We start from the raw sequence: 224,411 nt of genomic DNA, 5'->3' as shown, positions 1-224,411 counted from the left end.
TCCATGATCAGCCGCTCATAGGCCTCTGGCGTGCGCACTTCGAAGGCCTTGGCGAAGCTCATGTCGAGCGGCACGTGCTGCAGGCGCATGCCGCCCGGGCCGGGCTCCTTGATCATCAGCCACAATTTGATGCCTTCGTCCGGCTGCAAGCGGATCACCAGGCGATTTTCCGCGACATCGTCCGGATTGGCGCCGAAGATCGAATGCGGCACGTGACGGAAGGTCACGACGATTTCCGAAACGCGCTGCGGCAGGCGTTTGCCGGTGCGCAAATAAAACGGCACGCCGGCCCAGCGCCAGTTCTGCACCGACGCCTTGATCGCAACGAAGGTCTCGGTCGTGCTGTCCGGCTTGCCGACCTCCTCGAGGTAACCGGGCACGGCCGCGCCGCTCGAGGCGCCGGGGCGATATTGGCCACGCACGGTGAGCGTGCTGGCGTTGCTCTCGTCGATCGGCGCGAGGGTCTTCAGCACTTTGAGCTTTTCGTCGCGCACCGCGTCCGCATCGAGCGACGCGGGCGGCTCCATCGCGACGAGACAGAGCAATTGCAGCAGGTGATTCTGCACCATGTCGCGGATCGCGCCGGAATTATCGTAATAGGCGCCGCGCCCTTCGACACCGATGGATTCGGCCGCGGTGATCTGCACGTGATCGATATGCGCGGCATCCCAGATCGGTTCGAACAGGATATTGGCGAAGCGCAGCGCCATCAGGTTCTGCACCGTCTCCTTGCCGAGATAATGGTCGATGCGGAAGATCTGGTTTTCCTGGAACACCGCGCCGATCTGATCGTTGATCGCATTGGCAGAGGCGCCGTCCTTGCCGATCGGCTTCTCGACGATGATGCGCGAGGCCGGCGTGACGAGGCCGTTATGCGCCAGGCCTTCGGCAATGGCACCGAACAGGTCGGGACTGGTGGCAAGATAATAGGCGCGGATGCGATCCGGCGCGCCGCTCAGCCAATGCTGCAAATCGCTCCAGCCGGAGGCGCCCGTCGCGTCCACGGCGACATAGGCCAGCGTGGTGAGAAACGTCTCGACGGTTTCGGCCGGCACCTTGCCGGAATCACCGAATTTTTTCAGGGCATCGCGCACGGTGTCGCGAAATTCCTCGTCCGTATTGGCGCGGCGCGAGATGCCGACGATTCGGAAGGGCTCTGTGAACTGGCCGTCGACATAACGATGGAACATCGCCGGATAGATCTTGCGATAGGCAAGATCGCCCGTGCCGCCGAAGACGATGAGGTCGAACGGATCAACTTTGATGATGCGGGCAACCATGGAACCTCAGATTTTTGAGTTGGACGCGCGAGATTAGCGCGCCGCGATTAAGCAAATGCGACAGAGCCGGATTGGGTGTCAACCGGCATGCGCCGGTCAACCTGTATCAGAACGTATCCGGCAATTCGCGGCGGAACGGCAGGTCGGCGCCGCGGCGCGAGCAGGTGATTGCCGCCGCGCGGCTGGCGAAGCTCAAATAATGTTCGAGCGCAGTCTTTTCCAGCGTTTCGATGCCGTTCGGCGAAAGCTTGCCGGCCTCCGACAAAGCGGTGAAGATCGCCGCCTGGAAGGTATCGCCCGCGCCGACCGTATCGACCAGCTTGATCTTTTCTGCCGGCACATCGGCGCGGTGCGCCTTCGTCCAGGCCGTGACACCGTCGCTGCCGCGCGTCAGAATGACGAGGCGGACGCCTTGTGCGAGCCAGGTTTTCGCACGGGCTTCGGGATCCTCCTTGCCGTAGATCAATTCGAAATCCTCCGAACTGATCTTGAGCAGATGCGTGAAGGGCACGAGCTCTTCGATCTTGCGGTGCCAGACCTTCAGGTCGGGCTCGACATTGAGGCGGATGTTCGGATCGAACGAAATCACCTTCGCGCCCGAGTGGCGCTTGACCAGCGCGGCGAGCGCCGAGCCGATCGGCTCGACGACGGTCGAGAACGAGCTCAAATGGATCGCGCTGACCTCCGGTCCAAGGTCCGGCAGATCCGCCTCTTGCACCGCGCGGTCGGCCGCGCTGTCGCCGTAGAAGGCATAGGCTGGCAGGCCTTGCGCGTCGACGCCGACCACGCTCAGGGTCGAGCGGTTGTCGAAGCGCTTGATGAAGCCGGTGTGCACGTTCTCGCGCTTCAGCACCTGCATCAGCAATTCGCCGAGAAAGTCGGTGGAGAGGCCGGTGAAGAAGCTCGAAGCCTGGCCGAGCCGCGAAAGGCCGAAGGCCACGTTGTACGGCGAGCCGCCGGGGCGGCCGTCGAATTTCAACTGCGCATTCGTTTCGGAATCGAGGAAGAGATCGTAAAGCGCTTCGCCGCAAACAAGGATCATGGATCTGGCCCCCCTAAACGCGTTCTCGTGGTCGTGGTTCTGGTCGATCGTCGTTTCGTCACGCCGCGCCGAGCTGCTTTTTCTGCCTGCGGCGCTTGTGCAAAATGAATTCGGTGTAGCCGTTCGGCTGCGTGCGGCCCTCGAAGATGAGATCGCAGGCCGCCTGGAACGCGGGGCTGTCGAAATTGCCGGCGAGCGGCTCGTAGACCGGATCGCCTGCGTTCTGCTTGTCGACGACACCCGCCATGCGATGCAGCGTCTCGAGCACCTGGTCCTTGGTGACGATGCCGTGATGCAGCCAATTGGCGATGTGCTGGCTCGAAATGCGTAAAGTGGCGCGGTCTTCCATCAGGCCGACATCGTGAATGTCCGGCACTTTCGAGCAGCCGACGCCCTGGTCGATCCAGCGCACCACATAGCCCAGAATGCCCTGCACATTGTTGTCGAGTTCTTCCTGCACCGCTTGCGGCGCGAAATTCGATTGCGCCAGTGGCAGGGTGAGAATGTCGCTGACCTTCGCCTTCGGCCGCGTGCTCAGTTCGTGCTGCCGCTCAGCCACATTCACGCGGTGATAGTGTAGCGCGTGCAAGGTGGCAGCGGTCGGCGAGGGCACCCAGGCGGTATTGGCGCCCGCCTGCGGATGGGCGATCTTCTGTTCCAGCATGGCTGCCATCTGGTCGGGTGCGGCCCACATGCCCTTGCCGATCTGCGCGTGGCCGGGAAGGCCGCAGGCGAGGCCGGTATCGACATTCGAATCTTCATACGCCTTGATCCAGGCGCAGGATTTCATGTCGTTCTTGCGCACGACGGGGCCCGCTTCCATCGACGTATGAATCTCGTCGCCGGTGCGGTCGAGGAAGCCGGTGTTGATGAACACCACGCGATGCTTCGCCGCTGCGATACAGGCGGCGAGATTGATCGTGGTGCGGCGCTCCTCGTCCATGATGCCGATCTTGACCGTATGCGGTGCGAGGCCGAGGAAGTCTTCGACGCGCGTGAACAATTCGTTCGTGAGCGCGACTTCCTCCGGCCCATGCATCTTCGGCTTCACGACATAGATCGAGCCGCAGCGGCTGTTGCACTGGCCGGTGAGATCGCGCGCCGCGATCAGCACGCTGATGAGTGCATCGAGCATGCCTTCGGGCACCTCGTGTCCGTCTTCGTCCAGCACCGCGTCCGTATACATGTGATGACCGACATTGCGGATCAGCATCAGGCTGCGGCCGTGCAGCACCAGTTCCTCGCCATTCGGCTTCGTGTAGATGCGGTCGCGGTTGAGCTTGCGCTCGATCGTGCTGTTGCCTTTGGCAATCGTCGCGGTGAGCGAGCCTTCGGTGAGGCCGAGCCAATTGTTGTAGATGAGCACCTTGTCCTCGGCGTCCACCGCCGCGACCGAATCTTCCATATCCATGATGGTGGTGATCGCGGATTCGAGCACCAGGTCGGCGACGCCCGCTGCGTCGGTGCGGCCGACCGGCGTGGCGCGGTCGATGCGGATGTCGATATGCAGGCCATTGTTGACGAGCAGGATGCTGTGCGGCGCGCTCGCCTCACCTTGATAGCCGGCGAATTGCGCCGGCTTTGCGAGCGGGCTCGCGCCGTTCGGCAGCCGCGCGATCAGCGCGCCGTTCTCGATTGCATAGGCGGTGACGTCGGCGTGGTGGCCATGGGCGAGCGGCGCCGCATGGTCGAGGAAATCCTTGGCGAAAGCCACGACCTTCGCGCCGCGCACCGGATTGTAGCCCTTGCCCCGCGCCGCGCCATCGGCGTCGGAAATCGCATCCGTGCCGTAGAGCGCGTCATAGAGCGAGCCCCAGCGGGCATTGGCGGCGTTCAGCGCATAGCGGGCGTTGGACACCGGCACCACGAGCTGCGGCCCGGCGATCCGGGCGATTTCGCCATCGACCCGCGCGGTCGCGATCTTCGCGTCGGCGGGCGGCGGCAGCAGATAGCCGATCTCGCGCAAAAAGGCCTCGTAGGCGGCCTGGTCGAAGGGCTCGGCCTTGTGCTTCCGGTGCCAGGCGTCGATCTGCGCCTGCAATTCGTCGCGCTTTTGCAGCAGCCTCCGGTTCTTCGGCGCCAGGTCCTTGAGGATCGCGGCAAACCCGGCCCAGATCTCCGCCGACGAAAGGGTCGTCCCGGCCAGGGCCTGGGTCTCGACGAAATCGGCGAGCACCTGCGCGACCTGCAAACCGGCCACCGCGACCCGGGGCTCCTCCTGAGATGGTTGCGGCGGGGAAAGGCTATTCATACGTGGGCTCCGGAAGCACGCGCGGACGGCGGTGTGAAGGGCGTCTATCCCTGTTTCATACAGATGTCGCGAAAAATTCGCTAGGGCTTCCGCCGCCTTAAAATTCATCAATCATACCAAGGCATTGTTTATATTCTTCCAGCGTTGGCGGCGATGCGCGTGGCAGGGTGCGGCGCTTTGTCCGGGGCTGCGCCCACGGATCGCGCGCCCGTCCGACCGGCGCGACGACGAGTCCTGTGCGAATCCGCACAGAGTCAATAGGACTTTATGTTTAACATCGTTTTGCTGTTGATTGTGGTGCGGCGGTGGAGGTTTGCGCTATTGGTTTGGCTCCAGCCGGGGCGATTGCACCAATTTCGGCGCCATGACCGATGCGCTTGCCGCGGCGAACGAAGGATGTGGGGGCCTATAAACATGTCCGTTACGCTTGCCCAGGATTTTGTGGGCGCCACGATTCGATCCTCCGTCGCGCCGACGCTGGACCGGGACGGCTATGCCGTGCTGCGCGGCGTCGCCAAGCGCAGCGAGATTGCTGAGATGCGCGAGGCCATCGCCCCGCTCCTGGAGCGCGCCGACGTGCGCAAGCGCGAGCTTGGCGAGCGCGGCGGCGCGCCGCAGATCGTCGAGGTGCAGCGCATCATCGAACTCGCCCCCCGCCTCGCGACGAACGGTTTTGTCCAGCGCGCCCAGGCGATTTCGGCCGAGCTTCTCGGCGCGCCGGTGGAGCGCAATTTCGACCACATCATCTTCAAGCCCGCGCGCAACATGAAGGAAACCGCCTGGCACCAGGACGCGGCCTATAGCAAGCGCCTCACCTTCACCGCCAAGCGCCTGCATTGGTGGCTGCCGCTGCACGATGTGAGCGAGGACCAGAGCTGCATGCGCTACGTGCCGGGCACCCACCGTGCCCAAGTCGCGCGGCACGTGCCGGTCGCCGCGACCTCGGACGCTCTGCGCACCGACCTGCCGGAGGGCGCGAAAGTCGTGTCCTGCCCGCTGAATGAGGGCGATGCCACGATCCACCTGCCCAACACGTTGCACGCGACCGGCCCGAACCTCACAGACCGCTCCCGCACCGCCTTCATCGTGCAATTCAGCGCCCGCACGTTCTTCCCACGCTTCGCGCGGTGAGGCGGGCGTGGACGCCGCCCTGCAGGTTTTGCTTGGTGCCGCGTTGGTCATCGTCATCGTCGGCATCTGTTTCGTGGTGCCTATCGTACTGCGGGGGCGCGAAGAGCGGCTGCACGCCGTTCGGGCCTATGCCTTTCCCGCCAGCGTCCAGCAGGCGCTCGCCAAGGAGCGGCCAGACCTGACCGGCCCGGAGCGCGAGCTCGCGTGGCAGGCCCTGCGCGAATATTTCCTGCTGCATGCGCTGTGGCGCCGCAATCTCGCGATGCCGAGCGTCACGGCGGACGCGGCCTGGCATTGCTTCATCCTCTCGACTCAAGACTATGCGCAGTTTTGCCGGAAGGCGTTCGGCCGCTACCTGCATCACGTACCCAACGCCGAGGCGAAGCCTGCGATGCTCGACGGGGCGACCGAGTTTTCCCAGAGCGTGGTGGACACGTGGCATGCGCTGAAAGATTTGCGCAAGCGCCATCCCGATCTTCATGTGAGCGATCCGCCGCTGCTCTTCGACCTCGATCGACTGGTCGGCAGCGGCTGGATCTATACGGGCGCCGCGCTGGAAAAGCTGGAGAGCGCCGCGCCCTCGGCGCGCGCAGACGGCGGCGGCTCCTGCGTCAACGCCGGCATATCGGACTCTGGCACGGGGCATCACGGCGCCGGCCATGCGTGCAGCAGCGGCGGCGGCCATGGCTGCAGCGGCCATTCCTGCGGCTCGAGCTGCAGCGGCAGCAGTTGCAGCGGCGGCGGGCATTAAGGTCGCGACCCGATTAGGACCGCCATTCGCGGACTTAATGCGCCACGGTGTAATAATTGTAAGCGGCGCCATAGCCCGTGTAGCCACCGGTCCCATAGGCAGCTGCATAGCCGCTGTAGGCGCCCGAGGCAGGGGTGTAGCCGGCATAGCTCGGGTAAGCGGCGGAGGTCGAGGTATATCCGGCATAGGTCGCGTAACCGCCGGACGTCGAGGAATATCCGGTATAGCTCGAATAGAAGCTGACTGAGTAAGTGTTTCCGCCATAGTTGGCGTAAGCGCCGTTGCCGCCGACGCCGTAGGTTGCCACATATGTTCCGCTATCTGTCGTGAGGCTCACGGATCCCCCGCCGATCGAGGCGGAATATGCGCCAATTTTCACCGAATATGTGCCGGAAAAAATCGAACTGTAATGCGAAGCCATGATTATCTCCTCGAACCCAAGTCGATATCTTGGCTCATATAGGGCGACATTGATGGCTAGGGTAAGGCAGACCGGTATGCCGTCGGCATTCGCGCAAATCGGCGGAAGCGTTTTCGCATTTATTTTATGCGGTTAAGCGATGAGCGCGGGGGGCTGTCGCAAGCGTGCGGCCGGCTCTACTGCGCGATCTCCAATTCGCCATAGCCCCGCGCCATCGCCGCCGCCAGCAGCGGCAGCAGCGCGAAGAGCGCCAGCTCGGCCCACACCAGCCGGCGCACGGCGGCGACCTCGCCGGCACTGGGCAGCGCCGCCCCGCCGCGCTGCCAGGCGATGAAACGCAAGGTCGGCCGGATCGAGAGGAGGCCGATGACGAGAAACACCGCGAGCTTCGCCCAGAACGCCAGATTGTGCGAATAATAGAGCCAGCCCTTCTCGGCAAACACAGCCCGCGAAAACCCGACCACCAGGATCAAGCCGGCGGCGATGCCGAACGCCATGTCGATGCGGCCGAGCAGCGCCAGTTTCGCGGCATCGAGCGCTGCGCTCAGCAACATGAGTTCGGCGACGAGGAGGGCGAGGAGGCCGAAGGCGAGGAGGTGGTGCGCGAAGGCGAGGGTGAGGTCGAGCATGGGTGGGTGCCTCCTTTGGTTTGCCGGCGGTCATGGCGAGGAGCGTCAGCTACGAAGCAATCCACCTGCATGAGGGCTATCTTCGGACCGACGGCAATGTGATTACGACTACGAACATCGTCATTTTCGTGGTCGCCGCGATCTATCGTGTTTGACTCCAGGATGCAGCCGCTTTTTTCATCCGCGACCAAGATCTGATGTGCGACGTTCTTAGGAGTCGACGCTCAGGCGACAAAACGATACTTAAGTCTGTCGTTCCATATGTAGGTCGGTTAATATCGCAAAATAAATGCGAATCGCTGACGGGGCAGCAGCGTCAATGCAATTAGAGTTTCAACGCGCTCACCTTTCGATAACCAGCTTTCCCACCTGCATCATTCCCGATTTCACTATAATAACAGGCCTAAACGGGGCGGGGAAATCTCATTTACTGCAGGCGCTGGCGCGAGGGGACATTGCGACCGACGTAGCTCCAGGGGGTGTCGCAGGACAGGAGATCCGGCTTTATGATTGGTCGACATTGGTTCCTAACGACAGCGGGCCGTTCTCAAGCGACACGCTCGCCCAGGAGAAGCGGAACATCCTAAACCAGTTTAATACTTTGCTCCTAGATTCCATGTTACTTCGGACTCTAGGCAACGTGGCCAGGGTGCTTGGTTTGCCAACCGAATATGCGCAAAATGTCCGTCGTCTTATCGAATTGGATCAATCGGGACTGATTGAAATCGTCGGTGCTGACCGCGCGAGAGAAAGCCGCGACCTCATAGAGAAGGCTGTTGAAGAGGCGAGCAGCACAGCAATTTCAAGAGTAGATCAAAATGCGAAGCAAGTTATTTTGGCTCTTAGCCGAATTAAGAAGTGCCCGGCATTGAGACTGTCGCTGAGTGATTTTGAGTCAACTGACATAATCAACTGGGGTCATGTTGATTTGTTTCAGCAATCGTTGGGTCGACTATTTATTGGTTACAGAGACGCGCGACTAAAGAATGAACTAGCTGAATTCCGAAGCTTCAAGGGGAGAGCTCACGACCAATTTATCTTCCCGGACGATTTTGTTGAAAAATTCGGACCTCAGCCTTGGGATTTGGTCAACGAAATAATGAAACAGTCAGGACTGGATTTCGCTGTAAATGGTCCGGCGCTTGACTGCTATGACTCATACACGCCTCAACTGACAAAAATCAGTTCCGGGCTCACTGTGCCTTTTTCAAGTCTGTCTTCGGGCGAAAAAATTTTGATATCATTTGCTTTCTGTGTCTACCATGCCGACGATAGGTACTCTCTTTCGGGTTACCCCAAACTTTTGTTGTTCGATGAAATTGATGCTCTATTGCATCCGTCTATGACGAAAAGTCTGCTTCGGACGATTACCGATACGTTGGTCAAGAAATTGGGGATAAAGGTGATTGCTGTGACGCATTCTCCTTCGACTGTGGCACTGGCTCCCGACGATTCCATTTACGTAATGACACCGTATCAGCCTGGCCTTCGGAGTGTTTCAAAGTCAGAAGCTTTGAATCTTTTGACTGCGGGAGTGCCGACGGTTGCCATTTCATATGATGGTAGGCGTCAGGTGTTTGTCGAAAGCCCGACCGATGCGAAGGTGCTATACGGCTTGTATGGATTGTTGAAATCCCAAATTCTCTCAGAGAGATCGCTTGAGTTCATTTCAACGGGTATGCGGTCCAAAGAGGGGGATGTCAATACTGGGTGTGAGGTGGTGAAACGCTTTGTTCACAGTATGGCCGAAGCAGGAAACCAATCGATTTTTGGATTAATTGACTCGGATGGGAAACATACCTCCTCTGAGCGTATTATGGTGCTTGGACAGGGCGCTCGAGATGGGGTCGAGAATTTTGTTTTGGATCCCCTAATACTGGTGGCAGTCGTTTGTCGGGATTGCCCTCATGATAAAGAAACTATCGGAATTGAAGCGAAGTTACCTTGGCCCGAATTTATGAAAATGGGCCCGGAAACACTGCAGGGCTATGTCGACAAATTGACCGCAAAAATATTTGATTCAACAGCGTCTAACGTCCAGAAAGTTTCTTACTGTGGCGGATTCGATTTAAATCTAGATGAGCGTTGGCTTAAGACGGACGATCATCGGTTGGAGGATAAGGTCATTTCGAAGCTACCATTCTTGGGATCAATTTCGAAGGGGCGACCAGACCAGCTAAAGCTGCACATTATCGATACTGTTTTAAATGATCAGCCTGGATTCATTCCAACCGAAATTAAGGACACTTTCGTCAAATTGCTCGAACAACCGTCTCACTAGGATCTCGTTGAGCATTCCCAACTGCTCGTCCAAATTCGGCGGAGTGAATTTCATGATGGCGTGAATGGACTGGGGTAATATTGCTTAGATCATCAACTGACGTTTCGGTTTAATTAAGGTGAGTCGCTTCGCGCCGTAAGCCTCCCCCAAAACAAAAGGCGGCCTCTCGGCCGCCTCTCCCATCACGGATGTCTCCGCGCTCACTCCTTCTCCTTGATCCCCTTCAACCCACCGAACACCGAATCGACGTCGATGTCGTCCTCTTCCTCCACGCGCTTCGGCGCGCTGGTGCCGAACACGTCTTCGTGGCTCATCGGCTCGGCCTTGGGGGCGGTCGTCACTTCGGCCGGCATCAGGGTTTGGGTGTGTTCGGCCAGCGCGGCGGGGCGGTCCTTGGAGGCGCGGTTCACTTCGAAGTCGAGGTCGATCTGCGAGCAGATGCCGAGCGTCACCGGGTCCATCGGCTGCAGGTTGGCCGAGTTCCAATGGGTGCGCTCGCGCACCGCCTGCAGCGTCGTCTTGGTGGTGCCAACGAGGCGCATGATCTGCGCGTCCTTGAGCTCGGGGTGGTTGCGCAGCAGCCACAGCACCGCGTTCGGCCGGTCCTGGCGGCGCGACAGCGGCGTGTAGCGCGGGCCGCGGTGGCGCTTCATCTCGGGCAGCACGACCTTGGATTTGGCGAGGTGGAGCTGGTAGGACGAATTGCCTTCCGCCTTGGCGATCTCTTCGCGGGTGAGCTGGCCCGAGGTGATCGGGTCGTGGCCCTTGATGCCGCTCGCCACTTCGCCGTCGGCGATGCCTTTGACCTCGAGCGGGTGCAGTTTGCAGAATTCGGCGATCTGGTCGAAGGTCAGCGAGGTGTTTTCCACGAGCCAGACAGCGGTCGCCTTGGGCATCAGGGGCGCGTTGCTCATTGCTTTACTCCTTCACGCGCTCAGGCTGGCCGGCGCGACAAAACGGTTGCGTCGTGGACGTGTTTCATCGGGCTCCGGCCCGGCCGAGGCGAACCTCAAACAAATCCATTTTATGACGGGAATGGGGGGCTTTATAGGGGGATTGGTGCAGGAAGGCAAATGTTGATTGCGGGGGAGGGGCGGGGAGCGGCTACGATTTTGGCGGGTGCGCCGCCTCAGCGGCATCTGGACAACTTGCTCGGGATTTGATAAGAACATATAGGGAACATTGTGGCGCGCCTGTGCACCGGCATGTTCCCGGAGTGAACAGGGCCGTGCGGGGAAGTTGAGGTAGGACGGTGCCGCGCGGCCCTTCTCCCAGAGGGAGAAGGTGGCGCGAAGCGACGGATGAGGGGACACGGAATCGTCATTGGCTGGAGTCTTGCGGTGGCCAATCTCGCGAGGTTGTCCCCTCATCCGACCGACTTCGTCGGCCACCTTCTCCCGATGGGAGAAGGGGTGCGCGTCATCGTTCTATAAAATTTCCCCGGACACCCATGCCGAGCCAGGGAGGGCGTCTCAAATTTTTTTGAAAACAAACTAATAGGGCGAATACGATATATAAATCAATATGTTGTACGCCCATCTCCGTCACTCCTGCCTAAACTTTAAGCACAATCTTGCCGATATGCGCCCCCGATTCCATCCGTTCATGCGCCTTGGCAGCCTCATGCAGCGGGAAGGTCGAGTCGATCGGCGGGCGGCAGCGGCCGGTGGCCAGCAGCGGCCAGACATGCGCCTGCAACTGGCTGGCGATTTCGGCCTTTTCGGCAATGGTGCGCGGGCGCAGGGTCGAGCCGGTGTGGGTGAGGCGCTTCTGCATCATCGGGCGCAGGTCGATCGTGACCTTGTGGCCGTTGAGATGGGCGATTTGCGCGATGCGGCCAAGCTCGGCGGCGATCGTGTAATTCTTGGCGACATAATCGCCGCCGACCATGTCGAGGATGACGTTGATGCCCAAAGGGGCCTCGGCCTTCACGGCGGCGACCCAATCCTCGCGGTAGTTCAGCGCCACGTCGGCGCCGAACCGCCGGCAGGCGGCGCATTTCTCGTCCGTGCCTGCGGTCGCGAAGACGCGTGCGCCGAAGGCCTTGGCGAGCTGGATGGCGGTGACGCCGATGCCGGACGTGCCGCCATGCACCAGAAAGCTCTCGCCGGGCCTGAGCCCCGCACGCATGAAGACATTGACCCAGACGGTGAAGAACGTCTCGGGCGTCGCGCCCGCCTGCTCAAGGTCGAGACCGGCGGGCACGGGCAGCGCGTGGCTTTCGTGCACCAGGCAATATTCGGCATAGCCGCCGCCGGCGACCAGCGCACAGACCGTATCGCCGACGCTCCAGCGCGTGACGCCTTCGCCCAGCGCCGCGACCGTGCCGGAGATCTCGAGCCCCGGCAGGTCCGAGGCGCCGGGCGGCGGGGCATAGACGCCCAGGCGCTGCAGCACGTCCGGCCGGTTGACGCCGGCATAGGCCACCTTGACCAGGATCTCGCCCGGCCCCGGCGCCGGCACGGGGCGCGTCTCGGGCTTGAGCACGTCCGGCGCGCCGGGCTGGCTGATGGCAATGGCGGTCATGGTCGGGGGCAAGGTCATGGGCTCGGTTCCGGCGGGTTGCTTTGGCCCGCCATCATATAGGACAATGCGCGCGATCCGCCTATCCGTGGGGAGAGGTTCATGTCCCGCTTCGATGACGACAATCCGTTCGATCCCGCGCCGCGCAAGAAACCGGCGAGCCACGAGATCGGCCAGCCGCTGGACACGCTTTCGGTCGACGAATTGGAAGAACGCATCGCGCTGTTGCGCGAAGAGATCGCCCGCCTCGAGGCGGCGAAAACCGCCAAGGAGGCCTCGAAGCACGCGGCGGCGTCGTTCTTCAAGAGCTAGGCGCGCCGCTGCGCCTCAATGCTTGACGATGAATTCCATGCGCATGCGGCCATGGGGCTCGCGGCGGCTTACGATCTGGCTGTGCACGCGCATGGCATGGGCGCCGCCGGGATGGTTGTCCTCATACTCATAGGCCTGCGGCATCGCGCTATAGCGCTGCTGATGCGGCTTCGGCCCGAAGCTGGCGAGGCAGCGATTATAGGCATCCGACCCTTGGATCTGCTCGCAATCGGAGATCGAACGCGGCGACGCGACAGCCGCCGCCGACAGGGCGATCAGGGACAAAGCAATGAGAATTCGCAAGGACCGTACGCTCCGAACACACTTCGAATCCGCAACATCATGCAACGCGCGCGCGGCAAGACAAGGGCGAAACCGTTCTTCTGGCTAAAGATTTGTTCATTTTCGCACATACGAAAAATCAAAGCGCTTCGGACCGCCGCATTGTTGCAGTGCGGGGATCCGTTCAGCACTGTTATCGCAGCACCGCGCCGGTCTTTTTCGCCACATCGGCGACGATCTTGGCGCTCACCGCTTCGATTTCCGTGTCGGTCAGCGTCTTGTCGCGCGGCTGCAGCGTGACGGAGACGGCGACGGACTTCTTGCCCTCCGGCACGCCAGCGCCTTCATAAATGTCGAACACCGAGGCGTCGACGATCAGATTGCGCTCGGCCGCTTGCACTGCGCGCAAAATGTCGGCGGCTTTGACGGCGCGATCAACCACGAAAGCGAAATCGCGCTCGAGCGGCATCAGGTCCGGCAGATCCAATTTGCTCTTGGCCTTGGTCGGCTTGGCCTTGGGCGCGGGAATGGCGTCGAGGGTCAGTTCGAAGCCGCACAAAGGTCCTTCTGCCCCAAGCAGTTCCAGCACTTTGGGGTGGAACTCGCCGAACGTGCCGATCACGTTCTGCGGGCCGAATTGCAACGTGCCGGAGCGGCCGGGATGGAACCAGCTTGGACCACCGGGCACGACCTGCAAGCCGCCGAGCGGCACGCCGAGCGAAGCGAGCATCGCCAGCGCATCGGCCTTCGCATCGAACGTATCGACGTTGGCCGTTGCGCCGGACCAATGTTTGCCCGCGCCGGCGGGCTTCGCCGTGCCGCGGCGGATCGCGGCGGCGTTCATGCGTTGATCGTTCTCGCCGTCGCCCTTGAACACCTGGCCGACTTCGAACAGTGCGACATCGCCATAGCCGCGGTCGGCGTTGCGTTGCGCCGTGGCGATCAGGCCCGGCAGCAGCGAGGGGCGCATGTCGGACAGGTCGGACGCAATCGGATTGGCCAATGCCAAGGCCGGCTGGCCGCCGCCGAAGGCGATGGCGCGATCCTTGGCGATGAAGGACCAGGTCACGGCCTCCACGAGCCCGCGCGCGGCCAACGCGCGTTTCGCGCCGCGCGTGCGCTTTTGCAGCAAGGTCAGGACAGGCTTCGGCACGCTCGCTTCGACACGCGGCAAGGGCGTCGCGGCGACGCGGTCGAGACCGGCGATGCGCACGATCTCCTCGACAAGATCGGCCTTGCCTTCCACATCCGGCCGCCAGGTCGGCGCCGTGACCGTCACGCGTTCCGCGTTTGCCTGTTCCGCCACGGCGAAGCCGAGATGTTGCAGGATAGCAAGCATTTCCGTGCGTTCGAGCTTCAGGCCGGTGAGGCGCTCGACCTCGCTCAACGGGAAGTCGATGATCGTTTTGGGCGCCGGCACCGTGCCGCGGACGATGAGCTCAGACGGCTCGCCGCCGCACAGTTCCATGACGAGATGGGTCGCGAGTTCTGCGCCCGGCACGCAGAAGGCGGGATCGACGCCGCGCTCGAAGCGGTAGCGTGCATCGGTGTTGATGCCAAGCTTGCGGCCGGTCGCGGCGATGTTGGCCGCATCCCACAACGCGCTTTCGATCAGCACGTCGGTGGTTGAATCATCGCAGCCCGAATGCTCGCCGCCCATGATGCCACCGATCGACTCGATGCCGTTGGCGTCGGCGATGACGACATTGCTCTCGTCGAACGCGTAGGTCTTGCCGTCGAGCGCCAGCACCTCTTCGCCTTGTTTGGCTCGGCGCACGGTGAGATTGCCGGCGACCTTGCCGGCATCGAACACGTGCAAGGGGCGGCCATGATCAAAGGTGACGTAATTGGTGATATCGACCAGCGCGCTGATCGGGCGCAAGCCGATGGCGCGCAGGCGCTTCTGCATCCATTGCGGCGAGGGGCCGTTTTTCACGCCGCGCACGAAACGCAGCGCGAAGGCGGGCGCGAGATGCGCGTCTGCGGCGGCAAAGTCCAGTGTCACGTCAACGGGGCAGGGGAACGTGCCGTTTGTCGGTGTGATCGCATGGCTTTTCAGCGTGCCGAGGCCGGCGGCGGCGAGATCGCGCGCGATGCCGAAAACGCCTGTGGCATCGGGCCGGTTGGGCGTGAGGTTGATTTCGATGACGGGATCGCTCAGGTCCGCCCAATCGACATAGCGCACGCCGACCGGCGCGTCGGCGGGCAGGTCGATGATGCCGTCATGATCGTCCGACAATTCGAGCTCGGCCTCCGAACACAGCATGCCGTTCGACTCGACGCCGCGAATGACCCCCTTGCCGAGTGTGATGCCCTTGCCGGGGATGTAAGTGCCGGCCGGCGAGAATACGCCTTTCATGCCGGTGCGTGCATTCGGCGCACCGCACACGACCTGCACCGGTGTGCCCGCGCCGATATCGACCATGCACACGCGCAGGCGATCGGCATTCGGATGCTGCTTCGCCTCGGTGACGTAGCCGATGATGAAATCTTTCAGCTTCGCCGCCGGATCATCGACATGTTCGACCTCGAGGCCGATGCGCGTCAGGGTTTCGACGATCTCGTCGAGTGAGGCTTTGGTCTCAAGGTGATCTTTGAGCCAGGAGAGGGTGAGTTTCATAATGTAACAGTCCAGCGGCCTGCCGGAAGACAGGCGGAATTGAAATGGTTTAAGACGACAAGCCGCCCGCCAGCGTCGGCACGTCGAGCGGCTTGAAGCCGTAGTGCGACAGCCAGCGCACGTCGCCTTCGAACATCGCGCGCAAATCCGAGATGCCGTATTTCAGCATGGCGATGCGATCGATGCCCATGCCCCAGGCAAAGCCCTGGTACTCGTCCGGGTCGAAGCCGCAGTTGCGCAGCACATTGGGATGCACCATGCCGCAGCCGAGGATTTCGAGCCAATCGGTGCCTTCGCCGAAGCGGATTTCCCCGCCCTTGCGCGAGCACTGAATGTCGACTTCCATCGACGGTTCGGTGAAGGGGAAGAAGCTCGGGCGGAAGCGCATCTTCACATTGTCGATCTCGAAGAAGGCTTTGCAGAATTCCTCGAGAATCCATTTCAGATGGCCAAGATGGGCCGAGCGGTCGACGATCAGCCCTTCGACCTGATGGAACATCGGCGTGTGGGTCTGGTCGGAATCGCAGCGATAGGTGCGGCCCGGGCAGATCACGCGGATCGGGCCTTCCTCCTTGTTGCGCTGATGCGCCAGCATGGTGCGCACCTGCACGGGGCTCGTATGGGTGCGCAAGAGCTTGCGCTCGCCCGCCGCATCGGGGGCGAAGAAGAACGTGTCGTGCATCTCCCGCGCCGGGTGGCCGGGCGGGAAGTTCAGCTTGGTGAAATTGTAATCGTCGGATTCGATATCCGGCCCTTCGGCGATCGAAAAGCCCATGTCGGCGAAAATGGCGGTGAGCTCATCTACGACCTGGCTGATCGGGTGCAGGCGGCCGGTCTCGGTGCCGTTTTCGCGCACGGGCAGGGTGACGTCGAGCGTCTCGGAAGCGAGGCGGGCGTTGAGCGCCGCTTCCTTCAGCACTGCCTTGCGGGCGCTCAGCGCCTCGCCCACCTTGTCCTTCAGGACATTGATGGCCGCGCCCTGGGTGCGCCGCTCGTCGGGCGACATTTTGCCGAGCGTTGCCAGCAGCGCGGAAATCGTGCCCTTTTTGCCCAAGGCGGCCACGCGCACCGCCTCCAGCGCCGCCTCGTCGCCGGCACGAGCGATGGCGTCCAGGGTTTCAGTTTCGAGTTTCAACAGGTCCGACATTTAGAAATCTCACCAATTCGCGGCGGTTATTGCCACGGGCGCGGGGGAATGTCGAGGATTTGGGTGATGAATGGAGCGCGGGCTTCCAGCCCGCTCCGTTCATACGGCTTCGTCGCGGGCCGGTTTTTCCCACAGATTGACGCCGCCTTCGACCGCAAATGTGTCGATTTCGGCCAGTTCTTCTTTGCTGAAGCTCAGATTGTCGAGCGCTTTCACGTTCTCGACCACCTGCTCGGGCGAGCTGGCGCCGATCAGGGTCGAGGAGACGCGCGGGTCGCGCAGCACCCAGGCGAGGGCCATCTGCGCCAGGCTCTGCCCGCGTCTTTGCGCGATTTTGTTGAGGCCGCGCACCCGGGCAAGGTTCTCCTCGGCCAGGAATTCGGGCTTGAATGAGCCGCCGCCCGGCTGGTTGATCCGCGCGCCGGCCGGCACGCCGTTGAGATATTTGTCGCTCAACAGCCCTTGCGCCAGGGCGGTGAAGGCAATGACGCCGGCCCCGACCTCGTCCGTCGCCGGAAGCAGATCGGCCTCGATCCAGCGGTTGAACAGGTTGTAGCTGGGCTGATGGATCAGCAGCGGCACGCCCTGGGCCTCCAGCAATTTCGCGATTTCCCGCGTCTTTTTGCCGGAATAGGAGGAGATGCCGACATAGAGCGCCTTGCCCTGTTTCACCGCGCTCGCCAGGGCGCCCGCCGTCTCTTCCAGCGGCGTCGCCGCGTCGAAGCGGTGCGAATAGAAAATATCGACATAATCGAGCCCCATACGGGCGAGGCTCTGATCGAGGCTGGCAAGCAGCGCCTTGCGCGAGCCGCCGCCATGGCCGTAGGGCCCCGGCCACATTTCCCAGCCGGCCTTGGTGGAAATGATCAATTCGTCGCGGTGGGATTGCAGATCCTCGCGCAGGATGCGGCCGAAATTGCTTTCGGCGCTGCCGGGCGGCGGGCCGTAATTGTTGGCGAGATCGAAATGGGTGATGCCGAGATCGAAGGCCTTGAACAGGATGCCGCGCTGCTTGTCGAGCATGACGCTGTCGCCAAAATTGTGCCACAGGCCCAAGGACAGGGCGGGCAGCACCAGCCCCGACCGGCCGACGCGGCGGAAATGGGCATTGTCATAGCGTTGGGGCGCGGCTTGATAGGCCATGGTTGGTCCTTATGGGTGCGATCGGGATTTCAGGATGTACTGAAATGCTAGTTGCCGGAGCCGGCGCCGACAAGGGTGGGGCGGGCAGAAAAGGGGCGGCCGCGACGCAGCTATGAGGGTGGCGAATGGCTAAAGCTTACCGCCGCTTCAGCGCAATCCCGCGCCCGGCCTCCTCGGGATGGGCCAGACCGCCTTGCGCCTTGGCCAGAGCATCGAGCGCCGCGGCCGTTTCGGGCAGCCAGGGTGCGACGCGCACGCCGTCCGACTGATCGACTGAAAGCAGCAATTGCTCGGACATGGCGAGTTTGGCGCCACCCAGGCCTTCGGTCATTTCGAGCCAGATGCGGATGCGTTTGGCGTCATGTTCCAAGAGATGCGCGCGGACGGTGAGCGGCGCATCGTGCTTCGCTTCCTTCACGTAATGGAGCATCGCCTGCATCGTATAGATCGTGTAGCCCGTCGCCTTGCGCGCCGCGGCGTCGAGGTGAATGCGGTCCATCAGCGTATCGATGCTGCGGCTGAAGACGATCGCATAAGCTGCGTCGTTCATATGGCCATTGTAGTCGAGCCATTCGGCGGCGACTTTGGTGTCGAGAAGGTGCAGCAATTGTCCGTGGTGCATGGCTGCCTCAATATTGTCGTTTCGGGTCGACCACATTCTGCAAGGGCTCGCCATCCTCGAACGCTTCGATCTGGTTGGCGATATAGGTCGCGACGGCCTCAGGATCGGAGATAGCCGCATTGTGCGGCGTGATCGTGACGCGCGCATGGTGCCAGAGCGGCGAGTCCTGCGGCAGCGGTTCGGTTTCGAACACGTCGAGCGTCACGGCAAGCAATGTGGCGTCGTCGAGGCAGGCGACGATGTCGGCCTCGTTCTGCAATCCGCCCCGTCCAGCATTCAGCAGGATCGGCGCGCCGAAATAGCCGTCGTGGCTGAGCTTGGTGAAGAGATCGCGGTTGAGAATGCCTTTTGTCTCGGGCGTCAGCGGCATCAGCGCCACGAGAATGTCGGTGCGGGCGAGAAAGGCGTCGAATTCCTCGTTGCCGGCAAAGCTCTGGATTCCATCGAGGTGCTTGCGCGTGCGGCTCCATCCCGCGACATCGTAACCGATCACTTTGAGCTTCTTGGCCGCATCCTCGCCGAGCACGCCAAGCCCCATCACGCCGACGCGAATGTCGCGTGCCGCCGGCTGGAACCGGTCCTCGTCCCACAGTCTTTCGTGCTGCTGCCAATCATACATGCGCTGTTGGCGGTGATGCATCAGCACGTGCAGCACCACCCATTCGCTCATGCGGGTGGTGAGGTCGTTGTCGACGACGCGCACCACCGGCACGGGCGGCAGATCCTTGTCGAGGAACACATGATCGACGCCCGCGCCGAGCGAGAAGATCACTTTCAGATTGGGATAGGCTTTGAGACTGCCGGGCGCATGTTTCCACGTCGCGGCATAATGCACCTGTGCCGGATCGATTTTGTCCTGCGTCGTGACGATCCGGTGATCGGGCAAAAGTTCGGCAAAGCTTTCCGCCCAGGGCGTTTCGTCCCAGCCGGCCATGGTCACGAGCAGGGCGGGTTTCGTTGTCATGCGATGCGCTCCAGGACAGGCGATTGCGGGCGATCGGCGTGATCGCCAATCCGATAGGCGGCACGCAAGGCGCCTGCCGCGGCTTCGGCCTCTTCAGCGGTGCGTGCGTGTACCGTCGCCAAGGGCGTCTTGGCATCGACTGCCGTGCCGAGGCCGGCGAGATCCGTGAAGCCGACCGAATGATCGATTGCTTGATCCGCCCGCGTGCGGCCGCCGCCGAGCGCCACGACTGCGAGGCCGACGCCGCGCGTGTCGATCGCCGTCACCTGGCCCGCGGCCTCGGAGAGAATGGGTTTGACCACGGCGGCTTTGGGCAGATAGGCGTCCATGCGCGTCATGAAATCTGCCGGCCCGCCGAGCGCTGCGACCATGCGGCCGAAAACCTCTGCGGCGCGGCCGCTTTCGATCGCATCGGCGATCTTCGCGCGGCCCTCTTCGGGAGTGGCCGCGAGGCGGCCGAGGAATAGCATTTCTCCGCCCAGCGCGACCGTCACCTCGTGCAGACGCGCGTCGCGATGTTTGCCGGTGAGATAATCGACCGCATTGACGACTTCCACCGCATTGCCGGCGGCGGTCGCGAGCGGTTCGTTCATGTCGGTGATCAGGGCGGTCGTCGGCAGTCCCGCGGCATTGGCGACATGGGCGATGCTGGACGCGAGGTCGCGTGAGCCTTCATGGGTCGGCATGAAGGCGCCGGTGCCGGTCTTGACGTCCATCACGAGGCCTTGCAGGCCGGCCGCGAGTTTCTTCGACAGGATCGAGGCGGTGATCAGCGGAATCGATTCCACCGTCGCCGTCACGTCGCGGATCGCATAGAGGCGCTTGTCGGCAGGGGCGAGATCGGCGGTCTGGCCGATGATCGCACAGCCGACTCGGCCCACCACGTCGCGAAAGCGCGCATTGTCCGGCACCGTCACATAGCCCGGAATGGAGTCGAGTTTGTCCAGGGTGCCGCCAGTATGGCCGAGCCCGCGCCCCGAAATCATCGGCACGAAACCGCCGCAGGCGGCGACGGCGGGCGCGAGCATTAGGCTGACATTGTCGCCGACGCCGCCGGTCGAATGTTTGTCGAGCAGCGGGCCCGGCATGTCCTGCCAATCGAGCACCGTGCCCGAGCGCATCATCGCCTGGGTGAGGGCGACGCGCTCATTGAGCGTCATGCCTTGAAAGAAGATGGCCATGGCAAGCGCGGCCGCCTGGCCCTCGCTCACGCGATTGTGCGTCAGGCCTTCGATGAAGAAGGCGATCTCGTCCTTGCTCAGGACTTTGCCGTCGCGCTTCGCGCGGATGATCTCTTGCGGCAGCATCAATAGGTACTCGTGTTGTTATGATCGCGGCCATCGAGGGTCGCGAGGAGAGAGGCGAGCAATCCGCTCGCCCCGAACCGGAAGGTTTCGGGCGTCGTCCAGCCTGCTCCCATGATGTCGTCGGCGAGTTCAAGATATTTGCGCGCATCATGCACCGACCGCACGCCGCCCGATGGCTTGAGGCCGACGGGTTTGCCGCTTGCCTTGATCGCCTGCAGCATGATGCGCGCGGCCTCCGGCGTTGCGGAGACGGGGATCTTGCCGGTCGAGGTCTTGATGAAGTCGGCGCCCGCGGCGATCGCGAGATCGCTCGCCTGCGCGATCAGCTGGGGCGTCTGCAAGGCGCCGGTTTCCAGGATGACCTTCAGCCGCGCATTGCCTCTGGTGACGTCGGCGACGGCACCGATCATGTCGGTGACAGGCGCGATGCGGTCCTCGATCAAGGCGCGATAGGGCATGACGAGATCGATTTCGTCGGCGCCGTCCCGCAACGTACCGCGCGCGTCGCCGATCGCCCGTTCGATATCCTCGCTGCCGTGGGGAAAGTTGATGACGGTCGCGATGCGCACGCCGGATTGCGCGACGAGCGGTTTTGCCTGCGCCACGAAGCGCGGCCAGATGCAGATCGCCGCGACAGAACCGTGCGGCGTCACCGCACGGGCGCAAAGGTCGTCGATCACACTCTCCTTGCAATCGTCATCGAGATTGGTGAGATCGAGAAGGCGAAGCGCGCGGCGTGCGATATCGTGGTCAGAGGTCATGTCTCATCCAACTTTGCAATGGCGCGCCTGCGGCCGCCCTTCACGAGAGAGCGGCCTGCGCCTCGTGCCTCTCTCTAGCGTCATTGCCGCAAAAATGCGCGCACCAATTTTTGCAGGGCGGCCGCGCCTTGCAGCGCGACGTCTTTCGTTTCGTGATGGGAAGGATTGCCGCCGGCAAAACCTGCCGCGAAGTTCGTGACCATCGAAACGGCCGCAACCCTCAGCCCCAGAAAGCGCGCCAGGATCGTCTCCGGCACGGTCGACATGCCGACGAGATCGGCGCCAAGCAATTTCGCCATGCGCACTTCAGCGGGCGTCTCGAAGCTCGGCCCGGCGAACCACATATAGACGCCCTCGGGTAGCGCGATGTGCTCCCGGAGCGCTGCGCTGCGCAGCTTGTCCCGCAAGTCGGGCGCATAGGCGTCGTTCATCGGCACGAAGCGCTTGTCGGAGGCGACGCCGATCAGCGGATTGAGGCCGGAATAATTGATGTGGTCGGCGATCAGCGCCAGGGACCCGGGCGGCCAATCGGGTTGCAGCGAACCCGCCGAATTGGTGAGCAGCAATGTTTCGACACCAAGCAATTGCAAGGTTTCGAGCGCGGTCGCCATGACGCGCGGGTCGCCATGCTCGTAATAATGCGCACGGCCCTGCAGCAGCGCGACATCGGCCCCTTCGAGCTTGCCGATGACCAGACGCCCCGCATGGCCCGACACGTTGCCGTGCGGAAAGCCGGGCAGGTCGGCGAAAGGGATGACGAGCGCGTTTTCCACCGCGTCGGCCAGCGCGCCGAGGCCGGTGCCGAGCACGATTGCCGTGCCGATCTTGGTGTGCAGGCCGCGCTCGACGATGATGCGCGCGGCGGTGGGGGCCTGGCTGGTCGTCATTCGCGCGGCTCCTGGGCGAGATGGTCGGGGCCGAAGGAGAACGGCAGCAATTCTTCGAGGGTGAAGCTGCGGCGCATGCCCGCGGGGCCAGCGATATGGATCGGCAGGTCGGGCGCGGCGAATTCGCGGATGCGCTGGCGGCAACCGCCACAGGGCGTCACCAAAGCGTCGCCGTCGCCGATCACCACGATTTCGGCAATGCGTGTGCCGCCCGCCAGCACCATGGCCGCGATGGCGGCGGTCTCGGCGCAAATGCCGTTGGGATAGGCGGCGTTCTCGACATTGCAGCCGGCGTGGAGCGTGCCGTCCGCGCTGCGCAGCGCCGCACCCACCTTGAAGCGCGAATAGGGCGCATGCGCGCGGGCTTGCGCCTCTCGCGCCGCGTTGAAAAGCTCGTCGAGCGCGGCCATTACCGCTCCTTCACATAGGGAACGCCGGAGGCTTTCGGCGGGATCGCGCGGCCGATGAAGCCGGCGAGCAGGATGACGGTCAGCACATAGGGCATCGCCTGCGTCATCGCCTGCACCTGGTCCTGCGTGAGGCCGGGCACTTGCGCGTTCTGCAAGGGGATCGAGGCGGCTTCCAGGAGGCCGAACAGCATGCAGGTTGCCAGTGCCGGATAGGGCCGCCATTTGGCGAAGACCAGCGCCGCCAGCGCCATATAGCCGCGATTGGCCGACATCATCGGTTCGAAGCTCGACGACAGGGCCATGGCGAGATTGGTGCCGCCGATGCCGCAGAGCAGGCCGCAAATCAGCGTCGCGCCGTAGCGCAGGCGCGTCACCGAAATGCCGGCGGTGTCGACCGCGGCGGGGTTCTCGCCGACCGCGCGCAGGCGCAGGCCGAACCGGCTGTGGTAGAGCACGAAGGCGGTGACCGGCACGGCCAGCAAAGCGATATAGGTCGTGGGATCGTGGCCGGAAATCACGTTCTTATAGAGATCGCCGAGCACCGGCACGTTCTGCAGCGCATCGGCGCCCGGCCAGGTCAGCGGCACGAAGCGCGCGGCCGCGTCGAGTTCGGGCGTGCGTCCGCCTTGCGAAAATTCGGCATTGCCGACGAGCGCGGTGAGGCCGGCGGCGACGAAATTGATCGCGACACCGGCGATGATCTGATTGCCGCGCTGGCTGATCGTGGCAAAGCCATGCACCAGTGAGAAGAACATCGCGACGAAAATGCCAGAGAAGAGCCCGACCCAGGCGTTGCCGCTCATGTAGGCGCCGAGCACGGAGGCGAAGGCGGCGGCCAGGAGCTTGCCTTCGAGCCCGATGTCGACGACGCCGGCCCGTTCCGACCACAGGCCGCCGAGACAGGCGCACAGAAGCGGAATGCTGAAGGTGACCGCGTTGCCGAGAATGAAGGCTAAAAAGTGGAAGGACATTAGGCCCTCCGCAACTTGAAGGCGCGCGACGCGAACATGCGCGCCAGCGGCCAGCGGAACAGGCCTTCGAGCGCCGCGAACAACACGATTAGGCCCTGGATGACCGTCACCATGTCGCTGCTGATGTTGGGCATCTCGAAGCGCAAAGCCTCGCCGCCCTGATAGAGCATGCCGAACAGGATCGAGGCGAGGACGATGCCGACCGGATGGGCGCGGCCCATCAGCGCCACTGCAATGCCGACGAAGCCGGCGCCGGCCGGAAATTCCAGAAACAGGAAGTTGCTGCGGCCCAGGATCTCGTTGATCGCGACACCGCCGCACAGGGCCCCGGAGAGGAGCATGACGATCAAAATGATGCGCGGCGGCGAAATGCCGGCATAAACCGCAGCGGTCGGATTGGCGCCAATCGTGCGGATGGCATAGCCGAGCCGGGTGCGCCAGATCAAAACCCACATGCCGAAGGCCGCCAGCAGCGCAATGGGAAAGGCGAGATTGAGCTTGTCGGTCGTAACGCCAAACAAATCGCTGATGAAGGGCAATTGCGCATTCGGCCCGAACGGTGCCGTCGCCGATTGCTGCGAAGTCGGATCGCGCAGCGTATGCGACAGGAGATAGGTCATCAGCACGGCCGAGATCTGATTGAACATGATCGTGGTGATGACGATATGGCTGTCGCGCTTGGCTTGCAGATAGGCGGGGATGAAGGCCCAGAGCGCGCCGAACGCGGCCGCGCCGATCATCGCCAGCGGCAGGAGCAGGTAGGGCGGCAAATTGCCAAAATGCATGCAGACCAGCGCGACGCCGAGCCCGGCGAGATAGGCCTGACCCTCGCCGCCGATGTTGAACAGGCCGGCGCGGAAGGCGAGCGCGACGCCAAGGCCGGTGAAGATGAAATTCGTCGCGAAATAGAGCGTCATGCCGAGGCCCTCGGCATCGCCGAGACTGCCGGTGATCAGAATCTTGGTGGCCTCCAGCGGATTCTCGCCGATCGCCAGAACGACGAGGCCGGAAATGACGAAAGCGGCCGTGACATTGAGCACCGGCACGAGCACCAGATCGGCCCATTTGGGAAGGACGATGGGAGCGCTCATGCCGCATGCTCCGTCACGCCGGCCATCAGCAGGCCGAGGTCGTCGGCATTGGTCGCATTCGCGTCGCGCTCGCCGGTGATGCGGCCGCCGCACATCACCAATACTCGATCGGCCAGCGACATGATTTCATCGAGCTCGACCGAGACGACGAGAATGGCCTTGCCTTCGTCGCGCAGGGCGATGAGCCTTTTGTGGATGAATTCGATGGCGCCGATATCGACGCCGCGCGTCGGCTGGCCAACGATCAGAACCGTCGGATCGCGCTCGATTTCGCGTGCCAGCACGATCTTCTGCTGATTGCCGCCGGAGAAATTGGCCGTCTTCAGGCGATGATTGGGCGGCTGGATATTGTAGTGCTCGATTTTCTCTTTGGCGTCCTGGCGGATGCGGGCAAGGTCGAGGAACGGCCCGCGCGCATATTCCGGCGCATCGTGATAGCCGAGAATGGAATTTTCATATTCCTCGAAGGCGAGCACCAAGCCCATGGCGTGCCGGTCCTCGGGCACATGCATCAGCCCGAGGCGCCGCATGTCGTCCGGTTTGAAGCCGGTGACTTCGTGCATGCCGACGACGCGGGTCGGGTCGTTTTTCTTCGAGCGGGCCGAGGTGAGGAAAATCGCGCCCGAACTCAGCGGCGCGATGCCGGCCAGCGCCTGCAGCAATTCGCTTTGGCCGTTGCCGGAGACGCCGGCAACTCCGACAATCTCACCAGCGCGCAGCGTGAAGGACACGTCGTCGAGCCGCGGCACGCCGAGCGCGTCGCGCACCACCAAATTTTTGGCTTCCAGCAGGACGACGCCGGGTTCGGCGGGCCGCTTTTCGACCTTGAGCAGCACCGGCCGGCCAACCATGGCGCTCGCGAGTTCCGCCTTGTTCGTCTGCGCCGTCTCAAAATGCGCGATCATCTCGCCGCGCCGCATCACCGAGACGCGGTCGGTGATCGCCATGATCTCGCGCAACTTGTGGGTGATGAGAATGACCGTCTTGCCCTCCTTGCGCAGCACCGCGAGCATGGCAAAGAGCTGGTCGGCCTCGGCGGGGGTCAGCACCGCCGTCGGCTCGTCGAGAATGAGGATTTGCGCACCGCGCACCAGGGCCTTGATGATCTCGACCCGCTGGCGCAGGCCGACCGACAGGTCGGCGATCTTCGCGTCGGGATCGACCGCGAGGCCGTAGACTTTGGCAAGTTCCGCGAGTTTCTTGCGCAGGGCCGTTTTGCCGCCGGCAAGGAACGCGCCGCCCTCGGCGCCGAGCATCACGTTTTCCAAGACGGTCATCGGTTCGACCAGCATGAAATGCTGATGCACCATGCCGATGCCGAGCGCGATCGCCTCGCGCGAGGAGCGGATGCGCACGCTCTTGTCGCTCACCAGAATGTCGCCGGCGTCGGCCTCGTAAAACCCGTAGATGATCGACATGAGCGTCGATTTGCCCGCGCCGTTTTCGCCGATGATGCCGTGAATGGATCCGGCCGACACCTTCAGGTTCACCTGCTTGTTGGCGTGAACCGGGCCGAAGGATTTGTCGATATTGACGAGTTCGAGAGCTGTGGACATCGGGGAAAAGCGCGGCAAAGGGCGGCAGGAACTAGCTTGGACGGTGGATGGTGGGCGGCGGATTTAAAGGCCGTCCACCATCTTAGATCGCCTACCGTCAGTTCGGGCAGGCGGAATCCGTCGTGTAATCGTGCACCTGGATCTTGCCCGAGATAATATCGGCCTCAGCCTTGTCGGCTGCCGCCTTCATCTCTGGCGTGATCAGCGCCTTGTTGTTGTCGTCCTGCGCCCAATCGACGCCATGCTCCTTCAGGCCGAGAACCTTCACGCCCGGTTTCCAGCTGCCGTCCTTGGCCTCCTGGAACGTGGTGTAGGTCGCGACATCGACGCGCTTGAGCATGGAGGTCAGGACATGGCCGGGATGCAGGCCATTCTGGTTGGAATCGACGCCGATGCCGAGCTTACCGGCATCCGCCGCAGCGCGCAGCACGCCGACGCCGGTGCCGCCCGCCGCATGATAGATCACGTCCGCGCCCTGTTCGATCTGCGCGTTGGCCAATTGGCCGCCCTTGACGGGATCGGCGAAGGCGGCGCCGGTGGTGCCGGTCATGTTCTGTAGCACTTCATCCTTGGGCGCCGCATATTTCACGCCCTGGACGTAGCCGCAGGCGAATTTGCGGATGAGCGGAATGTCCATGCCGCCGACGAAGCCGACCTTGCCGCTCTTCGAGGCCATGGCGGCAAGAACGCCAACCACGAAGGAGCCTTCCTGCTCCTTGAACACGATCGATTCCACATTCGGCTTGTCGACCACGCTGTCGATGATGGCGAATTGCGTCTTGGGAAATTCGTCGGCGACTTTCGCCACCGCCGCGGCCTGGCTGAAGCCCACGGCGATGATCGGGCTGTAGCCGCCCTTGGCGAACTGGCGCAGCGCGGTTTCGCGGTCGGCGTCGTTCTTGATTTCGAAGTCGCGGAAGTCGGTCTTGGTCTCGGTCTTGAACTTGGTCGCGCCGTTGAACACACCTTCGTTGAAGGATTTGTCGAACTTACCGCCGACGTCGTAAACAACGGCGGGCTTGATATCCGCCGCATAGAGGCTGCTGGCACCGAGCAACGACGTGGCCAAAGCGGCCGCAACGGCCGGCATTTTGAACCCAGAACGCACAGACATGACTTTCTCCCGAGAAAACTAACCGGCGCCCCCATTTCGAGCCTCAACGCCGGTTCCAACCTCGAACATGGCACAGCCTGACCAAGTGGCCAAGTCCGATATGGCCCTATAAACAGCTATCAGGCGTGGTTTCTTGACAGGCTTGAGCGGGCAGGTTCATCTCACGCGGATTCTCACAAACATTAGATGCTCGATGACTCGTCCCAGCCTCGCCTTGATCGCCCACGATGAAAAGAAAGCGGTGATGACCGCCTGGGCCACCCGGTACCGCGACCGGCTTGCCCAATACAATCTCTATGCGACCGGCACGACCGGCGGCCGCATTCGCGAGGCCTGCCCCGAATTGCAAGTGACTTTGCTGAAGAGCGGTCCGCTCGGGGGCGACCAGCAGGTCGGCGCGCTGATCTGCGAGAGCAAAATCGACTGCCTCATCTTCTTCGTCGATCCGCTCTCGCCGCATCCGCACGACGTGGACGTGAAGGCGCTGACCCGCCTCGCGCTCGTGTACGATATTCCGATGGCGCTCAATCCGACGACTGCTGATTACATCATGCGGGGGCTTGCCACGGCCTAGCGGCTCGTCTTCATCCGCCGTAGCGGTGCAGGCTGGCGCCATGCGCCTTGAGCCACGCTTCCGCCCGCTCCGTTTGCGGCGCCAGCTTATGGGTCAGCGCCCAGAAGCGCTTGCCGTGATTCATATGGATCAGATGCGCCACCTCGTGCGCGGCGAGGTAATCGAGCACGTAGGCCGGCGCGAGAATGATCCGCCAGGAGAAGTTGAGCGCGCCGGCCGCGGTGCACGAGCCCCAACGGCTGGTGGTGTCGCGCAAGGTGATGCTGCGCGCCGGCCTGCCAATCGTCTTGGTGTGTTGCGTGACGGCGGCCTCGATATCGAGCTTCGCCTGTTTCTTCAAATAATCGCTCACTCGGCGCGCCACATGCGGCGCTTCGCCTGCAACGCAGAGCGCAAGCATCGCGCAAGCGTCGCGGCCCATATAGGGTTCGACCCAAACCGTGCCGCGCATGTCGGGGCGATGGACGATCACATGATTGATGCCGCGCAAGGGGATGATGCTGCCGGGTGCGAAGGGCACTGGTTGCGGCAGGCGTTTCAGCCGCGCCCCGATCCAGGCAGCGTGTCGTTCGGCAAAATCGCGCGCGGTGTGCACCGAGCCGCGCGCGGGCATGGTGAGCACGACGTCACGCGTCGCGTTGCGCACGCGCAATGTGAAGCGCTGCGCACTCGCGACGCGTTTCAACTCGACCTTGAACGTCTCACCCGCATGCGACAGCATGAGGTGTTCCGGATCGATCGAAGCGTTTGGAGTCTGGCGGAAAAGGCGCAGCATACGAGGCTGCATTATAAGGCGCGGCGCGATTCGCCGCCAGTGCCCCGTGGGCGCGCCTTATGCCAATGGTCGCGGACGCGACCTTTGGACCGCTCTTCATTTTTCGCAATCGCCTTGAAAAGGCGAAAAATGAAGAAAGGAACCAACGGTCACTCTTTGTAACCGTTGGTATTATGCCTGAAGTGTCGAATGAGTCTCGAGCGCCGCACTCCGCGAACGCTCGCATAAAATCAGCTCTTGCTCGCGACCACTTTCAAATTGGTTCTTTTCCCCGCGCTCTGTTTTTTCGCGGCCTGTTCGATATTCGCGATGAAATCGCAAATGCGCGGCGCAATTTCCGCGCGAAAGCGCGAGCCGTTGAACACGCCGTAATGGCCGACATTCTTCTGCAGGTAATGGACCTTCATATGGTCCGGAATATTCACACAGAGTTTCTGCGCGGCATAGGTCTGGCCGACACCGGAAATGTCGTCCTTCTCACCCTCGACCGTCATCAGGGCGGTCTTGCGGATCGCGGTGAGATCGACGGGCTTATCCCGATGCATCATCTCACCCTTCGGCAAGGAATGGTGCACGAAAACCGTATCGACCGTCTGCAGGTAGAACTCTGCAGTCAAATCCATTACCGCCATATATTCGTCGTAGAACTCGCGGTGCTTTTCCGCCGAATCGCCGTCACCCTGGACGAGGTGATTGAACATGTCGCGATGGGCATTGACGTGGCGGTCGAGATTCATCGCCATGAAGCCGGCGAGCTGCAAAAAGCCCGGATAGACGAAACGGCCGACCCCTGGATAGGGGAAAGGCACCATATGAATGCAATTGTCGCGGAACCAGCGCGGACCGCGCTGCTGCGCGAGCTGGTTGACGCCGGTGGGGCTTTCGCGCGTGTCGATCGGTCCGCCCATCAAGGTCATGGAGGCGGGCACGAACGGATCGTCTTCCGCCGACATCCGCGCCACGGCGGCGAGCAGCGGCACCGAGGGCTGACAGACGCCGAGTGTATGCACGCCGCGGCCAAGCGAATGCACCATGTTGATGATGTAATCGATATACGAATCGAGGGTGAATTCGCCGGATGCGAGCGGCACCATGCGCGCGTCCGACCAATCGGTGATATAGACTTCGTGGGTTGGCAGGAAGGCTTCGACCGTGCCGCGCAGCAATGTGGCGTAGTGGCCCGACATCGGCGCGACGATCAGCAATTTCGGCTGCGGATAATGCCGATGATGGGCTTGGCGCTCAAAATGAATCAAGCGGCAGAAGGGCTGCTCCCATACAACCTGTTCGACGACCTCGGTGCGCTCGCCGTCGAAAAGGGTGGAGCCGAGGCCGAAGCTCGGCTTGCCATAGCGGCGGGTGATCCGCTCGAACAATTCGGCCGACGCCGCAACATTGCGGCCGAACGGCGTGTGCGCCAACGGATTCATCGGGTTTTTGAAGAACAATCGCGTAAAGTCCGACAATGCGCGGGACGGGGCCAGCGCCGCGTGGGACATTTCATAGATTTGATACGACAATCGGTTCATAGCTCTGACAACCCACTTAGAAATCTAGCATGCCAACGATAACGTCACATGTTCACCCGCATGCCGTTTAAAAGGCGCCCGGGGTCCCGCATCGCAGCAGATTGGTGCAGTGCAAAGCGTACTCGCAATTTTGCCTCAAGCAATGTCACAATAAGTGTAAGTTGTGCATATAGACTTGAGTTTGATCTCAAGTTCTGCGTATGTTCGCGTTTTTCGCTTATTTGCAAGCAACGCTTGCGTGAGCGCCTTCTTCGAAACCGGTCCCATCCGGCGATTTCGGCCTAGTCCGTACCAAGTCTGGCCGCATGCAGCACGATTTGTGTGCGATTCCGGGCACTGAGCTTGCGCATCAGATTCTGCAGGTGAACTTTGACGGTGCTTTGCGAAATCTGCAGATCATAGGCGATCACCTTGTTCGGCTTGCCTTGCTGCAACAGTTTCAGTACGTCGCGCTCGCGTTCGGTCAGAACCGGTTGAATCTGGGGCGCCAGCACGCGCCGCGATACGTGGGCGGGCGCTGACGGATCGAGGGGCAGGAACCGCGCGCCCATCAGAATCATGTGCAGCGCCGCCGCCACGACCTGAAAGCCGAGCGAGGCGTCGATCCAGCCCTGTAAGGCGTAACGCTTCAGAATATCCGCGATCTCGGGGTCGCTGCTGTCCGTGAGAATGGCAAGAGGCCGGGAGCGGGTGCGCCGGCGGATGTCGCGCACGGTCGCTTCGAACTCGGCCAGCGAAAGATCGCGTTCGACAAAATTATAGACGACGAGGTGGTTCGTTCCGGGGGCAGGCTGTTCGATGTCGCGCGCGGCCCGGACCGGAAAGGGCGCCAGGATTCTTTGGAGAGCGAGTGCCAGCGCATCGCCGATCAGCGGACGCTCCTCGACGAGCAGCAGGGCGTCGGCGCGGGAGAATGCGGGAGCAATTTCATGAGTTTCCTCATGGGCCGGGGCTTGGGCGTTGTATCCCGTCGAATAGTTCATCGCGGGCTCCTAGTCGTGGTCCGATACGGCACCGTCGATTTCGCCGACGCGCCTATGGCCGCCCAATCGAAGGGCACCGGCTGCTGGTGAAGCGCGTTGCATGGTGTGATAGCGCCAAACGCGCGTTGCGCATGTGCGAAATGTTACAGATCGGAAGATTGGACAGATTTAGAAAATAAACCGACTGTCCCTAGACTTTGCGCATGTTCGAATGCGTGAAGTGCGTCACGCTTGCGCTGCTTGTCATCCGCCCGCTCACGCAAAAGGGCCCCGGCCATAGACAGACCCGGTGCGGAATGCTCGTGGCTGCCAATGTCTCGCCGCTGTGGGGTTCAGCGGTTCTTAGCCTTCGCTTTTGGCGCGCCACGCGCGCTCGAAGGGCAGGCGCCAAGCATTGGGCGCGATGAGCTGATGGATCGATTTCGGCCCCCAGGAGCCCGGTTCGTAGAGGCGTACGGGCGGCGGCGTTTCCAGCAGCGGAATCGAGATTTCCCACAGCCGTTCGATGCCTTCCGCCGTGGTGAAGAGAGTGTGATCGCCGCGCATCGCATCGAGAATCAGCCGCTCATAGGCTTCGAGCACGTCGCCGATCAGCCCTGTGTCGTTCATCGCGAATTGCAGGCTGAGCTTGTCGAGCCGCATGCCGGGGCCGGGGCGCTTGCCATAGAAGGACAGCGACATTTTCGACGCGTCGGCAAGGTCGAAGGTCAGATGATCGGGGCCTTGCGCGCCGACGCCCGATCCGGCCGGAAACATGCTTTTCGGCGGTTCGCGGAAGGCAATCGAAATGATGCGCTGCCCCTCGGCCAGTTTCTTGCCGGTGCGCAGGTAGAACGGCACGCCGGCCCAGCGCCAATTGTCGATCTGGCATTTAAGGGCGATGAAGGTTTCAGTATCGGATTCCGGGTTCACGCCCTCTTCGCTGCGATAGCCAGTATATTGGCCGCGCACCACATTATGCGAATCGAGCGGCACCATGGAGCGGAAGACTTTGTTCTTCTCCTCGCTGATCGGCTGCGGTTCGAGGGCGGTCGGCGGCTCCATCGCCATGAAGGCGAGGATCTGGAAGAGGTGGGTCACCACCATGTCACGGTAGGCGCCGGTCTGCTCGTAAAAGCCCGAGCGTTTGCCAAGGCCCAAGGTCTCGGGCACGTCGATCTGCACGTGATCGATGAAATTGCGGTTCCAGATGGGCTCCATGAACCCGTTGGCGAAGCGGAACGCCAGGATGTTCTGCGCCGGTTCCTTGCCGAGGAAATGATCGATGCGGAAGATCTGATCTTCCGAGAACACGTCGTGCAATTTGGCGTTCAGCGAGCGGGCGGTCGTCAGATCGGTGCCGAACGGCTTTTCCATGATGATGCGCGAGCGTTCGACGAGATCGGCTTCGCGCAGGAGGCGGACCGCCGACAGCGCGGCATTGGGCGGCACGCTGAGATAGTGGATGCGGCGGCTTTCGCCACCGAGCGCCTGTTCGGCATTTTTCACCGCCGCCTTGAGCACGGACGCGCCGGCCGACAACGAGACATAATCGAGGATCTCCGAAAATGCCGACCAATCCTTTTCCGACACTTTGCGGGTGGAAAATTCCTCGAGCGCACCGCGGGCGATCTTGCGGAATTCATCGACGCTGATGTCATCCAGGGAAACGCCGATGATTCGGCAGGCCGGAATGAAGCCGGCGCTGGTGAGGCGAAACAGTCCGGGCAGCAATTTGCGCCGTGACAGATCGCCCGTCGCGCCGACCAGCACCAGAACCTGCGGACTTTTCGGCCCAACGCTTTGGTTATATTTCGACCCTGTCGCCACTATCGCCACCCCAGCAAAACGCGCAGCACAATGTGCCGCAAGCTTAACCCATAATTTCCCGCAGGCTACCGGGCATGGCGAAAATAGTGAATGCGGCAAGATCGTCCGCAGGGACCGGTTGCGCCGCGGCGACCGCGTTGCACATATTCTAAACCGATTGCGGCCCGTTGATTAGCGGTTCCCAAACCGTTGGAAATCATGTATGCAGCGCAGCAAATCGGGCCCAACTGCCCCGAATTCCTAACGTTTGCGCCTGTCATGCCGCCTTCATGAATGCAAGGCATGACGGCGTATTGCCATTTGCGGCCAGTAAAGATCGAGCCTATGAAACTCCGTAACATCGCCATCATCGCCCACGTCGACCACGGCAAGACCACCCTGGTCGACAAGCTCCTGCAGCAATCCGGCGCCTTCCGAGAAAATCAGCGCGTCGCCGAGCGGGTGATGGATTCGAACGATCTCGAAAAGGAGCGCGGCATCACGATCCTGGCCAAGGCGACGTCAATCGTTTGGAAAGACACGCGAATCAACATCGTCGACACGCCTGGCCACGCCGATTTCGGCGGCGAGGTGGAGCGCATCCTCTCCATGGTGGACGGCGCCATCGTGTTGGTGGACGCGGCCGAAGGCCCGATGCCGCAGACCAAATTCGTGGTCGGCAAGGCACTGAAGATCGGCCTGAAGCCGATCGTCGCGATCAATAAGGTCGACCGTCCCGACGCCCGCATCAACGAGGTGGTGAACGAAGTGTTCGACCTGTTCGCGGCGCTCGACGCGACCGACGAACAGCTTGATTTTCCGATCCTTTACGGCTCCTCCAAGCAGGGCTGGATGGCCGATAGCCCCGACGGGCCGCAGGACGGGATGGCGCCGCTGTTCGATCTCGTGATGAAACACGTGCCCGAGCCCAAGATCGAAGAGGGCGGGTTCCGCATGCTCGGAACCTTGCTCGAGGCCAATCCCTATCTCGGCCGCATCATCACGGGCCGGGTCTTCTCCGGCAGCGTCAAGCCGAACCAGGCCGTCAAGGTGCTGGATGCCAAGGGCAATGTGGTCGAGCAGGGCCGCGTTTCGAAGATCCTGGCGTTCCGCGGCATTGAGCGCGCCCCGATCGACGAGGCGGAGGCGGGCGATATCGTCGCCATCGCCGGCCTGACCAAATTCAACGTCGCCGACACGCTGGCAGCGCCGGAGGTGAACGAGCCTCTGCAGGCGCAACCGATTGATCCGCCGACCCTTTCCATGACGTTCCTCGTCAACGATTCGCCGCTCGCCGGCACCGAGGGCGACAAGGTCACGAGCCGCGTCATCCGCGACCGCCTGTTCAAGGAGGCCGAGGGCAATGTCGCGCTCCGGATCGAGGATTCGCCGGGCGCAGACAGCTTCATCGTCTCGGGCCGCGGCGAGTTGCAGCTCGCGATCCTGATCGAGACGATGCGTCGCGAGGGCTTCGAACTCGGCGTGTCGCGTCCGAAAGTCGTCTACCAGAAGGGCGAGAACGGCGAACTGCTCGAGCCGATCGAAGAGGTCGTCGTCGACGTGGACGAGGAGCATTCCGGCGTCGTGGTGCAGAAAATGTCGGAGCGCAAGGCCGAGATGATCGAGATGCGCCCCTCCGGCGGCAATCGCCTGCGCCTCGTGTTCCATGCCCCGACCCGCGGCCTCATCGGCTATCAAAGCGAATTGATGACCGATACGCGCGGCACCGCGATCATGAACCGGCTGTTCCACGCCTATGCTGAATTCAAGGGGGAGATCCCCGGCCGCCGCAATGGTGTGCTGATTTCGAACGACAACGGCGAATCGGTCGCCTATGCGATGTGGAAGCTGGAAGACCGCGGGCCGATGATGATCGAGCCGGGCTGGAAGGTCTATCGCGGCATGATCGTCGGCGAACATACCCGCGACAACGACCTTGAAATCAATGTGTTGAAGGGCAAGCAGCTCACCAATATCCGCGCTGCCGGCAAGGACGAGGCCGTCCGGCTGACCCCACCGATCCGCATGACTCTGGAAAAGGCGCTCTCCTACATCCAGGACGACGAATTGGTGGAAGTTACCCCGAAATCCATCCGTTTGCGCAAAGTTTGGCTCGATCCGAACGACCGCAAGCGCATGACGCGTTCGAAGGAAAGCGCGGCCTGATGTCCCTGCGCGCCCTTTCGGCGGCGTGGACAGGGGGGTATGATGGGCATTCATCGCGATTGACAAATTTTTTCGCGGTGGAAAAATAAGGTATGTCCCATCACGAGTCCTTCATGGCTACACGGCCGCGGCGCGATATCCAAGATGTTGGAACCCTGCGCGCCCAAAGCCGGCTGCGGGTGATGGAAGTGTTTTTGCGCCATGGCGAAATGGCGCGGACCGATATCTGCACCCTGGCCGAACTAAGCCAGGCCACCGTTTCCGAAGTGACCGGCGAGCTCCTGAACGAAGGCCTGCTCGTCGAAAAGCCGACGGTGCCGCCGCCGGGCCGGCTCGCGAGCCGTGGCCGGCCGCGGCTGCTGCTCGATATCAACGGCGCCGCCGGCCTGGTGGTCGGCGTGAAGATGGCGACCCACCAGGCAACGATTTCGGTCACCGATTTCAAAGGCGGCCCGATCAGCTCCTGCAACGTGCCGCTCGTCGCGGAAAGCGAGACGCTGGAGGGCGCGGCGGATATGGTCGCCAACGGCATTACCCGGCTGTTGACCGATGCGGGCCGTGGCATGGACGAGGTCATCGGTGTCGGCGTCGGAATGCCGGGCTTCGTGCAGAGCCTGACCGGCCGCACGACCTGGAGCCCGATTTTCGGCGAACGCGGTTCCGCCTTTCCTGCAACCTTGGCGCGGCGGTTGAACAAGCCGGTGGCGGCCGAAAACGACGTCAATCTCGTGGCTTTGGCCGAGCGCTGGTTCGGCCATGGCGGCGATGTGGAGAATTTCATGCTGGTGACCGTCGAGCACGGTATCGGCATGGGGCTTTACATCAACGGCGCGCTGTATCGCGGCCAGCAGGGGATCGCGACCGAGTTCGGCCACATGATTCACGAGCAGAACGGTCGGACCTGTCGCTGCGGCCGGCACGGTTGCGTCGAAGCCTATTCTGCCGACTATGCCATCGTGGCGCTCGCCGCCGAGGCCGATCATCGTGCGCCGCCGCATGGCAGCGTGGCCGTGCATGAGGCCATTCTCGACATCACCAAACAAGCCCATAGCGGCAATCTCGCCTACGCCCGGATCTTCGCCAATGCTGGTGATATTCTTGGCCGCGCGGCGGCCAATGTCGCCTGCGTGCTGACGCCGGAGCGCATCATTGTCACCGGCGAGGGCATGCGTGCCGGCGAGTTGATGATGGGTCCTTTCGTCAAAGCCTTCCGCGAGAATGCACTGAACTTCTTCCGCGATACGACGTCGATCGTATGGCACGAATGGGGTGATGAAGTGTGGGCGCGCGGCGCCGCGGTTTTGATCCTGCTGGAGCGCTTTGCCGGCCACCGGCTGGCAGCCGCCGAAGAACTCTCCGCCTCAATATAAAATTCCATATGGTTTTCTGGAGGAAACATGACGAATAGCCCGCGCGCGATTGCGACCTATCCCGACTTGAAAGATAAATGCGTCGTGATCACCGGCGGCGGTACCGGCATCGGAGCGGCGATCACGACGCGCTTCGCCGAGCAGGGTGCGAAAGTCGGTTTCATCGATATCAAGCAAGATGAGTCGAAGGAGCTTGAAAGCTCGCTCGCTGCTTCCGGCCATCAGGTGCATTTCGAACATGCGGATTTGACCAGTATCGATGCGCTGCGCAAGGCGATCGCCAATGTTCGCGCGGCATTCGGTCCGGTCGCGGTGCTCATCAACAATGCGGCGCATGATCAGCGGCACAAGACCGAGGACGTGACGCCGGAATATTGGGACGAGCGTTTCGCGGTCAATCTGCGGCACCAGTTCTTTGCGGCGCAGGCAGTGCTGCCGGACATGGTCGCGGCCAATAGCGGCTCGATCATCAATTTTGGCTCGACCTCGTGGATGGTCGGCCAAGGCGGCATGGCCGCCTATACCGCGGCGAAATCCGGTGTGCTCGGCCTCACCCGGTCGCTTGCCCGCGACTATGGCCAGTACAATATCCGCGTGAATGCGATCGCGCCCGGCTGGATCATGACCGAGCGGCAGAAGACCCTGTGGTTGACGCCGGAAGGCGACAAGGAACTGATGTCGCGCCAATGCTTGAAGCGCCATCTCCTGCCGGACGAAATCGCGCGGGCCACGCTGTTCTTCGCCTCCGACGAGGCGAGCGCCTGCACCAATCAGCAATATGTGGTCGACGGGGGATGGATCTGATGTCTTCCGCCGCCGGCGATCTTGAGGCGCGCTATCGCGCCTCTTTCGCGCAACTGCCGATCGTCGCGATCCTGCGCGGCCTGCGGCCGGAGGAATCCGTCGCGATCGGCGAGGCGTTGGTCGAGGCCGGCATCAATCTTTTGGAAGTGCCGCTCAACTCGCCCGATCCCTTCACCTCCATCGGTCTCCTGGCCAAAGCCCTGGACGGCCGCGCGCTCGTCGGTGCGGGCACAGTCTATACGATGGACGAAGTGGAAAAAGTCGCGGCGAGCGGCGGCAAGCTCATTGTGTCGCCCAATACCAATCCCGACGTGATCAAATGTTCGCGCGAACAGGGGCTGATCTCTCTGCCGGGATTCTTCACGCCGACCGAGGCCGCCGCAGCGCTGGCGGCCGGCGCGCACGCCTTGAAGCTGTTCCCCGGCGAAGGCGCGAGCAAAGCCTATGTGAAGGCGCTGCAGGCCATTTTGCCCAAAGGCACGCAGATGCTGCTTGTTGGCGGCGTGTCGGTCGATAATATTGCCGACTGGCGCGACCATGTGGACGGTTTCGGCATCGGCTCGGCCATTTACAAGCCAGGCATCACGCCGGCTGAAATTGGGGGGAAGGCGCGCGCGTTGATCGCCGCCTATCGCGGAACGAGGTGAGCCGATGATCGTTGTCTTTGGTTCGATCAATATCGACCTCGTCACGCGCGCCACAAAGATTCCGGGGCCCGGCGAAACCGTGGCCGGCCCGATTTACGAAAAAATCCCCGGTGGCAAGGGCGCCAACCAGGCACTCGCCGCGCGGCGGGCGGGGGCCGACGTTGTGCTGGTCGGCGCGGTCGGCGCGGACGATTTTGCGACACATGCGTTGTCGTTGTTGAAAGCCGACGGCGTCGATTTGCACCATGTCGCGACGGTGGATCAAGCGACCGGTGCGGCCTTCATCACGGTCGATCCGCAGGGCGAAAATGCGATCGTCGTGGCTGCAGGGGCGAATGATTACGCGCAAGCCCGGCAACTCGCCGATGTGGCGATCGACGACAAGACGGTTTTGCTCCTGCAGCGCGAAGTGCCCGACGCCGAAGGCGAAGCCGCGGCACGTCTCGCCAAGAGTAAGGGCGCGCGCGTCATCCTCAATCTCGCGCCGGCCGGCGCGATTTCGGAAAGCTATTTGCGCCTGCTCGACGTATTGATCATGAACGAGCATGAAGCCGTATCGCTTGCGGCAGCACTCGGCTTGCCGGCGGATGTGCGCAGCGATCCCGAAAGCGTCGCGCGGACGATCGATCAGACCTATGGCGTTCCGTGCGTGGTGACGCTGGGCGCGAATGGTGCCGTCGGCTGGACCGGCGGCGTGTGCCGGGCCGCCGATGCGATCAAGGTGAAGGTGGTCGACACCACCGCGGCGGGCGATACGTTCGCCGGCGCCTTCGCCGCAGCGCTGGAGCGCGGCGCGCATTTCAGCCTCGCCCTGCAATACGGGATCGTCGCGGGCGGGCTCGCGTGCACCAAGCAGGGCGCGCAGACGAGCGTGCCTTACGCGCGCGACATCGAAAGCGTCGTGCAGGAGAGGCTGAAAGAGGATTTCATCCCGGGCACCGCGACCCCTTCTCCCTGAGGGAGAAGGTGGCTTGCGAAGCAAGCCGGATGAGGGGACAGGCGTCGTGATCGCGGACAACCGCTGACGTCACATGAGGTGGCAATCCTTGTAAGGATCGGCTAAGCAAACCTCACCCATTTCTCTTCGCGGACTTCTCATGCGCCTCTCCCCCGGAACCTTCGCCATGACGGCGACGCTGGCGATGATGACGGCGCTCGGTCCGCTTTCGACCGATATGTATCTGCCCTCGCTGCCCGAGATTTCGGAGAGGCTGCACGCGTCGCCCGCGCATGTGCAATTGACGCTGTCGGCTTTCCTGGGCGGGTTTGCGGTCGGCCAGATCGTGTACGGGCCCTTGTCCGACAAATTCGGGCGCAAGCCCATCGTGCTGACGGGCTTCGTCCTCTATGTCGTGGCCAGTGCCATCTGCTCGCTCGCGCCCTCCGTCGATTGGCTGATTGCCGCGCGCATCCTGCAGGCGATGGGCGCGGCTGGTCCGATCATTCTGGCCCGTGCCATCGTGCGCGATCTATATGCCGGTCCCGATGCCGCGCGCGAATTGTCACGCATGGGCGCGATCATGGGGATTGCACCGGCGATCGCGCCGGCTTTCGGCGGAATCATGCAGGACGCCTTCGGCTGGCGTTCCACTTTCGTCGTCTCCGCCGTCTGTATCGCCGCCTTCACGATCTATATCCGCGCCGCCCTGCCGGAGACGATCAAGGTGAAACAGACGGGACCGATCTCGCTCGACAATGTGTTTCGCAATTTTGCATTTCTGCTGCGGCACATTCCGTTTCGCGCCTATATCGCCATCAATGCCTGCACCTATTCCGGCCTCTTCGCGTTCATCTCCGGTTCGTCACATATTCTGCAGGTGAACTACGGATTGGGGCCAGTCACTTACGGTCTGACATTCGGCATTTGCGCGATTTCTTTTGCCGGCGGCGCAACGCTCGCGTCGCGATTGGTGAAGAGGCTCGGCATCGATCGTGTCCTGCAGCTTGGAGTCATGTGCCTCGCGGCGGGCGGCGTCGCGCAATTGCTCGGTGTGTGGTCCTTGCCCCATGTCACCCCCGCGCTCGTCATGCCGATGATGGTTTACATGATCGGTGTCGGCCTCACCATGCCGCAGAGCATGGCGGCGGCGCTTACGCCGTTTCCGCATCATGCCGGTGCGGCGTCGTCCTTGGTCGGCTTCGTCCAGATGACATCGGCGGCGCTGGTCGGTGCCGTGGTCGGGTCTATGCTCGGCACCAGTCCGATGCCGTTGCCGATTGCTGTTGCGACCATGGGTCTCTTGGCTCTCGCCATCTTCACAGCTCTGCGCCTCACGACAAAATAGTCACGCGATCCCGTCGATCGCGCTCAGCAACGCGCGGATGTCTTCATCGCGCGACAGGCGGTGGTCGCCGTCCTTGACCATCGTGATCGTCACCGGATCGCTCGGCATGTGCTCGATGAGCAGCATCGCATGCCGCCACGGGACGTCGGGGTCCTGCATGCCTTGCAGAATATGCACCGGACAATGGGAGCGGATGAGCGATCCCAGCAATTGCTGCTTGCGGCCGTCCTCGATCAGCGCGCGCGTGATCGGGTAGGGATCGGGCGCATATTCGGTCGGGCGCAGCCACTGCCCTGTTTGCGTGATTTCGTCGCGTACGTCCTGCGGAAATTGTGCCCACATCAGCGCTTCCGTGAAATCGACAGCCGGCGCGATGAGCACGAGGCCGGCGAGCCGTTCCGCCTCGTTCGCTTCCGCGAGGGCACGCGCGACCAAAAGCGCGATCCAGCCGCCCATCGACGAGCCGACGAGAACTTGTGGCCCTTGCGTTTCTTCGCGGATCATCGCGAGCGCTTCCGCCGCCCAGCCGCCGATAGTGCCGTCCTCGAACTTGCCGCCGGATTCGCCGTGGCCGGAATAGTCGAACCGCAGATAGGCGCGCTTGGTGTCGTGCGCATAGGCATCGATGGCCGAGGCTTTGGTCGCGAGCATGTCGGACTTGAATCCGCCGAGCCACACCAGCCCCGGACGCTCCGACGTGCCGGCGCGTTTGCGGAACGCGATGCGATTGGTACCGAAGGGCGTGGCGATCTCGCGAAAATTGGGAGCCGGGGGAGAGGTCATAGGCTGCTCAAGCTTTCGTCACGCGGCGAAGGGTCAAATTGATTCTGCCGCCATTGGGGAGAAGCGTGGAAGTCCCGCCCATGATGCGGTCTACGCCGTGAAAAGCAAGACGCGCGTCGCCGGATAGGATCATGCCGTCGCCGGATTTCAGCCGGAACGATTTCGTCGGATCGTTGCGCGCCGTGCCGCCGACGCGGAACAGACACGTATCGCCGAGCGAGAGGGAGACGACCGGCGCGTCGAAATCTGCTTCGTCACGGTCCTGGTGCAGCCCCATGCGCGCCTCCGCCCTGTAAAAATTGATGAGACAGGCCTGCGGCGGATGCGGATATGTGCCAAGCGCGTTCCACGCTTGCAGCAGGACGGCAGGAATCGCCGGCCACGGCTTGCCGGTTTCCGGATGCAGCGGCTGATAGCGGTAGCCCGTGACGTCGGAGACCCAGCCGAGATCGCCGCAATTGGTCATGCGCACCGAGAAGGGCTTGTTGGTTTTCGGCATGCGCGGCGTGTAGAGCGGCGCGGTCGCAACGATCTCGCGTAACTCCATGACCAGCGCCTCCTGCGCGGCGCGGTCGAGATAATCCGGCGTATGGATGAGTCCGGGAACGACGACCGGCATGGCGTTTCACATGCTCCTCATGAAGATCGCGTCAAATCCATCCCATCAGCTCGCGGCGCACGATGTCTTGAATGACACTCATGCCGTCATCACCGTCGTTCAAGCACGGCAGAAGCGCGAATTTCTCGCCGCCGCCGGACATGAAGATGTGGCGATTTTCGACGCCCAGTTCCTCGACCGTCTCCAGGCAATCTGCCGAAAAGCCGGGCGCGACGATGGCGAGGCGCTTCACGCCCCGTGCGGCGAGGGCTTTCACGGTTGCATCGGTGTAGGGTTGCAGCCATTCGGCCGGTCCGAAGCGCGACTGAAAGGTGACGCGGAAAGTCTCCTCCGTCAGGCCGAGCGTATCGCGCAGGAGCCGCGCGGTTTTCATGCAATGGCAATAATACGGGTCGCCCTTGTCGAAATATTCGCGCGGAATGCCGTGGAAGGAGCACAAGATCACTTCGGGCTGGAAATCGAGCTGCGCGAGCGATGCGCGCATCGATGCGGCAAGTGCATCGATATAGGCGGGTTGATCGTGATAGGGCGGTGAGAAGCGCGCTGTCGGCTGCCAGCGCATTTTGGCGAGCGCTTCGAACACTTTGTCGCAGGCGGTCGCGCTGGTTGCGGCCGCATATTGCGGATAGAGCGGGACGAACAGAATGCGCTCGCACCCCTGCTGCTGCAGCGCGTCGACGCGGCTCGCGACATCGGGCAGGCCGTAGCGCATGGCCCAGTCGACGACGACCGTGCCGCCGGGCACTGCTAGGCCGCCGGCGTCGATCCAGCTTTGCAATTTAGTTGCCTGGTTGCGCGTGATCGTTTTCAGCGGCCCTTCGTTGAGCTCGTTGTTCCAGATGCTTGCGTAATCCTTGCCCTTCTTTTGCGGCCGGCGCTGCAGAATGATGAGATTGAGCAAAGGCCACCATTGCAGACGCGGCGTTTCGATCACGCGGCGGTCGGAGAGGAACTCCTTCAAATACCGCCGCATCGACCAATAATCGGTCCCTTCCGGCGTGCCCAAATTCATCAGAAGCACGCCGATCTTGGCCGCGGCAAGGGGAGGATGACCGGCCGGCCGCCGGCTTTGCGCGGGCGTTCCTGAAGCCGGCATTGTTTGTGAAGAGTTCATCAAAAGTTCCGCTTATCGATGGCGCAGAAATAAGGCTTTCGTGGCGGACTGTCGATGGGGCGGGCCACATGTGGCACAAATAACCGCTGGTGCGATGCGAAGGCGATTTGCTAGACTGCAACAAAGCGCACATCCTTGGAGATTGTCATGACCGACCTTTCCCGTCGTGGCCTGTTGGGCGGCGCGTTAGCCGCCGGCGCCACCGTGATCATGTCGCGGTCCGCTGCTTTGGCCGCCGATTCCGTCAAGATTTCGTTCGTTCTGACCAACGATGTCTACAATATGGACGGGGTGAAGGGCCGCGGCGGCCTGCCGCGCTTGGCGGCGGCGATCAAGGCCGAGCGCGACAAGGGTGGCAACGTGTTGTTCTCCCATGCGGGCGACACGTTCAGCCCCAGCGTCATGTCGTCCTTCGACATGGGCGCGCATATGGTGGCGTTGTTCAACGCGTTGCAATTGGATTTGTTCGTGCCAGGCAATCACGAATTCGATTTCGGCAAGGACGTGTATTTCAAGCGGATCGGCGAGGCGAAATTCCCGATCCTTGCGGCCAATCTGCGGGCGGCGGACGGTTCCATGTTGCCGCAGCATCAGGATTCGATGCTGATCGAGAAGGGCGGCATCAAGCTCGGGCTCGTCGGCACCGCCCTCGAGCAGACGCCCGATCACTCTTCGCCCGGCGATCTCGTGTTCTCGCCGACGGTCGACGCCATTCGCCGCGAGGCCCAGACCCTGCGCGCGCAAGGCGCCGACCTCATCGTTGCGATCTGCCATTGCGAACGCGATCTGCGCGAGCGGCTGATGGATCTGCGCGTCGCGGATCTCATCATCACCGGGCACACGCATGATGTGCATATCGATTACAATGGCCGCGCCTTGACGGCCGAGTCAGGCGAAGATGCAATCTATGTCGTCATTCTCGACCTGTCGGTCGACGTGAAGGACGAGGGCGGCAAACGGACGATTGCCTGGTGGCCGAATTATCGCATCATCGACAGTACGACCTTGACGCCGGATGCCGATGTCCAGGTGCTGGTGAAACATCTCGAGGCCGATCTGTCCAAGGAACTCGACGTGGTGATCGGCGCGTTGGGCGCGCCGCTCGACAGCCGCTCGGCGACGGTGCGCGGCGGCGAAGCCGCGATCGGCAATCTCGTCGCCGACGCCTTGCGCACCAAGACGAATGCCGATTGCGCCATCACCAACGGCGGCGGCATTCGCGCCAACAAGCAATATCCAGCCGGCACGCAACTGACGCGGCGCGACATTCTCGCCGAATTACCCTTCGGCAACAAAACCACGGTGACGAGAATTTCCGGCAAGGCGATCCGGGCCGCGCTCGAAAACGGTCTGTCGCAATTCGAAAATCGCGCCGGCCGCTTCCCGCAAGTCTCCGGTCTCAAGATTATTGCCAGCGCGGCGGCGCCGGCGGGCGCGCGAGTGCAATCGGTCGAGATCGATGGCCAGATGCTGGACGACGCGAAAACCTATACGGTCGCCACCAACGATTTCATGTTGCGCGGCGGCGATGGTTACACGGCCTTGCAGGATAAGAACGCGACGGCTGATACGGGCGACAGCCTGATGGCGAACGATGTAATGGATTACATCAAGAAGCTCGGCACGGTGAACGAGACGGTCGAGGGGCGGGTGGTGGTGCAGTAATACCAATGGTCATAAGCTTGGACCTATAAGAAGGCCACAATGCTATCCCGGCCCGACCCACGGTTGTCGGGAAAAATGTCCGCTATGATTGCGAGACAAGCTCGGGATGACAGTCGCGGATATCGCATGCGTTCGCGGCAGCTCGGCATCAAACCGAATAGGCGGAGTCCAGCGTCGCATCGCCCTCCGTCTTGGCCAATCCGCGTGCGACGAGATCTTCCAAATGCGCGAAGACCGAAAGCGCAGCCGCGCCGCGCAACGCCGGATCGAGGCCGATGTAAAGTTGCAAAACGATCTCCGGGATCAAACGGTCGCCGGCTTTGAGCCGCGCCAGGATCGCGGCTTCGCGCTGGCGGCGATGGCCGAGCAGCATGGGCACGAAGGATTTTGGCTCGCGCACCGGCCCGCCGTGGCCTGGCCAATAGAGGCGTTCCTCGCGCTGCCGCAGTTTTTCGAGCGAGGCCATATAAGGGCCCATCGCGCCGTCCGGCGGCGCGACAATGCTGGTCGACCAGGCCATGACATGATCGCCGGAAAACAGAGCGTTCTCGGCTGCAAAGGCGAAGGTCAAATGGTTCATCGTGTGGCCGGGTGTTGCGATCGCTTCGAGCGTCAACCCGCCCCAGTCGAAGTGCTCGCCGTCCGCCAAAATCCGATCGGGACGATAGGCGAGATCGTTGGCCGCATCGAGGAGATTGGGCTCGCCCTGCGCCAGGGCGCGGGCCGCATGGTGGGGGGCGCAGCCCACGATTGGCGCGCCCGTGGCGTCGTGCAAGGCGCGCGCGGCCGGCGAATGATCGCGATGGGTGTGGGTGCAGAGAATGGCATGCAGCCGTTCGCCCGCGATCGCACTTTGCAAGCGCCCGATATGTGCCGGATCGTCCGGGCCCGGATCGATGATCACGACATCGCGCTGCCCCACGATATAGCTGCAAGTGCCGGTAAAGGTGAACGGTCCAGCATTGCCCGCAACCACACGGCGCACGAGCGGTGAGATTTGCGCGACCTCGCCGGGCGATTGCGGGATCGAGCGGTCGAAGGGAATATCGGTCATGGAGCATGCGCCGTCAGGTCAAGGAAGTGTCCGACCAAGGTTTTAAAGCCCCAGGCCCGGGTTGCAAGCGCCGGGCGCCCGTCCTATAGGGCTCTCAAGGGCGCGGTTTAACGATTTGGAACCGACATGGCGTCGCAGAACAATCGACATGATGATGATGACAACCGGCCGAGTTCGCGGGCCAATCTGGCCGGCATAGCCGTTGCCATCGTGGTGGCGCTCGTCGCCGTCTGGCTCGTGTTTTATTTGCAAAAGCAGCGCGCAATCGAAGATTGCATCAATTCCGGCCGGCGCGATTGCGTGCCGCTCGACACGTCGAACTAGAAGGGTCACGCGCGATGGAAAATCCGGTTCTGGTGGAAGTCACGCGTGGCGATCGGGTCGAGAGCCGGCATCGCGGGGCCATCGCGGTGAGCGATGCGTCGGGGCGTCTGCTGCTGGCGCTCGGCGATGTCGAAGCCGCGATTTTTCCGCGCTCGGCGGTCAAAGCCCTTCAGGCCTTGCCGCTGCTCGAGAGCGGCGCCGCTGATCAATACGGCCTCAGCGCAGCGGAAATTGCGCTTGCGGTCGCCTCGCATTCCGGCGAGCCGGTCCATGCGGAGACGTCCGCGGCGATGTTGGCAAAAGCCGGCCGTGATCCCGCCTGTCTCGAATGCGGCGTACAATGGCCGATGAACGAGGCGGTGGCGCGCGCGATGGCGGCGCGCGGCGAAAAGCCGACCGCGCTCAACAACAATTGCTCGGGCAAACACGCAGGCTTCGTCTGCCTGTCCTGTTATATGCAGGAAGATCCGGAAGGCTATGTGAGCCCCAATCACAAGGTGATGCGCGAAGTCAAAGGCGCATTGGAATCGGTCACCGGCATCGTGCTTGACGATGCGCAAGCCGGCACCGACGGGTGCTCCATCCCAACCTATGCTTTTCCGCTTAAAGTGCTGGCGCAGAGTTTTGCAAAATTCGGGACGGGCACGGGGTTCGCGCCCGAGCGCGCGCAAGCGGCGGCACGGATTCGCGCGGCTGTCGCCGAGCATCCTTACATGGTGGCCGGCCGCAATCGGTTCGATACCGACGTGATGAGCGTCCTGCGGGCGAAAGCGTTCACCAAGACCGGTGCCGAAGGCGTGTTCTGTGCGGCCTTGCCCAGCCAGGGGCTCGGCATTGCGATCAAGTGCGATGACGGTACGACGCGCGCGGCGGAAATGATGATGGCGGCTGCGTTGCAGCGGTTTTTGCCGCTCTCCGACGAGGAGCGCTTGCTGCTTGCACCGCGTCTCGCGCCGCGTCTCGTCAATTGGAACGGCATCGAGGTCGGGGCGATCCGCGCGACCGAACCGCTCACCGGCGGCTCGTGATCATCGCGCCGAAGATGATGAGCGCCGCGCCGGCCACGGTCATGAGCGACGGCACTTCGTGGAACACCAGGAAGCCGAGTGTCGAGGCCCAGAGCAACGATGTATATTCGAGCGAGGCAAGCCGCGCGGCTTCGGCGCGCGCATAGGCCAGGCCGAGCATGGTGTTGCCGGACAAGCCGAGGACGCCAAGGATCAGGAACAAGCCGAAGGCTGGCCAGGTGATCGGCGTCCACGTGTAAAGCGCCGGTATGGCCAACATAATTGCCGGCCCGGTGTTCTGAAAAAAAAGGATGGTTTCGATGGCGTCCTTCGTCGCCCGGTCGCGCAAAGCCACCATGCTGGCGGCATAGGAGAAGGCCGAGACCAGCGCCGCAAGCGCGCCGAACAGCGCGGGACCTTCGTAGCTTTTGCCGCCGAGACTGCCGCCGACGATCACCAGCATGCCCAAAAAGCCAATGACGAGGGCGATGAGAATCCGGTGGTCGAGCCGCTCGCCGAGAAAGAAATTGCTCAGCAGCGCGATGAACAGCGGCGCGAGGAAGGAGAGCGTCACGGTCTCGGCCAGCGGCAGCGCGCTCAAGGCGTAGAAGAATGTCGTCGCCGTGACCACCACGATGATCGAGCGCAGCGCGTTCGAGCGCATGGCCTGGCGCGAGGGCCAGGGCGGGCGGCGCCAGGCCAAGAGACCAACCGTGCCGATCGACCCGAAGACATAGCGCATGAACGCGATTTGCATCGTGCCATATTGCGCCGACATCAGCTTGATCAGCATGTCCATGATGCACAGGCACCCGATTCCGAGCACGGCAAGAAGGAAAGGGCGTTGGCTGGCGAGCTTCATGGAAGGTTAATTTTCGGTTGCTTAGAGCATTTTCCGTTCTTTCAGAATCGGAAAATGCTCTAATTTTTTGTCTAGTCGCATTTTCTTAATCGAAAAGTCGAACAACTTTTCTGGAAAATGCTCTGGAGACTCTGCCCCTTGAATTACCCGACACCATGGCGGCAGACGACGGAATTTGTGGTTTTTCGCCAAGTTCTCGACAATTTTGTCCGGCATGAAGCGCGACCCTTCGGGGCGTAATCCGTAGGGTTTTGAGATGGTGGCGACGATGGTGGCGGTGGGGGTGCGCGGCAGAGCGCTTGGTGTGATGTTGGCCGTGGCAGGCACGGCGCTTGGTTTGAGCGGCTGCGATTCATCGCAGCTTGGCAGCTTCACCGGGTCCACGGCGCTGTTTGCGTCCGGGCCGCGCGCGCAATCCGACGAGGTGCCATTGTTCGTCGCCTCGACCCGCAAGGGCGAGAAGGGCGCTGCCGCCAATCAAAATCTCGCCGAAGGCGACATGAATTTTTCGCTGGCGATGATCTCTGTGCCGCCCAACCACCATGCCGGCGTGATCGAGCGCGCGACGTTTGGCGCCGACAATCCGGCGTCGGATTTCGCGATGGTCCGGCGCCATACGTTGGACACTGAGGAATTCCAGAACGAATTGGCCACCAACATCTCGGGCCGCGTCGGCACGAACCGCGACGTGCTGGTGTTCGTCCATGGCTTCAACACCGGGCTCGACGAAGCGCGCTATCGCGCGGTGCAGCTTGTGACCGATGGCCGCTTCGGCGGCGTGCCCGTGCTGTTCACGTGGCCGTCTGGCTCGGGGCTGCTCGCTTATGGATCGGACAAGGAGCGGGCGACCGCCTCGCGCGATGCGCTGGAAAAACTGCTCTGGACGATCGCGCAGACCCCTGGTGTTGGCCGCGTGCATGTGTTGGCCCATTCGATGGGAACCTGGCTCGCGATGGAAGCGCTGCGCCAGAATGCCATTGCTGGGCATGGCGATCTGGGCGGCCATTTGGGCGAGGTGATGCTGGCAGCGCCCGATATCGACCTCGAAGTGTTCAAGGGACAAATGGTGCGGATTGGGCAGAATGCGCATGTCTCGGTGTTCACGGCTAGCAACGACCGCGCACTCTCGCTGTCTTCGGCCCTGGCCGGCTCGCGTGCGCGGGTCGGCGCGCTCGACCTTAACAATCCGGGTGTGCGCGACGAAATGTCCAAGATGGGCGTGCGCGTCTACGACCTCACCGACGCGGCGGATGGGTTTATCCATCACGGCGCTTACGCCGATACGCCCGCCGTGCTGAGGCAGATCGGCGCGCAGCTCGCCACACCGGGCGCGCAGAGCCAACAATCCATGGCGGTGCTCGACGGCGACGGCAAGGAGTCGGGACCGATCGACCAACAACCGGTGCCCGCCGCGCAACCGGCCGCCGCGCAACCGGCGCAGACGCCTGCCGCGCAGCCGACCGCCGCACAACCGGCGCAGCAGCAATCGGATGTGCCGACGTTGTGAGGGCGGCATGATTTATTCGCGCAACTGAATCGTCTACTACGCCGTCATTGCGAGCGAAGCGAAGCAATCCATCCCCCAATCTGAATTGTTTTGCCCTCGCCGGAACGGCCTGGCGGCGGAAACACCTGCATCGTAGGGGGATGGATTGCTTCGTCGCTACGCTCCTCGCAATGACGGGGAGGTGCGCGTGCAGCAACCGACTTCGCTGCGAGAGAAGGGATCGCCTCCTACCGTGCCGCCTTCTGCTGATAACCCAGGCGCTCGTTCAAATCTTCCAGCAGCCGCGTCGCTGCGTCAGCGACCACCGTGCCGGGTGGGAAAATCTCGGCAGCGCCTGCGGCATAAAGGGAATCGAAATCCTGCGGCGGGATGACGCCGCCGACCACGATCATGATATCGGACCGCCCGCCCGCTTCGAGCGCCTTTTTCAACTCCGGCACCAGGGTCAAATGGCCCGCCGCAAGGGAGGAGACGCCGACGACATGGACGTCGCGTTCGATGGCTTGCTGCGCGGCCTCCTGGGGCGTTGCGAACAACGGTCCGATATCGACATCGAAACCGAAATCGGCGAAGGCGGAGGCGATCACCTTCTGGCCGCGATCGTGCCCGTCCTGGCCGACCTTCGCCACCAGGATATGCGGGCGGCGGCCCTCGTTTTCGCGGAACGCGGCGGTCATCTGCATCACACGTGCGACATCGTCCGCCTCGCCACCGGCCTCTGCCTTGTACACGCCGGAAATGGCGCGAATATCGGCGCGATGGCGGCCGAAAACCTTCTCCAGCGCGGCCGAAATCTCGCCGACCGTCGCCTTGGCGCGCGCCGCTTGAATGGACAGATCGAGCAGGTTGCCGCCGGATGTCGCGCCGGTCGTCAGCGCATCGAGCGCCTGTTGCGTCGCGTTTTCATCGCGCTCTTGGCGCAGGCGCTGCAGCTTCTCGATTTGCCGCGCCCGCACGGCGGAATTGTCGACGGTGCGCACCTCGATCGGCGTTTCCGCTTGCGGCTTGAACATATTGACGCCGACCACGACCTGCCGGCCGGAATCGATACGCGCCTGGGTCTTGGCCGCCGCTTCTTCGATCCGCAATTTCGGAATGCCTGCGTCGATCGCTTTGGCCATGCCGTCGAGCGCCTCGATCTCGTCCATATGCGCGCGCGCCTTGGCCGCAAGCTCCGCCGTCAGCCGCTCGACATAATAGGACCCGCCCCATGGATCGATGATCTGGCACGTGCCGCTCTCCTGCTGCAGGAAGAGCTGGGTGTTGCGCGCGATACGGGCAGAAAAATCGGTCGGCAGCGCCAGCGCCTCGTCGAGCGCGTTGGTGTGCAGGCTTTGCGTATGTCCCTGTGTCGCAGCCATGGCCTCGATTTGCGTGCGCATGACATTGTTGAAGACGTCCTGGGCCGTGAGCGACCAGCCTGAGGTCTGCGAATGGGTGCGCAGCGGCAGGCTCTTTTCCGATTTCGGCAGGAAGGCGCTGACGATATCGGTCCACAGCAGCCGCGCTGCACGCAACTTGGCGACCTCCATGAAGAAATTCATGCCGATCGCCCAGAAGAACGACAGGCGCGGCGCGAATTGATCGATGCTGAGGCCGGCGGCAAGGCCGGCGCGGATATATTCCTTGCCGTCCGCCAAAGTATAGGCGAGTTCCAGATCCTGTGTCGCGCCGGCCTCCTGCATGTGATAGCCAGAGATGGAAATGGAATTGAATTTCGGCATATGCGCCGACGTATAGGCGAAAATATCGCCGATGATGCGCATCGAATCCTGCGGCGGATAGATATAGGTGTTGCGCACCATGAATTCTTTGAGAATGTCGTTCTGGATCGTGCCCGACAATTGCGCCTGTTGGACGCCTTGCTCCTCGGCCGCAACGATATAGAGCGCGAGCACGGGCAGGACCGCGCCGTTCATGGTCATCGACACGCTCATCTGATCGAGCGGAATGCCGGAGAACAGCGTGCGCATATCGAGGATGGAATCGATCGCGACGCCCGCCATGCCGACATCGCCGGCGACGCGCGGATGATCGGAATCATAGCCGCGGTGGGTCGCCAGATCGAAGGCGATGGAGAGACCCTTCTGGCCGGCGGCGAGATTGCGGCGATAGAAGGCGTTGGAATCTTCCGCCGTCGAGAAGCCGGCATATTGCCGGATCGTCCAAGGCTGGTTGACATACATCGTCGGATAGGGGCCGCGCACATAAGGCGCGACGCCCGGATAGCCGTCGACGAAGCTCAAATTCGCAAGATCCGCTTCTGTGTAGATCGGTTTGACCGCAATGCCCTCGGGCGTCATCCATGGCGCTGTCGCGGCGGTCGCATCGCCGGCTGCTGCGGGGCGGAAGTCAATCTCGGAGAAGTTGGGAATACGGCTCACAGTCGCTCCACCGTCAACACGATATTCCGCACTATAAACGGAAGTGCAGGGCCGCGCATCCTGGATTTTTGCCGCGTTTTTGCACATGCGCGCAACATTCATGCCACGCCGCGCGCCTTTTCGCTCGACACTCTGCTGCCGCAAGCGGAAAGGGCGCGTGATGACGAATGTGGCACTGGGGCAATTGCGCGAGCCGGCGGCAGATGGACGGAGAGTTCAGTCTGCCGGTTTTATCGCGGCGCTTGAGGCGCGGGCCGAACGTAGTGCGGCGGCTTCGGCGTTTTACGAATTTATGCGCTTCAGCATTTTGCAGGCTTGGGCGTGCCTGTTCGGCGGCGCCATGGTTGCGCTTCTGATTGCAACAGCCTGGTTCTATCCGAAAGGCGCATGTCTGGCGCGGTATGATTTTCTCACCCTTGCGGCCATTGCGCTTCAGGTAGCCATGCTGCGCTGGAAGCTGGAAACATGGGACGAAGCGAAGGTGATTGCTTTGTTCCATATCGTCGGCACGGCGATGGAAATCTACAAAACCGCGGTCGGTTCATGGATCTATCCCGAACCGAGTCTCTTGCATATCGGCGGCGTGCCGCTGTTCAGCGGTTTCATGTATGCGTCGGTGGGCAGTTATATTACGCGGGTCTGGCGCGTCTGCGACTTTCGCTTCACAGGGCACCCGCCGCTCTGGCAAGTCTACCTTCTTGCCGCGGGCATTTATCTGAATTTCTTCACGCTTCGTTCCATTGGCGACATGCGTGTCGTCCTCTTCATCGCCGCCGCGCTGATTTTCCGCCGCTCGTGGATTCATTTCCGGGTCTGGCGCGCGCATCGCAAAATGCCGCTTGTGACAGCGTGTTTTTGCAATGCGTTCTTTCTTTGGCTGGCCGAGAACATCGGCACATTGACCAGGACTTGGACTTATCCGAGCCAATCTGTGGCGTGGTCAATGGTCGGCTTCGGCAAGCTCGGATCGTGGTATCTGTTGCTCATCATCAGCTATGCGATGGTGACGCTGGTGAACAGGCCGATACCCTATGCGCCGGCGAGCAGGCGTTGCAAAACCTCGATGGCATTGCAGCCCGCAAAAATATAGTCGGTCACACCGGCTTGTGCCAAGCCGTCGGCGAGAGCACCGGGCTTGCCGGCGAGATAAAGCGACTCGGCTCCGGCCGCGATGAGTGCCTTGGCGGCCGCGAGCGCCTGCTCGGCATAGACAGAATCGGAAGAGCACAAGCAGGCGATTGTGCAGCCGGACTCGCGAAATGCCTGGGCCAGAGCCTCCTGCGTCGTAAAGCCATCATTGCCGAAAGCCTCGATTCCGCCAGCCGCAAAGAAGTTTTTGGCGAAGGTGGCGCGAGCGGTGAAAGCCGCAAGCGGGCCGAGATTGGCGAGAAACACGCGCGGCCGTTGACCGCTCTGAGCGAGGATCGCGTCGGCGCGCGCGCGCACCTGTTCGAACGCTTCCGCATCGCGATGCGGTGCGAGGCCGGGCAAGCCTTCGCGCACCGCTTCGCCCGGTTGCAGCACGGTCACAGGCGTTTCCTCGAGATCGGCGAATTCGCTCGAACCGGTGATCGGAATGAGCCGTCTGGCGATGCGCTTGTCGCGTTCGGCCGCAACGGTGCGGATGGCCTTTTGCGGGCCTTGGGCGGCCAGCGCCGCGAAAAGCCCGCCTTGCTGTTCGGTCGCCTGAAAGATCGCCCACGCTTTTTCGGTCAGGTTCGCCGTCAGGGATTCAAACCCGCCGGCGCCAGCGGCCGGATCGTTTACCCATCCGAGGTTGGATTCGCAGAGCAGGATTGTCTGCGTGTTCCGCGCGATCCGGCGGGCGAAGGGATCGGCAAGACCCAGCGCCGTGGTGAAGGGCAGGACGGTCATCGTATCGGCGCCTCCGAGCCCGGCGGAGAAGGACGCGATCGTGCCGCGCAGGATATTCACCCAAGGATCGCGTTTGGTGAGCATGCGCCAGGCGGTCTCCGCATGCAGCCGGAGCGGCGCCGGCGTCAGTCCGCAGGCCTCTTCGACTCGCGCCCACAGGTGGCGCAGCGCCCGGCATTTCGCCAGGGTGAGGAATTCGCTGGCGTCGGCCGCGAGCACGAAAGAAATCTGCGCCGCAGCCGCTTCGAGCGGCCAGCCGGCCTTCTCAAGCTGACGCAGCGTCGCGAGGGCGGCGCTCAAGGTCAGTGCGAGCTCCTGCGCTTCGCTCGCGCCGGCTTCATGCCAATGGCGGCCGTCGGCGATGAAAAAGGGTCCGCCGAAGCCTTGTGCCTGCAATTTGGTGGCGGCTGCGATCAGCGCATCGGCATCGCCGAGCAGCGGATCCAGCGCAAAATCGATCGACAGGCGCGAGGCATCGAGTTCGTGCGTCTTGGCGTATTCGGCGAAGAGGCGGGCGAGGGATGCGGCGTTCTTGCCGGCATCGAAACGGACCGCGATGAGATCGAGGAGGACGTTGCGCAAAAGGGTGGCAAAGTCGGCGGCGCTGGCGACATCCAACCCGAAGGCGCCGGCGGCCGGCGCGCCGCGAAAGGCCAGGACCAGCCCGTTGGCGCCGTTTTCCAGATCTTCCAGAATTTGCGTGTTGGCCTGCGCGAGATCGGGATGGTCGATCTTTTGCGCGACCACCCACGCCCCCGCCTTGGCCTTGAGCGCGCGTGGGCCGGCGGCCTGATGCGGATAAAGCGGCGCGATCTTCAGCCCGTCCAGCGTCACGGATGTCAGCCGCTCCAGCCCAGCGCCTTTCAGGGCGGCTTCGGCGCGTTTCATCCATTCTGCGTGGGCGGCGGTGGGAAAAGTCTCGGTCATCGAACGGTTTTGGCACGGCCTGCGCCAGGTGAAAAGAGGTCCGCAGCCCCGACATGCATCGCCTCGACGATCAGCCCCATGTCATGCGCCGAAACCTGCAGCAGGCCGAAGCGGAAGGCATATCCCCAGGATTTTTGTCCACGCGTGAACTCAAGCCGGTCGAGCAGGGGGCGGATGGCCGCCGGCTGGCTCGCCAGCCACATCACGCCGCGCCGCCAGGGCAGGAAGCCGCCGCCCATGTCGGTCTGGTAAACGAGATCATCGGCGGCATTACCAATGGCGACAAAGGATTGGCCGCAATCGTGGCCACCGAAGCGCTGCACCGGCGCATAATAAACGATGCCGTCACCCGCTCGGATGCGCCGCAAGGGCGCGGCCTTGCCGTGACAGACCTGCATGAAGCCTTGCTCCCGGCCGCGCGCGACGTGGTCGGCGCTGGCCACCGCGATCCAATGCTGTTGCGGAGTGGGGCAGGAGCCAAAAAGATCGCGGGTCATGGATCAATCCTTTCGACCGCGATCTTAAGCGCCCCAATTGTCAGGAGTTGTCAGGATCAGACGAATTGGCTCAGACCGGGAATCGCCCCGACGATAGCGCCGACTTCGTCTTCGCCCACCTTCTCGCGCACGAAGGCAAAAATCTCCTTGCCGACCGTGGTCATGTCGCCCATGCCGATTCCGGCTTCGGTGAGCTGGCCGGCCAGGCCCATCAGGCCCATGCCGCCGTCGTCGCCGCCGCCCGCCTTGGCGATCAGGTCCTGGGCGCCCGGCAGCTTGCCGAAGACCGCATTGACCTCGTCGGCGGGGCCTTCCTTCTGCAGGAAACCGAATACCAGGCCTGCGGCTTTTGCAGCCGTTTCCTGGTCGATCCCGGCCGCTGCGCTCAGGCGCTGAACGAGTTCCTCCATCATGCACTCCCAATAGTTTACAAATAAACTAATAGCCAATCTGACCCGACGGTCGCATAAATGCAAGACAGTTCCAGCAGAATTTTGTACCCAGGACCGAACCTCAGAACCTGAATCGCCGGGCAGCAGAAGGAAGACCGATGACCACGCTCAACGAAGTTCTTGCAAAAGTCGACACCAATCTGGATTCCGCCCTCGACCGCCTTTTTGATCTGATCCGCATTCCCTCCATTTCCACTGATCCAGCTTACAAGGATGACTGCCAAAAGGCCGCGGACTGGCTGGTGCGAGAGCTCACCGGGCTCGGTTTTGAGGCATCCGTCCGTCCGACCCCGGGGCATCCCATGGTTGTCGCCCATGCCAAGTCCAAGCGCCGCGACGTGCCGCATGTGCTGTTTTACGGCCATTACGACGTGCAGCCGGTCGATCCGTTGAACCTGTGGCAAACCCCGCCGTTCGAGCCGCAACTCGTCGATGCGCCAACCGGCAAGCAAATCACCGCGCGCGGCGCCTCGGACGACAAGGGCCAGCTCATGACCTTCGTCGAAGCATGCCGCGCGTATGCCGAGACGAAAGGCTCGCTTCCGTGCGACGTCTCCATTCTGTTCGAGGGGGAAGAGGAATCCGGTTCGCCCTCGCTGGAGGCGTTTCTGGAGGAGAATAAGGCCGAGCTCAAAGCCGACCTGATGATGGTGTGCGACACCGGCATGCCAGGGCCCGACAATCCGGCGATCACCACCATGCTGCGCGGTCTCGTCGGGCAGGAAGTGATCATTCGCGGCGCCGATCGCGATTTGCACTCGGGCATGTTCGGCGGCGCCGCCATCAATCCCGCACGCGTGCTGGCGAAAATCATCGCCGCGCTGCATGACGAGAACGGCCGCATCACGCTGCCCGGCTTCTACGACGGCGTCGAGGACTTGCCGGACGAGATGAAGTCGCAATGGGCGAGCCTGCCGTTCAGCGAGCAGGAGTTCCTCGGCAAGGTCGGCCTGTCGGTCCCGGCCGGCGAGAAGGACCGCTCCGTGCTCGAGCAGATCTGGGCCCGCCCGACCTGCGAGGTCAACGGCATTACGGGCGGCTATACGGGTGAGGGGTTCAAGACCGTGCTGCCGGCGGAGGCCAGCGCCAAGATCTCCTTCCGTTTGGTCGGCCGGCAGAATCCGGACAAGATCGTTGCGGCATTTCAAAACTTCGTTCGCGCGCAGCTGCCCGCCGATTGCAAGGTCGAATTCATACCGCATGGCGCAAGCCCCGCGCTGCAATTGCCCTTCAACTCCGAGCCCATCCGCATCGCGCGCGTCGCACTGAATGCCGAATGGGGCAAGGAACCGATCCTGATGGCGATGGGCGGTTCGATCCCGATCGTCGGCAGCTTCAAGCGCGAGTTGAACATGGATGCGCTGATGGTCGGTTTCGGCCTGGCGGACGACCGCATTCATTCGCCGAACGAGAAATACGAGCTGAAGTCGTTCCACAAAGGCACGCGGAGCTGGGTACGGATTTTGGATGGCATTGCCGGCTAGTTGAAAACGAAACGGGCGGTCGCCGATCCGTTCGGCGATCGCTTTGCTAAAAAGACTTCATCTTGAAGGATCACACCATGAAAACGCCGGGCGTCGGCTGCGGCGCGTTCATCGAACGCGACGGGCATGTCCTGTTGATCAAGCGCGTCAAGGCGCCGGAGGCGGGGACGTGGAACCTGATCGGCGGCAAGGTGGATTTCGGCGAACGCGCCGAGGATGCGGTGGTGCGCGAGACCGCAGAGGAAATCGGTGTTTCGATTTTGCTGCAGGGCTTTTTGTGCCTCGTGCAGATGATCGGCATCGACGGCCAACATTGGGTCTCGCCTGTCTATCGCGCGCGGATCGTCGCCGGCGAACCGAGCATCTGCGAACCGGATAAGATCGCTGACCTCGGCTGGTATCCGTTCGATGATCTGCCGCAGCCGCTGGGATTGCCCGTCCGCGAGGCAATTGCTGCGCTGCGGCGCTAGCTTCGGCACCTCGCATTCATCACAGAATTTGTCATTGCTGATCAGCTCTTTTGATGGAGCTGCGTGTTGACGCGGCGGATGCGGAAGCGTTCCATATGCCTATACTTCTTAGGAGAGAATAATGGCAAATTGGTCGCAGACTTGGACCTGGTATCGTGGCGCATGGTCCGAGGGAAATACGCCCATTCTTGGTCCGCGCTCGCATTCGTTCTGGCTCGGCTCGTCGGTGTTCGACGGCGCGCGTGCCTTCGAGGGCGTCGCGCCCGATCTCGATTTGCATTGCGCGCGCGTGAATCAATCAGCGAAAGCTCTCGGCCTCAAGCCGACCATGCCGGCGAGCGAGATCGTGCAACTCGCCAAAGAAGGAATTGCGAAATTTCCGGACAAGGCGGAACTCTATATTCGGCCGATGTACTGGGCGGAGGAGGGCGGTCCGACGGCCGTCGCGGTCGATCCCGATTCGACTGAATTTCTCCTGACACTCTACGAAGTGCCGATGCCGAAGCCGACGGGCTTTTCCATCACGAAATCGCCCTTCCGCCGGCCGACCATCGAATGCATGCCGGTCAATGCCAAGGCGGGCTGCCTTTATCCGAACAACGGCCGCGCGCTGGTCGAGGCGCGGGCGCGCGGGTTCGACAATTGTCTGCTGCTCGATTTTCTCGGCAATGTGGCGGAGCTGGCGACGGCGAACATCTTTCTTGCCAAGAACGGCGTCGTGAAGACGCCAATCGCCAACGGCACGTTCTTAAGCGGCATCACCCGCCAGCGGGTGATCAAGCTCTTGCGCGATGCCGGCGTCGAGGTGCAAGAGACCGTTCTCGATTACGCCGCGTTCGAGGATGCGGACGAGATCTTCTCGACCGGCAATGCCTCGAAAGTGATCCCGGCCACGCGGATCGACGCGCGCGAATTGCAGCCCGGCCCCTTCTTCCGCCGTGCACGCGAACTCTATTGGCAGTTCGCCCATGCCGCGTGAGAGTTCATCGTGACCGTCGCGCGCTTCTCGCGTCATGACCTGATGATCGCCATTGCCGGCGGCGCGGCGTTTTTCGTCGGCAATGGTTTGGGCCGGTTCGGCTATCCGCCGCTCATTCCGATCATCGTCGCGGAGGGGCAGGTGTCGAGCGAGAGCGCGCATCTCGCCGGCGCCGCGAATTTCTTCGGCTATCTGCTGGGCGCGATCATTGCGGTCTGGCTCGCGCAGAGGCTGAGTGTGTGGCGCGTCATGATGGCCGCGCTCGCAATCGCGACGGTGAGCTTTTTTGCCTGCGCCGTTCCTGGTGCCGGCGCCTGGACGCTGGAATTCTGGCGCTTCGTTTCGGGTGTCACCGGCGCTCTTCTGATGATCGTCGCGCCCGGCGTCATCATGACGGATATGGCTCCGGGTTTGCGCGGCCGCGCGGTCGGTATTCTCTTTGCTGGCATCGGCCTCGCCATGGCCCTGACGGGGATCGCGCTGCCCTGGGTCGGCAAAAGCGGGTCGGCGGTCGCATGGATCGTGCTCGGGCTCCTCTCGGCCCTCGCGAGCCTCGTCGCCTGGCGGTACATGCCGCCTGCCGGGCCGCTGCCGTCGCGCCAGGTGCAGGGCGAGGGGTCGCAATGGCGCGGCGCTTTGCTGGGCTTGGCGATCGCCTATGCCGGTTTTGGCTTTGCCCTTGCCGTGCCGACGATTTTTCTGGTCGATTACGTGGTGCGCGGCCTGAACATGAGCATTGCGTTCGGCAGCGGCATGTGGATTGCGTTCGGGTGCAGCGCTGCGATCGGCCCTCTGATTTGGGGACAGATCGCCGACCGCGTCGGCTTCGGCCTTGCAAATCGGTTGTGTCAGGGTGTCATGGCGATGGGGCTGGCGCTCACGGCGGCGACCAATATGCCGACGCTACTCCTCGGCGCCGCGATCCTGATCGGCGCCACGGCGTTGCCGCTTGGTGCGCTCGCGTCCGGCCGGGCAGGGGAACTTGTCGGGTTAACGCTCCATGCGCGGGCTTGGAGCGTCTTGACGGTGCTCTTTTCGCTCTTCCAAGCGGCGGCCGGATATGTCTGCGCGCTGCTGTTCAGCCATTTCGCATCCTATCCGCTGATTTTCGCACTTGCCGCGGCCGTGCTGGCGGGCACGATTTTGATCGAAATCGGGCTCAGCGGCGGGCGAGCCGCACCCCGCCGAGCTTGAGCGCCAGGAGCAGTGCGACCGCATAGACGACCGCGCCGGCGCCGCCGAGCAGGACCAGATGGGCGAGCGGGCCGAAATGGCCGAAATGCCGTGCGATCCCCGCGGCGATCGGGCTCCCGAAAGTCGCGACCAAGGTGAGCGGCAGGCAGGCGATGCAGACGGCCGCGAAGGTGCGGGCCAGGGTCTCGTCCGGCTGCATGAAGCCGCGCCGCATCGCCAGGATGACCAACAGCAGGAAATTGACCCAGGCGCCGACCGCTGTGGCACTGGCAAGGCCCGGCGCGCCAAGATCGCGGCCGAGGATCAGTTTCAAGACGATGTTGATGCCGAGCCCAATCAACGCGATCACCATGGGCGTGACCGTATCTCGCCGCGACTGGAAGCTCGCACGGGCCGAATTGATCAGCACGATGGCCAAGAGGCCAAGGCCATAGGCCGAAAGCACAGCGGCCGAGGCCAAGGCTGCCTGTTCGTCGAATTTGCCGCGCATGAAGGCGCCGCGCATGATCACGTCCGGGATGAACATGAAGGCGATGAGGAACGGCGCAGAGAGCGCGAGGGTCAGCGCCATGGTGCGGTTCTGGGCGTGGTGCGCCGCGCCCGGATCGCCGGCGGCGAGGCGCCGGCTCATCTCGGGCAGCAGCACCGTGCCGGCCGCCATGCTGATCACGCCGATCGGCAATTGGTAGAGCCGCTCGGCATAGGAGAGGGAAGCAAGCGTGCCGGGGCCGATGTAGGAGGCGATTTGCGAATCGACCAGGACCGCGATCTGCACGCCGGCCGAGCCGATCGTCGCGGGGCCGAGCGTCTTGAAGAACTGCTTCACATCCGCCGTGAAGCGCGGCCGGGTGAGGCTGACGAGCAGCCCGCTGCGCCGGGCATCCCACAAGACGATTCCGAGCTGCAACAGGCCGGAAATGGTGATGCCCCAACTCGCAGCATCGAGCGCGCTCGGAAACAGGAAGGCGCAGAGCAGGCAGCCGACGATCGCGACATTCAACATCACCGGCGCGAAGGAGGCGGATGCGAAGCGCTTATGAGCGTTCAACGTTGCGGAGAAGAACACCGTCAGCGTGATCAGCAGCAAATAGGGAAAGGTAACACGCGACAGGCTGACGGCTTTGTCGAACTTTTCGGGATCGCTCGAATAGCCGCTTGCGAGCAGATCAACGAATTGCGGCGTGAAGAGAAGCGCAAGCGCGAGCAGCACGAGCTGCGAGATGAGGAGGAACATGAAGATTTGGTTGGCGAACGCGCGCGCCGCCGGCCGGCCGTCATGCTCCAAAGCATGAGAATAGGCTGGGATATAAGCGGCATTGAACGCGCCTTCGCCGAAAATCGCGCGAAAGGAATTTGGTAGCCGCAGCACCACGTTGAAAATATCGCCGGCATTCGTCGCGCCGAAATAGCTTGCCAGCATCATGTCGCGGAAAAAGCCGGTGATGCGAGAGAGCAGGGTGAAGGCGGCGATCGAGAAGAGGCTTTTATACATGACTATTCATGACGGGCACTTGATGCGGCACTTCCGGCGCCGGATTGGGTGCGCCGATGCGGTCGGCCACGATATAGAGCGGGCGACGCTTCACCTCGGCGAAGATGCGGCCGACATATTCGCCGATGATTCCGAGCGACAGGAGCTGAATGCCCGCGAAGAACAGGATGGAGACGATCAGCGACGCGTAACCAGGGACGTCGACGCCATAGAGCACGGTGCGCGACAGGAAGTAGACTGCCGTCACCAGGGCGAGGACCGACACGAAGGTGCCGATGAAGGTCCAAACCATCAGCGGCAAGGTCGAAAAGGACGTGAGCCCGTCGAAGGCGAAGCGGGTGAGCTTGCCGTAGCTGAATTTCGATTGGCCGGCGGCGCGGGCGGCGACTTCGAACGGCACGCCGATCGACTTGAATCCGACCCAGGCATAGAGACCCTTGGAAAAGCGTGCCCGCTCGCCCATGTGCCGCAGCGCGTCGATCGCCTGGCGGTCGAGCAGGCGAAAATCGCCGGCGCCGGGCGGCAGCCGCGTCTCGCCGAAGGAATCGAAAATCAGATAGAATTGCTGGGTCAGCCACCGCCGCAGCGGCGTGTCGGCGGCACGGTCGACCCGCTGGCCGTAGACGTTCTTGTAGCCTTGCCGCCAGAGCGCGACGAAAGACGGAATCATCTCCGGCGGGTGCTGCAAGTCGGCGTCCATGATGATCGCCGCGGCGCCGCGCGCTTCGTCGAGACCGGCGGCGATGGCGATTTCCTTGCCGAAATTGCGGCTGAACGAAATGGCGCGGATCGTCGCATCGGTCTCAGCGAGGCGGCGAATGGTCGCGAATGTCGCGTCGCTTGACCCGTCGTCGACAAAGACGATCTCGTAAGAAGCGACGCAGCCGCGCAAAACCGGGTGAAGCCGCTCCAGCAACAAGTGTAGATTTTCCGCCTCGTTGTGGACGGGAACAATCATCGAGAGTTCCGGATTCGGGTTCATGTCTTGCGGGGCACCTGCGGGACCAATATTGGCGGAATGGCCGCTATCCTCTAAGGGAATGGCAGCATTGATGCAAATCTATGGCACGTTTTGGGTTAAATGGGGTTAAACGCCGCTATGCCGCAGTCAGAATTTGATTTTGCGCTCTGCGCCGACGATTTCGCGCTGTCGCCGGCGGTCTCTCGCGGCATTCTGGAGGCGCTGGCGGCGGGCCGGGTAACCGCGACCAGCGTCATGACCACGCGGCCCTCCTGGCCGCACGTGGCTGCCGACGTGAAGGCCTATGCGGACAGGGTCGATATCGGCCTGCATCTCAACCTGACCATGGGGCGGCCTTGCGAAGCGATGCCGACTTTCGCCCCCAATGGCAACTTGCCGTTGATGAGCGCTTTGTTGCCGCGCGCCAGGCGGGGCGAACTTCCCGAGGCCGAGATTCGCGCCGAGATCGCCCGGCAGTGCGATGCCTTCGAGGCGGCGATGGGCTGCGCGCCCGATTTCGTCGACGGGCACCAGCATGTGCAGATCCTGCCCGGCATTCGCGATTGGCTGCTCGAGGACATGGCGCGCCGCGGCTGGCAGGGGCGCGCGTGGATCCGTGACAGTTCGGATGCGCTCGCACGCATTCTGCTGCGGCGGAACTCCTATAAAAAAGCGCTGATGCTGAAATTTCTCGCGCGCGGATTTGCCGACCTCGCACGCGGGCGCGGCTTCGCGGTGAACGACGGCTTTGCCGGCTTCTCGCATTTCGATGCGGCGCGCGATTATAGCGCCGATTTCAAGCATTATCTGCAGTACCCCGGACGCACGCATCTGGTGATGTGCCATCCCGGCTATGTCGACGACGAACTCGCGTCGCTCGACCAGGTGACGGCGACGCGCGAGCATGAGCTGCGGTTCTTGCTCTCGGAGAGGTTTGTCGAGGCGCTGAAGCAAAACGGCGCGAGATTGCGACGCATGTCGGAGATGGTATAAAGCGCGGCAAGCAGCGGCTTATAATACTTTTGGTCGTACGCACTAACCTATGTGACGTCATTGCGAGTGTGAGCAAAGCGATCCATCTCTCAACCGATGGGTTGGACAAGTTTTCCAGGACGCCTCATTCTCGCAGCTCTTCACTCTTAGCTGCAACGGAACCAGTTGGTGTTAAGTTTCGATGTGCGTGGATGGATCGCTTCGTCGCTTACGCTCCTCGCAATGACGGCACACAGGTTAACGCTCACAGCCACTGGTGCAACACCCGCCGCTATGCGTCCCCTTCCGCCAGTAGCTTCGCCTGATGCTCGGTGATCAGCGGATCGATGATCTCGTCGAGCGCTTCGCCGGTGATCACCTTGTCGAGCTTGTACAGCGTCAGATTGATCCGGTGGTCGGTCACGCGGCCTTGCGGGAAATTGTAGGTGCGGATGCGTTCCGAGCGATCGCCCGAGCCGACTTGCGCCTTGCGGTCGGCAGCGCGCTCGCTGTCGAGCTTGCTGCGTTCCATATCGTAGATGCGCGCGCGCAGCAGCGCCATGGCGCGGGCGCGGTTCTTGTGTTGCGAGCGCTCTTCCTGCACGAAGATGACGATGCCGGTCGGAATATGCGTGATGCGGATGGCGGATTCGGTCTTGTTCACGTGCTGGCCGCCGGCGCCTTGGGCGCGCATCGTGTCGATCTTCAAATCGCTTTCGTTGATCTCGACATCGACGTCTTTCGCCTCGGGCAGAACGGCAACGGTCGCCGCGGACGTGTGAATACGCCCTTGTGTCTCCGTGTCCGGCACGCGTTGCACCCGGTGCGCGCCGCTCTCGAATTTAAGGCGCGCGAACACGCCGCGGCCGGAGACGCCGGCAAAAATTTCCTTATAGCCGCCCATCGTCCCTTCGGATTCGGAGAGCACTTCCACTTTCCAGCCTTTGTCCTCGGCATAGCGCTGGTACATGCGGAACAGGTCGCCGGCAAAGAGGGCGGCCTCGTCGCCGCCGGTCCCGGCGCGGATTTCCAGAATCGCGCTCTTTTCGTCGGCCGCATCCTTGGGCAGGAGGGCGATGCGCAGGCGATGTTCCAGCGCCGCCACATGCTCTTCGGCCTCGCGCTTCTCCTCTTCCGCCAGTTCGCGCATTTCAGCATCGCTCGCCGGATCGTCGATGAGTTCGCTCGCGCCTTGCAAAGCGGCTAGGGCCTTGCGCCAATCCCTGATCGCCGCGACGACGTCGTCGAGTTCGGCCAATTCACGCGACAAAGCGACAAATTCCGCACCGGGAATATCTTGCGACAGGCGTGCCGAAATTTCTTGATGACGGCGTTCGATGAGATCGAGTTTGGCTTCAGGTAACATGATGATTTCGTCGAGAGAAAGAAGAGCGCGCGGAAGCGCTTTTTGAGCGAGCGTTTAAAGAAGCGTCGCTACAACGGAATGCCGCGCTCTTCGGCAAAGCAGCGCAATTCGGTGCGCAGGCTCTCGGTGCCGTTGTGGCGCGCCAGCAGGTCATCGAGGAAGTTTTGTGCACGGCCCGTATCCATGCCGAGCACCATCGCCTTCACCGGCCCCAGCGCTGACGGCGTCATCGACAGCGAGCGGAACCCAAGGCCGATCAACGCCAGAGCTTCGAGCGGCTTGCCGCCCATTTCGCCGCACAAAGTCACGGTCTTCTGATATTTGTGTCCGGCATCCGCGATGGTCTTGAGCGCGCGCAGCATCGGCGGCGAAAGCGAATCGAACCGCCCCGAAACGCGCTTGTTGTCGCGATCGACAGCGAAGAGATATTGCATCAAATCGTTCGAGCCGACTGAGACGAAATCGACATGCGGCATGATGTCGTCGAGTTGCCACAGGAGCGAGGGCACTTCCAGCATCACGCCAAGCTTCAGGTCGCGCGGGCGCGGGTAGCCGAGCCGGTCGAGATAGGCGAGTTCGCGCTCCACGATCGCCTTGGCCGCCGCGAATTCATGGGTGACCGCGATCATCGGGAACATGATGCGCAAGTCGCGCTCCGCGCCGGCCCGCAGCATGGCGCGGATCTGCGAGCGCAAGAGGCCCGGGCGGTCGAGGCCGATGCGGATGGCGCGCCAGCCCAGCGCCGGATTGTCCTCTTCGAGCTTGGCCATATAAGGCAGCACTTTGTCGCCGCCGATGTCGAGCGTGCGGAAGGTGACGGGCCGGTTCTGCACCGCATCCATCGCAGATTTGTAGAACGCATATTGCTGGCTGGTCTTGGGGAATTTTGCCGCCACCATGAATTGCAATTCGGTGCGGAACAGGCCGACCGAATCGGCGTTCATTTCGACCACATGCGGCAGATCGACGATGAGGCCGGCATTCATATGCAGGCCGATCCGCACCCCGTCCTTGGTCACGGGCTCGACATCGCGCAAGGCGCGGTATTGTTCGAGGCGGCGCGCCCTGAGGCGTGCCTTCTCGCCATAGGCCGCCTGCACGTCCGCGGTCGGCCGCACATGCACTTCGCCGGTCGTGCCGTCGACGATCACCGCATCGCCGGTCTCGACGAGATTGGTGATGTTCGGCACGTCACTGGAGGCCGGAATGCCAAGCGCCCGTGCGACGATCGCGACATGGCTCGTGCCGCCGCCTTCTTCGAGGACGAGGCCGCGCAGGCGCGAACGGTCGTAATCGAGCAACGCCGCGGGACCCATGGTGCGGGCGACCAGAATGGCATTGTCGGGTAATTCGTCCTTGTCCAGAACCAGCGATTTGCCGGTGAGCTGATGCAGCAGGCGATTGGCGAGATCGTCGAGATCGTGCAGCCGCTCGCGCAGATACGGATCGGTCTGGCGCTGCAATTTGGCGCGCGCATCGTTCTGGACGCGCTCGACCGCCGCCTCCGCCGTCAGGCCGGTCATCACCGCCTCCTGCAGGCGGCGGATCCAGCCGCGGTCATGGGCAAACATCCGGAAGGTTTCCAGGATTTCGGTATGTTCGCCGGGGCCGGCCTTGTCGCCGCGGGCAATGAGTTCGTCGAGCGAATCGCGCAAGGCGCGTACCGCTTCGTCGAGGCGCCTTGCCTCGGCCTGCGTATCCTCGGCGACGAGCTTGGTCACGGTGACGCGCGGCTGGTGCAAGACCACATGGCCGAGCCCGACGCCTTCGGAAATCGCGGTGCCGGTCATGTGCACCGTATGTTTGACGGCAATGCTGATGCCTGGCCGGGCGATGGCTTGCAACTGGCCCGAGGCGACCATCTCCGCGAGCAGCATCGCCGTGGTCTGGAGGACCTCGATTTCCTCCTCGAGGTAATTGCGCCGCACCTTGTTCTGCACGACCAGGACGCCAAGCGTCGCGCCGCCGCGTAAGATCGGCACGCCAAGGAAGCTTTGATAGATTTCTTCGCCCGTCTCCGGCTTGTAGGAGAAGGAAGGGTGATGCGGCGCGTCGGCGACCGCGAGCGCTTCGGCGCTCTCCGCGATCAAGCCGACCAGGCCTTCGCCGGAGCGCATGGTGGTCAAGTGCACGGCTTCGCGGTTCAAGCCCTCGGTGGCGAAGAGTTCGAGCACGCCGTCAGCCCGCAACACGTAGACCGAGCAGACTTCGGCGACCATGTTGGCGGCGATCTGCACCACGATGCGGTCGAGGCGCGTCTGCGCGCTGACCGGCTCCGCCATGATCTCGCGAAGCCGGCGCAGAAGCATACGGGGCCCGCCAGGTGCGCCGCGCATCATCGCCGTTGATCCCTCCACTCATTCCACCGGACCAGCCGCCCAGTGCTCCCTACCACCAAAGTAGCATCTTTCAGCGTATACGGATGCGCGACCTTAGCCGCAAGGCCGGGACGCTTTTGTGCAAATGTAAATTTGTCCGTCTGACGGCCGATCGGGCGAATTGCCTTGCATAGGGCGATATTTGCCCACCCGATAGGCCGCAAAAGGCCGATTCTGATCCCTATATCTAGGGCGCGCGTATCGAGGCCCTACGTGCAGGCATTCACACGTCCTATGATACCAAAGGTCGCGGAGGCGACCTTTGGACCGCTCTTCATTTTTCGCTCCCGCCTTGAAAAGGCGAAAAATGAAGAAAGGAACCAACGGTCACTCTTCGCGACCGTTGGTATGACAAGGATTCGATGAACTTGAGGCAGGCGGTGATCTGATTCGGCGCGCCGGGGTCGTAATTGTACAGCAGTTCCATATGGCCCTGGCGGCTGATCGTGATGCGGCCGAAGCCGAGGGCCTTCATCTGCCGGTTCCGCAGCGCTTCGACCGATTCGTCGCCAGAGAAGGTCGTGGCGCCGCTCACGATGAAATTATAGGTGCCCTCGTGGGGAAAATTCATCGCCCGCACCACCGTCGGCTGGTCCTTCGAGATGGTGAAGCTGACCTCCGGGCCGCCGGAAAAGCTCAGTTTGAGCTCTTCGTGCACCTGGCCGGCCGAGAGGTTGTCGGTCACTGAAACCGGCACCGAGCCGCTCGCTCCCGACAGCGGCTGGGCCGGCAAATCGGGGCAATGGGCCGTCCAGGTCTGCGTTCCGCCGGAGTCCTGCGCCCGGACCACCGTGCCGGTCAGGGCAAGAAAGCAGGCAAATAGGCATCGCAACATTGCATGGCTCCTTGGCGGGGAGGGCACGCGCTTAAGCTTTGTCCAACCCGTAGAGCGCGTGCAAGGTGCGGACCGCCAGTTCGGTGTATTCGGCGTCGATCAGCACCGAGAACTTGATTTCCGACGTGGTGATGGCGCGGATGTTGATACCCTTTTCCGCCAAGGCCTTGAAGGCTTTGGCGGCCACGCCGGCGTGGCTGCGCATGCCGATACCGATGGCCGAGACCTTCACGACGTCGGTCGCGCCTTGTAGCGATTGGTAGTGAATCTTGTCGCGGGCGCTCTCGATCAGCGTCTTCGCCCGATTGTAGTCGGCTTCCGGCACGGTGAAGGTGATATCGGTCGTTTTCGCGTCGTCCGAGATGACCTGAATGATCATGTCGACATTGATATTCGCATCCGCGAGGGGCACGAAAATGGCCGCGGCGACGCCGGGCTTGTCGGCCACACCCCGCAAGGTGAGCTGCGCTTCGTCGCGCGCGAAGGCGATGCCGGTGACAACTTGCTGTTCCACAATATCCTCCTCATCGCAGATGAGCGTGCCTTCGTTGGGGTGGGCGGGGTCGTCGAAGGACGAGCGCACATACGTCTTGACTTTGTGCACCATGGCCATTTCGACCGAGCGGACCTGCAGGACCTTGGCGCCGAGCGAGGCCATTTCGAGCATTTCCTCGAAGGCGACGCGGTCAAGGCGCCGGGCCTTGGGCACGACGCGCGGATCGGTGGTGTAGACGCCGTCCACATCCGTATAGATGTCGCAGCGGTCGGCATGGATCGCGGCCGCAATGGCAACCGCCGACGTATCGGACCCGCCGCGCCCCAATGTGCTGATGCGGCCGGTTTCCTTGTGCATGCCCTGGAAGCCGGCGATGACAGCGACTTCCTGGCGCTCCTTGAACCGCCGGACGATCTCACTTCCGTCGATGCCCTCGATCCGGGCCGAGCCATGGGCGTCGGAGGTCAGGATGGGGATCTGCCAGCCCTGCCAGGAACGTGCCTGGATGCCCATGTCCTGGAGGGCGATCGCCAGAAGGCCGGACGTCACCTGCTCGCCCGAGGCGACCACGGCGTCATATTCGCGCGCGTCGTGCAGGGCGGAGGCGTCGCGGCACCAGGCGACGAGTTCGTTGGTTTTGCCGGACATGGCCGAAACCACGACGGCGACTTCATTGCCGGCATCCACTTCGCGCTTCACATGGCGCGCCACGTTGCGGATGCGCTCGATATTGGCGACGGACGTGCCGCCGAATTTCATGACCAGACGGGCCATTTTGGGGTCCGTATTATAGAATGGGTGCGAAAAATCGCAGGAAACGCCCCAACCATGCGGCGGGCCGCGCGGCGTTTAGGGTCAGACCTAAAAGGGCGCACATACATGACGGCGCCTCGCCGGTCTGTCAATCTTGTCGAGGGGAGTTTCGGATTGTCGGGGGCGAACGGCGGAGTTATGCGTTTTTCGCATATATCTTCCGGCGGCCGGACCACCCCGGGGCGCGGCTCTGATGGCCCAGCAATTGCGGGCGAGTCGAGGTGGTCGTTTCTTCGTCCCCGCGCCCTCCCGCTTTTGCGGCCGGCCTGGTCATTGCGGCGAGAGCAGCGCGACCTGGGTTCGGTTGTGCACGTGGAGTTTTCGCATCATGTTGCGCAAATGGACCTTGGCGGTACTTTGTGAAATGTGCAGCTCTTCCGCGATTACTTTGTTCGGCTTGCCTTCGCGCAGCAAGCTCAGGATGTCGCGTTCGCGTTCGGTAAACGTTTGGCACGCGGGCTCGGTCGGTTCCGCACCGTGTGCGTCCGCTGCGGGCGTCGTCAGATGTTTATGGGGCGCGCGGCGCAGGAGGAATGTTTCGCCCAGCAATAGCATATGGACGGCAGCGATCAGGACCTGGAAGCCGAGCGATACATCGATCCAACCGCGCAAATGGTGGCGTTCGATGATCTCGAGAAAGTCGTCATTCGCCTCGTCGGCAAGCACGACGAGTGGCATCCTTCCGACGCAGCGGCGTATTTTACGAAGGGTATAATCGACATATGCGGGCGATTTTTCTCGCAGCATGAAATTGAACAGAATGAGCTGCGAGTCGTCCGCGTAGACTTTGCCGAGATCATAGGCCACGTGAACGGTGATGTCGTGAAGAGAGTCGTGCAGCGCATGTTTCAGCAGATCGCCGAGCAGCGGTCGTTCGTCGATGATCACGATCTTTCTTTCATAGGCCGTCGCCATAGCGCCCGACGACGCGAGCGGCGGATGATTGCCATTCGTTGCTTGTTTCGTTGCAGGATTCATGAGAGCCCCCGCCCCATGCCGCACAGGTCACTGCGGCGAACAGTCTCTTTCGCAAACGAGTCCTTTGTTCCGCCTCTTTGAGGATCACGTCCTCAAAGTGGAGGAACGCGCTGTCATTGCGCATGGACTCGGCCGGAGCTCGATCCTCGCGCAGAAACATCAGTGCAATTTTCGGAGATGATCGTGACAGTATGTCGGCAGATGATCCTTTCTGGATCCGTTCGATCCCGAGCCTATTTCCTGTCCGCGTGCGAAGGCGTTGCAGTCGCAAGCCTCCGTGCGCGGCATATCGATATGTGGCCGCGACACGACACGAAGTGTCTAACAAATGGGATGGAATGAATGTTGCGCCGGACTTTCGCCGAATGGCGTATTCTGTTTAGCCAAAAATACTCTTGGATCTATTTAATACACAAATATGACACAGCCTTTTGGTGAAAGCATCTCGGCTTAAAGGATGAGGCTGGTATCCCATCGCGTAGTTGCGACGATCTCCGGCACGCGGCGGTCTTTCGAAGTGGCTCGACACGCAGGCGCGAGGTGTGAGGGCAAGGATTGACTTCTGATAAATTAGAAATATTTTCCAGTATTATGGAAGATTCGATTTCCGACATGGAACAAAGGCTGGCGCATCGCCTCAAGGCGCTGCGTCTCGAGCGTGGCCTGACACTGGAGGCCCTGGCGCAGCGCTCCGGCGTCAGCCGGTCGATGATTTCCTTGATCGAACGCGGCGAGAGCAGCCCCACTGCCCAGGTGTTGGACCGGCTCGCCACCAGCTTCGGCATCGCGCTTGCCACGCTTTTCATCGAGGAGCCGCGGGCCGGCGCGTCGCCGTTGGCGCGGCGCGCGGACCAGCCCGAATGGCGCGACCCGGCAACGGGTTATGTCCGCCGCGTTCTCTCGCCGCCGGACGTTGCCGTGCCCTTCACGCTGGTCGAGATCACGTTGCCGGCCGGCGCCCGCGTCACTTACGACAATGATCCGGGCAACGTCATCGCCGAGGAGCAGATCTGGCTTCTGGACGGCCAGCTTGAACTCACGGCAGGCACCAAGACGCATCGCTTGCAGAGCGGCGATTGCCTGGTGCTGCGAGTCGATGGGCCCAATGCCTTTCACAATCCGGGCCGCGAGGCGGCCCGTTATCTACTGGCCGTGACCGCGCGCGGCCGCAATGCGAATGGGAGAGACATGGCATGAAGGACGACGATATCGTCATCGCGCGGCTGTCCGCCGATGAGGCGCGGGCCCATTGCGCGGCGCTCGCGGACATTCTGGTCGATTGCGTCGAGGGCGGTGCGTCGGTCAGTTTCATGCAGCCCTTGTCGCGCGAGAAGGCCGAAGCCTTTTGGCGTTCCGTCGCGGAAGGTGTCGCCACCGGGGGGCGCATTCTACTCGTGGCAGCCGACGGGCAGGGGCGGCCGGTGGGCACGGTTCAGGTGATCCTCGACCTGCCGGAAAACCAGCCGCACCGCGCCGAGATCGCCAAGATGCTGGTGCATCGCAGCGCCCGCAAACGGGGTGCCGGCCGCCTGCTGATGCAAGCGGCGGAAGAGGCGGCGCGCGCGGCCGGCCGGACGCTGCTCGTGCTCGACACCGGCAGCAAGGACGCGGCCCGGCTCTATGAGCGGCAGAATTGGATCAAGGCCGGGACGATCCCCGGTTATGCGCTGCACCCGGAGGGCGGCGAGTGCGATACCCACTATTATTACAAGCACCTGCCGTGACGCTGTCGCGCGGCAGTATTCAGCGCCGCAGGAGCCTGCTAAGAGGGAGGTAAGACAAACCAGGAGCAGGCAATGACGGCGCGCGCAACCCATTCGCGGCATAATGTCGATGAAGCGGATGTGGCCCGTTTCGACCGGCTCGGCGAGGAATGGTGGGACACGTCGGGCCCGATGAAGGCCTTGCATCGGTTCAATCCGGTGCGCATCGGCTATGCGCGCGACAGGCTCGTTGAGCACTTTCACCCCGAGGCCGCGCCGGGCCAGCCGCTCAAAGGCCTCAAGGTGCTTGATATCGGCTGCGGCGGCGGCATCCTGTCCGAACCGCTGGCGCGGCTCGGGGCTGCGATGACCGGCATCGATCCCGCCCCCGGCAATATCGAAATCGCCTCGCGCCACGCCGCTATGCAAGGGCTTGTTATCGATTATCGCGCTGTGACCGCCGAAGAGCTGAGCGCCGCGAACATGTCCTTCGATGCGGTGCTCGCGATGGAAGTGGTGGAACACGTCCCCGATATGGCGGCGTTCATCCGCACCGCCGCGTCGCTGGTGCGGCCGGGCGGTCTGCTCTTTGCCGCGACGCTTAATCGCACGCTCAAGAGCTTCGCGCTAGCGATTCTCGGCGCCGAATATGTGTTGAACTGGGTGCCGCGCGGCACGCACCAATGGGAAAAATTCGTCACGCCGCAGGAACTCGGTGAGGCGATCGAGGACTGTGGCCTCACGGTCGAAGATCAGACGGGGGTGACATACAATCCCTTGTCACAACAATGGCGTTTATCAAGCGATATGGATGTGAATTACATGATGTGGGCGGAGCGCTCTGTATGAGTCATTTAATCAAGGTTGCGACGCCGGAAGAAGCCGTCGAACAGCTCATCGTTTTGCACAAGGAGGCCGTCGGCGCATTGCGCATTGCGCTCGACCGGTATTTCGATTTCGGCGAGCCGCCGACCCGCGAAACCCGCGCCAAATTCTGCTATCCGGAATTGCGCGTCACCTATCACCCGAACGGCGTGTTGCCGTCGAGCCGGCGCGCCTTCGCGAAATTTGCCTATCCAGGCGTTTATGCGACAACGATCACTCATCCCGCTTCGTTCCGGCATTACCTGCTCGAGCAATTGCGCCCGCTCACCGCCGAATATGGCGCGACGCTGGAAGTCGGCGTCTCGCACCAGGAAATTCCCTATCCCTACTCCTTCGAGCGCGGCGACGAGTTGGGCCGCGGCGCGGTGACGGCGGCGGAACTCGCGCGCTTCTTCCCCGTGCCGCTGCTCTCGGCCGTCGGGGATGAAATTGCCGACGGCACCTGGGAGCGCAAGACGCCGGAAACGCCGTGGCCGCTTGCGCTTTTCGACGCGGTGCGGATGGATTATTCCTTGCGCCGGCTCGTCCATTACACCGGCAGCGATTGGCGGCATTGCCAACCCTGGATCATGCTGACGAACTATCACCGCTATGTCGATCAGTTCATCCGCTGGGGATTGGACGAGGTGCGCAACGGCACGCGTTACGACAAGCTGGTGTTGCCGGGCAACGTGATCATCACCGCCGAGACGAGCGAAGCGGAGGCGGAACAGCTCATCACCAACAATACATGGCACCGCTTTCAGATGCCGGGCTATCACGTCACGACCAGGGACGGGCAGGGGGCGACCTTGGTGAATATCGGCGTCGGCCCCTCGAACGCCAAGACGATTACCGATCACCTCGCCGTGCTGCGTCCGCATTGCTGGCTGATGATCGGGCATTGCGGCGGTTTGCGGCAGAGCCAGCAGATCGGCGATTACGTGCTCGCCCACGCCTATCTGCGGCAGGATCACATTCTCGATGCGCATGTACCGGTCGACATGCCGATTCCCGCACTGGCGGAGGTACAAGTCGCATTGCAGGAAGCGGCGCAGCAGGTCACCGGCGATTCGTGGGAGGAGTTGAAGCAGCGGCTGCGCACCGGCACGGTCGTGACCAATGACGACCGCAATTGGGAATTGCGCTGGACCATGGAGCGGCGACAGATCAACCTGTCGCGTGCAGTGGCAGTGGATATGGAATCGGCGACGATCGCGACGCAAGGGTTCCGCCTGCGCGTGCCCTATGGCACGCTGCTCTGCATTTCCGACAAGCCGCTGCACGGCGAAATCAAATTGCCTGGCGCCGCCAACGCCTTCTACGACCGCGCGGTGGGCGAACATCTGAAAATCGGCATCGCCGCGCTCGACATTCTGCGCAAGCAGCGCGTGGCGCTGCATTCGCGAAAGCTCCGCAGCTTCGACGAGCCGCCGTTTAGGTGATGTGACCGATACTTACTCCCTTCTCCCACAGCTTCGCTGCGGGAGAAGGGAAGATCCGGTCACATCGGCGGGTTGACGCCATCCTTGCCCACCGTTATGCGCTTGGCGTGATAGCTGCCATCTGCCTGCTTTTCCGCCATCGCCACGATGATGCCGACGCCCGGCTTCGCATCGCTCAGCGCACCCGGCGCCAATGTCACGATCGGCGCGTCCGGCGGGATGACGAGCGTCTTTTCGCCGCCCTTATAGGTCAGCGACACGGCATCGCCCGTTGTGCTGTTCACTTGGCCCGCAACGGTCGCATTGGTCATCGTGCTGCCCGGTGTTAGGTCCCACGGACGGAAGCCTTCGCCGGTGCCGCGCAGGTTCTCGGGAAAGATCACCACTTCCTGAGCATGCAGCACGCCGTCCTTGTCGGGCATGGCCGCGGTGCCGATGAAGCTGTCGGGCTTTATATCCGCGCGCGATGCGGCGCGGACGATCATCGTCGTCGCGCCATCGTCCAATGTGAGCGTTGCGGTGGCGCCTTGGCGCGTCTGGATGGTGAGCGTCGAACCGTCGACTTTTTCGATCGTGCCGCGTAGGCGATCAGGCGGCGGCGATTGCGCGAGCGCGGGAAGCGTCAAAGCGCTCAGTGCGAAGGCAAGGGAGAAACGAGACATAGACCACATAACATTCCTCGACTGGAGTTGCGTCATGGTCTTAATTTCGTTCGTCCGCGAGCCCCGGCAAGGGCAGAACGTCGATTCCGTCCTCGATCAGGGCGCGCGCCTCATCGAATGTCGTCTCGCCCCGAATTGAGCGCTGCGGCAATTCGCCTTCATGCATCTTGCGCGCTTCGTCGGCGAAGCTTTTGCCGACGTCATCCGTATTCTCGATGATCTTTTGCCGCAATTCTCGCATCGCGGCGCGCATCGCCACGGATTTTTCGTCGAGCAGCGCGACGGGCTTGGCGCCTTCCTGCGGCGCCTCCGGCGTGGCTTGGCGCGTTACATTGTCGGTGCGCGCGATGCGCGGCGCCATGATCGCCTTGGCGACTTTGGCCGAATTGCACTGCGGACAGGTGACGAGGCCACGCTTCACCTGTTTGTCGAACGCCTCGCTCGAGGCAAACCAGCTCTCGAACTCATGCGCCTTATCGCAGATCAGCGAATATTTGATCATCCCAACACTACACCTTACGCCGCCAGCAAGGCGTCCAGCTTGCCGGCATTCTCCAGCGCATAAAGATCGTCGCATCCGCCGACATGGAGGTCGCCGATGAAGACCTGCGGCACCGTCGAGCGGCCATTGGCGCGGGCCGCCATCTGGCGCTGGCTGTCCGGATCGCCATCGACGCTGATTTCGTCGAATGTTGCCTGTTTGGCGCGCAGCAAGTCCTTGGCGCGATGGCAGAACGGGCAAAAGCTCTTCGTATAGATGGTGACGGCTTTCATCAGGTCCTCATAAACTGTCGGCCCCTATATAGGGCCGTCACGAAGGCGTCACAACCCTGGCAAAAATGAGCACATCGACCCGTGCGGCGCCATGGCGCAGCAGGACGCGGGCGGCAGCATTCGCTGTGGCGCCGGAGGTCAGGACATCGTCGACGAGCACGATCTTGCGCTTTTCGAGCCGCAACTTGGCCTCGGGCGGCACGACGAAGCTGCCCTGGACGTTTTCGGCCCGCTGCGCCTTGGTCAGCCCGACTTGCGGCGGGCTCGATTTGGCCCTTTGGAGCACGTCAGCGGCGAGCGGCACGTTGGCAGCCTTGGCGACGACGGCGGCAAGGGCCGCCGCCTGATTGAACTGGCGGGCGAACAGCCGGCGCCAGTGCATCGGCACCGGCACAAGCAAATCGGCATCATCCAGGATATCGCGACCGGCGCGGGCCATCCACAGGCCCATGGGCCGGGCAAGATCGGTGCGGTCGCCGTATTTGAGCCGGTGCACGAGTTGCCGTGCCGGCCCGTCCTGGAACAGGGCGACCATGCGGGCGCGCGCATACATCGGCGGATCGGCGATGGCCTCAGGCGAGATGATGCCCGGCCCGAGGTCGCGCTGAAACGGCGTACCGAGCTGCTCGCAATAGGGCCGCTCGACGAACCGTATGCGCCCCCAGCATGCAGGGCACAACGTGCCGTGGGTTTGCGTCGCGGCCCGGCAGGCGATGCAGGTCGGCGGATAAATGATGTCGAGGCCGCGGTGCAGGGCTGCGGCAAAGGCCTTAGCCGCGCGGCGAGGCAGGGCCGCCGAGGCCGATAAAGGCGCGGAAATGTCGCGATTTGTCATGGCAGCCCATCCCGCCGCGCATATTGCCGCGAAATCGCGCGGTTGCAAAGCGGCGCGAAAGGACCGCGGGCGTCCCGCCCGCATAGGCCAGACCGGCACACCAGTGTTGCGCAAGAAGAATGCGCGCGGGACGCTCGCGGTCCTTTCAGGCCTTGCACAGCACAGTACCTTCGCGGCATAGGAGGGCATGTCCAGTGCCGCTCCCCAGGTTTTCGATCGCGCTTTGACGCGCCGGCATCTCGCCCGCGCGGCCGGCCTCGCGAAACCAGGCGCCGATTTTCTCCTGGCGCGGGCGGCCGAGGATTTGGCCGATCGGCTGCTGCCGGTGATGCGGGATTTTCCGCTTGCTTACGATCTTGCCACCCCCGGCGACCACGCGGCGCGGGTGCTAGCCGCGCAAGGCCGGATCGGCCAAGTCATCCGTATGGCGCCGGTTGCCGGCCTTACCGGCGATCTCGTGGGCGACCTCGAAGCCCTGCCCATAGCCGAGGGCCGCGCGTCGCTCATCGTGTCGCTCCTGGCGCTGCAGAGCGTCAACGACCTGCCGGGCGCCTTCATCCAGATCCGCCGGGCGCTCAAGCCCGACGGGCTGTTTCTGGGCTGCCTTTTGGCCGGCCAAAGCCTCAACGAGCTGCGCACGGCGCTTGCCGCCGCCGAAGAGGAGATTTTGGGCGGCGCCAGCCCTCGGGTCGCACCTTTCGCCGATTTGCGTGACCTCGGCGGCCTGTTACAGCGCGCCGGTTTCGCCCTACCGGTCACCGACATCGATCCCTTGACGGTCCGGTACAGCCACATGTTCGCGCTGCTGCAGGATTTGCGGGCGATGGGCGCCGCCAACGCGCTCGCCCATCGGCTGCGCAAGCCGACCCCGCGCGCGGTCTTCCTGCGCGCCGCCGAAATCTATGCCGAGCGGTTTGCCGATCCGGACGGGCGGATCCGCGCCACATTCGAGCTCGTCTGGCTCTCCGGCTGGGCGCCGCACGAAAGCCAGCAGCAGCCGCTCCGGCCGGGTTCCGCCAAGGCGCGCTTGGCGGATGCGCTGCGCCCGCCTGAACGACAATAGCGGCTGGCGCCGGACCGCGCAGCGAACGCGTTAAGACATAATTGGCCCGGCGGCGTTTTTCTGCTATGACCCCCGCCATGTCCACAATTGCACAACCTATCCCGGCGGCGGCGCAAGCGTCCCGCCCTTCGCTCGCTGGCCTCACCCGCGCCGGTCTGGCTGACGCCCTGCGCGGCGTCGGCGTGCCGGAGCGCGAGATCAAGATGCGCACCGGCCAGCTTTGGCATTGGATCTATTTCCACGGCGTCACCTCCTTCGACACCATGCTGAATGTCTCCAAGGTCCTGCGCGCCACGCTCGCCGACCATTTCACTTTGGCGCGCCCCGAAGTCACCTCGGCGCAGGTCTCGAAAGACGGCACCCGCAAGTGGCTGATCCGCATGCCTTCGACCGGCCCGTTCGACAAGGGCGCAGAGATCGAATGCGTCTATATCCCCGAGACCGACCGGGGCACACTCTGCGTCTCCAGCCAGGTCGGCTGCACTCTCAATTGCAGCTTCTGCCACACCGGCACCCAGCGCCTGGTGCGCAATCTGACGGCGCAGGAGATCGTGCAGCAATTGCTGGTCGCGCGCGACCAGCTCGGCGATTTTCCGGGCCTGACCCCGCCGACCGACGGGCTCATTCCCTCGGGCGAAGGCGTGCGCGCCGTGTCCAACATCGTGTTCATGGGCATGGGCGAGCCCCTGTACAATTTCGATCAGGTGCGCGACGCGATCGCGGTGCTGTCGGACGGCGAGGGCTTGTCGCTGTCGAAACGACGGATCACCGTCTCGACTTCCGGCGTGGTCCCGGAAATCGCGAACTTAGGCGATCAGGCCGGCACGATGCTGGCGATTTCACTGCACGCGGTGCGTGACGACCTGCGCGACGAATTGGTGCCGCTGAACAAGAAATATCCGATCAAGGAATTGCTCGACGCCTGCCGCAATTATCCCGGCGTGTCGAACGCCCGCCGCATCACCTTCGAATATGTGATGCTGAAGGGCGTGAACGATTCCCCGCGCGAGGCCAAGGAATTGGTCCGGCTGCTGAAGGGCATTCCGGCGAAGATCAACCTCATCCCGTTCAATCCCTGGCCGGGCACGAAATACGAATGTTCGGATTGGGAAACGATCGAAACCTTTTCCGACATCGTCTTCAATGCCGGCTACGCCTCGCCGGTGCGCACGCCGCGCGGCCGCGACATTCTGGCGGCCTGCGGCCAGTTGAAGAGCGAGACAGAGAAGATGCGCGCCCGCGCCCGGCTGATGCTGGAAGAGCAACTGGCGCTGAGTTCGGACTAACACTGGGACCGCGGGCGTCCCGCCCGCAGGTGCCAATTTTTCGTATCGTTTCAAATGCGGGCGAGACGCCCGCGGTCCTGCTCATGTCCGCGCTTCCTTCCGATCTCTCCGCCGCACTCGCGACGCTTCTGCATGGCGTGTCGCGCAACGACCTCGCGGCGCGCGCCGCGACGATGTCGCAGCATTACCGCGGGGCGGGGGGCTCGGCCTCGGTGGTGCGCGACCGCCAGGATGCACTCGCCTACGCTTTGACCCGCATGCCCGCGACCTATGCCGCGGTGCTGAGCGCGATGCGCGAGGCCGCGCTGCGATGCGAGGCCGCGCCGCAAAGCCTCCTCGACATTGGCTGCGGCCCCGGCTCGGCGAGTTTCGCGGCGGCCCAGGCGTGGCCGTCATTACAGAGCGCGACATTGCTCGACGCCAATGACGCCTTTCTCGATCTCGCCAGGGATCTGACGGCGCACAGCGGGTCGTCCGCATTGCAAGGCGCGACATTCGTGCGCGGGGCGATGGAGCGCGTGTTGGGCGAACTCGCGCCGGCCGATGGCGTCGTCGCCTCCTATGCTTTGGTCGAATTGCCGTTGCCGGGCGCGGTCGAGGTGGCGACGCGTCTGTGGGCGCTCACGCGGCAGGTTCTCGTTCTCGTCGAGCCCGGCTCGCGCCAGGGCTTTGCACGACTGAAAGAGGTGCGCAGCGCGTTGATCGCGCACGGCGCGCGGGTAGCGGCGCCGTGTCCGCATGATGGCGTCTGCCTGATGCAGGAGCCGGATTGGTGCCATTTCTCGGTCCGCCTGCCGCGGTCCAAGGATCATCGTTTCGTGAAAGATGCTGACGTGCCGTATGAGGACGAGAAGTTCGCCTATGCGGTGTTCTCGCGCGGCCCGGTTACCCGCGCCGCGGCGCGGTTGCTCAAGCCTGCGCTGGACACCAAAGCGGCGCGGCACGTGGAAGTGTGCGCAGCGGCCGGCATCGAGCAGAAGATTTACCCCAGGCGCGACAAGCTCGCGTTCAAAGCGGCGCGGCGGTTGGATTGGGGCGATGCGCTGGAAGGCGTTGTACCGCAGCGATAGGCGTAAACGTCGTAGCGTAGCGATCTATCGCGACAGCCGATGTTCGTCGTCGATCAGAATGAGACGGGCGGGAGGATTGTCCGCCCATTTCCACAGTACGAGGTTCTTATCCGCATGGGTCGCGCCCGCCGCGAAGCTTCGGACGAGGAGGCCGTTATAGCCGATGCTGATCAGGTGCCGGGCGAAACCCTGCGTTTTTGCTTCTCCGGTTGCTTTCATTTCGTCCCGCCATGTCGCACCCGCGAGGAGCGAAACGTCCATGCCTTTTGCTGCGAGCGCCGTCTCGTCGCTGCAGTCGAAAATGTTTTCGATTTCAGCCTCATAGGCGACCAGCGTCGTTGGCTGGAGGTTGCCGACTTGGTTGGCCTCCCGCAGGGCCGTCATGACCGACAGAGACGTGTAGAGCGCTGGCACACCCTTTGGATTGAAGCGGCCGCCATAGATTTCCGCGCCGAGACCGGAGAGCGGCTCGCGCGCGTGGATCGGGTTCAGTGCGCGGTAGAGCTTGCCGTCGTAGCGGAGCGGCACGGTCAGGCGTGCACGCCGGCGTCGACCGCGTCGATATAGTCGAGCACGTCGTCCGCGCGCCCGCTGCGCACGAGCTGCATCGCCGTCTGGCCGGAGAATCCTGGCAGTGGCTCGGAACGATACCAGGCATAAGCCATGAGCGCGGAGCCGAAGCGCGGCTCGACCTTGTTGATGACTTCGACCATCTCACGCAAGCGCCGCTGGGTCCTGTCCGACCGCACGCGATCCTTGCGCTGGATCGAGTCCTTGCCGAGGCCGGCCGTGCGAGCGACCTCCTCGCTGGTTGTCCGAAGGGCGTGGGCGATCTTGCGCGGCGCGAAAATCCCGTCATCTGCGTATTGGGCGAGGCCCATGGCTCAGACCTCCATGTCCGAATGCCAATCATTCTGACGCAATATAGCGTCAGAATTTGCGGATTTCAAGGAGGGGAGAAGCGAGGGGCGCGCTCCAGACTACGAGCATTTCAGGAGCGCGGGCGTCCCGCTCGCTTCACCACACCGGCTTTTGCATTTAGACCCGTCTTTGCAGCAATCTCTCGGCCACGATGCCGAACACGATGCCGTAAGTGGTCCACAGCACGACGTGAATGCCGAGCGAGGCCACACGGAAGCGCCAGAGCACGTCAGCCGAAAAATCGCTCGGCACTTCGTTGACGGCGGGCAGCACCAGCATCGCGACGAAGGCGATGGCGAGGTAGATCGCCGCCGCGATCAGCGTGCCGTTCCAGCGGCCGAAGCGCTGCGCCAGCCCTTGTGCGGTCATGAAGGCGACGATCATCGAGAGGACGGAGATCGCCAGCATGCCGAAATAGAGCGCCGTGCGCGGGCCGATCGTCTCCGGATTGCCGATCGCCGGCGGATTGGCCGGATATTTCAGTTGCGGAATGATCACCACCGCCGCAAAGCCGGCCATCGCGATCAGTGCCGCCGTGCCGCGCGGGGTCAACCGGCCCAAGCGGCCTTGGGCGAAGGCGAAGACCAGCGCGAACATGCCGCCCATGGCTATGCCGTAAGTGAGGACACCGGTGAGCAGGCCGAAGCTCGCCTGCATCGGGCGGCTGACCAGCTCGACATCACCCTGGTCCTGATCGGATTGTCCCATTTGCATGCCCGGCATGGCATTCGCCGGTGCCGCGTCCGAGGCTTTCTGCTCCGGCTGGTTCGGCATCGCCATACCGGGCATGGCCGCGGGCTTGTCGGCCTCGCGCGAATGCGCTTCCTCGAAGGCAATTGCTTTATCGACCTGCGGCTCGCCGAAGACTTTCGCGAAGCCAAACGCCAACAGTCCGGCGAGGATGCCAACCAGCATCCCCCGGATCAACAGAGATCCCATCATGATTTAAATCCGATCTTATCTCAGTGGCAGGGGAAGCCGAGCAGGTGGCGGCCGTCGTGCACCCATTCGTGGATGTACATGCCCTGGATGATCGAGGTTGCGCCCTCTTCAGCGCCAACGAAGTAAATGGCGAAGAGCGCGAGAACGGCAGTGAAGATCGCCCAGGGCAGAATTTCCTTGAGCGGTATGGCGATGGGTTGTTGCGCGGCGGGGGAAAGAACGGCGGTTGCCATCAAAAACTCCTTGGGATTTTCGCGTCCCGATTGAGAAAGGTGCGTTTCGACTGGGGTCTGACTTTCGAGGCTTCAAGCCTCGATCACAGTGGCGCGACCGTGCCGGATTTCCATCGGCTTCCCAGTGTCGACGACGAGAGTCATTAAGCGGCCTGTTGTCATAAAAGTCAAATGGCCCGGTGCGGGCTTGCCAAGGCGGCGGGGATCGGCGACATCAGCCCCCATGACGCCGCGCCTCACCTTGCTCTGCCATTCCGCCACCCCGCTGCTGCGGCAGGCCGGATTTCCACTGGATGAGGCGCTGGATGCGCGCGGCCTTGCCGCGGCGCAAAAGCTTGCCGGGCGGTTCGGAATGGAGCGGGTTTTGACCAGTCCGCTGCTCCGGGCGCTGCAGACGGCCGAGGCGCTTGGCCTCAGGGCTCAGCCGGACGAGGCGCTGCGCGAATGCGATTACGGCCGCTGGGGCGGGCAGACGTTGCAAGCCATCGCCACCGCCGAGCCCGAGGCCGTGGCCGCGTGGATGCGGGACATCGACGCCGCGCCCCATGGCGGCGAATCGCTCGGTCATCTGATCGCGCGGGTCGGTGCCTGGCTCGACGGGGCTTCGTTTGTCGGGCACACACTGGCGATCACCCATTCATCGGTGGTGCGGGCGGCGCTCATTCATGCCCTGCAGGCGCCGGCGGCCTGTTTCTGGCGGATCGACGCGGCGCCGCTGTCCGTCGCGGACCTAAGCCGCCGCGGCAACGGCTGGGCGCTGCGTCTGTCAGACGCCGAGTAGGTCGATCAGCGGCGGAATCAGCGGCTCGTCGGCGGGCGGCATGGGATAGTCGCGCAGCTTGCCTGCACGCACCCATTTCAGCGCCTGGCCTTCACGCGATTGCGCGAGCCCTTCCCAGCGGCGGCAGATGTACAGCGGCATCAACAGGTGAAACGTCTCATAGGCATGGCTCGCGAAGGTGAGCGGCGCGAGGCACTCGTGTTTGACGATGATGCCGAGTTCTTCATGCAATTCGCGGATGAGCGCCTGCTCCGGGCGCTCGCCCGCATCCAATTTTCCGCCGGGAAATTCCCAGAGGCCGGCAAGCTGCTTGCCTTCGGGGCGCTGCGCGATCAACACGCGATTGTCCGTATCGACGAGCGCAACGGCCACCACCAGCAAGAGCTTCATAATGTCGTTCAATCGCCGATGAGATTGAGCTGCACCGTGCCGCCGGGGCCGGCGGGAACGTTGACGACGTTATAGACCGAGCCGCCGGCACATTCTTTCGCGGCAGCGGGGCAGGAGACCTGCGCCGAGACGTAATATCTGCCGGGGCCGACATGATCGAACTTATAATTGCCCTGGAAGTCCGACTTCACCGTGCGGCTATATTGTGCATAGGCCGGATCGGCCGGCGGGACGCGCGATCCGGCGCTGAGCGGTGCGAAGCTCCGGCCGGCGTAAAGTGTGTTGAAACGGTCGCGCGCGTAGGCCGTGACCGGAATGAGGCGAACGACCGCATTGGCGCCCGACACTTCGACGCCGTTTTCCGCGGCCGCCGAGATATTACCAGCAATCGTCACATTGCCGGGCGCACGCACGAAGGCCGCTTCCTGTGGATCGAAATCGGCGCTGGCTCTCGTGCCGATGCCGCTGTTGCAGCCCGCCAAAAGAACAGAAACAGCCGTGGCAAAAAGGATCTTACGCATCAATGCCTCCATCATCTCAGATTATGAGCCATGCAATAGGTTGGAATTCACGATGTATGATTTGACAATTTCTACGACTTTATGACGCGCCCCGCCGCTATGACCGATAATCACCGTTAATTTCGACATAAGCCTTGGTGAGATCGCAGGTCCACACCGTCGCCGACGCCGCGCCGACGCCGACATGGACGCGGATGTCGATCTTCTCGCCTTTCATATACGCAGAGGTTTTGTCTTCGCTATAAGCCGGGTCGCGCAGGCCCTTGTGCGCGACGCGGATGTCGCCGAACCAGATCGCGAGCTTGTCGCGCTCCGCGCGCTCGCCCGCTTTGCCGACAGCCGCGACGATGCGGCCCCAATTCGCGTCCTCGCCCGCAACGGCGGTCTTCACCAACGGCGAATTGGCGATCGACAGCGCGATGCGTTTGGCCGCGCCGGCGCTCGCTGCACCGTCGACCGTGATCTCCACGAATTTGCGCGCGCCTTCGCCATCGCGCACCACTTGATGCGCCAGATTCATCACGACCTCTTCGAGCGCGGCGCGGAAGCCCGCGAGCCTGCGGTCATTGGCGGCGGCCACATGTGGCGCACCGCGCTTTGCGGCTGCGCCCGTTGCAAACAGCATCAACGTGTCGGAGGTCGACGTGTCGCTGTCGACGGTGATGCAATTGAACGATCCTTTCACCGCTTTCGACAGCATGGCCTGCAGCGCGGGCGCTGCGATCGGCGCATCGGTGAAGATGAAGGAGAGCATCGTTGCCATATCGGGCGCGATCATTCCGGCGCCTTTGGCGATGCCGCTAATCTTCACATCGACGCCGCCGAGCTTCGCGGTCGCGGTTGCAACTTTGGGATAGGTGTCGGTGGTCATGATCGCCTTGGCGGCAGCGAGAATTCCGTCACCGCTCGCGTCCTTCGCGAGTTTGTTCAAGACGCCTTCGAATTTGCTGGCGTCGAGCGGTTCGCCGATCACGCCCGTCGATGCCAGGAAGATCTCGCCCGCTTTGGCGCCGGTGGCTTTCGCGGCGATGTCGGCGGTCAGCTTGACGCTGGCGACGCCGGTCTTGCCGGTAAACGCATTGGCATTGCCCGAATTCACCACGAGCGCGCGGGCCTTGCCGTTCTTCAATTTGCTACGGCACCAGTCGACCGGCGCGGAAGGGCATTTCGACGTGGTGAACACCCCCGCAACCTCGGTGCCCTTGTCCATCAAGGCCAGCATGACATCGGTGCGGTCCTTGTAGCGGATGCCCGCCGCGGCGCTGGCAAAGCGCACGCCCTCGATCTCGGGCATGTCGGGATAGGTTTTGGGGGCGAGAGGCGAAAGCGGTGCGTCGTGGGCCATCAGAGACATCCTAGAGAGGGTGGCGAGTCGTAACCGGGCCAAGCGTTGCGCGCAAGGGCGAAGGCTGGTGTCACCGCGACCTAGGCCGACTCCTTGGGTTTGATCGCGTCCTGGACGCCCTGTCCGAGCGCCCGGCCGAATTGTTCGAGCCCGCGCACCGTGACATCGTTATACGGCATCGCAATGTCGGCGTCCTTCAGGCGCTTGAAGATGGCGAAGGACAAGTCGCTGCGAGTGCGGGCGCCTTTCTCGACGTCCTCGCAAAAGCAGATCAATTCGAACCGCAAGACCGTATCGGTGATGGCGGTGAAGAGGACGATGGGCGCCGGAATCGACAGGACGAGATCGTGCGCCTTGGCGCATTCGATGAGGATTTCCCGCACTTTGTCCGGATCGGCGCGATGGCTCACGCCGATCGGCAAGACGACGCGGCCGACACGATCCGAACGCAACAGATTTTTGACAACACCCGTCACAAGGCTCGAATTCGGTACGACGACGGTGGCGCGGTCGAAAGTCTCGATTTCGGTGGAGCGCACATTGATGCGGCGCACATAGCCTTGCTCGTCGCCAACGACGATCCAGTCGCCGACGCGGATGGCACGCTCCCACAATAGGATCAACCCGGAGACGAAATTGTTGACGACGGATTGCAGACCGAAACCGATACCGACCGACAGCGCGCTGAGCACGTAGGTCAGCTTCTCGAAGCTCAGGCCCATGTAGGACAGCCCGAGCGACAGCGCCATCATATAGCCGACATAGCCAATGCTGGTCTTGATGGAGTTGCGCAGGCCGAGATCGAGCTGCGTATGTGGCAGGAACCTGACTTCGAACCAGTTCTGGAAGCCGCGCGTCGCCACGGCGCCGACGGCAAAGAGCAGCACGCCGATGACGATCGCCGACAGCGAGATGGTGACGTCGCCGACCTTGAAACCGAAGAAGGCGTTGCGCATGTAGCCGAACATGTCGTCCGATTGAATCCCCCACGGCAGCAGCAGCAGCATGACCGCCATCACGATGAGAGCGAGGCGCAAGGCGCCGCTGGTCAGGGCGCTGATCTGCTCGAGGGTTTCGTGCTTGAGGCCGATGCTGGACAGAATGGCGCGGCCCATCATCCCGTGTGGCTTGAACGTCTGCGTGATGCCTTCTTCGGCCAGCACGGTGAACATATAGAGAAGACAGCCGATCAGCGTGATCCAGGCGACCTGGTCGGCGATGAACGAGGCAAAGGCGACATAGCCCGAGACGTCCGCCAGAATGACGATGGCGATGGCCGACCATGCGGCGAGGCGGATCGGCGCGAAGATATTGCGCTGCGATTCCGTGCGCGGATCGTAATTCGGATCGTCATGCGGGTCGGTGCCGAGAATGCCCTTCAGCGTGCCGGCCATGATCAGCGCAACGGCGAGCGCACCGATGCCGCGAATGGCAACCGGCACCGGCAGGCTGGCAAAGATGATGTCGGTGAACTTGTCGAGGATCTTGGTAATCGAAATCACGACGGCCAAGGTCAGCGCCAGGTGCCGCAATTTCTTGATCACCGGATCGGTCAGGTCGAGCAGGCGCCACGTCGGCAGTTTCGGCGACAACAGACCGCGGGCGATGCCGATCGCCAGGCTGACGCGCACCACCGCAATCGACATTTCACGTCCCAACGGCTCGAAGCGCGAGTTGAGCAGATGGAACGTGTCGAAAGTATAGCTGACGGCGATATACATCGAGATTGGAATGCTCGCGCTGACCGCTGCAACCCAGATCGCCGCCAAAACCTTTTGCAATTTGGTCGGCGCGGAGATTTTCGGATCCCGACGCATGACTCGGCGCGAAATCGTAATCACCGGCCAATAAAGCAACCCGATGAACAGCAGAGTTGTGACGAAGCGCAGCAGCCGCAACCCGCCCAATTTGCTGCGCGCGCCCGATAGCCAATCGCCAAGGACGACTTGGGAAGCCATGAGGTCGTTCGGCAATTCTCGTGCGACGGAGCGCCAGAGCGAGGGGCTGAAAATGCCGTCGCCCTGTTCGAAATGGGCGCGCGCGAAGAGGTCGTGCCGCCGAGTGCTGATTGCCTCGGCGAGTTGCTGAATTTGCGTCTGCATCGCCTGAGCCTGATTGGCCTGGGCGCTAAGGTCATCGAACAGCTTTTGCTGATCGTTCCGTTGCGCCACTTGGTCGGGCGTGTCGTCGGGCTTGGCGGGCGGGCTCAGCCGCACCTTCACGGTCGCGATCTGCTGATTCAATTCATCGAGAATCTTCTGAATCTTCGGGGCGAGCGGTTCGAGATCGGTGCGCAACCCGGTCAGGGTCGGGTCATCGAGATTCTGGCGCAGCAGAGTGCTCTGCACGGCGTCGAGCGCGATCTTCGGCCCGTCGAGCCGCTGCTTGAAGGCGTCCACCGGTGAGGGCGTCTGGGCCAGCGCGACCGATGCGCTGAGCAGCAGGAGCGCGGCGAGGAAGCGGGCGAGAAGCGTTCGGAACACAGGCGACCTCTGCGATTCGGGATGACGAGGGGCAATCATATGGTAGCGGTTTCTCGGCAGGGAGCGGAGAGCCTCCCTCGCCGCCAATTCCGGTTTTCTTGCGGCAGGGACTGGCCCGCCGTCCTTTGGCGCCCCAGATTAGCGCTATGCCACGCAATTAAGAGGACCGCATGATCGAATTGCATTATTGGCCCACCCCGAACGGTCACAAGATCACGATGTTTCTGGAGGAGACAGGGCTCGATTACGACATTCATCCGGTCAACATCGGTAAGGGCGACCAGTTCCGCCCCGAATTTCTCAGCTTTTCACCGAACAACCGCATGCCGGCGATCATCGACCGGGCGCCCAAGGATGGCGGCGCGCCGATCAGCGTCTTCGAATCCGGGGCGATTCTCGTCTATCTCGCTGAAAAGACCGGAAAATTCATGCCCGCCGACGTGCGCGGCAAGACCAATGTGCTGCAATGGCTGTTCTGGCAGATGGGGGGGCTCGGGCCGATGGCCGGGCAGAATCATCATTTCAGTGCCTATGCGCCGGAAAAACTCCCTTACGCGATCGACCGCTATGTGAATGAGACCAATCGGCTCTACGGCGTGCTCGACCGGCAGCTTGCAAAGTACGAATTCGTTGCCGGCGATTATTCGATTGCCGATATGGCGGCCTATCCCTGGATCGTGCCGTACGAGCGGCAAGGCCAGAAGCTTGAGGATTTTCCGCATCTCAAGCGTTGGTTCGAGGCGATTCGCGCGCGGCCTGCGACGGTGCGTGCCTATGAAAAGGGCGCCGCCATCAGCGCGCCCGCGCCGATGACCGAGGAAGCGAAGAAGATCCTCTTCGGCCAGACTGCGGCGAGCGTAGGTGCTGTTTAATGCCAAAGGTCGCGGACGCGACCTTTGGACCACTCTTCATTTTTCGCTATCGCCTTGAAAAGGCGAAAAATGAAGAAAAGAACCAACGGTCACTCTTCGTGACCGTTGCTATAAACTGGAGCGTGGTAGCGGAAGGTGACCGCGTGCCGCGCCACGTCCCCCGGCGCAAGAAGGCGCATTGACGGCTTCTCGCGAATGTCGCCGGTAAAGCCGACCGGATCGCCGTGACCCGTCCAGGCCTCCAGGCACAGATAGGGCGCGCCGGGCTTGGTCCAGAAGGCGAAATGCGGAAAATCCTCGCAAATCAACTCGATGGCTGCGCCATCCTTGTGTGCGAAGCTTAAGGACGGGCTGGCCGCGTGCAGCAGGCAAAGGGCCTCGCGGGCAAAAAGCTCCGGGCTGAGCGGCAATGTCCGATCTTTGAGCGGAATGGGCCGGGCTTCGCGTGAGAACAGTCCGTCGGGCGCGATGATCGGCACTTCGGCGCGTTCGTCGCGCGGGAAATGCAGGCTGTACTCGCTCTGCGCGCCGCCGGCGAAGGGCCAGCAAAAGCCGGGATGGACGCCGAGCGCGTAGGGCAGGGGCTCGGTTCCCGGGTTGCTGATGTCGAACATGCTGATGAGCGCGTCTTGGTCGAGCCGGTAGGTCACGTCGAGCATGAAGTGAAAGGGGAAGCCGGCGTGGGTCGCTGGGTCGTTGCGCAGGCGGAGGGTTGCCGCATTCGCCGAGCGCGCCACGACGTCGAAGGTCTTCGACGCGGCAAAGCCGTGCACGCCCATCGGGTAGGTGCGGCCATCGACCCGGATTTCCCCGTTCCGCGCCCAGCCGACGAGCGGGAAGAGGATCGGGCTGGTCGCCGACCAATAGGCGGGATCGGGCGTCCAGAGCAAATCGCGTTCCGCAACGCGCCAGACCAAGGGCTCCGCGCCGGTGAGAGCGATTCGCGCGAGGGAATCGCCGGATTGGAGCGTGAGGAACGTCGAAGCGACAGGAATCGGAGCTTGGTCGGCAGGCATTGAGTCGGGTTCCAGGGCGTGAGAGATGACCTCTGCACGAGGCGATTTCGAGGTGTTATGCGTAATTCTCGCGTCTCCAATGCTATTTGTGCATACAAAAGGTTGATGCCGGGCGCTCGAATGTCGCGCCGATTCCAGTGAACGTAACAATTTTTTGACGAAAATTTCGGGTTTTCGCCCCGAAAACGAATAAAAGCCCACGAAAATCGGGGCCGGATGCGCAAATTTGATTGCCGCTGATTGATTTCGAAAAACTTTGCGCAGCCTCTTGCTTTTTGTGCGCCGCACATGCATATTATTGCGGTGCGGCAACGATGTTGTCGCCAATGCCCTCCTTGGGCGTTTCCTCCCTAGACTTGGGCCGCCTGTTTCAGGCGGCTCTTTTTTTCGCGCCGCGTTTAATTTCCAGGCCGTCTCTATTCCGCGGCGAGGCGTTTCGGCGCGATCATGCCCGCGGCCGTGTCGGCGATCGCGGCGATGGTTCGGCGCAGGTCGGCGGCAAGCGTCGCGAACCGCTCGGACGGCTGCAGCAGCCGCTCGTCCATATAAAGATCGCGGCGGATCTCGATTTGCAGGGCATGGCTGTGGGCGGCCGGATTGCCGTAGCTCTCGGTGATGAACCCGCCGGCATAGGGCCGGTTGCGCTGGACCTGATAGCCGCATTGCCGCAGGGTCTCTTCGGCGGCGTCGACGAGCTGCGGTGCGGCGCTGGCGCCGTAGCGGTCGCCGAGCACGAAATCGGATTTGAACTTGTCGCCCTGCCGACCGGCAAAGGCCGAGGAGGGCATGGAATGGCAATCGATCAGGACGCTCATGCCGAAGGTTTTGAAGGCTTGGCTCGTGAGGCCGCGCAAGGTCCGGTGATAAGGCTTGTAGACCTCGTCGATGCGCTGGCTCGCCTCTTCAACCGGCAAGCGCCGGGCATAGATTTCCTGCGCCTCGCCGACGATGCGCGGAATCGTGCCGAGCCCGCCCGCCACCCGCAACGAGCGGGTATTGGCAAAGGCCGGCAGGCGCCCGTCGAACATGCGCGGATCGAGTTCGAACGGCTCGCGGTTCACGTCGAGCCAGGCGCGCGGGAAATGGGCGCGCATCAAGGGAACGCCGAGCGTGACGCAATCCTGGAACAGATTGTCGACAAAGGCATCTTCCGAGCGCCGCAAGGTCATCGGATCGAGTTTGGATTGGGCCAAAAATGCCTCCGGATAGACCCGGCCCGAATGCGGCGAGTTCAGAACAAGGGGGCTTGTCACCGCGTCCGGCAAGGCAATGTCAAAGGCCGGATTGAAAATTGTCGTCTGCAAGAGCTCGCTTCCAGCTGGGTCCTAACCGTAAATGAGCCACAATAGTTACCGCGCCTGGCGCGAATTTTCACTCGTTATTTACCAGCATGGCGCTTTATGGAAACACTTCCGACGCACGAGGACTGGCTAGGGCCTGTCGTCAATGATGGATAGGGTCTGGATGAGGTCAAAAATGGTCATATGCAAGGAGCATTGCGTAGCCGGTACGTCCGTACCGGCAAGCATTGCGACGTGGCAGATGACCATTTTTCACCTCACCCCGAAGGGGCGTGGCGAATTTGACCGAGTGGTGCGTCGCCAATCGTCGCAAGGCCGACGCATCTGGACTTGGGCTTGCCCAAGTCCAGCATCAAGGATGCGCAAATCGGGAACACCCGATTTGCGTTCTTCCTCATGGCTCCTGCCACTCGGCCAAATTCGCTCACGTCCAGACCCTATCCATCATTGACGACAGGCCCCAAATGCCGCACGACACCATGCTCAACACAAAAATCCTGCTCGCCGAAGACGACAATGACATGCGCCGCTTTCTGGTGAAGGCTTTGCAGAACGCGGGATACGACGTTGCGTCTTTCGACAATGGCCTTTCCGCTTACAACCGGCTGCGCGAAGAGCCATTCGAATTGCTGCTCACCGATATCGTCATGCCGGAAATGGACGGAATCGAACTGGCGCGCCGCGCCACCGATCTCGACCCCGATATCAAGGTGATGTTCATCACCGGCTTTGCCGCCGTCGCGCTCAATCCCGACAATAATGCGCCGCGCGAGGCCAAAATCCTGTCCAAGCCCTTCCATTTGAAGGATTTGGTCGGCGAAGTGAACCGGCTGCTCGCCGCCTGACGAGATCGAAAAATAACCGCTTGCATCCCGGAGGTGAGTTCGTTATATCCGCCCAACCTTGCAGCGGTGACGCTGACGGGCGCGTAGCTCAGCGGGAGAGCACTTCCTTGACATGGAAGGGGTCACAGGTTCGATCCCTGTCGCGCCCACCATCTAAAATTTCTTGATTATCAAGCACTTTGCACTTGATTGGCCGCGCGCCGATCCGGTGCGAATCTTGGCGATTCGGCAGCAATTCAGCAAGGATTCGGAGCTGTCGCCGACGGATCGGTGCGCCATCCTCTGCGTATGCGGATGGCGCGGTCCGGCATGGATTCAGCTTCACCCTGCAAGCTCAAGGCAGCTTGTCGAAGAACAGGTAGACGGCGGCAATCCGGCCGTCGTGGGCGACGATGAAATCGGTGCCGGCATATTCTGGCGCCTTGCCGGGGGTGCCCGATACCCAGCTGACGCGCCCGCCATCACCAGTCTCTTCCGGCGGGGCGATCGGCTGATAGCGGTAATCGGGATGGGTGGCCTTGATCACGCCCGCGATATGGTCGATCGCATCACGGCCGCGATGCGCGCCGTTGTTGGGGTCGTAGAACACCGCGTCTTCATGGAAGATCTCGTCGACGGTGGCACGGCGGCGCACAGGGTCGTTTTCGCCGAACACGTCGTGCAGATTGCGCAGCAACAGGGTCGATATGCTCTGGGACATTGGATGTCTCCGTTTGGCATAGAGGGGAAGGGGAGCACGCCGGCGGCGTTTCGCACGAGGCCCCCCTGCAGAGACGGGTCTGCAGGCTTTCAGGGGCGAGGAGCGAAGATGTCGCGGCGATGTTTTAGGCGGTCAAGACGGAGGGCGAACCCTGCTTGCCGCGATTGTCGAGGCTGAGCGAACCGGCGCCGTAGGCGGCGATTTGCAGAAGGCCACCGGCCATCATCACGTTCTTGAGGAAGTGGATCATCTGGTTCTGGTCGGCGAAATTGTTATGGAAGGCTGCGGCCGTCGCGAGCGAGAACAGGGCAAGGGCCACGGCGACATAGCGCGCCTGGTAGCCGGCAATGAGCAGCAGACCGCCGCCCAATTCGACCGCCACGGCCACGGCGTAGGCCAGCGGCGGGAAGGGCAAGCCAACCGCGCCGATAAAGCCGGTCGTGGCAGCATAGGCGCCGAGCTTGCTCAGGCCGCTCATGGCGAAGGGAACGCCAATCATCAACCGGCCGACAAGGGGAAGGTAACGGGTATCGAACATCGAAAGTCTCCTAGAAACGGTTCGCCGCATCTCGTTGCGGGATGAGGAAATGATGTTGCGAAAAGCGGATTTTCGAAATAGAAATGATTGAAAATCATCGTTGCAGGTTTGTCGATGTCGAAAATCCCGGACTTCGAGGGGCTGGCCATGTTCGCCAAAGTGGCCGAAGAGCGCTCCTTCGCCGCGGCGGCCCGCGCTATGGGCGTCTCGGTGGCCACCGTCTCGCGTGCCGTCACCCGCCTGGAAGAGCGCCTGGGCGGGCGTCTTTTCAATCGGACCTCGCGGCAACTCGCCTTGACGGACTACGGCCACACGCTCGCCGAGCGGGCCTCGAAAATCTACGCCGAAGCCGAGGAGGCCGAGAACGTCGCCCGCGAGGCCTCCAGCCGCCCGCGCGGCCTCGTGAAGCTGGCCGCCCCGCTTTCCTTCGGGACGCGTTGGGTCGCGCCGCTGCTGCCGGAATTCTTTCGCCGCTATCCCGACATTGCGGTCGATCTGCATCTTACCGATGCGCGAACCGACCTGATCGGCGACGGCTTCGATGCCGCCTTGCGCATTGCAGCGCTTGAGGATTCGTCGCTCGTCGCCCGCCTGATCGTGCCTGTACGCCGGTTCGTTGTCGCGTCGCCTTCCTATCTTGCGCGCTATGGCCGGCCGCAGCACCCGCACGATCTCGTCGCCCATCATTGCCTGAGCTACGCCAATCGCGCGAAGCGCGACGTCTGGCGCTTCACCCACCGGAAAACGGGCGAGGAATCCGCGGTGACGCCAACGGGGCCGCTTCGGGGGACGAGTGCCGAAGCCCTGTTGCCGACGGTGCTCGAGGGCCTGGCGATCACCGAATTTCCCGAGTTTCTCGCCACGCAATATTTTCCCGACAAGCAGCTTGAGCCGCTTCTCGCCGACTGGCGCATGCCGGAAGGCGGCCTGTACTTCGTTACTCCCACGGCCCGCGCGCGTCCCGCCAAGATCTCCGCTCTGGCCGATTTCCTGATCGCCGGGCTGAGCGACGCGCCGTGGCGCGCCGAAGCGGTAATGGGCTGGAAACCTCCGGAGCAACGGGGAAAGCAGCCATAGGTTTGACGATTTGATGTCATCATTTCTGCAACGATAGCTTTCAATCATTTCCGTTTCGAAAGGCGATCTTCCGCCGCAAATTGTCTCCTCAACCAGGAGACAGATCATGGCACGCAAACTCGAAGGAAAAATCGCCGTCGTGACCGGCGGCACCACCGGCATCGGCCTCGCCACCGCCAAGCGCTTCGCAACGGAGGGCGCAAAGGTCTTCGTGACCGGCCGCCGTCGGGCGGAACTCGACGCCGCGGTCGCGGCGATCGGGCCGAAGGCGACGGGCATCCAGGCGGATTCCGGCAATCTGAGCGATCTCAACTGCCTCTATGAAAGGGTCAAAGCGGACGCCGGCCGCATTGACGTGCTCGTCGTCAATGCCGGCGGCGGCTCCATGCTGCCGCTCGGCTCGATCACGGAAGAGCAATATGACGACACGTTCGGCCGGAATGTGAAGGGTGTGCTCTTCACGGTGCAGAAGGCGCTGCCGCTCCTGGTGGACGGCGCCTCGGTGATCCTCACGGCGTCCAATGTCAGCGTCAAGGGCACGCCGGCGTTCAGCGTCTACAGCGCCTCCAAGGCCGCGGTGCGCAATTTCGCGCGGAGTTGGACGCTCGATCTTAAGGCGCGCGGCATCCGCGTGAATGTCATCAGCCCCGGCCCGATCAAGACGCCCGGCCTCGTCGATCTTGCCGGCCCCGATGCGGCGCAGCAGCAGGGGCTGCTCGATTATATGGCCTCCACCATTCCGCTCGGGCGCGTCGGCGATCCCGATGAGGTTGCCGGCGTCGCCGCTTTCCTCGCATCCAATGATGCCAGTTTCATTGCCGGCGCTGAGCTTTTCGTCGACGGCGGACAGGCCCAGATCTGACCGGTGCCAGGTCGCCCGTTCTAGCGGTGGATTGTCAGTCGAACTGGCCGTAATCGGCGAAACGGCGATTGACGATGTCGAAATCGACCGGGTGGCCCGCGCAGACGCCTTCGCGCGTCTGCAGCATGTGCCATTGCTGGCTGCGGTAATAATCCGCATAGCCCGGCCAGGATTTGGCGTTCGACAGCCAGCATTTCTGCGCGAGATTCTTGCCCCGGATCGTGTCGCAGACGAGACCGCTGCCGTAGACGCCGACATGGTAGCCGCCGGCCGTCACCACGCGTTTCGCCACTTTGAAATAGCGGGTGACGGCATTCAGCGCATGGTCGCTGTCCCAATTATTGTCGACGCCGAAATAGATGGTGCTGCCGCGTGGCTGGCGCATGGCATGGGCCATGACGACCGCGCGCTTGGCGTCACGCAGGCCGGATCGGGGCGTGAAGCTGGCGATACGATTGCTGTGGTGCTGGAACACGACGCCGAGCTTGAAGCCGTGTTTCTTTATTAGCACCCGTTCGCGCGGGGTGATCGACTTGCCGTCGAAGGTCTCGTCTTCGAGGTCGTAATAGCGGATTACGGTCTTGATGCCGATGCGCTTCATATGTTTGAGGAAGCCATCGTCGACCTGGGACGAAAGATCGACCGCCGTCGCTTTCAGCCGGGCGCGGCAGAAATCGGCCGCCTGCTGCGCATAGGCCGCAGTGCCGATGAGAAGAGACGCGAGCACGAGAAAAAGCGGCAATCTGCGCAGGTTGAACACACTCGCCTCCGGAAACGCAACACAGGCAACGACAAAGCAGCAATGTGGAGACGATTCCGCGCGACGAACCTCCGCTCACAAACGGGGCGAACCCGGTCTGTGATGCGAAGGACGGCGGCACCGTTCCAGCGCCGCATCATCCAGCAAGATTTTTAATAATTTCTTCACGCGCCCCCGCGGCATAGCGGTTCTCTGAAGGCCGCTGCGACTCATTTATCCTCAGAACAAAAGCTTCCGCCTCTGTACCTTGTCATCGTCGAAGTTCGATGGATCGAGCCAAGCTTCGTAACCGGCTCTCAGGCGTGGCCAGTCGGGGTCGATCATCGCATACCAGGCCGTGTCGCGGTTGCGGCCTTTGGCGACCATATGCTGACGGAAAATGCCTTCGAAGGTAAAACCGAACCGTAAGGCGGCGCGCTTGGATGGCTCATTCAGGTTGTGACATTTCCACTCGAAGCGGCGATAGCCCAGCGTATCGAATAGATAATGGGCGAACAGGTAGAGGGCTTCGGTGGCCACCCGAGTCCGCGCGATCGACGGTCCCCACAATATGTTGCCGATTTCGGCGGCGCCGTGCGATGGGTCAATGCGCATCAGGGCCTGACGGCCTTCGGCTCGCCCAGTCGCCTTGTCAATCACGGCGAAGAAAAGCGGATCCGAGGAGGCCGCCTTTGCTTCAAGCCAGTCGGTCATTTCCTCCAAGGCCGCCGGGGGTTCGTCGAATAAATACCGGAACCGATCGTCGCCGCCGGGTTCGCGCGCCGAGGCGAACAAATCCTTGCTATGACGACGGGCATCGAGAGGCTCAAGCCTCGCGTAGCGGCCCTCGAGGGTGACGCGGTGCGGGGGCGGCACGCCCTTCCAACTGGACAAATCCATATTTTGGCCTTTCTTCAATCTACTGCGCCGGCGGGGGCGCTGGCGCGCGCAGCCTCGGATCTTTCGGATCAGGCAGACATTTTTGCCGGCTCCGCCGGTGCAAAAGGTCCGGGGCCATCGACGTTCACCACGGTCTCACCCTTACCTAGCCTGACGAAGACGTAGCGGACGTCATTGCCGCCCTCGATGATCTGGCAGCGGTGAATGGCCCGGCGCGGAAAATAGGCGTAATCGCCCTTGCCGATCTCGAAGGATTGCTCGCCATTCTCACCGAAATCGACTCGAATGCGACCCGACAGCATGTACATGACACTGTCGAACTCGGCGTGGTGATGCCATTGGCTGGGAGCCTCCAGCGCCGTGACATGGCACTCACCGACCCACAGGTCGCCGGCGGCGATGGCCTTGCGACGGTTCTGCCCTGGCGTGATCGGACCCTGAACCGTCTGATCGGACTTCACATAACCAATCTTCTCGAACAAGCCGTCGCTCATTGTTGCCTCCGTTGTCTATCTTTCGGGGATTTTTTCTTGTAGCAGTGATCAATGAAGACATCCGGCCAATTTTTGTCGCTATTCAGACAAAAACTCGTTGAGCCCTACGAGACAGCCCTGCGCCCTCTGGTCGGTTATGCCGAGGATTACACGTCTGGCTTGCGTACAGGTTTTCACAGCCACCCGCGCGCGCAACTCCTCTTTGCCATATCCGGCGTCATGCGGATCGAGACGTCATCGATGTCCTTTACGGTTCCTCCGACGGCGGCGTTGTTTCTGCGCGCGAACGAATCCCACTCGGTGACGATGGACGGCCCCGTCGCGCTCCGCGAACTTTTCCTGCGGGAAGACGCAGTCGCCCGGGCCGCACTCAAGAGCGCGGTTATCGCGGTGTCGCCCTTATTGCGGGAGCTGATCTTGGCCGCATGCGCCGAACCGGTGAACTGGGAGCTCGGCGGCCGCGGCCATCACCTGACCGAACTTGTGCTCGACGAAATCTCACGTGCCACGCCACTTCCCCTGAGTTTGCCGCTGCCCCGCGATCCTCGGTTGATGCGCGTTGTCGCTGCGCTGCGTCTGCACCCGAGCGATGGGCGCGGGCTCGATGAATTGGCGCACATGGCGGGTGCGTCGACGCGCACATTGGCGCGACTTTTCCGCTCGGAAACCGGCCTTGGCTTTCGACAATGGCGTCAGCAGATGCGGATGACCGAGGCCCTCAACGCCTTGATCAATGGCGCGCCGCCGACACGCGCTGCTGCATTGGCGGGTTTTGTCGGCCAGCCAGCCTTTGGTGCCGCCTTTCGCAAGATCTTTGGACTCACGCCCGGCCAAGCGCGCACGCTGGGAAAATCCCTTGCTAAGTCGATAAGCGCAGAAGAAACACTTCAGTTTGATAGCAAGGGGTGAGTGCGCGCACGCAAGCCGGATAGCTCACGCGCCGGGCGGTTCCGGCCACGGTCTTTGCTTGGGCCGCAATTGCTCGAATTGGTAGGCGAGGCGCAAGACGCCGAGATCGTCGAAACGCTGCCCGACGATCTGCAGGCCGATCGGCAGGCCGTCGGCGGTATAGCCGCAATTGATCGAGGCGGCGGGCTGTTCCGACATGTTGAAGGCGACCGTGAAGCCGATATGTTCGAAGGGCCGCGCCGGATCGTCGGTCGGGCAGGGCAGTTCGGCGGCAAAGGCGGGTAGCGGCGCCGTGGGCGACAGGACGAAGTCAAACGGCGCGCAGGCGTTGGTCGCGGCAATGCGCATCGCGGTGATCTGGCTGAAGCCCTTGAACACGCGCTGGCCGTCGTAAAGTGCGGCGGCGCAGGCCCAATCGACGATGAAGGGCAGCGCTTTCCTGCGCCGCTCTTCGGGGAGGGCGGCCAGATCGGCCCAGGCGCGGGCGCGCCAGAAATCGTCGAGGCCGTTCAGCATGACGGGGGTCAGGAACGGCGGCATCAGTTCGACATGGGCGCCGGCGTCGCTCAAGATTTTCGCTGCCTGTTCGACTGCCCGCAGCACTTCGGGCTCAGGCATCATGCCGCAACCGGCGTCGAGCAGGAGCCCGATGCGCAGGCCCTTGACCTCGCTGTCGAGCGCGAGCCAATCGATCGCTTGATGCGGCAGGCTCATATAATCGCGCGCGTCGGGCTGGCTCAGCACGGCCATGCTGAGCGCCGCGTCGCGCACGTTGCGGGTCATCGGTCCGGCAACGCGGCCGATATAGGGCGGGTCGATCGGGATGCGCCCGTTCGAGGGTTTCAGGCCGAAGATGCCGCACCAGCCGGCGGGCAGGCGCACCGAGCCGCCGATATCGGTGCCCAGATGCAGGGGGCCGTAGCCGGCGGCAACGCCCGCGCCCGCGCCCGCCGAGGAGCCGCCGGGATTGGTCGCCAGATTCCACGGATTGCGCGCGAGTTCGTGAAAGCTTGAGAGCCCCGAGGACAGCATACCGTAATCGGGCATGGTGGTCTTGCCGAGAAGGACCGCGCCGGATTCGCGCAGGCGCTGCGCTGGCGGCGCATCGACGGCGCTCGGAACCAAATCCGTCGCCGCCGTGCCGAGTGGGGTCGCGACGCCGCGGGTCGCGATATTCTCCTTGATCATCACTGGCACGCCGTCGAGGGGCCCAAGCGTCGCGCCTGCGCGCCAGCGCGCTTCCGACGCGTGCGCTTGCCTCAGCGCCTGCTCGCCGTTCAGCGCATAGGTGGCGTGAATATGCGGTTCCCATTGCGCGATGCGGCCCAGAATCGCCTGCGTCACGTCGACCGGCGACAGCGTGCGGCTTTTGAAGCCGGCGAGCATCTCCGCCGCAGAAAGATCGTAAAGGGCCATCTTTGCTCCTACTCCCAGGACACGGCGCTCATATCGTTGACGAAGATCGGCGAGTTCTTCCACAGGCCGTGCAAATTCTTGTTGGCGATGGTGACTTGCGGCAATTGGAACAGGAACGCGTTGACACAATCCGTGACAAGCATCCGCTGGGCGTCGCCGAGCAATTTCAAATGCTCTTGTGGGTCGGCGGTGGTGCTGATTTTGGCGTAGAGATCCTGGAAGGCCTTGCTGTCGTAATTGAAATAATAATTCGGATTGGCGTAGATGCCGATGTCCAACGGCTCGACATGGCTGATGACCGTCAGATCGTAGTTCTTGTTGGTATAGACGCCTGAGAGCCATTGCGCCCATTCGATATTCTCGATCTTCGTTTCGATGCCGACCTGAGCCAATTCGGCCGCGATGATTTCGCCGCCCTGCCGCGCATAAGGCGGCGGCGGCAATTGCAGCGTGAGCTGCAGCGGCAGTGCCACGCCCGTCGCCTTGAGCAGCGATTTCGATTTTTCCGGATCGTAAGGGTAGGCCGCGGTCAGATCGACATAGCCGGGATCGCCCGGCACCATGTGACTGCCGATCGGCGTGCCATAGCCGCTCTGCGCGCCGTCGATGACGGCCTTGCGGTCGATCGCATAGGCGATGGCCTGGCGCACGCGCACATCATCGAGCGGCTTCTTCTTGTTGTTCATCGCCAGGATGGTTTTGCCCTCGGTGCCGCCGACCGTCACGGTGAAGCGCGGATCGCTTTGGAACTGCGCCACACTTTCGAACGAGCCGAAGCGCGGAAAGGCATCGACATCGCCGGCGAGCAGCGCCGCGACCTGCGCTGCGGGATCGTTGATGATACGGAACGTGACCTTGTTGAGCGCAATGGTCTTCGCCGCGCGATAGCCGTCCCATTTCGTCAGCGTGACCGAAGAGCCTTTCACCCAGGAATCGAATTTGAACGGGCCGGTGCCGACGGGCTTGGTCGCGTTCGTGCCGGCGCTTTTCGGCTCGACAATGACCGACGGGCTCATGCCGAGGTCGAACAGCACGTCCGGATTGGGTTGTTTCAACGTGATCGCGATGCTTGAAGGATCGGGCGTCTCGATTTTGTCGATGGTTTGAAAGAAGGCCTTGATCTTGTTGGTGCTGTCTGCCGCTGCTGCGCGCTCGAAGGAGAATTTCACATCCGCCGCGGTGAAGGGCTCGCCGTTCTGGAACGTGATGCCGCTTTTCAGCTTGAACGTGTAGGTTTTCAGGTCGTCCGAGACGGTCCAGGAGTCAGCGAGTTGCGGCGTCACCGAATTGTCGGCGTTGATCTTGGTGAGGCATTCGAAAATATTATCATGGGCGATCTCGCCGATCGCCGCCGCGGCGCCCGCGGTCGGATCGAGGCCCGGCGGCTCCAGGATCATGCCGATCGTCACCGTGTCCTTGGGCGCTGCCTGGGCTTGCGCCGTCAACACGAGGAATGCAGCGGCCAAACCTGCACAAATGCGTCTCATTGCGGTCTCCCGATAGGATAAGCCCTATAGCAGACGGGCAGCGCGCGTTCGTCAAGTGGCCTTCGGCTCCAAGTTAGGAAGCTGAATCATTCCTGTTGACCAGCCAACGTCAATCAATTCGAAGATAAAGATTTCCGACCAAACCCGTCCATCTTCGGCACCGAATTCACCAGCTCGCGCGTGTAGGCATGGTGCGGGTTGGCGAAGAGATCCTGCGGGTTGCCGCGCTCGACGATTGTGCCGTGCTGAATCACCGCGACCTCGTCGCACAGATGCTCGACCACGGCGAGATCGTGGCTGATGAAGAGATAGGTGATGCCGAAATTCTGCTGCAAATCGCGCATCAAGTTGAGCACCTGCGCCTGCACCGAGACGTCGAGCGCGCTTAAAGGTTCGTCCGCGACGATCAGTTTCGGCTTTGTGACGAGCGCCCGCGCGATGGCGATGCGCTGGCGTTGGCCGCCGGAAAATTCATGCGGATATTTGACGAGGTCGCTGTCGCGTAAGCCGACCGAATTCAGCGCCGCGATCACCGCATCGCGCGGCGCAACTCCGTTTTTGTCCTTTCCCAGTGCAGCCAGCGGCTCGGCGACGATGCGCTCTACCGTCTGGCGGGGATCGAGCGAGCCGTAGGGGTCTTGGAACACCATCTGCATGTCGCGCCGCAACTTGCGCATCACCGCTTTTTCAGCTTTGTGGATATCGACGCCCTGGAAATGGACCGAACCGGAATCGGGGGCTTCCAAGCCTAGAATGAGCCGCGCGAGGGTCGACTTGCCCGAACCCGATTCCCCCACGAGGCCAAGACTCTTGCCCGGTGCGATGGCAAGATCGAGATCAGTGACCGCCTTGATGACCGCGCCGGCCTGCCACAGGCCCGCGCGCGGCAGACGGTAATGTTTGGTGAGATGTCTGGTCTCGAGCAGAAACGTCACGAGTCACGTCCTTGTCCGTCGGGGTGTGACGATGTGAAGAGCAAACAGCGCGCCACATGATCCTGTCCGACCTCAACGGGCGGCGGGGTAACGAAATAACAGCGATCGAAGGTTTGCGGGCAGCGGCCGGCGAACGGACAGCCGGCGCTAAAATCGGCAAAGTCGGGTACATTCCCCTTGATGACGGGCAGCGGATCGGCGCTGCGCCGGCCGAGCTTGGGGCGGGCATTGAACAGCCCTTGCGTGTAGGGATGCGCGCGCCGCGTGAAAAGCGCCTCTGTCGCAGAGCGTTCCACGATCGTGCCGCCATACATGACAGCGATGCGCGTCGCGTTTTCGGCGATCAGCGCAAGGTCGTGCGAGACGATGATGAGCCCCATGTTTTCCGATTCCACCAGCTCGGCGATGAGATTAAGCACCTGTTTCTGGATCGTCACGTCGAGCGCCGTCGTCGGCTCGTCGGCAATCAGCAGTTTCGGCTTGCAGGCGAGCGCCATGGCGATGGCGACGCGCTGGCGCTGGCCGCCGGACAATTGATGCGGATAGGCATCGAGCCGCTGCCGCGCATTCGGAATTCCAACGCGGTCGAGCAAGCGCAGCGCTTCATCGCGGGCATCGACGCGCGACAGGCTCTTGTGCAACAGCAAAGGTTCGGCGATCTGCGCGCCGATGCGGTGCAGCGGGTTGAGCGCCGTCATCGGCTCTTGAAAAATCATGGCGATGCGATTGCCGCGCAAAGCGCACATCGCCTTTTCATCTTGCACCGGCAATGGCCGGCCTTCGAAGCGGATGTTGCCGGACACTTCCGCGCCTTCCGGCAGCAGGCCCATGATCGCGAGCGCGGTCATCGATTTGCCGGATCCGGATTCGCCGACGATACCGAGCCGGTCGCCTTGCCGCAAAGTAAGATCGAGCCCGCGCAAAATCTCGGTCCTGCCGCGCGGTCCGGGCACGCGTACGCGTAAGTTCTCGATATCAAGCAGCACCGTCATGCGCGCGTCCGTGCGAGGCGCGGGTCGAGATAATCGCGCAAGCCGTCGCCCATCAGATTGAGGCCGAGCACCGCAAGCGCGATGGCCGCGCCGGGATAGATCGCCAGCATCGGCGCTTGCGCCGCGGTGCCAAAGAGCTGCGTCTGCGCATCGTTCAGCATGCGCCCCCACGAGGCCTGCGGCGGTTGCGTGCCGAGGCCAAGATAGGACAGCGCCGCTTCGGCCAGGATCGCATTGGCGAATTGCAATGTCGCCTGCACGATCAGCGGCGCCGAGATATTGGGCAGGACGTGATCGCGCAGGATGCCAATCTGCGTTCGGCCCGCGATGCGCGCGGCGCGCACATAATCCTTCGGCAGAACGCCGTTCGCGGCGGCGCGTGCGACCCGAGCGAATACGGGGATGTTGAAAATGCCGATGGCGATGATCGCGGTGATCGTGCTCGCGCCATAGGTCACCTGCAGCATGATTGCGCTGAGCAAAGCCGGAAAGGCAAAGGTGATGTCAGCGCAGCGCATCACCACATCGTCGATCCAGCCGCCGCGCGAGGCAGAGAGAAGGCCAAGGAGCGTGCCCAGGATCAATCCGATGCCGACCGCGACCACGCCGACAAGAATGGACGTGCGCGCACCGGCGAGAATGAGCGAAAGAATATCGCGGCCGAGTTGATCGGTGCCGAACCAATGGTGCCAGGACGGCGTTTGCAATTTGTGCGGAATGTTGAGAGCGTCAAAGCCGGTGGGCCAGGGCGTCCAGATCAGCGATAGAACGGCCATGCCGAACAGCAGCGCGACGAGCACGCTGCCGATCAGGAAATTGCCGCGCAGGTGCATGCGGCGCGAGGGAAAGGAAGCGGCGCTCATCGGGCTTGCGCTTTCAGGCGCGGATCGATCAGCGCGCTCGCGATATCGACGAGAAAATTGATCGCGACAACGCTTCCCACCAGCAGCATGACGCAATCCTGCACGACGACGAGATCGCGGTTGGCGATCGATTGAAACAGCAGCCGCCCCAGGCCTGGCAGTTGAAACACGTTTTCAGTCACGATCGCGCTCGCCAGCAGATTGGCAAATTGCAGCCCCATGACGGTGATGATCGGCACGAGCGCGTTGCGCAGGCCGTGCCGCCACAAAGCTGCATTGCGTGTGAGGCCTTTTGCCCGCGCGGTGCGGATGAAGTCCTCGCGCAACACGTCCAGCAAAGCCGAGCGGGTCACGCGCGTCAAAATTGCCGCCTGCGCGAGGCTGAGCGAAACGACCGGCAGGGCCAGCGCCTTCGCAGCTTGCCAGAGCCCGCCGTCCCAGCCGGGAAAGCCGCCGGCGGCAAGCCAGTGCAGATGCACGGCAAAGAGAAGAATGAGCAGGATCGCGGCCCAGAAGCTTGGCACCGACAGGCCGATCTGGCTGAGCGCGATCACACCGGCGTCAATGAGCGTGTTGTGCTTGGTGGCGGCGAACATGCCGAAGGCGAGCGCGAGCCCTGTCGCCAGCGTCATAGCGGCCAGCGCCAGCGGCAGGCTGACCCCGAGGCGCTGCGCGATGAGATCGAACGCCGGCGTGCCATAGGCGCTGCTCTCGCCAAAATCGCCGCGCAGCAGACCTGAGATCCAGGCGGCGTAACGAGTCGGTAGGGGCTCGTCGAGGTGCAGCTTATGGGCGAGCGCCGCGACCGCATCGGGGCTCGCATCCGGCCCCATGATCACCTGCGCGGCATTGCCGGGCAGCACCTGCAGCGCCAGGAAGACGAGAACCGACGCGATGAGAAGCGTCACGGCAAAGCTGATGAGCCGTCGCGCCAAAAAGCTGCTCATGCGGGTGGTCTCAGCGATGTGCCGATCATGGGGCCGCTGGAATGATGCACCTGTGACCGCAATAACGAGTCCAATGGTTGTCCCTAAACAGAAGCGCCGTTTGAATCAGATTTTGGTCACGCTTGCGCATCGTCAAGGCGATGTCCAGTGGTTCAGATCAGACGCTTGATACCCAGTCGAACGCCCGCTCCTGACCGATAGCCGACCTTCGCGGCATCAGGTCATCCGCTCAGGAAAATGGCGATCTCTTCGAAAAAGCGGCCGGAAGCGGGTTCGTTCTCCAGGAACAGATGGTTTTGGCCTGGGAGCCCGACGAACCGCGCCCCCGGAATGCCAGCTGCCATTTGGCGACCGGCCTCGATCGGGCATAAAGCATCCTCTCTGACGTGCATCACGAGTGTAGGTGCGGCGACCCGAGCGAGAAGATCTGTGACGTCAATATCGCCGGCTGCGTCAAAGAATCGGGCGGCGCATTCAGGGGATGTGGTCCTGCGCTGGAGTTCGTTGAAATAATCCGCCTGCTCCGGCGTCCCCCGAGGGATGAACAGTCCCGTGAACATTTGCCGAAACGCGGCATTGTCCGCACCCCAACCCAGTCGTATCAGGGTCATCATCGCATTGCGCTTGTCCCTCTCGGCTGTTGAACGCTTCTTGCCGCCTAGTGCAAAGCCTCCGTAAAGGATTAGGTGAGACACTTTCTGGGGGTGCCGCACGGCATATGCGATCGAAACGGCACAACCCTGCGAGATTCCGAGGAGTGGGAAACGCTCAAGTCCGGCCGCATCGACGACCGTCTCAAGATCGGTGACCCAGGCGTCCAGGGAAATCTTGTCCACGTCCCAGTCGGACAATCCGTTGCCGCGAGCGTCATAACGGATGAGGGTGTGATTGTTCGCAAGACCGCGGAAGACATGCCGCCAGACCGGGCTCTCCCAATCGTATTCGAGGTGGTTCATCCAGTTTGCAGCCTTGACGAGTGGCTGCCCGCTGCCGGCTATCGCATAGGCGAGACGCACCCCGTCGGGCGCCCGGCAATACCTAATTTCCTGAGGAATCCGTAGCGGGCCAACGCTTGGCGTTGTGTCGGATGCTCTGTCGGCCGCGAAGACATCGACTGGCTTTGAGATGTTCTTGAGATTTTTCAGGCCCAATTTTCGGAAGCCGAAAGCTACCTTTCCATCCACTTGATCGAAGGCCTGGCGGGAAATGAAGATGCCGCCGGGATCGGCGATGCTTTCCAACCTGGCCGCAATATTGATGCCGTCACCATAAATGCGTGATTCGTCGTAGATGACGTCGCCGACGTTGATGCCGATGCGAAACAGCATGCGTCGTTCAGGCTCTATTGTTGCGTTGCGCTCGAGCATCTTTTCTTGGATCGCAATCGCGCATTCTACGGCTGCCACGGCGCTGGCGAACTCGGCGAGTATGCCATCGCCGGCAGTGTCAATAATATGACCGCCATATTCACCAATCAAAGGCAGCAATACGGCCTGATGTCCCTTGAGATCACGCACCGTGCGCACCTCGTCTGAACCCATCAGGATGCTGTAACCCGCAATGTCTGCCGCCAGGACAGCCACAAGCTTACGTAACTGACCCTCCTTCATGAGAGTTCTCCAGAAGACTTCTCATGCGCTTCCTGCTGGTTCAGCCCGCTTGACTAACCTCGCACGCCCGGACGGCCTCAATCAATCGAAATCGCTGTCCAAATGCGCCCGGTGTTGAGCGACCGCTTTCCACCCTTCGCGGGCCTATGCTGTGGATCCCAAGCGACGGCCGACATTCTCGAAATCGCGCCGGGCCGCGTCGATGAGCGGCTCGCCCTTCTGCAAGCGTGAGAGATGAGCACGAGGAGCCCCGGTTCGACCCTAGAGGAACGACACGCGGGTCGCTTCCTGCTTGCCTTGGGCGAAACCGGCGCGGGCGGCGGGGATGCGGGTCGCCAGGTCCATCTGGTTCGTGCCCATGGCGGCGCGAGAATCGGCATCCGGTGTGATCACCTCGACGCGGCTGCCCTGCTTGCGCAGGGCCTCGACCTGGCCCTCCAGATCCATGCCCCATTCCTTTGGTCTGCGCAGCCCCTCGAACTGGCCTTCCGGGAGCGGCCCGCTCCGTCCGCTCAAGGGCGAGAGCACCAAGATATTCGCATAGCCCGAGGCAAGGTCGGCGTTGTCGGGGGAGCGTACGCCGCCGTTGATGTAGCGGGCGCCGTTGATGCTGTGGGTGGGGACCAAGCCGGGCAGGGCGGTCGCCGCAGTGACCGCGTCCACCAGATCGACACCGGAATCACGGTCGAACTTGGCCACTTCGCCGGTATGCGCGTCGACGGCCACCACGATCATCGGCCTGTCCGACCATTCACGGCGAGGCAGCCTGGCGGCGACCGTGGCCCGCCACCGTTCGCCCGCGGCGGGCCCAAGCATTGCGTCGCACTCCAACCCGAACGCACCCATCGCGCGTTGCAGATCGGCCGACGAGGTTGCGGCAGCGGAGACGGCCCGCATCCGCTCGAAGACCGTGGCCATCGGCAGGGACGGCGGAGGTTGACGGTTTTGTCCGACCGGTTGAACCGGCGGGGACAGCACCGAGGCCAACAGTTCTACCGGCGGTATGCCGCTGCGGACCTGCGCCGCCGCGGTGGCGCCGGCCGAGGTGCCGATCACCAGATCGGCGGCCTGCGTCATGTCGAGACCAGCCTCGGCTAGGCCTGCGATGATACCGATCAGCCACGCATTTCCGGCAGCCCCGCCGGCACCGAGAACCAGAGCAAGGTTTTTTCGAACCATCTGGCCACTATTTCAGCCCGTGGACACTCCTGTCCATCGAAATATCAAGACCATGCCTTGCGGCCGGGTTCGTGGCCGGGCCTTATCAACGACCATCATCACGAATGCGCCGTGCGTGTGCAGGTCGCCCGCGCTCCTGAAATGCCCACACTTTGAATCGCATCCGCGCAAGTGCCTCGGATTGACAATGTTCATGTTATGTTCTAAGCTTCGTAGTAGTTAAAGACTGCAATCCGCCGACTCGGACTTGATCGAAGCCCGAGGAGGTGGCGTGTTGCCTTGTGCGTTGCGGTCGGGATCGTGGGAGCGTCAAAATAAAAAAAATTGGGATCAAACTAATAGAGCGAATATGAAAATGATATCAATGGATTAGTGTGTATATCGCGGGATACATCAGAAATTGCCCGCGACCTATCGGAAGAAGGAGGGCCTTGGAGGGGAAGCCGAGGCTCGTCAAAGAACGGTCATTTCCGATAAAAACCGCAGCGATAATGGTTGATCTTACGGGCAAAATCGGGCATAGGACCGCCCACAAATGCTGCGGCTCGGCTCTCTGAGTCTCGGCATATCGTCATTTTCAGTTCAATTGGTGCGTGGCGGGTCATGTCTCCGCTCAACCTAAAGAGAAGGCCGGGGACATCCCATGAAAGTCCGTAACTCGTTGAAATCTTTGCGTACCCGTCATCGCGACAATCAGCTCGTGCGTCGCAAGGGCCGCGTTTACATCATCAACAAGACCCAGAAGCGCTACAAGGCTCGCCAGGGCTAAGCTTAAGCGTCGACAGGTCGCGTCACATTGACGAGCCCGGTATCCAGCCCTAATCTTTGGGGCATGCGTTCCGGGCTTTTTGCATTGCCAGTTCTTCTCGCGCTCGCGGCGATGCCGTCCGCGCAGGCCGACGATGGCGCCGTGAAGCCGCCGGCCGCCGTCTCCGATCAGGTGCAAAGTCCCGGCAAGGCGATGATGGACGAATTGTTCCAGCGGCTCGCCAGCACCAAGGATCCGGAAGAGGCGCAGGGCATCGCCACGGTCATTCAGCGGATGTGGCTGAAATCGGGCTCCGACACCGCCGATCTTCTGATGCAGCGCGCGGTTGCGGCCGGTAATGCCGGCGCCGACGATCTGGCGCTGACCCTGATGACCCGGGTCACCGATCTGCAGCCCGATTGGGCGGAAGCCTGGAATCAGCTCGCCAATCTGCAGTTCAAGATGGGCAACGAGGACGACGCGGTGCGCGACCTCGCCCACGTTCTGGCGCTCGAGCCGCGCCATTTCGAGGCGCTAGTCAGCCTCGGCGGGATTCTGCAGTCGGAGGGCGACGACAAGGGCGCGCTCGAGGCCTACCGCGCCGTGCTGAAGCTCTATCCGTCCGAACCGCAGGTCAAGAAATTGGTCGACAAGTTGGCGGTCGAGATCGACGGACGCTCGCTTTAAGTAGTAGCGCCACATTTTAGCCTTTTATTACAGTTTTATGTTAGAACTTCGTCCCGAGCGCTGCATTTTTGGGCGGGCTTTTTATGTCCGCAAGGGCGGCGTGTACGGTTTTCACGGATTCGGTTGGGTTGCAGGGCTAAATTGACCATTCTCCTCGTCGCGCTCGCGCTTCTGTCGCTTCTCGTTCTTTTCAACCTCTGGCAGACCCGCCGCATCGAGCGCCGGTTTCCGCCGACTGGGGCGTTTATCGACCTGCCCGGCGGCCGTCTGCACTATACGAAATTGAGCCCCGTGCAGGAGCCGCGCGCCAATGTGCTGCTGCTGCATGGCGCGAGCGGCAATCAGGCCGATATGATCGCCGCGCTTGGCCCGCAACTGGTTGCGGCCGGCTACCAGGTGATCGCGATCGACCGCCCCGGCCACGGCTGGAGCGACCGCTTTTCCGCCCTCGTCGCCGCTTCGCCGAGCGGACAGGCGGCGCTGATTCACGCGGCTTTGGCCAAGATCGGCATCACCCGCTCCATTGTCGCCGGCTTTTCCTGGTCCGGCGCGCTCGCCAATACGTTTGCCCTGCAGCACCGCGATTTCACGCAAGGCCTGGTGCTGCTCGCGCCCGCGACCCACCCGTGGCCGGGCGGCAAGGTCAATTGGTATTATGCGCCGGCGGCCAAACGCATTTTGGGCGAGATCTTTTGCCGCCTGCTGGTCATGCCGGTCGGCCTCATGACTTTCGCGCGCAATGTCGCGCATGTCTTCCTGCCGAACGAGATCCCGCAGGACTATATCGCGCGCGCCAATGCGTCGCTGATCTTGCGCACGCGCGAGTTCAAGGCGAATGCGCAGGATATGGTCGGTCTTTACGATTATGTCTGCGAGCAATCGCAGAAATTGCACGAAATCGCGGTGCCGACGGCCATTTTGACCGGCGACCGCGACCAGATCGTCTATGCCGACATTCATTCCTACAATTGCGCGCGCGCCATTCCGGGCGCGACGCTGAAGGTTCTGCCCGGCGTCGGCCATTCGGTGCACTACGCGGCGCCCGATGCGGTGCTCGAAGCGATCGCCGACGTGTTCGCGAAATCGCGCGGGGCGGGCGAGCTCGCGCTCGCCCTTTAATCATTCGCTACTTCTTCGCCCAATCGCGCGAGTCGATGAAGGCGATGCGCACCATATTGGTGGCGCCGGGGGTGCCGAACGGCACGCCGGCGACGACGATCACGCGCTCGCCGTCCTTGGCGAAATCCTCGCGATGCGCGAATTTGCAGGCGCGCAGGGCCATGTCGTCGATGTCATGCGCGTCTTTCGTCGTGATCGAATGCACACCCCATACGAGACAGAGCCGGCGTGCGGCATCGCGATTTGGGGTCAGTGCCAGAATGGGCGATTCCGGCCGCTCGCGCGCAATGCGGAATGCGGTCGAGCCCGACGACGTCCAAGCGACGATCGCTTTCAGGTCGAGGGTTTCCGCGACGTCGCGGGTGGCAACCGCAATCGCGTCCGCGCCCGTCTGCTCCGGCGTTGTGCGCTGTGTGGTGATGATCGAGCGGTAGATATCGTCGCATTCCACCTCTTCGGCGATGCGGTTCATCGTGCGCACGGCCTCGATCGGATATTGGCCCGAGGCGCTTTCGGCCGACAGCATGACCGCATCGGCGCCTTCGAACACCGCGGTCGCGACGTCGGACACTTCGGCGCGGGTCGGCACCGGCGAGGTGATCATCGATTCCAGCATCTGCGTCGCCACCACCACCGGCTTGCCGAGGCGGCGGGCGTTGCGGCAGATGCGCTTCTGCAGGCCCGGCACTTTTTCGAGCGGCATTTCGACGCCCAGATCGCCGCGCGCCACCATCAGCGCGTCGGAGATTTCGATGATCTCGTTGAGGCGGGCGATGGCCTGCGGCTTTTCGATCTTGGCCAGCACCAGCGCGCGGCCACGCGCGATCTTCTTCACTTCCGCCACGTCCTCGGGGCGCTGCACGAAGGAGACGGCGATCCAATCGACGCCCTCGTTCAGCGCCGCTTCGAGGTCGGAGCGGTCCTTTTCGGTCATGGCGGAGACGGGGATTTCGGTGTCGGGCAGGCTGACACCCTTCTTGTTCGAAATCTTGCCGGCGACGTCGACGACGGCAACGGCCTTTTTGCCGTCGGCTTCGACGATGTGCAGGCTCACCTTGCCGTCGTCGATCAGCACCGTGTGGCCGGGCCGCAGCGCCTCGAGAATCTCCGGATGGGGCAGGTGCACGCGGGTGGCGTCGCCCGGCGTCGGATCGGAATCGAGGACGAATTGTGCCCCCTTGGCCACCATTGCACTATCGTCCTTGAAGATGCCGACCCGTAATTTCGGCCCCTGCAGGTCGCACAGGATGCCGACCGGACGGCCGGTCTTTTCCTCGATCGAGCGGATCATGCGGATGCGCTCGCGCATGGCGTCATGGCTCGCATGGCTCATGTTGATGCGGAAAACGTCGGCTCCTGCCTCGAACAAGGCCATCAACGTTTCGGGGTCCTGCGAAGCCGGACCTAGCGTGGCAAGGATCTTTACTCGGCGGAGGCGTCTCATTGGGGTCGTTTTCCTTCGTTTTATGTTTATGGCTTAGCTGGGTCGGTGAGCTGAACGGTCCAGGTTTTCGCATCCTTGCCGGTATCGACTTCAAAGAAGCCGGTGCGGTCGAAACCGCGCGCGTAGCAATTCTCGATGCCCTCGATTTTGAATTCATGGTCGCGGGTGCACATGAAGGTCTTGCCCTTCCACTCGCCGCCGCGCTCGTCCATGCCGTAGACGTAATAATATTGGGCTGTCAGCGCGCCACGGACCAGCGTGTCGCAATTGTTGGCCTTGATGTTCCACCAGCCTTCGGTGGTCCACGTTTCGCCGCTCGTATAGGCCAGCGCGATGCTGATGCGATTGGCCGTATTGTTGCAGATGCGAAAGTCTGCCCGCGCCGCACCTGCGGTCAAACCGAGCGCGCAGACAATTGTTCCGATATAAACCTTTAAACTTGTTCCCAAATGCATCATTTGATCCTGTGCGCCCAGGCCCGAATGCACTCATGTCAATTTTCGTTTTTCTAGGCAATCCATTTGTTCATCTTTCATGGCGATCCGATGACAATCCGAGGCGGATCTTTTGCTTTCGCCGGCGGAATCGGCACGCGGCGAAGCGCAAAAATCCTTGCTGGGGCGAAAAGGACGCGCTTTTGGCATGAAACCCGCCGGGCTCGCCCAAGGATGGCGCGGGCGCTGAGGCGAAAGCGCGCACCCGCAGGCTTGCCGGTCAGATATTCGCCTCGATCTGCCCGTCCCCTTCGCGCGGCCGCGCGACCCAGATGCCGATCAGGATCAGGAGGCCGCCGCCAATCTGGATCCATGTGACCGGCTCATGCAGGAACAGCCAGCCGAAGAAGGCCGCGGCGAGGGCTTCGAGGAAGATTACCAGCGAGGAGAAGACAACCGGAAGGCGACCGAGGGCAATCGACAGCAGGCCTTGGCCGCCGGCATGGCTGAGCCAAGCTAGGGCGAGGAGGGCCAGGGCGCCCGAGAGCGTATCGGGCAGGAATTTGCGCTCCGTGATGAGGGCGATCACGAACAGCAGCGCAGCAGTGACCAGAGAGAGCTCGAATGTCACCCTGGCCGCCCCGGCGCGGCCACGCGCCGATTGCACGCACAGGAAATAGAGGCCGAAGAAAATCGCCGTCGCGACGCCGAACAGGTCGCCCATTACCCGGTCGGGGCGGACCGCCATGCTTTGCCACATCAGGGATGCGCCGCCGGCGAGACAAAGGACGAGGCCCGCAAGCACGCTCGGCGCAACCTTGTGCCGAAAGATCAGGAAGCCGGCGATCACCACCCAAACCGGCGCGGTTGTGGCAAAGAATGTGGCATTGGCGACCGTGGTGTGGACGATCGAGAGGTGCCAGAAGAACAAATCGCCGGTAAAAGCCGCGCCCGCAAGAATTGTGCCGAGCGGGAAGGATTGGCGCCGCACATGCGGGTCGCATTCTTCGACCTGCATCCACAGCCACAGGAGCGGCAAGGCGAGAAGCACGCGCCAAAAGGCGCTGGTATAGGGGCCGACGCCACCGGCGACCGCGAAGCGCACGAAAATCGGCGAAAGGCCCATGGCGAAAGCGCCGGCGATAAGGGCCAGCATCGCGTTGGCCTGCGTACCGGACGTGGGTTGAGGGCTGGCTTTCAGCATGGGGAGGGGCCTAAATACTCATTGTATCTTAAGAGCGACGAAATGGACCGAATCCGACGCCAGCGTTGTTCTGCACGAAAAGCATACGCTCATCGACGGTAAAAGGCGCTTCGTGCAAAGCATTATGGCAGACAATTTTTTCATATTAGCGATAAAGCAACATATTTTCGCTGATCATGGGAACGATTGTCGCACTGTGCGGAATCGCAGGTGCGTCGAGAGCTGTTTCGAGGTAGGCGATTCTTGAGTGAAATGTTTGCTCCTTCGTCGTTGGTCATGCTGCAATCGTGTTCGCCCTTCCAACCCGTTTTGAACATCGCCGGCAATCTGGACTGCGGCGTGTTGTTCCTGTGCGATCACGCCCGCAACGTCCTGCCGCCCGAATACGAGGATTTGGGCCTGCCGCCCGAACAATTTCAGCGGCACATCGCCTATGACATCGGCGCCGAGACGATGACGCGCGCGCTCGCCGCGCATTTTCATGCGCCGGCCGTGCTCACCACCTATTCGCGATTGCTGATCGACCCGAACCGCGGCGGGGATGATCCGACGCTCGTCATGCGCCTGTCCGATGGGGCGATCATTCCCGGCAACGGCTATGCGGATGCCGACGAGGTCGCCTATCGCCGGGCGCGGTTCTGGCAACCCTACCGTGACGAGGTGTGCGCGGTTTTGGACGCGATGCTGGCGACCGGGGTCGTCCCAGCCATCGTGTCGGTCCATTCTTTCACCAATGCCTGGAAGGGCGTACCCCGGCCCTGGCACATTACCGTTCTGTGGGATCGCGATTACCGCATGCCGAAACCGTTCCTGCAGGAAGTCGGTCGCGAGCAGGACATCATCGGCGGAGACAACGAGCCCTATGACGGCGCGCTTGTGGGCGACACGCTGCACGAACATTCGACCCGGCGCGGTCTCGCCAGCCTCTTGCTGGAGGTGCGGCAGGATCTGATCGGGACCGAGCAGGGGGCACTCACATGGGCGGCGCATATCGCCCGCTGGCTCACGCCGGTGTTGGCGCGCGAGGAAGTGCATCAAATCCGCTTCTTCGGCAGCCGCGGCGACGGCCTGCGCTATCAGCCGCCGATTCCCGTGCATGAGATCTGAACGCGGCGCTCCTAATCTTCGCTTCCCATCTGGATGACCGCCGCCTCAAGCGCTGAGGTCATTCGCTTTTTCAATTCCAGGTCATTGACGGAACGGGCCAGGGTCACGCCGCCGGCCAGCATGGCCAGCACGATCCAGGCTTTGTCCTCGCTCGCCTTGGCATCGCCGGGCAGGCCGGCGGCGACTGCTTCGGCAACCGTGCGCAATTGCGCCTCGAAGGCCGCGCGGGTTTCCTCGGGCGCGCGCGCTACCTCGGGCGCGAAACTTGGCAGCCCGCAGATGTCTTCCGGGCAATCCAGTTTCGGCGCGCTGTAATAAAAGTGCACGAAGTCGGCGAGCCAGCTTTCGCCCCGTTCCGCCCGGTAATGCTCGATTCCTTGGCGCAGTTCGGCGAGGCCTTGCGCCGCAACTTCCCGGAAGGCATCGGCCTTTGAGGCGAAATGGCCGTAGAAAGCGCCGTTGGTGACCCCGGCCGCCTTGGCAAGCCCATCGATGCCGAGGCCGTCATAGCCTTCGGCGCGGAAACGGCGTGCCGCGGCGTCCAGAATCTTCGTGCGCGTCTGTTCCTTATGTTCCGTCGAATAGCGCATGCACTGGCCTTTCTTACTCGTTCACACCGATCGCTCTCTTTTGTCTTGCATAAAGAGCATCCACTCTATATAGATAGAGAGCAAGCGTTATTTAAGCGCCTACGACGAGCCGAATGGCCGTATCATCGATCGGATTTGAAAGGAAACCTCATGCCTCTCACGCTTACCCTGACCGAAGGCGTCGTGCCCGCGGGCCAAGAAAAAATCGCCTTTGCCCGCCTGTCCGAAGCCATGCTCAAGTGGCATGGCCTCACCGGCAATGCCGTTATGACCCCGAATGTCGTCGGCTCGTTGCACGTCCTGTCGAAAAACGCGACCTTCACCGGCATGGAGGAGACGCCGGTGGCCTTCATCGAGTGGAAAGTGCCGTCCTTCGCCTTCACCGACCGCAAGGTGCAGGAGGGCTATTTCGCCGAAGCCACGGACATCATTTACGAAATGTCCGGCGGCAAGCAGCCGCGGGACAAGATCTTCATCAATGTGGTCCACGCGGTGGATGGCGCGTGGAACTTCAACGGCCGCGCCATGACGAACCAAGAAATCGGGGCCGCCGTCGCGGCGGCCTGACGCTGCACGCAGGACAGGTCGTTGCCGCCGCCCTGGCCACCGCACTGCCGGGGCGGCGGCATCCTTGCAAAATCTTATGACGCCCGATGATCGAAATGACGCGCCATATCAGTCTGATCGTGGTTTCCTTCTTCTCCCACTTGCGGTATCGCCCAGGCCGTGGCTTGGTGGAACGAGCATTTTCGGAGCCATGCCGCATGATCGATCCCCACACGCTGCTCACCTATATGGCGGTGGTCTTGGGCCTCTTTCTCATCCCGGGCCCGGCCGTTCTCCTGGTTATTGCACAGGCGACGACCGGCGGCCATCGTGTCGGCATGGCCTGCGGGTTGGGAATCGCGTGCGGCGATCTTCTCCATACCGTTCTCGCCACGATCGGCCTCTCGGCCGTTCTGATGACCTCGGCCCTGGCCTTCAGCATCGTGAAATATGCCGGGGTTCTCTATCTGCTGTATCTCGGGATCCGGGCGTTGAAAGAAGGCGGTGCCGATCTGCAATTTGCCGCTGCGCGGCGCGTCACGCCTTCGCTCGCCTTCCGGCAGGCGATTCTCGCCGAACTGCTCAATCCCAAGACAGCCCTTTTCTTCCTGGCGTTTCTGCCGCAATTCGTGCGGCCCGACCATGGCGCCGTCGCCGGCCAACTCGCGATGCTCGGCCTGGTCTTTGCCGGCATGAGCGTGGTCTATTCGGTGCTCTTGGCGTTGGCGGCGAGCCGCGTCGGGAGCTGGCTCAAGAGCCATCGCCGCATCGGCCGCTGGCAGGGCCGCGTGGTGGGCGCGATCTATCTTGCCCTGGGCGCGCGGTTGGCGCTGCAGCAGCAATAGGCGGCACGGTGCCGCGTTGGCTTATTCCGCGGCGTTTTTTGCGCCGAACCGCCGCTGGATGTAATCGTCGACGATGCCCTTGAATTCGGCTGCAATGCCGGCGCCGCGCAAGGTCATGGCCTTTTGCCCGTCGATGAACACCGGCGCGGCCGGGGTTTCGCCGGTGCCGGGTAGGGAGATGCCGATGTCGGCATGTTTCGACTCTCCTGGTCCGTTGACGATGCAGCCCATCACTGCGACGTTGAGATTTTCGACACCGGCATATTTCGTCTTCCACTCGGGCATGGAGGCGGAAATCCAGGTCTGAATGTCGCGCGCGAGTTCCTGGAATACGGTCGAGGTGGTGCGCCCGCACCCGGGGCAGGCGGCGACCAGCGGCACGAAGGTGCGGAACCCCATAGTCTGCAGCAGTTCTTGCGCGACTTTCACCTCAAGCGTGCGGTCGCCGTTGGGCTCGGGGGTGAGCGAGACGCGGATCGTGTCGCCGATGCCGTCCTGCAGCAGAATGCCCATGGCGGCGGAGGAGGCGACGATGCCTTTCGAACCCATGCCCGCCTCGGTCAGGCCGAGGTGGATCGCATAATCGGCGCGCTCGGCGAGCATGCGGTAGACGGCAATGAGATCCTGCACTGCCGAGACCTTGGCCGACAGAATGATCTTATTGCGGGCTAAGCCGATTTCCTCGGCGCGCTGGGCCGAGAACAGGGCCGAGCGCACCATGGCCTCGCGGGTTACGGCGCGTGCCTCGGCCGGTTGCGCGAGCTTGGCGTTCTGATCCATCAAGGCGGTGAGCAATTCCTGGTCGAGCGAGCCCCAATTGGCGCCGATGCGCACGGGCTTGTCGTGCTTGATCGCCATTTCGACGATGGCGGAGAATTGCCGGTCCTTCTTGTCCTTGAAGCCGACATTGCCGGGATTGATGCGGTACTTGTCCAAAGCTTCGGCGCAGGCGGGGTGATCGGCCAGCAATTTGTGGCCGATATAATGAAAGTCCCCGACGAGCGGGACATCGATGCGCATCTGGGCGAGCCGGTCCTTGATCTTCGGCACAGCAGCGGCGGCTTCGTCCCGGTCAACCGTGATGCGCACCAGTTCCGATCCGGCGCGGGCGAGCGCGGCGACCTGGCGCGCCGTCGATTCCACATCGGCCGTATCAGTATTGGTCATGCTTTGCACGACAATCGGCGCATCGCCGCCAACTTGCACGGCACCCTTGCCGTGGCCGACGAGGACGCCGACTGTTTTCTTGCGCGGGCGGGGAGCAGCGTCGGGAAGGCAGGACAAATCAGCTTCGATCATGGCGCAGTGTCATAAGTTTGAGTTGAGACGAAAATGTGAAGTCAAGTGCATTTGGCGCAACGCCCGCCGAGTTCGATGACTTCCGAGCGCAGGGTGAACCCTGCCTCGGCGGCGATCTTGCTCAAATCCTGCTTGACCGCATCGGAGGTCGCTTCGCGGACCGACCCGCACATGTCGCAGATGAGGAAGACCACCGGATCGTGCCGCCGGTGGTGGTGGTTGCAGGCCAGAAACGTGTTGCGTGACGCGAGACGGTGGACGAGCCCGTTTTCGGTCAGATAGTCGAGTGCCCGGTATATGGTCACGGGCGCGACGCGTTTGCCGGTTAGCGCGGACATCCGATCGATGAGTTCGTAGGCGCCGAGCGGGCCGTCGGCGGCTTCCAGGATGTCGAGCACCTGTTTGCGCCCCGGCGTGAGCTGCAAATCGCGCCCCGCGCACGAGCAATCCGCGCGGTCGTGATGTGTATGATCGTGGTCGTGAGGGGCGGCCATGGCACTAATATAAGGGAGCGCGGGACCTAAATCGAGCCTGAATTGCCGCCCTGGGACCGCTACTTCGTCCCGAACATCCTATCCCCGGCGTCGCCAAGGCCCGGCACGATATAGCCATGATCGTTGAGCTTTTCGTCGATGGCCGCCGTCCAGATGTGCACATCCGGATGCTCGGCGCGCATCTTGGCGATGCCCTCGGGCGCCGCGAGCAGGCAGACGAAGCGGATGTCCTTGGCGCCACGCTCTTTCAGGCGCTCCAAAGCCGCCGTGGCGGAATTGGCCGTCGCCAGCATCGGGTCCATGACGATGATCAGCCGGTCTTCGACGTCCTGCGGCGCCTTGAAATAATATTCCACCGCTTGCAGGGTCTGCGGGTCGCGGTAGAGGCCGATATGGGCGACGCGGGCAGAGGGGACGAGCGAGAGCATGCCGTCGAGAAAGCCGACGCCGGCGCGCAGGATCGGTGCGAACACCAGCTTTTTGCCGGAAATGGTCGGGGCCATCATCTTGGTGAGCGGCGTTTCGATCTCGATCATTTCGATCGGCAGGTCGCGGGTCACCTCGTAACAGAGCAACATGCCGATTTCGTTCAGCAATTGCCGGAAACCCTTGGTCGAGCGTTTCACATCGCGCATCAAGGTCAGCTTGTGCTGAACGAGCGGATGATCAACGAGTGTCACGCCTTCCATCATATTCCCCCAAATGGACATCATAAGAATCAGAATACTGTGCCGTCGCTCACGATGGAAAGGGGCGGGCCGCCGCCTTCGCGCTTTTCCCCGGCTATTCTGCGCCCCGCCGCCCAGGTGCCGCCCTCCAGCACCTTGGCGAGCGGCAGGCTTTGCGCATCTTGCCCGAGCTTGGCGCGGATCAGGATGGCGACTTCGTCCAGCAGCGCGACGGTGAGCGCCCGCCATTCGACGATGAGCGGTGAGGATGGCTCGTGTGCGCGTGTTGCCTCGGACGGGTCTTTCAGGGAAATGGCGCCAAGATCCATGAACAGGCCGCCGTTCCGGTATTCGGGTAGGCCCGTGAGGCCGTCGATTTCGGTCACCGCGATGCCGGCGCGCTGCAATGGCTCGATCAGCGAATAGGACAGCCATTGCGACAATTTGTGGAAGGGGATGAGGCCGTGGGTGGCATCGTTCCGCTTGATGAGCGGATGGTGCCAGGTATCGCCGAGCGGAACGTCGTCGAGGCTGAGCCGCGACGGCCAGATCGGCCCCAAATAGTCGAGCACGACGGCAAGGATTTCCGGCGCAGGAAGTGGCTGACCCTGGGCGCGGGCGTCGAGATGATCGTAAAGCCCGCCGGGCCGCGGGCCATCGTGCCGGCCAAAAAACTCCGGCTGCGCTGCGACGGCGCGGCCGAGCGCGCGCAGGAGATCGACGCGGCCCTCAAGGCCGGCGAGCGGGTTCGCGGCACTCGCCTGAAAGCCCTTTTGCAAATCCTCCACTCGAAGCGCGCGCAATTTCGATGCATCGGCGCGCAGCGGGTCCGCCGAGCACATGGAAAAACAGCCAACCTCAAACATGTCGAGGCTGGCGATGGCGAGACCTTCGGAGCGCGCATAGGAAGCGCCGTGAGAATCGCGATATGTCCAATCCGGTCCCGCGCCCGCATCGAGTAGAACGGAGACGATGGCGAGGTCGAATTCGGCCCGCGCGCGCGCCGCGCGGTCGCCGCCGAAACGCGCCAGGTCCGTGTCCCAAAGGTTTTTACCAGCGCGATCATGAAAGTGCCGCCAACGGGCGTGGAACGGAATATCGAGATCAGGATATTTCAGCTGGATCGTATCGAGCACGTAATCGGCGATGTACGCCAGATGTTCGCGATGCACACGCCAATGCTGCAGCGACCCACGCCCCGCATGGGCCAGCAATTCGTGCGCACGCTCGCGCACCGCGCGCGCCGACAAAAGCGAGCGCACAGCAGAAGAAGAGATCGCCATACTCAATATTTCTCCAACCCACGCCCCGCGGTGTTCTTCAAATCCTCCGCGGACGGCGCGCCTTGCGGCGCGAAATAGCCGGCCGCTTTCTTGGCTTCCATTTCGACCGACGCATCCGGCGGAATGAGTTCGTCGGGGATTGGCACACGCTCTGCGACGACGATGCCGGCGTCGATCAGCGCGTCGTATTTCATATTGCTCATCGACACGAAGCGATGGATCTTGCTGATTCCGAGCCAGTGCAGCGGGTCGGGCATCAATTGCTGGAAGCGGGCATCCTGCACACCGGCGACGCATTCCGTGCGTTCGAAATAGGTTGCTGCGGTGTCGCCGCCTTCCTGGCGCTTGCGCGCGTTGTAGACGAGGAATTTCGTGACTTCGCCGAGCGCGCGGCCTTCCTTGCGGTTGTACACGATAAGGCCGACACCGCCGCTTTGCGCCTCACGCACGCATTCCTCGATTCCGTGCGTGAGATAGGGACGGCAGGTGCAAATGTCCGAGCCGAACACGTCCGAGCCGTTGCATTCGTCATGGACGCGGCAGGTGATGCGCGAGCGCCCGTCGGCGAGCTTGGCGACATCGCCGAACACGTATGCGGTTGCTCCGCCGATCGGTGGCAGAAAGACTTCCAGGTCCGGCCGTGTGACGAGTTCCGGATACATGCCGCCCGTCTGCTCGAATAAGGTCCGGCGCAGCTCGTTTTCCGTCACTTTGAACCGCGCGGCGATACCGGGCAGATACCAGACCGGATCGATCGCGATTTTGGTCACGGCAATGTCGCCGTTGCTCTTCAAAATCTGCTCGTCGGCCGCGAGGCGTTTGTCACGCATGGCCGTCAGAATCTCCGGCATGTTGAGCCGCGCCCGCGTCACCGCGATCGTCGGACGGATGTCGAGGCCTTCGGCGATCCTGCGCGCGAAAATATCCTGCGGGATATGACCCCAAGGATCGATCGAGACAATTTTGGCCGGATCGAACCATTGCTCATAGGGGCCGATCTGCACCGCCGGACTCGTGTTGGTGAGATCCGGCCGCGCGAGCGGGTTGAGCGCACCGGAGGAGACCGCCAGCGCCCGGTAGAGGCCATAGGCGCCGCCATGGGCACCGATCACATTGCGCTCGCCCGCACGCGTCACCGTCCCGATGATCGGCCCGCGCTCCTGCGGTGTCGACGCGCCCCAGCGGATCGGGTGGCGCAAGACGGCCTGGCCAGGTTCGGGATGCGAGGTGAGGCGGATGTGAGAGGTGCGGTTCGGGGTGGTCATATCGATCTCTAACTGCCTGCCCCGCCTAATGAAATAGGGCCGGAGCAGGGAAATTCACAGGCCCCACTGTAGAGCGAGGGCACCCCACCGCGTCAAGAGCATTTTCCGTTCTTTCAGAATCGGAAAATCACTCTAACTCTTTGTTTTGTCGCATTTTCTTAATCGAAAAGTCGAACAGCTTTTCTGGAAAATGCTCTGGCGAGCTTTCATGCTACTTTGCCGCATGATTCGCTCCTCCCAGCGCGCTCGCGAGCTCCTCAAATCCGTCTTCGGCTATGACGATTTCCGTCCCGGTCAGGAAGAGGTGATCGCGGCCGTCTTGGCCGGCGAGCCGGTGCTGGCGATCATGCCGACAGGCAGCGGTAAATCCATGTGCTATCAGCTTCCGGCGCTGGTCGAGGAGAGCCTTACGCTGGTCGTCTCGCCGCTGATCGCGCTGATGCGCGACCAGGTGCAGCAGATGCGCACGCTCGGCATTGCGGCGGCGACGCTCAATTCGATGAACAGCGACGACGAGACGCGCGAGACCTGGAGCCTTTTGCGCAACGGCCTCTTGCGCATCCTCTTCGTCTCGCCCGAGCGGCTGATGGTCGACGGCCTCATCCCGCATTTGCAGCGTGCCGGCGTCACCCGCGTCGCCATCGACGAAGCCCATTGCATCAGCGAATGGGGTCATGATTTCAGGCCAGAATATCGGCAATTGCGCGCGGCTGTCGAAGCGCTCGGGGGCGTGCAGGTCGTCGCGCTCACCGCCACCGCCGACCGGGCGACGCAAGGCGATATCGTTGAGCGCCTGTTCAAGACGTTGCCGAAAGTTTTCGTCCATTCCTTCGACCGGCCGAATTTGCATTTGCGCTTCATGCCGAAGGAAAAGCCGCGCGTGCAGCTCGGAGATTTTCTTGATCGGCATCGTGGCCAGAGCGGCATTGTCTACTGCGCTTCGCGTAAGCGCACCGAGGACCTGGCGCTGTATTTTCAGGGCAAGGGATTTGAAGCCATTCCCTATCATGCCGGGCTCGATCAAGCCGTGCGCCACCGGCACCAGGATCGCTTTCTGCAGGAGGACGGCGTCGTCGCGGTGGCGACGGTGGCGTTCGGCATGGGCATCAACAAGCCCGACGTGCGCTTCGTCGCCCATGCCGATATGCCCGCAAGCGTCGAAGCCTATTATCAGGAAATCGGCCGCGCCGGTCGCGACGGCTTGCCCGCCGATACGCTGACGCTTTACGGCCTCGACGATATGGCGCTGCGGCGCAGGCAGATCGACGAAAAGCAGCTCGACGATGGGCGGCGACGAATCGAGCATCGCCGCCTCTCGAGCATGACCATGCTATGCGAGGCGACCGCCTGCCGGCGCCAGATGCTGCTGTCCCATTTCGGCGAAAATTCCGGACCCTGCGGCACCTGCGACATGTGCCAGGGCAAGGTGATGACCTACGACGGCACGCTCGACGCGCAAAAGGTGCTCTCCGCCATCTGGCGGACGGGGCAGCGGTTCGGCAGCGATTATCTCGTGCATCTCTTGATCGGTGCGCCAACCGAGCAGATGCAGCGCAACGGCCACGACCAATTGAAGACTTTCGGCGTTGGCCGCGACAAGACCAAGGCGCAATGGACGTCCATCATCCGCCAGCTTTTTGCGAACGGCGCGTTGGAAACGGCGAGCGAGGAATTCGGCGGCTTCCGCATCGGGCCGAAGGGCGACGCGATCCTGCGCGGCGGCGAGACGGTCGCGCTGCGCGACGTCAAGGAGACAGTGCGGCAAAAAGCCAAGGAAGCGGCAAAGCGCGCTGCGCCGGCCGCCGAGATCGACGCGGCGACGGCGGAGGTGCTGGCGGGGCTGAAAAAGCTGCGCCGCGAAATCGCACGGGAGGAGGGCGTCGCCGCTTTCATGATCTTCGCCGACCGCACGCTCATCGATATGGCGGAAAAGCGTCCGGCGACGCTGGACGACATGCGCCAGGTCTATGGGGTCGGCGAGCGCAAGCTGACCCAATATGGCGAGGCGTTTCTGCACGCCTTGGCGGAATTGTAGTGGGGCGATAAAGGACCGCGACCGTCCCGGTCGCGGTCCTTTATCGCCCTGGTCCTTTGTGGCTTGGTCACGGGCTCGTTGAGTTCGCGCGTCATTCGCCCTATATCTGGGGCTTCCACTACAGTCGCAGATCGCCATGTCGCTCCCCTCGCTCCTCCTTTTTGCCTCGATCTATTGCGCCGCCGTCGCCACGCCAGGGCCGGGAATTGCGGCGATTTTGGCGCGGGTGCTGGGGCACGGTCTGCGCAGCATCGCGCCGTTCATCGCCGGCATCGTCCTCGGCGACCTCATCTGGTTCACCATCGCCTCGCTCGGGCTTGCGGTGATCGCCCATACGTTTGCGATCCTGTTCACCGCCATCAAATTCGCCGGCGTCGCGTATCTTCTGTTCTTGGCCTGGAAAATGTGGCGCGCCCCCGCCGCATCCGCCGACGCGGCCGAGGCCCCGCGCTCCGAGCGGGGCTGGCGCCTGTTTTTGGGCAGTCTGTCGCTCACCCTCGGCAATCCCAAGGTGATCGTGTTTTTCCTCTCGATCATGCCGCTCGTGGTCGATCTCGACCATATGAGCCCGGCTGTTTTTGCCCAGATGGCGGGCGTGATGGTCTGCATCATCACCCCGGTTCTCGTCGGTTACGCCCTCGCCGCCGAGCGGGCCCGGCGCCTGTTCCGCTCGGCCAGAGCGATGAAAATGATCAATCGCGGCGCGGCCGGCGTCATGGCCGGCGTGGCTGTCGCCATCGCGACCCGTGGCTGAGTTTTTAAATTACTGATATATAACAGAAAAATGACACGTCGCGCGGTGCTCCGCGAGGTCGAAAATCCGTGCATTTCCGGGCCATTCGGGTTAAAAGGAACGAACTCGAATCAAACCTCTCGCGGGCGTCCGATTTCCCCGCCAAGCCCGGATCGATATGACTGACAATTACACCAACGACGACAACGGTTCCCCCGCTGCCTATGGCGCCGATTCCATCAAGGTGCTGAAAGGCCTCGACGCGGTGCGCAAGCGCCCCGGCATGTATATCGGCGACACCGATGACGGCTCCGGCCTGCACCACATGATCTACGAAGTCGTCGACAATGCCATCGATGAATCTTTGGCTGGCCATGCCACTCTGGTGACGGTGACGCTCAATCCCGACGGCTCGGTCTCCGTGACCGACAACGGCCGAGGCATTCCGACCGACATCCACAAGGAAGAGGGCGTGTCGGCCGCCGAAGTCATCATGACGCAGCTCCATGCGGGCGGTAAGTTCGACCAGAATTCCTACAAAGTGTCGGGCGGTCTGCATGGTGTCGGCGTGTCGGTGGTCAATGCGCTCTCCACCTGGCTGCGTCTGCGGATCTGGCGCGATGGGCAGGAGCATTTCGTCGAATTCGCCCATGGCGATGCGACCGCGCCACTGAAAACAGTGGGGCCGGCGCCGGAGGTCGATGGCAAGCCGAAACGGGGTACGGAAGTCACGTTCCTCGCCTCGCCCGAAACGTTCACGATGGTGGAGTATGATTACGCCACCATCGAACATCGCCTGCGCGAACTCGCCTTCCTCAATTCCGGCGTGCACATCGTTCTGACCGATGCACGCCACGCCGAAGTGAAGGTGGAGGACCTCTATTACGAGGGCGGCCTGGAAGCGTTCGTACGCTATCTCGACCGCGCCAAGGCGCCGCTGATCTCGAATCCCATCATGGTTTCGGGCGAGAAGGACAACATCTCGGTCGAGGTCGCCTTGTGGTGGAATGATTCCTACCACGAGAACGTGCTCGTCTTCACCAACAACATTCCGCAGCGCGACGGCGGCACCCATTTGGCCGGCTTCCGCGGCGCGCTGACGCGCCAGGTCACGGCTTACGCGGAATCGTCCGGCCTCGCCAAGAAGGAGAAGGTCGACCTAACGGGCGATGATTGCCGCGAGGGCCTCACCTGCGTCGTGTCGGTGAAAGTGCCGGATCCGAAATTCTCGTCGCAGACGAAAGACAAGCTCGTATCGTCCGAAGTGCGGCCCGTCGTCGAGAACATCGTCAATGAGACGTTGAACCAATGGTTCGAGGAGCACCCCAGCGACGCCAAGACCGTTGTCGGCAAGGTGGTGGAAGCCGCCGCGGCGCGCGAAGCGGCGCGCAAGGCGCGCGAACTGACGCGCCGCAAGGGCGCGCTCGACGTCGCCAATCTGCCCGGGAAACTCGCCGATTGTGAAGAGCGCGATCCGGCCAAATCCGAACTTTTCCTCGTCGAGGGTGACTCGGCAGGCGGTTCGGCGAAACAGGGGCGCGACCGCAAGTACCAAGCGATCCTGCCGCTGCGCGGCAAGATTCTGAATGTTGAGCGCGCGCGCTTCGACAAGATGCTGTCGAGCCAGGAAATCGGCACGCTGATCACGGCGCTTGGCGCCGGCATCGGCCGCGATGATTTCAATCTCGCCAAGTTGCGCTATCACAAGATCATCATCATGACGGACGCCGACGTCGACGGCTCGCATATCCGCACCTTGCTGCTCACCTTCTTCTTCCGCCAGATGCCGGAGCTGATCGAGAACGGCCACATTTTCATCGCCCAGCCGCCGCTCTACAAGGTGACGCGCGGCAAGTCCGAGCAATATCTGAAGGACGAGCGCGCGCTCGAGGATTTCCTGCTCACCGATGGCATCGAAGGCGCGGTTCTGAAGCTCCCGTCGGGCGAGGAACGCGCCGGCGCCGATCTGCGCGGCGTGGTCGAAGAGGCGCGCTTCATCCGGCAATTGCTGTCGTCGCTGCATCAGCGCTACGACCGCACGGTGGTGGAGCAGGCGGCGATTGCCGGCGCGCTGAAGCCCATCGCGCAGCGTGGCGAAGACGAGGCGGCGCGCCTTGCGAATGACCTTGCCGTGCGGCTCAACCGTTTGTCGGACGAGACCGAGCAGAATGGCGAATGCCGTGTCGAAAACGGCGGCTATATCTTCACGCGCGAAGTGCGCGGCGTGCGTCACGCCGCCGTTCTCGATGCGGGGCTGCTGGCCTCGGCGGAAGCGCGCAAGCTCGATGAGCACGCACGCTCGCTCGGCGACATTTACGCCCGTCCCGCAACGCTCCATCGCAAGAGTGTTGTCCATGCGGTCGCAGGGCCGAGCGCGCTTGTCGATGCCGTCATGGCGGCGGGACGTGAGGGCATCAAGACCCAGCGCTACAAAGGCCTTGGCGAAATGAATCCCGACCAGCTCTGGGAAACCACCCTCGACCGCAATGCCCGCTCGCTGCTGCAGGTTCGCGTGAAGGAAATGGACGAAGCCGATGATATTTTCGTCAAGCTGATGGGCGATGTGGTCGAGCCGCGTCGCGAATTCATCCAGACGAATGCGAGCGTCGCGAATTTGGACGTGTAGCTCCGCAAGGTGATGTCACCTAAAACTGACGGAGGGTTTGCGCGAAGCAAACCATCTCGTCGGTCGGGCCACGCAGGCCTGTAGGTATCGAGGTTCGCGCGACGCCGCCGGGCGCCTTTAATGCGCGCCCGGCCATAGCCTTGTCGATCGAGATCCAGAACGCCTCGAATGGTCAGGTGACCCGACCGAGGCGGTGATACAGATTCGAATATTTGACTGATTGCGGAGTGTCTTTCACTTCCTTCATGTAGTGCGTGATCGCCATTCTGATGAGTTCGAAATCCTCTTGCGAAAAGACTGCACGTGCCCGTTGGGGCTCCTGGGGTTTCGGTGCTTCAAGGGTCTTGGACATAATGCCTCCGCTGGTGCTGTGTCGTTAGTCGAATTGCTGTTGGCATTGGGCGGTGGTGGTCCACCGCGCATTTTTTCAATCACGCGGCGAACTGATTCATCGTGTTGTGTTCGCCGGCCGCCTTCAGCGCTGCCTCGCCGGAGAAATACTCCTTGTGGTCGTCGCCCAAGTCCGAACCCGACATGTTCTGATGCTTGACGCAGGCAATGCCTTGGCGGATTTCCTTGCGTTGGACATTAGCGACATAGCCGAGCATGGCTTGATCGCCGAAATATTCCTTGGCGAGGTTGTCGGTCGAGAGCGCCGCCGTGTGGTAGGTCGGCAACGTGATGAGGTGGTGGAAAATCCCGGCGCGTTGTGACGCATCGCGCTGAAACGTCCGGATCTTCTCATCCGCCTCGGCCGCTAGCGGCGTGCTGTCATAGTCTTCCGCCATGAGTTTCGCGCGGTCGTAGCCAGAGACGTCCACGCCCAGCTCCTTCCAAGCATCGAACACTTGCTGACGGAAATTGAGCGTCCAATTGAACGACGGCGAGTTGTTATAGACAAGTTTCGCATTCGGAATGACATCGCGAATCCTGTCAACCATGCCCGCGATCTGTTCGATATGCGGCTTCTCTGTTTCGATCCAGAGAAGATCAGCACCGTTCTGGAGCGCGTTGATGCAGTCCAAGACGCATCGATCGGCGCCCGTGCCTTCACGGAATCGGAACAGGTTCGAGCGTAGCCGCTTCGGGCGCAACACTTTCGCGCCGCGGGTGATGAGGACCTCGCCGTTCGTGTGCTCGCCTTGTGCAACTTCATCGCAATCAAGGAATGAGTTGTACTGATCGCCGATGTCGCCTTCGCTCGCACTGAATGCGATCTGCTTTGTCAGCCCCGCGCCAAGCGAGTCCGTGCGCGCGACAATGATACCGTCGTCGATGCCAAGTTCGAGAAAAGCATAGCGGCAGGCGCGGATCTTGGCGACGAAATCCTCGTGCGGCACCGTCACCTTGCCATCCTGGTGGCCGCACTGCTTCTCGTCGGAGACCTGGTTTTCGATCTGCAGCGCGCAAGCGCCGGCCTCGATCATTTTTTTGGCCAGCAAATACGTCGCTTCCGCGTTGCCGAAACCGGCGTCGATATCGGCAATGATCGGAACGACATGGGTTTGATGATTGTCGACCTGACGCTGCAATTGCGCTTCGCGCGCCCTGTCGCCAGCCGCGCGCGCCTTGTCGATGTCACGAAAGAGCATGGCGAGTTCGCGCGAGTCCGCTTGGCGCAGGAACGTATACAGCTCCTCAACCAGAGCGGGGACGCTCGTCTTTTCATGCATCGACTGGTCCGGCAGCGGTCCGAATTCCGAGCGCAGAGCCGCGACCATCCAGCCCGACAGGTAAAGGTACCGGCGCTCCGTCGAACCGAAATGTTTTTTAAGCGAAATGACTTTCTGCTGTCCGATAAATCCGTGCCAGCAGCCGAGCGACTGCGTGTACTTGCCCGGGTCTTGGTCATACGCCGCCATGTCCTTGCGCATGATTTTCGCCGTGTAGCGCGCGATGTCTAGGCCAGTCCGGAAGCGATTTTGCAGCCGCATTCTGGCAACGGCCTCGGGGGTGATTCCGGTCCAATTCTGGTTTTCCTCGATGAGCTTATCGGCCTCACCGACAAGGGTCTGATACGACATTGTTCCTCCAAACGTCTCATGTTGCGGTTGCGAGGGACTAAACGCCTGTTTGGTGCGATGCGGGAGGTCCTCTGATGTCACTCTGTCAAACTTTACAAATATTGGATGTAATGTTGTAATGATGTCATGGACAAGCACGGCGTCTATCTCGGACCCCGACTGCGGCGTCTTCGCCGCGATCTTGGGCTGACTCAGGCAAATATGGCGGCGGATCTTGACGTCTCGCCCTCCTACATCGCGCTCATGGAGCGGAACCAGCGGCCCGTGACGGCGGAGATCCTGCTGAGGCTTGCCAGGGCCTATAAGGCTGATTTCTCTGACTTTGCCGACGAAACAGGGCCCGATTTGATCGTTCGGCTCGAAGAGGTGATGCGCGACCCGATTTTCTCGGACATCGATGTCATGCCTTTGGAGATTGCCGACGCTGTGCACAGCTTCCCCGGCCTGGCGGAGGCCATGCTCCGGCTGCACACGGCTTACAAGGAAAATCAATTTGCCCTCGCGGATCGGCGACAGGAGACGCTCGCGGATGGTGTCGCTGTCCCAGGCGACCCAGTCGCCGCCGTGCGCGGCTTTCTTGCCGCGCGCCGCAATTGTTTTCCCATTCTCGATGCCGAAGCTGAGCGATTGGCCGCGAAAGTGGCGGATGCCGGGGGGCTGGTCAGCTATTTTAAACAACGGCATCAGTTGCGTGTGCGGCGGCTGCCCGTCGATGTTATGACCGGCTCGCTGCGGCGCTTGGACTGGCACCGAAAGGAGCTTTTGCTGGACGAGGCGCTCGATCCGGAAAGCCAACAATTTCAGCTTGCCCAGCAGCTCGCCTACCTTGAATTCGCGGAAAACATGCGGAGCGTCGCGCAGGAAGGTAATCTGGAGGGCGAAAGCGCCCGCCGCCTCGCCAATCGGGCGTTGGCCGCCTATTGCGCGGCGGCCATCATCATGCCCTATGCGGCATTCGCCAAAGCTGTCGAGGCGCGCCGCTACGATATCGAGGCTCTCTCCCGGCAGTTCGGAACGAGCTTCGAACAGACGGCCCATCGGTTGACCACACTCCAAAAACCGGGCCACGAACGCGTTCCATTCTTCTTCATCCGCGTGGACGGCGCTGGAAACGTTTCCAAGAGGCTCAACAGCGGCACCTTTCCCTTCGCGCGACACGGCGGCGGATGTCCACTTTGGACAGTCCATCAAGCCTTCAAGACGCCGGGCAAGATTCTGACGCAGTGGCTCGAATTGCCGGATGGCCAGCGCTTCTTTTCCGTTGCGCGGACCGTTGGTGCGGGAGGCGGCGCTTTTGAAGCGGTGCGCATGGAACGTGCCGTCGCGCTCGTGTGCGAAGCGAAGCATGCGGAACGCTTGATCTATAGCCGCGAGCATCCAGACCCGATAACTGCAACGCCGATCGGCATCACGTGCCGCCTGTGCCACCGCATCACGTGCATTGCGCGTTCCGAACCGCCGATCGGTCGCCAGATTCTCCCGGACGATTACCGTCGTACAGTCGCGCCCTTCGGGTTCTCCGATATGTGATACCAACGGTCACTCTTCGCGACCATTGTTATGAAATGAAATCTCGCGAAATTTTCTCTCGCGTAATCCGCGACTTCTGCCATTTTGTCATAAATCGCTGGTACGGCGAACGCGAATGATTTGCGAACAGCGTGGCAGGCACATGTCTTACGCGGGTTTAGGCCGCCTCGTTGCGGTTGTCGGCCCCTCCGGCACCGGCAAGGATTCCTTGATTTCCGCTGCGCGGGTGCGCTTGGCGGATGACCCGCGGTTTTGCTTTCCGCGCCGAGTCGTGACGCGCTCGATGCATGACGCGAGCGAGGACCATGACAGCTTGAGCGAAGCGGAATTCGCGCAAGCCGCGCGCGGCGGGCAGTTCGCGCTCGCCTGGCAGGCGCATGGCTATCACTATGGCATTCCCGTGCGGGTCTTGGACGAGGTGGCGGCGGGCCGCATTGTCACCGTGAATGTGTCACGCACGATGATTCCACAAATCGAAGATTTGTTCGCGCGCGTTCTCGTCGTGCATGTATCGTGTGATCCGGACATTCTGGCGCGCCGAATCGCCGCGCGGGGACGGGAGGATGCCGCCGAAATCAAGCGCCGTCTTGCGCGCGAGGCGCCGCTCAGCGTAACGAATGCCACGCTCGTCCCGTTGACCAACAATGGCACATTGGAGGAGGCTGCAGCCCGTTTCACCGCAATTTTGAGCAGCGCCTGATATCGAGTCGGAGCGGTTAGACAAGCGCCTCGACCGTTCCGATCTTAAGCGGCGCGCGGGCGATGATGCGAAACCGCTCCGTCGGCGAAGGCTGCTTGAAAAGCGCAAGGTCACGAAGCGTCACATAGGGGACGGAGACTTGCTCCGCATAGGCTTGCGTGAGCAGTTGCAAGGCTTCCGCGCGCTCTTCCGGATGCATCGGTCCGGTCAAGGTCATATGAAAGCGAAATTCCTCGAAGACGTAAGGATAGCCGTAGAGGTCGAGATATTTGATCTGCGTGGCAGTCAGCGGCGATTGCAATCGGCGATTTCGATCCGCAGCGGTAAGCGGTGCGCGGTAGGGTTCGAAATATCGGGTCACCGATGCGGCCAGATCCTGTACCGCTTGACTTGGCGCCGCGAAGGCAAGCGCGATGAATGGCCCCAGCGTCTTCACGCACAAGTCGGGCGTCTTCACGGCGATGGTTTGGGCGGCAAAGTCGCCGACAGCGGCCATCAGCTCCCTCTCGGATCTTCCCTCCCGCAAATGGAACGGCGCCTTCAGCGTGGCGTGAAAGCCATATTTGCGTGGGTCGGACGTCACCTCATGCCAAGGCTTGCCGCTAAGCTCCGGCAGGCGCCGCGGCAGGTCCGTACCGCTTTGCGCATCGTAGCCCAGCACGCCGGAGCCAAAATGCCAGAGTGGGTCGGTCGTTGCGGGCGCGTAATAGATGGCGTATCGCGGCTGGGTCATGTTCAGAACGCCAAAGTGCCATTGGACCAGACATTCGCGACGACGGGCGTGCTGCCGAGCGCGCGGAAGCGCAGGATATCGGCGCGCAGGCCCGGCTTGAGATGGCCGCGGTCGCGCAAGCCGACCATGTCGGCGACGTTCCGAGTGACCATGCCCATCGCCTTGGTGAACGGAAGGCCATAGGCATTGTGCAAGGTGAGTACGGCTTGCAGCAGGCTTGCGGGCACATAGTCGGACGAAAGGCCGTCGAGAACGCCGAGCGTCGCGAGCTCCGCGGCGGAGACGCCGCCGGAATGCGAGCCGCCGCGCACGACATTGGGCGCGCCTGCGATCGTGGCAAGGCCCGCCGCTTTCGCGGCTGTTGCTGCTTCCACGGTTGTCGGAAACTCCGAAATCACGGCGCCGCACGCGACGCCTTCCGCAACATCCTCTTCGGTCGTGTCGTCATGGGTGGCGATAGCAAGATCGCGTCCCTCGAACAAGGCCAGCAGAAGCGGCAGATTCTTGCGATGGTTTTCGGCGCCGACCGCCGTATGCAGTGCGACATTCTCCTCATATTCGGCAACGGTCTTTTCGCCGCCGCCGACATAGAAGCGCTTGAGATCATCGAGGTTGCGCCATTGCCTTTGCCCCGGCGTATGATCCATGAGCGACAGCAGCCGCACGAGGTCGTTGTTGACATAGGGTTCGACATCGCTGAGCAATTCGTCGCCGCTCAATTCGCAGCGCAGGTGAATTTTGTGATCGATGCGAAACGCCTGGACCGCAACGCCTTTTTCAACAGCATCGATCACATGCCGGAAAATGTCGCGCCGGTAATCCTTTTGACCGAAGACAGAGCCGATACAGATCGAGTCGTAGACGGTGGTCACGCCGGCCGCCGCCATTTGTGCATCATGGGCGAGCGCTGCCGCGAGGCCATCGGGCCAGAAGACGCCGGGGCGGGGCACGAAATGCTTCTCCATATTGTCGGTATGCATTTCGACGATGCCCGGCGTGACATAGTCTCCGCCGACATCCTGCGCCTGCGGCAGGGAACTCAGGCCCGTATCGACGGCCTGGATGCCGGCCTTGTCGAAGACGATGGTGCCGGTGCGGACTTCGTCTTCCAAAACGAGTTGGGCGTTGGTCAGAATCGTGGTCATGCGGCGGCCTTGTAATGGGTGAGATTGAGATAGCGCGTGGCGATACGTTCGCGCACCGCTTCGTCATGAAAGATGCCGACGATTGCCGCGCCCTGTCGCCGCGCGTCGCGAATGAGATCGACGACGACATCGCGGTTGGCGGCATCGAGCGACGCGGTCGGCTCGTCGAGCAGCATGATCGGCGCCGGGTCGGCGAAGCTGCGGGCAATGTTGACGCGCTGTTGTTCGCCGCCCGAGAAGGTCGCAGGCGCGAGCGGCCACAGACGTTCCGGCAGATTGAGACGGGTGAGCATGCCTTGCGCGCGTGCCGTCGCCGTTGCGTCGTCCCAGCCGCGGGCGAGCATCGGATCCTTGACGATGTCGAGCGTCGACACGCGCGGAATGACGCGCAGGAACTGACTGACGAAACTCATGGACGTGCGGCGGATGTCAAGCACACGCCGCGGCGTCGCCGTGACGATATCGATCATCTCATCGCCGTGTCGCACGAATACATGTCCTTGGCTCGGGCGATAATTGCCATAGAGAATGCGCAACAGGCTTGATTTGCCGACGCCGGACGGACCGCTCAGAATCACCGCTTCGCCGCGTTCGACAGTGAGATCAACCTCGGCAAAGACGGGCAATTGCACGTGATTCTGATGGTGCATCACAAAGCGTTTCGACAGGCCTGTGGCCTGCAGCATGATCGTCATGGCAATCTTCTCGCTCTTCTTCGTGACAGGCTGATTACGCCGCCAGAACGGCGGAGGTCAGCAATTGTGTGTAAGCGTGATGCGGATCGTCGAGCACTTGATCGGTGAGGCCTTCCTCGACGGCAATGCCATCCTTCATCACCATCAGCCGGTCGGTCAGCAGGCGTGCGACGGCAAGATCGTGGGTGACGATCACGGCCGCAATGCCGAGATCGCGCACCAGCACGCGCAGCAGATCGAGGAGCCGCGCTTGGACCGAGACATCGAGCCCGCCCGTCGGCTCGTCCATGAACACCAGGCGCGGCTGCGAGACGAGCACGCGGGCGATCTGCAATCGTTGCTGCATGCCGCCGGAGAATTGGCTCGGATGATCGTCGATGCGGCCCGCGCTGATTTCGACCCGTTGCAGCCAGTCGAGGGCCGCCGTGCGGATGGCACCGTAATGGCGTACGCCTTGGTCCATCAGGCGTTCGCCGATATTGCCGCCGGCACTGACATCCATGCGCAAGCCATCGCGCGGGTTTTGATGCACGATGCCCCATTGCGTGCGCATCATGTGCCGCCGCGCCGGTTCGGACAAAGCGAAAATATCGGTCAGCGTGTCATTCGCGCGGAAGCGAACGGCACCGGCACTCGGCATGTCGAGACCGGCGAGGCAGCGCAGCAAAGTCGATTTGCCGGACCCGGATTCGCCGACGATTCCGAGCACTTCGCCGGGCCAGAGCGTGAAGGAAATATTGTGGCAGCCGACGCGTGCACCGTAAAATTTGCTCAAGTGCTCGACCTGCAGCAAAGGCTCAGCGTCGGAGCCGATCCATGGCCGTCCGGTCATCGCTCGGTCTCCTCTTTGGCGAGATAGTGCAAGTCTTCGGCGTCGGCAAGTTGCGCACCTTTATGGCCCGCGGCGCGGCGGCCGGTGCAATAGTCGGTGTCTGAGCACACGAACATCCGCTTGCCGCGATCGTCGACGATGACTTCATCGAGATAGCTGTCGGCAGCATTGCACAAAGCGCAAGGTTCGTTCCATGTCTGCACCGTGAACGGATGATCCTCGAAATCGAGACTGCGCACCTCGGTGTGAGGCGGAATGGCATAGATGCGCTTTTCGCGGCCCGCCCCGTATAGTTGCAGTGCCGGCATGCGATGCAATTTCGGATTGTCGAATTTCGGAATCGGCGACGGTGACATGACGTAGCGGCCGTTCACGAGCACCGGATACGAATAGGTCGTCGCCACATGGCCGAAGCGGGCGATGTCCTCATAAAGCCGCACATGCATCGAGCCATATTCGCTCCAGGCGTGCATCTTGCGTGTTTCGGCTTCGGACGGTTCGAGCTTGCGCAAAGGTTCTGGCTGCGGCACTTGAAAGACGAGAATCTGCTGCTCGGTGAGCGGCTGTTCCGGCACGCGGTGGCGTGTCTGAATGATGGTCGCCTCGCCCGTTGCCTCCGTGGTCGCAACGCCGGTGACGCGCGCGAAGAAACGGCGGATCGAGACCGCATTGGTCGTGTCGTCGGCACCCTGATCGATGACTTTCAAATGATCGTTGGGGCCGATCAACGCCGCAGTGATCTGAATGCCACCGGTGCCCCAGCCGCGCGCCAGCGGCATTTCGCGGCTGCTGAACGGCACCTGATAGCCGGGAATGGCCACCGCTTTCAGCAAAGCGCGGCGGATCATGCGCTTGGTCTGCTCGTCGAGATAGCCGTAATTATAATCCGGATCATGTTTCTGCGCGGCTTGCGCGGCGGGCACGCTCGTGTTCATGCATCTGCCTCCAGCTTGGCCCCGACGCCGCGTTCCTGCTGCTCACGGCGGATCTTGCGCAGCAACTCGAGCTCGCCTTGGAAATCGACGTAGTGCGGCATCTTGAGATGTTCGACGAAACCGGCGGCTTCGACATTGTCGCAATGGTAGAGGACGAATTCCTCCTGCTGCGCAGGATACTCCGCGCTTTCGCCATAGGAGCCCGCTTTGAGCGCGCGGTCCATGATCGCCATCGACATGGCCTTGCGCTCGGCATGCCCAAACGCCAGCCCGTAGCCGCGCGTGAATTGCGGCGGCACGTCCTTGCCGCCTTGAAACTGATTGACCATCTGGCATTCGGTGATGGTGATGTCGCCGAGGTCGACGGCAAAGCCGAGTTCCTCGGGCACGAATTCGACCGCTACGTCGCCGAGACGAATTTCGCCGGCGAAAGGATGGTTGCCGCCAAAGCCGCGCTGGACCGAATAGGCGAGGCCGAGCAGGAATCCCTCGTCGCCGCGCGCCAGAGTCTGCAGGCGCACGTCGCGTTCGGCGGGAAATTCGACCGGATCGCGGGTCAGATCAAAGGGGCGCGGGTCGCCGTCCGGAGGGGTCTCGGGTTCCATCAGGCCCTCTTCGCCCAGAATGTCGGGCACGCGCGGCATTGCCTCTTTGATTGTGGCATCCGCGTCCACGCCTGCCGTGCCGAGCGATTGAACCGGCCATGCCGGTTGCTCCGCCAGAAGCGTAAAATCGAAGAGGCGGTGGGTGTAATCGTAGGTCGGGCCGAGCATCTGGCCGCCCGGGAGATCCTTGTAGATCGCCGAGATGCGGCGGTGAATGGTCATCTGCGCCGTGTCGAGCGGCGCGGACGAGCCGACGCGCGGCAACGTCGTGCGATAGGCGCGCAGCAGAAAGGCCGCCTCGATCGCATCGCCCTGCGCCTGCTTCAGCGCGAGCGCGCCGAGGTCCTGATCGTATAGCGAGCCTTCGTTCATGACGCGCGCAACCGCAAGGCTCATCTGCTCGCGGATTTGCGCGACGCCGAGCTCCGGTACGTCCGGATCGCCGCGCCGTTTCGTGGCGATCAAATCATGGGTCGCACGGATGGCGGCCTCGCCGCCTTTGACCGCAACATACATTATGCGGCTCCTTTCGGCATGGAGATCTGGGTCGAACGCGGCAGGCCGAAAAGCCCGTCGCCCGACGCGAAGAGAAAATCGACGCCCAGGGGAAAGCGCGCTTGATTGGCGGCCGTTTGTGCCCAGAAATCGGCAGGCAGGCCTTGCGGCGCGGCAATCGCGGACCCGTCAATGCCAGGCCCGCGCAGCACGACCGGTTCGCCGCCGTCGAGCGAAGAGCACAGAAGGATCAGCGTTGCCGCCCGGTCGGGATAGCGGTCCTCGCCGGAATCGAAAGCGCTGAGTGGCGGGTTGTCTGCCGCCCCGTCGAGAAGGGCGAAACGCGCCTCGGCGACGTTGCGCGCCACGCGTGCGCCGGTATGGAAGGTGAGCCAGCGCGGCGCGGCGCCGGCGCTGAGCGCGGCCGGCCACCAGACCGGTGTCTCGTGGTCGGCAAGGGTCAGCAGCATTGCCGCCGCCGCGAGGGGAAGCTCGTCCGGCGGCTGGAGCCGCAGGTCGTTGAGCGCGAAAATCCGGCCGGGCGTGGAGAGGGCGCCGAGAACCGCGCGGAAGACTTTCTGCGCGTCGAAGACGGGCGCGGCAAAGCCTTGCGTCAAATCCTTCTGCGTCTCCATCAGCCGTCGCCTCGTACCAGGGTGAAGAAATCGACTTTCGTCGCAGCGGCTTGACGCCGGTCCTCGGCGCGCGCCGCCTCCTGTCGCGCGGCCAAGGGGGCGACGGTCTCGTTGAGCAAAACCTCTTGCCGCTCCGGCGCCTGCAGCAGGGCATCGAGCAAGGCGGCGAGGCGCGCTTTGCGCTTGTCGCGGCCAAGCGCGTAGGAAAAGCCGACCTGACCCTCGTCGAGTCGGACCACACAGCGCGTCAATGTGGCCTCGCCGAGATTGAAGCGCTGGCCGCTCCCGCCGGTCCGCCCCTCGACCATCAGCGTGGCGCATTCTGGCGCCTTCAACATCTGATGGGGCGGCTCGCCGCCGAGCCGATGGAAAATGGCCTCCAGTTCCGCCTGGGTGGCGCGCGCCAACACCGCCATCCAGCGCTGGCGCGGGGTCCTGTCGGGTGGGGACACAGCGGTCATTGACAGCTCCAAGTCCGGATCTTAAAACGCCAAAAGGTCTAGACCTTTCGAGTAACGTCTTTATGACACAGGACGCCCCGGCAGAAAAGCCCGTTCCGAATGGAGGCGGCATTCCCCCATCCGGCGCAGGGCCGGCTTGGAAGACGATCGCCGATACGCTGCTCGCACGGATTCGCAGCGGCGAACTCGCTGAGGGCGATGCGCTGCCGACCGTGCTCGATCTTGCCGAGGCCCATGGCGTCAACCGCCATACGGTGCGCCGCGCCTTTCATCATTTGCAGGAGCAGGGCTTCATTTCGGTGGAGCAGGGGCGCGGCAGCTTCGTGCGCCAGCGCCCGCTCCTCTATCGGCTGGGGCGGCGCGTGTCGTTCAGCGCCAACTTGCGCGGCGCCGGCATTGCCGCATCAAACCGTCTCTTACTGAACGCGCGTTCGATCAGCGCGCAGGCCGATGTGGCGGCCGCGCTCAAGCTGCCGTCCGGTACATCCGTCTGGCGGTTTCAAACCCTGAGCGCTGCCGATGCAAAGCCCGTTTCCTTTTCAATCCACCACGTGTCGGCCGCGCGCTTTGCGGGCTTGCCGGAAGCCATCGTGCGCGCTGGCGCGTCGATCACCGCCATGCTGAAATCCTACGGCATCGAGGATTATGAGCGCCTGTCGACGCGCATTCTCGCGCGCGGCGCCGGCAAGTCCGAGGCGGCGCGGCTGGACATCGCCGTCGGTGCGCCGATTCTTGTGTCGATCAGTATCGACGGGCTCGGCGATGGCACGCCGCTGCATCTGGTGGAAAGCGCGTTCAATCCGGAGCGCATCGAGTTCTTGCTGGCGCGCGAGGGGTTTTGAGCACGGTCGTTCAGACGACCGGCTTGTCGCCGATGATGGCGAAGCGCAGCCGCGTGGAAATCACATCGACCATTGCGACGATCACGAGCAGCATCAGGATGAGAAACGCCACTTGCTGCCATTCGTCGGTCTTGATCAGTTCCGACATATAGGAGCCGATGCCGCCAGCACCGACGATGCCGATCACGGTCGCCGAGCGGATATTGGACTCGAAGAAATACAGCATCTGGCTCGCAATGACCGGCAGAACCTGCGGGATGAGGCCGAGCCGCACCGCCTGCAGATGCGAGCCGCCGGTCGACATCACGCCTTCGCTCGCCTTCCTGTCCGTCGCTTCCATCGCCTCGGAAAACAATTTGCCGAAGCCGCCGAGATCGGAGCACATGATCGCGAGAACACCGGCGAAGGGGCCAAGGCCGACGACTTTGATCCAGATCAGCGCCCAAACGAGCGTATCGATGCCGCGCAATGTATCGAGGCTGCGGCGCGTCAGAAAGCGTAAAATCCCGCTGGCCATGACGTTGCGCGCCGCCGCCAGGCTCAAGGGAAAAGCAAGCACCGCCGCAAGCAGCGTGCCGAGCAGCGAAATCGCCAGCGTTTCGCCGAGCGCGTAAGCGAAGAGGCCGAAGCGCTCCCACGTTCCGGGGTTCGGCGGCAGCATCAGGCGCGGGATCATGCCGAGACGACCGAGGCCCGAGACGATCCGCTCCGGCGAAAAATCGAGATGCGCCAGGCTGAACAGCAGAAGGGCGGCAAGACCGGCGGGAACGAGGACCGCACCGGCGCGGCGCCGCCAATTCGGCGCGAGCAGCGCGGCGTGCCGGGCGCGGACGGCGGCAAGATCGGGGAAGCGGTTTACGTTGGGCGCCATCATTTCACCCCAGCAGCCGATGCCGCAAAATCTCGGTCGCATAATCGATCACCATCACCGTCACGATGATGAGGATCAGGATTGCGCTGATGTCCGAGTAGTAGGATTTTTCGATCGCTTCGTAGAGCGTCATGCCGATGCCGCCGGCGCCGACGAAGCCCAAGACCGTCGCGCCGCGCACGTTCACCTCGAAGCGCAATAGCGCATAGCTCACGAAATTAGAAAGCACCTGCGGCAGAACGCCGAAGCGAATTTGGTGAAACCACGAGCCGCCGCTGGCGGCAATGCCATGCAGCGGTTTCATGTCGATGTTCTCGACCACTTCGGAAAACAGTTTGCCCAAGGCGCCGGTGGTGTGCACCATGATCGCGAGGACGCCGGGCAGGGGGCCAAGCTGAAAGGCCCAGACGAAAATCAGCGCGAAGACGATGTCGGGCACCGTGCGGAGAAATTCGAGCAGGCGCCGAATGCAGAAGCGCAAGGGCGCCGAGCGCACGAGATTTTTCGTCGCGAGGAAACACAGGCAAAACGCGCCGATCGCGCCGACGAGCGTGCCGGCATAGGCCATCAGCAATGTGTCTCCGAGCAGCAGCAGCCATTTTTTCAGGCCCCAAAACCATTCGCCCGGATCGCTGAACACCCATGGCCCGTCCTGCAGATGGGCCATCTGGTTGAAATAGTCGGTGAAATAGCCGATCCGCCGCACGAGCTTAAACGGATTGAGTTCCGCCATCCAGCCGGCTGCGGCCATGAGGCAGATGAGGACGAGGCCGCCGAGCAATGTCACGCGGCGCTTGGCGGCGACGGCCTGTTGATAGGCTTGCATGAGCGCCCGCGCTTGCGGCTCGGGCAGCGTGGCGATGGTCTGCGGCAATCTGTGCTGTCCTTTTAAAGCCCGCTGCCACCGGGCAGCGGGGCTTCTGGAGCATCGGAACGGACGTGCTTTAGCCGTTCTTCTTGCGCAGGCCGTCGATGAACTTCACCAGGTTCACGACGGGTTCATAGGCGCTGTGATCGACCGGCTGGAACGGGTCGTCCTTGCCGTCGGACAATTTGGCGTAGGCGTCTTTGTCCTTGGTGGCCGCTTCGAGGAAGGCTTGTTTGATTTTGGCCTTCAGATCTTCGGGGAGGCTGTCGAGATAGGCGATGGGCGAATTCACGATGATGTCCGACTTATAGATGATGCGGAAATCGTCCTTGTTCACCATGCCCTTCTTGGCCATGCGGGTCAGGTTGGAATCATCGTCGCTGTTCCACCAATTGGCGGCGACATCGACAGTGCCTTGCTGGACGGCCAGAACGGCATTTTCATGGCTGCCGGTGTAGACGACCTTGTTGAAATACTTGTCCGGATCGATGCCCATTTTATCGAGGACGAAGCGCGGCACGTTATTGCCCGAGGTCGAGTTCGGATCGACGAGGCCGAGGTTCTTGCCCTTGAGATCGGCGACGGATTGATAGGGCGAATCCTTCTTCACGTAGAAGACCGAATAATAGCCCTTGATGCCGCCGCTGGAGACTTCGATCACGAAGGGCGTGATCTTCGCGCCGGTGAGATAGGCGCGGGCGTAGGATGCGGGGCCATACCAGCCGACATGGATCTGTTCCGATTTCTGGCCTTCGATGAGGGCTGCATAATCCTGCACCACGCGCAAGGTGACCTTGGTGCCGATCTCGCGGCTGAGATAGGCGCAGAAGGGCGTGTAGCGCTCCACGGTTCCCGAGGCGTTTTCCTCCGGAATGATCGCGAAGATGAGCTCCGGATATTTCGCTTTCCACTCCTGCGCGAAAGCGGAACGGAAGGCCGGCGCGATGAGGCCCGCGGCCAAGCTTGTCATCATGATACGACGATTGATCATAACATCCTCTTTGATGTTCAGCCGAGTAAAGAACGTGCGGACCGCGCTCAGGCGACGGCCGGAATCGCTGCCCCGTCGGTTGCGGGTGCAGGAACGGGAGAGTCGAGGACTTCGTTTGCCTCAAGGCCGTAGAGGTCGCGCGCGATATCGGTGGTCAAGGCCGAGGGTGCACCGTCAAAGACCACGCGGCCGGCGGCCATGCCGATCAGGCGATCGCAATAGGCGCGCGCCAGATCGAGCGAATGCAGGTTGCATAGAACCGTGATGCCGAAATGCTTGTTGATACGCAACAGCGCATCCATCACGATCTTCGTGTTGCGCGGGTCGAGCGAGGCGATCGGCTCGTCGGCTAGAATGATGTCCGGCTCTTGCACGAGGGCGCGGCAAATGGCGACCCGTTGCTGCTGGCCGCCAGAGAGTTGGTCGGCGCGCCGCGCCGCCAAATTGGCGATGTCGAATTGTTCGAGCGCCGCAAGCGCGATGGCGCGGTCATCATCGCCCCACATGCGCAGCATCGAGCGCCAGGCCGGCGCGCTGGCGAGGCGGCCCATCAACACATTGGTGAGCACGTCCAGACGGCCGGTCAGGTTGAACTGCTGAAAGATCATGGCGCAGCGGCGGCGCCAATCCCGTAAGGCCGCGCCGCGCAGAGCGGTGACGTCGAGATCGCCGAAGAGGATCGTGCCGCTGGTTGGCTCGTCGAGCCGGTTGATCATGCGCAGCAGGGTCGACTTGCCAGCACCCGAACGGCCGATCACGCCAACGAAACTTCCCGGTGCAATCTCCACGGAAAGCTCGCTGACCGCCTTGTGGCCGCTGTAGCTTTTGCTGACACCCTTGATGGCAAGCATAATGACCTCGTTCGCTCAAAACGTAACGAGGAGGGGTGACGCGCATGTGACAGCATAAACGGCCTGCAGACCGCTGTTTTACCGCGCTGTGTGTTTGTGTGAACCGTCGCTTTGTGTGTCGAGACGGCGAGCGCGGTGGCGCTATCGCGCAAGCCTATCGCGCGCGATCACGGCAGGCGCGATAAGACTCTCTGTTCGTTACACGGCGCGGCATTGTCTGTAGGCCGCCTGCAAATCCTGAAAGGCGGCATAGCGCTGGGCGTGAACGGCAAGATATCGCGGATCGGGCTCCAGCAATTCGTGCGCCGAGGACATGGTCATCATCGCGTCGCTGATCTCGCGCACGTGACCCGCTGCAACCGCCGCCAGCATCGCCGACCCGAGTAGCACCGGCTCGTCGGTATCGACGCTTGCGATGGTGATATTCGCGGCATCGGCAAGGATGCGCCGGACCAGCGCGCTGCGCGCCGCACCGCCGCTGACCACCACGGTGGAAATTGTCGTTCCCTTCCCGGCCAAGGCGTCGAGAATCTGGCGCAGGCCATAACCGATCGATGCGGTCCCGGCGAGATAGAGCCGGACGAGACTGGTTTCGTCGTCGTCGAGACCGAGCCCGGCGATCACCGCCCGCGCGTCCGGATCGGCAAACGGCGCGCGATTGCCGATGAATTCCGGCACGATATGCAGCCCCTTCACGATGTCGGGGAACGCGCGCGCCTCCAGAAGCTCGCGGGCCTGCTGTTCCAGATATTGGATCGGACTTATGCCTGCGGCCCTGGCCTTTTCTTCGATTCGACCAGCATTGGGATGCAACCGAATGAGGTAATCCATCGCCGCGCCGGCGGCGGATTGCCCGCCCTCGTTCAGCCACAGGCCGGGAATAAGCGCCGAATAATAGGGACCCCATACGCCCGGTACGAAAACGGGATCTTTCGTGACATTCAGCGTGCAGGCCGATGTGCCGAAGACATAGGCGAGCCGGTCTTCGAGCGCGCCGGGAAGATTCTTTGCACCCAGCGTTCCGACCGCGCCTGCATGCGCGTCAATGATGCCGGTTGCGACCGGAGTTCCAACGCGCAGGCCGAGTTCGGCCGCCGCCTGTTCGGTCAATCCGGCGCCGAGCCTCGTGCTAGGATCGGCAATGTGGGCGCCGATGCGGGCAAAGTCCGCTGCGCTCAAAGAGCCAAGACCGATGCGATCGAAATAGGCACTGTCCCAGCGCTTTTCGTGCGCCAGATAGGTCCATTTGCAGGTGACCGTGCAGGTCGAACGGATCAGGCTGCCGCTCGATCGCCAGGTCAGGAAATCCGCAAGGTCGAGAAAGTGCCCTGCTTTCGCAAATGTGTCGGGCAGGTTTTCGGCAAGCCACAGCAGCTTCGGCGTTTCCATCTCGGGCGAGATGCGGCCGCCGACATAGTCGAGCACATGCGCGCCGGCTGTGTTAATCCGCTCGGCCTGTCCGCGCGCGCGGTGATCCATCCACAAGATGATGTCGCGCTCCGCCTCGCCCTCGGCATTCACCGCAAGGGAATTTCCGCTCCCATCGAGCACGACGAGCGAGCATGTCGCATCGAACCCGATGCCCGCGACGCTTCCGGGCTCAATCGCGGCGTCAGCGATCGCCTTGCGAACGGAGGCGCACACCGCCTGCCAGATGTCGGCGCTCGATTGTTCCGCATGCAGCGGATGCGGGCGCCAGATGCGGATCGGATGGCTCGCGGCGGCGAGCGATTTTCCCGCGCCGTCGAAAACGCCCGCGCGGGCGGAACCGGTGCCGACATCTACGCCGATAAAATGCGCGCCCATAAGACTCTCCCCCCAGATCGCGACCGAACGTTCTTTAGCTACTGTCTGGCACCAAAATGTTTTTTCACCTGGAGCGCGCGACGCAGATCTCGGTCATGTCGTTGTCCGTTCGCGTGAGAACTGCGCGCGCGAAATCCAGGATTTCGATTCCGTCGTTCCTGACTAAAGACGGCGAACTGCGCGCACGTCAATCGAGCCGGCGTTGGCGCTTTGTCACAGGTCCCAGGGAAGCGAGATAGGAGCGATCGAATTTCAATCCGGGTAAGACACTTCGAATTCGATCTGCTTATAGTCCTGGAAGGTCCAGCGCCGCTCCGGTTGGCCGGGCCACAGCAGGGTCATCGCGCCTTCTGCCGGGCGGTAGGCGGCGGTGTAGACGGTGCCGAAACCTTCCGCATAGCTGGTCGCCAGCAAGGGGGGCTGCAGAAAGGCTGCGGTCAGGCTGTCGCCATCGAGTTTCCGGTTGGCCAGGATCTTTTCCAGCGCATCCGCCCGCTCCACCGTGCGCGACAGGCGGCCGTGCCGCGGCCATTCCACGCCGACCTGATGGTTGGTGGTGAACGGCTTGCCGGTCACGATCGCCGGCCGGTCGGGCGAGAGGAACACTGTTTCGCCGCGGCCGTGCCGATCCATCACCGTCACATTGTAGGCCATGTGGCAGGGAATCGCGCGCAGCGCTTCCACTGCCTGCTGCGCATCGGAGCACACTTCGAGCAGGTAGCGCACGATCATCGGCGCGCCGAAGCCTTTGCCGACGACCGTGCGCCCGCCGAAGGTGAGCGATACGGCGAGGCCGGCGTCGTTCATCCCGTCGGCGAGGCCGGACAATGCATCCACCATGCCCATGACGTCGCGGCTGCGCCAGCGGGTGCGCAGCACCGTGCCTTCGTTGAGTTCCGGCGCGAGATCGTAATTGCGCACCAGGATCGGGCCGTCATCGTCGACTAGGACCGCCTGGCTGCATTGGATCAGATAGCGCGGCGGCGTCCAGAAGCTCAGGAAGCGAGCGGCGTCCTCGTCGGACGCCACCGCCTCGACCAGCCCGGACCACAAGCGTTCCATTTCCGGCATGAAGCGCCGCAGCGCCCGCGTCGCATCGTCGAGGCTCGGTGCCTGCGCGCCGCCGCGTTCCAGAAACCACCGGCGCCAGCCCGGCCAGCCCGCCTGGAACACGGCGCTCCAAGCCGGCCCCGGTCGCTGCTCCAATAGACTACGAAACCCTACTTTCATTCCATCCATTCGTGCCGGTCCAGCACGTTCCGTCAGATCCATTTCGATGAGGGCATGTCCGCGGGCGGCACCACGCCGGCCATGGGCGGCAGCGGAACCGACTCGAATTGCGCCTTGATGCCGGCATTCCACTTCTTGGCGCGCATAAGGAGTTCGCGGGCGTCCGACTGCATGCGGCCGCGCGCCAGCAGACAACCCATATCGGCCCCATGGTAGCAATATTCGCCGACGCCGTATACGCGCATGTAGAAAGCCTCGTTCTCGTCGCCGACGCTGGTCAGATCGAGGGCGGGCCGCTGGTAGGCGATCTCGCCGCGGTCGTTCATGCGCCAGATGCCGGATTGCGGCACCCGGGTCAGCAGTTCCACCTTGTCCTCGGTCTGCTTCAGAATGAGCTGGCTCCAATGGTCGTATTCCCGCCAGCGGCTCTGCACCGCCTCGATGTCGAGATCGTAATCGACGTCGAGGAACTCCAGCAGATGGAACAGGAAGAGCGGACAGCCGCCATAGGTTGTGGTGATCAGATTGGTCGGCGGCGAGGCGCCCGACACGCGCGGGTTGAGTTCGCCCAAATAGACGTCGTGCGTGTCGGTATCGAGCAGGAAGTCGGTGCAGAAGACGCCGCGATAGCCTTCCGCATAGAGCCGGTCGCCGAGCTTGCGGGCCATGTCGCGCACACGCTCGGGCGCGTCGCCGGGCAGGATGGTCGGCGAGACGTCATTGCCGCACCAGCCGCCTTTATAGGGCGTGATCTCGGCAAAGCCGGTGATGTCGGTCATCACCGGTCCGACGAGCGTACCGTGGCGTGTGCAGCAGCCTTCGATGGTGCCGGGCAGATGGTTGATCCGCCGCATCACCTTCAATTCCTGGCCGATGATCTTGGCGGCATATTTGTCCCAGTCGACCGCGCTCTTGATGAAGAAGGTTGTGCGGCCGCTGTCGCCATACGGGGTCTGCACGACGAGATCGGAGCCAAGTTGCGCCTGAGCGGCAAGCGCTTCGAGCTCCTGATAGGTCGCGGCAAAGCCCATCGTGTTGGGCGCGCTCGCCACGCCCGCCTCGTTGCCAAGGCGCGTCGTTTCGATCTTTGAATCGAGCCGCGTGCGCAGCGCCGCTTTCGGAAGCGCAACATCGACGCCGGCTGCCTCGCAAAGCTTTTCCGTTTCCTCGTCGAACATCACGAAGATCGCCTTGCCGCGCGGGCGTTTGCGGATACGCGCCTTGAACGCCGGATGCGCGACGAGACAATTGGCGACATCCTCCATTGACTTGAAGTCGACCGGGCCGATGCGCGGCGGCACGAATACGCGCGGATGCCTTCCGTCGAAAATGTCGAAATAATTCACGAATTCCAAACCGCCGACCCATTGGTCGAGGCCGAGCAAATTGAACGGCGTCGGCGTGACGATGTAGATCGGCGTCTCGTTCTTGCGCAGGAAACGGTAGATGTCGCTCAAGTTGCGCAGCTTCTCGTGTTGGCTCATGGCGCTGGTTCCATCCTCTGCAAGCGTTGATCTTGATCTGTTTTCTTAATTCTTGCATCTGCGGCAAAACGCGCCGGTACGAGGCTCGCGCGTCCTTGTTACTCGGGCAAAGCCAAGGGTTTGAGATCATCGAACCGGTCGCCCGGGCCCGGATTGTCCGTGGCAGTGACACCGCCCAGGTGATGCACGATGCCCCACACCGCATTGAGCGCAGTCGTGACCGCGCCTTCCACCCAGCCCGGCGTCCAGCCCACATCGTCGCCGGCGAGGAAAATGCCGCGCTCGGAGGGCGGGAGATCGTCTTGCATGAAATGGCAATACATGCGGTGGTTGTAACGGTAATGGCCGGGCAGGGCGCCCTTGAAGGCGCCGAGGAAATTGGGATCGGTCTCCCAGGACACGGTGATCGGGTCGCCGATAATGTGCTTCTCGATATCGAGATCGGGATAGATTTTGCGCAACGCGCCGAGGATGAGCTTGACGCGCTTGTCGACCGGCAGCGGCAACATTTTCAAAGCATCGCTCATCCACGAATAGCTCAGGCAAATCGTCGCCGGCTTGTCCGGGCCATTGTCGAAGAGATAGGTCCCGCGGCTCAAGCGGTCCGTTAGCGTCATGCTGAACGGATAGCGGCCGGTCTTGGGATCGCGCTCCTTCCAGAAGGGGCGGTCGACCATGACGAAAGTCTTGGAACTCTGCATGTAGCGGGTGCGGTCGAGCGCCATCCAGAGCTTGTGCGAGAACAGGCTTTCGTCGGTCTCCATATGGGTGGTGAGCAACCAGGATTGCCCGGTCACGAGCACGGCGGAATAATCGCGCACGTGACCCCAGCGGTCGGTGATGCTGAAGCGATCCGCGCCGAGACGCTTTAGGCGCGTAACGCCGGGCCGTGTTGCGCCCGAATGCAATTTCGCGAGCGATGTTCCCGCCGGCCAATGCACGAGCTTCTCCGGTTCATCGCGCCAGAGCCGGCGCGGCACCTGCTCGACGCCGCCCACCACATAGCGCTGATGTTCATCGCAATTGGTGATGACGACGCGCAGGATTTCGAGCATGGAATTGGGAAAGTCGGTATCCCAACCGCCGGTGCCGAATCCGACTTGCCCGAAAGCCTCCAGATGCCGGAACGATTTGTTGGCAAAGGAGGGCGCGGTCGCGAGAAAATCGTAGAATGTCCGATCATCCCACAGCGGCACGAGGCGGTTCCAGATCTCCTTGACCGCTTTCACGTCCCGGTTGCGGATGGCCTCCTGAATGGCGCCGAACTGGGCGTAATCTTCGAGCGCCTCCGACCAGGCCGCCGCCACTTCCTTGAAGAAGGGCGGCAGGTCGGCAGCCTTCTCGACATAGGTGGAGACGCCTTCAAGATCGATCACCGTGGAGGGCGTTGCCTCGTCGAGCGGGTTGGGGAAGGGGTTCGTGCTCAGCCCCATGCCGTTCACATAGTGATAGAAGGCTGTTGAGGAGACCGGAAAGCGCATGCCGCCGAGTTCGGCGATGACACCTTCGGCGCCTTCGAATGGCTGCGACCGCAGGCGGCCGCCGAAACGCCCGGATTCATAGACCACCGGCTTCAGTCCGAGCTTCATCAATTCATGGGCAGCGGTAATGCCGGCCATGCCGGCGCCGACAATCGCCACTTCCGTGCCGTGCCGCTCGGCCGGCACGTGGCCGAGCCCTGCCGGATGCTTCAGCCAATCGTCATAGGCGAACGGAAAATCCGGGCCGAAATAGGTGACGGGTTTGACGTTGCTGCCGGTGCCGGTGACGGATTCGTGCGGAGCGCTCATGCAGTGTTGCTTCCTTGAGGAAAAATTGACTCAGTGCGGGTGGGTCAGAGGCCGGTAGACCTCGGGGCGGCGGTCGTGCAGGTAGGTGTTGAGCGCGCGCGAACCGGCCATGCCGGCAAAATCGAGATTAGCCGCAATCACATCTTCGTTCGTCGTGGCCCGGGCGAGGTCGGAGCCGTCGGGGGCGACGATGCAGCTTTGACCAAGATAGGTCAGATCGCCTTCTGCCCCGCAGCGATTGGCGTAGGCGAGAAAGACCTGGTTCTCGTAGGCGCGGGTGCGCACCATTTCGCGTGCGATAAATGTGTAGGGTTGCATCAGTGCGGTCGGCACGGCGACGAATTCCGCGCCCGCGAGGGCAAGCAGCCGGACGTTCTCCGGAAACTCGACCTCATAACAGATCAGGAGACCGATTTTCACGCCGTCGAGTTCGGTCACGACCGCTTCACCGTCGCCCTCGGCGAAGGCGGAGCGATCGATCTCGCCGAACAGATGCGCCTTGCGATGGTTGGCAAGCCGGCGTCCGTCCCGGTCGATGAGCTGGGCGGAGTTGTAAACTTTGCCGTCGATGCCGCGCTCGGGATAGCCGTAGAGGATCGCGCTGCCGCTCTGCCGCGCGAGGGCCGCGATCGCAGCCGACCATTCACCATCCGCGGCTTGCGCCGCCGCAGCCGTTGCCGCAGGGCCGATATTGTAGCCCGTCATGAACATTTCGGGCGTGATCATGAGGCGCGGCTGCCCGGCGGTACTGATCGCCCGGCCAAGCCGTTCGAGATTGGCGGAAGGGCTGTCCGCCACCTCCGGCCCCTGCAAAATGCCGATCCGCATGACCCCCCTCTCACTCCCCAGCGGCCGTTCCGCTGCCGCCCCTTTCCGTCCCACGCGCCGAACCGGCCTAGCCGATTGCCATGAGGCTCGCATTGCCTCCGGCTGCGGCGGTGTTGATCGAGGTCGACACTTCTTCCAGCAGCCAGTTCAGGCAATAGGCGTCGGGATCGTGAGTCAACTCCCCTGTTGTCGCAGCTTGGACCAGGACCAGCGGTCCGGGCAGATTAGCGATTTTCTGGTTGAGCGCTTTGATCCGATCCGCATCGCCTTCGAGCAAGGCGCCGGCGAAGGGGCCGTCGGCCTCCCAGTTCGAGGTCCAGGACACGCGGGCCGCGACCTCCGCCGGCAGGCCGGCAAATGCTCCGTGCAGGTTGGAGCCCGCATCGATGACGGCATGGTTGCCGGTCGCGAGGGTGGCGGCAAGCTGACGATACAGCCCGGCCTCGGTCAGAGGCGCAAGCAGGATCCGGCCGCGCGGGTGCAGGGTATAGAGATTGCGCTCGCCGACCGGGCCTGCAAGCTCTTGATGCAGGCTGAGCGCCGAATGTCCGCCCAGCTCGCGCGCCTCCTCCGACTCGGTCCGCAGGCCCTTTTGATACAGCCATGCCGCATAGGCGAGCAGGGCAGGATCGGTATGGATCGAACTGTGCTGCGGCGGCACCGGCGCGCGCTGGACGAGGCGGCCGATGTAGAGCGGCCCGCCAGCCTTCGGGCCGGTGCCCGACAGTCCGCGGCCGCCGAACGGCTGCACGCCGACCACGGCGCCGATGATGTTGCGGTTGACGTAGAGATTGCCGGCTTTGACGCGGCTGGTCACATGGGCAATCGTCTCGTCGAGGCGCGTGTGCAGGCCGAAGGTGAGGCCATAGCCGGTGCCGTTGATCTCGTCGATCAGGCGGTCCGTATCCTCGCGCCGGTAGCGCATCACGTGCAGGACCGGCCCGAAGACTTCGCGCTTGAGATCCGAGAGCTTTTTGATCTCGATGATCGTCGGCGGCACGAAGGTCCCCTTGGCCGTGTCTGCCGGCAACTCCTGTTGCTCGACCTTGTAGCCGAGCGCGCGCATGCGCTCGATATGCTGCTCGATGCCGACCTTGGCTTCGTCGGTGATGACCGGACCGACATCGACATTGAGGCGGTCGGTGCGGCCGATGTCGAGTTCGGCCAAGGCGCCTTTCAGCATCTGCAATGTGCGGTCAGCGACATCCTCCTGCAGGCACAGGACGCGCAGCGCCGAGCAGCGCTGGCCGGCGCTGTCGAAGGCCGACGCGATCACATCGCCGACGACCTGCTCGGCGAGCGCGGAAGAATCCACGATCATGCCGTTCTGCCCGCCGGTCTCGGCGATCAGCGGAATGGGCTTGCCCGCCGCCGAGAGGCGTCCGGCCAGCTGCGCCTGGATGAGCCGCGCGACTTCGGTCGAGCCGGTGAACATGACGCCCGCCACTTCCGGCGCCGCGACGAGCGCCGCGCCTACGGCCCCGCCGCCGGGCGCGAATTGCAGCGCGTCGGCCGGAATGCCAGCTTCGTGCAGGATCTTCACGCTTTCGAAGGCGATGATCGGCGTCTCGTCCGCCGGCTTGGCGATGACCGTGTTGCCGGCGACGAGCGCCGCTGCGATCTGGCCGGTGAAGATAGCCAGTGGGAAGTTCCACGGGCTGATGCAGACGATGGGCCCCAGCGCCGCATGCGCCGGCCCGAGCGTGCGGCGTGCCTGGTTCGCGTAATAGCGCAGGAAATCTATGGCTTCGCGCACTTCGCCGACGGCGTTGGCGGCGGATTTGCCGGCCTCGCGCATGATGATGCCCATCAGATTTTCCATGCGCGCCTGCATCAGCTCGGCGGCCTTGTCGAGACAGGCTGCGCGATTGTTCGGCGGCACGGCCGACCAGGACGCAAAACGTTCCGCCGCGAGCCGCACGACTTTTGCGGCATCCGCGACATTCAACTCGGTGACCCGGCCGACGACATCATCGTGATCGGCCGGATTCAGGACCGGATGGGCGACGCCGTCCGTGGCGCCATCGGCGAGAAGCGGCGTTGCATGCCACGCTTCCGTCACTGTTGCGCGCAAGTTTTGCGACAGTTCTGCCAGTGCGGCCTCGTTCGACAGATCGATACCGGCGGAATTGCGCCGGCTCGCGCCGTAAATCGCGTGCGGCAGAGCGATCTGATCATGTGTCGCGCCGATCGCGGGCATGGCCGTGACGACATCGACCGGATCGGCGATCAGGTCGGCGATCGACACGTTCGGATCGGAAATGCGGTTGACGAAGGACGAGTTGGCGCCGTTCTCGAGCAGCCGCCGGACGAGATAGGCGAGCAATGTCTCATGGGTGCCGACCGGCGCATAGATGCGGCAGGGCCGGTCGAGTTTGTCCTTGCCGACGACCTCGTCGTAAAGCGGTTCGCCCATGCCGTGCAGGCATTGGAACTCGTATTTGCCGACCTGAAAATCGGGGCCGGCGAGATGATAGATCGTGGCGAGCGATTGCGCGTTATGGGTTGCGAATTGCGGAAAGACCGCGTCCGGCGCGCCAAGAAGTTTGCGGGCGCAGGCAATATAGGCGACGTCCGTATAGACCTTGCGCGTGTAGACGGGAAAATCCGCCAGCCCGTCGAGCTGGGCGCGCTTGATTTCGGCATCCCAATAGGCGCCCTTGACCAGGCGAACCATGATGCGGCGGTGCGAGCGCCGCGCGAGGTCGATGACGTAATCGAGCACGAAGGGGCAGCGCTTGCCATAGGCCTGCACGACGAAGCCGAGCCCGTTCCAGCCGCCAAGATCCTTGTCGAGGCTCAGCTCTTCCAAGAGGTCGAGCGACAGTTCCAGCCGGTCCGCCTCCTCGGCATCGATGTTGAGGCCGATGTCGTATTGTTTTGCCAGCAGCGCCAGCTCCTTGACGCGCGGCAGCAGTTCCTTCATCACCCGCTCGGATTGCGCGCGGCTGTAGCGCGGATGCAGGGCCGAGAGTTTGATCGAAATGCCTGGGCCCGCATAGACGCCGCGGCCCGCCGAAGCCTTGCCGATGGCGCGGATCGCGCTTTCGTAATCCCGATAATAACGTTTCGCATCGGCCGCTGTCGTCGCCGCTTCGCCGAGCATGTCGTAGGAATAACGGAACCCGCGCGCTTCCAGAGGTTGCGCCCGTTTCAACGCTTCCTCGATCGTCTCGCCGGTGACGAATTGCTCGCCCATCATGCGCATCGCCATGTCGACGCCGCGGCGGATGACAGGTTCGCCGCAGCGGGCGATCAGGCGTGTGAGCGCGGCCGAAAGATTGCGGTCGTTGACCGTCGATGTCAGCTTGCCAGTGATGACGAGCCCCCACGTCGCGGCATTCACGAACAGCGAGCGGCCGCCGCCGAGATGCGCCTTCCAGTCGCCGGATGAAATCTTGTCGCGGATGAGTGCATCGCGTGTCGCCATGTCGGGAATACGCAGCAGCGCTTCGGCGAGACACATCAGGGCGACGCCTTCCTGGCTCGACAGCGAATATTCGTGCACGAGGCCCTCGACGCCGCTGCCCTTATGCTTGGCCCGCAGCGCTTCGATCAATTTGCGCGCAGTCCGGGCCACCGTGTCCTTCTCCGCCGAGGTGAGCCTGGCGGCGACGACGAGGGGCGGCAGGCATTCCGGCTCTGGCCGCCGATAGGCGGCGGTAATGGCCCGCCGCAATTCGCTCTGCGGTCGGATCGGGGCCGCGAAATGCGAAAAGGGAAGCGGGGCCTTGGGCGCAGTATCGATTGCGATCTCGGTGACATGCTCTGACATTTGGCTATCTCTCGAATTGAACACATCTGATGCGGTGACCGTTCCGCATTTCCGCCGCCATAGCGGCGCCTTGGCCGTTCGGCAGTCTTGGCCTGTTTCTTCGGGCAATCAAGCGGGCGGAGCGATCGAGCGGAAATTCTGTGGGCATTGCCCGTCGTTCGCGGATCTCGGTCACCGCGCGTGCGCGGTTGCCGCGATCCCGGCGCGGTTGCGGAGCATCAAGCTCTGCCGTCGTTGGCCCCAATTCCGATACATGATATCCCCCTCTATTTGATCTATTCTTCACGTCTTGCAGCGTTTGCCGTCAATCGCGCGAATAATACTCGATTATGCTTGTTCGTCTGGTTGAGGACGAGCGTCGCGCGTGCTCCCTCGCGGTTTGTTCCACATTGCTTCAACCCCAGCCGAGAAGACCTGCTCTTTGGCCCGTAATATAGGAATTATCTCTAGGAATTGGCTCCAAACTTGTTCTTTTTTTAGGAAAAAATTTCATGAAATACATATTTTATAGGCATATATATCTGTGAAGCTTGCGCTGGATGGAACCGAGCGAGGTATCCTGGCTGGATGGCCTTGGTCCGGCCTCACGCGATGTCGAAAGCCAGGACGACAAACTCCCAGTCGTTATGGCGAAACGTGCCGATCGGGATCATGCCGAGCTGATGGACATGGGCGGCCAGCGATCGTTCGTTGGATTTGGCGATGAACGACGTGCCGATGTCGAACCGATTCCGCACCGCGGGAAGCATCGTTGCGAACAACCGCCGTAAAAGGCCTTGGCCGCGCGCGGCCGCCTCAATGCACACCGGTCCGTAGGCGAACGCGCGCCACTGCGACAAGGGTTTGCCGTGAAAGGACCAACGGTCGAAATTTTCGCGCATCGTATGAAAGGGTGTCGGTGTCAGCGAATGCGATCCGACGTCGGAGCAACAGAGGCAGCCGAGCATATTCGTCTCCGCAACGGCGACGAACATGCCGATGTCCTTGGTGAGCTCGCGCAATTCGTCCGGCGTGAAGCGCACGGAAATGAATCCGTCCCGCCGCTCCTCGGGACTGAGCCGGCTGAAATGATAGCGGTTCAGGAGATTGGCAGCGGGGGCGAAATCGGCATCGAGCGCCCTGCGGCAGATGATTTCCGATTGAGGCTTGTTCGCCATGCTCGCTCCACGCGATTGGTGCGGTGCTGATCCCGGCAACGGTATCGGGCATTTGCGCCGCCGTCACGCGTCGGCGCCGTATTTGAGACCTTGGTGAGGCCAATCGCACTTTGCCCGCTTGATCCTCCTTCACATTATTCAACCAATTGGTTGACTATTCTGCGCTTCATGACTATATTCAACCACATGGTTGAATTACTTGCGCCCGAACTCGACACCGTCTTTCATGCCCTTGGCGACGCCACCCGCCGGCACATGCTGCGCGAACTCGCGCGCGGTGAGCGCACGGTCGGCGAGCTTGCCAAGCCCTTCGCCATCTCGCTCGCGGCGACCTCCAAGCACATCAAGGTGCTGGAAGGGGCAGGGCTGATCCGCCGGGAGGTGCGCGGCCGCACCCATTTGTGCCGCCTCGAGCCCAAACCTCTCGCCAGCGCGCACGACTGGCTCAAATTTTACGAGCAATTCTGGACCACACGTTTCGACCGCCTCGATCAATTGTTGCGCGAAGAGGCGGCGCGCCGATCCACGTCACCTGACCAAGGAGAGGACCGATGAACGAACATGTAAGTGGCGACGGTTACGGCGTGCTGAGCGAGCCCGCGACCTTGACGATTCAGCGCCGGTTGCACGGCCCGATCGAGCGGGTCTGGGCCTATCTCACCGACAGCGATCTACGCCGTCAGTGGCTCGCGGCAGGGGATATGGAACTCGCTGCTGGCACCGCCTTCGAATTCGTCTGGCGCAATGACGAATTGACCCAACCGCCGGGTCAGCGGCCGGAAGGCTTTGAAGCAGAGCATCGGATGCAGGGCCGCATCGTCGAGGTCGATCCGCCGCATAAGCTGGTCATTGCCTGGCGCGACAGCGGCGATGTATCGTTCGAATTGCAGCCGCGCGGCGACCTTGTGCTGCTGACGCTGACTCATCGCCGTTTGCCGAACCGCGACACGATGCTGAGGGTCGGCCCAGGCTGGCACATCCATCTCGACATTCTGGTCGCCCGCATTGCCGGCACGACGCCGGAGCCGTTCTGGGACGGCTGGAGCCGCCTGAAGCGAGAGTATGAGCGCCGGTTGCCGGCCTGACGACAGACTGTTGAAAGGACATCTGCCATGACCAGTCCGCACTATCGCTGGGTGATCGTTCTTGCCGGAGGCCTCTTGGGCTGCATCGCCATCGGCGCGATGTTCGCGCTGCCGGTCTTCCTGGTGCCGATGACTGCGGCGACCGGCTGGTCGCGCGCCGGCATATCGAGCGCCATGACCATCGGCTTTCTGGCGATGGCGGTGGGCAGCCTGTTTTGGGGCGCGGTCACGGACCGGTTCGGGCCGCGCATGGTCGTGCTGACCGGCTCCTGCCTCATGGTGGTGAGCCTCGTGCTGGCGAGCTACAGCCAGTCGCTGCTGGAATTTCAATTGGTCTTCGGGCTGCTCGTCGGTCTAGCGGCTTCGGCGATCTTCGCCCCCATGATGGCGGCGGTAACGGGCTGGTTCGAGACGCAGCGCAGCCTGGCCGTCTCGCTGGTCTCGGCCGGCATGGGCATGGCGCCGATGACCATGTCGCCCATCGCGAGCTGGCTCGTGCAGCGCCACGATTGGCGCACGTCATATCTGATCATCGCCGCCATCGTCGCGACGATCATGATTCCGGTCTCGCTCCTCGTCCGCCGTGCACCAGCTTTGGAGCAAGCCGTTGGCGCGAGCGCTGCACAAGCGCAAGGCGAGCCCGATATGCCGCTGAGCGAAGCGCTCAGGTCGCCGCCCTTCCTCATCCTGCTGCTGACGAATTTCAGTTGCTGCGCCACCCATTCGGGTCCGATCTTCCACACCGTCAGCTATGCGATGGCGTGCGGCATCCCGGCCATGACGGCGGTTTCGATCTACAGTGTCGAGGGGCTCGCCGGGCTTGGCGGCAGGATCGGCTTCGGATTGGTGGGGGATAGATTCGGCGCGAAAAGGACGCTGGTCATCGGGCTGCTGATCCAGGCCATCGGGGCGTTGGGCTATTATTTCGCTCATAATATCGCGGCGTTTTATTCTGCCGCGACCCTGTTCGGATTCACCTATGCCGGGGTGATGCCGCTGTACGCGGTGCTCGCGCGCGAGAATTTCCCGTTGCGCATGATGGGGACGATCATTGGCGGATCGGCGATGGCCGGCAGCCTCGGCATGTCGACCGGCCCGCTGCTTGGCGGCTGGATCTTCGACGCGACGGGCAATTACGGCTGGCTCTATATCGCGAGTTTCGGCGTGGGCGTGGGTGCCTTCCTGATTGCGATGACCTTCAAGCCGTTCCCCAAGGACCAGATGGGCGCGCTGTCGCCCGCCGCCCGGCTGCCGAGCTGATCGACGAGCGCGCCTTCTTGCCGGCCATGGGCGCGGTCAAGCGCCCGCGTCGCGCCTGAATTGCATCGCCGCCGCGACGAGCGCTGCGCCGCCGAGCAGGAAATCAATGCCGACGATCGTGCCGACCACCCATTCCGCCGAGCCCGGAAAGCCCGAAATGATCAGCGCGGCGAGAATGATGTCCACGAGCGCGCTCAGCAATAGCCAGGCCCAGGCGCCGGACTGAACGCGGCGGTGATCGAACGCCATCATGGCCGACGCGGCGCCGTCCATCACGAGGAAGGCGGCGATGATGAGGGTGAGCGACAAGATGCCGTTGATCGGGAAGGCCAGCAGGATGACGCCCGCGAGCAAAGTCAGGATAGCCGAGGCGATCGCCCAGTTAAAGCCCGGCGTGTGCCGTCCGGCCCAGCTTGCCGCCAGTCCGACCGCGCCGCCGATCAGGAACAGCCAGCCAAGAACGATCGTCGCGGTCAGTCCCGCGATCGCGGGCATGGCGATTGCCGCCGCGCCGAGCAGCAGCAGCACGATGCCTTCGAACAGAAACAATTTCCAATGTGCGTGAATGGCGGCGCCAAAATCGGGCATGCCGTTTTGCGGCATATTGCTGCCGAATTGTGGATTCGTCATTTCCGTCTCCATGAGTGGGATCCTTGTTCCCATGATGCCGTACTTTTGCGCTTTATGTCCATCGCGTGCAGAATAAAGCATTTCCCAGAAAAATTTTTCGACTTTTCGATTAAGGAAATGCGACAGAACAAAGATTTAGAGCCATTTTCCGATTCTGAGAGAACGGAAAATGCTCTAGTGTCATAGTGGGCTGAGGTGCGGTCCGATTTGATCTGCCGCAAACCAGGGCGAGGAGGATGGACAAGCACGCGTCTTTTGAAGTTGTACCGAGCGCGAAGGACCCTCGATCCGCGCCGCTGCTCACGCGGCATATGGAGCCTTGCGAGGCGTTTCGTGCGCTCGTTCACGAATGCGTCAATCAATTGCTCGCCAACGGCAAATCGCTGCGAACCTCTGCCGAGGCGGAGCCGTTGCATAAGATGCGTGTCGCGATCCGCAAGATTCTGTCGTTGTTCTTCTGCTTCAGAGCCATCCTCCCCCAACCCGAAGCGGCTGAAGTTCGTGAGCGGCTGAAGTACATTTTCAAGACGCTGGGTGCGGTCAGGAGCTTGGATGTCCTTCTGGTTATGCTGCAGAACGTCGGTGCGTCCGTCGCCTTTCAAGACGAGATCGGCGCACTCGAGCGCGCGCAGCGGATGGCGCTGCGCAAAGCGCTCCGCATGTTGCAGTCGCAGCGTTTCGAAACAGATATCGCGCGTCTTCTCGCCTTCGTCGACGCCGAAGATTGGACGCCGCGAGAAGAAGCGCTTGATGCGTTCGTAACGCATATGTTCGAACGGCAATGGCGGCGCTTCCGCAAATGCGGTGGGCTTCTCGATCTCGATATGTACGAGCGGCATCAAGTGCGGCTGCGCGTGAAAAAGCTGCGCTATACCTGCGAATTCTTCGGCGATCTCATCTGCCGCAAGAATGGCCGGCGGCGCCTGGCGCAATTCCGCAAATGTCTCAACCGCCTGCAAGTCCTGCTGGGCGATCTCAACGATCGCGCGGCCGCGCAGGACCACGTCAGCATCGGCCTTTGGCACGAGGTCGCGGCGCGGCAAAAGCGCTCGGATGCAAAGCTTCTCAAGATGGCTGATGCCGCGCAGGCGAAGCTGGTGGCGCAGAAAAAATTCTGGTGAGGCGGCGTCACATCGACTCAGTGTCGGCCATTTCCCGGCGCAGCCAGTCGAGCATTTTGCTGAACAATTTTGCGGCCGTGTTGCCATCGCTCATCAGCACATAATCGGTGCCGTCAGCGACGAGGCCGCGCGGCGCGGCCAATGTACCGGTGCGCAAATCGTCCTGCACCAGCGCGACCGGGCCGATGGCAAACCCAAGACCAGCAACAGCGGCCTGCAGGCTGAGATAGAAATGTTCGAAGGTGAGTTCGCGCGCCGGCCGGACCGCTGTGCCGCTTTGGCGTGACCAAGTGTTCCAGGCATCGGCGCGAGTGCGCGTGTGCAGCGTCACGATCTCGTCCATCGCTCCGCGCGGCACGGTTTGGGCAGCAATATCCGGGCGGCACACTGGGCCGATCCGCTCGGTGAGGAACGGCTCGGCGATGATCGTTTTGGGCATGGCGAAGTCGCGCCGGCGCAGGGCGAGATCGATGCCGTCGCGGGCGAAGGGCACCGGGCCACCGGCCGACACGAAGCGGATGTCGTGCCGTCCGAGCCAATCCTGAAGCGACGGCAGGCGGGGGATCAGCCAGCGGATCAGCAGCGAAGGCTCGCACGAGATCACCACCGGCAGCTGATGCGCGGCGCTGCGGGCGCGCGCCAAGGCGCCCTCCATCCGCGTGAACAGGATCCGCACGTCCTCGGCCAGACGCTCGGCCGCCGCGGTCGGCTGCAAGGCCCGGGGCTGCCGCTCGAACAGGGTGACGCCCGCCGCTGCCTCGAAGTCCTGCAGGGCGCGGCTGATCGCGCCCGGCGTCAGGCGCAATTCCTGAGCGGCGCCCGAGACGCTGCGCAGCCGCACCGCGGCTTCGAAGGCCCGCAGCGCGCTCATGCTCGGCAGATGGGAGGTCATTGAGAAATACTCAATTGAAGCTTGAGGATATATTCATTTTCTTGCGGCTTCAGCAGGATAAGGTTGATTATATCTCAAATCAATGGTGCCCATGAGCCAAATCCTTCCCCACGCCATCTCTTCCGGCGATCCGACCGGGATCGGTCCGGAGATCGTCGCCAAATGTTTCGCTGAAGCGGAGCCGCCGCAGGCCTTCGTCATCGGCGATCCGGCCCGTCTGCAGCGGGCGGCCGCGCTGACCGGCGCCGATGTACGCATCGTGCCGCTCGCACAGCCGCAGGATTTCCGTTACGTGCCAGGAACCATGCCGGTGCTGGCGTGCGGCGCGCCGGTCGACGGCCTGCCATTCGGCATCCTCGATGCCCGCGCCGGTCGGGCCGCCTATGATTACGTGCAAAAAGGCATCGATTTCACGCTGGCGGGCGCAGTCCGGGGGCTCGTCACGGCGCCGATCAACAAGGAAGCCATGTCGCTCGCCGGGCTGAAATATCCCGGACACACCGAAATTCTCGCCGAGCGCAGCGGGGTCGAGCATTTCGCCATGATGCTGGCGAATGAAGAGATTCGCGTCGTCCTCGCCACCATCCATGTTTCCGTGCGCCAGGCTTGCGATCTCATCACCTACGCGCGCGAACTCGATACGATCCGCCTGGCCCATCGCGCCGCGCGCGATCTTGGCTTGCCGGCCGCGCGGGTCGCTGTCGCCGGGCTCAATCCGCATGCGGGTGAGGGCGGTTTGTTCGGGCGCGAGGATGTCGATATCATTGCCCCGGCGATTGCGGCGGCGCGGGCGGAAGGGATCGACGCGTCCGGCCCCTGGCCGGGCGACACCGTGTTCTTCCGCGCGCGGCGCGGCGAATTCGATGTGGTGGTGGCGCAATATCACGACCAGGGCCTGATCCCAGTGAAATATATGGGCATTGCCGATGGTGTGAATGTCACGATCGGGTTGCCTTTCGTGCGGACGAGTCCGGATCACGGCACCGCGTTCGACATTGCCGGCAAGGGCGTTGCCGACCATCGCTCGATGCTGGTGGCGCTCCGCTATGCAGACCAATTAAGCGCCGCGCGCGCTGAAAGGGAGGCGCGATGACCCAATCGATCGGCTTCATCTTCATGGCGACGCGGCACGATCGCACCGTGCCGGACGCCCGCGCGCGGATCGAGGACGCGCTTGCCGCGGGCGTGCGCAACATCGGCTTCAAGGACATTGGTCTGCCAGCAGCCGATCTGAAAGAATTGACCCGCGCCATTCAGGCGGGCGGGGCGGAAGCGTTCCTCGAAGTCGTGTCGCTGCAGGCCGAGGACGAATTGGGGTCGGCGCGGGCGGCGGTGGATTTGGGTGTCGATTGGCTGCTTGGCGGGGTGAGGGCCGACGATGTCGCACCGATCATCGCGGGAAGCGGCATCCGCTATGCGCCGTTCCCAGGGCGGATCGTGGGCCATCCGAGCGTGCTCGAAGGCTCGATCGCGGAGATCGCGGAGAGCGCGCGGCGGCTCACCGATCTTGAAGCCGTCGCGGGGCTCGACCTTCTGGCCTACCGGCACGCGGGCGATGTGCCGGCCCTGATGCGCGCGGTGATTGCCGCCGCGCCCAAGCCGGTGATCGTCGCCGGCTCGATCGACAGCCCGGAGCGCATCCACACGGTTTTCGATTGCGGCGCAGCGGGATTCACCATCGGCACTTGCGCGCTCGACGAAGCTTTTCCCGCGCCAAGCCCCGGCTTTCCGGCGCAGCTCAAGGCCATTCAGGAGGCCGTGCTGGCGGCGTGACGGATGGCGAACCCTTCTCCCCGCGTGCGGGGAGAAGGGATTGCATTGCCTCCCATCACTCGGGCCTTGACATTTGTTCCATTTCATCTGATATTTCTGTCATGACAGAAATTTCGGAACATGCCGACAAATTGTCGCCCATTCTGGAGCGCTTCGTGCTGCAATGGGGCGATATGGGCGGGCAGTGGGGCGTCAACCGCTCGGTCAGCCAGATTCATGCGCTTCTCTACCTGGCCGAGCGGCCGCTCACCGCCGAGGATATTGCCGAGCAGCTCGGCATGGCGCGCTCGAACGTGTCCAATTCGCTGAAAGAACTGCTCGCCTGGAATTTGATCCGCCGGATGCCGGTGCGCGGCGACCGGCGCGACCATTACGAGGCGGAAACCGATGTGTGGGAGATCGTCGCGCGCATCGCACACGGGCGCAAGGAGCGCGAAATCGACCCCGCTCTTGCGGCGCTGCGCGCTTGCGTCAGCGCGGCGGAAGACGATGAAACGATTCATCCCGTCGCCAAGCAGCGGTTGAAGAAAATGCTCGAATTCACTGTGGCGGTGGATCGCTGGTACGGCCAGATGATCCATGTGCCGCGCACCAAATTGAATCTCCTGCTGCGGGCGGGCGCGAAGATCGCGGCACTGCTGCCGGGAGGCAAGGGCTGACGGAGGGCGAAATGCTGTCGCTCGAAAACAGGACTGAAAAACTGCATGTGTCGCCGGAGCTCGGTGATCTCCGCTTTCGCAAATTGCTGCGCGCGGAGGATTGGGCGAGCTTGCCGCTCAGTGTGCGCCGGCGCTTTTCCAAGCGTTTGGCGGGCGGCATGACGAATGTCTATGCCGGCGAAATCACGCAGGTACGTTTCAGCTCTCTCGGCTGGTGTCTGGCGCAGGCGTTGCGCCTGATCGGTGCGCCGCTGCCGCTCTCGCGCGATACGGGTGTTGCGAGCGTCGTCTCGGTGACCGAAGACACGCGCACGGGCGGGCAGAATTGGACGCGGCTTTACGCGCGCCGCAACGGCTTTCCGCAGATCATCCACTCGGCCAAGCGCTTTGCCGGCAAGACGGGGCTCGAAGAATATATCGGCTATGGCATCGGCATGAATCTCACCGTGCATGTCGAGGCGCAATCGCTTGTCTTTCGCAGCGCCGGTTATTTTCTGCAACTCGGCGGCCGCTGCTTGCCGTGGCCGCGCTGGTTGGCGCCCGGCAACGTGACCATCGTGCACCAGCCGCTCGATGATTGCAGATTCGTGTTTTCGCTTGTGCTGCAGCACCCCAAATTCGGCGAGCTGATCCGGCAGAGCGGCGTTTTCCGGGATGAACGGCAATGACCGGCGTGCCGCTTTTCATTTTCGACGACACATGCGTTTTGTGCTCCGCCGTCACGCGTTTCGTCTTGCGGCATGAGCGCGACCACGTCATCCGCTTCATCGGGTTGCGGTCGCATGAAGGGCGGGTGCTTGCGGCGCGCTATCATATCGATGTGGATGATCCCACAACATTCTTGTTCGTCGAAGGGAACATGGCCTTCTCGAGGTCTGATGGCGTGCTCGCGCTGGCGCTTCACTTGCGCTGGCCGGCGCGTGCCGTCGGCTTGGTCCGCTTCGTGCCGCGCGTCGCGCGCGATTGGCTTTATGATTGGGTGGCGCGGCATCGCTATCGTCTCTTCGGTCAAGTCGCGCAATGCGTTGCGCCGGATGCGGCATCGCGCCACCGTTTTTCCTTGCCGGACATGCCATGACCGCAAGACGCATTCTGCTTGTCGGCGCGACCGGCGTCTTCGGCGCACGGCTTGCCGCGAAGCTGGCCCGACTGCCCGACATCGTTCTGATCGTGACATCGCGCTCGCGCGCCAAGGCGGAGGCTTTGGCCGGCCGCTTGCGGCGTGTACAACCGGGTGCACGCATCGAATCCGAGGCTTTCGATCGCACCGGCGACGTGGGGCGGGCGCTGGCGCACTGCAGGCCGTGGCTGGTGATCGACGCCTCGGGGCCGTTCCAGACTGCGGATTACGCGTTCGCGAGAGCGGCCGTTGAAGCCGGCGCCCATTGGCTCGATCTGGCCGATGCGCGCTCCTACATCTTGCGCTTTGCGGCGGCGCTTGCGCCTCTGGCCCAGGCGAAAGATGTCGTCGCGCTGACCGGCGCGAGTTCGACGCCGGCGCTGTCCGGCGCGGTCGTGGCGGCGCTGACGAAAGGCTGGGCGCGGGTCGATACGATCGATCTCGCGATCGTCCCCGGTGGCAAGAGCCCCGTGGGAGAGGCGGTTGTCGCGGCCGTTCTCAGCTACGCGGGCAAGGCTGTGCCGCAATGGCGCGACGGTAGGCTGCAATCGGCGACCGGGTGGGCGCAGCAAGTGCGCATGCACTTTCCGCAGCTCGGCGCGCGAAGCGTGGCCCCTGTCGAGACGGCGGATGCCGAGCTCTTGTCGGCGCGATTTCCGGGCGTTCGGCGCATCGCGTTTTTTGCCGGGCTGGAATCGCCGATCGAGCATTACAGTCTCGCCGTTCTGGCATTCTTGCGCAAGGCGGGCCTCGCGCGCGACTGGGCGTTTCTCGCACCCTGGCTGCAAAAGGCACGGCGCTTCACCCGCCTTGGGATGTCGGATCGCGGCGGGATGGTGGTTCGCGTCAGCGGGTTGAACGCAGAAAGCGTGCCGGTCGAAGCGTCCTGGTCCTTGCTGGCCGAGCAGGGCGACGGGCCGCATGTGCCGACTTTGGCCTGTGTCGCGGCGGTCCGGCAGCTTCTCGCCGGCCGCCTCGCTCCAGGCGCGCGGGTGTGTGCCGGCGAGGTCGATCTTACGGCGATCGAGGCCGAGATGGCGCCGCTCGCGATCCGCACGCAGGTGGGCTTGGAACCCGGCGCCCATTGCCTCTTTGCCGACATGCTGGGCCGCGAGCGCTATAGGCAGTTGCCTGACGCGGTCCAGCGCTTTCACGGTGCCGACACGCCGCCGCACTGGCGTGGCCGGGCGGATGTCGAGGTCGGCGCTTCCTGGATACAGCGCGTGTGCCATCGGCTGCTCGGCTTTGCCGGGCCGGGGCGAGACGTCGACATTCGCGTGCACGTGCGGCGCGGCCCGGACGGGGAAGTGTGGACGCGGTCTTTTGCCGGCCAGATGGTCCGCTCGAGCCTTGCGCGGGGAGCCGCCAATGCGCTCGTCGAGCGGTTCGGCATCGCCGCCTGCACGATCGCGACCGATGTGTCGCCGGATGCGCTGACCTTCTCGGCCCTGGACGCGCGCCTCGGACCACTGCCCTTGCCGCGGTGGCTTGCGCCGCGCGCCATCGCGCGCGAATACGAGGATGCGGCCGGCCTGTTTCGTTTCGATGTCCGCATCGAGCTCCCCGGCGTCGGGTTGCTTGTTCATTATCGCGGCTGGCTTGCGCCCGAGGAGCCGGATGGGACATAAGGCGGCCTATGTCCGATTTTTCCGAATCCCTGTCGCGCGGTGAGGCACTGCGCCGCTTGCGGCTCACGCTCCGCGCGGCAGACTTCGCCATGCCGGATCTCGAGGCGCGGCTGCTGCTGGCACACGCGCTCGGCGTCGATCGGCACGCGATCCAGCGTGACTCGCATCTGACGCTTGGCGCGGCCGCAAGCCGGTTGCAGGCTTTGGTGGAGCGGCGGCTGAGGCAGGAGCCCCTGGCCCGCATTCTGGGCGAGGCGGAATTTTGGGGCCTACCCTTCCGCCTCAATGCGGCGACGCTCGACCCGCGCGCCGATACGGAGACTTTGGTGGAGGTCGTGCTGCAGGATGTGCGGCAAAGTGCCGCTCGAAGTCCAGGAGGTGGGCCGTTGCGGATCCTGGACTTGGGCACCGGCTCCGGTGCGATCCTGATCGCCTTGCTGCATGAGTTGCGGCACGCCTTCGGCGTCGGCGTCGACCGCGATCCGGCGGCCGCCCGCATGGCCCGGGCGAATGCCGAGCGCAATGGGGTCGGCGCACGCGCCGCCTTCCTGTGCGGGTCGTGGGCGCAGGCGCTGCACGGGCGCTTCGATATCATCGTCTCGAACCCGCCCTATATTGAGACGCCTGAAATCCTTCATCTTTCTCGGGAGGTACGGGACTTCGACCCGGCCCTCGCGCTCGACGGCGGCGGGGATGGCCTCGACGCCTACCGGGCCATTGCCGCCGATCTGCCGCGCCTGCTCGCGCCCGGCGGGCTCGTGGCGCTCGAAATTGGCTATCTGCAGGCGCCGGCGGTCAAGACATTGCTGGAGGCTGCCGGGTTTCGCGCGCCGGCGGTGCACCAGGATCTTGGCGGCCATAATCGGGTGATTTGGGCCAAGGGTTGAAAATGGCTTGGCGAATGCCCATAAAGCGGTTATGGTCCCTGTATGAATCGTCGCTTAGGAAGCTGACGCTTACGGGGAAGGGGCTCCGTTGTAGCCGTTTCGACGGCCGTTGACCGGCTTGTCGCGATGCTCCGGAAACCTCGCCTCAATCTTGAGCCTTGGTGGATCTGCAGACGTTAAATCTCGGAATTCGTTGATATGAGCTGGCGAGCTGGTATCGCGATGCCGTGGGTTAAGCCACGGGTAATGTTGGACATTGGGCCGGAGAGCCGATCATCCATTCGTAATCATTAAGTCACTCGAAACGACCGGGACGGTACGGGGCCCGGCATGGGCTGATACGCCCGTTAGTTACTAGGGAAAGTCGATGAGACCAGGACAAAATAACAAGCGTATGCGCGGACGTAACAATAACAATCGCAAGGGCCCGAATCCGCTGACGCGCAGCTATGAGTCCAACGGGCCTGACGTGAAGATTCGTGGTACCGCTCAACATATTGCCGAGAAATATTTGCAATTGGCGCGTGACGCGCAATCGTCCGGCGATACCGTGGCGGCGGAAAGCTATCTGCAACACGCCGAGCATTATTTCCGCCTGATCGCCGCGGCCCAGCAGGCGCAGGCCCAGGCGCAATTCGGCTATCAGCGGCAGCCCGGCGAGCCGGAGGCGGATGACGCCGAGGACGACGACGATTTTGCCGCCATTCCGGACCGTTTTGCCTCGCCTTTGGAGCGGAGCCCGCCGCAGGCGGCCACCGCGCCGATGCCGCAGCCGCCGATGCCGCAGAATTTCGGCGGCGATGCGCAACCCTATGGCAATGGCCAGCCGGGCGAGCGGCCACAGCATCAGGAGCGCCAGCCGCACCAGAATCGCCAGCCCTACGGCGAGCGCCAGCCCTATCAGGATCGCGCGCCACGTCAGGACCGGCCCTATCAGGAGCGTCAACCGTTCCAGGAGCGGCAGCAGGATCGCCCCTATCAGGATCGGCAAGGCCGCAACAACTTCCGTGACGGACGTCCCCAGCGCGAGCCGCGTCCGTTCCGCGAGCGGAACGATCAGAGCCAGCCGCGCTTTGCCGCGCAGCAGCCGGAGCTCGAAGAAAGCCCGGGCGGCTTACCCGCGTTCATCACCGCGCCGACCCGCGTCAATCTGACGCCCGAGCCGGAAGTCCACGAAGCCGAGCCGCCGGTGCGCGAAGAAATCGCTGAGGCGAGCCCGCCGCCTCCGGCTGAGACGCCCGCCGCCGAGCCGCCGCAGGCGAGCGAGGAGTCGGTCGAATTTCCGGTCAAAGTGCGCCGCCGTCGCGGCCGTCCGCCGCGTGGCGGCTGGCCGGAAGAGCAGACGAACGAGCCGGCCAATGCCGGCGACGTGCCGGTCGAGTAATCGAGGGGGCCTTTCAGGCCCCCTTTTTTGCGCCGTGCGGCGCGATGCGCAGGATCAGCAAGCCGGCCAAGGCGGCGAGGCACGAACCCGCCAGCACGCCGATTTTCACCTCGTCCTGCAAGGCAATGGAAGTCGGAAAGGCGAGGTCGCCGATGAACAGGCTCATAGTGAAGCCGATGCCGCAGAGGACGGCAATGCCATAGATCTGCAGCCAGGAGGCATTTTCCGGCTTTCTGGCGAGGCCGGTCCGGACCGCCGCCAAGGTGCTCAGAAACACGCCGATCTGCTTGCCGGTAAACAGGCCGAGAATGACGCCGAAGGTGAGGGGCGCCGTCAGCATGCGCGGACTCACCGCCGCGAGCGAAACACCGGCATTGGCGAAGCCGAACAGCGGCACGATCAGGAAGCCGACCCGGGGCGAGAGCCAATGTTCCAGCCGCAGCAGCGGCGCGTGCTCGTCTTCGAGTCCGTTCGATCCGAGGGGAATCGTGAAAGCGAGCACGACGCCCGCCAGAGTCGCGTGGATTCCGGAGGCGCGGAAGGCGACCCAGAGGCCGAGCCCCAGCAGCAGATAGGGCCAGAGTTGCCGTACGCCGCGCAGGTTGAGCGCGACGAGGCCAAGCCCGATGAGCAGCGCGACGAGCAGCATCGGCAGCGACAAATCGTGCGTGTAGAACAGGGCGATGATCAGCACCGCGCCGAGGTCGTCGAGAATGGCCAGCGCCGCCAGGAAGATCTTCAGTGACACCGGCACCCGCGATCCAAGCAGCGTCATCACGCCGAGGGCGAAGGCAATGTCGGTCGCGGCCGGAATCGCCCAGCCGCGCAATGTGTGCGGCTGATCCAGATTGACAAGGCTGAAGATCAGCGCCGGTACGCCCATGCCGCCCAAGGCGGCGATGCCCGGCAGCAGGCGGGCCGGCCAATCCGCCAACGCGCCGACGCGCAATTCGCGCTTCATTTCCAACCCGACCAGCAGGAAGAACACGGCCATCAGGCCGTCGTTGATCCAATGCAGCACGCTGAGCGGGCCGAGCGGCCATTCGAGCACATGAAAATAGGTGTCGGCGAGCGGCGAATTGGCGACGATCAGTGCCAGCGCCGCGGCCGACATCAGGACGATACCGCCGGCCGCTTCCGAGCGCAGAAATTCGCGCAAGACAGAGCGATGAAGGCGCGACTGCGGGTGGTGCTGCATCGGGGTCGAGGATCGGCAGGATCAGAGGGATCAAGCGGCGATCTTAATCGTATCCCCCGGCCGAATGCATCCGCCATTCAGCACGCGTGCGTAGATTCCGCAGTCGGTGTGGTCGAACCCGCGCATCAAGGCGTTCGGAATATTGAGATCGCGCTCGGCCGTGACCGGATTGACGTTGGTGGCGGCGCAACGGCTGATGCGCTTCAGCACTTCGAGACGCGCGTCGCCGATCGCGAGTTTCTTGCCGATGAGATCGAATTCGTGCCACGGCTTGAGCCCGTCGAAATAGACATTGCCGCGAAAGCGCAACGGCTCGACCGCGCGGCCGACGACGCGGGTGAGATCGCTGACGCTGGCGAGATTGATCAGCGAGACGAAGCCCTTCGCCGAGTCGGTGAAGCGAAAACCATCCGGCGCCTCCAGGAGCTTCGGCGCGCCGCGCAGATGGTGCTGCATGAACGCGGCGAAGAATTGCTCGACCAAGGTGCGGCCGATCGGCTGCGACAGATCGGCCCGACACACCTGCTTGCCGTCCCGCGCGATCGTCAGAACGCCTGTCGCATCGTCATAGCGGGTGGACAATTTGGCGAGTTGCTCGTCGCGCATCAGCATCAGGAATTTGATTTTCGGCTGATGTTCGGGATCGTCCGGATCGAACCCCGACGGGCCATTCTCGATCGCAAAAATCCGGTCGCCCGGAAAGTAGCCGCCGGCGGTCAGTTCAGCCTCGTCGAGTGCTTCGGCGGAGAGGCCTTTGACGGGGTAGCGATAGAGCGCAGAAATCTTCATGAACGACCCATTTCACTCGCATGCGGTGTGAATATTCGCTTAATATATTGATATAATTTGGTTAAATCGTCTATTAGTTTGTTCTCAAAAATTTTTTATTCCGCTCGGCCCATCGTTCCCGCCGAGTTCGGTACCTCTTTTCGAACTGTCAAACGCCGCACAGGCGCGAGCCTGCTCATCCGCTGCTGGAAACTAGAACAAATAAGGAACGATGTCAATGCGGGCAGGGGCGAAATGCAAGTCGTTTATCGCTTTTGCCATGCCTGCGCCTATAATCCGGGACGTTCACGAGCGAGAGTTTTGCCATGTCTGCGATCCGTACCGAAACCGATTCCTTTGGCCCGATCGAAGTTCCCGCCGATCATTATTGGGGCGCGCAATCGCAGCGCTCGCTCGGCAATTTCAAGATCGGCTGGGAGAAGCAGCCGCAGCCGATCGTCCGGGCGCTCGGCATCGTCAAGCGCGGGGCGGCCGAGGCGAATATGGCGCTCGGCAAGCTGGACCCCACCATCGGCGACACGATCGTGCGCGCGGCGCAAGAGGTCATCGACGGCAAGCTCGACGCGCATTTTCCGTTGAGCGTCTGGCAGACGGGTTCGGGCACCCAATCCAACATGAACGCCAACGAGGTGATTTCCAACCGCGCGATCGAAATGCTCGGTGGCACGATGGGATCGAAGACGCCGGTGCATCCCAACGATCACGTCAATATGTCGCAATCCTCGAACGACACCTATCCGACCGCGATGCATATTGCCGCGGCGGAAGAAATCGTGCGGCATCTGCTGCCTGCGCTCAAGCATCTCGCCGCTGCGCTCGACGCGAAGGTGCTGAGCTGGTCGCATATCATCAAGATCGGCCGCACCCATACGCAGGACGCGACGCCGCTCACGCTGGGTCAGGAATTTTCCGGCTATGCGCAGCAGGTGCACAATGGCATCGCGCGCATCGAGATGACGCTGCCGATGCTGATGCAGCTCGCGCAAGGCGGCACGGCGGTCGGCACCGGACTCAATGCGCCGAAAGGCTTTGCGACAAAGGTCGCAGCGCAGATCGCCGAAATCACCGGCCTGCCGTTCACCTCGGCGCCGAACAAATTCGAGGCGCTCGCGGCGCATGATGCGATGGTGTTTTCGCATGGCGCGCTCAACACGCTCGCGGCATCCTTGTTCAAAATCGCCAACGACATCCGCTTCCTCGGTTCCGGCCCGCGCTCTGGCCTTGGCGAACTGGCGCTGCCGGAAAACGAGCCGGGCTCGTCGATCATGCCGGGCAAGGTCAATCCGACGCAATGCGAAGCGCTCACCATGGTCTGCGCGCAAGTGTTCGGCAATCATGCGACGTTGACCTTCGCCGATGCCCAAGGCCATTTCGAGCTCAACGTGTTCAATCCGGTGATGGCCTATAATTTCCTGCAGTCGGTGCGCCTGCTGGGCGATGCGGCGCGCTCCTTCACCGATCATTGCATCGTCGGCATCGAGCCGCGCGAGGACAATATCAAGGCGGGACTGGAGCGCTCGCTCATGCTCGTCACCGCGCTCGCGCCGAAGATCGGCTACGACGCGGCGGCGAAGATCGCCAAGACCGCCCATCACAACGGCACGACCTTGCGCGAAGAGGCGCTGAAATCGGGGCTGGTCACGGCGGAGGAATATGATGTGCTGGTCGATCCGACGAAGATGATCGGGTGAATGTGAATGGCCCTTGCCTCAATTTGGTGAGACACCAGATATTGTCATCCCGGGCTTGACCCGGGATCCAGAGTCGCACGTGCGCGTTTAGCCTGCGGCACAGCGCTAATGATGATTCAACCGTTGTGTGGCCCTGGATCCCGGGTCAAGCCCGGGATGACATTGTGGCTTTCCTATAGCCCGCGGCCTGCGACCTTACCTTCGCAAATCCTCCGCCAGAAACTTCGCCAGTTCCCGCGCCGGGACGTGCGGCTCTGCGGCGGCGAAGAGGCCGAATTCGGCGGCTTTGAGCGGCGGGAGTTCGTCGCGTTCGAGAATCCGCATCGTCTCCAGGCGAATCGTGTTGCCAAGCAGCACCGCGACGCCAAGGCCCGCTTCGACCGCCGAGAGAACGGCGAGCAGGCTGGAACTCGTGCAGACGTCGTGCCAGGGCATGCCGGCGCGATCCAGCGCCGCGCGGGCGGAGCGCTCCCAGGAGCAGGGCCCGTTGAACGCGACGAGCGGCACCGGGGGCGCGGCAAGCGAAAAATCCTTGGCGCCGACCCAGTAGAGCGGCTGCGACCAGGTCATCAAAGGCGTGAGGTCGAACGGGTCGCGGTTCGAGATGACGAGATCGAATTCCGCGCCGTCGAAGCGGTGCGACAGCGCCTCGCTGGTATCGACATGAATATCCAGATCGATCCCCGGATAGGCGAGGGAAAAGCGGCGCAGAACGCGCGGCAAATGACCCACCGCGACATCCTCGATCAGCCCGAGTCGTACCCGGCCGCGCACCGCCCGTCCGGCCAGCTCGCGCCGCGCCTCGTCGGCGGCGCCGAGGATTTTGCGGGCATGCGGCAACAGCACGTTGCCCGCCGGCGTGAGGCTGACCCCGCGCGGCGAGCGCTCCAGCACAGCTTGTGCCACATCCTCTTCGAGGCGGCGCAGCGCCAGGCTGACGGCCGCTTGCGTGCGGCCGAGCCGCTGCGCCGCTTGCGAGAAACTACCCGCTTCGACGATGGTGACGAAGGTGCGCAGGAGGTCGGTGTTGAGGTCTCGCATCATAAGAAACGCTTATTCAAACATAAACACTATTAGCATATCTTATGATTGCGCTTCGCGCTAGAACGATTGCCGATCTTTTCGCGCCGTGGGCAGGCGATAAGCCGCTTTTCCATCCGGCGCATCGGTATTTCAGGACGCGCGCCATGCAAAACAGCACGATTTCGGGAACCCTCAGCCGCAGCCAGATGCTTGGCGAGCGAACCCTCTCCGGCGTCGGCCTGGCGGTGGCCTCCATCTGCACGATTCAGGTTGGCGCGGCGCTTTCGGCGCCCTTGATCCGCGAACTCGGGGCGGCGCAGGTCACCTGGTTCCGCATGGGCTTTTCGGCCTTGATCCTGCTCGTCTGGATCCGCCCGCGCATCTTCGCCTATTCGGCTGCGCAATGGCGGGCGGTGGTTCTGCTCGGCCTCGCCAATGCAGCCATGACCTTTCTGTTTGCCATGGCGCTGCAGCGGATCCCGCTTGCCCTGACCGTGGCCACCGAATTTCTCGGGCCGTTGTTCATCGCCGCCGTCGGCCTGCGCGGCTGGCGCGCGGTGCTGCTGCCGTTGCTGGCGCTGGCCGGCGTCGTGCTTCTGGTCGGATTTGGCGACATGTCGGCCACCGATGTCGCCGGCATTCTGTGCGCGCTGGGCGCCGGTGTCGGCTGGGGCAGCTACATCATTCTCACCAAGCGCATCGGTACGGCTTTTGCCGGCTTGGAAGGCCTCGTGATGCCGTTCACCATTGCCGCGCTGGTCCTGACGCCCTTCGGCGTGGCGACGCTCGGCACGCCTGTCTCGCTGGGGACTCTGGCGATGTGCTTCGGCCTTGCAGTGCTCTCGCCGCTGATCCCCTATGCGTTCGAACTCAACGCGTTGCGCCGCCTATCCCAGGGGACCTTCGGCATTCTGATGAGTCTTGAACCAGCGGTCGGCGCGATCGCGGGCTATTTCATTCTCGCGCAGGCCATGGGCGCCGCACAGATGGCCGGCATCGGAATGGTGGTTATCGCCAGCGTCGCGGCCGCGCTCGGCGAGGCGAAGGGCAGGGCCTGACGCCCATTCACCGAGGACGGGACACGAGGGCGGCGCGTAACGTCGAACATTGCGCCTTACAGAACCTTACGGTCGACGGGCGATCCGTCGCCCTTGAACTCAAGCTGGATATCCTCGGCGCCACCCTTGGCCGAACATGAGAGTGTGTAAAAATATTCGCCATCGGCCGAGAGGCTTGCCGTGCAAGTGCCTTCTACGCGATAGTTTTGGCCAGAGCCGTCGCCTCGACCGAAACGGAGCATGTCGATCTGCAAGATATATTTGGTGGGATCGGGCTGGCTATCGCGTCCACCGGAGAGCATCAGGGCACCATTTGGAATTGGGATCTGCCAGCCGGTGCGGCCGTTCCTGAAATGCGAATAAATGATCGCACTGCAGGAATAGCTCTGACCCGACACGGTGAAGCGCGTACAGCTCCCCTTGGCGATGACGATGACCGCGCCGCTCAAGCTGTCCTGCGCTTCGGCAAGGCCGCCGGTCAGCATGACCAAGCCGGCGACCGCTAGTGCGACGATCTTTGCGCTCATGGCCATGTCCAAGGGAGATTAAGCTAAGGGTGAAGAATACCACGAACTCAAGTTCAGACCGAGTCCGCATAAAGTGGCATCGGCACGATGGCGAGCGAGGTCCTGCGAGCGGCTCATCTCCCTTTCCGGGGCCAAAAGGTGTTAAAAGCGGGTCACACGATTCCTGATTCCCGCTCCGAAAGCGCCCTGTGACCGACGTTTCAAAACCCCGCCTTGTCTCCAGCGAAAAGCGCGAGGATGATACCGACGCTTCCCTGCGTCCGCTCAGCTTAGCTGATTTCACCGGCCAGGAGGCGGCGCGCAAGAACCTGAAAGTGTTCATCGAGGCGGCCAAAGCACGCAAGGACGCGCTCGATCACGTGCTGTTCGTCGGGCCGCCGGGCCTCGGCAAGACGACGCTGGCGCAGATCGTCGCGCGCGAGATGGGAGTGAATTTCCGCTCGACCTCCGGGCCGGTGATCGCCAAGGCCGGGGACCTCGCCGCGCAGCTCACCAATCTGGAAGAGCACGACGTTCTGTTCATCGACGAAATTCACCGGCTCAATCCGGCGGTGGAGGAAATTCTTTATCCCGCGATGGAGGATTTCCAGCTCGATCTCATCATCGGCGAGGGGCCGGCGGCGCGTTCAGTGAAGATCGATCTCGCCAAATTCACCCTGGTTGGCGCCACCACCCGCGCCGGTCTACTCACGACTCCCTTGCGCGACCGGTTCGGCATTCCGATCCGCTTGAATTTCTACACGGTGCCAGAGTTGGAGAGCATCGTGCGGCGCGGCGCGCGCGTGCTCGGCGTGCCGATGGCCGAGGACGGCGCCAATGAGATCGCCCGCCGCGCGCGCGGCACGCCGCGCATCGCGGGGCGGCTTCTGCGGCGGGTGCGCGATTTCGCCATCGTCGACAACGATCCCGTCGTGACGCGGGCCGTGGCCGACCGCGCGCTGCGCCTGCTCGATGTCGATGAAATCGGCCTCGACCAGATGGACCGGCGCTATCTCGACATGATCGCGGTGAATTTCGGCGGCGGGCCGGTCGGCATCGAGACGATCGCAGCGGCTTTGTCCGAACCGCGCGACGCGATCGAAGACATCATCGAGCCCTACTTGCTGCAACAAGGCTTCCTACAACGCACGCCGCGCGGCCGGTTGCTTACCGCGCAGGCGTTCAGGCATCTGGGCCTGAAGGAGCCGGCGCGCGACGTTTCGCAATTCGGGCTATTTAGCGAGGAAGAGTGATCGGAATATTCCTTCTCCCCGCGTGCGGGGAGAAGGAACCCGTTACCCCGCCTGAAACCGGCATTCCGTCACTTGCGCATAGGTTTCATCGGGCCGCAGCAGGCTGGCGCCGAAGTGGCGGCGGTTCGGCGCGTCGGGGTAGCGCTGCGGCTCCAGGCAAATGCCGCAGTGGGCGCCATATTGGGCGCCGTCCAGTCCGGCGACCGGCGCATGGAAGTGAGCGGCGTCGTAGAATTGTAAGTGCGGCTCGGTGGTGAAGACATCCATGCGCATGCCGGTCGCGGGGCCGTGCAGCGTCGCGGCATAGGGCAGGTGACCGGCATAGGGCGTGTCGCGCACCACGAAGCCCATATCGTATTTCGTGCCGCTCTCGTGCCGGATCGGGCGGCGCGTGCGGAAATCATAGACCGTATCGGCGACGTTCAGGATTTCGCCCGTTGGAATGTTGTAACGGTCGAGCGGTGCATAGAAATCGCTGGCCACTTCGAATTCGTGGTCGATCGACGGCGGCACGGCGCGATTGGCAAATCCGCTCGGTAAATCGAGGTGGAAATAGCTGTGGCTCGCCAGATTCAAGGCGGTCGTCGCTTGCGTCCGCGCGGTCAGCTCGATCCGCAGCGTGGCGGGCTCGGTGAGGCGGTAGGTGCACGACACATCGAGCGCGCCGGGAAAGCCCGCGTCGCCATCGGGCGAATGCAAGGTCAAGGTGACGCTGGTCGCGTCGAACGCGGCGATTTGCCAGGGGCGCTCGCCGAATGCCTGTCCGCGCCCGCCGCCATGCAAGGTCTGCCGCTCGAACTCGTTCTTCGGCAGCGTGTATTGCTTGCCGTCGATGGAGAAGCTGGCTCCGTCGATCCGGTTGGCGTAACGGCCGGCGATCGCGCCGGCATGGGCGGCATAAGCGAGGTAATGGTCGAGCTGATCGAAGCCGATCACCACGCGCTGCGGTCCGCGCGGCGTCGCGATGACAAGATCACGCACGCTTGCACCCCACGTAATGATCTTGGCGCTGATGCCGGGCCCAGTGAGGCTGATTTCCTCGATCGGCGTCCCTTCGTAAGTTCCAAAAACCCGCCGCATCCCGTGCTCTCCCTACATGTGTGTCATCTTGCCGATTGAATTCCCTTCTCCCTAAACTGCGAGAAAGGATTTCACGACTGTTGAGGCGCATACAGCCAATCGTATCGTTTGAGCAGCCGCTTTTGTCCCATCATCCGCATGCCGATGTCGCGGACAACAGCGGCCGGGCCCGAGAGGTGGCTGATGCGCGCCTGTTTCTTGGCCTCCTTCTGCACGCGCTGGGTCCGCTGCAGGCGCATCGCGTTGTAGGATTTTAGCGCGGCAGGAATGTCCGACGTCGCGCGCAAGGCGCGTCCCAGGCTTGCCGCGTCCTCGATCGCCATGGCGGCGCCCTGCGCGAGAAACGGCATCATCGGATGGGCGGCATCGCCGAGCAACGCGATGCGGTCCTCGACATAAGAGGGTATGAGCGGGCGCTCGTACAGCGGCCATTTGCGCCAGGCCGGCACGGTGGCGATGAGGGCGCGGGCGTCCTGATGCCAGCGGGCGAATCGCGCTGTCACGGTGCCGGCATCGGCGGCTGTGTCCCAGTCTTGCGCATTTGGCGCCGCGGTCCACGTGTCGTCGATGATCGCGACCACATTGACGCATTGCCCGGCGCGGATCGGATAATGGACGAGATGCTGTTTGGCGCCGAACCAGATGTTCGATTCAGGCAGGCGCAGGCTGGCGGGCGCCGCCCTTGCATCGATCAAGCCGCGCCATGCCGTGAGCCCGCTGAAGGTCAGCGGATCCTGCGCGTAGAGCCGGGCGCGCACCGCCGAATGCAGGCCGTCCGCTCCGATCAGGAGATCCGCCGTTTCGCTGAGACGCAACGGGCCGCGCCGGATGCCGACCTGCACCTCTTGCCCGCGAATCTGGCAGCCGGCCACGGCCCGGTCGAGATAGAGGCTGATCGCGGGTTCAAGCGCGACGCGATCGAGAAGGGCGCGGTGCAAATCGGCGCGGTGGGCGGCAAGATAAGGTGCGCCCCAGCGCGTCTCCGCGTCGTCGAGCGCGAGGCGCGACAGATCGGCGCCGTCCTTGCCTCGCCGGATGCGGATGTTTTGCGGTTGCAGCGCCTGGCGCTGGAGCGGTTCGAGCACGCCCAGATCGTCGAGAATACGGCTGGCATTGGGTGGGACCTGCAGGCCGGCACCCACTTCCTCCAACACCGGCGCGCGCTCCAGAATGGAGACGCGAAAGCCCGCGCGCGCGAGATAAAGGGCCGCAGTCAGGCCGCCGATGCCGCCGCCCGCGACAATCGCATGCCGGCCGGCGTGAATGGTCATGGAATCAGGCGGCCGTGCTCGTCAGCTCGCAGTCGGCCGGATCGGAATGGCCGTGGAGCGTCGCGTCATAGACGTAATGCGTCGAGCAATAGGGGCAGATCGCTTCGTTGTCCGCGCCCATATCGATGAAAACATGCGGATGATCGAAGGGCGGCAAAGCGCCGATGCACATGAATTCCTTCGCGCCGACCCGGATTTGCGCCAAACCTGAGGTATTATGAAAATGTGGCGTGACGTGGTCGGCCATGCTGGAACTCCCGAAATTCTCGTGGCGAATCTTTAACGCGTCCGCGGCGCGTTCGCCAGTTGAGATTTGTCCCGTTGCGTCCTGCGCCTCGGCCCCAGGGCCGGCGCAAGGGCTCTGGTTTGGCTCAGGGCACGCGCGTCATCATGCGGCGCGGCGCCTTGCGCTCGACCACGACCGTGCGGGTTGCGCCGGACCGGCTCGAAACCGACACGGTCGGTGCAGCGCGGCGCTTGGCCGCGAGCATTTTCTTCATCTCGCCTCGCACCTCTTCGACCGCGACGCCTAGCAGGTCGGCGGCAAGCGCGATCTGATGCTCGGGATCGTCGGCGAAGCATTGCGCAGCCGACAGCGCTTCCGCAATGGTCGGCTGATCTTGGCGCAGACGGCGGCGGCCGTATTTGGTGTTCCACGAGGTCGTCAAGGCTGTTGCCCTAGCACAGTGTTTCATATGTGAACGACTATACTTGTTTTGTGCGTTGCAGCAATTCGTCGTGCGATGCAAAAATGCAAGGCTGCTCCGACAATTTGTGCTTGCACGACAGGAAGCGAAACGATGGCGTGTTGACACATTCCTGCAAGCAATTGAATAATGAGGGAAAATTACAATCGGATGACAAATGCAGTTTTTCTCCTCTCAAGGTGTCGAGATCGCCTATATCGACGTGCCGCCGACGTCGGGTGACCGGGGCGAGCCGATTTTGCTCATTCACGGGTTTGCGTCGACTCACGCGATCAATTGGGTCAACCCGATGTGGGTGCAGGTGCTGACGCGGGCGGGACGGCGGGTGATTGCGCTCGACAATCGCGGGCATGGTCAAAGCGAAAAACTCTACGACCCGGCCGCCTATGCGTCGGACGTGATGGCGCAGGATGCCAGCAATCTGCTCGACCACCTCGGCCTCGCGCGCGTCGATGTGATGGGCTATTCGATGGGCGCGCGCATCAGCGCCTTTCTCGCACGCGCCTATCCGCGCAAGGTCCGTTCCGTGGTTTTCGGCGGCCTTGGGAATCACCTGGTTGACGGGGTTGGGCTGCCGCTCGGCATTGCCGATGCGATGGAGGCGCCCTCGCTCGACGGCCTGACGGACCCGATGCAGCGCATGTTTCGGGCCTTTGCCGAGCAGACGAAAAGCGATTTGCGGGCGCTTGCCGCCTGCATTCGCGGCTCGCGGCAGACCTTGACACGCGGCGAGGTGCGCGAAATCGATTGTGCGACGCTGGTCGCCATCGGCACCAAGGATGACGTCGCCGGCGACGCGCACGAGCTCGCCGCGATGCTGCCGCGCGGCGAGGCGCTCGACATTCCGGGGCGCGATCACAATCTCGCCGTCGGCGACAAGGTCTATAAACAAGGTGTACTAGCGTTTTTGGAGACTCGCGCGTAGGGTTTCTTTAGACATTGAGGGAGACGGCCTTGACCCTCTACGACCTGAAACCGCGTTTTCAAAACCTCCTGCGGCCCTATGCGCAACGTCTGGCCGAGCAAGGTTACACGGCCAATCAGGTGACGCTGACGGCGGCCCTTCTCTCCATTCTTCTTGGCGCTTTTCTCTGCACCTTCGCCGCGTGGCACATTTTGTTTCTGCTGTTGCCGATATGGCTGTTCCTGCGTATGGCGCTGAATGCCATCGACGGCATGTTGGCGCGCGAGCACGGCCAGAAAAGCACGCTTGGCGGCTATCTCAATGAATTGTGCGACATCGTGTCCGATGCGGCGCTGGTTCTGCCCTTCGCGTTGCTCGCGCCGTTTTCGCCGTTCTGGATTTTCGGAGTGATTTTCGCCGCCGTCTGCAGCGAATATGCCGGCGTGATGGGGCCGCTCATCGGCGCGTCGCGGCGCTATGACGGCCCGCTCGGCAAGAGCGACCGGGCGCTGGTCTTCGGCGCGCTCGGCCTGTGGACCGGGCTCGGCCTGCCACTCTTCGGCCGGCTCTTCTGGCTGCAGCCGGTCCTGATCGTCTTGAGCATTTGGACAGCGGCAAATCGCGTCCGCCGTGGTGTGCGCGAGCACACATCGAGCACAGGGTAGGGGGCATATTTCAGGAAAACAGATGCGCGACGGTGGTCGACACCCTTGACTTGTCAGATAGTTGTGTTAGTAATCATTAACTAACAATTTTAATTGTCAAGAAACGGCTGGAGGGCTGTGCAATGAGCCGCGACTGCCTGGAGAAGACGTTCGCGACCCATGATGGGGTCGAGCTGTTCTATCGTCGTTGGCCGGCCGTTTCGGCATCGCCGCGCGGTGCCATCGTGCTGTTCCATCGCGGCCACGAGCATGGCGGCCGGATGGCGCATCTCGTCGACGAACTCGATCTGCCCGACTTTGCCTTTTACGCCTGGGACGCGCGCGGCCATGGCCGGTCGCCGGGCGAGCGTGGCTATTCGCCGAGCTTTGCGGCGAGCGTGCGCGACGTGCAGACGCTCATTGATCATATTGCCGCGCAGGACGGGATCGCGGTCGAGGACATGGCGGTCATCGCCCAATCGGTGGGAGCAGTCACGGTCGCGACCTGGGTGCATGATTATGCGCCGAACCTGCGCGCGTTGGTGCTCGCCTCCCCGGCGTTTCAGGTGAAGCTCTACGTGCCCTTCGCGCGGACCGGCTTGCGGCTGCAGCAAAAGTTGCGCGGCAATTTCTTCGTCAATTCCTATGTGAAAGCCAAGTTCCTTACCCACGATCCCGTGCGCCGTGCGTCCTACGATGCCGATCCGCTGATCAGCCGGCCGATCTCGGTGAATATTCTGCTCGAGCTGAACGACGCCGCGAAGCGTGTGGTCACTGACGCCCGCGCCATCCAGGTGCCGACGCAAATGCTGATCTCCGGTGCCGATTTCGTCGTCCGCCACGAGCCGCAACATGCCTTCTTCTGCAATCTCGGCGCGCGGATCAAAGAGCGCCATATTCTGTCAGGCTTTTTTCACGACACGCTGGGAGAACTCGGCCGCGCCGCGGCGCTCGCCCAAGTGCGGCGTTTCGTCCTTGAACGTTTCGACGCGCCGCTCGAAAAGCAAGATCTGACCCAAGCACACCAGCTCGGCTACACGCGCGACGAAGCGGATAGGCTCGCCTCGCCGCTCGCCGCCCTGTCGCCGCGCGGCCTCTACTGGCAGGGCTATCGTGCGCAACTGCGCCTGTCGGGCCTCCTTTCGGACGGCATCGAGCTTGGCCATCAGGCCGGGTTCGATTCCGGCGCCACGCTCGATTACGTCTATCGCAATGAGCCGGCGGGACGCGGTTTTGTGGGGCGCGCGATCGACCGCACCTATCTCGACGCGGTCGGGTGGAAGGGCATTCGCCAGCGCAAAGCGCATGTGGAGGAACTGATCCGCCTCGCGCTCGGCAATCTGCGCACGGCTGGCCTGCCACTGCATGTGCTCGACATTGCCGCCGGGCACGGCCGTTATGTGCTCGAAGCCCTGACCGCGGAGGCTGCACGGCCGGAGTCCATTCTCCTGCGCGATTATTCGCCTTCCAATGTGCGCGCCGGGCAGGAGCTGATCGCGGAAAAAGGTCTGCAGACCGTCGCCCATTTCGTGCAGGCGGATGCGTTCGATGGGCAAAGCATTGCCGAAATCGCGCCGCAGCCGACGCTTGGCATCGTCTCGGGCCTTTACGAATTGTTTTCGGACAATGACATGATCCGCCGCTCGCTCGACGGGCTGTCGCGTGCGATTCCGCATGGCGGCTACCTCGTCTACACCGGCCAGCCTTGGCATCCGCAACTGGAGATGATCGCGCGGGCGTTGACATCGCATCGGCAGGGCCAGGCTTGGGTGATGCGCCGCCGCACGCAAGGAGAAATGGATCAACTCGTTGCCGCAGCGGGCTTTCGCAAAATCACCCAGCGCATCGATCAATGGGGCATTTTCACCGTCTCGCTCGCGATCCGGCAGGAGCCGTAAATGCCGCGCATCTTCGGCGAGCGGCCACTGGGCCGCGCCATCCTGTATCTGGCTGTGCTCGGCACCTTTTTCTACGCGAGCTACGGCTTTGCCAACGAATGGACCGCCGCGAAATCCGACGTGCCGTCGATTGTCTTCGACTGGGAGCGCCGCGTCCCGTTTCTGGCTTGGACCATCATTCCTTATTGGACGACCAACGCGTTTTATGCCGCATCGCTGCTCTTGTGCCGCACAAGGCAGGAACTCGACTGCCATGCGAAACGCTTGTTGGTGGTGCAGATCATCGCCATCGCCTGCTTTCTGGCCTTTCCGCTTAAATTTTCCTGGGACAGGCCGGAAACCACTGGCCTGGAGGGATATCTCTTCGACGCGCTCGGGCAGGTCGACAAGCCTTTCAACGAAGCGCCGTCGCTGCATGTGGCGCTGACCGTCATTCTGTGGGACTTCTACCATAAAATTCTGCCGCGCGCCGGGCTGCCGGTTTTTGCGGCCCTGTCGGTCCTGGTGATCGTCTCGGTCATGACCACATTCCAGCATCATTTCATCGACATCCCGACCGGCCTGCTCCTCGGATTTTTCTGCATCTGGCTATTTCCCGACAGCGGCCGCAGTCCGTTCGCGGCGGCGCGTCTCACGCACGAACCGGGCCGGTTGAAGCTTGCGGGTTGTTATCTTCTCGCGGCGGGCGTTTGCGTTTCGCTCGCCAGCGCCTTCGGTGGAACCGCGCTGTGGCTTTGGTGGCCCGCCTTCGCCTTTGCCAGCGTCGCGCTGGCCTATGTATGGCTGGGGCCGGCGCTGTTTCAAAAAAGCGAGGACGGAATCATCCATTATTCGGTGCGCTGGATGCTGGCGCCATACCTTGCCGGCGCCCGGCTCAATTCGCGCCTGTGGACACGGCGGGATCACGCTTGTGTCGAAGTGACGCCGGCGGTCTTTCTCGGCCGCTTTCCCTCGCGTGCCGATGCGGCGCGTTTTGCCCGCGTCATCGACCTGACCGCCGAATTGTCGCGGCCTCCTTATGCCGGCCTCTGGCGCAGCACGCCGCTGCTCGATCTCGTTGCGCCCGATATTGCCGCTTTGCGGGGCGCTGCGGATTCGATCGCGCAGGCCGCTCCAAGCGATACGGTTTTGGTCTGTTGTGCGCTAGGCTATGGCCGGAGCGCTGCCGCCGTGGCGGTGTGGCTGGTGCGCAGCGGCTATGCGGCCAATGTCGAAGCCGCCTTGCAAAGCCTTGCACAAGTGCGGCCGCGTATCGCAGTGAAGGCGCCACAGCGGGCGCGCATCGAGGAGGCTGTCCGTGGCTGAAACTGATGTCGTTCTGGCGCGCGTCACCGCCTATGCCTTGCGTAATGGCCCCCGGCTGCAGGCGGCGTCCTGTGTGCTCCTCATCGCGCATGCGCTGCTCGTTCCGATGGTCGGCCCGCTGTCGTTCGCACTCGGGCTCTGCGCCTTTGCCGGCGGCATGTGGTTCGCGGCGCGGGGCAGCTTCGATGCCGACCTGTTCACGCTTCTCGCGTCGCAGGAACACACGCTTGCTTCGTTCGACGAAGCGATGCGGCGCCTCGGGCTGATCCGCACGATCGGCCCGACGCGGTCGATGGAGGATCGCTCGCGCGGCGCCATTCGCCTGCTCCAGAACCTGATCGTGTGCGTTGTCGCGCAGACGTCGATCTTGCTGTTCGCAACCATTTGGGCCGTTTTTTTGCACTGGCGCATCCGATAGCAGGAGTGCATCGGAAAGCTGATCTGCGCGTCGTTCGGGGGCATCCATGGGCAAACAGATTCTCGCCCGCGTCTTGGGCTTTGGCATCATCGCTCTGGCCCGGCTGGTTACCGGCGTACGGCCGGATTGGCGCGGCTGCCTTCCGAGCGAAAAGCAGCGGCTTTATTTCGCCAATCATGCCAGCCACGGCGATTTCCTCCTCATCTGGACGGCGTTGCCGTGGTCCTTGCGCGGCTCGACCCGGCCGGTTGCGGCGCAGGATTATTGGGGCGGCAACGATCTGATGGGCTTCATCGGCAGATCGGTGTTCAATGCGGTGCTGATCGACCGGCAGCATCAGCCTGGCCAGCCCGCGCCGCTCGATGTGATGATGGCCGCCGTCAACGAGCGCGTATCGCTGATCTTCTTCCCCGAGGGCACACGCAATACGAGCGACGAGCCGTTGCTGCCGTTCAAAAGCGGCCTTTATCATTTGAGCAAAGCCAATCCCGAACTCGAACTCGTGCCGGTGTGGATCGAGAACATCGGCCGCGTCATGCCGAAGGGCGAATTTCTGCCCGTGCCATTGCTGTGCAGCGTGATTTTCGGTGCGCCGATCGCCGTTGCGCCCGATGAGGAGCGCGACGATTTTATCGCGCGCGCCCGCAATGCCCTTCTCGCCCTCAAGCCTGCGGATTTCCACCGATGAAAGCGCCCCACGAAATTTTCCTGCTGTTCGGCGGTACATTGGGCGTTCTCGCGGTTGCGACCCTGGTCGGCCAATTGCTCGCGTGGCGCGCCCGGCCGCATAAAAATCCGGTGATCGAGAATCTCAATCAGCGCATCAATGCCTGGTGGGTGATGGTGATCATCATCGGCCTCGCCTTCCTGCTCGGCAAGGGTGCGGTCATTCTGCTGTTCGGCCTCGCGTCCTTCGCCGCCTTGCGCGAGTTTCTGACCCTCACGCCCACCCGCCGCGGCGATCATTGGGCGCTGCTGGCGATCTTCCTGCTTGGCCTGCCGGTGCAATATTACCTCGTCTGGATCGACTGGTACGGGCTCTATTCGATTTTCATCCCGGTCTATTGCTTTCTGATCCTGCCGATCATTGCGGCTTTGCGCGGCGACACGCTGCACTTCCTCGAGCGCATCGCATTCGTGCAATGGGGACTGATGATCTGCGTGTTTTGCGTCAGCCACGTGCCGGCGCTGCTCACCCTGCCGATCCCCGGCTTCGAAGCGAAGCGCCTACTGCTGATCTGCTTCCTCGTTATCGTCGTGCAGGGGTCGGATGTGCTGCAATATGTGTTCGGCAAATTGTTCGGCCGCAACAAGGTCGCCCCCAATCTGTCGCCCTCCAAAACCTGGGAGGGGCTGATCGGCGGCGGTTTGAGCGCGACCTTGCTCGGCGCCGGCCTGTGGTGGATCACCCCGTTTTCGGTCCTGCAAGCGGCGGGCATGGCCTTCGTCATCTGCCTGATGGGTTTTCTGGGCGGGCTTGTCATGTCGGCGATCAAGCGAGACCGGGGCGTCAAGGACTGGGGCCGGGTGATCGAGGGCCATGGCGGCATTCTCGACCGACTGGATTCGGTGATTTTCGCCGCACCGATCTTTTTTCACATGACGCGGTACTGGTTTACCGTATAAGGCTGGGCATGGTGGCGCTTGCGACCTATGTCGTGTGGCACGGATGTATTTTGCGCGTGCAACGCAGCAAATTATGTTATGGTGTCGGCCGGTTTTTTGGGAGGGGCGGATGGCCCAAGTTCAGAGTGCTAAGGTCGTTGGTTTGCATGCTGATCCGCTTTTCACCCGTATCCGGCAGGAAGCCGAGGATATGGTGCGGCGCGAGCCCGAATTATCCGGCTTCGTGTTTTCGACCATTTTGAACCACGACACCCTGGAAAGCGCCGTCATCCAGCGCGTCTCCTCGCGGCTGGATCATCGCGAGGTCTCCGGCGATCTGATCGCCCAGGCCTTTACTGATTTCGCCGCCCGCGACCCCGCGATCGGCGAAGCTTTTCGCGCCGACATTCTCGCCGTCGCCGACCGCGACCCGGCGAGCAACCGGCTGATAGAGCCGCTGCTCTATTTCAAGGGTTTCCACGCGCTGCAAACCTATCGCCTCGCCCATGCGCTGCTGAAAGCGGGCCGAAAGGATTTTGCGCTCTACCTGCAGAGCCGCGCCTCGGAAGTCTTCCAGGCTGACATCAATCCGGCGGCGAAGATCGGCAAGGGCATTTTCCTTGACCACGCCACCGGTCTCGTCGTCGGCGAGACGACCGTGATCGAGGATGATGTGTCGATCCTTCAGGGCGTGACCCTGGGCGGCACGGGCAAGGAAACCGGCGACCGGCATCCGAAGATCCGCCATGGCGTGCTGATCGGCGCGGGCGCCAAGATCCTGGGCAATATCGAAGTCGGCCATTGCGCCCGCGTCGCCGCGGGCTCGGTCGTGCTGGCCCCGGTGCCGCACAATACGACCGTCGCCGGCGTCCCGGCCAAGGTGGTCGGTGTCGCAGGCTGCGCCGAGCCGTCGCGGACGATGGACCAATTGATCGCCGATAAATTGGGCTACGAGATTTAATCCGTCATCTTTGGACGCGGGCGGCCAGCCCGCGCTTCCGTCATTCCCTCTTGCCCGCCTCGTCCATTCGTGGCAAATCCACGCGGCGTTTTACGCGCCGATTGGACGCGTCCGAATATCCTTGGCGGAGACAGAATGCTGGAAAAAACCGAATTGCGAAAGCTGCAGGCGTTTTTGCGTCAGACTTTCGGCAATGACGCGATTCGCGTCAGTCTGAATCCGAAAAACGCCGAAATGGCAGATGTGCATTTGGGTGAGCGCCGGATTGGCGGCATTATCGTCGACGATGAGGACGGCGATCGGTCCTTTGCTTTCGACATGAAAATCCCGGTCGAGCGGCCGGCACTGGAATCCTATCTCCGATTGCTGTTCGAGAACGACAAGCTGAAGATTGTGGCGCGTGCCAAGAAGGTCGATTCCGTCGAACTCAATTGCGGCGAAGATCATATCGGCGTCATCTCCGCCGACGATCCGAAGGCGAAAAGCTACACGTTGCAAATGGCGATCCTGGATTTCGATCTGGACGATTTTTAACAGCGGATCCCGGCCATGCCCGTCTACTCTCTCGACGATGTTTCCCCCAAGCTTCCCGCGGACGGCCGCTATTGGATTGCGCCGAGCGCCGAAGTGATCGGGCGGGTCGATCTTGCCGAGGATGTCGGCATCTGGTTCGGGGCGGTGCTGCGTGGCGACAACGAGTGGATCAGCGTAGGTGCGCGCAGCAATATCCAGGAGCATTGCGTGCTCCATACTGACATGGGCCTTCCCCTGCAGATCGGTGTCGATTGCACTATCGGCCACCGCGCGATTCTGCACGGCTGCACGATTGGCGACGGCACGCTGATCGGCATGGGCGCAACTGTGTTGAATGGCGCGAAGATCGGTGCGGGCTGCCTTGTCGGCGCCAATGCGCTTGTGACCGAAGGCAAGGAATTCGCCGATGGCTCGCTCATCGTCGGCGCGCCGGCGAAAGCGGTTCGCGTCCTGTCGCGGGACGACCTGCAGCGCCTGCGCCTATCGGCCGCCAATTACGTGCGCAATTGGCAGCGCTTTGCGAAGGGCCTGAAGCGGCTCGACGGACAGAGTTAGTCGATGAGATTTCTCGTCACCGGCACCGCGGGCTTCATCGGATTTCATTTGGCGAAGCGGCTTCTGGATGACGGCCATGAGGTGATCGGGGTCGACGGATTCACCTCCTATTACGATATCAACCTGAAAGAGCAGCGCCACGCCCAACTTGCGGTGCGCAATGGCTATCAAGGGCATCGCGCGATGCTCGAGGATGCCGCCGGACTGGAAGATGCCTGGGGCGATCGGCCGATCGACATCGTCATTCATCTCGCGGCGCAAGCCGGCGTTCGCTACAGCCTGGAAAATCCGCGCGCCTATATCGATGCCAATCTGACCGGCACGTTCAACGTGATGGATTTGTGCCGGCGCCACGGCGTGAAACATCTTTTGATCGCCTCGACGAGTTCCGTCTACGGCAATCGTGGCGACGGCGAGTTCTTCGAGACGGACGCGACCGACCGGCCGTTGACCCTTTACGCCGCGACGAAAAAATCCACCGAATTGATGGCGCATTGCTACAGCCATTTGTGGACAATTCCGACGACGGCGTTTCGCTTCTTCACCGTCTACGGCCCCTGGGGCCGGCCGGATATGGCGCCCTATAAATTCGTGCACAATATCAGCACCGGCGAGCCGATCGATATTTACAATCACGGCCATATGGAACGCGATTTCACTTACGTCACCGACCTCGTCGAAGCGGTCGTGCGCCTCGCCGATTGCATTCCGGGCACCCATGCGGTGCGCGACGACAGCCTATCGCCCGATGCGCCGTTCCGGGTGGTGAATATCGGCAACGGCGAGCCGATCAATCTTCTCTATTTCATCGAGACGATCGAAAAAGCCCTGGGCCGCAAGGCGATCCGCAATTATCTGCCGATGCAACAAGGCGACGTGCCGCGCACTTTCGCCAATACCGACCTTCTCCATACGTTGACCGGCTTCCGGCCCAAGACGAGCATCGAGCAGGGTGTCGCTGCCTTGGTGCAATGGTATCGGGCGTATCAGGGCGAACACCGGTGATCGTGAGCTGCGGCCTTTTTCAACTCTCTCGCAACTCTTCTTGAAACAACGCCAACATCCGGCGCCACGCATCGTCGCGCGCGGTCTCGTCGAATGTATCACGGTCGTCGCAGAAGAAGCCGTGTTTCACGTTCGGATAGATCACCATATCATGGCGCACGCCTGCCGCCTGCAGGGCGTGTTCGATCGCATCGGTCTGCTCCTTGGTAATCGCATGATCCAACGCGCCGACCATGTAGAGCAATTTGCCATTCCGCGCTGCAATGCCGGAGGTCAAAGACACGGTCGCTTCCGGCTGGCTCAACGGAATATCGGTGTTGGTGATCCAGCCGCCGTAGAGAATGGCGATTGCCGCGAGATCGAGCTGTGTCGCGGCGAGATAGGCGATGTGACCGCCGAAACTGAAGCCAGCGATGCCGATCTTCGGGCCTGTATCGTGCCGCCGGCGCAAATGATCGAGTGCGGCGCGCACGTCGGCGATGGCGTCCGCGCGGCGCAATTGCCGCAGCAAGGTGAATCCCTTCTGGCGTCCCGCCTCGGTATAAGGAAGATGCGCCAACTTTTCGCTGCGATGATAAAAATCCGGAGCGAGCGCCACATAGCCGGCGCGCGCAAATCGCTGCGCGATGTCGCGGATATGGCCGTTCAAGCCATAAAGTTCGCCGCAGATGATGACCGCCGGGTGCGGGCCGGCCGCGGCCGGCCGGGCGAGAAACGCAGCCATCGCCTGGGCGCTGCCCGGGACGTCGATTTCGAGCTCTTCGGTAACGATGTCTTGGGACATGACGGCTCCGTCGGTTGCTTTGTGTGACGCCATCCTCGCACCATAGTTCTGGCGGATGGGATGCGGCGGCTGTCAAGGACGTGGTGATGATAGGGACCCAATCCCAACTAGGATTCCAAACCGCAATGTCGAGCGATATAGTGCGCCGCACCGACCTCTCGCCTTTTGAGATTTTCACGCCTTGTTGACTGGCCTCAAAATCGAACCTGCGACGCTTCAAGACCTCGATGCCCTGCACGCGCTCGAGGAATTGGTGTTCGACGGCGACCGGCTCTCGCGGCGTAGCCTGCGCGATTTCATCCGTTCGCCGCGCGTGGCGCTGCTCGTGGCGTCGTTGGGGAGCGAGTTTGCCGGCTATGCGCTCGTGGCGTTCCGCAAGGGCTCGGTCAAGGCGCGGCTCTATTCGATCGCCACGAATCCGAATATCGGCCGGCGGGGCGTCGGCCGCGCTCTGCTGATCGCGTGCGAGAACGTGGCGCGGGCGCGACATATGCAGCGCCTGCGGCTCGAGGTGCGCGAGGACAATGCCGCGGCGATCCGCCTCTACGAGAAGCAAGGCTACCGGCGCTTCGGCGATTACGAGGATTATTACGAAGACGGCGCTTCGGCGATCCGCTACGACAAGGCTCTATGACAGGGCCCATTGGCGCAGGACGCCGAGCACGGCCATGACAAGGACCACCCGCACGACATTCCAATGCCAGCCGATCGTCAGGACGAAGGCGATCGCCGAGAGCAGCAAGGCGTGCACATTGAGCGTCGCGGGGTCGATCAGCGGCAGGCGCAGGCCGTGCCATGGCAGCCATTGCGGCTCGGCGAACAACAGATGCAGGGCGAACCAGGTCGCGAGATAGGCCATGACGCCGACGATGACCGCCGTGACGGCGGCGAGCGCCGACGAGAGCCGCCGGTTGGCGCGCAAGCTTTCGACATAGGGCGCGCCGGTGAAGATCCATAAGTACGACGGCATGAAGGTGAGCCAGCTTGTGATGAGCGCGGCGAGAATGCCGGACGTCAGCGGCGTGAACGGCGCCGGATTGCGGAAGCCGGCGAGGAAGCCGACATGCTGCGTGACGAGGATCGTTGGGCCCGGCGTCGTTTCCGCCAGCCCAAGACCGTCGGCCATTTCCGAAGCGTTCAGCCAGTGATGGGTCGCGACCGCTTCCTGGGCTGTCCAGGCGAGCAGCGCATAGGCGCCGCCGAACGACAAGGACGCCATCTTGCCGAAGAAGATGCCGACGCTCGTCAGAATGTGATGCGGCCCGAGGAGCACGGCGCACAGAACGACCGGCGCCCACCAGATGGAGATCCAGATCGCGGCCGTGCGTAGCACATAGGCCCAGCCGCCCTGACCCGCCGGCGCGGCGAGCGCGCCATCATCGGCTGCCGCGGGCTGCTGGTTTCGGGGCTGCACGACGTAGCCGAGCAGGGCCGCTGTAAGAATGAGGACAGGGAAGGGCACGTTGGCGAAAAGCAGCGCCAGGAATGCCACGATCGCGATGGCCACGTAGAGCGGGCCCTTGAACGCCCGTTTCGCGATCCGCTGCAGCGCATGCGCCACGATCGCGAGCACCGCCGTCTTGATGCCGAAGAAAATCGCCGCGATCATCGGCACGTCCTGGCCGAGCACGTAGGTCACGCTCAGGCCGAGCATGACGAGCGCGCCGGGAATGACGAACATCGCGCCGGCATAAAGGCCGCCGCGCACGCCGTGCAGCAGCCAGCCGATATAGGTCGCGAGCTGCTGCGCTTCGGGGCCCGGCAGCAGCGTGCAATAGTTCAGAGCGTGGAGGAAGCGCGCTTCGTCGATCCATTGGCGCTCTTCCACCAGCATCTTGTGCATCATGGCGATCTGCCCCGCCGCGCCGCCGAACGACGTGAAGCCGATCTGCGTCCAGACTTTGGCGGCCTCGCCAAAGCGAACGTCCGGCAAGCCCGTGTCGTGGCGGCGTGTGATCAGGGATGAATCCATGTGTTTACAGGCTCTAAGGTTTGTTGGTCGGCCAATTGTGCGTTTCGTCTGTCGCGTCGCGACACCAGCGGTAGAAGGCGTCGTAGAGTTGGCAGCCGGCGTCCAATTGTTCGAGATCGGCGCCATACATGCGCGACAATCCAAGGGATGCGGCGAGCAACCCCGCAGCCTCCGGCGCAAGATCAAGTCTCGCCGTATCGGCACCGCGCACGATTGCTGCGAGCCGTAACAATGGTTCCGTCTCCAAGCCAAACTCTTCGATCATCGTGTCGAATGTGCATGTGTCGGCGCGATGGCTCCAGAACACGCCTTCGATATCGAAGGGCGTTGCGGAAAAAGCTTGTCCGACGGCTTCCACTTCCGGCGGCGCCACATAGAGGAATTGCGCATTCGGATCGACAAACCGGCGGATGAGCCATGGACAGGCAATGCGGTCGATTTTGGGCCGGGCGCGCGTGACCCAAACCGTGCACCCCTGGGGGCCGCGCGGAGGGATCTTCGCGGCCGGCACGAGCGGGAGATTGAGCTTCTGCCAGGCCTCGAAACCGCCCTCCAAAACTTCTGCATGCACACCGGCGACGCGAAGCTGCGCAGCCGCGCCTTGCGAGAGTGTCTTGCCGCGTTGGCCGATGGTCACGATGGCAGAGGGTCGGAACGTTGCCGCCCATTGCAGAACATTTTCATGGGAGCAGGGATAAGCGCCGGGAACAAGGCTCGGATTTGACGCGGAATCGTCCGGCGCGCGCACGTCGAGCAGGGCCGGGCATTTGGGCGTGCCGATCAGGCGCGCGAGTTTTTCGGGTGCAATGAAGGTGAACGACGACATGGTGCGTCCTTTGCTGAGAGGGCCTCATGCCCATGAGCGGGACGCGATGCTTCAGCTTGTCGCCTCGTGGGGAGATCGCTGTTCCCCATATCTTAAAAATAGAGGCAGACGCGCGGGTTCGTCAATGCTTGGGCTGCGAAATCGCGACCGCCAGAGGCGGCGGCTCGTTCGGCACGCATCGGGATAGGAAAGCCGCGCCGTGACGCGGCTCTAGCAGTCTTTCGAACCCAAAGGTTCGCGGTGCGGCGCGGGCCGTCAGCTCGCCTTCAGGTTTGCCGCTTCGCGCGCCAATTTCTCGATGCCTTCCCAATCGCCCGCATCGATCAGCGATTTCGGCACCATCCAGGAGCCGCCAACGCAAGCGACGTTCTTGAGCGCGAGATAGGTCGGCGCCTTGGCCAGATCGATCCCGCCCGTCGGGCAGAAGGTGAGCTGGCTTAGGGGGCCGGCGATCGAGGAAAGATATTTTGCGCCGCCGGCCGCCTCGGCCGGGAAGAATTTGAGCGCGCGGAAGCCGTAATCCATGAGCGCCATGGCTTCGGAGGCCGTGGCGATGCCGGGCAGGAAGGGGATGGGCGAGTCGGCGGCGGCCTCGCGCAATTTCGGCGACACGCCGGGGCTCACCAGAAATGTCGCGCCAGCATCGATCGACGCCTGAATATGCGCCGGCTCCGTCACTGTGCCGGCGCCGACGATGGCACCGGGCACCGATTTCGCGATGGCGGCGATGGCTTCGAGCGCGCCCGCGGTCCGCAAGGTGACTTCCAAGACTCGCAGGCCGCCCGCCACCAGCGCCTTGGCCTGGGCGATCCCGTCCGCCGCGTCCTTCATGGTCAGCACCGGAATGACAGGCGAGACACGCATCAGATCGAGCGTTGCGGATGTGTGCTGATATTGCCCCACAATGGAACTCCATTTTTTCGCGACCGGTTTGGCGACGCGCCGGGCAAATTACAGATTGTTGCGCCGCCACTCAAGCGCGGACGCCCTGCGGCAAATTTACTGTCGTATATTTGTGTACAAATAAATCCGATGAGGGTTATGCTAGCCTGATTGTTGCGTGCGGCGGCAGGCGGCGCGCATTTTGCCGAGGAGGGGTGAGAGATGGCGCACGAAGAGGTAAAGGCACCGAAAGGCCCGCAAAAACTGGTGATCCGCAACATCGGCCTCATGCTCAGCGGCGACCTCGCAAACCCGATTCTCGATGCCGATACGATCGTGGCCGTGGACGGCAAAATCGCCGCCATCGGCCGCGCCAAGGATGTCGACACGTCCGGCGCGACCAGCATTGTCGATGCGCATGGCACTTGCGTCAGCCCCGGCCTGATCGACAGCCATGTGCATCCGGTCGCCGGCGACTGGACGCCGCGCCAGAACCAGCTCGGCTGGATCGACAGTTTCCTGCATGGCGGGGTCACCACCATGATTTCGGCCGGCGAAGTGCACACGCCCGGCCGGCCGCGCGACATCGTCGGCCTCAAGGCCATGGCGATCACCGCACAACGCACCTTCAGCGCCTTTCGCCCCGGCGGCGTCAAGGTGCATGCCGGCGCGCCCTGCATCGAACCGGGGATGGTCGAGCAGGACTTCAAGGATCTCGCCGATGCGGGCGTGACGCTTCTAGGCGAGGTCGGCCTCGGTGGCGTCAAGGACGGCCCGACTGCGCGGCAAATGGTCGCGTGGGCGCGCAAATACGGCATTCAATCGACGATCCACACCGGCGGGCCGTCCATTCCCGGCTCCGGGCTGATCGACAAGGATGTGGTGCTGGAGGCGGATACGGATGTGGTTGGCCACATCAACGGCGGCCATACCGCTCTGCCGACCGATCAGATCCGCTGCATTTGCGAGGGCTGCAAGCGCGGGCTCGAATTGGTGCACAACGGCAACGAACGCGCCGCGCTGTACACGTTGCGGGTCGCCAGGGAGATGAACGACTTGCAGCGCGTTATTCTCGGCACCGATGCGCCGGCGGGCTCTGGTGTGCAGCCTCTTGGCATTTTGCGCATGGTGTCGCTCCTCTCCAGCCTGGGCGACGTGCCGGCCGAGATTGCCTTCTGCTTTGCCACGGGCAATACGGCGCGCATGCGCAAATTGGATTGCGGTCTGATCGAGGTCGGACGCTCGGCCGATTTCGTGCTGATGGATAAGGCCCAGCATTCGGCCGGCAAGAATTTGTTGGACAGCGTGCAACTCGGCGATTTGCCCGGCGTCGGCATGACGATCATCGACGGCATCGTGCGCACTGGCCGCAGCCGCAATACGCCGCCGGCGACGAACGTGCCGGAAGTGGTGGTGTCATAGCCGCTTTGCGCACCATCGGGATCCTCACTGGGTCCCGACAGGCCACAAGCGGGGCGTATCAGGTCATCTTCTGCAGCAGCGCCATCAATTGGCCGCGCTCTTTTTGCGTCAGCGGCTCCAACGTGGCTTCGGTGATCGCGAGCGCGCGCGGCGAGAGTTCCTTGGCCAGCTTCTCCCCGTCCTCGGTCAGCACAACCAGCAAACGGCGGCCGTCGGTCGGATCGGGGCCTGTCGTGGTCAGGCCGCGTTTGGTCAGCCGGTCGACGACGCCCTTGATGGTGGCGACATCCATCGCGGTGAGCCGGCCCAACAGATTTTGCGAGCAGGGGCCTTTTTCGGCGAGCTTGCTGACGGCGGCCCATTGCGTGGGGGTGATGTCGTCGCCAATGCTGTCCGCAAAAATCGCCGTATGACGCTGGTTGACCTGCCGCAAGAGAAAGCCCACTTGCTCGTCCAGAATATAGTCGCGTTTTGCGGGTTCGGAGGCGTCTGCATGCGAAGACGGCGGATCGTACTGGGCCATGGCGCTCCTTAACCTTGTTATTCGTGTTGCGAGAACGGCTTCAGACTGACAAATAGGCGTCGCGGATTTCGGGCCGCGCCTCGATCTCCGCGATCATCCCACCAAATACTATATGTCCCTTCTCGAGGATATAGGCGCGATCGGAAATGAGGCGGGCAAAGTGCAGGTTTTGCTCAGAGATCACGACGCTAAGCCCCTCGTTCTTCATGACTAGTATGGCACGGGCCATTTGCTCGACGATTTTCGGCGCGAGGCCTTCGGACGGCTCGTCGAGCAGCACGAGCGAGGGATTGCCCATGAGCGTGCGGGCAATGGTGAGCATCTGCTGTTCGCCGCCGCTCATCCGGCCGCCCGCGCGGCTGCGCATTTCGGCGAGATTGGGAAACAGCTCATAAAGCTTGTCGGGTGTCCAATTCGCGCCCTGTGTGCGCGTCTTTTGCCGGCCGATGGCAAGATTTTCCTCGACCGTAAGCTCGGTGAAAATTCGCCGGTCTTCGGGCACATAGCCGAGCCCAGCGCGGGCGATCTCATAGGTGGGGCGGCTTGAGATATCTTTATCTTCAAAGATGATCTTGCCGTTGCGCTGCGGCACCAAACCGACGAGCGCCTTGAACGTCGTCGATTTTCCGGCACCGTTGCGGCCGAGCATGGCGACGACTTCGCCGGCGCCGACCTCGAAGCTGACATCGCGCAAAATGTGCGCGGGGCCGTAGAAGGCGTTGAGGCCGCTGACCATGAGCTTCATGCCGCCCCCTTGCCTTCGGGGTGATAAAGCAGGCCATCGCCGAGATAGATGGCGCGCACATTCGCGTCGTTGCGAATCTCCTGCGGCGTGCCTTGCGCAATGAGTTCGCCGCGCGAGAGAACGAGCACGCGGGTTGCATGTTCGAACACGACATCCATGTCATGTTCGGTGAACAACAGGCCCATGTTCCGCTCCTTGGCGATGCGCGCCACAAGCCGCATCAGCGTCGCACGCTCTTTCGGCGCCATGCCGGCGGTCGGCTCGTCCATCAGCAGCAGTTTTGGTTCGTTGGCAAGAGCGATCGCCAATTCCAAGCGTTTCAAATCGCCATAGGCGAGTTCGCCGCAGGGCCTTGCCGCGTGCTCGGCCATGCCGGTCAAGCTCAGGAGAGCCGCGGCCTCGGCGCGAAAGGCCTGCGTCGCATCGCGCAAGACATGTGTCGATTGCCCCGCATGTGACATCAGCGCCGTCTGGATATTTTCGATCACCGTCATCGATGCGAATGTCGCCGTGATCTGAAACGTGCGGCCGACGCCGAGGCGGCACACCTGATGCGGCTTCAATCCCGTGATATTGCGGTCGTCCAGCAGGATCGTGCCGCTGTTCGGCGCGATCTGGCCGTTGAGCATGTTGAAACACGTGCTCTTGCCGGCGCCGTTGGGGCCGATGAGCGCGAGACTTTCGCCGGCCCGCAGCGTGAAGGACACGTCCTTGACCGCTTTGACGCCGCCATAGGATTTCGCGAGATGGTTGACCTGCAGCAACGGCGTCATGCGGCGTCAACCTTTGCTCTCGCGAGGCGGCGCGCGATCGCTTCCTGCAATGTGCCGACAAGGCCTTTCGGGAACGCGACGACGAGCAGCACGATGATGGCGCCCAGCACCACTTTCGCGTGGTCGGTCAGGTTCATCAGCCAGATCGCGAGGATCTTGTAGAGAACAGCGCCTGCGATGGCCCCGGAGACCGTCTCGATGCCGCCGAGGAGCACCATCACCAGACCATCGACCGAGACCGGAATCTCGAGCGTGTTGGGAAAAACATTGCCCTTGAAGAAGGCGAACAGAGCGCCGGCGAGACCGGCAGTCGTGCCGGCGATCACGAAGGCGATCCATTGCATTTTCGGCCGCGCCATGCCGATCGCCTCGGCGCGCAAATCGGAATCGCGGATGGCGCGTAAGCCGTAGCCGAAGGGCGAGAAAGTGATGCGCCGCAGCGCGATCACGCCGAGCACGGTGATCGCGAGAGTGAACCAATAGAAGATGCGTGAATTCGACGCCCAGGCGGAGGGCCACACGCCGAGAATGCCGTTGTCGCCGCCGGTCACTTCCACCCATTGGAAGGCGACCGACCAGGTGATCTGCGCGAAGGCGAGCGTGAGCATGGCGAAATAGACGCCGCTCAAACGCACGTTGAACCAGCCGTAAAGAGTCGCGCCGCACAGGCCGAACAGCGGGCCCGCCAGAAGAGCGGCCTCCATCGGCAGGCCGAAATATTTTGTGGCGAAGGCGGCGCCATAGGCACCCAGGCCGAAATAGCACGCGTGGCCGAACGAGGCGAGACCGGCAACCGACATCAGGAATTGCAGGCTCGCGGCAAACAGCACGAAGATGCAGATTTCCGTGCCGACGGTCTGAAAATAATCCGGCTTGGCGACAAGGCCGATCAGTAACGGCAGCAGCGCGGCAAAGGCGATACCGAACAATGCGCCGTTGCGCTCGCGGGCATTGAAAGGTTGCCAGGGCCGCACCGCGAGAGCAAAGCCGTGGCGCCGCACCGGTTCCGGTTTGCCGAACAAGCCCCACGGACGCCAGACCAGCACGACGGCCATGACCGCAAACACGAGGATCAGCGAGATTTTTGGAAAGATCAGGATGCCAAACGCATTGAGTTCGGAGACCATGACCGCCGCGACGAAAGCGCCGAAGACGCTGCCCAATCCGCCGATGACCACGACAACGAAGACCTCCACAACGATCGGGAGGTCCATCACGTGATTGGCGGAATCGCGCGGAATTTGTAGCGCGCCGCCGAGCCCCGCGAGAAAGGCGCCGAGCGCGAAGACGCTGGTAAACAGCCATTTTTGATTGACGCCAAGTGCGGCGACCATGTCGCGATCCTGCGTTGCCGCGCGCACGAGAATGCCCCAGCGGGTGCGGCGGAACAACAGCCAGAGCGCAAGAAGGACCAGCGGCCCGAGCACGATGAGGAAGAGATCGTAGCTCGGGAGTTTGTGGCCGAGAATGTCGACAGCGCCGCGAAAGCCCGGCGCGCGTGGCCCCGATAGATCGTCCGGTCCCCAGATGATGACGACGAGGTCCTCCACCATCAAGGTCACGCCGAAGGTCGCGAGCAATTGAAACAGCTCCGGCGCGTGATAGATGCGGCGCAGGAGCGACATTTCGAGCAGGGTACCGAACAGCGCGACGCCGAGCGCGGCGATGAGAATGCCGCCCCAAAAGCCGAAAGCGCCGGTCAGCGTTTCGGTCATCGTATAGGCGAGATAGGCGCCCAGCATGTAGAACGCGCCGTGGGCGAAATTAACGATGCGTGTGACGCCGAAAATGATCGAGAGGCCCGAGGCAACGAGAAAGAGCGATGACGCGCTCGCAAGGCCGGTCAGGAATTGAATGATCAGAAAGGGAAAGTTCACTCAATGGTCCTTAGAAGGCTTGCGCGTCACGCAAAGGTAGGGCGCCACAAGGGAGTGCCATAATCGTAAGCGATGACTTCAGAAGAAGGCCTCGATGTCATCCCGAGCTTGGCCCGGGATCCGGGGCCAAGCAACGGCAGAGTCATCATTACCCTTGTGCCGCAACCACTCTCAAACATGAGTGGCCGTCATCGGCGCTGGATCCCGCGCCAAGCCCGGGATGACATTCGTTGCCGTCACGCGACTCCGCGGCCTGCGCCACCGCCGTCACTCCTGCGGCCGCATTTTCTTCACTTCGTCATCGCTCGGCAGATATTTCGCGCCCTCATGATAGATCGCATTCGCCATCACGCCCTTGCCATCCTTCAGCGTGGTCGTGCCGACGAAGGCGCCGAGCGTCGATTGGTGATCGATGGCGCGGAAGGCCACTTTGCCGAACGGCGTGGTGAATTCCAAACCTTCCGCGGCGGCGATCAGTTTTTCCGTATCAGTCGAGCCAGCCTTTTGAATGATCGCGGCAATCGCCTTCACGGTCGAATAGCCGACGACAGAACCGAGGCGCGGGTAATCATTGTATTTGGCCTGATAGGCTTTCAGGAATGCGGCATGGTCCGGCGTGTCGATGCTGTACCAAGGATAGCCCGTGACAATCCAGCCTGCCGGCGTCTCGTCCTTGAGCGGATCGAGATATTCCGGTTCGCCGGTGAGGAAGCTGACGACGGTGCGATCCTTGAACAGGCCGCGCGTATTGCCCTCGCGCACCAATTTTACGAGATCGGGGCCGAAGGTCACGTTGAGAATTGCATCGGGATTGGCGGCGGCGATCGCTTCGGCCACCGGGCCGGCGTCGATCTTGCCCTGCGGCGGCCATTGCTCGGCGACCCATTGAATGTCCGGACGCTCGGCCGACAGCAATTTCTTGAACACGGCGACGGCCGATTGGCCATATTCGTAATTGGGCGCGATCGTCGCCCAGCGCTTGGCCGGGCTCTTTGCGGCTTCTTCCGCGAGCATCGCGGCTTGCATGTAGTTCGAGGGGCGCAGGCGGAAGGTGTAATGGTTGCCTTGCGACCAGGTAACCGCGTCGGTCAAAGGCTCGGCCGCAACGAACATCACCTTCTTCTGCTTGGCGAAGTCCGACACCGCGAGACCGATATTGGAGAAGAACGTGCCGGCAATCAGGCTGACGCCTTCGTTGGAAACAAGCTCGTTGGCGGCCGTCACCGCATCGGCCGGCTTGCCGCCGTCATCCTTCGAGATAATCGTTAATTTCTTGCCGAGCACGCCGCCACTGGCGTTGATCTCGTCGAGCGCGAGTTGCCAGCCTTTGCGATAGGGCTCGGTGAAGGAGGGGAGGGCGGAATAGGAATTGATTTCGCCGATCTTAATTTCATCTTGTTGCGCCTGCGCCGGGGCGCTCGCCACCATCCAGCCTGTGAGAACCAATGCAGAAAACTTCAACAACGTTTTCATCAAGCCTCTCCCCTCGCGCCCAGAGCATTTTCCAGAAAAGTTGTTCGACTTTTCGGTTAAGAAAATGCGACAAAACAAAAGTCAGCGCAAACCATCCTCGCCTTTTATCTGATCTTTGGTCAAGCCGCCGACGCGCGGCAACGGGCGCCCGCTGTCGGTGACGGCGACAGCCAGCATGATCTCGTTGGGGCGCGGCGCATCGGCAATGCGCACCTCCATGCCGTCGAAATGGCTGCGCACATAGGCCGCATCCTTGTGCCCGAGCGGAATGTCCAGCACGACGCCAGGGCCGCCGCGCTTTTTCGAGGAAGGGATGAGCGCGGCGCCCTTGCCAAGCGCCTTGCGGATCGGTGTGCCGAGTTTGGGGTGCAGCAGAGCAGCGGCATGTTCGAGCTCGCCATTTTCGCCGACCGCGGCCGCCTTGCCATAGCTTTCGGCCTTCGCGCCTTCGATCCCGAGTGCTGCGACAGCGCGGGCGGCGAGCAGCGCGCCGAGTTCCTCGCTCATGTCGATGAGCGGCGAGAGATCAGCTTCATACCGTCCGGCGAATGGGTTCTCGATCACGGCGACGGCGGCGGCGCGGCGGGTCGGCGGCACGATGGCCTGTCCCATCTCGCTGTGAGTTTCCTCGACGAAGGTGACAATTTTGCGAATTTTGGCGCTCATCTCAAACCGTCCAGACCTTTGATCTCCGAAGCCTTGAGGCCGCCGACGCGGGCGTGAATGCGCGGGCCCGTCGTCATCACCAACACGAGCGCCATCTCGTCGGCACGCGGCCCGTCCGGTACGCCCACTTCCATCGCATCGAAATGGCTGCGGACGTAAGAGGCGTTGATATGCGTCACCGGCACGTCGAGCCGCGTGCCCGGCCCACCGACCTTCTTGGCGGAGGGGACAATCGCCTTGGCGTCTCCGAGAGCCGCGCGCATGGCGTAGCCGCCCGGCACATGCCACAGTGCGCCATGTTCGAGTTCGCCCGCCACGCCGACGATCGCGCCTTTGCCATAGCCTTCGATGGCGCTCGCTGCGACGCCCAGCGCCGCGACCAATCTGTTCGCCATGTCGATCCCGAGCGGCTCGAGCTCCTTCATGTAATCGGCGATTTCCTCTACGTAGCGGCCCGCGAACGGATTGCGGATGACGCTCAAGATGGCGCCGCGCTTGAGCGGCACGCGCGCCACGGGACCGCCCTCGTGATAGATCTCCTCGACGGTGACAATCTGTTTGCGCACTTCTACATCGGGCATGAGGCGGATCTTCCACTGGTTTGATGGCGGGAATAGCCGACGCGCGCGGGCGCAACGTCGCGATCTTCAACACTTCTTGTCTCGCCCTGCAGATGCAGGGCCGCGGCGACAATAAGGCCCCGTGCGAGAAGATCGCGTGCGCAGCGCGCACCGGCTTCGAGTGCGCGCGCAATATCGCTGTCGCTCAACGCACCGACATGCCGCGTCACGAGGCGCGTGCCGAGATCGGAATCCGGCTGCAGCTCGCAAGCCGGGACGCGCGCGATCGCTGGGTGACCAGGCAAGTCGATGGCATTGGCGATGATTGTCGCCGCCGCATCCGCCTCAGCTGCGGTGTGCGCCAGCACCGTCACCGCATCGGCAATGCCGAGCGAGAAACTGCGGCCATGGGCGCCGCTGGTCGCGATGCCACGCGCGGGGTCATGCGCATGCAATGTCGCCTTGCCGAACAGGCTCGGCCGGCCAGGCCTATCGACGAGGCCGATGTCGAAAGTCTCGCCGCCCGTCAGATGCAGAGCAATGTCGCCGCCGTTATTTACATAGGCTTTGCGCAAGGGCGCGGCTTGCAGCATCGCGTGCAAGATCTCCTGCGCGACTGCGCCGGCGACCGCCGCCATGGGCGTAATGAAAGTCTCAGCGGCAAAAGGCAGGACCGCCGCGAGCATGCGTTTGGCAACCGGGTGCTCCAGCGGGGCCGCCGTGCGGGCGTCCGAACGCAGGCGCGGCAATTCGAGGCACAGCGCATCGAGAAGACCCTCGAAGCGAGCCGCCGCTGCGCGATAGGCCGCTGTCACCGCTTGCGCATCGCCATAGGCCTCGACGATCAGGTCGATCGGCCCATCCTGCAGGTGCAGGCGCCGCCCGTCGGGCAGAAGGGCGATATGCGCACGGCGCGCAGTCATTTGGGCGTGCTCTCCGCATTTTGCGTCGTCACCCGCACGTTGCCGCGCTGGTGGGCCAGCTTGTTCCCGTCCGCCAGCGACGAGAGCGGCCGGACATGGTCCATATGGCCGCCGAGCGCTGCATAATCTGCGAGCGGCAGGGTAAATTCGATTGGCGCGACCAGGGCCGGGGTCGGGACATAGCCGAAGGCATTTTCCGGCACGCGCGTCACATCGACCATGAAGGTGATGCCGCCGCCGGGCCAGACATAGACCGGCGCGCCGCCGCAGGTGACATGGGTGAGCGCCTTCTTGACCGATTGTGTCAGACCCACCGGATTTTCGGTCACGCCAGCGCGCAGCGATCCACCGGCGCCGCCCATGAACAGCACGGTGCAGAGCGCGGGCTCGCAATTCTCCTGAATCCGCTCGACCGATTGACGCAGATTGGGCGGCAGGTCTTTTTCCACCGGCCGCAGTGCTTCGTCGAGCTCGTAATAGCCGTAATGCTCGCCGGTCGTCGACACCATCAGCAGCCGCAAACCGGGCTTCGCCACTTTGGCATCGAACGGCGCCAGAATCGTGAGCGGATCGGAAATATTAGTACCGCCCCAGCCCGTACCCGGTTCGGCCACCTGGAAATAGCGGCCCGGTGTGGAGCGCCGGCCCTTCATCTTGATGCCGGTTTCCGGGATGCCGAGCATCTTGCCGGCCTGATGTTCCGACAGCACACCGGTGATATGGTCGTCGACCACCACCACCTCATCGACCTTGCCGTGCCATTGCTTGGCGAACATGCCGATCGTCGCCGAGCCGCAGCCGACGCGCATCAGGTGCTCCTGCACGTCATTGACGATCGGCGCCTTGCCGGCCTGCACCACGACTTTCGCACCGTCATCAATCTGCAGTTCCACCGCCTTGCCATTGGCTAGGTCGAGCAGAGTTTCACAGGTGACGCGCCCCTCTTTTTTGCTGCCGCCGGTCAGATGATGCACACCGCCGAGGGTAAGCATCTGCGAGCCATATTCGCCCGTCGTCACATGGCCGACCGGTTCGCCGTCGGCACGGACGAGATTGCGTTCCGGACCGAGAAAGCGGTCGGTGTCGATCTTTATCTTCACGCCGCAATAGCTGAAAATGCCTTCGGTGACGACCGTCACCATATCGACGCCGTCGACCGTCGACGAGACGATGAAGGGGGCGGGCTTGTAGTCGGGATAGGTGGTGCCGGCGCCGATGGCGGTCACAAATGTCTCGGATCCGTGCACCAATTTGCCGTCCCAATCGCTGCTGGCGTGAAACGGCACCAATTTGCCGCCCTGTTCGACCGTGCGGTCGAGAATGACATGCGGATCGAGCCGCACCAATTCGCCGTCATGATTGGCATAGCGGTCGCACGCGCCCATCATGCCAGGTTTGATGTAGCACATGACCGGGCATGCATCGCAGCGGATCTTGTCGTCTTTTGCCGGAGGCGTCACCATGTTCATGGCCGACCTTCTTTCTTTTGAATTGCAGCGCGGACGCGGTCCGGGGTTGCCGGAACCTTGCGGATGCGAACGCCCGCGGCGTCGTAAATGCCGTTGAGAATCGCCGGCGCTGTCGGGATCAGCGCCTGCTCGCCAATGCCTTTCGCGCCGAACGGACCGACGGGCGAAGCATCCTCGATCAGGATCGTTTCGACCGGCGGCATGTCGCCCACGGTGGGGATGAGATAATCGTGCAAACTCTCGCCGCGGCCCGGATGGAATTCTTCCATCAGCGCCAGCCCCAGCCCTTGCGCCGCGCCGCCCTCCACCTGGCCCTCGATGAGGGTCGGGTTAATGGCGCGGCCGACATCATGGGCGGCGGTGATTTTCAGCACGCGCACGCGGCCGAGTTCCATATCGACTTCGACCTCGGCCATATGCGCGCCAAAGCCATACAGCGCATAAGGATCGCCCTGGCCGTCCGCATCGAGCGGGCTCGTCGGCGGATCGAACGTCGCTTCGCCGATTAGGACATAGCCACGTTCGTCGCGCGGCAATTGATCGAGCTGCAGTGTGCTCACATGGTCATGGTCGCGCACCTCGATCGCGTCGCCTTGGAACGACAGGTGCGCGTCCTCGCGCGCATTGGCGAGGCGCGCGATGGTCTGGCGCAAATCGAGGCCGGCGAGTTGCGCCGCCTTGCCGGTGACAAAGGTCTGGCGCGACGCCGAGGTCTTGCCCGCATCGGGGGTGATATCGGTGTCAGGGCCGATGAGATCGAAGAGAGCGAGCGGGGCCCCCAGCGCATCGGCGCAGATTTGCGGGATCACCGTATTCGAACCCTGGCCGATATCGACCGCGCCCTGATGCAGCGCGATGCGCCCATCGGCTTTCAGCGCCACGCGGATTGTCGAAGGATTGGCGAGCGAGGTGTTGCCGCAGCCGTACCACATGCCGGCGACGCCGACGCCGCGCCGGCGCGTGCCGTCCGTTTTCGTGTTGAAGGCCTTCGCGTGATCATGCGCGCGGCGCCAATGCGGACGCAGCGCCTCGAAACAGGCGCGGATGCCGACGCCGGCGCCAAGAACCTGCCCGGTCACAGTCGGCTGGTCAGCGCGCAGGGCATTGGTAATGCGAAATTCGAGGCGATCGAGCCCAAGCTTTTCGGCAAGCTCGTCGTAAAGCTGCTCCTGCGCGATCGAGGCTTGCGGCACGCCGAACCCACGAAAGGCGCCAGCCGGCACGAGATGGGTGTGCACGGCCCGGCTCAACGCGCGGTAATGCGGGACGTAATAGGGGCCGGAGGCATGCACGGGAACGCGGTTGGCGACTGTCGGCCCCCAGGAGGCATAGGCGCCGGTGTTGAAATCCGCATGGAAGTCGAGGCCGATAAGCTTGCCGGTCTTGTCCGCACCGGCCCGTGCGCGCATCATCGAGGGGTGGCGCTTGGTCGTCGTCATAATCGATTCCTGGCGGGAGTAGATCATGTAGACCGGGTAGGGAAGATGCCATGCCGCCACGGCGATGAAGGGCTGCACCGACAGATCGAGCTTCGAGCCGAAACCGCCACCCACCGCCGTCGGCAAGATCCGCACAGCGTCGGGAGATAGGCTGAGAATCCGGGCGATGTCGTCGCGGTCCATATAGGGCGATTGGGTGCAGGCCTGCACTTCGATGCGGTCGCCGACGCGGCGGGCAAAACCCGCCTCCGGTTCGATATAGGCGTGTTCGACGAAGCCCGTCTCGAACTCGCCCTCGGCGATCGCATCGGCCTCCGCCAAGGCCTCGTCGACATGGCCGCGCACCACGCGGCCGCGTACCAGAATGTTTTCCGCGCGATGCGCGTGCACCAGCGCGGCGTCCGGCGCGACCGCATCGGCGGTGGCGATATGGGCTGGCAGCTCCTCCCACGCGATCGGGAAGTCGGCGAGATCGAGCGCCTCGATACTCTCGCGCTGGCCGACGACGGCGGCGACCGCTTCGCCGCGAAAGCGCGTTTCGTGCACGGCAAAGACCGGCTGGTCGGCCAGCGGCGGGATCACGCCATAGCAATTTTCGCCCGGCACGTCGGTAGCGGTGAAAATACGGACGATGCCGGGATGACGCGCGGCATAGCGCTCAAGGTCGCCGAAGCGGAAGCGGGCGCGATGGTGCGGGCTGCGGATCGCGCGCAGCAGCAAGGCATCACCGGGAATGTCGTCGGCGCCGAAAAGATCCGTGCCGCCAACCTTTCGCTGTCCGTCAAGGCGCGGAACGCGCGCGCCGACGGCGGCGCCCGATGCAACCGGCTGCGGCGCGGCGCTGCGGCCCGCATCGAGTATCGCGTCGATGATTTTGCGATAGCCGGTGCAGCGGCAGAGCACGCCGGCGATCGCTTCCTGCACTTGCGCTTCATCGGGCTCGGCCACGCGGGCGAGCAGAGCGCTCGCGGCCATCAACATGGCGGGGGTACAAATTCCGCACTGCGCGGCGCCGTGGCGCAGAAACGAGTCCGCGAGGCCGGCGGCGGCCGGCACATTGTTCTTCAGGCCTTCGACGGTGACGATTGTGCGGCCTTCAGCCTGGCCAGCGGCGGTGAGACAAGCGCAGATGGCTTCGCCGTTGATCAGGACGGTGCAGGCGCCGCAATCGCCCGCGTCGCATCCGACCTTGGTGCCGGTCAATCCGCACTCTTCGCGCAGCACTTTGCTGAGGCGCTTCGCGGGGGCCGTGTCGAGCGTGATCGCGTCGCCGTTCAGCGTGAAGCTCAGGGTCGGATGCACGGCGCGTTCAAGCATCATGCCGCTCCGCGAGGCAGGCTTCGAGGGTGCGGCGCACGAGGATCAGCGCCGCCTCTTGTCGATAGGTAGAGGTGGCGCGCAGATCGTCGATCGGCGTCAGCTCCGCCAGATGATCCGCAAGCACGGCGCGGCTGAAGCCCGGCGCGAAGGATTGGCCGCGCAATGCCGCTTCGGCGGCGAACAGCCGTTGCGCCACGGCCGAGCAGGCGCCGACCGCGATGCGCGCTTGCGTGATCGTGTTCTGTGCATCCGTCTCGACGATCGCCGCGACCATCGCGATGGAAATCACGAGAGAGGTGCGCGCGCCGAGTTTGAGGAAGCTCGACGGCCCGGCAATATCACGCGGAATGACGACGGCCGTCACGAGTGCGCCGGGCGGCAAACAGGTCTTGCGGTAGCCGACGATGAAATCGCTGAGCGGGATGCGCGAGATGCCCTCCGGGGCGGTCATTTCGACTTCCGCATTCAGCGCCAGCAGCGGCGGCACGCCGTCGGCGGCGGGCGACGCATTGCACAGATTGCCGGCGACGGTGCCGGCATTCTGGATCTGACGTGCGCCGACCTCGCGCGCCGCCAATTGTAGGGCACGGCAGGCCTCGGGCAGATCGCTCGCGACAATCTCGCTCCAGGTGACGCAAGCGCCGACGCGAATATGCGTCTCGCTGACCGTGACGCCGCGCAAATCGGCAATGCCGGTGATGTCGATCACCGGAAACGTGACCGGCCGGTCGCCCAATTGCGGATAAAAATCGGTGCCGCCGGCAAGAACGCGCCCCTTCGTGTCGGCGAGCAGGTCGAGCGCCTCGGCAAGCGTGCGGGGGCGAAAATAGGGTGCGTTTGGTCCACTGCGTTGCGACGCGATCTGCATGCTCACGGACACCGGAAAAACGTTCGTGTACGAATGTTGAGCCGATCGCCGGATTTGTCAAGCAAGGATCGCGGCGGCGCCTAGAGCAATTTGTGTTCTTTTAGAAACGCAAAATTGCTCCAACTCTTTGCCGTGGCGCATCCCTGTCGCGACCTTTACTGGCAAGGCTAAGTCACTAACGATTTACGCCAAGAATAGCATTAACTCGATCGGTCTCCGCCTCCAAAAGACAAAGTAACTGTTTGGCTTGTGCTCGTAACGGAATCCAACGAGGACAGCGCATTGCACGCAGATGAGCCTCTTTTGAATTTTCTACATTTACACTAGAATCTGGTATGTCAGCTACGCTCTCAAGAAGTCGCGTCAGATGATCCATTTGTTGCGCCGATAATATTGGATCAATTGTATCTAAAATGGCATAGCCGTTGCTGATGACGTCATTTTTAAGTTCCCAAGCTACATTAAAATAGCCCATTTTTTGACACTGAACTTCAGCGTTTTCGGCAAGAATTACCAAAGCATTGTGAAAATAGTAGTAAGCATTTACATATGCCTCGTCGTTCGCAGAACCTTTATTTTCGGCGCCGTTCATTCAAGCCCTCATTTCGAATGGATATCAACCATAATATGGCTACGGCATTTCGATAATCTGAGGTTCAATAGGTAGCGGTTTTGCTGCGCGGACCTTCGGTTCTTAACCGAAAAGTCGCACAACTTTTCTGGAAAATGCTCTACTTGCGCAAATTCAGAAGGCGCAAGACGAACCAGACGGGCACGACGATGATGGCACCGGCGACAATATAGTGCAAAATCTCGCGCAAGGCGCCAAATCCCATGCCCCACAGGCTCACGAGCATATGCTCGACCTTGGACAGCAATTGGCCCGGCGAAATATCGAGCCAGGTCAGAATGGCGCCGGCCAGCAGCGACAGCAGAAGCAGCCGGATCAATACGGAGAGCAGCGAGCCGCCGAGGAAGTTTTGAATCGCATTCGACACGTGTCTTGAACTCGATTAGAGGGAGCCGAAGAAATATGGCGTCTTGCTACATCAAACGCGCCATAGATGACAACTTCATGGGCAAACATGTGGACGGATAGCAAATCGTCAGGCGGTTTCTGTGCGGATGAGCGCGTGCCGGCGGACATGTCGTCTTCGGGCAATCTGACCGCCGACCGCAGGTATCTTTGGGCGCAAGCCGCGCTGGCCGAGGACGATTTTGCCGCGGCGGAAGAGATTTTGCGGCAAATTCTCGAACTCGTCCCGGATTGGCCCGCCGCATGGGTCACACTTGGCGCGGCACTGCGCGGGCGGGGGGACACGGAGGCGGCGCGCGTGGCGCTGCTGCATGCGCAAGTCCTTGATCCGCAGGACCGGCTCGGCGCGGCCCTGCATCTCGCCCGTCTCGGCCGGCCGCTGGACGCGATGCCGGAAGCCTTCGTCCGTGGCCTGTTCGACCAATATGCGCCGCGGTTCGAGACCCATCTTGTCGAGGCTTTGGGCTATTGCGGGCCGCAGCGATTGCGCGCGGCGCTTGAACAGGCCTGCGTGGCGCTTGGCCGGCCAGAAGTCTTCGCCGAAGTGTTGGATATTGGTTGCGGGACCGGCCTGATGGCGCGCGGCTTCGAGGGAATGTTCGGGCGGATCGATGGGGTCGATCTGTCGCCGAATATGATCGATGCGGCGCGCAAGACCGGGCTTTACCGGAGTCTGACCGCCGCTGACCTCCTCGCGTTCTTGCGTGAGTCGCCGCGTTCCTATGACCTCATCTGTGCCGCCGACGTGTTCATTTACATCGGCGATCTTGCCTCGGTCTTTCAGGCGGCAAAACGGGCCTTGCGTACGGAGAAGGGCGCGCCCGCCCTTTTCGCCTTCACCGTCCAGACGCAGGCACAGACGGATTACCTGCTTGGCGAGGACATGCGCTTTGCTCATTCGGAAGCCTATGTGCGGCGCGTCACCGGCGAGGCTGGCCTGAAGGTTTGCGTGTTCGAGCCGGGCGCGATCCGCAACGACCGCGGCGTGCCAAGTCCCGGCCACGTGGCGGTGCTCACATCTGATTGAGTGCCGTGCCGACCCGCTCTTCGGGCGGGGTGACTTGATTGGCGGCGGGATCGCCGTCGAGCGGGTGAAAACCGGCCACCACGGCTTTCGCTGTCGCGAGCTGGTCGGGGGCGAGCCTGGCCGCAACGCGGTCACGCATTTGCGCCGCCTTGTCGTCGCCTTGTGCGGCGGCGAGGGCGAACCAGATGTAGCTTTGCGAAAAGTCGAGCGGGACACCGACACCGCGGCCATAGAGCACACCGAGATTGAATTGGCTGTCGCGCACGCCGTGATCGGCGGCCTTGCGGAACCATTCGGCGGCCGCGGCGACATTGCTCTTGCTGCCAAGCCCCTTGGCCAGCATCACGCCAAGATTGTGCATGGCGCGGATATGGCCTTGCGCGGCGGATTTGGCGTACCAGGCCTGGGCGAGCGCCAAGTCCTGCTCGACGCCTTCGCCGCGCTCGTATTGGCTCGCCAGGAAGAATTGCGCCGGCGCCAGGCCTTGCGCGGCAGCCTTGCCGAACCACGCGGCCGAGGTTTTGAAGTCCTGCGCCCCGTCGCGGCCATCGAAGGCGCGCAGGCCCATTTCATACTCCGTCGCGGCGTTGCCCGCTGCGGCCAATTGTTCCAGCGAAGAGCGTGGCGCTGCGGTGGTTTTAGCCGTCGCGTCATCGCCCGCGCTGTTGCTGTAGGTGCCAACTTGAATCGTTGTTTGCGCGGTCGATTGGCTGTCGGCCTGCACCTGCTCGGCGCTGGTCGTCGGCCCGGCCTGAGCCCCGCTCGGGGTTTGATGGGCGAGGAGGGCGGTCGCGCCGACGAGCGCACTGCCGAGGCCCAATAGAAGCGGACTGCGCCGGCGCAGATGCGCCGAGTCGCTGGTTCCCGCCCGGTGTGCGACTTCGGCCAAAACATCGATCATGGCGTCGTCCTCCCGATCCTGCCGATTTTGGCTCGCCCGCCGCGCGGCGGCGATGAAGCTCGCCTGAATGGTGCGGTTGGAGGCCGCGTCGCTGCGTGCGGCGTCAAGGACGGAATGATCCGGCGCGTTGCGCTGCAAATGCAGTGGCAGACCGGCGCCGGGTTCGATCAGCAGGTCGTCGGGAATCTGCGGCATCGGCACCGCCTTGAACGGCTTTGCCGGCAGTTCGGGCGCGGCGGGCAGGCTTGGTGGATCGGTGCGTGCGGGCGTCAGCGTTTCGTCGATCTTGCGGGCGAGGGCGCTGAGACGCTGTTCCAGCGCTTCGACGCTTTCTTTCGGGGCCAGGGACTTGAGCTGCGTCTGGATGTCGTCGACCGACCGGACCAGGCCATCGAGATTGGCGCGCGCGACCTTGTTGTCCTGCAGGGCGGTCATTTGCGTGCCCAGCGTCTGCACATTCTGTTCGACTTTTTCGACCGCGGCCGTACGTGTGATTGATGACAGAACGAGGGTCTGCAGATCCTTGATGCGCTGCTGCATCTGGCCGAGCTGCCCTGGCGTGACCGGCTGACGCTTGGGGTCCTGCAATTGCTCTTGCATCGCCTGCAGGTTGCGGTCGAGCGCGTCGACGCTGGCGCGCGGCGCGAGGGTCGCGACGGTGTGCGCCAAATTCGCGACGTCCTGCCGCAAATGGTCGACCTCGGGTGCGGGCGCGCGCAGATCCTCAAGCGGTTTGCGCAGCGCGTCGAGATCCTGCGCCAGCCGATCGACCTTCTCGTTTAAGATGCGGATGTCGTCTTTGGGTTCGGGCGCGGTCTCGGCGAAGCCGGCGGGGGGTGCGTCGGGAAGAGGTTCGAGCGGCGAGGTCTCCAGCCGCTTCGCGAGTTCCTGCTGCAAATTGTGAAAGGCGGCCTGGATATCGCCGTCCTGGTCCGAGGCGGGGTTGGGCGTCGCGCCGACCTTCTCTTCGATCGCCGAGAGGCGGCCGGAGACCTCGTACAGGGCGCGGATCGCCTTTTTGCCGGTCTTGCGGGTGCTTTTTTCGAGCCGGTCGAGGGCGGCGGCGAGCGGCGCATCCGATGGGCTGGAGGGCGCGGAATGGTGGGGGACGCGGGTGCGGAACGTGGGCGCTCCGCCCGCCAATTCCGCGAGCTGCGCGGCCAGCGCCTCGACTTGCGCCCCGCGGGCAAGGTCATGCGGCGCCACGCCGAGCGCTTCCGCCTCATCGGCGATCACGCCGCTCAGCCATTCGCCCAGGGTCATCCCATTGCGCCGTGCCGCCTCTTTGGCGGCTTCGCGGATGTCGAAATCAACACCTATGACGCTCCAGGGGATGCCCTTATTCATGTCACGCTCGAGAGACGCCGCCGATTCTTGCTGCAGGGGTGGGCGCGACGCGCCGAATCAAGCCGCGCAATCTCCCTGTGCCGGGTCTGACTCTCGGGCCTTTATGGTAAACGATGTGTTAAGGAGAGCCGGTTTTCGGTCACCGCTTCGGACGGTTGCCGCCGATCGGCCATCGCAATAGTCGGACAGCCTGCATGTGTTGCGCGGCAAAAGCCTATTTCGGGACCAGTGAAATGCGCTTTCCCATGCCGGTGGCATAGCTTTCTCCCCAATTGGCCATGGCCTGAATGATGGGAGCGAGCGAATCGCCAAACGGCGTCAGGGAATATTCAACCTTGGGCGGCACTTGTGGATAGACCTTTCTGTGCACGACCCCATCGGCTTCCAGTTCGCGCAATTGCGCCGTCAACATTTGCGCCGTCACGTTAGGCAGGAGCCGACGCAGTTCGCCAAAGCGGATCACACGGTCCTTGATCAAATGATACAGCAGCACGGATTTCCATTTTCCGCCGATAACGCCGATCGTTACCTCCACGGAGCAACCGTAGACTTTGCTCTTTGCCATATTGAGCCTCACTGGAGCATTTTCTAGAAAAGTTGTTCGACTTTTCGTTTAAGAAAATACGATAAAACAAAGATTTATAGTGATTTTCCGATTCTGAAAGAATGGAAAATACTATAGTATGATTTTGCATAGTATATCATAAAAACAATCGTACTTATGTAAAAAAGACTTTTAACCTAGGTTCCGGCTCACCCATAGACCAATCAGCGGGAGAGCGAGATGTCGCCGAACCACAAGCCTCTTATCACCGTCGTCGGGGCATTGAGTAAGCAGGGTCGCAGCGTCACGCGCGCGTTGCTGCAAGGCGGGGGCCATCGGGTCCGCGCGCTTACGCGCCGCGTCGACTCGGTAGAAGCGCAAAACCTGGCGCGCGAAGGCGCGGAACTGATGAACGTGCCACTGGAGTTGGGGCACAAGCAGGCGCTGGTAAAGGCCTTCGGCGGTTCGCATGGCGTGTTCCTGATGACACCTCCGATCGCGCCGCCAGCGACGCATGAAGCGGACCTCGGCAGGGAGTTGGCGGATGCCGCTGTTGAAGCAGGGGTCCAGCACCTCGTTTTCAGCAGCTTGGAAAACGTCGATGAAATTACAAATGGCCGGAAATTCGCGCCGCACTTCACCGACAAGGCCAAGATTGAGAACTATATTCGCTCGCTGCCCATTCGCAGCTCGTTCATCTATCTCGCCTTCTTTTATACCAATCTATTTGAGTACTACACGCCGCGCATGGAGGGGGACACGTTGGTCTTCCCGATCTACTTGCCGCGGGATTTTCGCGCGCCTTTTGTCGATCCGCTGAGTGCAACCGGGCCTGCGATCTTGGAGATATTCTCCCATCCGCAGGAATATGCGGGCAAGTCCCTGCCGGTGATTGGCGACATCCTGTCGCCTGATGAAATGGTCGCGACGTTCACGCGCGTCACAGGCAGGAAAGCTACGTACCGTTCAGCCTATACCCGCGAGGAATTGCTTCATCATTTTCCCGATTTTGCCGCCAACGAACTCTTGGTGCGCGAGATTCTTGGGATGGCGGAATATGCGACAGAGTACGGGTACTATCGCAAGGAGCGTGATCTTTCGTGGAGCAGGACAATAAACCAGAATAGCGTAACCTGGGAACAGTTCCTGCGCGTGACCGAGTGGCAGGGGCATGCCCAATCCTTTGGTGTTTGAGCGTCTAACGCGATGTGACCACACGACTAAGCCAGCACCATGGCTGTTGGCCGAGAAAGGCAGGAAGAGCGGCAACTCTGTAAAACGCTCTCACGCATGAAACGCTTGGAACGCAGTCCGTCGGATTGAAAAAGCTTCAGTTACAAAATTCACGAAGGCACGCACCTTCGGCGAAAGCTGGCGGTTGGACGGCCAGACGAGGGAGAGGGAGCCGAACGGCAACATGAATGAGGTCAGTACAGGGATCAGCGTGCCGGCGCTGATATGCGTGTCGGCGACATAGACGGGCAGATGGGCGAGCCCCAACCCATCCAAGCAGGCGCGTAGCCCTGCATCCGTATTGTTGAACGTCAGACTTTTCGGCAAAAGCTGCCGATCGAAAGGCGCGCCGAACGCCCATGGCGCGATACGGCCGCTGGATGGATATTTGAAATGGATGCAGGTGTGAGCAGCCAAGTCGGCAGGCGTCTCCAGTTGCTCGCGCCATTCGAAGTAGCGTGGACTGCCACATACGACGAAGTGTTGCTGACCTAACGGGCGGGCAATCAGGCCCGTATCGGCCAGATCGCCACTCCGAATGGCGACGTCCAGCCCTCGCGCCACGAGGTCGGCGACGCGATCCTCAAAATCGACATCGAGTTCGATGTCCGGGAATTGTTCGGTGAACGCCGGCAGAATCGGCATGAGAAGGTGATGGCCGACAATATGCGGCACGCTGACGCGCAAGCGCCCTTTCGGGCGGTCCTGGCTGCGCGTGATTGTTGCTTCCGCATCGCCGAGGTCGTCGATGATGCGCTTGCACCGTTCGTAGAAAACCGTCCCAGCCTCGGTCAAACTGACGCTGCGCGTTGTTCGGTTGAACAGCCGAACACCCAGGCGGCTTTCAAGGCGAGCGATTGCCTTGCTGATGGCTGATGGCGAGACTCCGGCTACGCGCGCGGCTGCCACATAGCCGCGCTGCTCTGCAGCATAAACGAAGGCGACGATGCCCGCGAAGTTTTCCATGATACGGACCAATTGAGGAATTTATTTCATTTATATAGTTCCATTTTGACCAATTGATCAATATTCAGGAAAAAATATCATCTGTGTTCAGGGCCGAAGATAGGCTTTCGCCCTGCTGGAAAGCTCGAGGCTTTGGAAACGCAGATGTCGTCGGCGTCACTTGAAACAGAAAAATCGGGAGAGTGGTCATCGCTTGCGGTGCTGCTGGCCGGAAATTTTATCACTATCCTCGACCTGTTTATCGTCAATGTAGCGCTCCCCGACATTCAGCGCGATCTGCACGCTTCGAATGCGCATTTGCAGCTTGTCATGGTTGCCTACAGCGTTGCTTATGGCGCGATATTGCTGAACGGCGCGCGGCTTGGCGATTTCTACGGCCGGCGGCGGCTCTTTCTTATTGGGATGGCAATTTTCGGTCTTGGATCCTTGCTGTGTGCTTTAGCTCTGTCGCCCTGTGCACTCATTGCAGCGCGGGCGATCCAGGGAGGCGGGGCGGCGCTCCTGATGCCACAGGTCTACACCTCATTGCGGATCCTGTTCGACGACGATGAACGTCGTCGGGCCTTTGCCGTGATGGGTGCGGTGCAGGGCGTTGCCGGTGCTTCGTCGCAGGTGATCGGCGGATGCCTCATAACGCTTAATCTTGGCGATCTCGGCTGGCGGCTTGTCTTCCTGGTCAACCTCCCTATCGTATTCTACGCGCTTATTGCCGGGAAATATTTGATCATGGAAACGAGGGGCACGGCGCCCCCAAAACTAGATATCGGTGGAGCGGTTCTCGCGACCGCCGCGCTCGTCTTGATGCTGTTGCCGGTGATGGTCGGCCGCGAGCAGCATTGGCCCTGGTGGGCGATCATCGCGCCGCTATTGTCGCTTCCATTATTTGTCGTCTTCGTTTCTTACGAAACACTGTTGGTAAGGCAAGGCGGTACGCCAATTATCGACCCAGCTCTCTTCAAGAATACACGTTTCACTCTAGGTGTTCTGGTAACATTTCTGTTTTTCTCGGCGATCAGTTCATTCTCCCTGTCGTTGACAATTCTGCTTCAGATCGGCCTCGGGCAAACGGCTTTGGAAGCAGCGACGTTGTTTCTGCCGTCCACCATTGCATTCTTCGCCGGTTCTGTTGTGTCCGCGCCGCTCAAGAAGAAGATGGGCGAGCAGGCTCTGTTTCTTGGCATGTGTGCCTTTGCCGGGGGATTGTTGATCTCGGTTTTTGATGGTTTTTCCGGCGGTCAGAATCTCCGGGCTTTGACCGTCTCAGTTATTCTTCAAGGTTTTGGGCAGGGCATCGTCATTCCGCTCCTGCTCAATATGGTTCTGAGCACTGTTGCCAATGCTGAAGCCGGGATGGCGTCCGGTGTCTTCAGCACAATGCAGATCGTCGGGTCTGCCTTCGGCGTTGCGGTTGTCGGCATTATTCTATTCAGCGCAATCGACCATAGCGATGGGAAGTCGATATCCGCCCTTGAAATAACTGGGTCTTACGGCAATGGGTTTGCAACCGCGACGATCTACAATTTGGTTGCAGTTGTCTTAGCAGTCTTTTTATTCGCTCGACTGAGGAGGACATAGTCGTCGCCTTCATGAATGGCGAAAGAAGAGTTCGATGCTTCGGAGTCGATAATATGCGAGGCTTCGCGAGCCGCTGCTGTAATAAGGTGTTCTTTCACCAAGGCACAGTCTTGCCGAGATAATCGAGATATTCCAGGCCGGGCTTGCCTTGCTTCGCAAGAAGCACGTTCACGAGGTTCGGCACGCTCTCCTCGATCGACAGCCGCCCGTCGGGGCCGCCCATGTCGGTGCGGACCCAGCCTGGCGCCATCAGCACCATGGCGCGGCGCTCGGCGGCATGGCGGGCCGCGTAGCTGCGCATGAACATGTTCAGGGCTGCCTTGCTGCCGCGATACACTTCGCGCATGCCGGTCTCGTTGTTGCTGACGCTGCCTTGTCCGGACGACATCACGCCGATCAAACCGGTCGGGGAAACGAGATCCTGCAGGCTTTCGATGACGCGCAAGGGGCTCAGCGCATTCGTGACCATGACGCGCATGAATTCATCCGTCGTGACCTCCGCGATGGTTTCCGCCGGGTTGTTGGTAACGCCGGCATTCACGAACGAGATGTCGAACTCCCGGCCCGAGAGGCGGGCACGGAGGGCCGCGATCTGATCCGGTTCGCAGATGTCGAGGCTCTCGATTTCGACCCGGCCTTCATGCGCGTCCGCGAGGTCGTGGAGCAGGGTTCGATTTCCGCCGCGGACGGTGCCGACGACGTTCCAGCCCTTTTTCAAGAACTCGGCCGCCATGGCATGGCCAAGACCGCGCGAGGCGCCGATGAGGAGGATTGTCGGGGCGGGAGCGTGCAAAACGGCTTGGGGCATGCGGCAATGTCCTTCGTTGATCGGGTTCATTCCACATAGGAGCAACCGAACGGCGAGCGCCAGACGCAGCAAGATCAAAATATAGTTGCGCCAAACGCTATGTCCGGCAAAGCGGGTGCGATAGGCTCATGCTATGAACGATGTGGACCTGAACCTTCTCGTGGCGTTGGACGTCTTGCTCGCGGAGGGGAGCGTGACGGGGGCGGCCCGCCGCCTCGGTCTGAGTTCCTCGGCCATGAGCCGGACGCTGACCCGGCTTCGGACCGCTACGGGTGACCCGCTGCTTGTCCGCGCCGGGCGAGGACTAGTGCCGACGCCGCGCGCGGCCGAACTGCGCGAGCGCGTCCATGACCTGACGCGGGAGGTACAAGCGGTGCTGCGGCCGCACATCACGCTCCTGGACGTCGCTTCGCTTGAAAGAACCTTCACCATACGTGTGAGCGAAGCATTCCTGGAATTTCTTTTCGGCGCCGTCGTGGCGGCTGTCACGCAAGCGGCGCCACGCATCTGCCTCCGCTTCGCGCCCAAACCTGACAAAGATGCGCGGCCGCTCAGGGAGGGGCCCATCGATTTGGAGATCGGGGTGCTCGGGACCGCCGCGCCGGAGATACGGACCCAATTTTTGTTCCATGACAAGTATGTCGGTGTCGCCCGGGTCGGACATCCCCTTCTGGGAGGCGCAGTGGTGACGCCCGAAGGCTATGCGGCCTGCAACCACGTCGTCGCGTCCAAGGAAGGGGGGACGGTCGAGCCGATCGATACCGTCTTGGAAGCTGTGGGGCTTAAGCGGGCCATCAGAGTTGTGGTGCCCGGATACCCGGATGCGATGCGGATCGCACGCCAATCGGATCTGGTCGCACTCGTGCCGGGCTCATGCGTTGGCAATGGCATGGCGGGCGGCTCCGCTGCTATGTCCGGCCTTGCAAGCTTCGAACTTCCGATTTCCCTGCCAGAATTCAAGATATCGGCCATGTGGCATCCGCGCTTGGATGCGGACCCGGCCCATCGCTGGCTGCGCGACACCGTGATGTCCGTGTGCCGGGCTGCCTATCCGCGGCGCTGAAGGCCCGTCGCAGCCGCGAACCGGCCCGCACGTTCAGCAGGGCCAATTTGCCGGTTGACCGCGCGCCCCGGCAGGGCGAGGCTCGTGGGCCTGCTCCGTTGCAAAAGCACTTGCCTTTTTCGCGCTAATTGTTTACATGTAAACTATGCGCCAAGGCATCCGCGAGGTGCCGTCAAAAATTCAAGGAGGCCCCATGCCGAGCTATAAGGCACCCGTCGAGGATACGCTCTTTCTTCTCAATGATGTTTTCCGGATGGAGCGCTACAACAATCTGCCGGGCTTTGCCGATGCGGCACCAGATGTCGTCGAGGCAATCCTGAACGAAGGCGCCAAATTGTGCGAGGAAGTGCTGCAGCCGCTCAACGCCTCGGGCGACCGCGAAGGCTGCAAGCGCGACGCCGACGGCAATGTCACCGTGCCGAAAGGATTCCAGGAGGCCTGGAATGCATTCACCGAGGGCGGCTGGCTCGGCCTTGCGGCTCCCGCCGAATATGGCGGCCAAGGGCTGCCCTTCACGCTCGGCGCGGTGATGAATGAATATTCCTCCGCCGCCAACATGGCCTTCTCCATGTATCCGGGGCTGACCGCGGGCGCACTGGCAGCCTTGCTGCAGCATGGTTCCGAGGAGCAGAAGGCGCTTTACGCCCCCAAGATGATCGCCGGCGAATGGTCGGGTACCATGAACCTGACCGAGCCGCATTGCGGCACCGATCTTGGGCTCCTGAAGACCAAGGCCGTACCGAATGGCGACGGGTCCTATGCGATCACCGGCCAGAAGATCTTCATTTCCGCCGGCGAACATGGCCTGACCAAGAATATCGTCCATCTGGTGCTCGCCCGCATCGAGGGCGCGCCGGCTGGCGTGAAGGGCATCTCGCTGTTCATCGTGCCGAAGTTCCTGCCCGATAATTCCGGCAATCCCGGTGCGCGCAACAGCCTGGTGTGCGGCTCGATCGAGCACAAGATGGGTATTCACGGCAACTCGACCTGCGTGATGAATTACGACGGCGCGAAAGGCTTCCTGCTCGGCCAGGAAAATCGCGGCCTCAATGCCATGTTCGTGATGATGAACGAGGCACGTTTGGGCGTTGCCATTCAAGGGCTGTCGCAATCGGAAGTCGCATATCAGAACGCCGTCGCCTATGCCAAGGAGCGCCTGCAGGGCCGCTCCCTGACGGGTCCGAAATCGCCCGACAAGCCGGCGGATTCGATCATGGTTCATCCCGACGTGCGCCGGACCTTGCTCGAGATCAAGAGCTTCAACGAGGCGGCGCGCGCCTTCGTTCTGTGGACGGCGCTGAAAAGCGACGTCGCCCATCGCACTGGCGACGAGAAGGAAAAGCAGGCGGCGGAGGATCATCTTGGCCTGATGACTCCGGTGCTGAAGGGCTTCCTGACCGATCGCGGCTTCGACAACGCGGTGAAGGCGCAGCAGATGTTCGGCGGTCACGGCTATATCGCCGAATGGGGCATGGAACAATTCGTGCGCGATGCGCGCATCGCCATGATCTACGAAGGCGCAAACGGCGTGCAGGCGATGGATCTCGTCGGCCGCAAATTGCCGGCGAATGGTGGCCGTGCGGTGATGGGCTTCTTTGCCGAAGTCGGCGCGTTCATCAAGGAGAACGAAGGCAACGAGGCGCTGAAGCCCTATCTGGCGTCCCTGAAACAAAACCTCGGCGTGCTGCAGCAAGCGACCATGTGGTTCATGCAGAATGCGATGACCAAGCCCGACAATGCGGGTGCCGGCGCGAGCGACTACATGCACCTCTTCGGCCTTGTGGCGCTCGGCTTCATGTGGGTGCAGATCGCCAGGACGGCGGTCGCGAAGAAGGCCGACAATGCGGATGTCGCGAAGATGGACGCTAAACTTCTCACCGCCAAATTCTATATGGAGCGTGTGTTGCCGGAGACTGCCACGCGTCTCGCCCGCATCACGAGCGGCGCCGATACGGTGATGGCGCTGCCGGTCGAAGCCTTCTGACGGAACAAACCCGCGGGCATTTTGCCCGCGCACATAATGACGCGGGCAAGCGGCCCGCCACTCGTTCAGGGAGTATCAAATGCCCGAAGCTTTTATTTATGACGCCGTTCGCACCCCGCGCGGGCGTGGCAAGGCGGATGGTTCGTTGCACGAAGTCTCGACCCTGGGGCTCGCCGCGACGGCTTTGAGCGCCATCAAGGATCGCAATCATCTCGACACGAAGCTTGTCGATGACGTGGTGCTCGGCTGTGTCGATCCGGTCGGCGAAGCGGGCGGCGACATCGGCCGCGCCTCGGCGCTGACCGCGGGTTACGGCAATCACGTGCCCGGCATCCAGATCAACCGTTTCTGCGCCTCTGGCCTCGACGCGATCAATTTCGCCTCGGCGCAAGTCATGGCCGGCCAGCATGACCTGGTGGTCGGCGGCGGCGTCGAATCGATGAGCCGCGTCGGCATCGGCGCGTCTGGCGGCGCGTGGCCGGTCGATCCGGCCATCGCCATTCCGGCCTATTTCATGCCGCAAGGCGTGTCGGCGGATTTGATTGCGACCAAATACGGCTTCAGCCGCGACGATGTCGATGCCTATGCGGTCGAATCGCAGCGCCGCTCCGCGCAATCCTGGAGCGATGGGCGTTTCGCCAAATCGGTCGTGCCGGTGAAGGACGTGAACGGTTTGACCATTCTCGACCGCGACGAGCATCTGCGGCCCGGCACCGATATGCAATCGCTGGCGAGCCTGAAGCCGTCGTTCGTGATGATGGGGCAGCAGGGCGGCTTCGATGCCGTCGGCATCCAGGCCCATCCGGACGTCGAGGAAATCAACCATGTGCATCACGCCGGCAATTCCTCCGGCATCGTCGATGGCGCCGCTGCCGTGCTCATCGGCAATGCCGAAGCCGGCCAGAAGACCGGCCTGAAGCCGCGCGGGCGCATCAAGGCGTTCGCCAATATCGGTTCCGATCCGGCTTTGATGCTCACCGGCCCCGTCGATGTCACCAAGAAGGTGCTGGCGCGCGCCGGCATGAGCCTGTCCGATATCGATCTGTTCGAAGTGAACGAGGCCTTTGCCGCCGTCGTGTTGCGCTTCATGCAGGCCTTCGATGTCGATCCCGGCAAGGTCAATGTCTGCGGCGGCGCGATTGCGCTCGGCCATCCGCTCGGCGCGACCGGCGCGATGATTTTAGGGACCGCGCTCGACGAATTGGAGCGCACGGGCAAATCGACGGCGTTGGTCACTCTCTGCATCGGCGCCGGCATGGGCACCGCCACCATCATCGAGCGCGTCTGAGGAGAGCGATTCATGAATCTCACCAATTTCAAATTCTCCACCGACGCCGATGGCATTGCTACGCTCGTTTGGGACATGGCCGACCGGTCGATGAATGTCATCACCCCGAGCGTGATGGATGAGCTCGATCAGGTGATCGATAAGGTTGTCGCCGACGAGGCGATCAAGGGCTGCGTGATAACGTCGGGCAAGGAGACCTTCTCCGGCGGCGCCGATCTCACCATGCTGCAAGGCAGTGCGGCGCTGTACGCGAAAACCCTGAAGGAAAAAGGCGAAGCCGCTGCGATGCAGGCCTTTTTCGATGGCACGCGCCGCCTCACGCTGCTCTATCGCAAGCTTGAGACCTGCGGCAAGCCGTTCGCGGCCGCCATCAATGGCGTGTGTCTCGGTGGCGCGTTCGAACTCGCGCTCTCCTGCCATTACCGCGTGATGTCGGACAGCGACAAGGCGCGGGTCGGGCTGCCGGAAATCAAGATCGGCCTATTCCCCGGCGCCGGCGGCACGCAGCGCGTGGCGCGGCTGATGCAGACCGGCGATGCGTTGCAGATGCTGTTCAAGGGCGAGCAGATCCGCCCCAAGGCGGCGCTCGGCATGGGCCTTGTCAATGCGGTCGCCCCCGCTGATCAAATCGTCCAGAAAGCGAAAGACTGGGTCAAGGCCGGCGAATGGCCGAAGGTCGAGGGCAAGATCGCCGCGCCTTGGGACGTGAAGGGCTACAAACAGCCGTCCGGCAAGGTCTTCTCGCCCGCCGGCATGATGATCTGGCCGCCGGCCAATGCGATCTACCGCCGCGAAACTCAGGACAATTATCCGGCCGCCAAGGCGATCCTGCATGCTGTCTACGAAGGCCTGCAATTGCCGATGGATTTGGCGCTGAAGGTCGAGAGCCGCTGGTTCGCCAAGATCCTGCGCTCGAAGGAAGCGGCGGCGATGATCCGCACGCTCTTCGTCTCGATGGGCGAACTCAACAAGGGCGCCCGCCGTCCCGCCAATATACCTCCGACCAAATTGAAGACGATCGGCGTCGTTGGCGCGGGCTTCATGGGCGCCGGCATCGCCTATGTGACGGCCAATGCGGGCTTGAACGTCGTGCTGATCGACCGCGATGTCGAGACGGCGGAGAAGGGCAAGGCCTATTCGCACAAATTGATGAGCGACCAGATCATGAAGGGCCGCACGAAATCGGCGGACCGCGACGCGCTGCTCGCGCGCATCACGGCGAGCGCCGATTATGCCGACCTCAAGGACTGCGAACTCGTCATCGAAGCGGTGTTCGAGGACCCGCAGATCAAGGCGGATGTGATTGCCAAGGTAGAGGCTGCGATCTCGCCCGATTGCACCTTCGCTTCGAACACGTCGAGCCTCGCGATCACCAATCTGGCAGGCCATTCCAGGCGTCCCGATCGGTTCATCGGCGTGCATTTCTTCTCGCCGGTCGAGAAGATGCTGCTGGTCGAGGTGATCACGACCAAGTCGGTGGGCGACAATGCTTTGGCGGTCGCCATGGATTATGTGCGCGCCATCAAGAAGACGCCGATCGTCGTGAACGATGCGCGCGGATTCTATGCCAACCGCTGCGTGACGAACTATTTGCGCGAAGGCCACATCATGCTCGCCGAGGGCGTGCCGGCGGCGATGATCGAGAACACTGCGAAAATGGCCGGCATGCCGGTCGGCCCCTTGTCGCTCAACGACGAAGTGGCGCTCGATCTCGGGCTGCGCATCCTCAACGCGGCGCGCAAGGAGCTTGGCGACAAGGCGGACATCGACCCGCGGCAGGAGCATCTGCTCGTCGAGATGGTCACGAAGGGCGAGCGCCTCGGCCGCAAGAATCGCAAGGGCTTCTACGACTATCCGGAAAGCGGCGCCAAGAAATTGTGGCCGGGCCTGAAGGAGCTGCAGCAAGTCCATCTCGATCCGGATACGCTCGATGTCGAGGAGCTGAAGCAGCGCTTCTTGGTGGTTCAGGCCAATGAGGCGGCCAAGACCTTCGAGGAAGGCATCGTCACCGATCCGCGTGAAGCGGATGTCGGTTCGATCATCGGCTTCGGCTTCGCGCCCTTCACCGGCGGCACCTTGTCCTACATCGACGGTATGGGGGCGAAGGCGTTTGTTGCACTGTGCGAGAAACTGGCCGCGAAATACGGCGAGCGCTTCAAACCCGCGCAGATCCTTCGCGACATGGCCGCGAGCGGAGAGACGTTCTACAGCCGCGCCGCCAAGAAAAAGGCTGCAGCGTAAGGTGGTGGCGCTCCCTTCTCTCGCGCTTTGGCGCGGAAGAAGGATTCGCGCCGCATCACCCCTGCACGAGTTCGGCGAAGCGTTGCAGGTCGATGTTACCGCCTGAAATGATGATGCCGACGCGCTTGCCCTTCACCGGCACGTGGCCGCCCAGGGCCGCGGCGAGCGTGAGGCATCCGGTTGGCTCGACGATCATCTTCATGCGCGAGGCGTAGAATTTCATCGTCTCGACCAGTTCCGGATCGCTCACCGTCACGATGTCCTGCACCAGTTTCTGGATGATCGGGAAAGTCAGCTTTCCGAGCGCTGGGGTCTGCGCGCCGTCGGCAACGGTGCGCGGCGTTTCGATCTGCACGATTTTGCCGCTGCGGAAGCTTTGCTGGCCGTCGTTGCCGGCCTCGGGCTCAACGCCGAACACCTCGCAGGCCGGGGCCAGATGCTTGGCCGCGGTGGCGCAGCCGGAAATAAGGCCGCCGCCGCCGAGCTGCACCAGCAGAATGTCGAGCGGGCCGGTCTCCTCGAGCAATTCCAGCGCTGCCGTGCCTTGCCCCGCCATGATATGCGGGTGATCGTACGGCGGGATGAGGGTGAGGCCTTGCTCGGCGGAGATGCGCTTGCCGATCGCTTCGCGATCTTCGCTGTAGCGGTCGTACAGAATGACCTCGCCGCCATAGGCCTTGGTCGCCAGCATCTTGGTCTGGGGCGCGTCGGTCGGCATAATGATGACGGCGCGCATGCCGAGCACTTTCGCCGCAAGCGCGATGCCTTGCGCATGATTGCCGCTGGAGAAAGCGATCACGCCTTTGGCGCGTTGTTCGGGCGTGAATTGCGACAGCGCATTATAGGCGCCGCGGAATTTGAACGCGCCCATGCGCTGGAAATTCTCGCATTTGAAAAACAATTGCGCCCCAGTCATTTCGTCGGCCGTGGCCGAGGTGAGGACCGGCGTGCGATGCGCCACATTCTCGATGCGGTGGCTAGCCGCGACGACATCGTCGAAAGAAATTGCAAGATCGGTCATGGATTGGCCTTCGTGTCGGGAAGATAGGTGTAGACGGTGGAGCGCGCGACGCCAAAAATATCGGCGATGAGCGAGGGCGCGTTTTTCCGATCGAGCAGGCCTTGCTTGGCGAGCATCTGCATGGCCTGCTGCCGCTGGGTGCGGGTGAGGGCGCGCGGGATCGTGTTCTGCGCGGCGGCGAATTTCTCCAACAGGCTGCGGATGTCGTTGCCGCGCGGCGCGAGCGATTCCTGGTGTGGCGTCGCGTTTTCCTGCGTGCGCACCAATTCGCAGAGGTTGGCGACGACGCCGTTCAGCATCGAAATGTCCATGTTGAGGCAAAGCGCCGCCACGAACTCGCCGCGCGAATCCCGCAAGCCGATCGAGGTGCTCTTGGCTGGCCGCCCGTCGGGGAAATGGTTGGGGTAGTTTTGCAGCACGTCGGGAAAATCCGGATCCTGCGCACGCGCCATGCCGATCTCGGTGGCCGGATCGCCGATCTGGCGGCCCGACAGGTTGTTTGCAATGGCGACGATGGCGTGATCTGCCTGCGTCAAATCGTGCAGCACCACTTCGACCAGCGGCGCCAAAGCCTTGCCGAGCGCCGCGGTGATCTTGCGGCCCTCGCGAAGGAGGAGTTGGTGTTCGGTGAGTGTCATTCTTGACAAAATATCATTAAATGACATTTTGTCAACGTTGGGCGTTCCGGTTAACTATATGATTCATATTCGTAATTTGCTCTATTAGTTTGATCCCAATTTTTTTTGTGGCTGCGCAGCCCCGCCTGTCCGGGCGGATTTGCATGATCACGGAGCGCGCCCTTCTCCCATCGGGAGAAGGTGGCCGACAATCAAATCGGGTACACCCGATTTGATCATTAAGAATGATGAACTTGGGCAAGCCCAAGTTCATGTGTCGGTCGGATGAGGGGGCTTTCTTACGAGATTAGCCGCTTCGAGAGTTTAGCCAATGATGATTCCGTGTCCCCTCATCCGTCTTGCTTCGCAAGCCACCTTCTCCCGATGGGAGAAGGGCGCGCTCCATCATCGCGAAAAATGACAATCTATTTATGAAATTTGTTCTTATTATGTTCCTATCTCAAATCGATCGTCCCAAATTGGATTTTCGGCTCCTACACGGTTGAGTGATGGGCATCGGCAGATTGCGCGCAACCCCCGCCGCACTCACCGCGTCGCGGCGGTGCTCGGCACGTCGTTGCCCTTCAGGCTCACCCAATCGTTTGGGTCTTCCTGCGATTGGCGCTTCACGTAGCGATAGCCGGTCGCCGACCACAATTTGATCTCGTTGATCTTGTTGTCGAGCACATAGTCGCCATTGCTGGTCCGCAGGGTGAGGATTGCGTGGCCCTCGTCGTTTTCGTCGCGCACCACAGTCATCAGCAAGGCCTGGCGCGGCACGCCGGCGTCCATCAGCATCCTGCGCTTCAAAAGCGCGTAATCCTCGCAGTCGCCTTTGCCATCGATCGGGTAATCCCATTGGTCCTCGAGGCCCCAATGTTCCCAGTCGCTGATCGGGGTGACACTATCGTTCACCCAGCGGTTCACCTGCTGGACGGCGCCCCAGACGGCCGGCGTCATCACCACATCGACCGCCGGCAGCGGCTTGGTGTCGCATTCCGCACGGTAGCGTTGGCAAAAGTCGACCCAGCCATAGGGCGCGGACGATTCCGGCCCGACCGACGCCCGGAGCGGCAGGTTGCCGGTGTGCTCGCCGGCATAGGGTCTCAGCACGGAAAGCGCGGCGGTCTGCTTCGGCAAAACGGGTTTTTCGCGCGCGTCGACTTGGCCGACGAACAGTGCTGTCGCCAGCACCATCAACGCTTTCACCGAGTTCGTCACCATTACGCCGTCTCACGCTCACAATACTTAACGAGAAGTAAACGGAAACGTGGGAGGGCCGCAAGTTAAGCCTTAACGGAAGGTTAACGGGCCGCGGAATGTTAAAATCGCGTAACGAATGATCTTGCAGGCCCGGTCGAACGAGGGCATCCTTGGGTAAATGCGCTTCCATTAAGAGAGGCGGGATAGCAGACGAGGAGGTTACGCGATGACAGTCGCTCGGATTCTTGCACTCAAGGGTCGTAACGTGATTACGACCGCCCCGCACCGAACGCTCGACGAAGTGGCGAAAATCCTGGCGGAAAAGGGAATTGGTGCGGTCGTCGTCACGGGCGCCGATGGCGAGGTGCTCGGCATTCTCTCGGAGCGCGATATCGTGCGCGCGGTCGCCCGCGGCGGCATGACGCTGCTCGAAGACCCGGTCTCGAAGCATATGACGGCGAAAGTCGTGACCGCGACCGAGGAGATGAGCGTCGTCGGCGTCATGGAGGAGATGACGCGCCACCGCTTCCGCCACATGCCGATCGTGAAGAACGGCCGGCTCGCCGGGCTCATTTCGATCGGCGACGTGGTGAAGCATCGTCTCGAAGAGATCGAAAACGAGCATCAGGCGTTGCGCGAATATATCGCGACGGCTTGAGAGCCACGCCTTCGGCCTGCGTCAGGGAAGATGCGGGCCGGTCAATTCCAGGAGATCGGGCAGCGCGCGTTTCACCGCTTCCCGGCCGGCGGAGATGAGTTCGTCCGCGCGGTGAAAGTCGAACAGCCCGATCCGTCCCACCTTGCAACTGATCAGCTTATCCGGCGGGTCGCCCGCGAGGCGCGAGCGCGTGATCCGGTCCTGCATGATGTTGAAGG

The 224,411-nt window shown here is 62.5% G+C and carries 217 protein-coding genes and 1 tRNA gene (2 of these 218 cut by a window edge); 84 read left to right on the top strand and 134 right to left on the bottom strand.

Annotated elements, in window-relative coordinates:
• The 3 genes from zwf (V9T28_RS14635) to V9T28_RS14625 all read right to left on the bottom strand — a co-directional run.
• Window positions 1-1,280, bottom strand: the 5' portion of a protein-coding gene (zwf, locus tag V9T28_RS14635) for a glucose-6-phosphate dehydrogenase (protein WP_116399646.1). The gene continues 202 nt to the left of window position 1, outside the view; the window shows 1,280 of its 1,482 coding nt (coding positions 1-1,280); it begins with the start codon at window positions 1,278-1,280; its stop codon lies off the left edge, out of view.
• A gap of 106 nt (window positions 1,281-1,386) precedes the next feature.
• The gene (locus tag V9T28_RS14630) at window positions 1,387-2,322 is read right to left on the bottom strand and encodes a carbohydrate kinase family protein (RefSeq protein ID WP_116399645.1); all 936 of its coding nucleotides are present in this window, start codon (window positions 2,320-2,322) and stop codon (window positions 1,387-1,389) included.
• Between the two features lie 58 nt (window positions 2,323-2,380).
• Entirely contained in the window at window positions 2,381-4,573 is a 2,193-nt protein-coding gene (locus tag V9T28_RS14625; RefSeq protein ID WP_116399644.1) for a malate synthase G, read from the bottom strand.
• 414 nt (window positions 4,574-4,987) lie between these two features.
• Here V9T28_RS14625 and V9T28_RS14620 point away from each other — a divergent pair, with 414 nt between their 5' ends.
• Together V9T28_RS14620 and V9T28_RS14615 are read left to right on the top strand one after the other, a co-directional pair.
• Window positions 4,988-5,704: a phytanoyl-CoA dioxygenase family protein gene (locus V9T28_RS14620; protein ID WP_158554733.1), complete on the top strand. Its 717-nt coding sequence runs from the start codon at window positions 4,988-4,990 to the stop codon at window positions 5,702-5,704.
• Between the two features lie 7 nt (window positions 5,705-5,711).
• Window positions 5,712-6,455, top strand: coding sequence for a glycine-rich domain-containing protein (locus tag V9T28_RS14615; protein WP_116399642.1), 744 nt, complete (start codon window positions 5,712-5,714; stop codon window positions 6,453-6,455).
• 34 nt (window positions 6,456-6,489) lie between these two features.
• On the opposite strand, the gene V9T28_RS14610 is transcribed toward V9T28_RS14615, so the two are convergent.
• Together V9T28_RS14610 and V9T28_RS14605 are read right to left on the bottom strand one after the other, a co-directional pair.
• Window positions 6,490-6,876 carry a hypothetical protein gene (locus V9T28_RS14610; protein WP_116399641.1) on the bottom strand — a complete coding sequence of 129 codons (387 nt, stop codon included), beginning with the start codon at window positions 6,874-6,876 and terminating at the stop codon, window positions 6,490-6,492.
• A gap of 176 nt (window positions 6,877-7,052) precedes the next feature.
• A complete protein-coding gene (locus V9T28_RS14605; RefSeq protein ID WP_116399640.1) occupies window positions 7,053-7,505 on the bottom strand; it encodes a DUF2214 family protein in 453 nt (150 codons plus the stop codon).
• Between the two features lie 2 nt (window positions 7,506-7,507).
• Here V9T28_RS14605 and V9T28_RS14600 point away from each other — a divergent pair, with 2 nt between their 5' ends.
• Window positions 7,508-7,660, top strand: a complete 153-nt coding sequence (locus tag V9T28_RS14600) for a hypothetical protein (protein ID WP_158554732.1) — start codon at window positions 7,508-7,510, stop codon at window positions 7,658-7,660.
• A 164-nt stretch (window positions 7,661-7,824) separates the two neighbouring features.
• Window positions 7,825-9,786 carry an ATP-dependent nuclease gene (locus V9T28_RS14595; protein ID WP_158554731.1) on the top strand — a complete coding sequence of 654 codons (1,962 nt, stop codon included), beginning with the start codon at window positions 7,825-7,827 and terminating at the stop codon, window positions 9,784-9,786.
• A gap of 200 nt (window positions 9,787-9,986) precedes the next feature.
• On the opposite strand, the gene V9T28_RS14590 is transcribed toward V9T28_RS14595, so the two are convergent.
• Together V9T28_RS14590 and V9T28_RS14585 are read right to left on the bottom strand one after the other, a co-directional pair.
• Entirely contained in the window at window positions 9,987-10,700 is a 714-nt protein-coding gene (locus V9T28_RS14590) for a DUF1013 domain-containing protein (RefSeq protein ID WP_116399638.1), read from the bottom strand.
• A gap of 640 nt (window positions 10,701-11,340) precedes the next feature.
• Window positions 11,341-12,330 (bottom strand): NAD(P)H-quinone oxidoreductase, encoded by a 990-nt coding sequence (locus tag V9T28_RS14585; RefSeq protein WP_116399637.1) that lies wholly within the window; start codon window positions 12,328-12,330, stop codon window positions 11,341-11,343.
• Window positions 12,331-12,411: 81 nt separating this feature from the next.
• Here V9T28_RS14585 and V9T28_RS14580 point away from each other — a divergent pair, with 81 nt between their 5' ends.
• On the top strand, window positions 12,412-12,621 hold the full coding sequence (locus V9T28_RS14580) for a DUF1192 domain-containing protein (protein ID WP_116399636.1): 210 nt from the start codon (window positions 12,412-12,414) through the stop codon (window positions 12,619-12,621).
• A gap of 15 nt (window positions 12,622-12,636) precedes the next feature.
• On the opposite strand, the gene V9T28_RS14575 is transcribed toward V9T28_RS14580, so the two are convergent.
• From V9T28_RS14575 to V9T28_RS14510, 14 genes are all read right to left on the bottom strand, one after another.
• Window positions 12,637-12,924, bottom strand: a complete 288-nt coding sequence (locus V9T28_RS14575) for a hypothetical protein (protein WP_116399635.1) — start codon at window positions 12,922-12,924, stop codon at window positions 12,637-12,639.
• Between the two features lie 172 nt (window positions 12,925-13,096).
• A complete protein-coding gene (pheT, locus tag V9T28_RS14570) occupies window positions 13,097-15,523 on the bottom strand; it encodes a phenylalanine--tRNA ligase subunit beta (RefSeq protein ID WP_116399634.1) in 2,427 nt (808 codons plus the stop codon).
• A 49-nt stretch (window positions 15,524-15,572) separates the two neighbouring features.
• On the bottom strand, window positions 15,573-16,670 hold the full coding sequence (gene pheS, locus V9T28_RS14565; protein WP_116399633.1) for a phenylalanine--tRNA ligase subunit alpha: 1,098 nt from the start codon (window positions 16,668-16,670) through the stop codon (window positions 15,573-15,575).
• 99 nt (window positions 16,671-16,769) lie between these two features.
• Entirely contained in the window at window positions 16,770-17,813 is a 1,044-nt protein-coding gene (gene mgrA / locus V9T28_RS14560) for an L-glyceraldehyde 3-phosphate reductase (RefSeq protein ID WP_116399632.1), read from the bottom strand.
• Window positions 17,814-17,949: 136 nt separating this feature from the next.
• Window positions 17,950-18,435, bottom strand: coding sequence for a thioesterase family protein (locus tag V9T28_RS14555; RefSeq protein ID WP_158554730.1), 486 nt, complete (start codon window positions 18,433-18,435; stop codon window positions 17,950-17,952).
• A 7-nt stretch (window positions 18,436-18,442) separates the two neighbouring features.
• The gene (locus tag V9T28_RS14550) at window positions 18,443-19,399 is read right to left on the bottom strand and encodes a 2-hydroxyacid dehydrogenase (RefSeq protein WP_116399631.1); all 957 of its coding nucleotides are present in this window, start codon (window positions 19,397-19,399) and stop codon (window positions 18,443-18,445) included.
• A complete protein-coding gene (gene deoA, locus V9T28_RS14545) occupies window positions 19,396-20,706 on the bottom strand; it encodes a thymidine phosphorylase (protein ID WP_116399630.1) in 1,311 nt (436 codons plus the stop codon). Before deoA ends, V9T28_RS14550 begins: the two co-directional genes overlap by 4 nt.
• On the bottom strand, window positions 20,706-21,467 hold the full coding sequence (gene deoC, locus V9T28_RS14540) for a deoxyribose-phosphate aldolase (RefSeq protein ID WP_116399629.1): 762 nt from the start codon (window positions 21,465-21,467) through the stop codon (window positions 20,706-20,708). The genes deoA and deoC overlap by 1 nt, the downstream gene beginning before the upstream one ends.
• 80 nt (window positions 21,468-21,547) lie before the next feature.
• Window positions 21,548-22,354, bottom strand: a complete 807-nt coding sequence (locus tag V9T28_RS14535) for a purine-nucleoside phosphorylase (protein ID WP_116399628.1) — start codon at window positions 22,352-22,354, stop codon at window positions 21,548-21,550.
• Window positions 22,351-22,764 (bottom strand): cytidine deaminase, encoded by a 414-nt coding sequence (gene cdd / locus V9T28_RS14530; RefSeq protein ID WP_116399627.1) that lies wholly within the window; start codon window positions 22,762-22,764, stop codon window positions 22,351-22,353. Before cdd ends, V9T28_RS14535 begins: the two co-directional genes overlap by 4 nt.
• On the bottom strand, window positions 22,764-23,735 hold the full coding sequence (locus V9T28_RS14525; protein ID WP_116399626.1) for an ABC transporter permease: 972 nt from the start codon (window positions 23,733-23,735) through the stop codon (window positions 22,764-22,766). The genes cdd and V9T28_RS14525 overlap by 1 nt, the downstream gene beginning before the upstream one ends.
• Window positions 23,735-24,826, bottom strand: a complete 1,092-nt coding sequence (locus tag V9T28_RS14520; RefSeq protein ID WP_116399625.1) for an ABC transporter permease — start codon at window positions 24,824-24,826, stop codon at window positions 23,735-23,737. The genes V9T28_RS14525 and V9T28_RS14520 overlap by 1 nt, the downstream gene beginning before the upstream one ends.
• Entirely contained in the window at window positions 24,823-26,382 is a 1,560-nt protein-coding gene (locus V9T28_RS14515) for an ABC transporter ATP-binding protein (RefSeq protein ID WP_116399624.1), read from the bottom strand. Before V9T28_RS14515 ends, V9T28_RS14520 begins: the two co-directional genes overlap by 4 nt.
• A gap of 97 nt (window positions 26,383-26,479) precedes the next feature.
• On the bottom strand, window positions 26,480-27,472 hold the full coding sequence (locus tag V9T28_RS14510; RefSeq protein WP_116399883.1) for a BMP family lipoprotein: 993 nt from the start codon (window positions 27,470-27,472) through the stop codon (window positions 26,480-26,482).
• A gap of 217 nt (window positions 27,473-27,689) precedes the next feature.
• Here V9T28_RS14510 and V9T28_RS14505 point away from each other — a divergent pair, with 217 nt between their 5' ends.
• Complete coding sequence (locus V9T28_RS14505; protein ID WP_116399623.1) at window positions 27,690-28,070, top strand: methylglyoxal synthase; 381 nt, start codon at window positions 27,690-27,692, stop codon at window positions 28,068-28,070.
• A 10-nt stretch (window positions 28,071-28,080) separates the two neighbouring features.
• On the opposite strand, the gene V9T28_RS14500 is transcribed toward V9T28_RS14505, so the two are convergent.
• The 4 genes from V9T28_RS14500 to zwf (V9T28_RS14485) form a co-directional block, all read right to left on the bottom strand.
• Complete coding sequence (locus tag V9T28_RS14500; protein WP_116399622.1) at window positions 28,081-28,845, bottom strand: M48 family metallopeptidase; 765 nt, start codon at window positions 28,843-28,845, stop codon at window positions 28,081-28,083.
• Between the two features lie 230 nt (window positions 28,846-29,075).
• Complete coding sequence (locus tag V9T28_RS14495; protein ID WP_199499992.1) at window positions 29,076-30,374, bottom strand: polyhydroxyalkanoate depolymerase; 1,299 nt, start codon at window positions 30,372-30,374, stop codon at window positions 29,076-29,078.
• A 281-nt stretch (window positions 30,375-30,655) separates the two neighbouring features.
• Entirely contained in the window at window positions 30,656-31,357 is a 702-nt protein-coding gene (locus V9T28_RS14490; protein ID WP_116399621.1) for a response regulator transcription factor, read from the bottom strand.
• 342 nt (window positions 31,358-31,699) lie between these two features.
• A complete protein-coding gene (gene zwf, locus V9T28_RS14485) occupies window positions 31,700-33,166 on the bottom strand; it encodes a glucose-6-phosphate dehydrogenase (RefSeq protein ID WP_116399620.1) in 1,467 nt (488 codons plus the stop codon).
• A 324-nt stretch (window positions 33,167-33,490) separates the two neighbouring features.
• On the opposite strand from zwf (V9T28_RS14485), the gene typA reads away from it, so the two are divergent.
• The 6 genes from typA (at window position 33,491) to V9T28_RS14455 (ending at window position 40,417) form a co-directional block, all read left to right on the top strand.
• On the top strand, window positions 33,491-35,311 hold the full coding sequence (gene typA / locus V9T28_RS14480) for a translational GTPase TypA (RefSeq protein WP_116399619.1): 1,821 nt from the start codon (window positions 33,491-33,493) through the stop codon (window positions 35,309-35,311).
• 113 nt (window positions 35,312-35,424) lie between these two features.
• Window positions 35,425-36,681, top strand: a complete 1,257-nt coding sequence (locus V9T28_RS14475; protein ID WP_158554729.1) for an ROK family protein — start codon at window positions 35,425-35,427, stop codon at window positions 36,679-36,681.
• Window positions 36,682-36,708: 27 nt separating this feature from the next.
• The gene (locus V9T28_RS14470) at window positions 36,709-37,485 is read left to right on the top strand and encodes an SDR family NAD(P)-dependent oxidoreductase (protein WP_116399617.1); all 777 of its coding nucleotides are present in this window, start codon (window positions 36,709-36,711) and stop codon (window positions 37,483-37,485) included.
• The gene (locus V9T28_RS14465; protein ID WP_116399881.1) at window positions 37,485-38,132 is read left to right on the top strand and encodes a 2-dehydro-3-deoxy-6-phosphogalactonate aldolase; all 648 of its coding nucleotides are present in this window, start codon (window positions 37,485-37,487) and stop codon (window positions 38,130-38,132) included. The genes V9T28_RS14470 and V9T28_RS14465 overlap by 1 nt, the downstream gene beginning before the upstream one ends.
• A 4-nt stretch (window positions 38,133-38,136) precedes the next feature.
• Window positions 38,137-39,090: a ribokinase gene (locus tag V9T28_RS14460; protein ID WP_116399616.1), complete on the top strand. Its 954-nt coding sequence runs from the start codon at window positions 38,137-38,139 to the stop codon at window positions 39,088-39,090.
• A gap of 139 nt (window positions 39,091-39,229) precedes the next feature.
• Complete coding sequence (locus V9T28_RS14455; RefSeq protein ID WP_116399615.1) at window positions 39,230-40,417, top strand: multidrug effflux MFS transporter; 1,188 nt, start codon at window positions 39,230-39,232, stop codon at window positions 40,415-40,417.
• On the opposite strand, the gene V9T28_RS14450 is transcribed toward V9T28_RS14455, so the two are convergent.
• Genes V9T28_RS14450 through hemH form a run of 3 tightly spaced genes read right to left on the bottom strand, consistent with a single transcriptional unit; the run spans window position 40,418 to window position 42,933 of the window.
• Window positions 40,418-41,200: an alpha/beta hydrolase gene (locus tag V9T28_RS14450; RefSeq protein ID WP_116399614.1), complete on the bottom strand. Its 783-nt coding sequence runs from the start codon at window positions 41,198-41,200 to the stop codon at window positions 40,418-40,420. It lies immediately after the preceding gene.
• A 7-nt stretch (window positions 41,201-41,207) separates the two neighbouring features.
• Window positions 41,208-41,819: an alpha-ketoglutarate-dependent dioxygenase AlkB gene (locus V9T28_RS14445; protein ID WP_116399613.1), complete on the bottom strand. Its 612-nt coding sequence runs from the start codon at window positions 41,817-41,819 to the stop codon at window positions 41,208-41,210.
• A gap of 31 nt (window positions 41,820-41,850) precedes the next feature.
• Window positions 41,851-42,933 (bottom strand): ferrochelatase, encoded by a 1,083-nt coding sequence (hemH, locus tag V9T28_RS14440; RefSeq protein WP_116399612.1) that lies wholly within the window; start codon window positions 42,931-42,933, stop codon window positions 41,851-41,853.
• 147 nt (window positions 42,934-43,080) lie between these two features.
• Between hemH and V9T28_RS14435 the strand changes: the two genes are divergently transcribed.
• Window positions 43,081-44,598: a bifunctional metallophosphatase/5'-nucleotidase gene (locus V9T28_RS14435; RefSeq protein WP_116399611.1), complete on the top strand. Its 1,518-nt coding sequence runs from the start codon at window positions 43,081-43,083 to the stop codon at window positions 44,596-44,598.
• 148 nt (window positions 44,599-44,746) lie between these two features.
• On the opposite strand, the gene V9T28_RS14430 is transcribed toward V9T28_RS14435, so the two are convergent.
• Window positions 44,747-45,652 (bottom strand): MBL fold metallo-hydrolase, encoded by a 906-nt coding sequence (locus V9T28_RS14430; RefSeq protein WP_116399610.1) that lies wholly within the window; start codon window positions 45,650-45,652, stop codon window positions 44,747-44,749.
• A gap of 126 nt (window positions 45,653-45,778) precedes the next feature.
• Between V9T28_RS14430 and V9T28_RS14425 the strand changes: the two genes are divergently transcribed.
• Both V9T28_RS14425 and V9T28_RS14420 read left to right on the top strand, forming a co-directional pair.
• Complete coding sequence (locus V9T28_RS14425; RefSeq protein ID WP_116399609.1) at window positions 45,779-45,976, top strand: hypothetical protein; 198 nt, start codon at window positions 45,779-45,781, stop codon at window positions 45,974-45,976.
• 14 nt (window positions 45,977-45,990) lie between these two features.
• Window positions 45,991-47,004, top strand: a complete 1,014-nt coding sequence (locus V9T28_RS14420; RefSeq protein ID WP_116399608.1) for an asparaginase — start codon at window positions 45,991-45,993, stop codon at window positions 47,002-47,004.
• Here the strand turns inward: V9T28_RS14420 and V9T28_RS14415 are convergent.
• Window positions 46,988-47,845 (bottom strand): DMT family transporter, encoded by an 858-nt coding sequence (locus tag V9T28_RS14415; protein WP_116399607.1) that lies wholly within the window; start codon window positions 47,843-47,845, stop codon window positions 46,988-46,990. The genes V9T28_RS14420 and V9T28_RS14415 overlap by 17 nt on opposite strands.
• A gap of 21 nt (window positions 47,846-47,866) precedes the next feature.
• A complete protein-coding gene (locus V9T28_RS14410; RefSeq protein ID WP_147306398.1) occupies window positions 47,867-48,061 on the bottom strand; it encodes a hypothetical protein in 195 nt (64 codons plus the stop codon).
• A 40-nt stretch (window positions 48,062-48,101) separates the two neighbouring features.
• Between V9T28_RS14410 and V9T28_RS14405 the strand changes: the two genes are divergently transcribed.
• Complete coding sequence (locus V9T28_RS14405; protein ID WP_116399606.1) at window positions 48,102-49,352, top strand: alpha/beta hydrolase; 1,251 nt, start codon at window positions 48,102-48,104, stop codon at window positions 49,350-49,352.
• 227 nt (window positions 49,353-49,579) lie between these two features.
• On the opposite strand, the gene scpA is transcribed toward V9T28_RS14405, so the two are convergent.
• Window positions 49,580-51,736 carry a methylmalonyl-CoA mutase gene (gene scpA / locus V9T28_RS14400; protein WP_116399880.1) on the bottom strand — a complete coding sequence of 719 codons (2,157 nt, stop codon included), beginning with the start codon at window positions 51,734-51,736 and terminating at the stop codon, window positions 49,580-49,582.
• A 169-nt stretch (window positions 51,737-51,905) separates the two neighbouring features.
• Here scpA and V9T28_RS14395 point away from each other — a divergent pair, with 169 nt between their 5' ends.
• Window positions 51,906-52,826: a DUF817 domain-containing protein gene (locus V9T28_RS14395; RefSeq protein ID WP_445242170.1), complete on the top strand. Its 921-nt coding sequence runs from the start codon at window positions 51,906-51,908 to the stop codon at window positions 52,824-52,826.
• Here V9T28_RS14395 and V9T28_RS14390 read toward each other — a convergent pair.
• Genes V9T28_RS14390 through V9T28_RS14380 form a run of 3 tightly spaced genes read right to left on the bottom strand, consistent with a single transcriptional unit; the run spans window position 52,766 to window position 55,445 of the window.
• Window positions 52,766-54,538, bottom strand: a complete 1,773-nt coding sequence (locus V9T28_RS14390; RefSeq protein ID WP_116399604.1) for a methylmalonyl-CoA mutase family protein — start codon at window positions 54,536-54,538, stop codon at window positions 52,766-52,768. The two genes, V9T28_RS14395 and V9T28_RS14390, sit on opposite strands and share 61 nt — an antisense overlap.
• Window positions 54,535-55,035 carry an EVE domain-containing protein gene (locus V9T28_RS14385; protein ID WP_116399603.1) on the bottom strand — a complete coding sequence of 167 codons (501 nt, stop codon included), beginning with the start codon at window positions 55,033-55,035 and terminating at the stop codon, window positions 54,535-54,537. Before V9T28_RS14385 ends, V9T28_RS14390 begins: the two co-directional genes overlap by 4 nt.
• A gap of 56 nt (window positions 55,036-55,091) precedes the next feature.
• Window positions 55,092-55,445: a DUF2267 domain-containing protein gene (locus V9T28_RS14380; protein ID WP_116399602.1), complete on the bottom strand. Its 354-nt coding sequence runs from the start codon at window positions 55,443-55,445 to the stop codon at window positions 55,092-55,094.
• Window positions 55,446-55,585: 140 nt separating this feature from the next.
• Here V9T28_RS14380 and V9T28_RS14375 point away from each other — a divergent pair, with 140 nt between their 5' ends.
• From V9T28_RS14375 to V9T28_RS14360, 4 genes are all read left to right on the top strand, one after another.
• Window positions 55,586-56,971: a dipeptidase gene (locus V9T28_RS14375; protein WP_116399601.1), complete on the top strand. Its 1,386-nt coding sequence runs from the start codon at window positions 55,586-55,588 to the stop codon at window positions 56,969-56,971.
• A 77-nt stretch (window positions 56,972-57,048) separates the two neighbouring features.
• Window positions 57,049-57,441 carry an NUDIX domain-containing protein gene (locus V9T28_RS14370; RefSeq protein WP_116399600.1) on the top strand — a complete coding sequence of 131 codons (393 nt, stop codon included), beginning with the start codon at window positions 57,049-57,051 and terminating at the stop codon, window positions 57,439-57,441.
• Between the two features lie 121 nt (window positions 57,442-57,562).
• Window positions 57,563-58,420 (top strand): branched-chain amino acid aminotransferase, encoded by an 858-nt coding sequence (locus tag V9T28_RS14365; protein WP_116399599.1) that lies wholly within the window; start codon window positions 57,563-57,565, stop codon window positions 58,418-58,420.
• A 9-nt stretch (window positions 58,421-58,429) separates the two neighbouring features.
• Complete coding sequence (locus V9T28_RS14360) at window positions 58,430-59,614, top strand: YbfB/YjiJ family MFS transporter (protein WP_116399598.1); 1,185 nt, start codon at window positions 58,430-58,432, stop codon at window positions 59,612-59,614.
• On the opposite strand, the gene murJ is transcribed toward V9T28_RS14360, so the two are convergent.
• Together murJ and V9T28_RS14350 are read right to left on the bottom strand one after the other, a co-directional pair.
• Window positions 59,580-61,106, bottom strand: a complete 1,527-nt coding sequence (gene murJ / locus V9T28_RS14355) for a murein biosynthesis integral membrane protein MurJ (protein ID WP_116399597.1) — start codon at window positions 61,104-61,106, stop codon at window positions 59,580-59,582. The genes V9T28_RS14360 and murJ overlap by 35 nt on opposite strands.
• Complete coding sequence (locus V9T28_RS14350; protein ID WP_245423937.1) at window positions 61,099-62,064, bottom strand: glycosyltransferase family 2 protein; 966 nt, start codon at window positions 62,062-62,064, stop codon at window positions 61,099-61,101. Before V9T28_RS14350 ends, murJ begins: the two co-directional genes overlap by 8 nt.
• Before the next feature lie 141 nt (window positions 62,065-62,205).
• Between V9T28_RS14350 and V9T28_RS14345 the strand changes: the two genes are divergently transcribed.
• Window positions 62,206-63,060, top strand: coding sequence for a ChbG/HpnK family deacetylase (locus tag V9T28_RS14345; protein WP_116399595.1), 855 nt, complete (start codon window positions 62,206-62,208; stop codon window positions 63,058-63,060).
• A 271-nt stretch (window positions 63,061-63,331) separates the two neighbouring features.
• Here V9T28_RS14345 and prfA read toward each other — a convergent pair whose 3' ends face one another.
• From prfA to V9T28_RS14320, 5 genes are all read right to left on the bottom strand, one after another.
• Window positions 63,332-64,411, bottom strand: coding sequence for a peptide chain release factor 1 (gene prfA, locus V9T28_RS14340; protein ID WP_116399594.1), 1,080 nt, complete (start codon window positions 64,409-64,411; stop codon window positions 63,332-63,334).
• Between the two features lie 62 nt (window positions 64,412-64,473).
• Window positions 64,474-66,741 carry a phosphoenolpyruvate--protein phosphotransferase gene (ptsP, locus tag V9T28_RS14335; RefSeq protein ID WP_116399879.1) on the bottom strand — a complete coding sequence of 756 codons (2,268 nt, stop codon included), beginning with the start codon at window positions 66,739-66,741 and terminating at the stop codon, window positions 64,474-64,476.
• Window positions 66,742-67,057: 316 nt separating this feature from the next.
• Window positions 67,058-67,618, bottom strand: a complete 561-nt coding sequence (locus V9T28_RS14330; protein WP_116399593.1) for a hypothetical protein — start codon at window positions 67,616-67,618, stop codon at window positions 67,058-67,060.
• 31 nt (window positions 67,619-67,649) lie between these two features.
• A complete protein-coding gene (locus V9T28_RS14325) occupies window positions 67,650-68,888 on the bottom strand; it encodes an aspartate kinase (RefSeq protein WP_116399592.1) in 1,239 nt (412 codons plus the stop codon).
• A gap of 309 nt (window positions 68,889-69,197) precedes the next feature.
• Window positions 69,198-69,905 (bottom strand): helix-turn-helix transcriptional regulator, encoded by a 708-nt coding sequence (locus tag V9T28_RS14320; RefSeq protein WP_116399591.1) that lies wholly within the window; start codon window positions 69,903-69,905, stop codon window positions 69,198-69,200.
• 612 nt (window positions 69,906-70,517) lie between these two features.
• On the opposite strand from V9T28_RS14320, the gene V9T28_RS14315 reads away from it, so the two are divergent.
• The 4 genes from V9T28_RS14315 to V9T28_RS14300 all read left to right on the top strand — a co-directional run bounded on the left by V9T28_RS14315 (window position 70,518) and on the right by V9T28_RS14300 (window position 73,917).
• Window positions 70,518-71,102: a helix-turn-helix domain-containing protein gene (locus V9T28_RS14315; protein ID WP_245423935.1), complete on the top strand. Its 585-nt coding sequence runs from the start codon at window positions 70,518-70,520 to the stop codon at window positions 71,100-71,102.
• The gene (locus V9T28_RS14310) at window positions 71,099-71,629 is read left to right on the top strand and encodes a GNAT family N-acetyltransferase (RefSeq protein WP_116399589.1); all 531 of its coding nucleotides are present in this window, start codon (window positions 71,099-71,101) and stop codon (window positions 71,627-71,629) included. Before V9T28_RS14315 ends, V9T28_RS14310 begins: the two co-directional genes overlap by 4 nt.
• A 72-nt stretch (window positions 71,630-71,701) precedes the next feature.
• The gene (gene ubiG, locus V9T28_RS14305) at window positions 71,702-72,457 is read left to right on the top strand and encodes a bifunctional 2-polyprenyl-6-hydroxyphenol methylase/3-demethylubiquinol 3-O-methyltransferase UbiG (protein WP_116399588.1); all 756 of its coding nucleotides are present in this window, start codon (window positions 71,702-71,704) and stop codon (window positions 72,455-72,457) included.
• Window positions 72,454-73,917, top strand: coding sequence for an AMP nucleosidase (locus tag V9T28_RS14300; protein WP_116399587.1), 1,464 nt, complete (start codon window positions 72,454-72,456; stop codon window positions 73,915-73,917). Before ubiG ends, V9T28_RS14300 begins: the two co-directional genes overlap by 4 nt.
• Window positions 73,918-73,976: 59 nt before the next feature.
• On the opposite strand, the gene V9T28_RS14295 is transcribed toward V9T28_RS14300, so the two are convergent.
• The 4 genes from V9T28_RS14295 to V9T28_RS14280 are packed head-to-tail and all read right to left on the bottom strand — an operon-like array spanning window position 73,977 to window position 76,188.
• A complete protein-coding gene (locus V9T28_RS14295; protein ID WP_116399586.1) occupies window positions 73,977-74,579 on the bottom strand; it encodes a hypothetical protein in 603 nt (200 codons plus the stop codon).
• Between the two features lie 40 nt (window positions 74,580-74,619).
• Window positions 74,620-75,081 carry a DUF1178 family protein gene (locus V9T28_RS14290; RefSeq protein ID WP_116399585.1) on the bottom strand — a complete coding sequence of 154 codons (462 nt, stop codon included), beginning with the start codon at window positions 75,079-75,081 and terminating at the stop codon, window positions 74,620-74,622.
• Window positions 75,082-75,095: 14 nt separating this feature from the next.
• Window positions 75,096-75,353, bottom strand: a complete 258-nt coding sequence (gene grxC, locus V9T28_RS14285; protein ID WP_116399584.1) for a glutaredoxin 3 — start codon at window positions 75,351-75,353, stop codon at window positions 75,096-75,098.
• 37 nt (window positions 75,354-75,390) lie between these two features.
• Window positions 75,391-76,188: a ComF family protein gene (locus V9T28_RS14280; protein ID WP_116399583.1), complete on the bottom strand. Its 798-nt coding sequence runs from the start codon at window positions 76,186-76,188 to the stop codon at window positions 75,391-75,393.
• A 187-nt stretch (window positions 76,189-76,375) separates the two neighbouring features.
• Here V9T28_RS14280 and V9T28_RS14275 point away from each other — a divergent pair, with 187 nt between their 5' ends.
• The 3 genes from V9T28_RS14275 (at window position 76,376) to V9T28_RS14265 (ending at window position 79,607) form a co-directional block, all read left to right on the top strand.
• Window positions 76,376-77,251 (top strand): methyltransferase domain-containing protein, encoded by an 876-nt coding sequence (locus V9T28_RS14275; protein ID WP_116399581.1) that lies wholly within the window; start codon window positions 76,376-76,378, stop codon window positions 77,249-77,251.
• Window positions 77,252-77,328: 77 nt separating this feature from the next.
• Entirely contained in the window at window positions 77,329-78,537 is a 1,209-nt protein-coding gene (gene rlmN, locus V9T28_RS14270) for a 23S rRNA (adenine(2503)-C(2))-methyltransferase RlmN (protein ID WP_245423933.1), read from the top strand.
• Between the two features lie 83 nt (window positions 78,538-78,620).
• Entirely contained in the window at window positions 78,621-79,607 is a 987-nt protein-coding gene (locus V9T28_RS14265; RefSeq protein WP_116399579.1) for a small ribosomal subunit Rsm22 family protein, read from the top strand.
• Window positions 79,608-79,631: 24 nt separating this feature from the next.
• Here the strand turns inward: V9T28_RS14265 and V9T28_RS14260 are convergent, their stop codons facing one another.
• The 4 genes from V9T28_RS14260 to V9T28_RS14245 all read right to left on the bottom strand — a co-directional run bounded on the left by V9T28_RS14260 (window position 79,632) and on the right by V9T28_RS14245 (window position 81,703).
• Window positions 79,632-80,135, bottom strand: coding sequence for an RES family NAD+ phosphorylase (locus V9T28_RS14260; RefSeq protein WP_116399578.1), 504 nt, complete (start codon window positions 80,133-80,135; stop codon window positions 79,632-79,634).
• Between the two features lie 2 nt (window positions 80,136-80,137).
• On the bottom strand, window positions 80,138-80,488 hold the full coding sequence (locus V9T28_RS14255; protein WP_116399577.1) for an MbcA/ParS/Xre antitoxin family protein: 351 nt from the start codon (window positions 80,486-80,488) through the stop codon (window positions 80,138-80,140).
• 157 nt (window positions 80,489-80,645) lie between these two features.
• Window positions 80,646-81,470, bottom strand: a complete 825-nt coding sequence (locus V9T28_RS14250; RefSeq protein WP_116399576.1) for a CbtA family protein — start codon at window positions 81,468-81,470, stop codon at window positions 80,646-80,648.
• A gap of 20 nt (window positions 81,471-81,490) precedes the next feature.
• The gene (locus V9T28_RS14245) at window positions 81,491-81,703 is read right to left on the bottom strand and encodes a CbtB domain-containing protein (protein ID WP_116399575.1); all 213 of its coding nucleotides are present in this window, start codon (window positions 81,701-81,703) and stop codon (window positions 81,491-81,493) included.
• A gap of 187 nt (window positions 81,704-81,890) precedes the next feature.
• Here V9T28_RS14245 and V9T28_RS14240 point away from each other — a divergent pair, with 187 nt between their 5' ends.
• The gene (locus tag V9T28_RS14240; RefSeq protein ID WP_245423931.1) at window positions 81,891-82,484 is read left to right on the top strand and encodes a histidine phosphatase family protein; all 594 of its coding nucleotides are present in this window, start codon (window positions 81,891-81,893) and stop codon (window positions 82,482-82,484) included.
• On the opposite strand, the gene mutT is transcribed toward V9T28_RS14240, so the two are convergent.
• From mutT to V9T28_RS14220, 4 genes are all read right to left on the bottom strand, one after another.
• The gene (gene mutT, locus V9T28_RS14235) at window positions 82,470-82,874 is read right to left on the bottom strand and encodes an 8-oxo-dGTP diphosphatase MutT (RefSeq protein ID WP_116399573.1); all 405 of its coding nucleotides are present in this window, start codon (window positions 82,872-82,874) and stop codon (window positions 82,470-82,472) included. The two genes, V9T28_RS14240 and mutT, sit on opposite strands and share 15 nt — an antisense overlap.
• An 8-nt stretch (window positions 82,875-82,882) precedes the next feature.
• Window positions 82,883-83,395, bottom strand: coding sequence for a carboxypeptidase regulatory-like domain-containing protein (locus V9T28_RS14230; RefSeq protein WP_147306397.1), 513 nt, complete (start codon window positions 83,393-83,395; stop codon window positions 82,883-82,885).
• Between the two features lie 97 nt (window positions 83,396-83,492).
• The gene (gene argJ / locus V9T28_RS14225) at window positions 83,493-84,740 is read right to left on the bottom strand and encodes a bifunctional glutamate N-acetyltransferase/amino-acid acetyltransferase ArgJ (protein WP_116399571.1); all 1,248 of its coding nucleotides are present in this window, start codon (window positions 84,738-84,740) and stop codon (window positions 83,493-83,495) included.
• Between the two features lie 80 nt (window positions 84,741-84,820).
• Window positions 84,821-87,223, bottom strand: a complete 2,403-nt coding sequence (locus V9T28_RS14220) for a DUF3772 domain-containing protein (RefSeq protein ID WP_158554728.1) — start codon at window positions 87,221-87,223, stop codon at window positions 84,821-84,823.
• 170 nt (window positions 87,224-87,393) lie between these two features.
• On the opposite strand from V9T28_RS14220, the gene V9T28_RS14215 reads away from it, so the two are divergent.
• Window positions 87,394-88,095: a glutathione binding-like protein gene (locus V9T28_RS14215; protein ID WP_116399569.1), complete on the top strand. Its 702-nt coding sequence runs from the start codon at window positions 87,394-87,396 to the stop codon at window positions 88,093-88,095.
• Between the two features lie 89 nt (window positions 88,096-88,184).
• Here V9T28_RS14215 and V9T28_RS14210 read toward each other — a convergent pair whose 3' ends face one another.
• Both V9T28_RS14210 and V9T28_RS14205 read right to left on the bottom strand, forming a co-directional pair.
• Window positions 88,185-89,111, bottom strand: coding sequence for an aldose 1-epimerase family protein (locus V9T28_RS14210; RefSeq protein WP_116399878.1), 927 nt, complete (start codon window positions 89,109-89,111; stop codon window positions 88,185-88,187).
• Window positions 89,112-89,527: 416 nt separating this feature from the next.
• On the bottom strand, window positions 89,528-90,415 hold the full coding sequence (locus V9T28_RS14205; RefSeq protein ID WP_116399568.1) for an N-formylglutamate amidohydrolase: 888 nt from the start codon (window positions 90,413-90,415) through the stop codon (window positions 89,528-89,530).
• 476 nt (window positions 90,416-90,891) lie between these two features.
• Between V9T28_RS14205 and cpdR the strand changes: the two genes are divergently transcribed.
• Window positions 90,892-91,257, top strand: coding sequence for a cell cycle two-component system response regulator CpdR (cpdR, locus tag V9T28_RS14200; RefSeq protein ID WP_116399877.1), 366 nt, complete (start codon window positions 90,892-90,894; stop codon window positions 91,255-91,257).
• 77 nt (window positions 91,258-91,334) lie between these two features.
• Window positions 91,335-91,409: transfer RNA gene (locus tag V9T28_RS14195), tRNA-Val, on the top strand.
• A gap of 182 nt (window positions 91,410-91,591) precedes the next feature.
• Here V9T28_RS14195 and V9T28_RS14190 read toward each other — a convergent pair.
• Window positions 91,592-91,957: a nuclear transport factor 2 family protein gene (locus V9T28_RS14190; RefSeq protein WP_116399567.1), complete on the bottom strand. Its 366-nt coding sequence runs from the start codon at window positions 91,955-91,957 to the stop codon at window positions 91,592-91,594.
• 124 nt (window positions 91,958-92,081) lie between these two features.
• A complete protein-coding gene (locus V9T28_RS14185; protein ID WP_116399566.1) occupies window positions 92,082-92,495 on the bottom strand; it encodes a DoxX family protein in 414 nt (137 codons plus the stop codon).
• Between the two features lie 114 nt (window positions 92,496-92,609).
• Between V9T28_RS14185 and V9T28_RS14180 the strand changes: the two genes are divergently transcribed.
• Both V9T28_RS14180 and V9T28_RS14175 read left to right on the top strand, forming a co-directional pair.
• Window positions 92,610-93,572 carry a LysR family transcriptional regulator gene (locus V9T28_RS14180; RefSeq protein WP_116399876.1) on the top strand — a complete coding sequence of 321 codons (963 nt, stop codon included), beginning with the start codon at window positions 92,610-92,612 and terminating at the stop codon, window positions 93,570-93,572.
• Window positions 93,573-93,678: 106 nt separating this feature from the next.
• Window positions 93,679-94,434: an SDR family NAD(P)-dependent oxidoreductase gene (locus tag V9T28_RS14175; protein WP_116399565.1), complete on the top strand. Its 756-nt coding sequence runs from the start codon at window positions 93,679-93,681 to the stop codon at window positions 94,432-94,434.
• A gap of 34 nt (window positions 94,435-94,468) precedes the next feature.
• On the opposite strand, the gene V9T28_RS14170 is transcribed toward V9T28_RS14175, so the two are convergent.
• The 3 genes from V9T28_RS14170 to V9T28_RS14160 all read right to left on the bottom strand — a co-directional run bounded on the left by V9T28_RS14170 (window position 94,469) and on the right by V9T28_RS14160 (window position 96,567).
• Entirely contained in the window at window positions 94,469-95,194 is a 726-nt protein-coding gene (locus V9T28_RS14170) for a glycoside hydrolase domain-containing protein (protein ID WP_116399564.1), read from the bottom strand.
• Between the two features lie 219 nt (window positions 95,195-95,413).
• On the bottom strand, window positions 95,414-96,073 hold the full coding sequence (locus V9T28_RS14165) for a GNAT family N-acetyltransferase (protein WP_116399563.1): 660 nt from the start codon (window positions 96,071-96,073) through the stop codon (window positions 95,414-95,416).
• Between the two features lie 68 nt (window positions 96,074-96,141).
• Window positions 96,142-96,567, bottom strand: coding sequence for a cupin domain-containing protein (locus V9T28_RS14160; RefSeq protein ID WP_116399562.1), 426 nt, complete (start codon window positions 96,565-96,567; stop codon window positions 96,142-96,144).
• 219 nt (window positions 96,568-96,786) lie between these two features.
• On the opposite strand from V9T28_RS14160, the gene V9T28_RS14155 reads away from it, so the two are divergent.
• Window positions 96,787-97,476, top strand: coding sequence for an AraC family transcriptional regulator (locus tag V9T28_RS14155; RefSeq protein WP_199499990.1), 690 nt, complete (start codon window positions 96,787-96,789; stop codon window positions 97,474-97,476).
• 24 nt (window positions 97,477-97,500) lie between these two features.
• On the opposite strand, the gene V9T28_RS14150 is transcribed toward V9T28_RS14155, so the two are convergent.
• From V9T28_RS14150 to V9T28_RS14115, 8 genes are all read right to left on the bottom strand, one after another.
• Window positions 97,501-98,892 carry an amidase gene (locus tag V9T28_RS14150; protein ID WP_116399560.1) on the bottom strand — a complete coding sequence of 464 codons (1,392 nt, stop codon included), beginning with the start codon at window positions 98,890-98,892 and terminating at the stop codon, window positions 97,501-97,503.
• An 8-nt stretch (window positions 98,893-98,900) separates the two neighbouring features.
• Entirely contained in the window at window positions 98,901-100,379 is a 1,479-nt protein-coding gene (locus V9T28_RS14145) for an ABC transporter substrate-binding protein (RefSeq protein ID WP_116399559.1), read from the bottom strand.
• A gap of 113 nt (window positions 100,380-100,492) precedes the next feature.
• A complete protein-coding gene (locus V9T28_RS14140; protein WP_116399558.1) occupies window positions 100,493-101,314 on the bottom strand; it encodes an ATP-binding cassette domain-containing protein in 822 nt (273 codons plus the stop codon).
• Window positions 101,311-102,306 carry an ABC transporter ATP-binding protein gene (locus tag V9T28_RS14135; RefSeq protein ID WP_116399557.1) on the bottom strand — a complete coding sequence of 332 codons (996 nt, stop codon included), beginning with the start codon at window positions 102,304-102,306 and terminating at the stop codon, window positions 101,311-101,313. The genes V9T28_RS14140 and V9T28_RS14135 overlap by 4 nt, the downstream gene beginning before the upstream one ends.
• Window positions 102,303-103,169, bottom strand: coding sequence for an ABC transporter permease (locus V9T28_RS14130; protein WP_116399556.1), 867 nt, complete (start codon window positions 103,167-103,169; stop codon window positions 102,303-102,305). Before V9T28_RS14130 ends, V9T28_RS14135 begins: the two co-directional genes overlap by 4 nt.
• The gene (locus V9T28_RS14125) at window positions 103,166-104,116 is read right to left on the bottom strand and encodes an ABC transporter permease (protein WP_116399555.1); all 951 of its coding nucleotides are present in this window, start codon (window positions 104,114-104,116) and stop codon (window positions 103,166-103,168) included. The genes V9T28_RS14130 and V9T28_RS14125 overlap by 4 nt, the downstream gene beginning before the upstream one ends.
• A gap of 221 nt (window positions 104,117-104,337) precedes the next feature.
• Window positions 104,338-105,726 carry an alpha/beta fold hydrolase gene (locus tag V9T28_RS14120; RefSeq protein WP_116399554.1) on the bottom strand — a complete coding sequence of 463 codons (1,389 nt, stop codon included), beginning with the start codon at window positions 105,724-105,726 and terminating at the stop codon, window positions 104,338-104,340.
• A 261-nt stretch (window positions 105,727-105,987) separates the two neighbouring features.
• Window positions 105,988-106,905 carry a patatin-like phospholipase family protein gene (locus tag V9T28_RS14115; RefSeq protein WP_116399553.1) on the bottom strand — a complete coding sequence of 306 codons (918 nt, stop codon included), beginning with the start codon at window positions 106,903-106,905 and terminating at the stop codon, window positions 105,988-105,990.
• Between the two features lie 643 nt (window positions 106,906-107,548).
• Between V9T28_RS14115 and ykgO the strand changes: the two genes are divergently transcribed.
• From ykgO to V9T28_RS14100, 3 genes are all read left to right on the top strand, one after another.
• A complete protein-coding gene (gene ykgO, locus V9T28_RS14110) occupies window positions 107,549-107,674 on the top strand; it encodes a type B 50S ribosomal protein L36 (RefSeq protein WP_088521155.1) in 126 nt (41 codons plus the stop codon).
• A gap of 84 nt (window positions 107,675-107,758) precedes the next feature.
• Complete coding sequence (locus V9T28_RS14105) at window positions 107,759-108,340, top strand: tetratricopeptide repeat protein (protein ID WP_158554727.1); 582 nt, start codon at window positions 107,759-107,761, stop codon at window positions 108,338-108,340.
• 141 nt (window positions 108,341-108,481) lie between these two features.
• Window positions 108,482-109,459: an alpha/beta fold hydrolase gene (locus tag V9T28_RS14100; RefSeq protein ID WP_158554726.1), complete on the top strand. Its 978-nt coding sequence runs from the start codon at window positions 108,482-108,484 to the stop codon at window positions 109,457-109,459.
• Between the two features lie 7 nt (window positions 109,460-109,466).
• Here V9T28_RS14100 and pyk read toward each other — a convergent pair whose 3' ends face one another.
• The 3 genes from pyk to V9T28_RS14085 form a co-directional block, all read right to left on the bottom strand.
• Window positions 109,467-110,903, bottom strand: coding sequence for a pyruvate kinase (gene pyk, locus V9T28_RS14095; protein ID WP_116399550.1), 1,437 nt, complete (start codon window positions 110,901-110,903; stop codon window positions 109,467-109,469).
• A 26-nt stretch (window positions 110,904-110,929) separates the two neighbouring features.
• A complete protein-coding gene (locus V9T28_RS14090; RefSeq protein ID WP_116399875.1) occupies window positions 110,930-111,358 on the bottom strand; it encodes a DUF1036 domain-containing protein in 429 nt (142 codons plus the stop codon).
• Window positions 111,359-111,617: 259 nt separating this feature from the next.
• Window positions 111,618-112,541, bottom strand: a complete 924-nt coding sequence (locus V9T28_RS14085; RefSeq protein WP_116399549.1) for a DMT family transporter — start codon at window positions 112,539-112,541, stop codon at window positions 111,618-111,620.
• Window positions 112,542-112,793: 252 nt separating this feature from the next.
• Between V9T28_RS14085 and V9T28_RS14080 the strand changes: the two genes are divergently transcribed.
• Entirely contained in the window at window positions 112,794-113,648 is an 855-nt protein-coding gene (locus V9T28_RS14080; protein WP_245424008.1) for an N-formylglutamate amidohydrolase, read from the top strand.
• 11 nt (window positions 113,649-113,659) lie between these two features.
• Here the strand turns inward: V9T28_RS14080 and V9T28_RS14075 are convergent, their stop codons facing one another.
• A complete protein-coding gene (locus tag V9T28_RS14075) occupies window positions 113,660-114,238 on the bottom strand; it encodes a TetR/AcrR family transcriptional regulator (RefSeq protein WP_116399547.1) in 579 nt (192 codons plus the stop codon).
• Between the two features lie 150 nt (window positions 114,239-114,388).
• Between V9T28_RS14075 and V9T28_RS14070 the strand changes: the two genes are divergently transcribed.
• Together V9T28_RS14070 and V9T28_RS14065 are read left to right on the top strand one after the other, a co-directional pair.
• Window positions 114,389-114,805 carry a 4-oxalocrotonate tautomerase gene (locus V9T28_RS14070; RefSeq protein ID WP_116399546.1) on the top strand — a complete coding sequence of 139 codons (417 nt, stop codon included), beginning with the start codon at window positions 114,389-114,391 and terminating at the stop codon, window positions 114,803-114,805.
• Window positions 114,806-115,002: 197 nt separating this feature from the next.
• The gene (locus V9T28_RS14065) at window positions 115,003-115,629 is read left to right on the top strand and encodes a LysE family translocator (RefSeq protein ID WP_116399874.1); all 627 of its coding nucleotides are present in this window, start codon (window positions 115,003-115,005) and stop codon (window positions 115,627-115,629) included.
• 21 nt (window positions 115,630-115,650) lie between these two features.
• Here V9T28_RS14065 and ispG read toward each other — a convergent pair whose 3' ends face one another.
• From ispG to V9T28_RS14040, 5 genes are read right to left on the bottom strand one after another with little or no spacing between them, the layout of a single operon-like run.
• On the bottom strand, window positions 115,651-116,928 hold the full coding sequence (gene ispG, locus V9T28_RS14060) for a flavodoxin-dependent (E)-4-hydroxy-3-methylbut-2-enyl-diphosphate synthase (protein WP_116399545.1): 1,278 nt from the start codon (window positions 116,926-116,928) through the stop codon (window positions 115,651-115,653).
• A gap of 41 nt (window positions 116,929-116,969) precedes the next feature.
• Window positions 116,970-117,422, bottom strand: coding sequence for a Fur family transcriptional regulator (locus V9T28_RS14055; RefSeq protein ID WP_116399544.1), 453 nt, complete (start codon window positions 117,420-117,422; stop codon window positions 116,970-116,972).
• Between the two features lie 59 nt (window positions 117,423-117,481).
• Complete coding sequence (gene upp, locus V9T28_RS14050; RefSeq protein ID WP_116399873.1) at window positions 117,482-118,111, bottom strand: uracil phosphoribosyltransferase; 630 nt, start codon at window positions 118,109-118,111, stop codon at window positions 117,482-117,484.
• Window positions 118,112-118,140: 29 nt separating this feature from the next.
• Window positions 118,141-119,373 carry a URC4/urg3 family protein gene (locus V9T28_RS14045; protein WP_116399543.1) on the bottom strand — a complete coding sequence of 411 codons (1,233 nt, stop codon included), beginning with the start codon at window positions 119,371-119,373 and terminating at the stop codon, window positions 118,141-118,143.
• 2 nt (window positions 119,374-119,375) lie between these two features.
• A complete protein-coding gene (locus V9T28_RS14040) occupies window positions 119,376-120,638 on the bottom strand; it encodes a GTP cyclohydrolase II (RefSeq protein ID WP_116399542.1) in 1,263 nt (420 codons plus the stop codon).
• Between the two features lie 223 nt (window positions 120,639-120,861).
• Here V9T28_RS14040 and recQ point away from each other — a divergent pair, with 223 nt between their 5' ends.
• The 3 genes from recQ (at window position 120,862) to gyrB (ending at window position 126,032) form a co-directional block, all read left to right on the top strand.
• The gene (recQ, locus tag V9T28_RS14035) at window positions 120,862-122,673 is read left to right on the top strand and encodes a DNA helicase RecQ (RefSeq protein WP_116399541.1); all 1,812 of its coding nucleotides are present in this window, start codon (window positions 120,862-120,864) and stop codon (window positions 122,671-122,673) included.
• Between the two features lie 136 nt (window positions 122,674-122,809).
• Window positions 122,810-123,427, top strand: coding sequence for a LysE family translocator (locus V9T28_RS14030; protein WP_116399540.1), 618 nt, complete (start codon window positions 122,810-122,812; stop codon window positions 123,425-123,427).
• A 157-nt stretch (window positions 123,428-123,584) separates the two neighbouring features.
• On the top strand, window positions 123,585-126,032 hold the full coding sequence (gyrB, locus tag V9T28_RS14025; protein WP_116399539.1) for a DNA topoisomerase (ATP-hydrolyzing) subunit B: 2,448 nt from the start codon (window positions 123,585-123,587) through the stop codon (window positions 126,030-126,032).
• Between the two features lie 172 nt (window positions 126,033-126,204).
• Here the strand turns inward: gyrB and V9T28_RS14020 are convergent, their stop codons facing one another.
• Window positions 126,205-126,384: a hypothetical protein gene (locus V9T28_RS14020; RefSeq protein ID WP_116399538.1), complete on the bottom strand. Its 180-nt coding sequence runs from the start codon at window positions 126,382-126,384 to the stop codon at window positions 126,205-126,207.
• A gap of 79 nt (window positions 126,385-126,463) precedes the next feature.
• Window positions 126,464-128,056 carry an isocitrate lyase gene (locus V9T28_RS14015; RefSeq protein WP_116399537.1) on the bottom strand — a complete coding sequence of 531 codons (1,593 nt, stop codon included), beginning with the start codon at window positions 128,054-128,056 and terminating at the stop codon, window positions 126,464-126,466.
• A 126-nt stretch (window positions 128,057-128,182) separates the two neighbouring features.
• Here V9T28_RS14015 and V9T28_RS14010 point away from each other — a divergent pair, with 126 nt between their 5' ends.
• A complete protein-coding gene (locus V9T28_RS14010; protein ID WP_116399536.1) occupies window positions 128,183-129,586 on the top strand; it encodes a helix-turn-helix domain-containing protein in 1,404 nt (467 codons plus the stop codon).
• Between the two features lie 142 nt (window positions 129,587-129,728).
• Entirely contained in the window at window positions 129,729-130,286 is a 558-nt protein-coding gene (gene phnN, locus V9T28_RS14005) for a phosphonate metabolism protein/1,5-bisphosphokinase (PRPP-forming) PhnN (protein WP_158554725.1), read from the top strand.
• Window positions 130,287-130,302: 16 nt separating this feature from the next.
• On the opposite strand, the gene V9T28_RS14000 is transcribed toward phnN, so the two are convergent.
• Genes V9T28_RS14000 through phnG form a run of 8 tightly spaced genes read right to left on the bottom strand, consistent with a single transcriptional unit; the run spans window position 130,303 to window position 136,822 of the window.
• Window positions 130,303-131,019, bottom strand: coding sequence for a DUF1045 domain-containing protein (locus tag V9T28_RS14000; protein WP_116399534.1), 717 nt, complete (start codon window positions 131,017-131,019; stop codon window positions 130,303-130,305).
• Window positions 131,020-131,021: 2 nt separating this feature from the next.
• Entirely contained in the window at window positions 131,022-132,164 is a 1,143-nt protein-coding gene (locus tag V9T28_RS13995; protein ID WP_116399533.1) for an alpha-D-ribose 1-methylphosphonate 5-triphosphate diphosphatase, read from the bottom strand.
• Complete coding sequence (phnL, locus tag V9T28_RS13990; protein WP_116399532.1) at window positions 132,161-132,859, bottom strand: phosphonate C-P lyase system protein PhnL; 699 nt, start codon at window positions 132,857-132,859, stop codon at window positions 132,161-132,163. The genes V9T28_RS13995 and phnL overlap by 4 nt, the downstream gene beginning before the upstream one ends.
• A gap of 34 nt (window positions 132,860-132,893) precedes the next feature.
• Window positions 132,894-133,691 carry a phosphonate C-P lyase system protein PhnK gene (gene phnK, locus V9T28_RS13985; RefSeq protein ID WP_116399531.1) on the bottom strand — a complete coding sequence of 266 codons (798 nt, stop codon included), beginning with the start codon at window positions 133,689-133,691 and terminating at the stop codon, window positions 132,894-132,896.
• A complete protein-coding gene (locus V9T28_RS13980) occupies window positions 133,688-134,626 on the bottom strand; it encodes an alpha-D-ribose 1-methylphosphonate 5-phosphate C-P-lyase PhnJ (protein ID WP_116399530.1) in 939 nt (312 codons plus the stop codon). The genes phnK and V9T28_RS13980 overlap by 4 nt, the downstream gene beginning before the upstream one ends.
• Entirely contained in the window at window positions 134,623-135,747 is a 1,125-nt protein-coding gene (locus V9T28_RS13975; RefSeq protein WP_116399529.1) for a carbon-phosphorus lyase complex subunit PhnI, read from the bottom strand. The genes V9T28_RS13980 and V9T28_RS13975 overlap by 4 nt, the downstream gene beginning before the upstream one ends.
• Complete coding sequence (phnH, locus tag V9T28_RS13970) at window positions 135,747-136,361, bottom strand: phosphonate C-P lyase system protein PhnH (protein WP_116399528.1); 615 nt, start codon at window positions 136,359-136,361, stop codon at window positions 135,747-135,749. Before phnH ends, V9T28_RS13975 begins: the two co-directional genes overlap by 1 nt.
• Window positions 136,361-136,822 carry a phosphonate C-P lyase system protein PhnG gene (gene phnG / locus V9T28_RS13965; protein WP_116399527.1) on the bottom strand — a complete coding sequence of 154 codons (462 nt, stop codon included), beginning with the start codon at window positions 136,820-136,822 and terminating at the stop codon, window positions 136,361-136,363. Before phnG ends, phnH begins: the two co-directional genes overlap by 1 nt.
• Before the next feature lie 62 nt (window positions 136,823-136,884).
• On the opposite strand from phnG, the gene phnF reads away from it, so the two are divergent.
• On the top strand, window positions 136,885-137,664 hold the full coding sequence (gene phnF, locus V9T28_RS13960; RefSeq protein ID WP_116399526.1) for a phosphonate metabolism transcriptional regulator PhnF: 780 nt from the start codon (window positions 136,885-136,887) through the stop codon (window positions 137,662-137,664).
• 10 nt (window positions 137,665-137,674) lie between these two features.
• On the opposite strand, the gene phnE (V9T28_RS13955) is transcribed toward phnF, so the two are convergent.
• The 11 genes from phnE (V9T28_RS13955) to V9T28_RS13905 all read right to left on the bottom strand — a co-directional run bounded on the left by phnE (V9T28_RS13955) (window position 137,675) and on the right by V9T28_RS13905 (window position 153,315).
• On the bottom strand, window positions 137,675-138,535 hold the full coding sequence (gene phnE, locus V9T28_RS13955; protein WP_116399872.1) for a phosphonate ABC transporter, permease protein PhnE: 861 nt from the start codon (window positions 138,533-138,535) through the stop codon (window positions 137,675-137,677).
• A 4-nt stretch (window positions 138,536-138,539) separates the two neighbouring features.
• Window positions 138,540-139,409, bottom strand: a complete 870-nt coding sequence (gene phnE / locus V9T28_RS13950; protein WP_245423928.1) for a phosphonate ABC transporter, permease protein PhnE — start codon at window positions 139,407-139,409, stop codon at window positions 138,540-138,542.
• A 70-nt stretch (window positions 139,410-139,479) separates the two neighbouring features.
• Window positions 139,480-140,394: a phosphonate ABC transporter substrate-binding protein gene (gene phnD, locus V9T28_RS13945; RefSeq protein ID WP_116399525.1), complete on the bottom strand. Its 915-nt coding sequence runs from the start codon at window positions 140,392-140,394 to the stop codon at window positions 139,480-139,482.
• A gap of 47 nt (window positions 140,395-140,441) precedes the next feature.
• Window positions 140,442-141,245, bottom strand: a complete 804-nt coding sequence (phnC, locus tag V9T28_RS13940; RefSeq protein ID WP_116399524.1) for a phosphonate ABC transporter ATP-binding protein — start codon at window positions 141,243-141,245, stop codon at window positions 140,442-140,444.
• Window positions 141,246-141,443: 198 nt separating this feature from the next.
• A complete protein-coding gene (locus tag V9T28_RS13935) occupies window positions 141,444-143,051 on the bottom strand; it encodes an FGGY-family carbohydrate kinase (protein WP_116399523.1) in 1,608 nt (535 codons plus the stop codon).
• 252 nt (window positions 143,052-143,303) lie between these two features.
• The gene (locus V9T28_RS13930) at window positions 143,304-144,281 is read right to left on the bottom strand and encodes a C45 family autoproteolytic acyltransferase/hydolase (RefSeq protein WP_158554724.1); all 978 of its coding nucleotides are present in this window, start codon (window positions 144,279-144,281) and stop codon (window positions 143,304-143,306) included.
• A gap of 32 nt (window positions 144,282-144,313) precedes the next feature.
• A complete protein-coding gene (locus V9T28_RS13925) occupies window positions 144,314-145,765 on the bottom strand; it encodes a biotin carboxylase (protein ID WP_116399521.1) in 1,452 nt (483 codons plus the stop codon).
• 98 nt (window positions 145,766-145,863) lie between these two features.
• On the bottom strand, window positions 145,864-147,555 hold the full coding sequence (locus V9T28_RS13920) for a flavin monoamine oxidase family protein (protein ID WP_116399520.1): 1,692 nt from the start codon (window positions 147,553-147,555) through the stop codon (window positions 145,864-145,866).
• 30 nt (window positions 147,556-147,585) lie between these two features.
• Complete coding sequence (locus V9T28_RS13915; RefSeq protein ID WP_116399519.1) at window positions 147,586-148,383, bottom strand: carbon-nitrogen hydrolase family protein; 798 nt, start codon at window positions 148,381-148,383, stop codon at window positions 147,586-147,588.
• Window positions 148,384-148,450: 67 nt separating this feature from the next.
• Entirely contained in the window at window positions 148,451-152,158 is a 3,708-nt protein-coding gene (gene putA / locus V9T28_RS13910) for a trifunctional transcriptional regulator/proline dehydrogenase/L-glutamate gamma-semialdehyde dehydrogenase (protein WP_116399518.1), read from the bottom strand.
• A gap of 584 nt (window positions 152,159-152,742) precedes the next feature.
• The gene (locus tag V9T28_RS13905) at window positions 152,743-153,315 is read right to left on the bottom strand and encodes a hypothetical protein (protein WP_116399517.1); all 573 of its coding nucleotides are present in this window, start codon (window positions 153,313-153,315) and stop codon (window positions 152,743-152,745) included.
• 186 nt (window positions 153,316-153,501) lie between these two features.
• Here V9T28_RS13905 and V9T28_RS13900 point away from each other — a divergent pair, with 186 nt between their 5' ends.
• From V9T28_RS13900 to V9T28_RS13890, 3 genes are read left to right on the top strand one after another with little or no spacing between them, the layout of a single operon-like run.
• Window positions 153,502-153,870 carry an ArsR/SmtB family transcription factor gene (locus V9T28_RS13900; protein ID WP_116399516.1) on the top strand — a complete coding sequence of 123 codons (369 nt, stop codon included), beginning with the start codon at window positions 153,502-153,504 and terminating at the stop codon, window positions 153,868-153,870.
• Window positions 153,867-154,400, top strand: a complete 534-nt coding sequence (locus V9T28_RS13895) for an SRPBCC family protein (protein WP_116399515.1) — start codon at window positions 153,867-153,869, stop codon at window positions 154,398-154,400. Before V9T28_RS13900 ends, V9T28_RS13895 begins: the two co-directional genes overlap by 4 nt.
• A gap of 27 nt (window positions 154,401-154,427) precedes the next feature.
• Entirely contained in the window at window positions 154,428-155,660 is a 1,233-nt protein-coding gene (locus V9T28_RS13890) for an MFS transporter (protein WP_116399514.1), read from the top strand.
• A 36-nt stretch (window positions 155,661-155,696) separates the two neighbouring features.
• Here V9T28_RS13890 and V9T28_RS13885 read toward each other — a convergent pair whose 3' ends face one another.
• On the bottom strand, window positions 155,697-156,290 hold the full coding sequence (locus V9T28_RS13885) for an HdeD family acid-resistance protein (protein ID WP_116399870.1): 594 nt from the start codon (window positions 156,288-156,290) through the stop codon (window positions 155,697-155,699).
• A 236-nt stretch (window positions 156,291-156,526) separates the two neighbouring features.
• Here V9T28_RS13885 and V9T28_RS13880 point away from each other — a divergent pair, with 236 nt between their 5' ends.
• Window positions 156,527-157,411, top strand: coding sequence for a CHAD domain-containing protein (locus tag V9T28_RS13880; RefSeq protein WP_116399513.1), 885 nt, complete (start codon window positions 156,527-156,529; stop codon window positions 157,409-157,411).
• 7 nt (window positions 157,412-157,418) lie between these two features.
• Here the strand turns inward: V9T28_RS13880 and V9T28_RS13875 are convergent, their stop codons facing one another.
• Complete coding sequence (locus V9T28_RS13875) at window positions 157,419-158,303, bottom strand: LysR family transcriptional regulator (RefSeq protein WP_116399512.1); 885 nt, start codon at window positions 158,301-158,303, stop codon at window positions 157,419-157,421.
• Window positions 158,304-158,394: 91 nt separating this feature from the next.
• Between V9T28_RS13875 and pdxA the strand changes: the two genes are divergently transcribed.
• From pdxA to V9T28_RS13835, 8 genes are all read left to right on the top strand, one after another.
• Window positions 158,395-159,396: a 4-hydroxythreonine-4-phosphate dehydrogenase PdxA gene (pdxA, locus tag V9T28_RS13870; RefSeq protein ID WP_116399869.1), complete on the top strand. Its 1,002-nt coding sequence runs from the start codon at window positions 158,395-158,397 to the stop codon at window positions 159,394-159,396.
• Window positions 159,393-160,076 carry a hypothetical protein gene (locus V9T28_RS13865; RefSeq protein ID WP_116399511.1) on the top strand — a complete coding sequence of 228 codons (684 nt, stop codon included), beginning with the start codon at window positions 159,393-159,395 and terminating at the stop codon, window positions 160,074-160,076. Before pdxA ends, V9T28_RS13865 begins: the two co-directional genes overlap by 4 nt.
• A gap of 101 nt (window positions 160,077-160,177) precedes the next feature.
• Entirely contained in the window at window positions 160,178-160,735 is a 558-nt protein-coding gene (locus V9T28_RS13860) for a GbsR/MarR family transcriptional regulator (RefSeq protein WP_116399510.1), read from the top strand.
• An 11-nt stretch (window positions 160,736-160,746) separates the two neighbouring features.
• Complete coding sequence (locus V9T28_RS13855; RefSeq protein ID WP_116399509.1) at window positions 160,747-161,403, top strand: DUF4166 domain-containing protein; 657 nt, start codon at window positions 160,747-160,749, stop codon at window positions 161,401-161,403.
• A complete protein-coding gene (locus V9T28_RS13850; protein ID WP_116399508.1) occupies window positions 161,400-161,813 on the top strand; it encodes a thiol-disulfide oxidoreductase DCC family protein in 414 nt (137 codons plus the stop codon). The genes V9T28_RS13855 and V9T28_RS13850 overlap by 4 nt, the downstream gene beginning before the upstream one ends.
• A complete protein-coding gene (locus V9T28_RS13845) occupies window positions 161,810-163,483 on the top strand; it encodes an SDR family oxidoreductase (protein WP_158554723.1) in 1,674 nt (557 codons plus the stop codon). Before V9T28_RS13850 ends, V9T28_RS13845 begins: the two co-directional genes overlap by 4 nt.
• 8 nt (window positions 163,484-163,491) lie before the next feature.
• Window positions 163,492-164,370: a peptide chain release factor N(5)-glutamine methyltransferase gene (gene prmC / locus V9T28_RS13840; protein ID WP_116399506.1), complete on the top strand. Its 879-nt coding sequence runs from the start codon at window positions 163,492-163,494 to the stop codon at window positions 164,368-164,370.
• Window positions 164,371-164,764: 394 nt separating this feature from the next.
• Window positions 164,765-165,754 (top strand): DUF4167 domain-containing protein, encoded by a 990-nt coding sequence (locus V9T28_RS13835; RefSeq protein WP_116399505.1) that lies wholly within the window; start codon window positions 164,765-164,767, stop codon window positions 165,752-165,754.
• A 13-nt stretch (window positions 165,755-165,767) separates the two neighbouring features.
• Here the strand turns inward: V9T28_RS13835 and nhaA are convergent, their stop codons facing one another.
• Together nhaA and V9T28_RS13825 are read right to left on the bottom strand one after the other, a co-directional pair.
• Complete coding sequence (nhaA, locus tag V9T28_RS13830; protein WP_116399504.1) at window positions 165,768-166,952, bottom strand: Na+/H+ antiporter NhaA; 1,185 nt, start codon at window positions 166,950-166,952, stop codon at window positions 165,768-165,770.
• A gap of 30 nt (window positions 166,953-166,982) precedes the next feature.
• Window positions 166,983-167,741: an MOSC domain-containing protein gene (locus V9T28_RS13825; RefSeq protein ID WP_116399503.1), complete on the bottom strand. Its 759-nt coding sequence runs from the start codon at window positions 167,739-167,741 to the stop codon at window positions 166,983-166,985.
• Window positions 167,742-168,046: 305 nt separating this feature from the next.
• Here V9T28_RS13825 and fumC point away from each other — a divergent pair, with 305 nt between their 5' ends.
• Window positions 168,047-169,432 carry a class II fumarate hydratase gene (gene fumC / locus V9T28_RS13820; protein ID WP_116399502.1) on the top strand — a complete coding sequence of 462 codons (1,386 nt, stop codon included), beginning with the start codon at window positions 168,047-168,049 and terminating at the stop codon, window positions 169,430-169,432.
• 195 nt (window positions 169,433-169,627) lie between these two features.
• On the opposite strand, the gene V9T28_RS13815 is transcribed toward fumC, so the two are convergent.
• Window positions 169,628-170,476, bottom strand: coding sequence for a LysR family transcriptional regulator (locus tag V9T28_RS13815; protein WP_116399501.1), 849 nt, complete (start codon window positions 170,474-170,476; stop codon window positions 169,628-169,630).
• Between the two features lie 143 nt (window positions 170,477-170,619).
• Here V9T28_RS13815 and V9T28_RS13810 point away from each other — a divergent pair, with 143 nt between their 5' ends.
• Window positions 170,620-171,513 (top strand): EamA family transporter, encoded by an 894-nt coding sequence (locus tag V9T28_RS13810; protein WP_158554722.1) that lies wholly within the window; start codon window positions 170,620-170,622, stop codon window positions 171,511-171,513.
• Between the two features lie 56 nt (window positions 171,514-171,569).
• Here V9T28_RS13810 and V9T28_RS13805 read toward each other — a convergent pair whose 3' ends face one another.
• Complete coding sequence (locus tag V9T28_RS13805; RefSeq protein WP_116399499.1) at window positions 171,570-172,040, bottom strand: hypothetical protein; 471 nt, start codon at window positions 172,038-172,040, stop codon at window positions 171,570-171,572.
• Window positions 172,041-172,228: 188 nt separating this feature from the next.
• Here V9T28_RS13805 and ruvB point away from each other — a divergent pair, with 188 nt between their 5' ends.
• Complete coding sequence (ruvB, locus tag V9T28_RS13800) at window positions 172,229-173,272, top strand: Holliday junction branch migration DNA helicase RuvB (RefSeq protein ID WP_116399498.1); 1,044 nt, start codon at window positions 172,229-172,231, stop codon at window positions 173,270-173,272.
• A 42-nt stretch (window positions 173,273-173,314) separates the two neighbouring features.
• Here ruvB and V9T28_RS13795 read toward each other — a convergent pair whose 3' ends face one another.
• The 4 genes from V9T28_RS13795 to V9T28_RS13780 all read right to left on the bottom strand — a co-directional run bounded on the left by V9T28_RS13795 (window position 173,315) and on the right by V9T28_RS13780 (window position 176,291).
• Window positions 173,315-174,352 (bottom strand): aldose epimerase family protein, encoded by a 1,038-nt coding sequence (locus V9T28_RS13795; protein ID WP_116399497.1) that lies wholly within the window; start codon window positions 174,350-174,352, stop codon window positions 173,315-173,317.
• 71 nt (window positions 174,353-174,423) lie between these two features.
• A complete protein-coding gene (locus tag V9T28_RS13790; protein ID WP_116399496.1) occupies window positions 174,424-175,623 on the bottom strand; it encodes an FAD-dependent monooxygenase in 1,200 nt (399 codons plus the stop codon).
• 4 nt (window positions 175,624-175,627) lie between these two features.
• Complete coding sequence (locus V9T28_RS13785) at window positions 175,628-175,870, bottom strand: zinc-finger domain-containing protein (protein WP_116399495.1); 243 nt, start codon at window positions 175,868-175,870, stop codon at window positions 175,628-175,630.
• A gap of 124 nt (window positions 175,871-175,994) precedes the next feature.
• Window positions 175,995-176,291, bottom strand: coding sequence for a hypothetical protein (locus V9T28_RS13780; RefSeq protein ID WP_116399494.1), 297 nt, complete (start codon window positions 176,289-176,291; stop codon window positions 175,995-175,997).
• Between the two features lie 196 nt (window positions 176,292-176,487).
• On the opposite strand from V9T28_RS13780, the gene V9T28_RS13775 reads away from it, so the two are divergent.
• The 11 genes from V9T28_RS13775 (at window position 176,488) to V9T28_RS13725 (ending at window position 186,159) form a co-directional block, all read left to right on the top strand.
• Window positions 176,488-177,255, top strand: a complete 768-nt coding sequence (locus V9T28_RS13775) for an alpha/beta fold hydrolase (protein ID WP_116399493.1) — start codon at window positions 176,488-176,490, stop codon at window positions 177,253-177,255.
• 29 nt (window positions 177,256-177,284) lie between these two features.
• A complete protein-coding gene (locus tag V9T28_RS13770; protein ID WP_116399492.1) occupies window positions 177,285-177,899 on the top strand; it encodes a CDP-alcohol phosphatidyltransferase family protein in 615 nt (204 codons plus the stop codon).
• Window positions 177,900-178,021: 122 nt separating this feature from the next.
• Window positions 178,022-179,776, top strand: a complete 1,755-nt coding sequence (locus V9T28_RS13765) for a bifunctional alpha/beta hydrolase/class I SAM-dependent methyltransferase (RefSeq protein WP_116399491.1) — start codon at window positions 178,022-178,024, stop codon at window positions 179,774-179,776.
• On the top strand, window positions 179,777-181,081 hold the full coding sequence (locus V9T28_RS13760; protein ID WP_116399490.1) for a phosphatase PAP2/dual specificity phosphatase family protein: 1,305 nt from the start codon (window positions 179,777-179,779) through the stop codon (window positions 181,079-181,081).
• Entirely contained in the window at window positions 181,074-181,499 is a 426-nt protein-coding gene (locus V9T28_RS13755) for a hypothetical protein (RefSeq protein WP_116399489.1), read from the top strand. Before V9T28_RS13760 ends, V9T28_RS13755 begins: the two co-directional genes overlap by 8 nt.
• A 46-nt stretch (window positions 181,500-181,545) precedes the next feature.
• Complete coding sequence (locus V9T28_RS13750) at window positions 181,546-182,187, top strand: lysophospholipid acyltransferase family protein (RefSeq protein ID WP_116399488.1); 642 nt, start codon at window positions 181,546-181,548, stop codon at window positions 182,185-182,187.
• The gene (locus V9T28_RS13745; protein ID WP_116399487.1) at window positions 182,184-183,125 is read left to right on the top strand and encodes a phosphatidate cytidylyltransferase; all 942 of its coding nucleotides are present in this window, start codon (window positions 182,184-182,186) and stop codon (window positions 183,123-183,125) included. Before V9T28_RS13750 ends, V9T28_RS13745 begins: the two co-directional genes overlap by 4 nt.
• 109 nt (window positions 183,126-183,234) lie before the next feature.
• The gene (gene cysE, locus V9T28_RS13740) at window positions 183,235-184,065 is read left to right on the top strand and encodes a serine O-acetyltransferase (protein ID WP_116399486.1); all 831 of its coding nucleotides are present in this window, start codon (window positions 183,235-183,237) and stop codon (window positions 184,063-184,065) included.
• A 138-nt stretch (window positions 184,066-184,203) separates the two neighbouring features.
• Window positions 184,204-184,599 carry a DUF3126 family protein gene (locus tag V9T28_RS13735; RefSeq protein ID WP_116399868.1) on the top strand — a complete coding sequence of 132 codons (396 nt, stop codon included), beginning with the start codon at window positions 184,204-184,206 and terminating at the stop codon, window positions 184,597-184,599.
• A gap of 15 nt (window positions 184,600-184,614) precedes the next feature.
• On the top strand, window positions 184,615-185,154 hold the full coding sequence (locus V9T28_RS13730) for a gamma carbonic anhydrase family protein (protein ID WP_116399485.1): 540 nt from the start codon (window positions 184,615-184,617) through the stop codon (window positions 185,152-185,154).
• Between the two features lie 3 nt (window positions 185,155-185,157).
• Complete coding sequence (locus tag V9T28_RS13725; RefSeq protein WP_116399484.1) at window positions 185,158-186,159, top strand: NAD-dependent epimerase/dehydratase family protein; 1,002 nt, start codon at window positions 185,158-185,160, stop codon at window positions 186,157-186,159.
• A gap of 19 nt (window positions 186,160-186,178) precedes the next feature.
• On the opposite strand, the gene V9T28_RS13720 is transcribed toward V9T28_RS13725, so the two are convergent.
• Entirely contained in the window at window positions 186,179-186,943 is a 765-nt protein-coding gene (locus V9T28_RS13720) for a dienelactone hydrolase family protein (protein ID WP_158554721.1), read from the bottom strand.
• A 181-nt stretch (window positions 186,944-187,124) separates the two neighbouring features.
• Between V9T28_RS13720 and V9T28_RS13715 the strand changes: the two genes are divergently transcribed.
• The gene (locus V9T28_RS13715; protein ID WP_245423925.1) at window positions 187,125-187,577 is read left to right on the top strand and encodes a GNAT family N-acetyltransferase; all 453 of its coding nucleotides are present in this window, start codon (window positions 187,125-187,127) and stop codon (window positions 187,575-187,577) included.
• Here V9T28_RS13715 and chrA read toward each other — a convergent pair.
• From chrA to eda, 3 genes are all read right to left on the bottom strand, one after another.
• Window positions 187,572-188,915, bottom strand: a complete 1,344-nt coding sequence (gene chrA / locus V9T28_RS13710) for a chromate efflux transporter (protein WP_116399482.1) — start codon at window positions 188,913-188,915, stop codon at window positions 187,572-187,574. The genes V9T28_RS13715 and chrA overlap by 6 nt on opposite strands.
• Window positions 188,916-188,928: 13 nt before the next feature.
• Complete coding sequence (locus V9T28_RS13705; RefSeq protein ID WP_116399481.1) at window positions 188,929-189,741, bottom strand: chromate resistance protein ChrB domain-containing protein; 813 nt, start codon at window positions 189,739-189,741, stop codon at window positions 188,929-188,931.
• A 255-nt stretch (window positions 189,742-189,996) separates the two neighbouring features.
• Window positions 189,997-190,605: a bifunctional 4-hydroxy-2-oxoglutarate aldolase/2-dehydro-3-deoxy-phosphogluconate aldolase gene (gene eda, locus V9T28_RS13700; protein ID WP_116399866.1), complete on the bottom strand. Its 609-nt coding sequence runs from the start codon at window positions 190,603-190,605 to the stop codon at window positions 189,997-189,999.
• A gap of 240 nt (window positions 190,606-190,845) precedes the next feature.
• On the opposite strand from eda, the gene V9T28_RS13695 reads away from it, so the two are divergent.
• The gene (locus tag V9T28_RS13695) at window positions 190,846-192,045 is read left to right on the top strand and encodes an amidohydrolase family protein (RefSeq protein WP_116399480.1); all 1,200 of its coding nucleotides are present in this window, start codon (window positions 190,846-190,848) and stop codon (window positions 192,043-192,045) included.
• A gap of 58 nt (window positions 192,046-192,103) precedes the next feature.
• On the opposite strand, the gene V9T28_RS13690 is transcribed toward V9T28_RS13695, so the two are convergent.
• From V9T28_RS13690 to V9T28_RS13630, 13 genes are all read right to left on the bottom strand, one after another.
• Window positions 192,104-192,568 (bottom strand): MarR family winged helix-turn-helix transcriptional regulator, encoded by a 465-nt coding sequence (locus V9T28_RS13690; RefSeq protein WP_116399479.1) that lies wholly within the window; start codon window positions 192,566-192,568, stop codon window positions 192,104-192,106.
• 40 nt (window positions 192,569-192,608) lie between these two features.
• Window positions 192,609-193,313: an ABC transporter ATP-binding protein gene (locus V9T28_RS13685; RefSeq protein WP_116399478.1), complete on the bottom strand. Its 705-nt coding sequence runs from the start codon at window positions 193,311-193,313 to the stop codon at window positions 192,609-192,611.
• Window positions 193,310-194,086: an ABC transporter ATP-binding protein gene (locus tag V9T28_RS13680; RefSeq protein WP_116399477.1), complete on the bottom strand. Its 777-nt coding sequence runs from the start codon at window positions 194,084-194,086 to the stop codon at window positions 193,310-193,312. Before V9T28_RS13680 ends, V9T28_RS13685 begins: the two co-directional genes overlap by 4 nt.
• Window positions 194,083-195,963 (bottom strand): ABC transporter permease, encoded by a 1,881-nt coding sequence (locus V9T28_RS13675; protein ID WP_199499989.1) that lies wholly within the window; start codon window positions 195,961-195,963, stop codon window positions 194,083-194,085. Before V9T28_RS13675 ends, V9T28_RS13680 begins: the two co-directional genes overlap by 4 nt.
• 267 nt (window positions 195,964-196,230) lie before the next feature.
• Entirely contained in the window at window positions 196,231-197,391 is a 1,161-nt protein-coding gene (locus V9T28_RS13670; protein ID WP_116399864.1) for an ABC transporter substrate-binding protein, read from the bottom strand.
• A 126-nt stretch (window positions 197,392-197,517) separates the two neighbouring features.
• Window positions 197,518-198,102 (bottom strand): amino acid synthesis family protein, encoded by a 585-nt coding sequence (locus V9T28_RS13665; RefSeq protein ID WP_116399476.1) that lies wholly within the window; start codon window positions 198,100-198,102, stop codon window positions 197,518-197,520.
• A complete protein-coding gene (locus V9T28_RS13660) occupies window positions 198,099-198,683 on the bottom strand; it encodes an amino acid synthesis family protein (RefSeq protein ID WP_116399475.1) in 585 nt (194 codons plus the stop codon). Before V9T28_RS13660 ends, V9T28_RS13665 begins: the two co-directional genes overlap by 4 nt.
• The gene (locus tag V9T28_RS13655; RefSeq protein WP_116399474.1) at window positions 198,671-199,585 is read right to left on the bottom strand and encodes a UPF0280 family protein; all 915 of its coding nucleotides are present in this window, start codon (window positions 199,583-199,585) and stop codon (window positions 198,671-198,673) included. The genes V9T28_RS13660 and V9T28_RS13655 overlap by 13 nt, the downstream gene beginning before the upstream one ends.
• The gene (locus V9T28_RS13650) at window positions 199,582-201,054 is read right to left on the bottom strand and encodes a 6-hydroxynicotinate reductase (RefSeq protein WP_116399473.1); all 1,473 of its coding nucleotides are present in this window, start codon (window positions 201,052-201,054) and stop codon (window positions 199,582-199,584) included. Before V9T28_RS13650 ends, V9T28_RS13655 begins: the two co-directional genes overlap by 4 nt.
• Window positions 201,051-203,810, bottom strand: coding sequence for a molybdopterin-dependent oxidoreductase (locus V9T28_RS13645; protein WP_445242129.1), 2,760 nt, complete (start codon window positions 203,808-203,810; stop codon window positions 201,051-201,053). Before V9T28_RS13645 ends, V9T28_RS13650 begins: the two co-directional genes overlap by 4 nt.
• A complete protein-coding gene (locus V9T28_RS13640; protein WP_116399471.1) occupies window positions 203,803-204,681 on the bottom strand; it encodes an FAD binding domain-containing protein in 879 nt (292 codons plus the stop codon). Before V9T28_RS13640 ends, V9T28_RS13645 begins: the two co-directional genes overlap by 8 nt.
• A 175-nt stretch (window positions 204,682-204,856) precedes the next feature.
• A complete protein-coding gene (locus tag V9T28_RS13635) occupies window positions 204,857-205,273 on the bottom strand; it encodes a hypothetical protein (protein WP_147306396.1) in 417 nt (138 codons plus the stop codon).
• Between the two features lie 139 nt (window positions 205,274-205,412).
• Window positions 205,413-205,679 (bottom strand): DUF6460 domain-containing protein, encoded by a 267-nt coding sequence (locus V9T28_RS13630; protein ID WP_116399470.1) that lies wholly within the window; start codon window positions 205,677-205,679, stop codon window positions 205,413-205,415.
• Window positions 205,680-205,766: 87 nt separating this feature from the next.
• On the opposite strand from V9T28_RS13630, the gene V9T28_RS13625 reads away from it, so the two are divergent.
• Complete coding sequence (locus tag V9T28_RS13625; RefSeq protein ID WP_158554720.1) at window positions 205,767-206,744, top strand: methyltransferase domain-containing protein; 978 nt, start codon at window positions 205,767-205,769, stop codon at window positions 206,742-206,744.
• Here the strand turns inward: V9T28_RS13625 and V9T28_RS13620 are convergent.
• Both V9T28_RS13620 and V9T28_RS13615 read right to left on the bottom strand, forming a co-directional pair.
• Complete coding sequence (locus tag V9T28_RS13620; protein WP_116399468.1) at window positions 206,731-208,992, bottom strand: tetratricopeptide repeat protein; 2,262 nt, start codon at window positions 208,990-208,992, stop codon at window positions 206,731-206,733. The genes V9T28_RS13625 and V9T28_RS13620 overlap by 14 nt on opposite strands.
• 214 nt (window positions 208,993-209,206) lie before the next feature.
• The gene (locus V9T28_RS13615) at window positions 209,207-209,557 is read right to left on the bottom strand and encodes a winged helix-turn-helix transcriptional regulator (RefSeq protein ID WP_116399467.1); all 351 of its coding nucleotides are present in this window, start codon (window positions 209,555-209,557) and stop codon (window positions 209,207-209,209) included.
• 219 nt (window positions 209,558-209,776) lie between these two features.
• Here V9T28_RS13615 and V9T28_RS13610 point away from each other — a divergent pair, with 219 nt between their 5' ends.
• A complete protein-coding gene (locus V9T28_RS13610; RefSeq protein WP_116399466.1) occupies window positions 209,777-210,730 on the top strand; it encodes an NmrA/HSCARG family protein in 954 nt (317 codons plus the stop codon).
• Window positions 210,731-210,820: 90 nt separating this feature from the next.
• Here the strand turns inward: V9T28_RS13610 and V9T28_RS13605 are convergent, their stop codons facing one another.
• Complete coding sequence (locus tag V9T28_RS13605) at window positions 210,821-211,735, bottom strand: LysR family transcriptional regulator (RefSeq protein ID WP_116399465.1); 915 nt, start codon at window positions 211,733-211,735, stop codon at window positions 210,821-210,823.
• A gap of 144 nt (window positions 211,736-211,879) precedes the next feature.
• Between V9T28_RS13605 and V9T28_RS13600 the strand changes: the two genes are divergently transcribed.
• Entirely contained in the window at window positions 211,880-213,310 is a 1,431-nt protein-coding gene (locus tag V9T28_RS13600; protein ID WP_116399464.1) for an MFS transporter, read from the top strand.
• Window positions 213,311-213,404: 94 nt separating this feature from the next.
• Here V9T28_RS13600 and V9T28_RS13595 read toward each other — a convergent pair whose 3' ends face one another.
• Window positions 213,405-214,118 (bottom strand): SDR family NAD(P)-dependent oxidoreductase, encoded by a 714-nt coding sequence (locus tag V9T28_RS13595; protein WP_116399863.1) that lies wholly within the window; start codon window positions 214,116-214,118, stop codon window positions 213,405-213,407.
• 133 nt (window positions 214,119-214,251) lie between these two features.
• Between V9T28_RS13595 and V9T28_RS13590 the strand changes: the two genes are divergently transcribed.
• The 4 genes from V9T28_RS13590 (at window position 214,252) to V9T28_RS13575 (ending at window position 220,694) form a co-directional block, all read left to right on the top strand.
• Window positions 214,252-215,181 (top strand): LysR family transcriptional regulator, encoded by a 930-nt coding sequence (locus V9T28_RS13590; RefSeq protein WP_116399463.1) that lies wholly within the window; start codon window positions 214,252-214,254, stop codon window positions 215,179-215,181.
• Window positions 215,182-215,374: 193 nt separating this feature from the next.
• Entirely contained in the window at window positions 215,375-217,165 is a 1,791-nt protein-coding gene (locus tag V9T28_RS13585; protein WP_116399462.1) for an acyl-CoA dehydrogenase C-terminal domain-containing protein, read from the top strand.
• 79 nt (window positions 217,166-217,244) lie between these two features.
• Entirely contained in the window at window positions 217,245-218,453 is a 1,209-nt protein-coding gene (locus tag V9T28_RS13580; RefSeq protein ID WP_116399461.1) for an acetyl-CoA C-acetyltransferase, read from the top strand.
• A gap of 12 nt (window positions 218,454-218,465) precedes the next feature.
• Entirely contained in the window at window positions 218,466-220,694 is a 2,229-nt protein-coding gene (locus tag V9T28_RS13575; protein ID WP_116399460.1) for a 3-hydroxyacyl-CoA dehydrogenase NAD-binding domain-containing protein, read from the top strand.
• 55 nt (window positions 220,695-220,749) lie between these two features.
• On the opposite strand, the gene V9T28_RS13570 is transcribed toward V9T28_RS13575, so the two are convergent.
• From V9T28_RS13570 to V9T28_RS13560, 3 genes are all read right to left on the bottom strand, one after another.
• Window positions 220,750-221,715 carry a threo-3-hydroxy-L-aspartate ammonia-lyase gene (locus tag V9T28_RS13570; RefSeq protein ID WP_116399459.1) on the bottom strand — a complete coding sequence of 322 codons (966 nt, stop codon included), beginning with the start codon at window positions 221,713-221,715 and terminating at the stop codon, window positions 220,750-220,752.
• Entirely contained in the window at window positions 221,712-222,353 is a 642-nt protein-coding gene (locus tag V9T28_RS13565) for a helix-turn-helix transcriptional regulator (protein ID WP_116399458.1), read from the bottom strand. The genes V9T28_RS13570 and V9T28_RS13565 overlap by 4 nt, the downstream gene beginning before the upstream one ends.
• A 525-nt stretch (window positions 222,354-222,878) precedes the next feature.
• Complete coding sequence (locus V9T28_RS13560) at window positions 222,879-223,556, bottom strand: transglutaminase-like cysteine peptidase (protein WP_116399457.1); 678 nt, start codon at window positions 223,554-223,556, stop codon at window positions 222,879-222,881.
• Window positions 223,557-223,761: 205 nt separating this feature from the next.
• Here V9T28_RS13560 and V9T28_RS13555 point away from each other — a divergent pair, with 205 nt between their 5' ends.
• Window positions 223,762-224,193, top strand: a complete 432-nt coding sequence (locus V9T28_RS13555) for a CBS domain-containing protein (protein ID WP_116399456.1) — start codon at window positions 223,762-223,764, stop codon at window positions 224,191-224,193.
• Between the two features lie 21 nt (window positions 224,194-224,214).
• Here V9T28_RS13555 and V9T28_RS13550 read toward each other — a convergent pair whose 3' ends face one another.
• Window positions 224,215-224,411, bottom strand: partial view of a patatin-like phospholipase family protein gene (locus V9T28_RS13550; protein WP_245423923.1) — the 3' portion only. It continues 850 nt past the right edge of the window; the window shows 197 of its 1,047 coding nt (coding positions 851-1,047); its start codon lies off the right edge, out of view; its stop codon occupies window positions 224,215-224,217.

The sequence above is a fragment of the Methylovirgula sp. 4M-Z18 genome, from assembly GCF_037890675.1.
Lineage (GTDB): Bacteria > Pseudomonadota > Alphaproteobacteria > Rhizobiales > Beijerinckiaceae > 4M-Z18.
This window is presented reverse-complemented; position numbering and strand designations above follow the sequence as displayed.

Excerpts from the sequence above, each read along its gene's own strand:
- V9T28_RS13635 (WP_147306396.1), bottom strand. The coding sequence starts at position 205,273 with ATGAACGGCGCCGAAAATAAAGGTTCTGCGAACGACGAGGCATATGTA.
- V9T28_RS13555 (WP_116399456.1), top strand. The coding sequence starts at position 223,762 with ATGACAGTCGCTCGGATTCTTGCACTCAAGGGTCGTAACGTGATTACG.
- V9T28_RS14075 (WP_116399547.1), bottom strand. The coding sequence starts at position 114,238 with ATGCGCTATTCGACGGAACATAAGGAACAGACGCGCACGAAGATTCTG.
- V9T28_RS13760 (WP_116399490.1), top strand. The coding sequence starts at position 179,777 with ATGCCGCGCATCTTCGGCGAGCGGCCACTGGGCCGCGCCATCCTGTAT.
- V9T28_RS13680 (WP_116399477.1), bottom strand. The coding sequence starts at position 194,086 with ATGACGCCGTTGCTGCAGGTCAACCATCTCGCGAAATCCTATGGCGGC.
- V9T28_RS14190 (WP_116399567.1), bottom strand. The coding sequence starts at position 91,957 with ATGTCCCAGAGCATATCGACCCTGTTGCTGCGCAATCTGCACGACGTG.
- V9T28_RS13775 (WP_116399493.1), top strand. The coding sequence starts at position 176,488 with ATGCAGTTTTTCTCCTCTCAAGGTGTCGAGATCGCCTATATCGACGTG.
- V9T28_RS13875 (WP_116399512.1), bottom strand. The coding sequence starts at position 158,303 with ATGACCTCCCATCTGCCGAGCATGAGCGCGCTGCGGGCCTTCGAAGCC.
- V9T28_RS14120 (WP_116399554.1), bottom strand. The coding sequence starts at position 105,726 with ATGAAGGAGGGTCAGTTACGTAAGCTTGTGGCTGTCCTGGCGGCAGAC.
- rlmN (WP_245423933.1), top strand. The coding sequence starts at position 77,329 with ATGTCCACAATTGCACAACCTATCCCGGCGGCGGCGCAAGCGTCCCGC.
- V9T28_RS14125 (WP_116399555.1), bottom strand. The coding sequence starts at position 104,116 with ATGAGCAGCTTTTTGGCGCGACGGCTCATCAGCTTTGCCGTGACGCTT.
- V9T28_RS14595 (WP_158554731.1), top strand. The coding sequence starts at position 7,825 with ATGCAATTAGAGTTTCAACGCGCTCACCTTTCGATAACCAGCTTTCCC.
- V9T28_RS14160 (WP_116399562.1), bottom strand. The coding sequence starts at position 96,567 with ATGAGCGACGGCTTGTTCGAGAAGATTGGTTATGTGAAGTCCGATCAG.
- V9T28_RS14515 (WP_116399624.1), bottom strand. The coding sequence starts at position 26,382 with ATGTCCACAGCTCTCGAACTCGTCAATATCGACAAATCCTTCGGCCCG.
- V9T28_RS14365 (WP_116399599.1), top strand. The coding sequence starts at position 57,563 with ATGGCAAATTGGTCGCAGACTTGGACCTGGTATCGTGGCGCATGGTCC.
- V9T28_RS13850 (WP_116399508.1), top strand. The coding sequence starts at position 161,400 with ATGACCGGCGTGCCGCTTTTCATTTTCGACGACACATGCGTTTTGTGC.
- gyrB (WP_116399539.1), top strand. The coding sequence starts at position 123,585 with ATGACTGACAATTACACCAACGACGACAACGGTTCCCCCGCTGCCTAT.
- V9T28_RS13975 (WP_116399529.1), bottom strand. The coding sequence starts at position 135,747 with ATGTATGTTGCGGTCAAAGGCGGCGAGGCCGCCATCCGTGCGACCCAT.
- V9T28_RS14090 (WP_116399875.1), bottom strand. The coding sequence starts at position 111,358 with ATGCATTTGGGAACAAGTTTAAAGGTTTATATCGGAACAATTGTCTGC.
- V9T28_RS14065 (WP_116399874.1), top strand. The coding sequence starts at position 115,003 with ATGATCGATCCCCACACGCTGCTCACCTATATGGCGGTGGTCTTGGGC.
- V9T28_RS14425 (WP_116399609.1), top strand. The coding sequence starts at position 45,779 with ATGGCGTCGCAGAACAATCGACATGATGATGATGACAACCGGCCGAGT.
- phnN (WP_158554725.1), top strand. The coding sequence starts at position 129,729 with ATGTCTTACGCGGGTTTAGGCCGCCTCGTTGCGGTTGTCGGCCCCTCC.
- V9T28_RS13570 (WP_116399459.1), bottom strand. The coding sequence starts at position 221,715 with ATGACCGATCTTGCAATTTCTTTCGACGATGTCGTCGCGGCTAGCCAC.
- phnK (WP_116399531.1), bottom strand. The coding sequence starts at position 133,691 with ATGACCGGACGGCCATGGATCGGCTCCGACGCTGAGCCTTTGCTGCAG.
- V9T28_RS14550 (WP_116399631.1), bottom strand. The coding sequence starts at position 19,399 with ATGACAACGAAACCCGCCCTGCTCGTGACCATGGCCGGCTGGGACGAA.
- V9T28_RS13695 (WP_116399480.1), top strand. The coding sequence starts at position 190,846 with ATGGCGCACGAAGAGGTAAAGGCACCGAAAGGCCCGCAAAAACTGGTG.
- phnL (WP_116399532.1), bottom strand. The coding sequence starts at position 132,859 with ATGACGATCATGCTGCAGGCCACAGGCCTGTCGAAACGCTTTGTGATG.
- V9T28_RS14405 (WP_116399606.1), top strand. The coding sequence starts at position 48,102 with ATGGTGGCGACGATGGTGGCGGTGGGGGTGCGCGGCAGAGCGCTTGGT.
- V9T28_RS13640 (WP_116399471.1), bottom strand. The coding sequence starts at position 204,681 with ATGCAGATCGCGTCGCAACGCAGTGGACCAAACGCACCCTATTTTCGC.
- V9T28_RS14535 (WP_116399628.1), bottom strand. The coding sequence starts at position 22,354 with ATGACGACCAGCCAGGCCCCCACCGCCGCGCGCATCATCGTCGAGCGC.
- V9T28_RS14230 (WP_147306397.1), bottom strand. The coding sequence starts at position 83,395 with ATGCGTAAGATCCTTTTTGCCACGGCTGTTTCTGTTCTTTTGGCGGGC.
- V9T28_RS14450 (WP_116399614.1), bottom strand. The coding sequence starts at position 41,200 with ATGACCTCTCCCCCGGCTCCCAATTTTCGCGAGATCGCCACGCCCTTC.
- V9T28_RS13645 (WP_445242129.1), bottom strand. The coding sequence starts at position 203,810 with ATGCTTGAACGCGCCGTGCATCCGACCCTGAGCTTCACGCTGAACGGC.
- V9T28_RS14605 (WP_116399640.1), bottom strand. The coding sequence starts at position 7,505 with ATGCTCGACCTCACCCTCGCCTTCGCGCACCACCTCCTCGCCTTCGGC.
- V9T28_RS14215 (WP_116399569.1), top strand. The coding sequence starts at position 87,394 with ATGATCGAATTGCATTATTGGCCCACCCCGAACGGTCACAAGATCACG.
- phnH (WP_116399528.1), bottom strand. The coding sequence starts at position 136,361 with ATGGAGACGCAGAAGGATTTGACGCAAGGCTTTGCCGCGCCCGTCTTC.
- V9T28_RS14370 (WP_116399600.1), top strand. The coding sequence starts at position 57,049 with ATGAAAACGCCGGGCGTCGGCTGCGGCGCGTTCATCGAACGCGACGGG.
- phnF (WP_116399526.1), top strand. The coding sequence starts at position 136,885 with ATGACACAGGACGCCCCGGCAGAAAAGCCCGTTCCGAATGGAGGCGGC.
- phnG (WP_116399527.1), bottom strand. The coding sequence starts at position 136,822 with ATGACCGCTGTGTCCCCACCCGACAGGACCCCGCGCCAGCGCTGGATG.
- V9T28_RS14020 (WP_116399538.1), bottom strand. The coding sequence starts at position 126,384 with ATGTCCAAGACCCTTGAAGCACCGAAACCCCAGGAGCCCCAACGGGCA.
- V9T28_RS13585 (WP_116399462.1), top strand. The coding sequence starts at position 215,375 with ATGCCGAGCTATAAGGCACCCGTCGAGGATACGCTCTTTCTTCTCAAT.
- V9T28_RS13690 (WP_116399479.1), bottom strand. The coding sequence starts at position 192,568 with ATGGCCCAGTACGATCCGCCGTCTTCGCATGCAGACGCCTCCGAACCC.
- V9T28_RS14330 (WP_116399593.1), bottom strand. The coding sequence starts at position 67,618 with ATGTTGCGATGCCTATTTGCCTGCTTTCTTGCCCTGACCGGCACGGTG.
- V9T28_RS14265 (WP_116399579.1), top strand. The coding sequence starts at position 78,621 with ATGTCCGCGCTTCCTTCCGATCTCTCCGCCGCACTCGCGACGCTTCTG.
- V9T28_RS14445 (WP_116399613.1), bottom strand. The coding sequence starts at position 41,819 with ATGCCGGTCGTCGTTCCCGGACTCATCCATACGCCGGATTATCTCGAC.
- V9T28_RS13620 (WP_116399468.1), bottom strand. The coding sequence starts at position 208,992 with ATGAATAAGGGCATCCCCTGGAGCGTCATAGGTGTTGATTTCGACATC.
- V9T28_RS13600 (WP_116399464.1), top strand. The coding sequence starts at position 211,880 with ATGTCGTCGGCGTCACTTGAAACAGAAAAATCGGGAGAGTGGTCATCG.
- V9T28_RS14555 (WP_158554730.1), bottom strand. The coding sequence starts at position 18,435 with ATGCACCACGGACAATTGCTGCACCTTCTCGACACCAAAGTCGCCGCC.
- fumC (WP_116399502.1), top strand. The coding sequence starts at position 168,047 with ATGTCTGCGATCCGTACCGAAACCGATTCCTTTGGCCCGATCGAAGTT.
- V9T28_RS13900 (WP_116399516.1), top strand. The coding sequence starts at position 153,502 with ATGGTTGAATTACTTGCGCCCGAACTCGACACCGTCTTTCATGCCCTT.
- V9T28_RS14350 (WP_245423937.1), bottom strand. The coding sequence starts at position 62,064 with ATGATTGTTCCCGTCCACAACGAGGCGGAAAATCTACACTTGTTGCTG.
- V9T28_RS13650 (WP_116399473.1), bottom strand. The coding sequence starts at position 201,054 with ATGAACATGGTGACGCCTCCGGCAAAAGACGACAAGATCCGCTGCGAT.
- V9T28_RS13595 (WP_116399863.1), bottom strand. The coding sequence starts at position 214,118 with ATGCCCCAAGCCGTTTTGCACGCTCCCGCCCCGACAATCCTCCTCATC.
- V9T28_RS14500 (WP_116399622.1), bottom strand. The coding sequence starts at position 28,845 with ATGCTGCGCCTTTTCCGCCAGACTCCAAACGCTTCGATCGATCCGGAA.
- V9T28_RS13670 (WP_116399864.1), bottom strand. The coding sequence starts at position 197,391 with ATGGTGGCGAGCGCCCCGGCGCAGGCGCAACAAGATGAAATTAAGATC.
- V9T28_RS13725 (WP_116399484.1), top strand. The coding sequence starts at position 185,158 with ATGAGATTTCTCGTCACCGGCACCGCGGGCTTCATCGGATTTCATTTG.
- V9T28_RS14475 (WP_158554729.1), top strand. The coding sequence starts at position 35,425 with ATGGCTACACGGCCGCGGCGCGATATCCAAGATGTTGGAACCCTGCGC.
- V9T28_RS13825 (WP_116399503.1), bottom strand. The coding sequence starts at position 167,741 with ATGAAGATTTCTGCGCTCTATCGCTACCCCGTCAAAGGCCTCTCCGCC.
- V9T28_RS13855 (WP_116399509.1), top strand. The coding sequence starts at position 160,747 with ATGCTGTCGCTCGAAAACAGGACTGAAAAACTGCATGTGTCGCCGGAG.
- V9T28_RS14420 (WP_116399608.1), top strand. The coding sequence starts at position 45,991 with ATGGAAAATCCGGTTCTGGTGGAAGTCACGCGTGGCGATCGGGTCGAG.
- putA (WP_116399518.1), bottom strand. The coding sequence starts at position 152,158 with ATGTCAGAGCATGTCACCGAGATCGCAATCGATACTGCGCCCAAGGCC.
- V9T28_RS14155 (WP_199499990.1), top strand. The coding sequence starts at position 96,787 with ATGCGGATCGAGACGTCATCGATGTCCTTTACGGTTCCTCCGACGGCG.
- V9T28_RS14135 (WP_116399557.1), bottom strand. The coding sequence starts at position 102,306 with ATGACGGTGCTGCTTGATATCGAGAACTTACGCGTACGCGTGCCCGGA.
- V9T28_RS14630 (WP_116399645.1), bottom strand. The coding sequence starts at position 2,322 with ATGATCCTTGTTTGCGGCGAAGCGCTTTACGATCTCTTCCTCGATTCC.
- V9T28_RS13895 (WP_116399515.1), top strand. The coding sequence starts at position 153,867 with ATGAACGAACATGTAAGTGGCGACGGTTACGGCGTGCTGAGCGAGCCC.
- nhaA (WP_116399504.1), bottom strand. The coding sequence starts at position 166,952 with ATGCAGCACCACCCGCAGTCGCGCCTTCATCGCTCTGTCTTGCGCGAA.
- V9T28_RS14275 (WP_116399581.1), top strand. The coding sequence starts at position 76,376 with ATGTCCAGTGCCGCTCCCCAGGTTTTCGATCGCGCTTTGACGCGCCGG.
- pheT (WP_116399634.1), bottom strand. The coding sequence starts at position 15,523 with ATGAAACTCACCCTCTCCTGGCTCAAAGATCACCTTGAGACCAAAGCC.
- V9T28_RS14295 (WP_116399586.1), bottom strand. The coding sequence starts at position 74,579 with ATGTCTCGTTTCTCCCTTGCCTTCGCACTGAGCGCTTTGACGCTTCCC.
- V9T28_RS14210 (WP_116399878.1), bottom strand. The coding sequence starts at position 89,111 with ATGCCTGCCGACCAAGCTCCGATTCCTGTCGCTTCGACGTTCCTCACG.
- V9T28_RS14030 (WP_116399540.1), top strand. The coding sequence starts at position 122,810 with ATGTCGCTCCCCTCGCTCCTCCTTTTTGCCTCGATCTATTGCGCCGCC.
- V9T28_RS14300 (WP_116399587.1), top strand. The coding sequence starts at position 72,454 with ATGAGTCATTTAATCAAGGTTGCGACGCCGGAAGAAGCCGTCGAACAG.
- V9T28_RS13865 (WP_116399511.1), top strand. The coding sequence starts at position 159,393 with ATGACCCAATCGATCGGCTTCATCTTCATGGCGACGCGGCACGATCGC.
- V9T28_RS14495 (WP_199499992.1), bottom strand. The coding sequence starts at position 30,374 with ATGAACCGATTGTCGTATCAAATCTATGAAATGTCCCACGCGGCGCTG.
- V9T28_RS13790 (WP_116399496.1), bottom strand. The coding sequence starts at position 175,623 with ATGACCATTCACGCCGGCCGGCATGCGATTGTCGCGGGCGGCGGCATC.
- hemH (WP_116399612.1), bottom strand. The coding sequence starts at position 42,933 with ATGAACTCTTCACAAACAATGCCGGCTTCAGGAACGCCCGCGCAAAGC.
- V9T28_RS14045 (WP_116399543.1), bottom strand. The coding sequence starts at position 119,373 with ATGGCGATCTCTTCTTCTGCTGTGCGCTCGCTTTTGTCGGCGCGCGCG.
- V9T28_RS14015 (WP_116399537.1), bottom strand. The coding sequence starts at position 128,056 with ATGTCGTATCAGACCCTTGTCGGTGAGGCCGATAAGCTCATCGAGGAA.
- V9T28_RS14580 (WP_116399636.1), top strand. The coding sequence starts at position 12,412 with ATGTCCCGCTTCGATGACGACAATCCGTTCGATCCCGCGCCGCGCAAG.
- ispG (WP_116399545.1), bottom strand. The coding sequence starts at position 116,928 with ATGATCGAAGCTGATTTGTCCTGCCTTCCCGACGCTGCTCCCCGCCCG.
- deoA (WP_116399630.1), bottom strand. The coding sequence starts at position 20,706 with ATGCTGCCGCAAGAGATCATCCGCGCGAAGCGCGACGGCAAAGTCCTG.
- V9T28_RS13720 (WP_158554721.1), bottom strand. The coding sequence starts at position 186,943 with ATGTCCCAAGACATCGTTACCGAAGAGCTCGAAATCGACGTCCCGGGC.
- V9T28_RS14255 (WP_116399577.1), bottom strand. The coding sequence starts at position 80,488 with ATGGGCCTCGCCCAATACGCAGATGACGGGATTTTCGCGCCGCGCAAG.
- V9T28_RS14315 (WP_245423935.1), top strand. The coding sequence starts at position 70,518 with ATGGAACAAAGGCTGGCGCATCGCCTCAAGGCGCTGCGTCTCGAGCGT.
- V9T28_RS14175 (WP_116399565.1), top strand. The coding sequence starts at position 93,679 with ATGGCACGCAAACTCGAAGGAAAAATCGCCGTCGTGACCGGCGGCACC.
- pdxA (WP_116399869.1), top strand. The coding sequence starts at position 158,395 with ATGAGCCAAATCCTTCCCCACGCCATCTCTTCCGGCGATCCGACCGGG.
- V9T28_RS13705 (WP_116399481.1), bottom strand. The coding sequence starts at position 189,741 with ATGTCGTCGTTCACCTTCATTGCACCCGAAAAACTCGCGCGCCTGATC.
- V9T28_RS14245 (WP_116399575.1), bottom strand. The coding sequence starts at position 81,703 with ATGGCAACCGCCGTTCTTTCCCCCGCCGCGCAACAACCCATCGCCATA.
- murJ (WP_116399597.1), bottom strand. The coding sequence starts at position 61,106 with ATGTATAAAAGCCTCTTCTCGATCGCCGCCTTCACCCTGCTCTCTCGC.
- V9T28_RS14040 (WP_116399542.1), bottom strand. The coding sequence starts at position 120,638 with ATGACCACCCCGAACCGCACCTCTCACATCCGCCTCACCTCGCATCCC.
- upp (WP_116399873.1), bottom strand. The coding sequence starts at position 118,111 with ATGGAAGGCGTGACACTCGTTGATCATCCGCTCGTTCAGCACAAGCTG.
- cpdR (WP_116399877.1), top strand. The coding sequence starts at position 90,892 with ATGCTCAACACAAAAATCCTGCTCGCCGAAGACGACAATGACATGCGC.
- V9T28_RS14165 (WP_116399563.1), bottom strand. The coding sequence starts at position 96,073 with ATGGATTTGTCCAGTTGGAAGGGCGTGCCGCCCCCGCACCGCGTCACC.
- V9T28_RS14085 (WP_116399549.1), bottom strand. The coding sequence starts at position 112,541 with ATGCTGAAAGCCAGCCCTCAACCCACGTCCGGTACGCAGGCCAACGCG.
- pyk (WP_116399550.1), bottom strand. The coding sequence starts at position 110,903 with ATGAGACGCCTCCGCCGAGTAAAGATCCTTGCCACGCTAGGTCCGGCT.
- V9T28_RS13660 (WP_116399475.1), bottom strand. The coding sequence starts at position 198,683 with ATGCCCGATGTAGAAGTGCGCAAACAGATTGTCACCGTCGAGGAGATC.
- V9T28_RS13615 (WP_116399467.1), bottom strand. The coding sequence starts at position 209,557 with ATGGCAAAGAGCAAAGTCTACGGTTGCTCCGTGGAGGTAACGATCGGC.
- V9T28_RS13890 (WP_116399514.1), top strand. The coding sequence starts at position 154,428 with ATGACCAGTCCGCACTATCGCTGGGTGATCGTTCTTGCCGGAGGCCTC.
- V9T28_RS13565 (WP_116399458.1), bottom strand. The coding sequence starts at position 222,353 with ATGACACTCACCGAACACCAACTCCTCCTTCGCGAGGGCCGCAAGATC.
- chrA (WP_116399482.1), bottom strand. The coding sequence starts at position 188,915 with ATGGATTCATCCCTGATCACACGCCGCCACGACACGGGCTTGCCGGAC.
- V9T28_RS13835 (WP_116399505.1), top strand. The coding sequence starts at position 164,765 with ATGCGCGGACGTAACAATAACAATCGCAAGGGCCCGAATCCGCTGACG.
- mutT (WP_116399573.1), bottom strand. The coding sequence starts at position 82,874 with ATGAAGCTCTTGCTGGTGGTGGCCGTTGCGCTCGTCGATACGGACAAT.
- pheS (WP_116399633.1), bottom strand. The coding sequence starts at position 16,670 with ATGTCGGACCTGTTGAAACTCGAAACTGAAACCCTGGACGCCATCGCT.
- V9T28_RS14180 (WP_116399876.1), top strand. The coding sequence starts at position 92,610 with ATGTCGAAAATCCCGGACTTCGAGGGGCTGGCCATGTTCGCCAAAGTG.
- V9T28_RS14320 (WP_116399591.1), bottom strand. The coding sequence starts at position 69,905 with ATGAATCCTGCAACGAAACAAGCAACGAATGGCAATCATCCGCCGCTC.
- V9T28_RS14490 (WP_116399621.1), bottom strand. The coding sequence starts at position 31,357 with ATGAACTATTCGACGGGATACAACGCCCAAGCCCCGGCCCATGAGGAA.
- V9T28_RS13785 (WP_116399495.1), bottom strand. The coding sequence starts at position 175,870 with ATGGCCGACCACGTCACGCCACATTTTCATAATACCTCAGGTTTGGCG.
- V9T28_RS13935 (WP_116399523.1), bottom strand. The coding sequence starts at position 143,051 with ATGGGCGCGCATTTTATCGGCGTAGATGTCGGCACCGGTTCCGCCCGC.
- V9T28_RS14055 (WP_116399544.1), bottom strand. The coding sequence starts at position 117,422 with ATGGCCGCCCCTCACGACCACGATCATACACATCACGACCGCGCGGAT.
- V9T28_RS13765 (WP_116399491.1), top strand. The coding sequence starts at position 178,022 with ATGAGCCGCGACTGCCTGGAGAAGACGTTCGCGACCCATGATGGGGTC.
- V9T28_RS13655 (WP_116399474.1), bottom strand. The coding sequence starts at position 199,585 with ATGACTGCGCGCCGTGCGCATATCGCCCTTCTGCCCGACGGGCGGCGC.
- V9T28_RS13815 (WP_116399501.1), bottom strand. The coding sequence starts at position 170,476 with ATGATGCGAGACCTCAACACCGACCTCCTGCGCACCTTCGTCACCATC.
- V9T28_RS13750 (WP_116399488.1), top strand. The coding sequence starts at position 181,546 with ATGGGCAAACAGATTCTCGCCCGCGTCTTGGGCTTTGGCATCATCGCT.
- V9T28_RS14455 (WP_116399615.1), top strand. The coding sequence starts at position 39,230 with ATGCGCCTCTCCCCCGGAACCTTCGCCATGACGGCGACGCTGGCGATG.
- V9T28_RS14520 (WP_116399625.1), bottom strand. The coding sequence starts at position 24,826 with ATGAGCGCTCCCATCGTCCTTCCCAAATGGGCCGATCTGGTGCTCGTG.
- V9T28_RS14115 (WP_116399553.1), bottom strand. The coding sequence starts at position 106,905 with ATGGTTCGAAAAAACCTTGCTCTGGTTCTCGGTGCCGGCGGGGCTGCC.
- V9T28_RS14080 (WP_245424008.1), top strand. The coding sequence starts at position 112,794 with ATGTTTGCTCCTTCGTCGTTGGTCATGCTGCAATCGTGTTCGCCCTTC.
- phnD (WP_116399525.1), bottom strand. The coding sequence starts at position 140,394 with ATGATCAATCGTCGTATCATGATGACAAGCTTGGCCGCGGGCCTCATC.
- ykgO (WP_088521155.1), top strand. The coding sequence starts at position 107,549 with ATGAAAGTCCGTAACTCGTTGAAATCTTTGCGTACCCGTCATCGCGAC.
- V9T28_RS13575 (WP_116399460.1), top strand. The coding sequence starts at position 218,466 with ATGAATCTCACCAATTTCAAATTCTCCACCGACGCCGATGGCATTGCT.
- V9T28_RS13995 (WP_116399533.1), bottom strand. The coding sequence starts at position 132,164 with ATGACCACGATTCTGACCAACGCCCAACTCGTTTTGGAAGACGAAGTC.
- V9T28_RS13610 (WP_116399466.1), top strand. The coding sequence starts at position 209,777 with ATGTCGCCGAACCACAAGCCTCTTATCACCGTCGTCGGGGCATTGAGT.
- argJ (WP_116399571.1), bottom strand. The coding sequence starts at position 84,740 with ATGGCCCACGACGCACCGCTTTCGCCTCTCGCCCCCAAAACCTATCCC.
- V9T28_RS14250 (WP_116399576.1), bottom strand. The coding sequence starts at position 81,470 with ATGATGGGATCTCTGTTGATCCGGGGGATGCTGGTTGGCATCCTCGCC.
- V9T28_RS13625 (WP_158554720.1), top strand. The coding sequence starts at position 205,767 with ATGTGGACGGATAGCAAATCGTCAGGCGGTTTCTGTGCGGATGAGCGC.
- V9T28_RS13930 (WP_158554724.1), bottom strand. The coding sequence starts at position 144,281 with ATGAAAGTAGGGTTTCGTAGTCTATTGGAGCAGCGACCGGGGCCGGCT.
- V9T28_RS14145 (WP_116399559.1), bottom strand. The coding sequence starts at position 100,379 with ATGAGACGCATTTGTGCAGGTTTGGCCGCTGCATTCCTCGTGTTGACG.
- phnE (WP_116399872.1), bottom strand. The coding sequence starts at position 138,535 with ATGGCGCCCAACGTAAACCGCTTCCCCGATCTTGCCGCCGTCCGCGCC.
- V9T28_RS14375 (WP_116399601.1), top strand. The coding sequence starts at position 55,586 with ATGACCACGCTCAACGAAGTTCTTGCAAAAGTCGACACCAATCTGGAT.
- V9T28_RS13745 (WP_116399487.1), top strand. The coding sequence starts at position 182,184 with ATGAAAGCGCCCCACGAAATTTTCCTGCTGTTCGGCGGTACATTGGGC.
- V9T28_RS13885 (WP_116399870.1), bottom strand. The coding sequence starts at position 156,290 with ATGACGAATCCACAATTCGGCAGCAATATGCCGCAAAACGGCATGCCC.
- V9T28_RS14380 (WP_116399602.1), bottom strand. The coding sequence starts at position 55,445 with ATGGAGGAACTCGTTCAGCGCCTGAGCGCAGCGGCCGGGATCGACCAG.
- V9T28_RS14610 (WP_116399641.1), bottom strand. The coding sequence starts at position 6,876 with ATGGCTTCGCATTACAGTTCGATTTTTTCCGGCACATATTCGGTGAAA.
- V9T28_RS13810 (WP_158554722.1), top strand. The coding sequence starts at position 170,620 with ATGCAAAACAGCACGATTTCGGGAACCCTCAGCCGCAGCCAGATGCTT.
- V9T28_RS13805 (WP_116399499.1), bottom strand. The coding sequence starts at position 172,040 with ATGAGCGCAAAGATCGTCGCACTAGCGGTCGCCGGCTTGGTCATGCTG.
- V9T28_RS14510 (WP_116399883.1), bottom strand. The coding sequence starts at position 27,472 with ATGCCGGCCGTTGCGGCCGCTTTGGCCACGTCGTTGCTCGGTGCCAGC.
- V9T28_RS14345 (WP_116399595.1), top strand. The coding sequence starts at position 62,206 with ATGCCGCAGTCAGAATTTGATTTTGCGCTCTGCGCCGACGATTTCGCG.
- V9T28_RS14150 (WP_116399560.1), bottom strand. The coding sequence starts at position 98,892 with ATGGCCCTTTACGATCTTTCTGCGGCGGAGATGCTCGCCGGCTTCAAA.
- mgrA (WP_116399632.1), bottom strand. The coding sequence starts at position 17,813 with ATGGCCTATCAAGCCGCGCCCCAACGCTATGACAATGCCCATTTCCGC.
- V9T28_RS14130 (WP_116399556.1), bottom strand. The coding sequence starts at position 103,169 with ATGAGCGCCGCTTCCTTTCCCTCGCGCCGCATGCACCTGCGCGGCAAT.
- V9T28_RS13845 (WP_158554723.1), top strand. The coding sequence starts at position 161,810 with ATGACCGCAAGACGCATTCTGCTTGTCGGCGCGACCGGCGTCTTCGGC.
- V9T28_RS13685 (WP_116399478.1), bottom strand. The coding sequence starts at position 193,313 with ATGAAGCTCATGGTCAGCGGCCTCAACGCCTTCTACGGCCCCGCGCAC.
- V9T28_RS13730 (WP_116399485.1), top strand. The coding sequence starts at position 184,615 with ATGCCCGTCTACTCTCTCGACGATGTTTCCCCCAAGCTTCCCGCGGAC.
- V9T28_RS13580 (WP_116399461.1), top strand. The coding sequence starts at position 217,245 with ATGCCCGAAGCTTTTATTTATGACGCCGTTCGCACCCCGCGCGGGCGT.
- V9T28_RS13915 (WP_116399519.1), bottom strand. The coding sequence starts at position 148,383 with ATGCGGATCGGCATTTTGCAGGGGCCGGAGGTGGCGGACAGCCCTTCC.
- V9T28_RS14310 (WP_116399589.1), top strand. The coding sequence starts at position 71,099 with ATGAAGGACGACGATATCGTCATCGCGCGGCTGTCCGCCGATGAGGCG.
- V9T28_RS13880 (WP_116399513.1), top strand. The coding sequence starts at position 156,527 with ATGGACAAGCACGCGTCTTTTGAAGTTGTACCGAGCGCGAAGGACCCT.
- V9T28_RS14185 (WP_116399566.1), bottom strand. The coding sequence starts at position 92,495 with ATGTTCGATACCCGTTACCTTCCCCTTGTCGGCCGGTTGATGATTGGC.
- V9T28_RS14470 (WP_116399617.1), top strand. The coding sequence starts at position 36,709 with ATGACGAATAGCCCGCGCGCGATTGCGACCTATCCCGACTTGAAAGAT.
- V9T28_RS14460 (WP_116399616.1), top strand. The coding sequence starts at position 38,137 with ATGATCGTTGTCTTTGGTTCGATCAATATCGACCTCGTCACGCGCGCC.
- ubiG (WP_116399588.1), top strand. The coding sequence starts at position 71,702 with ATGACGGCGCGCGCAACCCATTCGCGGCATAATGTCGATGAAGCGGAT.
- phnC (WP_116399524.1), bottom strand. The coding sequence starts at position 141,245 with ATGCTTGCCATCAAGGGTGTCAGCAAAAGCTACAGCGGCCACAAGGCG.
- cysE (WP_116399486.1), top strand. The coding sequence starts at position 183,235 with ATGGCCCAAGTTCAGAGTGCTAAGGTCGTTGGTTTGCATGCTGATCCG.
- V9T28_RS14385 (WP_116399603.1), bottom strand. The coding sequence starts at position 55,035 with ATGACCCGCGATCTTTTTGGCTCCTGCCCCACTCCGCAACAGCATTGG.
- V9T28_RS14280 (WP_116399583.1), bottom strand. The coding sequence starts at position 76,188 with ATGACAAATCGCGACATTTCCGCGCCTTTATCGGCCTCGGCGGCCCTG.
- V9T28_RS14620 (WP_158554733.1), top strand. The coding sequence starts at position 4,988 with ATGTCCGTTACGCTTGCCCAGGATTTTGTGGGCGCCACGATTCGATCC.
- V9T28_RS14415 (WP_116399607.1), bottom strand. The coding sequence starts at position 47,845 with ATGAAGCTCGCCAGCCAACGCCCTTTCCTTCTTGCCGTGCTCGGAATC.
- V9T28_RS13590 (WP_116399463.1), top strand. The coding sequence starts at position 214,252 with ATGAACGATGTGGACCTGAACCTTCTCGTGGCGTTGGACGTCTTGCTC.
- V9T28_RS14435 (WP_116399611.1), top strand. The coding sequence starts at position 43,081 with ATGACCGACCTTTCCCGTCGTGGCCTGTTGGGCGGCGCGTTAGCCGCC.
- V9T28_RS14625 (WP_116399644.1), bottom strand. The coding sequence starts at position 4,573 with ATGAATAGCCTTTCCCCGCCGCAACCATCTCAGGAGGAGCCCCGGGTC.
- V9T28_RS13665 (WP_116399476.1), bottom strand. The coding sequence starts at position 198,102 with ATGAGCGCCAAAATTCGCAAAATTGTCACCTTCGTCGAGGAAACTCAC.
- V9T28_RS14390 (WP_116399604.1), bottom strand. The coding sequence starts at position 54,538 with ATGACCGAGACTTTTCCCACCGCCGCCCACGCAGAATGGATGAAACGC.
- grxC (WP_116399584.1), bottom strand. The coding sequence starts at position 75,353 with ATGAAAGCCGTCACCATCTATACGAAGAGCTTTTGCCCGTTCTGCCAT.
- V9T28_RS14070 (WP_116399546.1), top strand. The coding sequence starts at position 114,389 with ATGCCTCTCACGCTTACCCTGACCGAAGGCGTCGTGCCCGCGGGCCAA.
- ptsP (WP_116399879.1), bottom strand. The coding sequence starts at position 66,741 with ATGCGCGGCGCACCTGGCGGGCCCCGTATGCTTCTGCGCCGGCTTCGC.
- V9T28_RS14325 (WP_116399592.1), bottom strand. The coding sequence starts at position 68,888 with ATGGCCCGTCTGGTCATGAAATTCGGCGGCACGTCCGTCGCCAATATC.
- cdd (WP_116399627.1), bottom strand. The coding sequence starts at position 22,764 with ATGGCCGCGCTCGACGAGCTTTTCAACGCGGCGCGAGAGGCGCAAGCC.
- V9T28_RS14465 (WP_116399881.1), top strand. The coding sequence starts at position 37,485 with ATGTCTTCCGCCGCCGGCGATCTTGAGGCGCGCTATCGCGCCTCTTTC.
- V9T28_RS14000 (WP_116399534.1), bottom strand. The coding sequence starts at position 131,019 with ATGACCCAGCCGCGATACGCCATCTATTACGCGCCCGCAACGACCGAC.
- V9T28_RS13605 (WP_116399465.1), bottom strand. The coding sequence starts at position 211,735 with ATGGAAAACTTCGCGGGCATCGTCGCCTTCGTTTATGCTGCAGAGCAG.
- V9T28_RS13920 (WP_116399520.1), bottom strand. The coding sequence starts at position 147,555 with ATGAGCGCTCCGCACGAATCCGTCACCGGCACCGGCAGCAACGTCAAA.
- V9T28_RS14505 (WP_116399623.1), top strand. The coding sequence starts at position 27,690 with ATGACTCGTCCCAGCCTCGCCTTGATCGCCCACGATGAAAAGAAAGCG.
- prmC (WP_116399506.1), top strand. The coding sequence starts at position 163,492 with ATGTCCGATTTTTCCGAATCCCTGTCGCGCGGTGAGGCACTGCGCCGC.
- V9T28_RS13925 (WP_116399521.1), bottom strand. The coding sequence starts at position 145,765 with ATGAGCCAACACGAGAAGCTGCGCAACTTGAGCGACATCTACCGTTTC.
- V9T28_RS14410 (WP_147306398.1), bottom strand. The coding sequence starts at position 48,061 with ATGCCGGACAAAATTGTCGAGAACTTGGCGAAAAACCACAAATTCCGT.
- V9T28_RS14590 (WP_116399638.1), bottom strand. The coding sequence starts at position 10,700 with ATGAGCAACGCGCCCCTGATGCCCAAGGCGACCGCTGTCTGGCTCGTG.
- V9T28_RS13860 (WP_116399510.1), top strand. The coding sequence starts at position 160,178 with ATGACAGAAATTTCGGAACATGCCGACAAATTGTCGCCCATTCTGGAG.
- V9T28_RS14010 (WP_116399536.1), top strand. The coding sequence starts at position 128,183 with ATGGACAAGCACGGCGTCTATCTCGGACCCCGACTGCGGCGTCTTCGC.
- V9T28_RS13560 (WP_116399457.1), bottom strand. The coding sequence starts at position 223,556 with ATGGTGACGAACTCGGTGAAAGCGTTGATGGTGCTGGCGACAGCACTG.
- V9T28_RS13905 (WP_116399517.1), bottom strand. The coding sequence starts at position 153,315 with ATGGCGAACAAGCCTCAATCGGAAATCATCTGCCGCAGGGCGCTCGAT.
- V9T28_RS14525 (WP_116399626.1), bottom strand. The coding sequence starts at position 23,735 with ATGTCCTTCCACTTTTTAGCCTTCATTCTCGGCAACGCGGTCACCTTC.
- V9T28_RS13795 (WP_116399497.1), bottom strand. The coding sequence starts at position 174,352 with ATGCGGCGGGTTTTTGGAACTTACGAAGGGACGCCGATCGAGGAAATC.
- V9T28_RS14585 (WP_116399637.1), bottom strand. The coding sequence starts at position 12,330 with ATGACCTTGCCCCCGACCATGACCGCCATTGCCATCAGCCAGCCCGGC.
- V9T28_RS13980 (WP_116399530.1), bottom strand. The coding sequence starts at position 134,626 with ATGAACACGAGCGTGCCCGCCGCGCAAGCCGCGCAGAAACATGATCCG.
- recQ (WP_116399541.1), top strand. The coding sequence starts at position 120,862 with ATGATTCGCTCCTCCCAGCGCGCTCGCGAGCTCCTCAAATCCGTCTTC.
- deoC (WP_116399629.1), bottom strand. The coding sequence starts at position 21,467 with ATGACCTCTGACCACGATATCGCACGCCGCGCGCTTCGCCTTCTCGAT.
- typA (WP_116399619.1), top strand. The coding sequence starts at position 33,491 with ATGAAACTCCGTAACATCGCCATCATCGCCCACGTCGACCACGGCAAG.
- V9T28_RS14290 (WP_116399585.1), bottom strand. The coding sequence starts at position 75,081 with ATGATCAAATATTCGCTGATCTGCGATAAGGCGCATGAGTTCGAGAGC.
- V9T28_RS14430 (WP_116399610.1), bottom strand. The coding sequence starts at position 45,652 with ATGACCGATATTCCCTTCGACCGCTCGATCCCGCAATCGCCCGGCGAG.
- eda (WP_116399866.1), bottom strand. The coding sequence starts at position 190,605 with ATGCGTGTCTCGCCTGTCATTCCGGTGCTGACCATGAAGGACGCGGCG.